This is a genomic window from Maritimibacter sp. HL-12 (assembly GCF_900177545.1).
In the GTDB taxonomy this organism is placed as follows: domain Bacteria; phylum Pseudomonadota; class Alphaproteobacteria; order Rhodobacterales; family Rhodobacteraceae; genus Sinisalibacter.
Genome location: NZ_FXBQ01000001.1, coordinates 2,004,858 through 2,219,617 on the forward strand (window position 1 = coordinate 2,004,858; position 214,760 = coordinate 2,219,617).

The window sequence follows — 214,760 nt, forward strand, 5'->3', positions numbered from 1 at the left end:
AAGGAGAGACCAGGATGTCCCGTCGCCACGCCGCCGAAAAGCGCGAAGTTCTGCCCGATGCCAAGTACGGTGATCGGATTTTGACGAAGTTCATGAACAACCTGATGATCGACGGCAAGAAGTCGGTCGCGGAAACGATCGTCTACAACGCCCTCAACCGGGTTGAAGACAAGATCAAGCGTGCGCCGGTGGAAGTGTTCCACGAGGCGCTCGACAACATCAAGCCTTCGGTCGAAGTGCGCTCGCGCCGGGTCGGTGGCGCGACCTACCAGGTGCCGGTTGAAGTGCGCCCCGAGCGCCGTGAAGCGCTTGCGATCCGCTGGCTCATCATCGCTTCGCGCAACCGCAACGAAAACACGATGGAAGAACGCCTCGCCGGTGAACTGCTCGATGCAGTGAACGGCCGTGGCACCGCCGTGAAAAAGCGTGAAGACACCCACAAGATGGCAGACGCGAACAAAGCGTTCAGCCACTACCGCTGGTAAGAGGCCCTTTCCATGGCACGCGATTATCCCCTCGAGCGCTACCGCAACTTCGGTATCATGGCCCACATCGACGCGGGCAAGACGACGACGACCGAGCGCATCCTTTTCTACACCGGCAAGTCCCACAAGATCGGCGAAGTCCATGACGGCGCCGCCACGATGGACTGGATGGAGCAGGAGCAGGAACGCGGCATCACCATCACCTCGGCCGCAACGACGACCTTCTGGCAGCGCCAGGAAGATCCGACCGCCGAGGGTATCTCCGACACCAAGTACCGGTTCAACATCATCGACACCCCCGGCCACGTCGACTTCACCATCGAAGTCGAGCGGTCTCTGGCCGTGCTCGACGGCGCGGTTGCGCTGCTCGATGCCAACGCCGGTGTCGAGCCGCAAACCGAAACCGTGTGGCGTCAGGCCGACCGCTACAAGGTGCCGCGCATGGTGTTCGTCAACAAGATGGACAAGATCGGGGCCGACTTCTTCAACTGCGTGCGCATGATCAAGGACCGCACCGGGGCCACCCCGGTTCCGGTAAACTTCCCGATCGGTGCCGAGGACAACCTCGAAGGCATCGTCGATCTCATCAAGATGGAAGAATGGGTCTGGAAGGGCGAAGACCTGGGGGCCTCCTGGGTGCGCCAGCCGATCCGCGACGATCTTGCCGCCACCGCCGAAGAATGGCGCTCGCACCTGGTCGAGCACGCCGTCGAGATGGACGATGACGCGATGGAAGCCTACCTCGAGGGCAACGAGCCCGACGAGGCGACCCTGCGCAAGCTGGTCCGCAAGGGCACGCTGAGCATGTCCTTCGTGCCGGTTCTGGGTGGTTCGGCGTTCAAGAACAAGGGCGTCCAGCCGCTGCTCAACGCGGTGATCGACTTCCTGCCCGGTCCGCTCGACGTGCCCGCCTACATGGGCTTTGCCCCCGGCGACGAAACGGAAACGCGCGATCTCGCCCGTTCCGCCGACGATAGCCAGCCTTTCGCGGGCCTCGCCTTCAAGGTCATGAACGACCCCTTCGTGGGTTCGCTCACCTTCACGCGCATCTATTCGGGTGTGCTGAAGAAAGGCGACGGCATCGTGAACTCGACCAAGGGCAAGCGCGAGCGCATCGGCCGGATGATGATGATGCACTCCAACAACCGCGAGGAAATCGAAGAGGCCTTCGCGGGCGACATCATCGCGCTGGCCGGCCTGAAGGAAACCACCACCGGCGACACCCTGTGTGACGCGCAGAAACAGGTGGTGCTCGAGACCATGAGCTTCCCCGATCCGGTCATCGAAATCGCGGTCGAGCCGAAAACCAAGGCCGACCAGGAAAAGATGGCCCAGGCGCTTCAACGCCTGTCGGCGGAAGATCCCTCGTTCCGCGTCGAAACCGATCTCGAATCGGGCCAGACGATCATGAAGGGCATGGGCGAACTTCACCTCGACATCCTCGTCGACCGGATGAAGCGCGAGTTCAAGGTCGAGGCCAACATCGGCGCGCCGCAGGTGGCTTACCGCGAGACCATCGGTCACGCGATCGAGCACACCTACACCCACAAGAAACAGTCGGGTGGGTCGGGCCAGTACGCCGAGGTCAAGCTCGAGATCGCGCCGACCGAAGCCGGCGAAGGCTATTCCTTCGAGAGCCGCATCGTCGGTGGCGCGGTGCCGAAGGAATACATCCCCGGCGTCGAGAAGGGCATCAAGTCGGTGATGGATTCGGGCCCGATTGCCGGCTTCCCGGTGATCGACTTCAAGGTGGCGCTGGTCGACGGCAAGTTCCACGACGTCGACTCCTCGGTCCTCGCTTTCGAGATCGCCAGCCGCATGTGCATGCGCGAAGGTCTCAAGAAGGCCGGTGCCAAGCTGCTGGAACCGATGATGAAGGTCGAGGTGGTGACGCCGGAAGAATACACCGGCAACATCATCGGCGATCTGACCTCGCGTCGTGGCCAGGTTTCCGGCCAGGAGCCGCGCGGCAATGCCGTGGCGATCGCGGCCTTCGTGCCGCTGGCCAACATGTTCGGCTACATCAACACGCTGCGGTCGATGTCGTCGGGCCGCGCCCAGTTCACCATGCAGTTCGACCATTACGAGCCGGTTCCGCAGAACATCTCCGACGAGATCCAGGCGAAATACGCTTAACCGGGATGGCGGGGTGAACCCCGCCCTACCCACCACCCGTAGGGCGGGGCTGCCCCGCCACCCGAAACGAAAAGGAAGACAAGATGGCTAAGGAAAAGTTTGAACGCTCCAAACCGCACGTGAACGTCGGGACGATTGGACACGTTGACCACGGCAAGACGACGCTGACGGCGGCGATCACGAAGTATTTCGGCGAGTTTCGCGATTACGACCAGATTGACGGTGCACCGGAGGAGAAGGCGCGGGGGATCACGATCTCGACGGCGCATGTCGAGTACCAGACCGAGAACCGTCACTACGCGCACGTCGATTGCCCCGGCCACGCGGACTACGTGAAGAACATGATCACGGGCGCCGCGCAGATGGACGGCGGGATCATCGTGGTTTCGGCGGCCGATGGCCCGATGCCGCAGACCCGCGAGCACATCCTGCTTGCGCGCCAGGTTGGCGTGCCTGCGCTGGTTGTCTACATGAACAAGGTCGACCAGGTGGATGACGAGGAGCTTCTTGAGCTTGTCGAGATGGAGATCCGCGAGCTTCTGACCGAGTACGATTTCCCCGGCGACGACATTCCGGTGATCAAGGGCTCGGCGCTGGCGGCGCTCGAGGGCCGCGATCCGGAGATCGGCGAGAACTCGATCCGCGAGCTGATGGCGGCGGTTGACGCGTCGATCCCGACGCCGCAGCGGGCTGTCGACCAGCCGTTCCTGCTGCCGATCGAGGACGTGTTCTCGATCTCGGGCCGTGGCACGGTTGTGACCGGCCGGGTTGAGCGTGGTGTTGTGAACGTGGGCGACGAGCTCGAGATCATCGGCATCCGCGACACCAAGAAGACGACCTGCACGGGTGTCGAGATGTTCCGCAAGCTGCTGGATCGCGGCGAGGCGGGCGACAACGTGGGCGTTCTTCTGCGCGGCATCGACCGTGACGCGGTCGAGCGTGGCCAGGTTCTGTGCAAGCCGGGTTCGGTGACGCCGCACACGAAGTTCGAGTGCGAGGTCTACATCCTGACCAAGGAGGAAGGCGGCCGCCACACGCCGTTCTTCGCCAACTACCGCCCGCAGTTCTACTTCCGCACGACGGACGTGACCGGCACGGTCGAGCTTCCCTCGGGCACCGAGATGGTGATGCCGGGCGACAACCTGAAGTTCACCGTCGAGCTGATCGCCCCGATCGCGATGGAAGAAGGCCTGCGCTTCGCCATCCGCGAAGGCGGCCGCACCGTCGGATCCGGCGTCGTGTCGAAAATCCTCGTGTAAAGACTGGTTCGACGTGGGTCGGGGGGCAGTCCCCCGATACCACCTCTCAACGAAAGGCAAGATAACATGGCGCTTCACAGCCAAAATATTCGCATCCGCCTCAAGGCGTTCGATTACCGGGTGCTCGACGCGAGCACGCTGGAAATCGTCAACACCGCCAAGCGGACGGGTGCCACGGTGCGCGGACCGATTCCGCTGCCGAACAAGATCGAGAAGTTCACGGTTCTGCGTGGACCCCACGTTGACAAGAAATCCCGTGACCAGTTCGAGATCCGCACCCACAAGCGGCTCCTCGACATCGTCGACCCGACGCCGCAGACCGTGGACGCGCTGATGAAGCTCGACCTCGCCGCCGGCGTCGACGTGCAGATTTCGGTCTGAGGAGGGCACCAGCAATGCGCTCTGGCATTCTCGCAAAGAAGGTGGGCATGACCCGCCTGTTCATGGAGGACGGGAAGCAGATTCCCGTGACCGTCCTTCAACTCGACAACCTTCAGGTGGTGGCCCAGCGCACCGCCGAGAAAGACGGCTACACCGCCGTTCAACTCGGTGCAGGCGCGGCCAAGGCCAAGCGGACGTCGCAGGCCATGCGCGGCCACTTCGCCGCTGCCAAGGTGGAGCCCAAGCGCAAACTCGTCGAGTTTCGCGTGAGCCCCGACAACCTGATCGACGTGGGTGCCGAGCTTTCGGCCGAGCACTTCGTCGAAGGCCAGAAGGTCGACGTGTCCGGCACCTCGATCGGCAAGGGCTTTGCCGGTGCCATGAAGCGGCACAACTTCGGCGGTCTGCGCGCCACCCACGGCGTGTCGATCAGCCACCGCTCGCACGGTTCCACCGGTCAGTGCCAAGACCCGGGCCGCGTGTTCAAGGGCAAGAAGATGGCCGGCCACATGGGCGCTGCCCGTGTCACCACCCAGAACCTGGAAGTGGTGCGCACCGATGCCGAGCGCGGGCTCGTCTTCATCAAGGGTGCCGTGCCGGGCTCGCGTGGCGGCTGGGTCACCGTGAAAGACGCGGTGAAGAAGAAGTTGCCCGATGGTGTGCCGCACCCGGCGGCCCTGAAATCGGACGCTCAACCGGCTGTGGAAGCACCGGCAGAAGCCCCCGAAGGAGGCGCTGAAGCATGAAACTCGACGTGATCAAACTGGACGGCGGCAAGGCCGGGTCTGTTGAGCTGGACGAGGCCCTGTTCGGCCTCGAACCGCGCGCCGACATCCTGCACCGCGTGGTCCGCTGGCAGCGCAACAAGGCGCAAGCCGGTACCCACAAGGTCAAGACCCGGTCCGAGACCAGCTACTCGACGAAGAAGATCTATCGCCAGAAGGGCACCGGTGGCGCACGCCACGGCGACCGCAACGCGCCGATCTTCCGCAAGGGTGGCGTTTACAAGGGCCCGACCCCGCGCAGCCACGCCCACGACCTGCCGAAGAAGTTCCGCGCCCTCGGGTTGCGGCACGCGCTCAGCGCCAAGGCGAAAGCCGGCGAGCTGGTGATCATCGAGGCCGCCGAATCCAACGGCAAGACCTCGGCGCTCGCCAAGCAGCTGAAAAGCCTCGGCTGGAAGCGTGCGCTGATCATCGACGGTGCGGAGGTGAACGAAACCTTCGCCCAGGCCGCGCGCAACATTGACGGGCTCGACGTGCTGCCCTCGATGGGCGCCAACGTCTATGACATCCTCAAGCGTGACACCCTGGTGCTCACGAAGGCGGGTGTCGAAGCTCTGGAGGCTCGGCTGAAATGACCGACAAGGCGAAACTCTACGACGTGATCCGCAAGCCGATCATCACCGAGAAGGCCACCATGGCGTCGGAATCCGGCGCGGTGGTGTTCGAAGTGGCGATCGACGCCAACAAACCGCTGATCAAGGAGGCCGTCGAAAGCCTCTTCGGCGTCAAGGTGAAGGCGGTGAACACCACCATCACCAAGGGCAAGGTCAAGCGCTTCCGCGGCCAGATGGGCAAGCGGAAAGACGTCAAGAAGGCCTACGTGACGCTTGAAGAAGGCAACACGATCGACGTGACCACCGGGCTTTGAGCGCGGTGCCGGGACGAACCCCGGCCACGGCAAACAACAGGCCCCTCGCGCAAGCGGGGGGCCTTTTCGGTTTCCCCGATCCTGCCGGGTTGCCTATTCCCAAGCGTCGGTCACGGCGCTCCCGAACGGCACCCAACCGCGCAAACACGGCCATGTGACAGGCTCGCTGCTTGATCTGTTGGCCAACGCGGCCAACACTCTGACTATCCTTTGTAAACGAGAATCGTATCCCATGTTGACCAGACGCCATTTCGTGATCACCTCCGCGGCCATGTTTTCGGCCCCGATCGCCCAGGCCCAGACCGAGGCTGAAGACGGTGCCGATGCTACCACCGGAACCGAGGCCGAAGCCCCGGCCGAAACTCTGCCCGAGCCGGCGCCGCGCGCGCCCCGGACAAACCCGGCCTACTGGGATCGGTGGGATGCGCAGGTTACCCCCGCAAATTACGTGCCCGAAACCACGAACCCCTGGGGATTTCACCCGCGTTTCCTGCCGCAACGGGTCGAGGCGAACCCTGGCCTGACGCCGGGCAGCATCCATGTCGATGCCGTGGCGCGCTATCTCTATCACATCGGCGACGACGGCACGGCAATGCGCTACGGCGTTGCCATCGCCAGGGGCAATCTCTACGAGCCGGGCACCTATACCATCGGGCGCAAGGCGAAGTGGCCGACCTGGACGCCGACGAAAGCGATGATCAAGCGAGATCCGCAATATGAGAAGTATGAGCACGGCATGGACGCGGGCCCCCGCAACCCGCTCGGCTCGCGCGCCTTCTACCTTTACGAGGGCAACCGCGACACCCTGCTGCGGATTCACGGCTCGCCCTATCCCAAGTCGGTCGGCGGGCGTGCAAGCTCGGGCTGCGTGCGCATGGTGATGGCCCATATCAATGATCTCTACCCCCATGTCGAAAAGGGGGCGCAGGCGGTGCTCTATCCGCCGGAAGACCTGGTCGCATCAAAAAGCTGAAAGCGCGGGATCAGCCGGTGGCTTCGGCCGGCCCGGCAGAGCAGATCGGCCGCCCGTTTTTCGCGCGCAGCGGCAGGAAGGTGGTCTCCACCGGGCCTTCATGGCGATAGACGTAGCAGCCATCCGCCGGGTCGATCTTCACCGCAGCGAGGTCCTGGTAGGGGGCGGCGATGGCCAGCACGCCCTCGGGCAATTCCTGTATGAACGCGCCGGAAGGCCCGCCGGAGCCGCCCGTGCCTTCGCAGGCCGCCAGAAAAAGGGCCACGCCCCCGAACAACCAGACAGGTTTTCGCATCACTCGTTTCTCCTGGTTTTGCCCAAACAATGGCGCATGGGCGTCCGGAAAACCAGTGGTTTTGATCCCTTTACCCGCAAGTGTGTCCGCAGGCGTCCCGACCCGGCTGCGCCCTGTGGCGGGAATGAAAACTCAGCCGCCGCCAGCCTCACCCGCCACTTGCCACCACACCCCAACCCCGCTATACCGCGCCAGTCACGTGGCCCCGGATTCGTTCCGGGGCCTGTGGTTTATTGAATTCGGGGACCTCCGGGGCCCTATACCCCGCTCCCTTCGGGGGGCTCTAACAGACAGGCGGGGCAACCCGCCGCAAAGCAACGGAAGACAGAAAGCATGGCACTCAAGTCGTATAAGCCGACGACGCCGGGCCAGCGTGGGCTGGTGCTGATCGACCGTTCGGAGCTTTGGAAAGGACGTCCCGTCAAGGCCCTCACCGAGGGTTTGACGAAGAAGGGCGGCCGGAACAACACCGGACGGATCACGATGCGTCGCCGCGGTGGTGGCGCGAAGCGTCTCTATCGTATCGTCGATTTCAAACGTAACAAGGTCGACGTTCCCGCCCGCGTGGCACGGATCGAATACGATCCGAACCGGACCGCCTTTATCGCCCTCATCGCCTATGACGATGGCGAACAGGCCTACATCCTCGCCCCCCAGCGCCTCGCCGTGGGTGACCAGGTGGTCGCTTCCGCGAAGGCCGACATCAAGCCCGGCAACGCGATGCCGTTCTCGGGCATGCCGATCGGCACCATCGTGCACAACGTCGAGATGAAGCCCGGCAAGGGCGGCCAGATCGCGCGTGCCGCGGGCACCTATGCCCAGTTCGTCGGTCGTGACGGCGGCTATGCCCAGATCCGGCTGTCGTCGGGTGAGCTTCGCCTCGTGCGCCAGGAATGCATGGCGACGGTTGGCGCGGTGTCGAACCCCGACAACTCGAACCAGAACCTCGGCAAGGCCGGGCGCAACCGCCACTACGGCAAGCGCCCCTCGGTCCGCGGTGTCGTGATGAACCCGATCGACCACCCGCACGGCGGTGGCGAAGGCCGCACCAGCGGTGGCCGTAACCCGGTCACGCCCTGGGGCAAGCCGACCAAGGGTGCCCGCACCCGCAACAAGAACAAGGCGTCGTCGAAGCTGATCGTCCGCTCGCGTCACGCCAGGAAGAAGGGTCGGTAATCATGTCGCGCTCTGTATGGAAAGGCCCTTTTGTCGACGCTTACGTCCTCAAGAAAGCCGAAAAATCCCGCGAGTCGGGCCGCAACGAGGTCATCAAGATCTGGTCGCGCCGCTCGACCATCCTGCCGCAGTTCGTCGGCCTCACCTTCGGTGTCTACAATGGCAAGAAGCATATCCCGGTGAACGTCTCCGAGGACATGATCGGCCAGAAGTTCGGTGAATACGCGCCGACCCGCACCTATTACGGCCACGCGGCCGACAAGAAAGCGAAGAGGAAGTAAGCCATGGGCAAGGATAAAAATCCCCGCCGCGTGGCGGACAACGAGGCGATGGCGAAGCTGCGCATGCTGCGCACCAGCCCGCAGAAGCTCAACCTCGTCGCCGCGATGATCCGCGGCAAGAAGGTCGACAAGGCGCTCACCGCGCTGACCTTCTCGAAAAAGCGCATCGCCCAGGACGTGAAGAAATGCCTTCAGTCCGCGGTGGCCAACGCCGAGAACAACCACAACCTCGACGTCGACGAACTCGTCGTTGCCGAGGCTTTCGTGGGCAAGAACCTGATCATGAAGCGCGGCCGTCCGCGGGCGCGGGGCCGCTATGGCCGGATCAACAAGCCGTTCTCGGAACTCACCATCAAGGTGCGTCAAGTTGAGGAGCAAGCCTAATGGGTCATAAAGTCAATCCGATCGGCATGCGCCTTCAGGTCAACCGCACCTGGGACAGCCGCTGGTATGCCGACACCAAGGACTACGGCAACCTCCTGCTCGAAGACCTCAAGATGCGCGATTTCATCCGCGAAGAGGTCAAGCAGGCCGGCGTGAGCAAGGTGATCATCGAACGTCCGCACAAGAAGTGCCGCGTCACGATCCACACCGCGCGCCCCGGTGTCATCATCGGCAAGAAGGGCGCCGACATCGAGGTGCTGCGCAAGAAGCTCGCCGCGATGACGGACTCGGAACTGCACCTCAACATCGTCGAGGTCCGCAAGCCCGAGCTCGATGCCCAGCTTGTGGCCGAAAGCATCGCCCAGCAGCTTGAGCGCCGGGTGGCATTCCGCCGCGCGATCAAGCGGTCGGCGCAGAACGCCATGCGCATGGGTGCCCTCGGCATCCGGGTGAACGTGGCAGGTCGTCTTGGCGGTGCCGAGATCGCCCGCACCGAGTGGACCCGCGAGGGCCGTGTGCCGCTGCACACCCTGCGCGCCGATATCGACTATGCGCTGGCCGAGGCGAAAACCGCTTACGGCATCATCGGGATCAAGGTCTGGATCTACAAGGGCGAGATCCTTGAGCATGACCCCTCCGCGCATGATCGCAAGCTCCAGGAACTCCAGGAAGGCCCGGCGCCACGTGGCGCCATGGGCGGCCGCCGGTAAGGAGAGCATAAAATGCTGCAACCGAAGCGCACCAAATTCCGCAAGATGCACAAGGGCCGCATCAAGGGTCAGGCCAAGGGTGGCTCTGATCTGAACTTCGGCACTTTCGGCCTCAAGGCGGTGGAACCCGAGCGCGTGACCGCGCGCCAGATCGAAGCCGCCCGCCGGGCCATGACGCGCCACATGAAGCGTCAGGGCCGGGTCTGGATCCGTATCTTCCCCGACACCCCGGTGTCGTCGAAGCCGACGGAAGTCCGGATGGGTAAAGGCAAGGGCTCGGTCGATTTCTGGGCCGCGAAAGTCAAGCCCGGCCGGATCATGTTCGAGATCGACGGCGTCAACGAGGAGATCGCCCGCGAGGCGCTCCGCCTCGCTGCGATGAAGCTGCCGATCAAGACCCGGACGGTGATGCGGGAAGACTGGTAAGCCGCACTTCGCATCAGCGAATTGCCGGCGGCGTGGTGGAACGTGGTTTCGAAAGAAGTCGCGTGGGCCGCTCCCAGAACGACAACCACGAAAAGGCGGGGTTTCCTCCCCGCCTTTTTGTATGTCCGAAGTTGCACGGCTGCTTTCCTGCGTCTTTCTCGGTCCTTTCCGCCTTGCACCCGATCATAAGCTGACTAAATTGATCAGATATATGATTCATTGGCCCCCGAGACATAACCCCGGCGGGCGACGATGACCGGACCACGATGCAGACACGAGGCGCGCGATGACAACGACAGCAACGAGGCCCGACAACAAACGCACCCTGCGCGCCGCCGAAGCCCTCGCTCCCCATGCCTTCGAGGCATCGTCGCTGCTCAAGGTGCTTGGTCATGAAGGGCGGCTGACGGTGCTGACCCATCTTCGCGACGGTGAAAAGACCGTCCGCCAGTTGCAGGCGTTGATGGCGGCGACCCAGCCGGTGGTGTCGAGCCACCTCGCACGGCTGCGTTTCGAGGGGATCGTGTCATTCCGCCGGGTTGGAAAATCGAGCTATTACGCGCTCAGCGATGACAAGGCCCGCGAGGTTCTGGAGGTGCTCGACCGGGTGTTCTGCCCGGGCTTGGTCGACCGCGCCGACGGCCCCCTCACTCCCACCGATAGTTGAAACTCACCGAAATCCGGTCTTCGTCGTCGGCCATGTTCAGCGGCACCTCGTGCCGCAGCCAGCTTTCCCACAGCATCACGTCGCCGACCTGAGGCACGATATAGATGAAGGTCTGCAATTCCTCGCGCGCGTCTTTGCGACGCGGCGGGGCCGCCATCATCCGCGCCGAGCGCGGGTCTTCCAGCTTCAACGCCGAGGCCCCCTCTGGCACCGCCACGTAGGTGGTCCCCGAAATCACCGAATGCGGATGAATATGGCTGCCATGGGTGCCACCTTCCGGCAGGATGTTGATCCAGAGATCCTCCAGCACCAGCGCCCGTCCGTCGAGATCGAACGCGAGATCTTCCGCGAAGGCCGCCACATGTGCATCCAGCGCCGCTTTCACATCGGCAAACACCGGCGAGCGCCACGGCAGATCGGCGAGCGAGGCGTAGGAGGTGTAGCCCGGATAGCCGTTCTCGGCCGACCAGCGCTGCCCGGCCTCGTCGTCCTCGGCGATGGCAAGGCACTCGGCCTCCAGCGACGCGGGGTCGATCGAGGGCCCGTGCTCGTCAAGCCGGGCGCGGTAAAGGCGGGTCACGAAGAGGGATTTGATATCGGCCATGGTCGCGTGATAGCGCATGGCGCGGGGCAGGGCGAGAGCGCAGTTGTCGCGCCGGGGCGGTTTCAAACCGCTCCTGACGCGGTTTCAAAACCGACTCTCGGGCGCAGCCGCGAAAACCCGCCCAAGGGGCTTGCTTTCCAGTCTGAACCCGCGTATTGCGCAGCCTTCACACGAACTCCACCGGATTCGGCGTGACCTGACCGCTTGCAAAGGCGGATGGCATGGGCGCCCCGGTGATGTTGAGAAAGGATAAGGCGAATGAACGCCAAGGAATTGCGTGACAAGACGCCCGACCAGCTCAAGGAGCAGTTGGCCGAGCTGAAAAAGGAAAGCTTCAACCTGCGGTTCCAGCAAGCCACCGGCGCGCAGGAAAACACCGCCCGTGTGCGCCAGGTGCGCCGTGACGCGGCCCGCGTGAAGACGATCCTGAACGAAAAGGCCGCCGCCGCGGCCGGCGAAGCGTAAGAGGAGGCCTGACAGATGCCCAAACGTATCCTGAACGGCACCGTGACCTCGGACGCCAACGCCCAGACCGTGACCGTGCTCGTCGAGCGCCGCTTCAAGCACCCGCTGCTGAAGAAAACGGTCCGCTCGACCAAGAAATACCGCGCCCATGACGAGAACAACACGTTCAAGGCCGGTGACGCCGTGCGCATCCAGGAATGCGCGCCGAAGTCGAAAACCAAGCGCTGGGAGGTGATCACCGCCTGAGGCGGGGTTCACAACCCGGTTTGATCGAAACCATGGGGTCGTTACCCCAAAGGTCAGGAGAAACCACATGATCCAGATGCAGACCAATCTGGATGTAGCTGACAACTCCGGCGCACGCCGGGTTCAGTGCATCAAGGTCCTGGGTGGTTCCAAGCGTAGATACGCCTCCGTCGGCGACATCATCGTCGTCTCGGTGAAGGAAGCCATCCCGCGCGGCCGCGTGAAAAAAGGCGACGTGCGCAAGGCCGTCGTCGTTCGCACCGCCAAGGAAGTGCGCCGCGAAGATGGCACCGCGATCCGCTTCGATCGCAACGCCGCCGTGATCCTCAACAACAACAACGAGCCGATCGGCACCCGTATCTTCGGGCCGGTGGTTCGCGAGTTGCGCGCGAAGAACTTCATGAAGATCATCTCGCTGGCTCCGGAGGTGCTCTGATGGCTGCGAAACTGAAAAAGGGCGACAAGGTTGTCGTGCTCGCCGGCAAGGACAAGGGCAAGCAGGGTGAAATCTCCCGCGTGATGCCCAAGGACGGCAAGGCGATCGTGGATGGCGTCAACATGGCCATCCGTCACACCAAGCAAACCCAGACAAGCCAGGGCGGCCGGATCCCGAAGGCGATGCCGATCGAATTGTCGAACCTGGCGCTTCTGGACAAGAACGGCAAGGCAACCCGCGTCGGCTTCCGCATGGACGGCGACCAGAAGGTGCGTTTCGCCAAGACCACGGGAGATGCGATCTGATGCTCGACGCTGCGACCTATACCCCGCGCCTGAAGACGCTCTTCAAGGAGCAGATCCGCCCCGCGCTCAAGGAAGAGTTCGGCTACAAGAACGACATGCAGATCCCGCGCCTCGAAAAGATCGTGCTGAACATCGGCTGCGGCACCGAGGCTGTGAAGGACACCAAGAAAGCCAAGTCGGCGCAGGAAGATCTGACCAAGATCGCCGGCCAGTTGGCCGTTGTGACCAAGGCCAAGAAGTCGATCGCCGGCTTTCGCGTTCGTGAGGGCATGCCGCTCGGTGCCAAGGTCACGCTCCGCGGTGACCGGATGTATGAATTCCTCGATCGCCTGATCACCATCGCGATGCCGCGTATTCGCGACTTCCGCGGCATTCCGGGCAATTCCTTCGATGGCCGTGGCAACTACGCCATGGGCATGAAGGAACACATCGTCTTCCCCGAAATCGACTTCGACAAGGTCGACGAGGTCTGGGGCCTGGACATCGTGATCGCCACCAACGCGAAGACCGACGCGGAAGCCAAGGCGCTGTTGAAGCTCTTCAACATGCCCTTCAACAGCTGATTGGCCGGAGGAATTTGATAGATGGCTAAGAAATCCATGATCGCTCGCGAGGCCAAGCGTCAGAAACTGGTGGATCAGTATGCCACCCGGCGCGCTGCCCTCAAGGAAATCATCAACGACCAGGATCGCCCGATGGAGGAGCGCTTCCGCGCCTCTCTGAAACTGGCGAAACTGCCGCGCAACTCGTCGGCCACGCGGCTGCACAACCGGTGCCAGCTCACCGGCCGTCCGCACGCCTACTACCGCAAACTCAAGGTCAGCCGGATCGCGCTGCGCGAGCTTGGCTCGCACGGTCAGATCCCGGGCCTCGTGAAGTCGAGCTGGTAAGGAGAGAAAGATGAACGATCCTATCGGCGATATGCTCACCCGCATCCGCAACGCCCAGATGCGCGGCAAGTCCAACGTCTCCACGCCGGCCTCCAAGCTGCGCGCCTGGGTGCTCGACGTGCTGGCGGACGAAGGCTACATCCGCGGTTACGAAAGCGGCACCGATGCCAACGGCCACCCGACGCTGGAAATCGCGCTCAAGTATTACGACGGCACCCCGGTGATCCGCGAAGTCAAGCGCGTCTCCAAGCCGGGCCGTCGTGTCTACATGGGCTCCAAGGAGATCCCGCAGGTCCGTCAGGGCCTCGGCGTCTCGATCGTCTCCACGCCGAAAGGCGTGATGTCGGATGCCAACGCACGCGCGGCCAATGTTGGCGGCGAAGTGCTCTGCACCGTATTCTAAGGAGGGCCAGATGTCTCGTATTGGGAAAAAACCGGTCGATCTGCCCTCGGGCGTGAGCGCGACCGTTTCGGGCCAGACCATCGAGGTCAAGGGCCCGAAAGGCACCCGCAGCTTCACCGCGACCGACGATGTCACCATCGCGGTGGAGGAGAGCGCGGTCAACGTGACCCCGCGCGGCAGTTCGAAGCGCGCGCGCCAGCAGTGGGGCATGAGCCGCACGATGGTGCAGAACCTCGTCACCGGCGTGTCAGAAGGCTTCAAGAAAGAGCTGGAAATCACCGGCGTCGGCTATCGTGCCCAGATCCAGGGCAACGTGCTCAAGCTGAACCTCGGCTACAGTCACGAAGTCAATTTTGAAACCCCCGAAGGCGTGACGATCACCTCGCCGAAGAACACCGAGATCGTCGTCGAGGGGATCGACCAGCAGCTCGTCGGCCAGGTCGCGGCCAACATCCGCGAATGGCGCGCGCCGGAACCCTACAAGGGCAAGGGCATCCGCTACAAGGGCGAGTATATCTTCCGCAAGGAAGGCAAGAAGAAGTAAGGACGCGAAAAATGGCAAACAGCAAACGAGACCTGTTCGTGAAGCGCCGCCTGCGCGTTCGCAACCGGTTGCGGAAAACCAACTCGGGCAAACTGCGCCTCACCGTGCACCGCTCGAACAAGAACATCTCCGCCCAGCTCATCGACGATGTGAACGGCGTCACCGTCGCCGCCGCTTCGTCGCTCGAGAAAGACCTCGGCATGACCGGCAAGAACAACGTGGAAGCCGCCGCCAAGGTCGGTGCCGCGCTGGCCGAGCGGGCGAAGAAGGCCAAGGTGGAGGAATGCTACTTCGACCGTGGCGGCTTTCTGTTCCACGGCAAGGTCAAGGCGCTCGCCGACGCCGCCCGCGAGGGTGGGCTGAAGTTCTGAGCAAGGCCCGCGCCCCGGCGGGGCGCGGCGCACACGAACCGAGGGGGGCGCCTGCCGCCCTCCCGATGACCCGGGAGCAAAGCCTCACCTGGGTTGGCAACAATCGGTGCGATGCGCACCACGACGAAAGGAATGCCTGATGGCAGAACGTGAAAACCGCCGCGGCCCGCGCCGCGACCGTGACGAAACCCCCGAGTTCGCCGATCGCCTCGTCGCGATCAACCGGGTCTCGAAAACCGTGAAGGGCGGCAAGCGCTTCGGCTTTGCAGCGCTCGTCGTCGTGGGCGATCAGAAGGGTCGTGTCGGCTTCGGCAAGGGCAAGGCGAAAGAGGTGCCCGAGGCGATCCGCAAGGCCACCGAGAGCGCCAAGCGCGCGATGATCCGCATTCCGCTCAAGGAAGGCCGCACCCTGCACCACGATATCGAGGGCCGCCACGGTGCCGGCCGCGTCGTGCTGCGCACCGCCCCGGAAGGCACCGGCATTATCGCCGGTGGCCCGATGCGCGCGGTGTTCGAGATGCTCGGCATCAAGGACGTGGTGTCGAAGTCGATCGGTTCGCAGAACCCCTACAACATGATCCGCGCCACGCTCGACGGCCTCAAGAAGGAAGCCAGCCCCCGCTCCGTGGCCCAGCGCCGCGGCAAGAAGGTGGCCGACATTCTTGGCCACAAGGACGCGGCCCCCGAGGCCGAAACGGCCGAGGCCTGAGGAGAAAGACCATGGCGAAAACCATCGTTGTCAAACAGATCGGCTCCCCGATCCGCCGCCCCGCCATCCAGCGTGCCACGCTGAAGGGCCTTGGGCTGAACAAGATGCACCGCACCCGCGAGCTCGAAGACACCCCCGCCATCCGCGGCATGGTGGCCAAGATCTCGCACCTCGTGGAAATCATCGAAGAGCGCGGCTGAACGGATGCCGGGCTGAACCCCGGCCTGCGTAGGGCGGGGTGAACCCCGCCACCCCGCGAGAGAATTGGAGCGCCCCGGTCAGGACTGGCCGGGGCGTTTCTGCACTTCAAGGGGGGCTGACCTGGCAGATGTTCTCTTCCAGCCGGCAACGGCCAGTGCGAACAGCCAGAGGTGATAGCCTGTCTGGGTCACGATCTCGAACAGCCCGACGAGAGGAACGCTTGCCGCCGCGGCGGCTCCCGCCCCGATCCCGCCTGCCAGCATCAGTCCAAGGCCGCCGATGCCGGCGCGGCGCTCGAACCGGCTGGGCGCGCGCCGCGCAGACAAGATGATCGCGGCGATCAGCAACACTGCCGACGCGCCAACCAGAACGATGTGCCCAAGTCCGATGCCTGATAACGGGGCGCCGGGCGGGTCCATTGGAAAGGCCAAGGCAATCACCGCCATGATCAGGCCGGTCGCGACGATCAGGGCCGCCACACGGCGCCCGAGACCGGCAGGGTCGCGCCAGAGACCGACCCCCATGAGCGCATAGAGCAGCCCGGTCGCGGTCCAGCCGCCGACGACCCAGGCCAGCCCTGCGCTGCCCGGCGCGCCGAGCAGGCTGACGGGATCGGACAGATGCGCATGGTCGGGTTGCAGTCTTCCGCCGATCAGCACGGTGAACAGGTAGACGAAAGGGGCAAGAATGCCCGCGGTGTAAAGGTGCCTGATCGACATCAATGCCTCCATACTTGCGAGTATGAGGCCGGGCGCGTCACGTCGCGTTGATCGGTGTCAAGCACCCGCTGTGAAGCCGGCGGGCCGGACCGAGCGTGCACAGATCGAAACCGAAAATCCATGCGCCTCTTGTGACCCGCCCCGATTGGGTAAGACCCCAAGCAAGCCGACGCTGCGCCTTCATCCGCACCCTACCCCACCACCGCCCACAACACCCACACCGCCATCACCACCACGATCACCGACCCCACCGTGTAGAACGTCGCCCGCACCTCGTGGCTCCGCTTCGTGGCATAGGCCAGTGCGTGCAGCGCGCGGGCCCCAACGAAGCCGAACATCAGCACCTGCGCCAGCCAGAGCGGCGGGGCGGTCAGCACGAACAGCAGCCCCGCCACCCAGAACGCCGGGATGTTCTCCAGATCGTTGCGGTGCATCCGCCGCGAGCGATCAACATAGTCGTTCACTTCGAGTTGTTCGGGGGAGGGGGATCGGTTGATCGGGCCGGCTCGCAGGTCTTCGGGGCTGGCGTAACCTGCGTTCACTTTCATCATGCGATAAACCGTCATCCAGCCTTGCCCCATCACCTTGAGCACCCCGAGCGCGGCGGCGATCGCGTAGGTGACGAAAACCGGGTTTTGCAGGTTCAGCAGGTCCATCGGCACACTCCCCTTGGCAGATGGACCAAAATCGTGGGGCCGAGACCCCCGGCTGTCAACCTTGCGCCCCTCTTGATCCCACCTGCGCGAGCGTCTATACGCCCCCGGTGGACCGCAAAGGGTCCGACTCGACCAACCAAGAAACGCCGCGTTTGCCCATTCGCTTCGGGGGCATTTCCGGCAAAGGAGAAGCGACATGAAACTCAACGAACTGCGCGACAATCCCGGCGCAACCAAAAAAGCCAAGCGCATCGGCCGTGGCCCCGGCTCTGGCAAGGGCAAGACCGCCGGGCGCGGCATCAAGGGCCAGAAATCCCGTTCGGGTGTGGCCATCGCCGGCTACGAGGGCGGCCAGATGCCGCTCTACATGCGCCTGCCCAAGCGTGGCTTCAACAAGCCCAACCGCAAGAAGTTCGCCGTGGTGAACCTCGGGCTGATCCAGAAATTCATCGACGCCGGCAAGCTCGACGCCAAGGGCGAGATCACCGAAGACGTCCTGCTGGAAACCGGCATCATCCGCCGCAAGCTCGACGGTGTGCGCGTGCTTGCCAAGGGCGACGTCACCGCCAAGCTCAAGCTCAGCGTCACCGGTGCCTCCAAATCGGCCATCGAGGCCGTGGAAAAGGCGGGCGGTTCGCTCACCGTGGCGACCCCGGCGGCCGAGTAAGCGCTTGTGGGGGGCGGTTTTGCCCCTTACATGAGCAGATGATTTCCAGCGCCGCCGGGTCGGGGATCGACCTCGGCGGCGCTTGCACGAACAGGGGGCCTCATGGCATCTGCAGCGGAACAAATGGCGTCGAACATCTCCTGGGGCGCCCTTGGCAAAGCCACCGAGTTGCGCCAGCGCATCTTCTTCACCATCGGCCTGCTCATCATCTACCGGATCGGCACCTATATCCCGGTGCCGGGGATCGACGCCTCGGCACTGCGCGATTTCATGGAGCAGGCGCAAGCGGGCATCGGCGGCATCCTGTCGATGTTCACCGGCGGCGCGCTCGGGCGGATGGGCGTCTTCGCGCTCGGCATCATGCCCTATATCTCGGCCTCGATCATCGTCCAGCTCGTCGCCACGATGTATGAGCCGTGGAAGCAGATGCGCAAGGAAGGCGAGCAGGGCCGCCGCAAGATCAACCAGTATACCCGCTACGGCACCGTGGTGCTTGCCACCGGGCAGGCCTTCGCGCTCGCCAATTCGCTGCAGGCGGGCGATCTGGCCACCAACCCCGGCATGTTTTTCGTCGCCTCCGCCGTGATCACGCTGGTCGGCGGCACGATGTTCCTGATGTGGCTCGGCGAGCAGATCACCGCGCGCGGCATCGGCAACGGCATCTCGCTGATCATCTTCGTGGGCATCGTTGCGGAAATCCCGTCGGCCGCCGCCCAGTTCCTCAGCCAGGGCCGCTCCGGCGCGATCAGCCCGGTGGTGATCGTCGCGGTGCTGGTGATGCTGGTGGCGGTGATCGGTTTCGTGGTGTTCATGGAGCGCGCGCTGCGCAAGATCCACATCCAGTATCCGCGCCGCCAGGTCGGGATGAAGGTTTACGACGGCGGCTCCTCGCACCTGCCGATCAAGGTCAACCCCGCGGGCGTGATCCCGGCGATCTTCGCCTCTGCCCTCCTGCTGCTGCCGACCACGATCTCCACCTTCAACACCGGCCAGCAGGGCCCGGTGATGTCGACGGTGATGGCCTATTTCGGCCCCGGCCAGCCGCTCTACCTTCTGTTCTACGCCGGCATGATCATCTTCTTCACCTTCTTCTACGCCCGCGAAGTGAGCTTCAAGGTCGATGAGGTCGCCGACAACCTGAAAAACCAGAACGGTTTCGTGCCCGGCATCCGCCCCGGCAAGAAAACCGCGGAATACCTCGATTACGTGCTCGTGCGGGTCCTTACGCTCGGCTCGATCTACCTCGCCGCGGTCTGCCTGATGCCGGAAGTGGTGCGGTCGCAATGGTCGATCCCGTTCTACTTCGGCGGCACCTCGGTGCTGATCGTCGTTTCGGTGGCGATGGACACGATGAACCAGGTTCAATCGCACCTGCTGGCCTACCAGTATGAAGGCCTGATCGAGAAATCGCAGCTGCGCGGCAAGCGCGGCAAGACCAAGACCACAAAGAAGGGGCCCGCCCGCCGATGAACATCATTCTCCTGGGACCGCCCGGCGCGGGCAAGGGCACGCAAGCCCGCAAACTTGAAAACGAGCGCGGCATGATCCAGCTCTCCACTGGCGACATGCTGCGCGAAGCGCGTTCCTCGGGCACCGAGATGGGCAACAAGGTTGCCGCGATCATGGACGCGGGCCAACTCGTGACCGACGAGATCGTGATCGGGCTGATCGAGGAAAAGCTCGAAGGCGATCACGGCGGCGGCTTCATCTTCGACGGCTTCCCGCGCACGCTCGCCCAGGCCGACGCGCTCGGCGCGCTGCTCGAGCGCCACAACACCCGGCTCGACGCGGTGATCGAGATGCAGGTTGACGACGAAGCCCTGGTGCAGCGGATCACCGCGCGGTCAACCTGCGCCTCCTGTGGCGAGGTCTACAACGATATCACCAAGCCGATCCCGGCCGACGGCAAGTGCGCCAATTGCGGTGGCACCGAGTTCAAGCGTCGGGCCGACGACAACGAGGAGAGCCTTCGCACCCGGCTCATGGAATACTACAAGAAAACCTCGCCGCTGATCGGCTACTACTACGCCAAGGGCGATCTCAGGCCGGTCAACGGGCTCGGCGAGATCGACGAAGTGGCGGCCGGAATCGCCGCCGTGCTGGGCTGAAAAGGGGGCGCGGTGCCAGCCTTGGCACCGGTGCCCCGCTGGCCCTTGACGCCAACGCCAATCCCTACTAAAGCACCCCATCCCGCAAGGGAATCGGCGCTGCAAGGGGTTGCGCACTCCGAACCACGCCAGACCATAATTCAGCTGCGGCCCGCAGGGATGACCCCGGCGGGCTTACGTTGTGAAAAAAGGACCTGGGGCTACGGGTCCGCAACGAAAGGAAGACAGACTTGGCACGTATTGCCGGCGTGAACATCCCGACGCACAAGCGCGTCCCGATCGCCCTCACCTACATCACCGGAATCGGTCACAGCACCGCGAAACAGATCTGCGAAGCCGTGAACATCGACACCGCCCGCCGCGTCAACGAGTTGAGCGATGCGGAAGTCCTCGCCATTCGTGAACACATCGACGCGAATTGCCTCGTGGAAGGCGACCTGCGCCGCGAAGTGCAGATGAACATCAAGCGTCTGATGGACCTTGGTTGCTACCGTGGCCTGCGCCATCGCCGCAATCTCCCCGTGCGCGGTCAGCGCACCCACACCAATGCGCGCACGCGCAAAGGTCCGGCGAAAGCAATCGCCGGCAAGAAGAAATAAGGGGAGGCAAGACAGATGGCTCGTGATAAACGCGCACCCAAGCGCAAGGAACGCAAGAACATCGCCGCCGGTGTGGCGCATGTGAACTCCTCGTTCAACAACACCAAGATCCTGATCTCCGACGTGCAGGGCAACGCGATTGCCTGGTCGTCGGCGGGCACGATGGGCTTCAAAGGGTCGCGCAAATCGACTCCTTACGCCGCCCAGATGGCCGCCGAAGACGCTGGCAAGAAGGCGCAGGAACACGGTGTGAAGACCCTCGAGGTCGAGGTTCAGGGCCCGGGTTCGGGCCGGGAATCGGCGCTGCGCGCGCTCGCCGCGGTGGGGTTCAACATCACCTCGATCCGCGACGTGACCCCGATCGCCCACAACGGCTGCCGCCCGCCGAAACGTCGCCGGGTGTAAGCAATTCTATCGCTCGGGCCCGGGGATTCCCGCGGCCCGAGTCCGTCATTTTGAACCTCGGGCGTTCTGCCTTTTGGACATGGGGCAGAGCAGGTATGGAGGGACGCATGATCCACAAGAACTGGGCTGAACTGATCAAGCCGACGCAACTCGACGTGAAGCCGGGCAACGATCCCGCGCGTCAGGCCACCGTCGTCGCCGAACCGCTGGAGCGTGGCTTCGGCCTCACTCTCGGCAACGCGCTGCGCCGCGTGCTGATGTCGAGCCTTCAGGGCGCTGCCATCACCTCCGTGCAGATCGACAACGTGCTGCACGAGTTTTCCTCGGTCGCCGGTGTGCGTGAAGACGTCACCGATATCGTGCTCAACCTCAAGGGCGTGGCGATCCGCATGGAAGTGGAAGGCCCAAAGCGGCTTTCCGTCTCGGCCAAGGGGCCGATGGTTGTGACCGCGGGCGACATTTCCGAGAGCGCGGGTATCGAGATCCTCAACAAGGATCACGTGATCTGCCACCTCGACGAAGGTGCCGACCTGTTCATGGAATTTTCCGTCAACACCGGCAAGGGCTATGTCGCCGCCGACAAGAACCGGCCGGAAGACGCCCCGATCGGATTGATCCCGATCGACGCGATTTATTCGCCGGTCAAAAAGGTTTCGTATGAAGTGCAGCCCACTCGAGAGGGCCAGGTGCTGGACTATGACAAGCTGACAATGAAAATCGAAACCGACGGTTCGATCAGCCCCGACGATGCCGTGGCCTATGCCGCGCGGATCATCCAGGACCAGCTTTCGATCTTCGTGAACTTCGACGAGCCGGAATCGGCGGGCCGCGAGGCCGAGGACGACGGGCTGGAATTCAACCCGCTGCTGCTCAAGAAGGTCGACGAACTGGAACTTTCGGTGCGGTCGGCCAACTGCCTCAAGAACGACAACATCGTCTACATCGGCGACCTGATCCAGAAGACCGAAGCCGAGATGCTCCGCACCCCGAACTTCGGCCGCAAGTCGCTCAACGAGATCAAGGAAGTGCTCTCGGGCATGGGCCTGCACCTCGGCATGGACGTCGAGGAATGGCCGCCGGAAAACATCGAGGATCTGGCCAAGAAGTTCGAAGACCAGTTCTGAGAAACGCGTCGGGCGGCCCAAGCCGACCGACGTTTGCCATACGTTTTGCCGACATCTGGCAGACCGGCAAAAAACCGGGCACTACAGCCCCAAGGAGAGTCGGTGACACGCATCGCCGGCCAGACAAAGCATAAACGCGAAGGAGAAGAAAATGCGTCACGCGAAAGGCTATCGTCGCCTCAACCGCACCCATGAGCACCGCAAGGCCCTGTTCGCCAACATGGCCGGTTCGCTCATCGAACACGAACAGATCAAGACCACCCTGCCGAAAGCGAAAGAGCTCAAGCGCATCGTCGACAAGCTGATCACGCTCGGCAAGCGCGGCGACCTGCACGCCCGTCGCCAGGCCGGGGCTCAGCTCAAGCAGGATGCCTACGTCGCCAAGCTTTTCGAGGTTCTCGGGCCCCGCTATGCCGAACGCAACGGCGGATATACCCGGGTGCTCAAAGCCGGTTTCCGCTACGGGGACATGGCACCGATGGCGATCATCGAACTTGTCGATCGTGACGAGAGCGCCAAGGGCGCGGGCGACAAGGCGCGCGTCGCGGCCGAGGATGCTGCTGGCTACGACGAAGATTGATCTTCAGAAATTGACGGCTTTAGGGGCTCCGCGCTGACTGGCGCGGAGCCTTTCCTGTGTTGCGCACCGAAACCTGGTCTCGTCAGCAATTCTTTGCGTAGAGGCAAGGCTTCGTGGCAATGTGGGTTGAAGCGCGGCGACGAAACAATCTAGAGTTGTCAATGGCGTCGAGGGCCGAACCGGTGCCCCGGGTATCAGGGCAGGAAGTGAAGGACGCGCATGACCGATACGCTCGGAATGGATCGGGGGCTGGCTCAGCTCTCCGACCTTGCACCCAAGGGCTACGCCCTCGGGCTTCACATCCGGTTTGCCTCCGCCCACCTGATGATTCAAACCTACGATCCGCGCTGGACCGAGATTTATACCGAGCGTGGCTACATGCTGGCCGACCCGATGGTGTTCTGGGGGTTCGGCAATGACGGCGCGATCCGCTGGTCGGAGATCCAGTTGCCCGATCCGCATGACATCATCGGCCAGGCACGGGAACACGGGCTCACCTATGGCGTGGCGGTGGCCCATGGGCCAACATCGTCGCGCACCATCGGCGGGTTCGCACGCGCTGACCGGGAATTCCGCGATGACGAGATTGCGCGGATCAGCGAGATCGTCAGACAACTCCACGCGGCCTCCGAGCCCCCCGAACAGCTGACCCCCGCACAGCGCATGGCCCTGCGCCTGATCGCGCAGGGCAACCGCCACGCCGAGGCGGCGGCGTTGCTCGGGATCTCCGAGTCGGCGCTCAAGGCCCGGCTGCGCTCCGCGCGTGATCGGTTGTTCGTGCGCACCACGGCCGAGGCGATCCAGCGCGCGCAGGAATACAAGCTGCTCTGACCAGCTCCCCGGGAGCCGCCGAAAGCAAGACCGATGCCCGCCCGGGGCCTACTCGCCCCAAGGGATCCATGTGGTCTTCACCTCGGTGGCGTGGCGCAGGAATTCCCGACCCTCGCTTTCGGCATTGAACCAGTCGCGCGCCGCCGCGTTGTTCACCCATGTGCGCTTGAGGTTGCCCGCGCTCTCGTGTTCGACCAGCGCCGAAATATCCGCACCCGATTGCGCCCAAACCGCATCGACATCGAGGTGCCCGGCAAGCGTTCCCGCAAGGTCGTTGTGGAAACCGGTGAGAATGTTGACCACGCCTGGCGGCACATCCGAGGTGTCGAGCACTTGGTAGAAGTCGGTGGCTGCAAGCGGGAAGGGCTGGGAGGCGGCAAGCACCACCCGGTTTCCCATCGCGATGGCGGGGGCCATCAGCGAGACCAGCCCGAGCAGCGGGGCCTCGTCGGGGCAGAAAGCGGCGATCACGCCGACTGGCTCATGCGTGGCCAGCGCGGTGCCGCGCAGGGGCACAGGTTTGGCCGCGCCGTCGAACTTGTCGGCCCACGCGGCATAGCTGAACAACCGCTCGACGCTCTTTTCAACTTCCGCAGCGCCGCCGCGTTTGCCGGTCATCAGGTCGATCCGCTTGGCGAATTCGTCCGCGCGGGCGGCAAGGTTCTCGCCGATGTAATACAGCACCTGCGCGCGCAGGTGCGCGCTGGCCTTGGCCCAGCCGGTGGCCGCGCGGGCGGCCTCTACGGCGTTGCGCGCATCCTTGCGGTTGGCCAGCCCCGCGTGCCCAAGGAGCGCGCCCTTCGGCGACCAGATTGCCCGCGTATAGCCGCCGTCGGGCCGGGCCTGCTTGCCGCCGATGTAGAGCTTGGCTGTGCGGTCAAGCTCGTCGACCTTCGCCTGCGCCGGGGCGGGGAAGGCGGTGATCGGCGTGAGCGGCCTGGTTTTGCCCTTTGGCCTGGTATAGGCCAGCAACCCTTCCCAGCCCCCTTCGCGTCCGAAGCCGGATTCACGCACGCCGCCGAAGCCCGCCGCCGCGTCGAAGGCGTTGGTGGTGTTGATCCAGACCACGCCCGCCGCCAGCTTCGGGGCCACGTCGAGCGCGAGGTTGATGTTTTCGCTCCAGAGCGTGGCGGCGAGGCCGTAGCGGGTGTTGTTGGCGATCTCCACCGCTTCGGCGGGGGTGCGGAAGGTGGTAGACACGAGCACCGGCCCGAAGATTTCCTCCTGCATCAGCGTGTCGGAGGGCGACAGGCCGGTGATCAGCGTGGGCGGGTAGTAAAAGCCGCGGTTGGGCAAGGTGCAAGGCGTCTGGTAGATCTCGCCCGCGCCCTTGCCTTCGTCGACGAGGTGCTGCACGCGGTCGAGTTGCACCCGGTCAACGAGCGCGCCCACGTCGATCGACTTGTCGAGCGGGTCGCCGATGCGCAGCTTCGCCATCCGGGCCTTGAGCTTGGCGTGGAACCGCTCGGCGATGCCTTCCTGCACCACGAGCCGCGATCCGGCGCAACACACCTGGCCCTGGTTAAACCAGATCGCATCGACCAGCCCCTCGATGGCGCTGTCGATGTCGGCATCATCAAAGACGATGTAGGGGCTTTTCCCGCCCAGTTCGAGCGTGAGGCTCTTGCCGGTGCCGGCGGTGGCCTTGCGGATAATCCGCCCCACCTCGGTGGACCCGGTGAAGGCGATCTTGTCGATGTTTTCATGCGCGGTGATCGCTTCGCCCACCCGCCCGTCGCCGGTGACGATGTTGACCACGCCGCGCGGCAGCCCGGCCTCGGTGCAGATCTCGGCAAAGAGCAGCGCGGTGAGCGAGGTGTATTCGGCCGGTTTCAACACCACCGTGTTGCCCATGGCGATGGCGGGGGCCACCTTCCAGGCCAGCATCAGCAGCGGGAAGTTCCACGGGATGATCTGCCCGGCGACGCCAAGCGCCTCACGGTCGGGCAGTTCTGCGTCCTGTAGCTGGGCCATCCCGGCGTGATAGTAGAAATGCCGCGCCACCAGCGGCACGTCGATATCGCGGCTCTCGCGGATCGGCTTGCCGTTGTCGAGGGTTTCGAGCACGGAAAAAAGCCGGGCGTGTTTCTGCACGAGGCGGGCCAGCGCGTAGAGGTGGCGCGCACGCTGGTGGCCACTGAGCTTCGCCCATTTCGGCTGCGCCCGGCGGGCGGCGCGCACGGCGGCGTCAACCTCGTCGGCCCCGGCCTGGGTGACATGGGCGAGCACTTCGCCATTGCCCGGGTTACGGCTTTCGAAGGTCTCGCCCGGCTCCGTCCAGTGCCCGTCGATGAACAGGCCGAAGCGGCGGCCATGCTTCTCCAGCCAGCCTTGCGCCTCGGTATCGCTTTCGGGGGCCGGCCCCCAGTCCATGGTTTCCAAGATGTCCTTGACGGTCATGGCGTTATCCCATCGCGTGCCGCCAGAGGGCGGAATACTGGCCGGTGACGTGGTGTTCGAGCTGGCGTTCGATGTCGCCGAGCAGCGAGGAGGCGCCGAAGCGGAAGAGGTGGGGGGTGAGCCAGTCGTCGCCCAGTTCTTCCTTGAGCAGCGACAGATACACCAGCGCATCCTTCGCCTTCGAGATGCCGCCCGCAGGTTTGTAACCGATGCGGATGCCGGTGCGCTCGAAATAGTCGCGGATCGCGCGCATCATCACGAGGGAGACCGGCAGGGTGGCGTTCACGCTTTCCTTGCCGGTGGAGGTCTTGATGAAATCGGCCCCCGCCATCATGCAGACCAGCGAGGCGCGGGCGACGTTGCGCAAGCTGCCAAGCTCGCCGGTGGCGAGGATCGTCTTGATGTGAGCGTCGCCGCATTCGCGGCGCATCTCGCGCACCTCGTCGTAGAGCGCCTGCCAGTCGCCGGTGAGCACGTGGCGGCGGCTGATCACGATGTCGATCTCGCGTGCTCCGGCCTTGACGCTTTCACCGATCTCCAAGATGCGCAGCCGGTAGGGGCTGAGCCCGGCCGGGAAGCCGGTGGAGACGGCGGCGACGGGGATGCCGGAGCCTGCCAGCGCCTCGACGGCGGTGGGCACCATCTCGTGATAGACGCAGACCGCGCCGGTGTTGATCGGGCCGACGCCGAGCGCGTCGAGCAGATCTTGCCGCACCGGTTGGCGGGCCTTGGCGCAGAGGCGGCGCACCCGGCCGGGGGTGTCGTCGCCCGCCAGCGTGGTGAGGTCGATCATGGTGATTGCCTTCAGGAGCCAGGCCGCCTGGTGATCTTTTTTCAGCGATCGGCGCGCGGCGATCGAGCCTGCCCGCCGTTCAATCGCCGAGCGGTTGGCCTGGGCCGACATCACCCAGTCCATGTCGAGCGCCATGCCGGGATTGCGCGCCTCGATGGTCTGCGGCAGTTGCGTGCCCGCCGACCTGTCCGTCACGCTCGCGTCGCTTTCGCGTTGCACCTTGTCCTCCCAAGCGCGGTTGCCTTGCGCGAGGGTCGCATGGGGGCGGGCGAATGGCAAGATTTACCGAAAGGTCAAACCCGGGGCCGTGACGCTGCGTCATGGCATTGCCCGAACATTCCGCAAAACGCCGAAAAAATGCAAGTTTGCCAATGTATTGGGGCAAAAATCGGGGGAATCTGATTCCGTCGCTGAAAGAGTTGAGTCAACCGCTTCGCTGGGGCTACGATGCACCATCCGCGTGCGCGATACGGCTGAGTCCTTTTGCCTCATTTAACACGCCCCGCGCGCGTGTGACCCGACTAACAGAGAGGAGTCACGAATTATGAATGTATCCACAAAATCGATCCTGATGGCCTCGGCGCTGGCCTTCGCCTCGCCGGCGCTCGCCGCTGCCCCCGAGGGCGTTGCGCTTGCCGACGACCAGACCTTCACCTACCGCGTGCTCGACGAGCACAGCTCGGTTGACCCGCAGATCGTTGAAGACGTTTCTGGCTCGGAGATCGTGCGCGACCTGTTTGAAGGCCTCTACAACCAGGACGCAGATGGCAACCTCGTGCCCGGTGTTGCCCTTTCGCACAGCGTGTCGGATGACCGTCTGACCTACACCTTCACCCTGCGCCCCGAGGCCAAGTGGTCGGATGGCAACCCGGTGACGGCGCATGATTTCGTCTATGGCTGGCAGCGCCTCGCCGACCCGGAAAACGCCTCGCCCTACCAGTGGTATGTCGAGGTCATGGGCCTTGCCAACGCCGGGCCGGTGATGGCCGGCGAAGCGCCGCTGGAAGATCTCGGCGTCAAGGCGATCGACGATCACACGCTTGAGGTGACGCTCGCGAGCCCGATGGCCTACTTCCCGCTCACCACCACCCATGCCTCCACCTTCCCGAGCCCGAAATGGGTGATCGACGAGCATGGTGCCGACTGGATCAAGCCCGAGAACATCGTTTCCAACGGTGCCTACGTTCTGACCGAGCACGTGCCGCAGGAGCGGTCGGTGCGCGAGCGCAACGAGATGTACTGGGACAACGAGAATACCGTGATCGACAGGGTCGAGGCGCTGGTGATCAACGACGAGAACGTGGCGCTGACCCGTTTCCTCGCTGGCGAGCTTGACCGCACGGAAGTGCCTGCGGGCCAGTATCCGGCGCTGAAGGAAGAATACCCGGACACCGCGCTGAGCTTCCCGCGCCTGTGCAACTACTACTTCAACTTCAACCTGTCCGAGGACGGCCCCGAATCCACCAAGGACGTGCGGGTGCGCCAGGCGCTGTCCTATGCCATCGACCGCGACATCATCGTTGAAAACGTGCTGCAGGGCGGGCAGTTCCCGGCCTATACCTTCACCCCGGCGGCAACCGCCGGCTTTGAACAACCGGAGACCGAGTACTCGACCTGGACCCAGGAAGAGCGCAATGCCAAGGCCAAGGAACTTCTGGCCGAAGCGGGCTATGGCCCCGACAACCCGCTTTCGTTCAGCTACCTCTACAACACCGACGAGGCGCACCGGAAGGTCGCCATCGCCGTGAGCCAGATGTGGAAACAGACGCTGGGCGTTGACGTGACGCTGGAAAACCAGGAGTGGCAGACCTTCCTCGAAACCCGTGGCAACCACGATTTCGAGATCGCGCGCGGCGCCTGGTGCGGTGACTACAACGAAGCCTCGACCTTCCTCGATCTGGTTCAGACCAACTCGGGCTACAACGACGCGGACTATTCCAACGCCGAGGTCGACGAGCTGCTTGCCGAGGCGAAGTCGATGGAAGACCCGCAGGCCAACTACACCCGGGTTGAAGAGATCATCGCGGAAGAAATGCCGATCATCCCGATCTACCACTATGCCGGGGTCTACATGATGAGCCCGGAGATCTCCGGCTCGTGGCCGGTGCAGAACGTGGAACAGAACTGGTATTCGAAAGACCTCTACAAGGTCGCGCAGTAAACTGTTCTGAAGCAAGGGGGCGTCGCGGCGATACTCGCGGCGCCCCGTCTTTCTGCCCGGGGGCCAAGTCATGCTCAGTTTCATCGTTCGACGGGTTGCCGTGGCGATTCCGACGCTTCTCGTTCTGCTGATCATCAGTTTCTGGCTGATGCAGACAGCGCCCGGTGGCCCGTTCAATTCCGAGCGCCCCCTGCCGGCGCAGGTGCTGGCCAATATCGAGGCGAAATACGGCCTCGACCAGCCGATGTGGAAACAGCTCGTCGACTACCTCAAGGGGATCATCACGCAATTCGATTTCGGCCCGTCGTACAAATACAAAGACCGCACGGTGAACGACATCATTGCGCAGGGTTTCCCGGTGACGCTGAAATACGGCGTGATCTCCTTCGTGCTCGCCATCGTTGTCGGCGGCGCGCTCGGCATCGCGGCGGCGATCCGGCAGAATTCATGGCTCGATTATTTCGCCGTTGGCATCACCATCGGCGCGCAGGTGCTGCCCAACTTCGTGATGGCCCCGATCCTCATCCTCGTGTTCACGCTCTGGCTCGGCTGGCTGCCCGGCGGGGGGTGGAATGGCGGGCAGTGGGATCACGTCATCATGCCGGTGATTGCGCTGTCCACGTCCTACATGGCCTCGATCGCGCGCCTTACCCGTTCCTCGATGCTCGAAGTGCTGCGCTCCAACTTCATCCGTACTGCCCGTGCCAAGGGCCTGCCCGACCGGGTGATCATCTGGCGTCACGCGCTCAAGCCCACGATCCTGCCGGTGGTGTCCTACCTCGGTCCGGCCTTCGTCGGCATGGTCACCGGCTCGTTCATCATCGACTCGATTTTCTCCACCGGCGGGGTGGGGTATTTCTACGTCAACGCCGCCTTCAACCGCGATTACGCGGTGATGATGGGGCTCACCTTCCTGCTCGGGTCGATGACGATCCTGTTCAACATGGTGGTCGATATCCTCTACGCGTGGATCGACCCCAAGATCCGGCTTTAGGGGGCAGCGCATGTCGAACGGTCTGACAACACTGAACCCACAGCAGCCGAGAACGGCGGCGATGGCCGAGCGCATGGCCGAGGTCAAGGGCCGCTCGCTCTGGGCCGATGCCCGCGCGCGTTTCGTGCGCAACAAGGCGGCGATGATCTCGCTCGTCGTGTTGGTCGCGGTCTTCCTGTTTGCCTTCTTCGGCCACCTTCTTACCCAATACGACAACGAAACCATCGACTGGAACGTGCTCGGCAAGGTCAAGGAGCTTGGCAAGCCGTCCTTCGAGAACGGGCATTTCTTTGGCTACGACGACTCCGGGCGCGATCTCTTTGCGCGCGTTGTGCAGGGCACGCAAGTGAGCCTGATGGTCGGTGTGATCGGTGCTGGCATCGCGGTGATCGTCGGCACGATCTACGGCGCGGTCGCGGGCTATCTCGGCGGTCGGATTGACAGCGTGATGATGCGCTTCGTCGATATCGCGATGTCGGTGCCCTACATGTTCGTGCTGATCCTTCTGCTGGTGGTCTTCGGCAGGTCGATTGAAATGATCTTCGTCGGTATCGGGCTCACTGCCTGGCTCGACATGAGCCGGATCGTGCGCGGCCAGACGCTTTCGATCAAGAACAAGGAATTCATCGAGGCGGCGGTTGCGACGGGCGTGCCTTCCTTCACCATCATCCGCCGTCACGTTGTGCCCAACCTGCTCGGCGTCGTGGTGGTCTATGCCACCCTGCTGGTGCCGCAGATGATCCTGACCGAGAGCTTCATCTCCTTCCTCGGGCTGGGCGTGCAAGAACCGCTCACCTCGTGGGGTGCGCTGATCTCGGAAGGCACCAGCACGATGAACTACGGCACGCTCTGGCAGCTGTTCTTTCCGCTGGCCTTCTTCGTCGTGTCGATTTTCGCCTTCTTCTTCATCGGTGACGGGCTGCGCGACGCGCTCGACCCGAAAGACCGCTAGGAGCCCTGCGTCATGACGCTTCTGCAAGTCCGCGATCTCAGCGTGACATTCGACACCCCCGACGGCACCGTGACGGCGGTGGACAGGATCTCGTTCGATCTTGCCCGCGGCGAAACCCTCGGCGTGGTCGGTGAAAGCGGATCGGGCAAGAGCCAGATGGTTTTCGCGATCACCGGGCTTCTGGCCCAGAACGGCCGCGCGACCGGCTCGGCAAAGCTGGAGGGGCAGGAGATTCTCAACCTGCCCAACGCGAAGATGAACCGGATCCGGATGGAGAAGATCGCGATGATCTTCCAGGACCCGATGACCTCGCTCAATCCCTACCTGCGAGTCTCCGACCAGATGGCCGAGGTTCTGGTGCATCACCGTGGTATCTCGAAGCGGGCCGCAGTGGCCGAAAGCGTTCGGATGCTCGACGCGGTGCGCATTCCCGAAGCGAAGGCGCGGGTGACGATGTATCCGCACGAGTTTTCCGGCGGCATGCGACAGCGGGTGATGATCGCGATGAGCCTCCTGTGCCAGCCCGACATCCTGATCGCGGATGAACCGACCACCGCGCTCGACGTGACCGTGCAGGCGCAGATCATGAAGCTGCTCGCCGATCTCCAGCGCGATTTCGGCATGGCGATCGTGCTGATCACCCACGATCTCGGTGTCGTCGCCGGGAGTTGCGCCGAGACGCTGGTGATGTATGGCGGCCAGGCGATGGAGCATGGCACCACCACGGCGGTCTTCGAGCGGCCGACCCATCCCTACACGATGGGGCTCCTGAAGGCGGTGCCCCGGCTCGACCGCGAAACCGAGAAGCTCGAAACCATTCCCGGCAACCCGCCCAACATGATGAACATGCCCGACGGCTGCCCCTTCGTGCCGCGCTGCGACTTTGCCACCGATCTCTGCTGGACCGTTCGCCCGCCGCTCGAACGGGCCGAGGGGTTCACCACCCGCACCCGCGCCTGCCGCCGCAGCCTGGAGGAACTGGCATGAGCGAAACGATCCTCAAGGTTGATGACCTCAAGGTCTGGTTCGACGTGAAGAAGCCCGGCGCGATGCCTTGGGTGAGTCCACGCAAACTGAAAGCCGTCGACGGCGTGAGCTTCGAGCTCAAGTCGGGCGAAACGCTCGGCATCGTCGGCGAAAGCGGTTGCGGCAAGTCGACGCTGGCGCGCGCGGTGATGCAGATGGTGCCGATCGAAGCCGGATCGGTCGTCTGGCTCGGCAACGATCTTACCGGGCTGGATACCCGTGGGATGCGCGCGCACCGCAAGGAAATGCAGATGATCTTCCAGGATCCGTTGGCCTCGCTCAACCCGCGCATGACCATTGGCCAGATCGTCGCCGAACCGTTGAAGACGCATTTTCCCGGCCTGTCGCGGGCCCAGGTCAAGGCCCGGGTGCAGGAGGTGCTCGACACGGTCGGCATCCTGCCCAACCTTGTGAACCGCTATCCGCACGAGTTTTCCGGTGGCCAGTGCCAGCGCATCGGCATTGCCCGGGCGCTGATCGTCAATCCGCAGTTGATCATCTGCGACGAGCCGGTTTCGGCGCTCGACGTCTCGATCCAGGCCCAGGTGATCAACCTGCTGATGGATCTGCAGAAAGAGACCGGCGTCGCGCTCATCTTCATCGCCCACGATCTCAGCGTGGTGAAGCATATCTCCGACCGGGTGATGGTGCTCTATCTCGGCAACGTGATGGAGATCGCGCCCGCCGCGGACCTCTACGCCAACCCGACGCATCCCTATACCGAGGCGCTGATCTCGGCGGTGCCGATCCCCGATCCGGAACTGGAACGGCAAAAGCAGGTGATGCTGCTCGATCTTGATCTGCCCTCGCCGCTCGATCCGCCGTCAGGCTGCGTGTTCCGCACCCGTTGCCCGATCGCCGAGCCGCAGTGCGCCGAGATCAAGCCCGCGTTGCGCGACAGGGGGGCCACGCATTTTGCCGCCTGCCACCTGCGCTGAAACCGGGCGGCCGGGTCAGTCCAGCGTCTGCCGGTAGCGCATCAGCGCAATAAGGAAGATCACCCCGCCGATCAGCGCGATGGCGCTCAGATCGTCCACGATATCGACGATTTCGGCCCCCTTGAGCATGACCTTGCGCACCAGTCGCAGAAAATGCGTGGCGGGAATGGCGGTGCCGATGGTCTGCGCCCAGCCCGGCATCCCGGCGAAGGGGAACATGAAGCCCGAGAGCAGGATGGTTGGCAGGATCAGGAAGAAGCTCGCCTGCATCGCCTGCATCTGGGTGCGCACGAGGGTGGAGATCAGGAAGCCGAGCGCGAGGTTGACCACGATATAGAGGTTGAAGCCGACGAAAAAGGCGAGGCGCGACCCGTTGAACGGCACGTCGAACAGCAGTTTCGCGGCGACGAGAAACACCAGCGTCTGGATATAGCCGACGGCCACGTAGGGCAGGATCTTTCCCAGCATCACTTCGGTCGGGCGCACCGGCGTTGCAATCAGCGCCTCCATCGTGCCGCGCTCGATCTCGCGCACGATGGCCACGGCGGTGATCATCACCATGGTCATGGCGAGGATGATGGCGAGCAGGCCGGGCACGATGTTGGTTGCGGTCTTGCCTTCCGGGTTGAACTGCTTGTGCACCACCACTGAGAACGGGGGTGCGCCGGGGGCGATCTTCGCGAGCGGGCCGCCGAGGTTCTGCGCGATGGCACGGTCGACGATGCCGCCAAGCGCGGCCACGGCCGAGCCCACGGCGGTGGGATCGGAGGCATCGGCGGCAACGAGGATCTCGGGCGCGAGGCCGCGCAGGATGTCGCGCTCGAAATCGGGCGGGATCACCACGACGAAATTGGCGCTGCCATCGCGCAGGGCCCGGTCGCCGTCCTCGGGGCCGAAAACGAAGCCGTGGAAGGCGAAATATTCCGAGGTGTCCATGCCCGAGATCACCGCGCGCGCCACCGGGCTGGGGTCGTTCAACTCCACCAGCGTGGGAAGGTTGCGTGGATCGGTGTTGATCGCAAAGCCGAAGATCAGCAATTGCACGATGGGAATACCGATCATCATCGCGAAAGTGAGGTGATCGCGCCGCATCTGGACGAATTCCTTGAACAGAACCGCGCCGAAGCGGGAGAGCGAAAACAGGGTCATGCCCGGCCCCCGCCCAGGCCGTAATTGTCGGCCGCGGTGGCCATGAGGTAGATGAAGGCCTCCTCAAGTTCGGCCTCCTTCTTCTCCCAATGGTGGCTTCCGTTCCGGGTTTTCCATTCCGCGATCATGGCGTCGAGACCGGCCGCGTCGGTTGACGACACGTGCAGCTGCGCCCCGAACCGGGCCACCTGCTCGACCCGTGGATCGGCGAGCAGGGCATCTTCCAGCTCGATCAGGTCGGGACCGTCGACCCGCCAGGTGGTTAGCCCGATGCGCGCGGGGATCTCGCGCGCCGGCCCGTCGATCAGCTTCTTGCCGTAGGCGATATAGGCGATGTAGTCGCATTGCACCGCCTCATCCATGTAATGGGTTGAGACCAGCACGGTGACGCCCTGCTTGGAGAGTCGGCGGATCTCGTCCCAGAAATCGCGCCGGGCCTTGGGATCGACGCCGGCGGTCGGCTCGTCGAGGAGCAGAAGGCGGGGCTTGTGCTGCATTGCGGCGGCAAGCGCGAGACGCTGTTTCCAACCTCCCGAAAGCGTGCCCGCAAGCTGGTTGCCCCGGCCTTCCAGGCCAAGTTCGCGCAAGGTGCTGTCGACCACCTCACGGCGGTTCGGCAAACGGTACATCCGGGCCATGAAATCGAGGTTCTCGCGGATCGTGAGATCGCCGTAGAGAGAGAACTTCTGCGTCATGTAGCCCACGTTCTCCTTGATCTTGCGGGCGTCGGTGCGGATGTCGAACCCCAGCGTGCGGCCCTCGCCGGCGTCGGGCGTCAGCAACCCGCACATCAGCCGGATCGTGGTGGTCTTGCCCGAGCCGTTCGGGCCGAGAAAGCCATAGATCGCACCCTCGGGCACCTCCATGTCGATGGCGTCGACCACGACCGTGCCGCCAAAGGCCTTGGTCAGCCCTTTGACGGAAACTGCCGCGCCGGTCATGGCAAGCGCTCAAGGGTGACTGGCTGGCCAGGCAGAAGCCCGGTGCCGCGCGGCAGGCGGGCCTCGGCGCGAAAGACCAGCCGGGCACGTTCCTCGCGCGAATAGATGATCGGCGGGGTGAATTGCGGCTCGGCGGCCATCCGGATGATCGTGGCGGTGAGCCCCGACATGCAGCCATCGCAGCCAAGGGCAAGTGTCTCGCCAATGGCAAAACGCATACGCTCGGCCTGCGGCAGGTAGAACAGCACGGTGAGCGCGTCGGGTGGCAGGATCGAGACCACCGGCGCACCTGCCGCCGCCACTTCGCCGGCCTCGTAGAACACCTTCTCGATTCGGCCCTGCACCGGCGCGGTCACGCGCATGTCGTCGAGCCGGGCCGCGGCCAGGTCGGCCTCGGCGCGCGCGGCCTGCAGCGTGGCCTCGGCGGCGACCACCTGGGCGTCGCGCGCGGGCAGTTCGGCCACCGCGAGTTGCGCTTCGAGCTGGGTCACGTTCGCGTCGGCCCGCGCGACGGCGGCGCGGTCGACCTCCGCCTTCGCCTTGCTGACGAGTTCTCGGGCAAGCAGGCTCTCGGTGCGTGCAAGGGTGGAGCGGGCAAGGCTCTGCTCGGCGCGGGCTTCGGCCAGAGAGGCACGGATCACCGCGATCTCCTGCTCGCGCGAGCCGGTCTCCAGGTTGCGCAGGTTGGCCTCGGACTGGGCGACCCGGGCATTGGCGGCGCGCAGGGCGGCGCGTTGCTGGCTGGCCTCGATGTTGAACAGGAATGTGCCGGCAACGATCTCTTGCCCCTCGGCCACGGCCAGGCTGTGAATGCGCCCGGTGATTGATGGCGCGGCATAGACGTATTCGGCCTCGACGTAACCGTTGTAGACCGGCGTGGGATCGTCGCCGAAGCCGGGCAGCAGGGCGGCGAGCATCGCGCTGAACCATGTGGTGATGTCGTCAAGCATCGCGCGGAAGCTCCGGGGGGACCAACAGGCCGTGAAACAGGATATCGAGGTGGTTGTCGATCAGGGCGGGCAGCGAAAGCCCGGCGGCGGGCTGGACACCAAACACTTCGGCAAGCAGCAGGTGGGCTATGATCGGGCCCATGAGCGAGCGGATGGTGAGTTCGGGATCAACCGGGCGCACCTCACCGGACGCAATGCCCTGGCGGATCATGTCGGCGAGAACCGGCAGCGTTGGCGCGAGGATTTCACGCCGATACATCTCGGCGATCTCCGGCGCGGCAGCGGCTTCTCGCAGCACGAGGCGCGGCACCGAGGTGGTTTTCGGATCGGCGAGGCGCTCGGCGAGTTGGTGTAAAAAACCGGAAAGCGCGGCGCGGGTGTTGCCCGGGTGGCCGCGCAGCAGTGTCAGCGCCGCCGTGCTCACCGGGCGAACGGCGCGTTTCACGAGGCCTTCGAGAATCGCCTGTTTCGAGGGGAAATACAGGTAGACCGCGCCCTTCGAGACCCCTGCGGTGCGGGCGATCTGCGCAACCGAGGTGTGCGCATAGCCCTTCTCGACGAACAGCGCGAGTGCGGCATCGAGCAGTTCGTCGGGCCGGTGTTCGGCACGGCGGCGAAACTTCGGGGTGGGTGAGTCGTCAGTCGTCATGCACCACTAATAACTGACCGGTCAGTTATTAGCAACGCCGGGTCCGGCACTGCACCTCCCGTGCGCTCTCAGGTCTCGTGTTTGAGAAGCAGCACCACGGCCCCCATCGTCAGCCCGACGCCGAGCAGGATGCCGGGGCCGGGCAGGCCGTTTCCGAAGGCCAGTTCCCACAGGATCACCCAGCCCGGCGTGAGGTAGGTGTAGGCCATGACCTTCGCCCCCGCGAGCCGCATCGAGGCGAAGTTCAGCAGCACGAAGGTGATCGCCATGGCCCCGAGCGAGAGGTAGCCAAGCGCGATCCAGACGATCGCGGGCAGGGCGGCGTAATCGGTCTCGCTGATCTCGCCCCAGCCGTAGACCAGCAGGATCAGCGCCCCCGCCGTGAGCACGAGGAAGGAGGAGGCCGCCGCCGCCTCGCCCCGGTTCAGCTTGCGCGCCATCGGCACATAGAAGGCATGGGCGATGCAGCCGATGAAATAGAGCCATTCACCCCGGCCCACGTCGAAAGCGAGAAGGGCCGCAAGCTCGCCGCGAAAGATAACCCACAGCGCCCCGACGGCACCGATGCCGAGCCCGAGCAGGATGCGGGGCGTGGTGCGCTGGCCGAGGATGAAGAGCGAGAGGATCGCTGTCATGATCGGCACCAGCGTCATCACCGCCGAGGTGGAAACCGGGGCGGCGGTTTTCAGCCCCTCGAACATCATCACGAAGTAGATCGCGAAGGTGCCGCCAAGCAGCAGGTAGCGCCACGGTGCGTGGAAATCGACGATCCTGAGCTTGCCGGAGACGACGGCGAAAGCGCCGACGATCACGGCCCCAAGCGCAAAGCGCATCGCCTGAAGAACCACCGGCTCGATCTCGTTTGCCATCAACCCGCCGAAGCTGAACGAGCCCGCAACCAGCGCCGAGAACGCCAGCATTGCAAGGTGTCCCTTGATTGCTTCCCGGCCGCCGAATCGGCTCATGGGAACGCCGCTTTGAGATGCCGGGTAAGTGCCTGAACCTTGGCCGAACGGTGCAGGTCGACATGGGTGACGAGCCAGAGCGTAACTTGCCACTCGGGCCGGGGTGGCAGGATCTCCACCATCCCCTCGGCCTCGTCCGTCGCCAGAAAGCCAAGCCCGAGCCCGGCCCGGACGGCGGCGGCAAGGCTCACATCGTCCGAAGCACGAAACACGATCGCCTCGGGCTCGATGTTTTCGAGTGTCCAGCGCAGCAGTGGCGAGCCGGGGTTGTCGTCGTCGGGCCCGACAAAGGGGTGCCCGGCGAAGTCGGCACCGGGTTTGCCGTTTCGGGCAACGTATTGCGGTGCGGCGAATAGCGCGAAATCTATCCGGGTGAGCGGCTGCACCACGTTGTCGGGTTCCGCGGGCGGATTGCCCGCCCGTACCGCAACGTGCGCTTCGCCGTATTCGAGCCGGAACAGCCGCCGCCCGGTGCGGTAGCGCAGCCGCACACCGGGGTGGGTCTCGCGGAAGGCGGCGAGCAGGGGGACGAGCCGGGAGGTGAAACTCGACAGCGCGGTCACCACCAGATCGCCCGACAACTCCGCGCCCGGTCCCGAGAGCTTGGCGGCGAGTTGCGCAAACTGGTCGTCGGTTGCCCCGGCCACCCGCGCCAGTTCCTCGCCCGCTTCGGTGGGGGTGTAGCCCCGCGCATGGCGCTGGAACAGTTTTACCCCGAGCCGAGCTTCGAGCGCATCGACATGGCGGATCACGGTGGCATGGTGCACCCCGAGAGCGGCCGCTGCACCCGAAACCGTGCCGCGGCGCGCCACAGCGTAGGCGGTGCGCAATTCGTCCCAGTTGTCCATGACCTATCCTGTGCGCTGGTGAACAGTTCTTGTGAAATATCCCAGATTGCGTTCGTTCGGGCAAGGGGCGATCTGATGACAGACCCAAACAGGAGCCATGTCATGACCCAGAATATCCTTCGCCTCGACGCCTCGGCCCGTCACGCCGACTCTGCCTCGCGCGCTTTCGCCGACGCAGTCCTTGCCGAGGTGCCGGGGGCCTCGATCGCGCGCCGCGATCTTGCCGATGGCGTGCCGCAGATCACCGGCGCCTACACCTCCGGCACCTTCAAGGCCGCCGACGATCGCAGCCCCGAGGAGGCCGAGGCGCTTGCCTTGTCCGACGCGTTGTTCGCCGAGCTCAAGGCCGCCGATACCCTCGTGATTGCCACCGCGACCTACAACTTCAACATCCCCTCAAGCCTCAAGGCCTGGATCGACCAGGTGACGCGGGCGGGGCTTGCATTCCGTTATACCGAGACCGGCCCGGAAGGGCTTCTGACCGGCAAGCGCGCGCTGGTGCTGCGCGCATCTGCGGGCACGCCAACGGGCGCGGACAACGATTTTGCCACACCCTACCTGCGGTTCGTGCTCGGCTTCATCGGGATCACCGACGTTACCTTCCTCGATGTCCCTGCCGAACTGGATGCGGGCAAAGTCGCCGCTGCCGCCCGGTTGCTGGCGCCTGCGATCGCCGCCTGACACGGCAAGCGAAGGGCGGCGCGCCGTCGCCCTTCCGCGCGCCACCGCGGCGCGCTATACTGGGCCCGGACACCGGGAGGGCCCGCCCCTTGAAAGTCACCACGAACACCCCCGACCTTCTCATCGTCGACGACAAACCGCTGTTTCTCGGCATCATGCTGATCTTCTTCATTCTCGTTTTCGCGGGCGCGGGCGTGATGATCGTGATGTCGGGCGAGCCATTGGGCATTCTGTTCGGATTGTTCGGCGGCGGCTTGGGGCTTGCCGCCTTCGCTGTCTTTGTCCGCAGGGTGCAGGTGGTGTTTCACCGGCCCGAGGGCTATGTCGAGGTCCGCCGCCGCAACCTCTTCGGTGGCAACCGTGTGCGCCACGGGCTGGAGGAAATCGCCCGCGCCGAACTGGAGGAAAGCCGGTCCGACGATGGCGGGCCCCTGTGGCGGGTTGCGCTGGTGATCGAGGAAGGCCCGAGCGTCGGACGCCACCCGGTTACTTTTGCCTATTCCAATGGCAGTGGGCACCAGCGCGCGGCGGAGGCGATCAACCATTGGCTTGATGCTGCACGCGGGCAGGTGAGGCGCGGCGCGTGACCGCACGCGTGCGGCTGGTCGCCGGGTTGCCGCGCCACTAGGATGACCCTGTATCCACCGCCGAGGTTCAGATGATCCCGACCACGAACACCGCCGAGCTCCTTGTGCTCGAAGCGAAGCCGCGCCGCGAGATCCTGCTATCGGCCCTCGCCACTGGCGTTTTCGGTGTGCTCGCCCTGGTCTTCTTCCTCCGCGACAACGACGCGGGCGTGCTGTTCCTGGTCTTTGCCGCATCCGGGCCGGTCTACGCCTTTTTCTTTGTCGAGACGCGCGCGATCACGCTCGACCGTCACGCGGGGCGCGTGGTGATTGCCCGGCGCGGGTTGCGCGGTCGGGCGGAGGCGGTTCACCCGCTCGACGAGGGCGCGCGGGCCGAGGTGCGGCGTGCAGGGCGCGAGGGTGCGGCGGTGCCGCTCGATGAAGCACCAGGGCCGGGCCTGTTCCGGGCGGTGCTGGTGCAGGGCGACGGCGGCATCGTGCCGCTGTCCGAAACCCCGGTGGACTGGAACGAGGCCGCGGTGGTGGTGCGCGCGATCGAGGCATGGCGCACGGCTTGATGCTCAGACGATGATGACCCCGGTCGAGAGCGCGCGGGCGACGGCGTGGGTGGTATTGAGCGCGCCGAGCTTGTGGCGGGCGCTTTCGATATACACCCTGAGGGTGTGCTCCGAGATTTCCAGTTCCATCGCCGCTTGCGCCCGGCTCAAGCCGCGTGCGAGGCAGCGCATCGCCGCCAGTTCGCGCGGGCTGAGCGAGGGCGGGGTGGCGTTCTCGCCGCTGGGGCCGAACTCTAGCGCCTTTTTGTTGAACTCGTGCGAAAGGATCATCAGGTCACGGGCGTTGGTGTCGATGAACGTTTCCCATGCGTCGTCGTTTTCGTCGGTGTTCAGGGTGAACAGGGCAAACTGGCCCGCCGGGCCGCGCACCGGGATGGTGTAGCCCTGGTTGCCTAGGCCATGCGCGCGTGCGTCGCGCCACATCGCGCGTGCCGCCTTCGATGACCAGTCGAGCTGTTTCCAGTCCACCGGGGTGAAACGCTGCAGACAGCCGAAGATGACAGGGTCCATCCGCAGGTAGCCGCGTTCGACGTAACGATCGACCCAGGTGCCGGGGTAGGTGCCCGCGCCGAAGCGTTCGCCCTCGGCATTGACCCAGTGATAGACGACATGGCGCACATTGTAGTGGTCGCGGGCACGTTCTGTGGCGGTCTGGAACGCCTCAAGCGAGGCCGCGGCCTGCAAAAAGGTGAGTAACGTTTCCAGCCTTCTGTTCATGCCCCGCCCGAACCAACGCACCCTCGCCGGACCTGCCACGGGCTTCGAGGCTGGAAAGCTCGGCCAGCGTCACGAGCATCGCATCGTCGAGCCCGGCCGCGGTGGCCGCCATTCCGTTCAACTCGGCGAAGGCCTTGAGGTCGGCCAGAATATCAATGATCCATTCGTTCGGCATGTAAAGCTCCCATCGTCCGAAGTGGCCCACAACTTTAACATGTGCGCCGATTTTCCCCAATTCACTGGTTTGACCTCCCCATATCCGGCGGGTTCAAGCGCGAGAACGGCTTGAAAGACCGTGATTCCGCCGCTCTGCCGCGGCTGGGCAAGCTGGTGATTCGTTTTGCGAACATCTCGGGAACAACTTCAGGGTGTGCTGGTTAAGGAATAGTGAAATCCGGAACGGCAAAGGCCCCCGGCTTTCGCCGGAGGCCCCTCTCCTCCCTGCGCGCGGGCTGCGATCAGCCGCGCGCGTCGAGGGCATCCTCGAAGGTGCGCAGGCCCGTGCGCGGGGCTTGCACAAGCACCGCCATGTTGCCCGGCTTGTGCTCGTTGCGACGCATCTTCATGTGCGCGGCCGGGATGTCTTCCCAGGAAAACACCTCCGACATTGCCGGGTCGAGCCGCCGTTCGACCATCAGCCGGTTCGCCGCCGCGGCCTGCTTGAGATGGGCGAAATGGCTGCCCTGGATGCGCTTCTGGTGCATCCAGACATAGCGCGCGTCCATCGTCAGGTTGAAGCCGGTGGTGCCGGCGCAGATCACCACCATGCCGCCGCGTTTGACCACGAAGGTGGAGACCGGGAAGGTCGCCTCGCCGGGGTGCTCGAACACCAGGTCGACGTTCACGCCCTTGCCGGTGATCTCCCAGATCGCCTTGCCGAACTTGCGGACCTCGCCGAACCAGTCCTTGTATTCGGGGGTGTTGACCTTGGGCAACTGGCCCCAGCAGTTGAAGTCTTTCCGATTGATCACGCCCTTGGCGCCCATGCTCATCACGAAGTCGCGCTTGTCTTCCTCCGAGATCACGCCGATCGCATTGGCCCCCGCGGTATTGATGAGCTGGATCGCGTAGGAGCCCAGTCCCCCCGAAGCGCCCCAGACCAGCACGTTCTGGCCGGGCTTGAGCTCGTGCGGGTGGTGGCCGAAGAGCATCCGGTAAGCGGTGGCAAGCGTCAGCGTGTAGCAGGCGCTTTCCTCCCAGGTCAGGTGCCTGGGGCGCGGCAGAAGCTGCTGCGCCTGCACGTTGGTGAACTGTGCGAAGGAGCCATCGGGGGTCTCATATCCCCAGATCCGCTGGCTCGGCGAATACATCGGGTCGCCGCCGTTGCATTCCTCGTCGTCGCCGTCGTCCTGGTTGCAATGGACCACGACCTCGTCGCCAACCTTCCAGCTCTTGACCTTGGAACCGACGGCCCAGACGATACCCGAAGCGTCCGACCCGGCGATGTGGTACGCTGCGCCATGCACGTCGAAGGGCGAGATCGGCTCACCCAAGCCGGCCCAGATGCCGTTGTAGTTCACCCCCGCCGCCATCACCAGAACGAGCACCTCGTGGCTGTCGAGCACCGGCACGTCCACCACCTCGACCTGCATCGCCTTGTCGGGTTCGCCGTGCCGTTCACGACGGATCGCCCAGGCATACATCTGCTTCGGCACATGGCCGAGCGGGGGCATTTCGCCGATCTCGTAGAGGTCTTTCTTCGGTGCGTCGTAGTCCGCGATGGCCGGGATCTTGTCGAGTGCCATGGGGGCCTCCATTGGTTGACATCGAATCTCTTGCCGCAATGCAGAATTGCGGATGCTCCTGCAGCATTACGAACGCCACAGTAAGATTGCAACCATCTTTGAGTACATATTGTAATTTTATGTCGTCACCGAATCCGGCTCCGGGGCGACGTGACCGACCGGCGTCGGGATCGCCTGCGACAGGTGCGCGATGGAATTGGCGTAATAGGTCAGCAGGTCGCGGTCGGGCGGGTTGATGCAGAAGCGCCCGTCGCGTTCGGTGACAATCTGGCGCAGGGCCAGCAGCCGCAGCCCGACCTCGACGGCATAGTCCAGATCGCCGCGCGGCATGTGGATATGCGCCCCGTGCGCGCGCATGTCATCGACCAGTTCGGCAAAGCGCGCGGCAACCTCGGCCCGCGTGCGGCCATCCTGTTCCAGCATCACCGCCGAGACCACCGGCACCGGCAGCACCGGCACCACGGCGCGGATCCGTGCCATCAGGGTGCGGGCAAGTAATCCGGTGGGGGCGCCGGTCAGGTTCGGGTTGGCGGCAAGAAAACCGGAGAGCGACAACGGTTGCCCGAAGCTCACGCTGGCATACCCGAAGCGGTGAAACCGTCCCGTCATCCGCTGCCAGAAATGCTTGCCAACATGGCGGGCCACGTCACGCAGGCGCAGGCGGAACTTGCGCTCACCGGATATGTCGGCAGCGACCAGTACCCGGTCTTCCAGCACGCGGTCATAGTTGAGGGCCACCGGGATGAACACCACGTCGCGGCCGTGATCAGGCTCGAACCCCTCGACGATGTAGTTCAAGAGCCCCATGCGCGGTGTGCCCACCGCGCCGTTGAGGCTCAGCCCGCCCTCGGGAAACATCGCCTGTGTCACGCCGCTCGTGGTGGCGATCTGGACGTAGCGCGACAGCACCCGTCGGTAGAGCCCGTTCTTCGAGCGGCGGCGGATGAAATAGGCGCCCATCGCCCGGATCAGCGCCCTGAGCGGCCAGCGCCGCGCCCATTCGCCCACCGCGTAACTCAGGTGCGAGCGTTCGGCGGCAAGCCAGGTGACGAGCACGTAATCCATGTTGGAGCGGTGGTTCATCACGAAGATCACCGTGGCGTCTGGATCGACCTTGTCCAGCCCGGCCTCGTCGAAAGCGCCGAGCCGCACCCGGTAGAAGGCGCGGCTGAGCAGCTTGGCCACCCGGATCGCGAAGCCGAAATAGGCCGAGGCGGAGAACCGCGGCACGATTTCGCGGGCATAGCGGCGGGCGGTCTCGAAGGCGACCTGTTCCGGCACGCCGGTCTGGCGGGCGTGATCGGAGATCGCCTCGGCCACCTTCGGATCGTAGATCAACCGCTGGATCATGTCGTGCCGGCGGGCGAGTTTGAACGGCTCGATCGGGCGGGTCAGCCGGGTGTTGAGCTCAGCCACCGCGCGCTCCAGCCGCTTGCGAAAGAACCAGCGCACCGAGGGAAACAGGAAATGCGAGGCGAAAGTGACCGTGGCGAAGGCCAGGATCAGCACGAGCGCCCAGAGAGGAAGTTCCACCGTGCGGGTCATTGCGCGAGACTTTCACCAAAAGCCTGCCCGGTCCAGCCAGATTGGACGCGGCAGGCAAAGTCGGTGCGAAATACCGCGCGCAATGATGTTCTCGCGATAAACGGGCTTGAGTAATTTTGTTGCTTGCGGCAGAAATGCTGCACTGCAACATGGAGCCCGAGTCACACCATGCCGACCGAGACCCCGACCCGTGATCGCAAAACGCCCGGGGCCGATCGCCCAGCCGATCGGCCGTGGCTGTTCCGCACCTACGCCGGCCACTCCACCGCGCGTGCCTCGAACGCGCTCTACCGCACCAACCTCGCCAAGGGGCAAACGGGGCTTTCCGTGGCCTTCGATCTGCCCACGCAAACCGGCTACGACAGCGATCACAAGCTGGCGCGCGGCGAGGTCGGCAAGGTGGGTGTGCCGGTCGCGCATCTGGGCGACATGCGGATGCTGTTCGCGGACATCCCGCTCGAACAGATGAACACCTCGATGACGATCAACGCCACCGCGCCCTGGCTGCTCGCGCTCTATATCGCCGCCGCCGAGGAGCAGGGGGCCGACATATCGAAGCTGCAAGGCACGGTGCAGAACGACCTGATCAAGGAATACCTTTCGCGCGGCACCTACGTTTGCCCGCCGAAACCAAGCCTGCGGATGATCACCGATGTCGCGGCCTATACCCGCGAGCACCTGCCGAAGTGGAACCCGATGAATATCTGTTCCTACCATCTGCAGGAGGCGGGGGCGACGCCGGAGGAGGAACTGGCCTTCGCGCTGGCCACGGCGACCACCGTGCTCGACGATCTGCGCACCAAGGTGCCCGCGGCGCATTTTCCGCAGATGGTGGGCCGGATCTCGTTCTTCGTGAACGCGGGCATCCGCTTCATCACCGAGATGAGCAAGATGCGCGCCTTCGTTGAATTGTGGGATGAGATCACCCGTGAGCGCTACGGGGTGGAAGAAGAAAAGTTCCGCCGTTTCCGCTACGGCGTGCAGGTTAATTCGTTGGGGCTGACCGAGCAGCAGCCGGAAAACAACGTCTACCGGATCCTGCTTGAAATGCTCGCGGTGACGCTCTCGAAAAACGCCCGTGCAAGGGCGGTGCAGCTCCCGGCCTGGAACGAGGCGCTGGGCCTGCCCCGGCCGTGGGATCAGCAATGGTCGCTCCGCATGCAGCAGATCCTCGCCTACGAGACCGACCTTCTGGAATACGAGGATATTTTCGACGGCAACCCCGCGATCGAGCGAAAGGTCGAGGAGCTGAAGGCGGGCGCGCGGGCGGAGCTTGCCCAGATCGACGCGATGGGCGGCGCGATGGAAGCGATCGACTACATGAAATCGCGGCTGGTGGAGAGCAATGCCGAGCGCATCGCCCGGATCGAGGCCGGGGAAACCACCGTCGTCGGCGTGAACAAGTGGACGGAAGCCGCGCCCTCGCCGCTCACCTCCGGCCCCGAGGCGATCATGCTTGCCGACCCGGAGGCCGAGGCCGACCAGATCGCCCGGCTCGAAGCCTGGCGCGCGGCGCGCGACGAGGCGGCGGTGCAGGCTGCGCTGGCCGCGTTGCGGCGGGCTGCGGCGTCGGGCGAAAACATCATGCCCGCGAGCATCGCCGCCGCGAAGGCCGGGGCGACGACCGGCGAATGGGGCGATGCGGTGCGCGAAACTTTCGGGCAGTATCGTGGGCCCACCGGCGTCAGCCGGAACCCGTCGAACCGCACCGAAGGGCTGGACGAAATCCGCGCCCGGGTCGATGCCGTGTCAGACCTGCTCGGGCGGCGGCTCAAGTTTGTCGTCGGCAAGCCCGGGCTCGATGGTCATTCCAACGGTGCCGAGCAGATCGCCGCGCGGGCGCGCGATTGCGGCATGGATATCACCTATGACGGCATTCGCCTCACGCCGGAGGAAATCGTCGCCTCCGCCAAGGCGGATGGCGCGCATGTGGTGGGGCTTTCGATCCTGTCGGGCTCGCATATACCGCTGATCGAGGAATTGATCGCGCGGATGCGCGCCGAAGGGCTGGGCCATGTGCCAGTGGTTGCTGGCGGGATTATCCCCGACGACGACGCAAGACGGCTCCTCGCCATGGGGGTGGCCAAGGTTTACACGCCCAAGGATTTCCAGTTGAATACAATCATGAATGATATCGTCACCCTCGCAGATCCGAGAGCGCAGGCGGCCGAGTGATGCGTGCGGCGTTTCACGTTCGTGTCACCGGTCGGGTGCAAGGTGTGGGGTTCCGGGACTGGACACGTCGCCGGGCCGAAGGGCTTGGCCTCAAGGGCTGGGTGCGCAATGAGGCCGACGGCGCGGTAACGGCGCTGATCGAGGGCGACGATGCGCGCATTGCCGAAATTTTGGCATCCCTGCACAAGGGGCCCGCGATGGCGCGCGTCGATCGGGTCGAAACCACGCCCGCCGTTCCGGACGACGCGCAAGCGGGTTTTTTCATCCGCTCCTGATACCCCGGTCCGCGTCTGTTCTTTATACTCGCATTACCAGCCTCGTCGGCCTGCCAAATTCAATGCGTGGCTGGAAATAAGAATTCCTTTGCCTTGTTTTGTGTTGATGTATATCAGACTCAAGGGCTGAAGAAAGGATCCGAATAACATGAAATTCAATCTTAAAGAGATGTCCCGCCGGGAACTCGAAAAGCTTCGCGGCGAAGTTGAAAAAGCACTTGCGAAAGTTGCTGACGTTGAACGACGCGCGGCGCTGGAAGCCGCAAAAAAGGCGGCCAAGGCACACGGGTTTTCTCTCGAAGAGTTGACTGACGGCTCCACTGCGAAGAAACCGACGCCCGCAAAACCGGCGGCAGCGAAAAAACCCAAGGGCGATGGTCGGGCCAAGGTGGCACCGAAATACCGCAACCCGAACGATCCCGAGCAAACCTGGACAGGCCGGGGCCGCGCCCCGAAATGGGTCGAGGCCCATCTTGCCGCCGGTGGTTCGAAAGACGATCTGTTGATCTGACACTTCGACTTTCCTTGGCTGATGACGCGGGTATAGTCGGCGCCATCAGCCAAGGAGCGAACAATGACCATCCACATCGGGGCGCAGCCCGGAGATATTGCCGAAACCGTTCTCATGCCGGGCGATCCCCTGCGGGCGAAATGGGCTGCGGAGACCTTTCTCGACTCCCCGAAGTTGGTGAACGAGGTGCGCGGCATGCTGGGTTTCACCGGCACATGGCGCGGCAACCGGGTGACGATTCAGGGCTCGGGCATGGGTATGCCGAGTCTGTCGATCTATGCCAACGAGCTGATCCGGGAATACGGCGCGAAAACCCTGATCCGCGTCGGCTCCTGTGGCGCGATGCAAGAAAGGATCGGCTTGCGCGACGTTGTGCTGGCGATGACGGCGACGACGATTTCTACCCCTTCGATCGGAATACTCCGTGATCTCGATTTCGCCCCCTGCGCCGATTACGGATTGCTTTCCGCCGCCTATGAGGCCGCGTTGAAACGCGATGTGACCACCCATGTGGGTGGGATCTATTCGGCCGATGTGTTTTATGACGAACGCCCCGACCTGAACGAGCAGATGACGCGCCACGGCGTGCTCGCGGTCGAGATGGAAGCGGCTGAACTTTATATTCTTGCCGCCCGTCATGGTGCCCGTGCGCTGGCGGTGCTCACCGTGTCGGATCATCTCGTCACCGAGGTGCCGCCGCTTTCCGCGCAGGAGCGCGAGCAGAGTTTCGGCGACATGATCGAGATTGCCCTCGAAGCGGCGTTTGTGTGAGGAAGATATGAATACCGAAGAAAATCTCGACCGCCTCGCGCGGCTTTGCGTGCAATTTGGCCTCGGGCTTCGGCCCGGCCAGGAACTGGTGCTTACAGCCGATATCGGCGCGATCGGTCTGGTGCGGCGGATCACCCGCGAGGCCTACGCCGCCGGGGCAACCAACGTGCTCGCGCTCTACGCCGATGATGAAAGCACGCTCGCGCGCTACACCCACGGCACCGATGTGGCGCTCGAAACCGCGCCGGGCTGGCTCTACGATGCGATGGCGGGGGCCTACCGCCGCGGCGCGGCGCGGCTCGCCATCGCGGGCGGTACGCCGGGGCTGCTGGCGGGGCAGGATCCGGAGAAGGTGGCGCGCGCCAACAAGGCCCTGAGTTCGGCCGCGCGGCCGATGCTGGAGGCGGTCACGTCCGGGGCGACAAACTGGAACATCGTGCCCTTCGTCACCGAGGGCTGGGCGCGGCAGGTGTTCCCCGATCTTGCGCCCGAAGCGGCGGTCGAAGCGCTCTGGGGGCATGTCTTTGCCGCCCTTCGGCTCGACCGTGACGATCCCGTGGCCGCGTGGCGAGAAAACTTCGCCGAGCTTGAGCGCCGCCGCGCGCATCTTCAGGGCCTCGCGCTCGACGCGCTGCATTTCGAGGGCGGCGGCACCGATCTCACCGTTGGGCTGGCGCGCGGGCACAAATGGGTGGGCGGTGCGCAGAAGCTCGAGGACGGCACGACCTATGCGCCCAACCTGCCCACCGAGGAGATCTTTACCATGCCCGACCGTGCCCGCACCGAGGGGCGCGCGGTGTTCACCAAGCCCGCGGTGATCGGCGGCAGCATCGTCGAGGGGTTGGTGGTGACCTTTGAAGCCGGGCGCGCGGTGTCGATCGAGGCCGACAAGGGCGCAGACGTGGCACGTGCCTATTTCACCACCGACGAGGGCGCGTCGCACCTCGGGGAAGTTGCGCTGGTGCCCGAAAGCTCACCCATCGCGCGCTCCGGCGTGCTCTATTTCAACACCCTGTTCGACGAGAACGCCGCCTGCCACATCGCCTTTGGCAACGCCTATGCGATGAACCTTGCCGAAGGGGCAAGCCCGGAGGACGCGGGGATGAACAAGAGCAACATCCACATGGATTGCATGATCGGCTCGCCGGCGCTCAATGTCACCGGCATCGCGCCCGATGGCACGCGGCATGCGATCATGCGCGACGGTGAATTCGTGATCTGAGGGACATGGCATGAAGAAACGTCTGCTGGGCCGGAACGGCCCCGAGGTGTCGGCAATTGGGCTGGGCTGCATGAGTTTTGCCGGGTTCTACGGCGCAACCAGCCGTGAGGAGAGCTTTGCCACGCTCGATGCCGCCTGGGAGGCGGGGATCGATTTTCTCGACACCGCCGAACTTTACGGTGCCGGCCTGAGCGAAACCATCATCGGCGACTGGCAGAAGGCGCGCGGGCAACGCTTCAAGATCGCCACCAAGGGCGGTATTGTGCTGGGGGCGCCGCGCGGCACCAACGACAATTCCGAGGAACACATCCGCGCCTCTGTCGAGGGCTCGCTGAAACGGCTCGGTGTCGAGAGCGTGGAGCTCTATTATATTCACCGGCGCGACTGGTCGATCCCGATCGAGACGGTCACGGAAACGTTGGAAACCCTGCGCGAGGAAGGGCTGATCGGGGCTTTCGGCTATTCCGAGATATCGCCCGCCTCGCTGCGGCTCGCGGCGACGGTGGCGCATGTGGCGGCGGTCCAGAGCGAGTATTCGCTGTGGACGCGCCAGCCGGAGCTCGGAATGATCCGGGCCTGCGCCGAACTGGGCACCGCCTTCGTGCCGTTCTCGCCGCTCGGGCGCGGTATTCTCGGCGATACCGATCTCGATCCGCACAGCTTCAAGGACACCGATTTTCGCAAACCCAACCCGAGGTTCATCGGCCGCAACTTCGCCCACAACATGGATCATGTGCGTGCGCTCAGGGCCTTCGCCCACGACCGTGGCTGGACAACGGCGGCCACAGCGGTGGCCTGGACGCTCGATCAGGGCGACCACCTCATCCCGATCCCCGGCACCCGCAGCCCCGAGCATCTGCGCGACTGGATCGGTGCCGCCGAGATTGCCTTCAGCGACGATGACCGGGCCGAGCTGGCCCGGATCATGCCGCCGGGCTGGGCGATGGGAGACCGCTATTCCTACCAGCAACTCATGGGCATCGAACGCTATTGCTGAGGCCCCCCGGCACTCAACGCCCGTGGCTGCGGTCGTAGCCGTTCGCGGGCGGCGAGGCCCAGTCCTTGAGCGCGCCTTCAGGCGGGGTGAATACCTCCACGAGCAGCGGATAGCAGGCGGCCTCGTCCGATGAATGCCCGGTGGAGCAATCGCCGCCGGGGCAGGCCGACAGCGCGCCCACAAGGTCGATCTCGGCGAAGAACTCGATGTAATCCCCCGGCCTGACCGGGCTCGCTTTCATGAAATATTGCCCGGTATCGCGGGTGAAGCCGGTGCACATGAACACGTTGAGCACGTCGTGAACGTGCCATTCGGCCTCCCGGAGCGGCAGGCGCAGGTGATCGGCCAGCGCGCGGGTGAGGTTGGAGTGGCAGCAATGGTGGTAGGTGCCGCCGGTGAGCAGGCAATGGGTGTAGGGATCGCAGCGGGTGCCGATCACGTCATGCACCGCGCCGCCATCGGCGTCGATACCATACCAGTCGAGCGTGTCGTCGGTGATCGTTGCCAACGGGCGCAGGAAGGGCAGGCACGACCACAGCCTGTCGCCGGTGGAAACATGGGTGCCGTGCAACGCCCGGGTCTTGCCCGAAAAGAAGCGCTCCGAGATGTCATGGGCGTTCCAGAGATTGAGATCGCCCACCTGTGGCCCCTCCACCGAGCTGATCCGGAAAAAACTCCCCGCTGGCACCTCGAAGGCGCGTGCCTCGCGCGGCGGCACCAGCAGATCGGCCACCTTCTCCGCCATTCCGCGTGCCTTGCGGATCTGGTCGAGGCCGGGCGCGGGCAAGGTTTCCGGGCGGTAGACCAATACCGGCGGCACGGCCCGCCGTGCATCGGCATCGCTGGGGGCCGGGTGGTCTGGGCGGTCGGGTTTCATCGGCATCCCCTTGTTGTTGCCGGTGGAGTTTTGCGCCGCCCGCCGCCCGGGTCCAGCGCTTTCGCGATTGCACCGGGGCGGGGCCTCTGGTGAAATGAGCGCATTGAAAAAGACGCTTGCACGGCGCACGCGTGCAAAGCAAATGAAAGACAGGCTGATGCGCCAGATCGCGTTGTTCACTCTCGCCCTTTGGCTTGCCGGCTGTGGGCTGCCGCAGGTGCATCGCGACTATGCCGGCCTGCCACCCGATGCCGATCCGCAGACCTTCACCTGCTGCCACGATCCCGAGCGTTGGCCCGAACCCATCGCGAACCTTTCGCTCGCGATCGCGCCCGTTGCGCTGGAGTTGAACCCGCTCGATACCGCGGAAACGCCCGGAACGCTCACCGGCAAGGACGAGGCCCATGCCCATATCGTCAACACCGCGCGCCCGCTCGATCTTCTGCTCTTCGCCAACAAGACCTATATTGGCGGGCGTTTCGTGCCCGGTCGTTTCACGCATTCGGCGATCTACCTTGGCACCGAGGCGGAACTGCGCAAGATTGGTCTGTGGAACGATCCCGCGATCCGCCCGCTGCACGACGATATCCGAGCAGGACGGATCATTCTCGAAGCCTTTCGCCCGGTGGTGCGGATGATCGAACCGGCGAAGATCCTGCAAACCGACGCGGTGGCGATCCTGCGCCCCAAGCTCTCCATCGCAAAGCGCCGCGAGGCCGCGCGCCGGGGTGTGTCGCGCCTTGGTGTGCCGTTCGACTACTGGTTCGACAACCGCACCACCGAGGATCTCGCCTGCACCGAGTTGATCGAATACGCCATGCCCTGGATCACCTTCGACGAGACGATCGCCTATGGCCGGCCGGCGGTGATGCCCGATGCGATGGTGGCGCAGGGGATCAGGGGTGAAGGGCTCACCTTCGTCGAGCATGTCCGCGGTGTGAAAGGCGCTGGCTTCGTGGTCGAGGGCAAGCGCCCGGTGATGGAAGACATCGCCGCGTTCTGGGGGCCTGTGCCTGAAGCGTGAGTTGGCAGGTGCGCGGCGCTGCGGTAGTCTGGTTACGAACCGGCCACAGGACCGCCCATGGCGCACTTTCGCAAATTGATCCCGTCGATCCGGACCCTTGCCGCGCTTGCCGGTGCCGCGGTGCTGGGGGCGTGTTCGCAGCCGGATTTCGGCCCGAGCTTTCCCGAAGACGCCAAGGCGCTCGACGCGGCAACATTCGAATGCTGCTTCGAACCCGAGAAATTCTATCCTGCTCCCGTCGCCCGGCTGGCCATGACGCTGGGCAACGATCTTGGCCCCACGGTCTCGGCGCTTGCCTACTCGGATTACGAAGAAGAAGCCTACCCCGGGCGGCTCACCGGCAAACCCGAGGCTCTTGACGCGATCCTGTCACACCTGCGGCCGCTCGACATCGTGAACGTGGGCAATACCTCGTACAAGGTCGGCCGCCTGATGCCCGGAAGGTTCAGCCATACCCTCGTCTATCTCGGCACCGAGGCGCAACTGCGCGCGGCCGGGCTGTGGCACCTGCCCGAGATCGCGCCCCATCGCGCCGACATTCGCGCCGGCAAGACGATGATCGAAAGCGTCTGGCCCGAAGTCATGCTGTCTGCCCCCGGAAAGGTGTTTGAAACCGACCGTGTGCTCGTGATGCGCCCGAGGCTCGCACAGGGCGAGCGTCGCCTCGCCGCCGCGCGGCTCTTTTCCGAGATCGGCAAGCCGTTCAACTACGCGCTGGGCCTCGATCCAACGCGCGAACGCTGGGTTTGCACCGGGCTCGTGGAATATGCCATGCCCGGGATCGCGCTCAATCGGCGCGAGGTTTACGGCGCCGACACGATCCTGCCTGACGATGTCGCCGCGCAAGCGATCCGGGGCGAACGGCTCGATGTCGTCGCCTATGTGCTGGGCAACCGTGGCCCCGGCTTCGCCTATCGCAGCAGCTATGCCCTGATGGTCGATATCGCCGCCTACTGGGGCATCCCCGGCACCCCGAGCGCACCCCGCTCGATGCGTTAGAAGAACGCCTGCAACCCGGTTTGCGCCCGCCCGAGGATCAGGGCGTGCACGTCGTGGGTGCCCTCGTAGGTGTTGACGGTTTCGAGGTTGATCATGTGGCGGATCACCTGGAACTCGCCGGAAATGCCGTTGCCGCCGTGCATGTCGCGGGCGTGGCGGGCGACGTCGAGCGCCTTGCCACAATTGTTGCGCTTGATCAGGCTGATCATCTCCGGCGCGGCCTTTCCCTCGTCCATCAGCCGGCCCACCCTGAGCGACGCCTGAAGCCCGAGCGCGATCTCGGTCTGCATGTCGGCAAGTTTCTTCTGGTAGAGCTGCGTGCCTGCGAGCGGCTTGCCGAACTGCTGTCGGTCGAGCCCGTAGGCCCGTGCTGCGTGCCAGCAGAACTCCGCCGCCCCCAGCACGCCCCAGGAGATGCCGTAGCGCGCCCGGTTCAGGCAGCCAAACGGGCCTTTCAGCCCTTCGACGTTGGGCAGGAGTGCCTCCTCGCCCACCTCGACGCCCTGCATCACGACTTCACCGGTGATCGAGGCGCGCAAGGAGAGCTTGTTCGCGATCTTGGGTGCCGACAGCCCTTCCATGCCTTTTTCCAGCACGAAACCCCGGATCTTGCCGCCATGGGCGTCCGACTTGGCCCAGACCACGAAGACATCCGCGATCGGGCTGTTGGAAATCCACATCTTGGTGCCGGTGAGGCGGTAGCCGGTGGCGGTTTTCTCGGCGCGGGTCTTCATCGCGCCCGGGTCGCTGCCTGCGTCGGGTTCGGTCAGGCCGAAACAACCGATCAATTCGCCCGAGGCCAGCCCGGGAAGGTATTTCCGCCGCTGCTCTTCCGATCCATAGGCATAGATCGGATACATCACGAGGCTCGACTGAACCGACATCATCGAGCGATAGCCGGAATCAACCCGCTCCACCTCGCGCGCGACGAGGCCATAGCTGACATAGGAGCCGCCGAGCCCGCCGTATTCTTCCGGCACGGTGACGCCGAGAAGCCCCATCTCGCCCATCTCGCGGAAGATGCCCGGATCGGTCGCCTCGGTCTCGAAGGCCTCGATCACCCGCGGCGCGAGTTTCTCGGACGCATAAGCCCGGGCGGAGTCACGGATCATGCGCTCGTCTTCCTCGAGCTGGTCGTCGAGGCGGAACGGGTCTTCCCAAGTGAAGCCGGAAAGGTCCGGGCGGCTCTTGGCGGGCAAAACGTGGGGCATCTCGGTCTCCGTCGCAGGTATCGGTTTGGTCCCGTATTGCGCAATATCCTGAGCAATGCTAGGAGAAAATTGCGCAAACCGGGAAGGGGGCGCCGGATGGGTGATGAATTCGACGTGGGCGCGCGGCTCAAGATCCTGCGCCAAAAGGCCGGGCTGAGCCAGCGCCAACTGGCCGAGCGGGCCGAGGTGCCACACGGCCAGATCTCGATGATCGAAACCGGGCGCTCCTCGCCCTCGGTGGCCTCTCTGCGGCGCATTCTCGGCGGCCTCGGTATCACGATGTCGGCTTTCTTTGAACCCGACGAGACATCACTTGCGCAGGTGTTTTTTCGCGCCTGCGACCTGACCGATCTCACTGGCCATCTTGGCGACGGTGTTGCCATCGCGCAGGTCGGTGACGCCACCGCGCACGGCCTTCAGATCCTTTATGAAACCTACGCCCCCGGCGCTGATACCGGCGAGGCGATGCTCGCGCATGAGGCCAACGAGGGCGGGATCGTGGTCGAGGGCGAAATCGAGGTGATCGTGGGCGATCAGCGCATGGTGCTCGGTCCCGGTGACGCCTATCTCTTCGACAGCCGCGCACCGCACCGCTTTCGCAACCCCGGCCCGGGTGTGGCCCGGATCATCTCGGCCTGCACGCCGCCCTACCTGTGAGGATTGCCCATGAAACCGCTTGAGGGCCTGAAGGTCGTCGAACTCGCGCGTATCCTTGCCGGGCCATGGGCCGGGCAGGCGCTGGCCGATCTGGGCGCGGAGGTGATCAAGGTCGAAAGCCCCGAGGGCGACGATACCCGCCGCTGGGGTCCGCCCTTCATAGAGCGCGACGGCGACAGAACCGCGGCCTACTTCTACGCCGCCAACCGGGGGAAAACCTCGGTGATCGCCGATTTCACCAGCCCGGAGGGGCAGGAAACCGTGCGCAAGCTGGTGGCCGAAGCCGATATCCTGATCGAGAACTTCAAGGTCGGCGGGCTCGCCAAGTATGGCCTCGACTATCCAAGCCTTGCGGCCCTTAATCCGCGCCTGATCTATTGCTCGATCACCGGTTTCGGCCAGGATGGTCCGCGCGCCCGCCAGCCGGGCTATGATTTCATGATCCAGGGGCTCTCGGGCCTGATGTCGATCACCGGCGAGAAGGGGGGCGAACCGATGAAGGTGGGCGTCGCCGTGACCGACGTGGTGACGGGCCTATATGCCACTATCGGCATACTTGCCGCCGTCGAGCAACGCCACCGCACCGGGCGCGGGCAGATGGTCGATATGTCCTTGCTCGACAGCGCCACGGCGCTCCTTGCCAACCAGGCGATGAATTACCTTGCCACCGGCACCAACCCGGGCCGGCTCGGCAATGCTCACCCCAACCTCGTGCCCTACGATGCCCTGCCGGTGGAGGATGGGCACGTGATTGTCGCGGTCGGCAACGACCGGCAGTTTCGCGCGCTTTGCGAGCTCCTCGGTCTCGGCGCGCTGGCCGATGACGCGCGCTTCGCCACCAACGCCGCCCGGATCGGCAACCGCGACCTGCTTATGGCCATTCTCGCCGAGGCAACCGAGGTCTGGCAGCGCGCGCCCTTCCTCGCGGCGCTGGAGGCGGCAGGTGTGCCCGCCGGCCCGATCAACGACATCAGCGATACATTCGATGACCCGCAGATCCAGGCGCGCGATATGCAGATTGCGCCCGAGGGCGTGCCGGGCGTTCGCGGGCCATGGCGGTTTTCCGATGCCGACCTTGCGCTCGAGCGCAGTGCGCCGGTACTGCCCCGGGCCAAGGCCTGAAAGCAAAAAGCCCGGGCGCATGGCCCGGGCCCTTTCTGGTTCGCTGACTCGCGTGCGATCAGTGCAGCTTCGCTTCGACGTCCGAAATGGCGTCCTCGATCAGCTTGTTGCCGTCGGCCGCGGTCATGTTCTTGGCGATCAGGTCTTTCGCGGCACCGATCGAAACGGCGACCGCGGTATCGCGTACCTCTTTCACGGCGGCATCCTGGGCCGACTTGATCTGGTCTTCCGCCGCGGCGATCCGACGGGTGATCGAAGCCTTGAGGTCTTCTTTCGCCACATCCGCCGCCGCCTGCGCATCGCGCTTGGCGTGGTCGACGATCTGCGCGGCCTGTTCCGCCACTTCCTTCTGCTTGCGCTCGTAGCTGGCGAGAATGGTCTGCGCCTCCTCGCGCAGTGCGCGCGCTTCGGCCAGATCGGCCTTGATGCCCTCGGCGCGTTTGTCGAGCAACCCGCCGATCATGCCCGGCACCTTGAAGTAGACCAGCACGCCGATGAAGACGATGAAGGCGATCAGCACGATGAAATCGGTGTTCTTCAGCGAGAAGAACGGACCGGACGCCGCGAACGCGGGGCTTGCGGCGGCGATCAGGGCAAGGCTGAGTAGGTGTTTCATGCTCTTACCCCTTCATCCGCGCGTTGACGGCCGCGGTAACGGCCTTGGCATCGGCCTTGGACCCCATCGCAGAGAGAATCTCCTTGGTGGTATCCTTGGCCACGGCCTTCACGCTTTCAACGGCACCGGCCCGGATCTCGGCGATCGCCTTCTCCGATTCAGCCGCCTTCGCGGCAATCTCGGCGTCCGCCTTTTCCTGGGCCTTCGCCAGTTCGCCCTGGATCTCGGCCTTGGTCTCCGCGGCGATCTTCTGCGCTTCGGCACGGGCTTCGGCAAGCGCCTGGTTATAGGCTTCTTCCGCTTCCCTGGCCTTGAGCTTCAGTTCTTCGGCGGCAGCGATATCGTTGGTGATGGTGCCCTGACGCTCCGACATGACACCGGCGATACGGGGCAATGCGATGCGCGACAGCACGAAGTAGATGGCAACGAGCGTAACCGCGAGCCAGAAGATCTGGTTCGGGAAAGTCGCGAAATCGAGTTGCGGCATGCCCGCGCCGTCAGCGGTGGTTTCTGTTCCGCTTGCCATGTTGTCCTCCTGGAACCCGGATCGGATCGGGCGAGGCTACGCGTGGCGCATCCTCGCCCGTTCGTAAGGTAGGGCCGAAAGGATCAGACGGCAAACATCAGCAGGAGCGCGATGAGGAACGAGAAGATCCCGAGCGCTTCCGCAAACGCGATGCCGATGAAAAGGGTCGCGGTCTGGCCACCGGCCGCCGAGGGGTTGCGCAGGGCACCGGCGAGGAAGTTGCCGGCCACGTGGCCGACGCCGATGGCAGCGGCACCCGAGCCGATGCCCGCGAGGCCTGCGCCGATGAATTGACCGAGTTGTGCGATATCGCCTTCCATGATGTCTCTCCTTACGATGGAATTGCGTTGATCTTGTAGGCTCCCGCCCGTCTCAGTGCGCCGGATGTAGCGCGTCTCTCAGGTAGACGACGGTGAGGATGGTGAAAACGTAGGCCTGGACGCCGGCCACGAGCATTTCGAGCCCGTAGATGGCCGTGATCGACAGAACCGCGACCGGGCTGATGGCGGCGATCGCCGCAAAGCCCGCGAAAACCTTCATCACTGCATGGCCCGCCATGATGTTGCCGCCAAGACGGATGCTGTGGCTCACCGGGCGCACGAAATAGGAAATCAGCTCGATGATCGCGAGGATCGGCCGGAGCGCCAGCGGTGCCGACGATACCCAGAACAGCTTGAGGAAGCCCGTGCCATTCTTGACGAAGCCCAGAATGGTGACGGTGAAGAACACCGCCAGCGCCAGAACCGCGGTCACCGCGATGTGCGAGGTGGTGGCGAAGCTCATCGGCAAGAGGCCGAGGTAGTTCGAGAACAGGATGAACATGAACAGGGTGAAGATGTAGGGGAAGAACTTCACCGCGTCCTTGCCGGCCACGTCCTCGACCATCTTGTAGGTGAAGCCGTAGAGCACTTCGCCGATCGACTGGGTGCGCGAGGGCACGATGGCCCGGCCGCGGGAGCCGAACACGAACAGCGCGGTGATCGCGACAAGGGCGATGGCCAGCCAGAGCGTCACGTTGGTGACGGTGTACCAGTGCACCGGGCCATCGCTGAACAGGGGCTTCACGATGAATTGGTCGAGCGGGTGGAACTCAAGGCCGCCGTCGTTTTCAGTCGCCACGTCTTTCTTCCTCGTCCAAAGCCGCTTTCGCGGCCTGTTGCAGCTCTATCTCCCGTGCCGAGGCGAGCATCGTCTTCACGCCCGCCGCCAGGCCAAGGAAGATGAAGATCACCAGGAACAGGGGCATCGTCCCGAAGACGTAATCCAGCCCGTATCCCATGCCGAAGCCGATCCCGAGACCGGCCACAAGCTCGATGACCATCCGCCAGGCAAGGTTCGCCTGGGCATAATCCTTTTTCATGTGGGTGGCGCCCTCTTCCGCCGCCTTGGCCCTCTCGATCCGTTCTTCCAGCGCCTTTAGACGGTCGCGGGGAAGGTCGTCGATCGGGTTTGCCACGGTGCAGATGCCCCCTCATGATCCTGCATGGTTGCTAAGCGGCGCGGGGCCATGAGTCAACGTGGTTTAGCGCCAACAATCAGCCCCCTAAGGCCTTGAAAAGATTGAAAGCACCAAGGCGCGCTGCAATCTGGAAAAAATGCCGCTGCCGCCGGCACCCCTGAAAACCATATTCAACCGATCGGTTGACGAAATCCGCCCCGTCGCCTATCGCAAGCGACATGGACCCGCGCCTCGATCTCGTCTTTGCCGCTCTCGCCGATCCGACAAGGCGCGCGATCCTGACCATGCTGCTCGAGGACGACATGGCGGTGACGGACGTCGCCGAGCCCTTCGCGATCTCGCTCGCGGGCGTCTCCAAGCACCTTGCCATCCTCACCCGCGCGGGCCTCATCAGCCAGGAAAAACGCGGCCGGGTGAAGTGGTGCAAGCTCGAACCCGAGGCGCTGCGTGACGCCAGCACATGGATGCAGGCATTCGGCCAGTTCGACGCGCTCGACCTCGACGCTTTCGAACGCTTCCTCGAAACCGAATTGCGGGCCTGATCTCTTCTTGGGTCGTCAAATACCTCGGGGGTGCGGGGGCAGCGCCCCCGCGTTTGACTTGGCCCGATCCGCCAGCGGATCGGGCGTGGCAGCGCCCCCGCCGAGCAACCCGGCGCGCCGCCGGCGTTCAGTTTCGCAACCGTCGCCCTTCCACGAGCCAGGCCGCCACGGCCAGCGCCGCCGCGATCAGCAGCATCAGCCAGGCCGGGGCAAGCGGCGTCACGCTGAGCGCCTCAACCACGAAGGCCTCGCGTGGTGTATAGCCGATCCAGCCGCGCCCGGCGGCGGTGCGTCCCGGGCGCACCGGGCGCAAGCTGGGGGTGCCGTCTTCCAGCGCCAGGGCGCCACCGTTCGAGGGCGAAATCACCGGATCGAGCAGATCGAGGCTGGCCAGCGTCGCCTCGAACTCCTTCGGCGCCGAGGGGCCAACCGCGATCACCGCTTCCATGTCACCTTCCGCGAGCCGGTAGAGACCCATGGCGGGCGCGTCGAAGGTGGTGCTGAAAAGGCCCGGCTGGGTCTCGGTGAGGGGCAGCACGATGGCCTCCCCGTCGGGTCCGGTGACCGTCACCTCCCGCGCGCCGGTGTCCAGCGAGCGCCGGGTGACCGTGACCTGCTCCCCCTCGGCCGTGGCGGTGAGCGCTTCCTCTTCGAGTTCCGGCTCTTTCATCATCCAGTGGGCAAGCCGGCGCAGCAGTTCTAGTTGCGGTCCGCCGCCTTCGTAGCCGCGCGACCAGAGCCACGCGTGGTCCGAGGCCATCAGCGCCACCCGGCCCTCCTCGACCCGGTCGAGCACCAAGAGCGGCGCGCCGTCGGCCCCGTTCATGACCGTCATGCCGGTGCCTTCGGGCACGTCGAGTTCCACCTGCCTCAGCCAGCGCCCCCAGCCGTCTTCCGGGCCGAACCCCTCAAGGCCGCGCGTGACAGGGTGGCGCGCGCCAAGATCGGTCACTTCCGGCAGGTAAGGTTCCTCGATCAGCCGCGACGTGGGCCGTCCCGGCAGCACCTCGCCCAGCGGCGAGCGCGCAATGCTTCTGGCCGATGCGAAATCCGGCCCGGCCGAGATCAGCACCGCGCCGCCGGTGCGGATGTAATCGCGGACCGACGCGAGGTAGGCGGCGGGCAGGATGCCGCGCAGCATGTAGCGGTCGAAGACAATCAGGTCGAACTCGTCGATCTTGTCGAGAAACAGCTCCTGCGTCGGGAAGGCGATCAGGCTCAATTCTGTGACCGGCACACCGTCCTGCTTTTCCGGCGGGCGCAGGATGGTGAAATGCACCAGGTCCACGGCGCTGTCGGATTTGAGCAGGTTGCGCCATGTTCGCGAGCCGGGATGCGGCTCGCCCGAAACCAGCAGCACGCGCAGCCGGTCGCGCACGCCGTTGATCGCGACAACGGCGGCATTGTTGCGGTCGGTCAATTCACCCTCCGCCTCGGGCGTGCTGAATTGGATCACGTTCTGCCCGCCGTGGCTCAGGGTCACCGGCATTTCCAGATCGCGCCCGATCGGAACCTCGTGCAGGGTGGGCTCGCCGCCGTCGACCGAGATTTCCAGTTGCGCCGTTGTCGCGCCCGGATGCGCCCCGCTATCCTCGATCCTCAGCCCGATCGCCTGCTCCTCGCCGAGGATGGCGAAGGCCGGGGCGGACGTGATGCGAAGGCGGCGGTCCCAGTCGTCGGCGCGGCCAGTGGCGAGCAGATGCAGCGGCGCGGGCAGGGCGGGGGCAGCCTCGATGTCGTGCACCTGACCGTCCGAGATCAGAACCATCGCTGCCACCCGGTCGCGCGGCACCTCCGCCAGCGCCTGCGCCAGCGCCCCCATTGCCAGCGTGCCGCGGTTGTCATCGCCATCACCGAGCCGCGCGACGCGCAGTTCAAGCCCCTTCGAGGCGGCGTCGCGTTCGAGCGCGGCAAGCGCCGCCTCGGTCTGGTCGGCGCGGTCGGAGAGGGCTTGCGAGGCGCTTTCGTCCACCACCGCGAGCAGGATATCGCCCAACCCTGCGCGCTCCTCGGTCTGCAGCGAAGGCCCGGCGAGGGCGGTGAGCAGCGCGGCCGCCCCGAGCGCGCGCAGCGCCCAGCCCTTGAGCCCGCGCCAGAGCGCCAGCGCGGTAAGGGCCAGCACCAGACCCGCCGCGGCCCAGAGCACGGGCCAGGGGAAGGCCGGATCGAAGATCACCGACGAGCCGCTCATTGTCCCAGCCTTTCGAGCAGCGCCGGCACATGCACCTGATCGGATTTATAGTTCCCGGTCAGCACGTGCATCACGAGGTTGACGCCGAAGCGATAGGCCATCTCGCGCTGGCGTTCCCCGGCATATCCCCGGCCCACCGGCAACAGCGGCTGGCCGCTTTCGTCCACTGCCCAGGCCCCGGCCCAGTCGTTGCCGCCAATCACCACCGGCGTGACACCATCGTTGAGGTTGCGAAACGGCATCCCCTCCGCGCGCTCGGCATCCGGCGGGGCCGCCTCGACCCAGACTTCGCGCCCCGCGTGTCGGCCCGGGAAATCGCCCAGCAGGTAGAACGTGCGGGTGAGCACATGGTCGCCCGGCACCGGTTCGAGCGGCGGAATGTCGAGCGGGCGGGCGAGGGTGCGCAGCCGCGCGCTTTCCGCGGTCGCGCCCGAGCCGAAGCCCGCCACGTCGCCATCGCGGGTGTCGAACAGGATCATCCCGCCGCTGCGCAAAAAGGCGTTGAGCCGTGCATAGGCCGCGTCCGAGGGCGTGGGCTGGTCGGCGGTCACCGGCCAGTAGAGCAACGGGTAGACGGCGAGTTCATCGCCCTCCAGATCAACGCCGACGGGCGGCGAGGGTTCGACCGAGGAGCGCATGTAGATCTGGTCCGACAAGCCTTGGAGCCCGGCCTCGGAAACCCTGTCCACGCCAGAATCGCCGGTGCGCACATAGGCGAGGGTGACGTTGTTGGCCCCGGCAAGCGTGGCCTCGTCGATCGCCTCTTGCGCGAGGGTTTCCGCCGGGAACACGACGAGAATCGCCAGTCCGAGCGCCGCCACCGCGTTTCCGGTGCCGCGTGCAAGGCGTCCGGTGAGCGCCAGCGAGGCGAGCAGATCGGCCGCAAGCAGGGTCAGCGCCGCCATCAGGAGCCAGCCCGCAAGATCGCGCTCGCGGCCGGCCTCTTGCCATTCGGGCGTGATGCCGGCGGGCCAATCGGCCGGGGCGAGCACCGCCTCGGCACCGAGCACGTTCACCGCCACGAGCCGCGACTCGGCGCGGTACAGGCCCGGCAGCAGCTCAGGCCCCGGTGGGTTGGTCAGCATTTCCCCCGGCAGGCCGGGGCGGTCACCCGCCTCGGTGAGCGCCCCGAAACCGTCGAGCAAACGCTCAGGCAGCCAGGTCGTGCCCGCCAACTCGCCGCGGTCGGGGCTGCCTGCGCGGGTCGAGACGGCCAGACGTTCGAGCATCTGGACGAACAGCCCCGAGAGCGGCAGGCTCGACCATTCGGCATTGGCGGTGCTGTGCACGAGAACCACCTGCCCATCGCCAAGCGCCTTGCGGGTGACGAGCGGGGTGCCGTCGGCGAGCGCCGCGATGGTGCGATCGGACAGATCCGGCCCCGGCTCGGCCAGAACCTGCGCGCTTACGGTCACGTCTTCCGGGATCGAAAGGCCGTAGAACGGCGAGTCTTCCTCGAACGGTGCGAGTGCGCGCGGCGCGCCCCAGCTCATCGCCCCGCCAAGGCTGCGCCCGCCGGTCCGCAGCCGCACCGGCAGGAGCGGATCGTCTTCGCCACGCCCGGCATCGGCGGCGGCGAGCCGCGGCCCCGCGAAGCGCAGAAGCAGACCGCCCTCGGCGACCCAGGTTTGCAGCGCTTCCGCCCCGGCCGGGGCGAGCGCCGCGACATCGGCAAGGATCACCACGTCCGGCCCGGCAGCGATCAGGTCGGTGATCGACCCTTCGAGAACTTCCGCCGTGGGCGTCAGCGCCTCGCGCAGGTAATGCAACGGCGAAAGCAGTTCGAGACCTTCGCGCCCGGCACCGCCTTCGATCAGCGCCACCTTGCGCCGCCGGAGCGAATCGTCGGCCAAGGATACCGCACCGGCAGAACGCAGGCCTTCGATCTCGAACCGCGTCACCCGGTTGCGCAACTCCGGCGGCAGCGACAGCTCGGCCTGCGCTTCGTTCGCGTCGGCTTCGAAATCCAGCGTGGCGCGCACCAGTTCGCGCTCGACCCCGGCCGGATCGGGACCGATGCCGGTCACGATAATCTCCTGCGCCGCCGCTGCCGGTGTCCGCAGGGCGGAGAGGTGCACCAACCCGCCCTCGATCCGCGCCGGGCGCAGTCCAAGGCGCGGGGCAGGCGGTTCGATCACCCTCAGCGGTCCGAGACCCGACAGCGCGCGGGCGAGGTCGGCGCGCGCGGGGCTGGCGAGACCGTCGGAAATCCAGAGCGTTTCGATCCCCGCCGAAGCCTCCAGGCCGCTTGCCCAATCGCGCGCCGGGCCCAGATCGGGCGCGAAGGGGCGCGGTGCGAGGCCAGGCAACTCGGCCAGCGCATCGCCCGCCGCGCGCAACGGCAGTTCGCCGGGCGCGCGCGGTGGTTCGGAGATGCGCAGCACGGCCGCCCGCCGGCCCGCCGTTTCCGCCGCCTTGAGCGCCCGCTCCGCCGCCTCGATCCGCGCCCGCCAATCGGGCGCGGCGGCCCAGCCGTCGTCAATCAGAACCACCAGCGGTCCACGCCCCGGCGCGCGCGGCTCGGGGTTCAGCACCGGCCCGGCGAAGCCGATGATCATTGCCGCAACGGCAAGCAGCCGCAACAGCAGCAGCCACCACGGCGTGCGGTCGGTCTCGTGATCCTTGTCGTCGAGCCCGAGCAGCAGGATCACCCCGGGAAAGGCACGCCGGATCGGCGCGGGCGGCACCGCGCGCAAGAGCCACCAGAGCACCGGCAGGGCGGCGAGGCCGAGGAGCAGCCATGGTGCGGTGAAGCCGATCGGGCCGAGGCTGAACATCAGATCCGCCCCTCCAGGGCCCGGTAGAGCCAGAGCAGCGCCGAGGCGGGCGGATGTCCGGTATGATGGAGGTGATACTGCCAGCCGGTGCGCCGGGCCAATTCGCCGAGTCGGGCCTTGCGCTCGGCCAGCCGCTCCAGATAACGCGCCTTCAGATCGCCCGCCTGCCGGGTTTCATATTCGACACTCCCGCCCACCGAGTGAAACACCGTCCGCCCGCCGAACGGAAACCCCTCCTCCGCCGGATCGAGCACCTGCAGAAGCGCGCCGGATACGCCGCGGTCGGCGGCGGTGGTGAGCGCGGCTTCGACCGGGGCCAGCGGGCCGAGAAAATCGGACAGGAACACCGCGCGGGAATGGCGCGGCAGGGTGGCCACCTCGGGGGCGCCGTAGTCGGGCGTGGCAGGTTCGGCCAGAGCCGTCGCGATCCGCTCAAGCTGTAACGGCCCGCGCATCGGCGGTGCCTCGGCCTCGGTCAGCCCGACCCTCTCGCCGGCGTTCACGAGCAGGATCGCGGTGGCCATCGCAATGAGCGCGGCACGCTCGGCCTTGGTCTCGCCGCCCTTGTCGGAGGCAAAGCGCATCGCCGCCGCGCGGTCGACCCAGAACACCACCGCCTGCGCCGCCTGCCATTCCTTTTCCTGCACGAAATGCTGGTCGGAACGGGCCGAGCGGCGCCAGTCGATGGCGCGGGCCGGATCACCGGGCTGGGCCGGACGGAACTGCCAAAACGCATCGCCCAATCCCGGACGGCGGCGGCCATGCTCGCCAAGCACGATGCCCGCCGCGAGGTGGCGGGCACGGGCGAGAAGCGGCGGCAGCGGCTGGGCCAGCGCCTCGGCGCGGGGGCGCAGCGCGGTCATGACGGCACCGCCCTGGAGTGTTGCTCCCCGGACCCCCTGATGACCTTGGGCCAGATTGTAGATGGGTGCCGGGTCATTGGATCAGGCGGCGGCCTCGGTGGCCTGAAGACCGGCCACCACCCGTTCGATCAGCCCCGCAAGGCTCTCACCCCTTGCGCGTGCCGCGTATCCCAGCGCCATGCGGTGGATCAGAACCGGGGCGGCCAGCGCGATCACGTCGTCGGGGCCGGGGGCAAGTCGGCCCGAGAGCAGGGCGCGTGCGCGCACCAGAAGCATCAGCGCCTGCGCCGCGCGCGGCCCGGGCCCCCAGGCCACGGCATCGCGGACGAAATCGGCCGCGGTCTCGTCGTCGGGACGGCAAGCGCGCACCAGATCGAGGATCATCTCCACCACCGCCTCGCCCACCGGCATCCGCCGCAAAAGGTGTTGCGCTTCGATCAACTCGGCGGCGCTGAACACGGGCGAAACCTCGGCCTCCTCTGCGCCGGTGGTGGCGAGCAGGATGTCGCGCTCGGCGTCGCGATCCGGGTAAGCCACGTCGATCTGCAGCAGGAAGCGGTCTAGCTGCGCTTCGGGCAGAGGATAGGTGCCCTCCTGCTCCAGCGGGTTCTGCGTCGCCAGCACGTGGAACGGCGCCTCCAGCGGGTGGGCCTGGCCCGCCACGGTCACTTCGCGTTCCTGCATCGCCTGCAAGAGCGCCGACTGGGTGCGCGGGCTGGCGCGGTTGATCTCGTCGGCAAGCAACAACTGGCAGAACACCGGGCCGGGCAGAAACCGGAAGGCGCGGCTGCCGCCCGCGGCTTCTTCCAGCACTTCCGAGCCGATGATGTCGGCGGGCATCAGGTCGGGGGTGAATTGCACCCGGCCCCCGTGCAGGCCCATCACCGTCGAGAGGGTATCGACGAGCCGGGTCTTGCCGAGGCCGGGCAGGCCGATCAACAGCGCGTGCCCGCCCGCCAGCATCGCCGAAAGCGTGAGTTCCAGCACCTCCTCCTGGCCTATGATCCGGCGCGCGATCATTGCCCGCGCCTGTCCGAGCTTCTCACCCAGGGCCTCGATGTCGGCCACCAGGTCCTCCGCCTTGTCCATCAAGCGTCTCCTTGCAATACTTAAGCCCAGTTAAACGGCACCGGGGATGTTTCTCAAATGACAAAACCGACAGAGGGCGCAAATCGCCCACCTTCCGCCGAAAGCCTGGCCAGCGCCGCGCGCACCGCCAACAAAAAGGGCCCGGCACCGGTGCACCTCTGGGATCCGCCTTTCTGTGGCGATCTCGATATCCGCATCGCCCGCGACGGCACCTGGTTCTATCTCGGCACCCCGATCGGGCGGCACGAGCTTGTGCGCCTGTTCTCCTCGATCATCCGCAAGGACGGTGACGATTATTTCCTCGTCACCCCGGTCGAGAAAGTCGGCATCCGAGTGGATGATGCGCCCTTCGTGGCGGTCGATTTCACGGCGGAGGGAGAGGGCCACGACCAGCGCCTGACCTTCACCACCAACGTCGGCGAGTCCTGCACCGCCGGGCCGGATCACCCGATCCGCGTGGCGCGCGATCCCGAAACCGGCGAGCCTGCGCCATACGTGACCGTGCGCGCCAACCTCGAGGCGCTGATCGACCGAAAGAGCTTCTACCGCCTCGTCGAGCTTGGACGGCACGAGCAGCATGAAGGCACGCGCTGGTTTGGCCTTTGGTCGGCTGGCAGGTTCTTTCCGATCATTCCGAGCGACGAATTGCCCCGATGACCCGTCATCCGCCAAGTCTCGGCCGAAACACCGGGCCGCGCAGACCCCTGACCTGCCGCCTCGGCGGGATTTCGCCGGGCGATGGCCGCGATCTGGAACAGGCTCCGGCGGTTGGAAACAAGGCACTCGTTACGCAACAGATGCGTGCACACTACTCACGATCCGGCGCTTGAATAGTATGTGAAACCATACCTCGAGCGACGAACGGCAAGACCGTAAACCGACCGAGCGCACCCGCCGAAAACCTTAACCCATGCCGACCACCCTGACCGCACCGGTTTGGACAGGGAGGCCCCATGCTACGTTACATCTACGGCAATGATTTGCGCCGCTTTTCCCGCCTCGGCCACAGCATGTTTACCGACCGCACGGCGCAATTCGCCGAACGGCTCGGATGGCCGGTGCGCGTTAATGCCGCGGGTGAGGAACGCGACCAATACGACGTGTTGAACCCGCTCTACCTGGTCTGGGAGCGCGATGACGGGTTGCACGGCGGTTCGATGCGATTCTTGCCGACCACCGGGCGCACCATGGTCAACGAGCATTTCGCACATCTGAACGGCGGCGAACCCATCGTGAGCCCGCTGATCTGGGAATGCACACGCTTCTGCCTGGCCCCCGGGGCCGAGGGCCGGGTTGCGGCGGCGCTCGCGTTGGGTGCGGGCGAGTTGATGTCGGCCTTTCGGCTCCGGCATTATGTCGGTGTCTTCGACCCGAGGATGGAGCGTGTCTATGCCCGGATGGGGCTGCGCCCGGAGGTGCTCGGACGGGCGGGCGCGGGGCGCGCGGCGGTGGCGGTCGGGCTCTGGTCGATGGATCTCGCCGCATTCGGACCGATCCTTATACGCGTCGGGATCGGGCGCGAAACCTCGCGGCGCTGGCTTTCCGAGGGGCTGCATCCGCCTGGCGCAGCACCGGCCGTCGAGGCCGCACGCGCGGGCTGATCGCGCTGGTGCCCCGTGGCGGCGGCAGGTAGGGTCGCGCCATGACCGAGCTGCCCACGATCGCGTTCTCCGAAGACCAGGCCGAGGCCCATGACCGCGTGGCGGAGTTGCTGCGCGGCGTCGGCGTGGATATCGACGAAGGTGTCACCACGCCGATGAGCGAGGGCAAGGCGCGGGCGATGGCGGTGGTCGGCAAGGCCGGGTCCGGCAAGACCATGCTCCTTGCCGAACTGACCCGCGTGGTGACCGAGGCGGGCGTCGAGATCGTGTCGGGCGACTGGGAGGGCAAACGCCGCAAGGACCGCCGCACCCTCGCGATTCTTGCCCCCACCAACAAGGCCGCCAGCGTGCTGCGCGCGCGCGGCGTGCCCGCCACCACGATTCACCGCATCCTCTATACCCCGGTCTATGCGCCCGAATACGAGGCTATCGCCGAGTGGCTCGCGGGGCAGGGCGAGCGCCCGGAGGTGGCCGATCTGCCGCCGGCGGCGCTGGATCGGGCCTATGCCTTCTACCAGGCGCAAAAATCCATCCCCGGGGCGCTTGCCGCCGCCGGCTTGCGCGGCTCCGATTTCATTGCCGGCTGGAAGCGCCGCGACGATCCGCTCGACATCGGCTTCGTCGACGAAAGCTCGATGCTGGATGAAAAGCAATACGAAGACCTTCAGGAGATCTTCCCCGCGTTGGTGCTGTTTGGCGATCCGGCCCAGCTTGCCCCGGTGGGCCAGTCCGGCGCGATGATCTTCGACAGCTTTCCGGCCCCTCGCAAATGCACGCTGCACCGGGTTCACCGGCAGGCGCAGGACAACCCGATCCTCGATCTTGCCCATGCCCTCGGCGATGAGGGTCTGAGCTTCGAGGCCTTCGAGCGGATGGTGGAAGACGCCGCCCGGCGCGACGACCGCGTGAGGCTCGCCCCGCGGGTGAACGCCGACCTGATGGCGCGCTCGCCGGTGCTGGTCTGGCGCAACAAGACCCGGGTGCGCCTGATCACCGCCTTCCGCGCCGCCCACGGTGCGCCGGATCACGAACTCATCCCCGGTGAGCCGCTGATCTGCGACGGAATCGAGTTGCCGCTCAAGCACCGCAAGCGCCGGATCGAACTTGAGGCCAAGGGGCTGATCAAGGGCGCACAGGCGGTCTTTCTCGGCGCGGGCCGCAAGCAGGGGTTTTCGCGGCTGCACGTTGTCGGTGCGGAAGACCCGCGGATCTCGGTGGCCTCGATCATCAAGATCGAAAAACCCGAGGAGGAAGAACCCTTCATTCCCTTCGCCGCCACCATGGGTGCCGCCTTTCTGCACGGCGCGGCGGTGACGATCCACAAGGCCCAAGGCTCGCAATGGCCCGAGGTTCAGGTGTTTGCACCGGATCTCTGGGCGGCGTCGCGCGCGGGACGGGTCGAGGCGGGAATCCCGCTGTGGAAGCGGCTGGCCTATGTCGCGATCACCCGGGCCGAAACCCGGTTGCACTGGGTCACCCGTTATGCGCTGGCGCGGCCGACCGAGGCGCTCGGCATTGCCGACCTCGCATCCCCGCCTGCGCCGCTCGAATTGGAGGCGGAGGAAGATGGCGCGTAGCATCCTGATCACCGGGGCGAGCGCGGGCATCGGCCGCGCGGTGGCCGCGCGGTTCCTTGCAGATGGCTGGATCACCGGGCTGGTTGCCCGCAGGCAGACGCTGCTGGAGGAGATCGCGGCGGGGCAGGACCGCGCGGTGGTGCTGGCCGCCGACGTGACCGATCCCGAGGCGGTGGCGCGCGTCTTTGGCACGTTCGCCGCGCGGGCAGGGCGGCTCGACGTGCTGTTCAACAACGCAGGCATTTTCACCCCCGCCGCGCCGATCGACGAGATTCCGCTGGAGGACTGGCACCGCGCCCGCGCGGTCAATCTCGATGCGATGGTCTATTGTGCCCGCGAAGCCTTCGGCCAGATGCGCCGCCAGAGCCCGCAAGGCGGGCGGATCATCAACAACGGCTCGATCTCGGCGCAAAGCCCGCGTCCCGGCTCGATGAGCTACACCACCACCAAACACGCGATCACCGGGCTGACGAAAACCCTCTCGCTCGATGGGAGGCCGTTCGATATCGCCTGCGGCCAGATCGACATCGGCAATGCCCGAACCGACCTGTTGCAGGGCATCATCGACGCTGCCGAGGCGCGGGGCGATGCCCCGCCGCCGACGATGGACGTGGCCCAGGTGGTCGAGGCGGTGGCCTACATGGCCAGCCCGCCGCCCGAGGCCAACGTGCAGTTCATGACGGTGATGGCAACGAAGATGCCATTTATTGGCCGGGGTTGAGCCGGCTGCGGAGCCGGTGCGGAAACCGGGTTGATACCCGCACCGATCTTGCCCCGGTCAACTGCGCAGGAACACCCGGAAGAAGGCCGATGCGCCCCAGCCCGCCGCGATCGCGATGGCGAGCGACATCAGGCCGTAGAGGAAGGCCTGCTCATGGGCGAGGTTGTAGAGCCAGCGTTCAAGCCCGACCTTGCGCACGTCGATGCTGGCACTGTGCTCAGCCACCAGTTCGCCGCCCCGGGTGAGGTAGATCCGCGCCTGGTAGTCGCCTTCGGTGAGGTTCGATGGCAGCTCGATACGGGTGTTGAAAAGCGTGTCCTCGCTCATCGTCACCGCGCCTTCGTTGATCATGTAGAGCCCGGCCTTCGAGCGGATGCGGATCACCGCTTCGGCAAAGCTCTCGGTATCGGTCGCGGTCTCGTCTTCGAGAATGCGCACCGATTCCGGGATCGAGATGTCGCGCTCGCGGTTCAACTCTGGCGAGATGATCTCGTCGAAGGGCGCCGAGGTGGCGATGGCGTAGAACGAGGGGGCGGCCTCGACTTCGACCGCGTCGGTATTGACCCAGATCCCCATGCGTTTTTCCTTGCGCCGCACGGTGATCGGGTCTGACGGGCCCTCGACCACCACGACAACGCCGAGATCGCCTGCGGGCGCAGGGGCGTCACGCTTGACCGCGCCGAAAATCAGGATCTCCGAGCCGACAAAGGTGGCGGTGATCTGAACCGCGTTCTGGCTCAGGCCCGCGACGATCCCTTCCTGCTGCGCGGAGGCCGGCAGGGCGAAAGCGACGAGGGCGGCGACAAGGGAGAAAAAGCGTTTCATGTCAGTGTCCTCCCTCGCCAAGGCTGTAGAGCTCCGAAGGCATCAACAACAGGTCGAGCCCGAGCTTCACGCAGACGGCGATGACCATGAGCGCGAGCAGGATCCGCAGTTGCTCGGCCTTGAGCTTGAGCCCGATCCGGGTGCCGATCTGCGCACCGATCACGCCGCCGACGAGCAGCAGCACCGCGAGCGCGATGTCGACGGTGTAGTTCGTGGTGGCGTGCATCATCGTGGTGAAGGCGGTGGTGATGATGATCTGGAACAGCGAGGTGCCGACGACGACCTTGGTGGGCATCCCGAGAACGTAGATCATCGCAGGCACCATGATGAAGCCGCCGCCGACGCCCATGATCGCGGCGAGCACACCCACGAGCACGCCCACCATGATCGGCGGGATCGCGGAAATATAGAGCCCCGAGGCGCGGAACTTCATCTTGAACGGCAGGTTGTGCACCCAGTTGTGGCGCCGCCGCGTGGGCACCGCCTGCCCGCCGCGCGACCTCAGGATCGCGCGCAGGCTCTCGAAGAACATCAGCGTGCCGATGATGCCGAGGAAGATCACGTAAGACAGCATGACCAGGAGATCGACCTGCCCGATTGCCTTGAGATAGTTGAAGATCTGTATCCCGATCACCGCGCCGATCAGGCCACCGACCTGAAGCACCAGCCCCATCTTGATATCGACGGTCTTGCGCTTGAGATGTGCGAGCACGCCCGAGAACGAGGAGGCGACGATCTGGTTCGCCTCGGTCGCCACGGCGACGGCGGGCGGGATGCCGATGAAGAACAGGAGCGGGGTCATCAGGAAGCCGCCGCCAACGCCGAACATCCCCGAAAGGACGCCGACGAGCCCCCCGAGTCCGAGGAGCAGGAACGCGTTGACCGAGACTTCGGCAATGGGAAGGTAGATTTGCATGGCTGGGTATTGCTTCAAAGATTTGAATATGTCTAGAGGGCGCGTGATCCCCGGTGGCGAGTTTACGCGAGCCTCATCGTCGAGCGCGGTATTCCTCGTGCAATTTCAAACCCTTCCTTCGGTCGTTCCCGCGCCCGCCAAGGACAGGCAATGGGACGAAACAGCGTCTTGAGCCCCACAGTCGCATGTTGCGGGGCCGATTTCGGGATCGGTCCTGTGCCAGATGTGGCGACTCACTTCGCCTTGGTGTCGCACCGCTACTGCGTTTATGGCAATCCCGAAAGGGGGCAGGGTGCGACAAACCGGAGCAGTTGCCTTTGGATCACGCGAGCGTGACGACATCCGCTGGCTGTTCCTGGGGAGCCACGCTGTTTCAGGCGGTCGGTCGATCAGGGTTGCGGGTGCCGGGGTGGCCCGCGGCAGCACCGATCAGGCGCGCCGCTGTCTTCCACGGATCGCGCCCCTCAGGTGCCGAGGGCTTTCGTCAAGGTGATCGCATCCACCGCGCCGCCGGGTCGGGGGTAGTAGCTCTTGCGCCGCCCGGTCTCGCGCCAGCCCGAGACGGTGTAGAGCGCGCGTGCCGCGGCATTGTCGGCGGCGACCTCCAGAAAGGCCGCGTCCGCGCCGCGCGCCGCTGCTTCGGCCTCGAAACCGGCGAGCAGGGCGCGGCCCTGGCCCTTGCGGCGATGTTCGGGTGCCACCGCGATGGTGAGAAGTTCCGCCTCCCCCGCCACGGCCCGCCCGAGAGCAAACCCCTCCGCCGCGGTCACGACGAAACCGCCGGGCGCATCAAGCAGGCCCGCAATCTCGGCGGCACTCCAGCCACGCGCACCGGAAAAGGCGCGGGCATGAATCGCGGCCAACGCGTCGGGGTTCACGGCAGGATCTCGGGGGCAGGGTCGCGCGGTGGTGCTGCGTCGGCGGCGCGGACGTAGAGCGGCGCGGGGCGCGCCGGGTGCAAACCTGCTGCCAGCCGGGCCGCCGCGATCCGGGCCATCGCGGGGGCCAGCGTGGCCGGGTCGGCCATCGGGGCGCGCGGCAGGGCGGGGCTCAGGCTGGCGGCATTTTCGGTGATCACCGGGGCCTCGTCTGCGTCCTGCGCACCCAGAACCTGGGCATAGACCAACCCCCGCCGCGCGTCGGCCAGACTGAGGCAGGGCCGGGCCACGCCCTCGGCCTGCGCTTCGAGTGTCGACACGCCAAATGCCGGCACGCCCAGCCCCAGCGCCAGCCCGCGCGCGGCCGACACCGCGATGCGGATGCCGGTGAAATTGCCGGGGCCAATTCCCACCGCCAAGGCGTCGAGATCGCGCCAGCCCAACCCGGCCTCGGCCAGAACCTCCTCCAGGAAAGGCATCAGCCGCTCGGCCTGCCCCCGCGCCATCGGTTCCCTGCGCTCGACGCTGATCGTCCCATCCACAAGCACAGCGGCCGCGCAATGCGCGGCCGAGGTGTCGAAGGCGATAAGCTTGGCGTTCATGTCAGATTGTGACGGCGCGAACCTCTGTCACTTCCGGCAGGTAATGCTTGAGCAGGTTCTCGATGCCCATCTTCAGCGTCAGCGTCGACGAGGGGCAGCCGGCGCAGGCACCCTGCATGTGCAGGTAGACCACGCCACGGTCAAAGCCGTGGAAGGTGATGTCGCCGCCGTCCTGTGCCACGGCCGGGCGCACGCGGGTATCGAGCAATTCCTTGATCTGTGCCACGAGATCGGAATCCGCACCCTCGTGCGCGGCATGGCCACCGCCGCCCGCGCCCTCGATCACCGGGTCGCCAGACTGGTAATGCTCCATGATCGCGCCGAGCACGGCCGCCTTGATATGGTCCCACGCCACCGCGTCGGTCTTGGTCACGGTGACGAAATCCGTTCCGAAGAAAACCCCGGTAACGCCATCAACCTCGAACACCCGTTGCGCCAGCGGCGATTTCGCAGCGGCCTCGGCATTCGGGAAATCGGCCGTGCCCGCGTCGAGCACAGACTGTCCTGGAAGGAATTTGAGCGTTGCCGGGTTCGGCGTGGATTCGGTCTGAATGAACATTTCGCGCACCTTTTTTGTCGGATTTACATATGCGGACGACAGCCCCCGATGTCAAGCGACAGACCCCGGAGTGCCGCCGCCATAGGCGAAAAGGGGTTGCATTCCGCGCGGCGCCCGGGCTTTCCTCGCCGCCATGCCAGATCATCTCAAAGGCCTCCTTATCACCGGGCTCGGCGTGATCCTGATCGTGCCGGACTCGCTCTTCGTCCGGCTGATCGACGCCACTGCGCTCACCATCGCGTTCTGGCGCGTGCTGCTCACCGCCAGCGTGATCGCGCTTGGCGTTCTGGTGTTTCAGGGGCCGGGGGCGTTCCGCGCAATTCTCCGCCTCGGCCCGGGGATCTGGCTCTACATCGTCTCGATCGGCTTTACCGGCTTTCTCTTCGTGCTCGCGGTGTCGCTCACCTCGGTGGCCAACGTGGTCTTCATTCTGGCCGCGATGCCGGCCTTCGCCGCGCTGCTGAGCTGGATCTTCCTCGGCGAGAGGCTGACGCGGCGCACCTCGCTTACCATCATCACCGTGATGTTTGGAATCGCCATCATCGCTTTCGGTTCGGGCGAGACCGAACACGCCTCGCTGGCGGGAGACCTCGTGGCGCTGTCGGTGGCGGTGGTTTTCGCCATTGCCCTCACCACCGCGCGCAAGCTCAAGGCAAGCTCGATGGTGCCCGCAATCCCGATCGCCTATTTCGGGGCCGCGCTTGCGCTGTTTCCCTTCGCCGAGCCGATGTCGGTGCCCGACGACGACTGGATCTGGGTCGTGCTGCATGGCGGCGTCTTCATCGCCGGGGCCACCGCTTTCATCTCGCTCGGACCACGCTACCTGCCCTCGGCGGAGGTCGCCCTGCTGATCCTTGTTGAAAGCGTGCTCGCGCCGCTCCTCGCCTGGGTCGTGCTGGCGGAAAACCCGGGGCGTTGGGCGCTGGTCGGCGGCGCTCTGGTGCTCGGAGCACTGGCGGTGTCGAATGTCGTCGCTCTGCGTCAGCGCCGCCGGGTGCGGGTTGCACCCGGCACCTCGGTGCCGCAACCGCTTCCGCCGGGCGACAACGGTGCCGGGCCGGGCTGAAGCCCCGCCATCGTCGTCAGGTGATCGCTTCGAGCCGTTCCTTCGACATCTCGCCGGGCACGATGGTCATCGGCACCGGCAAGGTGCCAGATTCGCGCATCAACTGGCTGATGATCGGGCCGGGCCCGCCGCGCCCGGAGGCCGCGCCAAGCACCAGCACACCGATCTCACCCGACGCCTGGACCCGATTTAGGATCTCGTCCACAACGTTGCCTTCGCGGATCACCAAGCGCGGGTCGATATCGTGCTTGTCGCGCATCCACTTGGCGAAAACCTCGAAATGGGCGTGGATTCGTTCCTTCGCCTCCTCGCGCATCAGCGTGCCGACGCCGATCCAGTGATTGAACTCATCCGGCGGGATCACCGAGAGAATCTCGACCTCGCCACCGGTGTGCTGTGCACGCATGGCGGCAAACCGCATGGCATTAAGGCATTCCTTGCTGTCGTCAAGGACGACGAGAAACTTGCGCATTCGTGTATCTCCTAAGCGTTGACCTCAACATGGCGGAGGGTTTGGCGCGGTTCAAGCGCTCTTGGCTGCGTCAGAATGCGCCCAATCCCAGTAGAGCGACCGGGCGCGTTTGGTTATCGGGCCGATCTGGTAGTGGCTGCCGTCGAATTCCGTTACCGGCGTGACCTTGTTGAGGTTGCCGGAAAGGAACACCTCGTCGGCCTTGTGGAAGTCGTCGAAGCTCAGCACGGCTTCATGCACGGTGACGCCATCGGCGCGCAGGTTGGCGATGTGGCGCGCGCGGGTGATGCCGGCGAGGAAGGTGCCGTTGGCGATGGGGGTGAACACCTCGCCGTCACGCACCATGAACACGTTGGCCGAAGCGGTTTCGGCCACGTTGCCGAGCGCGTCGGCCACCAGCGCGTTGCCGTAACCCTTCGATCGGGCTTCGGCCAGCATCCGCGCGTTGTTGGGGTAGAGGCAGCCGGCCTTGGCGTTGACCACCGCATCCTCCATCACCGGGCGGCGGAACCGGGTGGTGGTGAGGGTTGTCGCGGCCTCGGGTGCGGCCATCGGGATTTCCTCCAGGCTCACGGTAAAGCCGGTGGCACCGGGCTTCGGCACGATTCCCAGATCGCCGCCCTCGATCGCCCAGTACATTGGCCGGATATAAACCGGGGTGCCCGCAGGGTAGAGCCCGAGCCCTTCCCAGACGATCTCAAGCATCTCCTCGGTGCTCACCGACGGGGTGATCATCAGCGCCTCCGCCGAGCGGTTGACCCGGTCGAGATGGGCGGCGAGATCGGGGGCGATCCCTTCGAAATAGCGCGCCCCGTCAAACACCGTGGTGCCGAGCCAACTGCCGTGATCGGCCGCCCGCATCACCATCACGTCGCCCTCGTGCCAGCGCCCCTCGAACCATGTGCGCAAATTCGTGCCCGTCGCCATCCTGGTCTCCTGTATTCTGCGCGGCGACACTAGGGCCGGGCGCGCAGGGCGGCAAGTATCCAGATCGGGATAATCGGGGGATGGGAAGGGTATCGGGGGACGGAGCGGTGGTTCGGTGCGCAATCCGATTTCGCTCAAGCGCTCAATTCAACCAACTTGCGAAGGGTGTTGAGGTTGCGTCCTGTCATCTCTGTTCCCGTGATCACCTTGGGCAGCCTTTCCGCCAGTCTCGATCGCCCGAACCCGCCGGGGGTGTGCAGCCATGCGCGCCGCCCGTCTAACTGGAGGTCTTCGCCGGGCACACGTAGGGCCCTGTAGGCATCCCAATCCAGAATGGGTGTATGCCAAAGAAAGAAGATGTGGCATGCGCTTCCCTGCTCTGGATTGAACGGACAATCCTCGAGCGCCTTCGCAACGGTTGCAGCAGGCAGTATGAGAATGGGGACATCAACCCCCATTTGCTCGGCCATCGCCGTGCGCAAGCGGTTCGACAGATCACCGGCCGCGTCCTTGGCGTTGAAGATCAGGTTGCCGCTGGCGATGTAGCTCCGCACATCGCACCAGCCCAGGCCCTCACAGAGTTTGCGCAGTTCGGCCATCGGCACCTTGTTGCCGCCGCCCACATTCACGCCCCGTAGAAGGGCTATCCAGCTCTTGTTGGATCTCATGGGTGTTCGGTTCCGCTATCCGCAAACGGGCCCCACCATATTGCAGCAGTTTTCCCCGGCTCGAAAGACAGCAAGAGGTCTTGCGCTGCCAGACGCCCGCCAATCTCCCAACGCCTCGCAATGGTTTGCGAGCACCCGCACCAACAACCTTTGGCGTTTGTCCCCCCAATAAAATGCGCCCCCGGTGGTATGAGCCGGGGGCGCGAGCGCGCAAAGCGGGTAGGGACAGCTGCGCGGGGCCGCCGGGCCGGGGAAGTGGGCGTAGCGGCTGTGCGACAGATAACCCGGCAATGATTCCGCCATGTGACAGTTTCAGACATGCACCGTCGCGACAGGCGGTGCGCCGGGAAAGACCTGTCTGTTCAATGGCCTGGCCTGCGCAGGGCACGCCTTTGCCCGCGCGGGTGCGCCTGCCTCAGCGTCGCGAGCGGACGAATCCCATGATCTCGAAGGTGCGTTCGAGAATCGGCTCGGCGATGGTCTCGGCCTTCTCTGCGCCTTTCGCCAGAAGCGCGTCGATCTCGTCCGGCGCGTCGAGGAGGCGTTTCATCTCGGTCGAGATCGGTGCGAGCTTCTCCACCGCGAGGTCGGCCAGCGCCGGCTTGAACGTGCCCCAGCCGGCACCGCCGAACTCGCCCAGCACCGCCTCCGTGGTGGTGTCGGCAAGCCCGGCGTAGATGTCGACAAGGTTGCGCGCCTCGGGCCGGTCCTTCAGACCGTCCACCTCCGAGGGCAGGCCCTCGGGATCGGTGCGCGCCTTCTTGAACTTCTTCGCGATCGTATCGGCGTCGTCGAGCATGTTGATCCGCTCCATGTCGGACTCGCCCGATTTCGACATCTTCTTCGCGCCGTCGCGCAGGTTCATCACCCGCATCGCCGGGCCTTCGATCACCGGCGTGGTGATCGGGAAGAACTCGACGCCGTAGTCGTGGTTGAACTTCGCCGCGATGTCGCGGGTGAGTTCGACGTGCTGTTTCTGGTCCTCGCCCACCGGAACGTGGGTGGCATGGTAGAGCAGGATGTCGGCGGCCATCAGCGAAGGATAGGCATAGAGCCCGAGCGAAACCTTCTCGGTGTTCTTGCCCGCCTTGTCCTTGAACTGGGTCATCCGGTTCATCCAGCCCACCCGGGCAACGCAGTTGAACAGCCAGCCCAGTTCGGCATGGCCTGGCACCTGACTCTGGTTGAACAGCACCGATTTGTCGGGGTCGATCCCGCTTGCCAGCATCGCGGCGGCCACCTCGTGGGTGGAACGCTTGAGATCGGCAGGATCCTGCCAGACCGTGATCGCGTGCAGATCGACCACGCAATAGATCGTCTCGAAGTCGGGGCCCTGCATGTCGACCCAACGCTTGATCGCGCCGAGGTAATTGCCAAGGGTCAGCCCGCCGGAGGGCTTGATCCCGGAAAAGACGCGGGGAGTGAAGGCGCTGTCCGACATCTGGCGAACTCCGTCTGGATTTATCTGCCCGGCTCGCTTACCCATGCCTTGGCCCAGCGTCAAGGAAGCGCCCATGAAACTGATTTTCCCCACCCCCGACGAACAGGATCACAACGCCCCGCCGCTGAACCCGCTGCCGGTAAGCGTGATCGTGCTCGCCCTGGTGATCTTCGGAGTCGAGTTGGCGCTCACCGCCGGAGGGGCCGGGCTGGTGGGCGGCCCGTCGGCAACCGGCTGGCGGCTTCAGGCGATCGAACGGTTCGGCTTCTACGAGCCGTTGTGGTCGTGGATGGTCGATAACCGGCTGGTGCGCTGGGATTACATGCTGCGGTTCCTCACGTTTCCGTTCATCCATGGCACCTTCACACATGCGCTTTTCGTGCTCGTCTTCCTGCTTGCCATGGGCAAGCTCGTCGGCGAAGTGCTGGCCGACTGGGCGGTGCTGGTGATCTTCTTCGGGGCATCCATCCTCGGCGCGCTGGCCTATGGCCTGGCCTGGGAAACCCGGGTGATGCTGTTCGGCGGCTACCCCGGTGCCTATGGCCTGATCGGGGCTTTCACCTTCATCCTCTGGGCCGGTCTCGCGGGGCGCGCAACCGGGCTTCAGGCGTTCACCCTGATCGGGTTCCTCATGGGCATTCAACTGATCTTCGGGCTGTTCTATGGCGCACGGCTCGATTGGGTGGCCGATCTCGCGGGCTTCGTCGGCGGCTTCGGGCTTGCCTTCTTGGTGAGCCCCGGCGGCTGGCAGGCGATCTTGCGCAAGTTGCGCACACGCTGAGCGCCTGCTTTCAAGCAAGACCACGTCGGCCTCGCGCGCCGATCGCCCGAGCCGTTTGCGCGACAGTTTCGTTCGCGCATTGCCGAACAGCCCGGAAACGTGCTGGCGCGCGGTTTCCCGCGGTGCCAGTACGCGGCGAAACTTGAAATCCGCTCATCCTGTCCTGCGGTGGTGGACGCCGGATGCCCCAGCCTCTAGATTTGGCCGCAACCAACCTGCGGGGAGCACCATGTCCGACAGCGGCGAAAAAGCCTACCAGGTGCTTGCGCGCAAGTATCGCCCCGAAACCTTCGCCGACCTCGTCGGGCAGGAGGCGATGGTACGCACGCTCAAGAACGCCTTCGAGGCCGACCGGATCGCGCAGGCCTTCATCATGACCGGGATTCGCGGCATCGGGAAGACCACCACCGCCCGGATCATCGCCAAGGGGATGAACTGCATCGGTCCCGACGGCAGCGGCGGGCCCACGGTTTCGCCCTGCGGCCAGTGCGAGCATTGCGTGGCGATTGCCGAGGGTCGGCACGTCGACGTGATGGAGATGGACGCCGCCAGCCGCACCGGGGTGGGCGATATCCGCGAGATCATCGAGAGCGTGCACTACCGCGCCGCCAGCGCGCGCTACAAGATCTACATCATCGACGAAGTGCACATGCTGTCGAAAAGCGCCTTCAACGCGCTTTTGAAAACGCTGGAAGAACCGCCCGAACACGTGAAGTTCATCTTCGCCACCACCGAGATCCGGCAGGTGCCGGTGACGGTGCTGAGCCGGTGCCAGCGCTTCGACCTGCGCCGGATCGAGCCGGAGGAAATGATTGCCCTTCTGCGCCGGATCGCAACCGCCGAGGGTGCCGAGATCGCCGCAGATGCACTGGCCCTGATCACACGGGCGGCGGAAGGCTCGGCGCGCGATGCCACCTCGCTGCTCGACCAGGCGATCTCCCACGGCGCGGGCGAAACCACCGCCGACCAGGTCCGCGCCATGCTCGGGCTGGCCGACCGTGGCCGGGTGCTCGATCTGTTCGACATGGTCGTGAAGGGCGATGCGGCCGGCGCGCTTTCGGAACTGGCCCGGCAATATGCCGATGGCGCCGATCCGATGGCGGTTCTGCGCGATCTGGCCGAGGTGACGCACTGGATCAGCGTGATCAAGATCACCCCCGAAGCGGTGGAAGACCCCACCGTTGGCCCCGATGAGCGGGCGCGCGGGCAGGCGATGGCGGCGGTGCTGCCGATCCGGGTGCTGAGCCGGATGTGGCAGATGCTGCTCAAGGCGATAGAAGAGGTGGGCCAGGCCCCGAACGCGATGATGGCGGCAGAGATGGCGGTGATCCGGCTCACCCACGTGGCCGATCTGCCTGCGCCGGTCGATCTGGTGAAACAGCTCACCGAAACGCAACCGCCGCCCTCGCCCCCGGCTGGATCGCCCGCGCCTGCGAATGGCGGTGGCCGGCCGGAGGCCCGGGGCGGCCTGGTGCCGCAGTCCGGAGGCAATGGCGGTGGGGCAACGGCGCTTGCACGGGCAGAGGAAACCGCGCTTTCCCGATATGCCCGATTCGACGACGTGGTGGCCCTGATCCGTGCCAACCGCGACGTGCAACTGCTCATCGAGGTCGAAACCACGCTTCGGCTGGCCCGCTACGAGCCGGGCCGCATCGAGTTCACCCCGACCGACGACGCGCCCGACGATCTGGCCCAGCGTCTGGCCCAACGGCTTCAGGGCTGGACCGGCGTGCGCTGGGGCGTGACGCTGGTTTCCGGTGCCACGACGCCGACGATCGCGCAAACCCGGGATGCGGCGCGGCTCACCCTTGAGGAGGAAGCCCGGGCGCACCCGCTGGTGCAGGCGGTGATCGCCGCCTTCCCGAAAGCGCGGATCACCGAGATTCGCACCCCGCAGGAGCTTGCCGCCGAAGCCGAGGCCGAGGCCTTGCCCGAGGCGGAGGAGGCGGGCGAAGACTGGGATCCGTTCGAGGATGGCTGAACCGATGCCGCGTTCCGGGCGCTTGTGCAACCGCGCCACGGTGCGTATCTGCGAAATGCAACAGACAAGGACCACGACATGCTGAAAGGTTTGGGAAATCTCGGCGACATGGCCAAGATGATGAAGGCCGCGCAGGAGATGCAATCGAAGATGGCCGAAACGCAGGAGGCGCTGGCGCGCATCACCGTCGAGGGCGAGGCCGGTGCCGGCCTGGTCAAGGCGACTGCCACGGCGAAGGGCGAGTTGACCGGGCTTGAGATCGACCCGTCGATCTTCGATCCGAACGAGAAGGAAGTGGTCGAAGACCTCATCCTTGCCGCGATCAAGGACGCGCAGGCCAAGGCTGCCGAGCGGATGGAACAGGAAATGGCCAAGGTCACCGAGGGGCTCGGGCTTCCGCCGGGGATGGGCAACCCCTTCGGCTGATGGCGGGCATCCTCAGCTACGGCCGCGATGAAGCGGCGGCCTTGCCGCTCAGCGAGGCGACGGTCGAGGCCGTGATCGTGACATCGCGCCGGGTCTGCCTGACGCAGCTTGCGGTGTCCGCCGCCCTCGTCGGCGGGCTGGTGTGGGTCGCGCTCCAGTCATCCGGAGTTATGGTCTGGCTGTCCGCGGGTTTGGCGACGTTTGCTGCCTGGGGTCTCTGGGGGGCCTTGTTCGCAACACTGAACCACTTCATCGCGAGCATTCCGCTTCGACGGAATGCCACTGCGGAAATCGCCCGCGAGACCGATCCGAAGAAGTTCTGGTGGACGCACCGAGAGGTGTTTCCCCTTGCCTGGGAATAGACCATGACCAACGCGCCGCGCGAGATCGAAAACCTGATCGACCTGATGGCGAGGCTGCCGGGGCTTGGCCCCCGATCGGCCCGCCGCGCGGTGCTCTACCTCATCCGCAAGCGCGGCCTCCTGCTCGCGCCGCTGGCCGACGCGATGCACCAGGTCGCTGTCACCGCGCGCGAATGCGTGGTTTGCGGGAACGTCACCACGTCCGAGGTTTGCGAAATCTGCACGTCCGAAAAGCGCGCCACCGGCGAGCTTTGCGTGGTGGAGGATGTGGCCGATCTCTGGGCGATGGAGCGCGCGGGCGTGTTCAAGGGCCGCTACCACGTGCTCGGTGGAACCCTTTCGGCGCTCGACGCGGTGGGGCCGGAGGATTTGCGAATCCCCAAACTGGTGCAGCGCGTGGGCGACGAGGGCATTACGGAAGTGATCCTCGCGCTCAATGCCACGATCGACGGCCAGACCACGGCGCATTACATCGCCGAGGAGCTTGAGGGGCGTTGCGTCGTCACCTCTCTGGCCCAAGGCGTGCCCATCGGGGGCGAGCTGGATTACCTGGACGACGGCACGATCACCGCCGCGCTGAAGGCCCGCAAAGCGCTGTAATCAGGCTTTTTTCCAGTCGAAAAACCCGTCGCCTGCCCGTGCCAGCAGGCGCGCGGCCATGGCGCGGCCGATCTCGGGCCCGTCTTCGACAGCGCCGGTGACATCGTCGGCCAGCGCCTCCGAACCATCGCTGCGCAGGATCTCGCCGCGCAGGCGCAGCCGCCCACCGTCGAGCGTGGCCAGCCCGGCAATCGGGGTCTCGCAAGAGCCGTCGAGCGCCGCCAGAAAAGCGCGTTCGGCGGCGAGGCGTTGCCCGGTCTCGGCGTGGTGAAGCGCGGCGAGCATTTCTGCGGTGCGGTTGTCGTCGCTGCGTCGCTCGATGCCGATGGCGCCCTGCGCCACCGCGGGCAACATTTCCTCCGGCGTGATCGCCCGGCGCGGCACCTCCGTCATCCCCAGCCGGTTGAGCCCGGCGATGGCAAGGAAGGTGGCCTCGGCCACGCCGTCGCCCAGCTTCTTCAGCCGGGTCTGCACGTTGCCGCGAAATTCCACCACCTTCAGATCGGGCCGCCGGTTGAGAAGCTGCGCCTTGCGCCTGAGCGACGAGGTGCCGACAACCGCGCCCTCGGGGAGATCGGCGATACCCGCATGCGCGAGCGAAACGAAAGCATCGGCGGTGTCTTCGCGCGGCAGGTAGCAATCGAGCAGGAGGCCAGCGGGCTGCTCCGTCGGCATGTCCTTCATCGAATGCACCGCGATGTCGATCCCGCCCGACAGGAGCTGCTCCTCGATCTCCTTGGTGAACAGGCCCTTGTTGCCGATTTCCTTCAAGGGCCGATCAGCGGCGATCAGCGAGGCATCGTCGCCGGTGGTCTTGATCACCACGATCTCCAAGGCAGCCTCGGGCAGACCGAAAGCAGACATCAGGCGGGCGCGGGTCTCGTGCGCCTGCGCCAGCGCCAGCGGCGAGCCACGGGTGCCGATCCTGAGCGGTTGGGCGGGGGAGGGGAGCATCAGTGTCATGCAAACCGTTTAAACGCGGCAAATCGGCCTGTCCACGCCCCGCGTGCTTGACAAGACGCCGCGCAGTTGGGAACCAGCCGCAACAAGCGAAAGGATCCCGCATGACCAAGCTTCTGATGCGCGCCCTGGCCGGCGAAACCCTGCCCGTTCCGCCGATCTGGATGATGCGCCAGGCCGGGCGCTACTTGCCGGAGTATCGCGCGACCCGGGCAGAGGCGGGCGATTTCCTTTCGCTGTGCTACAACCCCGAGCTCGCGGCGGAAGTCACCCTGCAACCGATCCGCCGTTACGGCTTCGACGCGGCGATCCTGTTTGCCGATATCCTGCTCGTGCCGCAGGCGCTGGGCGCGGATCTCTGGTTCGTCACCGGCGAGGGGCCAAGGCTCTCGACGATCACCCGCCAGGCGGAGTTCGACGCGCTGAAACCGGCGGCCGCGATCCATGACACGCTCGCTCCGGTCTATGAAACCGTGCGCATTCTCTCGCGTGAGCTGCCCGCCGAGACAGCCCTGATCGGCTTTGCCGGTGCGCCATGGACGGTGGCGACCTACATGATCGCCGGGCGCGGCACCCCGGACCAAGGCCCGGCCCATGCGCTCAAGGCCGAAAACCGTGCGCTGTTCGAGGCGCTGTTGGAGCGGATCACCGAGGCCACGATCGACTACCTTTCGATGCAGGTGGAGGCGGGCGCCGAGGTGGTGAAGCTGTTCGACAGTTGGGCCGGCTCGCTCAAGGGCGAGGATTTCAACGCCTACGCGCTGGAGCCGGCGAAACGGATCATCGCCGAACTCAAGGCACGCCACCCGGGCTTGCCGGTCATCGCCTTCCCGCGCGAGGCGGGCGAGGGCTACATCGGCTTTGCGCGCGCCACCGGCGCCGATTGCGTGGCGATCGACAATTCGGTTTCGCCAAGCTGGGCCGCCGAGCATGTTCAGGTGGACGGTTGCGTGCAGGGCAACCTTGATCCCAAACACATGGTCACCGGCGGCGAGGCACTGGTGACGGCCACCCGCGAGGTTGTCGAGGCGTTCCGGAACGGTCCGCACATCTTCAATCTCGGCCACGGCATCACCCCGGATGCCGACCCGGAAAACGTGCAGTTGATGATCGACACGGTGCGCGGCGCTTAGGCCCGGTAACGGATTGCCCCGAACCCGCATTCGGGTTCGGGGCTTGGTTTCAGATCGCCATGCAGATGTATTTCATCTCGAGGAAATCCTCGATCCCGTGGCGCGAGCCTTCGCGGCCAAGGCCCGATTGCTTGACCCCGCCGAACGGGGCCACCTCGGTGGAGATGATCCCGGTATTGACCCCGACGATGCCGTATTCCAGCGCCTCGGCGACCTTGTAGACGCGGCTGAGATCGCGGGCATAGAAATAGCTCGCCAGCCCGAAGATCGTGTCGTTGGCCTTCGCGATCACGTCGTCTTCGTCGGTGAAGCTGAACAGCGGCGCGAGGGGTCCGAAGGTTTCGTCCTGTGCGAATTCCATCTCCGAGGTGGCACCTGTGACAATGGTGGGCTGGAAGAACAGCCCGCCCTTTTCGTGCGGCTGACCGCCCAGGATCACGTTGGCGCCCTTGGCGCGGGCATCGGCGATATGTTCCTCCACCTTCTTCACGGCGTCCTCGCTCACCAGCGGCCCAAGCTCGGTGCCCTCGTCGAAGCCGTCGCCCACCTGCATTTCGCCCACCGCCTTGGCGAGCTTTTCTGCGAAGGCGTCATAAACCCCTTCCTGCACGTAGATCCGGTTGGCGCAGACGCAGGTTTGCCCGTTGTTGCGGAACTTCGAGGCGATCGCGCCCTGCACGGCGGCATCGAGGTCGGCATCGTCGAACACGATGAAGGGCGCGTTGCCACCCAGTTCCATCGAGCATTTCTTGACCTGGTCGGCGGCCTGCCGCAGCAGGATGCGGCCCACGAAAGTGGAGCCGGTGAAGGTGATCTTGCGCACGGCATGGTTCTCGGAGAACTCCTTGCCGATGTCGGAGGAACGCGACGAGGTGACCACGTTGAACAGCCCCTTGGGCAACCCGGCGCGCTCGGCCAGAACCGCCAGCGCCAGCGCCGACAGCGGGGTTTCACCTGCCGGTTTGGCCACCACGCCGCAGCCCGCCGCGAGCGCCGGGCCAACCTTGCGGGTGATCATCGCGTTCGGGAAGTTCCACGGCGTGATCGAGGCGACCACGCCCACCGGCTGCTTGATCACCTGGAGCCGCATGTTGGGCAGGTGCGGCGGGATCGTCTCGCCGTAGATCCGCTTGCCCTCCTCGGCAAACCACTCGATGAAGCTGGCACCATAGGCGATCTCGCCCATCGCCTCCTTGAGCGGCTTGCCCATCTCGGCGGTGAGGATCAACGCGAGATCCTGCTGGTTCTCCATCATCAGGTTGAACCAGGCGCGCAGGGTGTTGGCGCGCTGCTTCGCGGTGAGCGCCTGCCAGTCCTTCATCGCCGCCTCGGCCGCGGCAATGGCGCGCGCGGTTTCATCGCGACCAAGATCGGCCACCTCGCAGATAACATCGCCCCGGGCGGGGTTGGTGACGGGGAAGGTTGCGCCATCGTCGGCGTCGATCCATTCGCCGGCCACGTAGGCCTTGGTGGCGATGAGGGACGGGTCTTTCAGAAGCGAGCCGAGATCGGTTGCGTCGCGCGGCATTTTGGTCTCCATTGTTGGTCCGGGGCGCGCAAACTGGCTCCGGTGGAGGGCGCCCGATGGATTACGATCTCGCATATGCTAACGCCGATTTCATCCCGAATGCCATGGCCTATCCGCCACGTTGGGCACGGGAGGCGGAGGAATGGCGCGCGGCGCGCAAGGATCATGCAAGGCTGGGGGTGTCCTGTGGAGCCGGCGAGTCCCACGCGCTCGATCTCTTCCTGCCCGACGGGGCCGCGGCCGGTCTGGTGATCTTCGTCCATGGCGGCTACTGGCTGAAATTTGGCCGGGAAGACTGGTCGGCCTTCGCGGCCGGTCCGGTGGCACAGGGGTGGGCGGTGGCGATGCCGTCCTACACGCGGGCACCCGCCGCGCGCATCCGCGATATCACCCGCGAGATCGCCGCGGCGGTGAGCCGTGCGGCGGCAGAAGTGGCGGGACCGATCGTGCTCACCGGCCATTCGGCGGGCGGGCATCTGGTCGCGCGGATGAATTGCTCCGATGTCGCTCTGCCCGAAGAGGTCGATGCCCGGATCGCCCGGATCGTGCCGATCTCGCCGCTGGGCGACCTGCGCCCGCTGATGCGCACGAGGATGAACGCCGACCTGCGGCTCGATGCCGCCGAGGCCGCGGCGGAGAGCCCCACGCTCTGTACCGAGCGTCGCGGGATCGACACCCGCGTCTGGGTGGGTGCGGAGGAGCGCCCGGCGTTCCTCGATCAGGCCAACTGGCTGGTCGAGGCATGGCCCGAGGCGCGGCTTCACATTGCCCCCGGGCGGCACCATTTCGACGTGATCGACGCGCTGAAAGACCCGACCAGCGTGCTTGTCGGCGATCTCGTCGGGCGCGATTGACAGGCTGGGCGCGACGGCCAGAATGCGCCCGAGCAATGGAGACCGAATCCGATGCGAATGCTGCTATCCTTGGCCCTGGCTGCGCTTGTGCCGGGTTTTGCCCTGGCCGATGAGGCGATGTGCGAATACCGCCACCCCGACCGCCCCTCATGGGATTTTTTCGCGGCCTGCGAGATCGAGGAAACCAGCCGGAACGGCGTGGCGACGCTCGAGGCCAATGTTGCGAACGGATCGCGTTTCACGATCGAAGACCCGTCCGGGGCCGATGGGTTGGCAGCGGTCAGCGTGAACGGTCTCGCCGCCACCCGGCTTGCCCGAGAAGACGCCCGTTGCTACCTCACCGAGACCGAGGGGGAACTCGTGTGCATTCATCCGCAGGGTTCGGTCGCAAGCACGACGGCGCCGCCTGAGCCATCTCCCGCGCCCGCCGCCTCCGACACCGGGTTCGGCGGTGGCCAACGCGGGTTCTGCCTGCTTGCCGCGCGCAAAGACGGCGTCGAGACGCTGGTGGAATACGGGGCCTGCACCCGGCGCGAGAACTGCCTTGCCAGCGACACGGGCGGCCTCACCTGCCTGACCGATTTCAACTGGACCTCTGGCCGTCTGACCGAGATGGCGCGCGCCGACGACTGGCGAACGCTCGATGGCGCGACGGTCGACATCGACGACAAGGGCTGTTTCAACGACGCGCCCGGCGGCCTGCGGTTCTGTTTTTCGCAAGACGCGATGACGGCAGCGGAACATCCCGTTCTCGCCACCGCCAGCCCGTGAACCGGGTCAGCGCCCGAAATCGTTCAGGGCGTTGAAGTCGATCGCTTCGAGGATCGGGATCATCACCTCGGGTTCGGCCCCGCTGGCCTGCACGATGATGCGCCCGTCGATCAGCCCGGTGAGTTCGCCATCGTCGTAGAGAAACTTCTCACGACCAACCCGGTGGGTCTTCAATCCCATGATCGCGGCGTTGGAAATCATGCCACCGAACATGGCGACCATCGGGTTATCGGCCATGATCGAGAGGGTCACCCGCTCGGTGCCGTCGGTATAGCTCGCCTCCGCGGCGGAACCGCCGCCGAGAAAAGCGAGGCCCGCGTTCATGTCGCTCTCGCCAATCTCCCGGGTCCAGCCCTCGGGCGGCTCGGGCAGGAAGCTGGTGAGTTCCTGCGCCGACATCGCCTGCAGCAGTTGCTTGGCGTAATCCAGTTCCTCGATGGCATACTTGATGTCGCCATCCTCGTAGGCCTGCAACGCGGACGAGAGCGTATCGGTAACCTCGTCGGCAAGGGCCGGGTTGGCGACGGACAGCATCAACAGGGCAAAAGACGTAGCTCGAAACATTGGGGCCTCCCATTGGCTTATGAATTCACGATATCCCCGATGCTCGCATTCATCCTTGATCAGCGTCAATCGGGGCCAAAGGCCGCGCGCCACGTGGGCAGGGGATCGCCCGGTGCCGGAGCCGCGGCATGAACCCCGCGCGCAATGGCGCGCGCAAGGCAGACCGCCGCGGCGTGGCCAAGGCGAAGCGGGTCGGCCTCGGGGCGCGCGAGCGGTTTCATCCCGGTGGAAGCGGCGAAGACGAGATCGCCGTCATAGGGTGTGTGGCTCGGGTGCAGCGCGCGCGCCATGCCATCATGCGCGGCCACGGCAAGGCGCGTGGCCTGCGCCTGGGTGAGCGCGGCATCGGTTGCGACGATGGCGATGGTGGTCGCGGTGCGCGGTGTCAGCTTGGTGACCGGTTCCGCGCCGGGGTCGAACCCCGTGATCGACCCGAGCCCGCCGAACTCGCGCCCAAACTCCCAGGGCGCGGCCCAGAACCGGCCATCGGGTCCGGTCGCGCTGCCCACCGCGTTGACCACGACCAGCGCCCCCACGGTGAGCCCGCCATCGAGCACCAGCGAGGCCGAGCCGAGCCCGCCCTTGAGGTCGGCCAGCATCGCCCCGGTGCCCGCACCCACGGAGCCGAGGGGGAAATCCTCCGCCAAAGCGCCAAGTGCGCTGTGTCCGAGCCGCTTGTAGGGGTTTTCGCGCCACTCCTTGTCGCCGCCGTTCAGCAGATCGAACATGATCGCAGCGGGCACGATCGGCACCTTCTGCCCGCCCACGTCGAATCCGCGCCCCTGCGCGCGCAGCCCGTCGGCCACGCCCGAAGCGGCATCGAGTCCAAAGGCCGAGCCCCCCGCGAGCACCAGCGCATCGACCTCCTGCACCAGCTTGTCGGGGGCCAGCAGGTCGGTCTCACGGGTGCCCGGCGCACCGCCCATCACGTGCACGGCGGCCACGAAGGGCACCTCGCCCGCAAGCACGGTCACGCCGGTTTTCACCGCCTCGTCGGCGGCATTGCCCACCATCAGCCCGGCCACATCGGTGATCAGGTTGCGCGCACCCGGTTTCATCGCATCTGTCCTTCTTGGGTCAAAAAATACCTCGGGGGGTGCGGGGGGCGGAGCCCCCCGCCCGGGTCGCGCCGGGCGCAGCCCGGGGCGAAACCTCAGATACAGCGCCCGCCGTCGACCTCCAGCGCCACCCCGGTGATCATGCCGGCCTCATCGGAGCACAGGAAGGCGGCGGCGTTGCCCATGTCCTCGGGTGTCGAGAACCGGCCGAGCGGTATGGTGGAGAGAAACTTCGCGCGGATCTCCGGGGTGTCCTCGCCCATGAAGCTCCTCAGCAGCGGCGTTTCCCCCGCCACCGGCGCGATCGCGTTCACCCGAACCCCGTGCGGGGCCAGTTCCACCGCCATCGTCTTCGTTGCCGTGATCATCCAGCCTTTCGAGGCATTGTACCAGTTGAGATTGGGACGGGGGCTGAGCCCGGCGGTGGAGGCGACGTTGAGGATCGCACCGGTCCCCGCCGCCTTCATTCCGGGCACGAAGGCCCGCGCGGTGAGGTAGACGGATTTGGCGTTCACCGCGAAAACCCGGTCGAACTCGTCCTCGCTCACCTCTTCCATCGGCTTTGGCAGGTGGGTGATCCCGGCGTTGTTGACGAGGATATCGACCTGCCCGAAAGCAGCGCGCGCGGCATCGGCCATGGCCTCGACCGACGCGGCGTTTGCCACGTCGACCGCCTGTGCCACCCCGCCGATCTCGCGCGCGATCGCTTCCGCCGCGGCGGCGTCGATATCGGCGACCATCACCCGCGCGCCCTCGGCGGCGAACTTGCGCGCGATCCCGGCCCCGAAGCCCGAGCCCGCGCCGGTAACGATGGCGGCCTTGTTCGCTAGTCTCATGTCTCACCCTCCCGCTTGCCGTCACCCTGCCGAATCGGGGGCCGAATTCAAGCCCGAACTCGGGGCGCGGACGGTGTCATGCGGCCTCGGGGTCGGTCATCGCGGCAACGAGCCCGGGGCAGGCCGCCTCCAGCGTGGCAATGTCGAGCGGACGGCCCGCGAGATCGACCGCGCGCAACCGGTCGCCCTCGGCGATCAGCACCGCGGCCGGGCTCTTGTTGCACTGCCCGGCCACGCCGCCCGGCCAGGCTTGCGCCGCGCGGCGTCGCTCGCAAAGCGCGGCCAACCGGAAGCGGCCGCAGGTGCGGGGAGGGTCGAGCTGCAAGGTCATGTCGGCCTCACGAATACCGACCAGGCCAGCCGGATGATCGGGCCGAGCAGGGCGATGGGGGTCAGGTGCAGGGCGAGATCGGCCCGGCCCTCGAAGGTGGCACGCTCGAAATCCGGGGTAAGGCGCAAGGCCACCGTTTCGCGGACAACACCGTAGAGCAGCGGCGCGGCATAGCCGAATAACCGGCCGGTTTCGGCCGGGTCGCCGGTGCCGATCCGCGCGTCGAGGTCGAGCCGGTCGATATGGATGCACGCGGCCTCGCCGGCGACCAATACCGGCACACCTTGGGCGATCCGTCGGGTCTGTTCCCAAGAGATCGGGGGCGACCATCCCTTGTCCTTGGTCTCCCGGTCTCTGCGCCGGGCCGGACGGCGGGCTTCGCGACGTGCCTTCGCGCCGGGGTGATCGGTGTCGAGAAGGCGAACCGGCGGCGTGCGCCCCCAGAGCGTGCGGGCCTCAAGCGTCACCCGACCCTGCGCCCTGCCGCTCTCGGCGGCGAGGCGCAGGTGGAGCGGCGTCGCGGCGAGGAGTCCAACCGCCAGCAGGACAAGCGCCAGAAGCGCCAGCAGGATCCAGCCGAGCGCGCCCATCGGTTTACGACTTGCTGCCCTCCGACCGCGTCGCGGCATTCGCGGCCTTGTCGATGGCTTTCGAGGCCGCCTCGCCCAGCATGCCGATCATCTCCGACGCGGCACCGTGGACGCCCTCGACCCGGGCCCCCTCGGCGTCGATGATGATCGCGCCCAGCGGCTTGATGCCACCACCGGCGCCGGTGCCGCCCGAGGTGCCCGACTTGCCGCCGGTGTTGCCACCGGCACCGAAGCCGAAGCCGTAGCTCACGATCGGGTAGACCACGGCCCCATCCTTTTCGATCGGCTCCGCCAGCACGTTCTTTGCGTTCAGGAGCTTGTCGAGTTCTTCCACCGTGCTTTTCAACAGGCGTTCAACGTCTTCCATAGAAAACTCCATTGTTTGCGGATTCCCGTTCCGCGCGCGCAGCATACCGTCCCGCGTCCGGCATGCCTTGATCTGGAACCGGAGGGTGCCGGATCGGCCGAGTTCAGCCGCCCTCGGGCCGGGCGCAAGCCCAGCAGACCCGTTCGAGCGCCGCGAACCGGCGGAAGCGGTCGAGTTCCGCCTCGATCCGCGCTGTCCGCGCCTTCGACCGGCGCAGCCGCGGTTCCGGCCAATAGCCGGTGACGGTGAGCGTGCCGGCAGCGCGGTCGGCCCGCAGCTCGATCCGGCCAATGAATTGCACCCCTTCGAGCAGCGGGTAGACGTAGTAGCCGAAAATCCGGTCCGCCTTGGGCACGAACATCTCGTTCCGATAGGAGAACCCGAACAATCGCGCGATCCGGTCGCGGTCGCGCACCATCGGGTCGAACGGGTTGATCAGACGCACGCGTTGGCCGGGATCGGCGGCGGCGGCGAGGCGGGTCTCGATGTCGGGGTGGGCGAGGGCCTTGTAGCATGTGCCGGAAACGGTTTCGATCTCGACCGGGACAAGGTCGGCCGCGCCGACCCAGGCCTTCACCTCCGCGGGCGTCGTGGCGGCCCAGAACTTGTAAATCTCCGAAGCTGTGGCCACCCCGAGCGCGTCGATCGCGCGGGCGTGGAGCCGGTCGATCTGCACCGCCTCCGCCTTGCCGTGGTCGATCCCGCCGGGAAAGACCCGTTCGCCAAGATCGTAGAACTTGATGAAGCGCTCGCGGTGCGCGGTGCCGAGGGCACCGGCATACCACATCTGGTCGAGCGCCTTCTTGTGCGGCGGGCGGGCCCACATCTCCTTCGGCCCGTCGTGCTTCGTGTCGAAAGCGTGGGTCGAGAGCGGCCCCTCGGCGGCGATGCGGTCGTGGATCGCGCGGATCTCGGCCTGGCCCAGCCCGGACTGGAACCAGGCTGACCTTGCGGTGCGGGCACCGAGGACTTCAAACCGGCGCGTCCAGTAAGGCAGCACCTCGACCGGGATCAGCGCGGCGTCATGGGTGAAATGCTCGTAGAGCGCGCGGGAGCGAAGCAGGCGCCAGACGCCTTCTTCGCGGTAGGTCGGCACCCGGGTCCACAAGATATGGTCCTGCGCGCGCGCGACGTTGCGGATCGTGTCGATCTGGAGAAAGCCGAGCGCCCGTATCACCTCAAGCGGATCGCGCAGAGATGTGCCAATCAGGTTCTGGGCGAGCCAGAGCCTGCGGGCGTCTTGGTTGGATATCCTCAAGGGCGTCATCGCGCGACGGTGCCACCGGGGGGCGCTGCCGGCAAGAGGCCGCCGGTTTGACAGACCGGCCCCGAACCCGTGAATATGGTTCGGGGGGGATCGACATGCGACACATTGATTTCTGGTTCTCGATCGGCAGCACTTACACCTATCTCACCGTGATGCGGCTCGATTCGGTGGCCGAGGCAACCGGCGCGCGGTTCAACTGGCGGCCATTCAACGTGCGTGAAATGATGGTCGCGTAGAACAACATTCCGTTCGCCAAGAAGCCTGCGAAGGCGGCCTACATGTGGCGCGACATCGCGCGCCGGGCGGAGGCGTACGGGCTCACCCCGATGCTGCCTGCGCCCTATCCGCTGGACAACCTCGCGCTCGCCAACCAGGTGGCCCTGGTGGGAATGCGGGAGGGCTGGGGCAAGGCCTACGTCATCGAAACCTACCGAAGCTGGTTCGAACAGGGCGAGCCGGCTGGAAGCGAGCCGAACCTTTCCCAGAGTCTCGCCGCCGTCGGGCAGGATCCGGACCGGGTGATCGCGCAGGCCGAGAGCGACGAGGGGATTGCCGCGCTGGCTGCCGAGACCGCCGAGGCGGTGCGCCTCGGGCTGTTCGGGGTGCCGGCCTTCGTGGTCGAGGGTGAGCTGTTCTGGGGCGACGACCGGCTCGACGACGCGATCTCGTGGGCGCGCGAGGGTCGGGTGATATTGTCCTGATATGTCAGCAGGTTGCGCCTGCTTCGCCGATGCGGGAGCGCGCTGCCACCGCATCCTCGGGAGGAGGCCGACGGTGCAGGACAGCGGTCAGTCGTGTTTGGCGGCCACCGTCTTGAGGCTGGAAAAGCCGTAGAGCGCCTCGAACCCTTTCTCCCGTCCATGGCCAGAGAGGCCAGTGCCGCCGAAAGGCAGTTCGACGCCGCCGCCGGCACCGTAATTGTTGATGAACACCTGGCCCGCGCGGATCTGTTTCGCCAGCCGCATCTGGCGCGCGCCGTTCTCGCTCCAGACGCTGGCGACGAGCCCGTAGCCGGTGCCGTTGGCGATCGCGACGGCCTCTTCCTCGGTGTCGAACGGGATGGCGACCTGAACCGGGCCGAAGATCTCTTCCCGGGCCAGAACATGTGTCGGCGAAACGTCGGCAAAAAGTATGGCAGGCAGGTAGTGCCCGCCTTCGGGGGCGTCGTCGATCACGCTGCCTTGCCCCGCGATGCGCAGATCGGCACCGTGGGCGATGTAGCCCTCGACGATCTTCTTCTGGCCCGCCGAGATCAGCGGGCCGAGGTTCGCGTCCATCGTGGCCGGGGCCGAGATCATGCCGTTGTAGCTGTCGGCCATGCGCGCCACGAGCGTGTCGTAAACGCCGCGCTGGATCAGCACACGGGAGGCCGCCGAGCAGGTTTGCCCGGCGTTCTGAATGCAGGCGCCGACGAGGAAGGGTAACGCCGCGTCGAGATCGGCGTCGTCAAACACGATCTGCGGGCTCTTGCCGCCCAGTTCCAGCGTGACCGGCACGAGGTTGTCGGCGGCGGACTTCTGCACCAGCTTGCCCACGGCCACCGAGCCGGTGAAGGAGATGTGGTTCACACCGGGGTGCGCGGTGAGCGCGGCCCCCGCTTCCTCGCCGAGCCCCGGCACCACGTTCAGCACGCCGGGCGGCAACCCCGCCTCCTCGGCCAGCGCGGCGAAGGCGAGCGCGGTAAGGCAGGCTTCCTCGGCCGGTTTCAGCACGCAGGCGTTGCCCATCGCCAGCGCTGCGCCCACCGAGCGGCCGATGATCTGCATCGGGTAGTTCCACGGGATGATATGGCCGGTGACGCCATGGGGTTCGCGCAAGGTATAGACGGTGTAGCCCGCGAGATAAGGGATGGTCTCGCCCATCACCTTGTCGGCGGCACCGGCGTAGAATTCCATGTAGCGCGCGAGCGCGATGGCGTCGTTTCTCGCCTGCGTCAGCGGCTTGCCCACGTCGGTGGCCTCGATCAACGCGAGATCGTCCACCCGGGCCTGAACGAACTGGCCGATGCGGGCGAGGATGCGGCCGCGCTCCAGCGCCGTCATCCGCCCCCAGTCGCCGTCGAGCGCGTTCCGGGCGGCGGTTACCGCCGCGTCGATATCGGCTGCCGTGCCGCGCGCGATGGTGCCGATGGCCGCGCCGGTCGAGGGGTTTTCGAGCGTCAGTTGGCCGCCGCCCTCGGGCGCACGCCAGCGGCCTGCGATGAAAACCTGTGTCGGGTCGAACCAGAGCGTTTCAAGCATGCTGCTCTCCTTGCCAATCGGCGGGAATGGTGGGCGTGGCCGCGATCAGGGCCTTGGTGTAGTCATGCGAAGGCGCTGCAAACACCGTCTCGGTCGGGCCTTCCTCCACGATCTCGCCGCTCTTCATCACCATGACCCGGTCGGTCACGCTGCGCACCACCGAAAGATCGTGGCTGATGAAAAGATAGGCCAGCCCGTGCGCCTCCTGCAGCCGGGCGAGCAGATCGAGGATCTGGGCGCGCACCCGCACGTCGAGCGCCGAAACCGCCTCGTCAAGCACGATCAGCTCTGGGTTGGTGATCAGCGCCCGGGCAATGGCGATACGCTGGCGCTGGCCGCCGGAAAACTCGTGGATATAGCGATCCATCGCGCCCGGCTCGATGCCGACATCGTCAAGCGCACGCGCCACCCGGTCGCGCATGTCGGCGGGCCGCCCGTCGCTGAGGTGGAAGGGTTCGGCCACCAGCCGCTCGACGCGCCAGCGCGGGTTGAACGAGCCGTAGGGATCCTGGAAAACCACCTGCATGCGACGGCGTATGGAAGCATCGAGATGCGGCCCGGCATGGATCTCCTGCCCGCCAAGACGGATCGCGCCGCCTTGCAGGGGATCGAGTCCGAGGATCGCGCGGGTGAGGGTGGATTTGCCGCAGCCCGATTCGCCCACCAGCCCGAGGCTCTCGCCGCGATGCAGGGTGAAGCTGACCCCGTTCACCGCCCTGAAACGCCCGGGCTTGCCGAACAGGCCGATGCGTGCGGTGGCATAGTCGCGCACCGCGCGGTCAACACAAAGCAGGGCGGTATCCTCGGCCTGCGGCATCCGGGCGGGTTGGTGTGACGAGGCTGCAAAGAGCTTGCGGGTGTATGGATGCGCCATGGTGCGGAACAGGGTTTCCGTCGGCCCCTGTTCGACGATCCGCCCGGCCTGCATCACCGCGACATGGTCGGCCATGCCCGACACCACGGCGAGATCATGGGTGATCAGCAGAAGGCTCATGCCTTCCTCCGCCACCAGCCCTTGCAGGAGATCGAGGATCTGGGCCTGGGTGGTGACGTCGAGCGCGGTCGTGGGTTCGTCGGCGATCAGCAACTCGGGGTTCAGCGCGACCGCCATGGCGATGCAAACCCTCTGGCGCTGGCCGCCGGAAAGCTCGTGTGGATAGCGGTTGAGCGGGAAGCGGTCGGCCGGGAGCCCGACGCGGGCAAGGCGCTGGCGGGCGATCTCCATCGCCTCGCGCCTGGTGGTCCGACGATGGATCATCAGCGTTTCGGCAACCTGGTCACCGATGGTTTTCAGCGGATTGAGCGCGGTCATCGGTTCCTGGAAGATCATGCCGACGCGGTTGCCGCGCAGGGCGCACATCTCGCGTTCCGGCTTTGCCAGCACGTCGCCCTCGTCGAGCCATGCGTGGCCGGAGGCGGTGCTGCCATGCGGCAGGAGCCCCATCATGGCGAGCGCGGTGATCGACTTGCCCGAGCCCGACTCGCCCACCAGCCCGGTGACCTTGCCGGGCGCGATATCGAGCGAGACCGCGCTCAGGATCTCCGCGCCGTGGATCGTGACCGAGAGGTTTTCGAGCCGGATCATCCGCGCGCCCTCCGCACCCGCGGGTCGAGCAGGTCGCGCAGGCCGTCGCCCATCAGGTTCAGCCCGAGCACCATGGCGACGATGGCAAGCCCCGGCAGGATGGCGAGCGCCGGGTTGGTGTAGATCATCGTCTGGGCCTCGGCGAGCATCCGGCCCCAGCTTGGCGTGGGCGGCTGCGCACCAAGGCCGACGTAGGACAACGCCGCCTCGGCAAGAATGCCCAGGGAAAACTGGATCGTGCCCTGCACGATCAGGAGGTTGGTGATGTTGGGCAGGATATGTTCGACCGATATGCGCAGGCGTCCCTTGCCCGCCACCCGCGCGGCAAGGACGTAATCGAGCGTCCAGAGGCTGAGCGCGCTGCCACGGGTGACACGGGCGAAAACGGGGACGTTGAAGATGCCAATGGCGAGGATCGCGTTCAGCGCGCTGGGCCCGAACACCGCGGTGATCAGGATCGCGATCACCAGCGAGGGGAAGGCGAAGATCAGGTCGTTGCCGCGCATCACCACCTCGTCGAGCAGCGAGCCGCGGTTGGCGGCGGCAAGCAGGCCGAGCGGCACGCCGAGGCCAACGCCGATGCCCACCGCCACCAGCGCCACCGCGATCGAGGTGCGCGCGCCGACCATCAGCATCGACAGGATATCGCGGCCGAAATGGTCGGTGCCGAGCGGGTAGGTTGCGCTCATCGGTTTCAGCTTGTCGGCGATGTTGAGCGCGGTCACGTCATGCGGGGTCCAGGCGAAGCTCAGGAGCGCCGCGAGCAGGAACACCGCGCTCAGACCGGCCCCGATCCAGAGTTGTGCACCCGGCCTCATGTGCGCCGCCTCAAACGGGGATCGACCGCGGCATAAGCGAGATCGACGAGGAAGGTGACGACGATCACCGCGAAGACCAGCAGCATCACGAGGCTTTCGACCACGATCAGGTCGCGCTGGGTGATGGCCTGAAACACCAGCCGCCCGAGGCCGGGCAGGAAGAACACGTTCTCGATGATGATGGCCCCCGCCAGCAGAAAGGAAAACTGCAGCCCGATGATGGTGAGCACCGGGATCAGCGCGTTCCTGAGCGCGTGGCGCAGAACCGCTTGCCGTCGGCTCAACCCTTTGGCGCGGGCAGTTCGGATGTAATCCTGCCCCAGCGTTTCGATCAGGGCCGAGCGCATCACCCGGGCGAGGATCGAGGCCTGTGGCAGCGCCAGCGCAACGGCGGGCAGCGTGAGCGCCTTCAGCCCGGGCAGAAGCCCGCCTTGCCAGCCGGGAAAGCCGCCGGCCGAAAACCAGCGCAGGTTCACCGCGAAAACCAGTACCAGCAGCATGGCGAACCAGAAGTTCGGCACCGCGATGCCAAGCTGGGTGGTGCCCATGATGCCGTAATCCGTCACACCCCCCCGCCGTGCCGCCGCCAGAAGCCCGACCGGGAAGGCGATCAACGTCGACAGCGCCAGTGCGTAGAGTGCCAGCGGCAGGGAAATCCAGAGCCGCTGCGCAACCAGATCGGCCACCGGCACCTTGTAGGTATAGGATACGCCGAAATCGCCGGTGAGCATGCCGCCCGCCCATGACAGGTAGCGCGACACCAGTGTGCCGTTCAGCCCCAGTTGCTCGCGCAGGGCGGCCACCGCGTCGGGGGTTGCGTTCATGCCCAGCATGTAGGCCGCCGGATCACCCGGGATCACCTCGATCACCGCGAAGATCACCACCGAGGCGACCAGAAGGCTCAGGCCGAGCGACACTGCGCGGGAGAGGGCGTAACGCAACATGGCGCCAGACTAGGCGCGCGGGCAGGGGTGGGAAAGACGCAAAACGCGGTCGCTTTCAGACAGCTCCGGCGTCGCGGCCTTGCCGCGCAAGAATGAGGGGCGCCGGGTTTCCCGGGCGCCCCCCCAAATGCACGCGGATCACTCGGTCCAGCGCACGGCGGTGAGGTCGTTGGCCTGGGTCGGCGCGTTCTCCCACAGCCCCTCGATCCTGGCATCCGCCACGCCGGTCTTGGCAAGTTGGAACAAATAGGCGTTCACGTAATCCTCGGCGATCATCTTCTGCGCGGCCTTGTTGAGCTCCGAACGCCGGTCCGGGTCGGCAGTCACCCCAAGCTCGGCGATCACCTCCTGGAATTCCGGGTTGTCGTACTGGAAGTAGTAATCCGGCCGGGCGTAGATGTTGATGTCGGCGGGCTCGGTGTGGCTCACGATGGTGAGATCGAAATCCTTGCCGGTGAACACCTGTTCGAGCCATTGCGCCCATTCGAGGTTGGTGATCTCCGTCTCGATCCCCACCTCGCGCAGTTGCGCCGCGATGATCTCGCCGCCGCGCCGGGCGTAGGTCGGCGGCGGCAACATCAGCCGCAAGGGCCGCACCTCGCCGACTTCGGCAACGAGCGCCTTGGCCACCTCCGGGTCATGGCCGGAAAGCCCGGTGAGGTCGACGTAGTCGGGGTTGTGCGGGGCGAAATGGCTGCCGATCGGGGTGCCGAAGCCGAACATCGCGCCGTCGATGATGTCCTGCCGGTTGATCGCGTGGGAAATCGCCTTGCGCAGGCGGATATCGTCGAGCGGTGGCTCGACGTTGTTCATCGCGAGAATGGTTTCGCCCTCGGTCGAGCCGACGATCACCTTGAAGCGGGAATCGGCCTGGAACTGCGCCAGCGTCTCGGGTGCCGGGAAGTTCGGGAAGGCGTCGACATCGCCCGCCATCATCGCGGCGAAGGCGGCGTTGGGATCGGAGATGAACTTGAACGTGGCCTCGGCCAGCGCCGGGGCTTCGCCCCAGTAATCGGGGAAACGGGTGAGGGTGACGCGATCGCCCTGCACCCATTCGGAGAAGCTGAAAGGCCCGGTGCCCACCGGCTCGGTGGCGGCGGTCTCGATGCTCTCGGGCGCGACGATCACGGCGTCGCCCCAGGCCATGTTGAACGGAAAATTGCCGTTGGGCTCGGCGAGGGTCACACGCACGGTGAGCGGATCGACGGCCTCGACACTCTCGATCCCGGCAAACAGCGCCTTCTGGGCATTGGTCGAGTCTTCCGCCCGGGCGCGGTCGAGCGAGAACACCACGTCGTCGGCCTCCATCGCCGTGCCATCGTGGAAGGTGACCCCTTCGTTGAGGTTGAAGGTATAGACGGTGCCATCTTCGCTCACGTCCCAGCTATGGGCGAGCGCGGGCTGCACCGCGCCATCGGGGCCGAAGCGGGTGAGGCCCTCGAAGACGTTGGCATAGACCACCTCGTCGATCGCGGCGGCAGCGCCGCCGGTCGGATCGAGGTTTGGCGGTTCGAGCACCATGCCGAGCGTGATCGTATCCTGCTGGGCATGGGCGATGCCCGCGGTGAGCGCGAGCACGGCGGCGAGGGTGAGCTGTTTCATGGGCGTCCTTCCTGTCGGTCCTTCGTGGGCCTGTGCCGCATTCAAGCGCGGGGGCGGCCATCTGTGCAAGAGATTTCACCATGCTCCGGGCAGGCTCGGGCCTTGATCGCGCCGGGCGCGACGTCAGGAAACCGTCGTCGTCCGGTGCGAGTCGCGCAGCACCAGGGGGCATTCGAGGCGCACCTGTTCGGCGGCCGGATCCTCGCTGCCAAGGATCATCCTCGCGGCCCAATGGCCCATTTCGCGGTGCGGCAGGAGCACCGTCGAGAGCGCCGGGGCGAGGTGCTGGGCGATTTCCTGATCGTCATAGCCCATCACCGCGATCTCGGTGCCAACGCCGACACCCCTTTCCTTCAGGGCCTCGTAGCAGCCCACGGCCATGAGATCGTTGGCGCAGAAGATCGCGTCGGGCCGGGCCCCCTCGTCGAGGAGCCGCAAGGTGGCATTGCGCCCGCCCGAAGGCAGGAAATTGCCCTCGACCACCAGCGACGGGTCGACCGGAATGCCCGCCGCGCGCAGGGCGCGTTCGTAACCTTCCATGCGCTGGTCGGAGGCTTCCATCCAGGGCTCGCCGGAGATGAAGGCGATACGCCGGTGCCCGGCCGCGATCAGGGCCTGGGTGGCAACTTCGCCGCCGCGCCGTTCGGCCGGCACCACCGAAGGCAACCGCGCTTTCTCCTCGTGGCAGTTGAGCAGCACGGCCTTGTGGCCGGCGAGCGCGTCGGGCGGTGAAACCATGTGCGTCAGGATCGACCCGTAGATCACCCCGCGCACCCGGTCGGTGGCCCATTTGCGCAGGATCGCCGCCTCGTAGGTACGGTCGCCGCCCGTCATCACCACCTCTACCAGAACGTCGTTTTTCCAGGCCGCTTCCTGCACACCTTCGATCGAGATCGCGGCGAAGGGGCTGGTGGCAACCTCGTCGAGCATCAGCCCGATCACCTCGTGGCCCGCATGCTTCGGCGGGCGTCCGGCGGCGCGGCGGCGATAGCCGAGCTCTTCCGCCGCGGCGATCACCCGGCGGCGGGTTTCGGCCCCGATGCGCATGTCGTCGAGCCCGTTGAGCACGAAGGAAACGGTGGACTGCGACACGCCTGCGCGCAGCGCCACGTCTTTCATGGTGACGCGTCCCTGTTTCGGGGTGCTTTCTCTCATGCCGTGAAAAACTCTTGTTGCATGCCGCTAATAAATATTGCTAATAATTTTAGCACAAGCGGATTCGCGATGGCGATTCCGCGAGGGCGGGCAGGGCCCGTGGGGAGGAGACATGGCTCGTGACAGGATAGCCGGCAGGCGTCGGCTCACCCAGAAACAGGCGGCGGCGCTGCTTCTTCTGCCGTTTTTCGCGGTTTACGCGATGTTTCTTGTCTACCCGTTCCTGCGCGGTATCTGGATCAGCCTGCACGACTGGAACCTGCTCGCCGTCGCCTTCAACCCCGACGCAAAGGAATTCATCGGTTTCGAGAACTACCAGCGCGTGATGTGGGGGCAGAACATCGAATGGAGCGCATGGGCCAGCCCGGCCCTTCAGGTTGTCGGGCTCGCCGGTGCGGGCCTCGCCGCCTTCCTTCGCCGGACGGACCGGATGAGCCGGGCCACGGCCATCGCCCTCGGGCTGGCCTCGGTTCTGCTCTTTGTCCTCCCCGGTTTCCATCCCGGCGAAGGCGGGCGGTGGTATGACCGCCGGTTCTGGCCCACGGTTGGCAACACGCTGGTGTTCGTCGGGCTGACGGTGCCGGGGGTGACGCTCACCGCACTGGTGATCGCCGCCGCGATCAACCGCGAAACCCGTGCCATGGCGGTGCTGCGCACGTTGTTCTTCCTCAGCCAGGTGCTGTCGGTCACGGTGGTGACGCTGATCTGGCAGATCATGTTCTCGCCGCGCCAGGGCTTGATCGCCAATATCACCGAGGTGTTCGGGGGCACGCCCATCGTCTGGCTCACCGATCAGCAATTTGCCATGGCGGCGATCGTGATCACCACGATCTGGTGGTCGCTCGGCATCGCGATGATCCTGTTCCTCGCCGGGCTTCAGGACATTTCGGCCGATCTCTACGAGGCCGGCGCGCTCGACAACGCCACCGGCGTGCGCGCCTTCCGGCATATCACGCTGCCCAACCTCAAGCGGACCATCACGTTGGTGATCGTGCTGCAGATCATCCTGCATTTCCAGGTTTTCGGTCAGTCGCACCTGATGACGCAAGGCGGCCCGAACGACACCACGCAGGTGCTCGTGCGCTACATCTACCAGACCGGCTTTCGCGACAGCGAACTGGGCCGGGCCTCGGCGATGGCGGTGTTCCTGTTCGTGATCATGAGCGGGTTCTCGGTGCTGCAGTTCGTGGTCGGGCGGGAGGACGACAGATGAACACACGCGGATACTACTGGCTTGTCGTCGCGCTTTCGGTTCCGGCCTTCCTCTGGCTGGTGCCGACGCTCTGGATGGTGTCGCTCTCGTTCCAGCCCAACGAGGTGCTGGCGCGCACCACCTCGACAACGGCGCTCGGGCTCCTGCCGATCCCCTTTACCGCCGAGAACTACGGTGCGCTGTTCACTTTCGGCCAGACGCCGTGGTGGTTTCTCAACTCGGTGATCGTCGCGCTGGGCATGACGCTGGGGGTGCTGCTGGTGTCGACCACGGCGGGATACGCGCTCGCCCGGCTCGACTTCCCCTTCAAGCGCGCGCTGATCCTGGCCGCGCTCGCCGGGCTTATGGTGCCCGAACAGGCCGTTTTCATCCCGCTCTACACGATGTTTGCCGACTTCGGATGGCACAATTCCTACCACGCGCTGATCCTGCCGCGTATGGCGGTGCCGATCGGTGTTTTCCTGATGATGCAGTTCTTCAAGGCGATCCCCGACGACATCGAGGAAGCGGCCAGGCTGGAGGGCGTGGGCTGGTTGCAGATCTTCTGGTACGTGATGCTGCCGCTCGCGCGGCCGGCGATGATGACGCTGGCGATCCTGACCTTCCTCTACGCCTGGAACGACTACCTCTGGCCGCTGGTCTCGGCCCAGAAACGCGAGTTTTTCACCATCACCCTCGGGCTCGCCTCGATCCAATCCAACTTTGCGCAATCGGAAGGGCTGGGCCGCGTCATGGCCTCGGGCGTGATCGCCTCGCTTCCGGTCGTGCTCCTGTTCCTGATCTTCCAGCGTTACGTGGTGCAAGCCATGACCGTGGGTGGAAGCAAGGGATGAACCGGGGCGGTGCCCCAATCGGAAACCTGACGGGAGGAAAACCATGAAACAGATACTGATCGGAGCGGCATTCGCGGCGGGGTTCGCCGTGCCCGGGGTGGCGCAGGAGGTCACCCTCGGGCGGTTCTTCGGCGCATGTGAAGACGCGGGCACCGACACCAAGGCCAGCGTTGGCGAGGCCTGCATCATCCAGTCGATCATCAACGCCGCGAGCGCCGGGATTGACGGCGTGACGGTTGAAACCCTGCCCACCGACTGGGGCAACTACTACGACCAGATCAAGGCGGCCTACGCGGGCGGCACACCGCCCGACGTGCATGTGATGCACCGCCACCGGGTGCCCGAGTTCGCCGGCCTCGGCGCGCTCGCGGAGCTTTCCGATGATCTCGCAGCCGCCGGGATCGACCCCGACGACTGGGCCCCGGCCGCGCGCGATGCGGTCAGCTTCGACGGAGGCATCTATGGTGTGCCAATGGATTTTCACGCCAACCTCTGGCACGTCAACATGGATCTGATGGCCGAGGCCGGGCTGGTCGAGGACGGCAAGCCGGTGCTGCCCTCGTCGCCCGAGGAATTGCTTAAACACGCGCAGATGGTGAAGGAGGCGACCGGGCAGGATTACCTCGCCGCCGATTTCGCGCAGTTCCCGATCGGGGTACGCCTCGTGCTGGCGCTGATGTGGCAGCAGGGTGCCAATATCTTCGACGGCGATACCGCCACGATCAACGACGCCGCCGCGCTGAACGCGGTCACCGCGATCACCCAGTTGTTCGACGCCGATCTGGCCGATCCGCAGTTGAACTACGCCGACAGCCAACAGGCGTTTCTCAACGGCGAAGCGGCGGTGCTGGTGAACGGCACATGGGTGGTCGATCTCTATGACGCCGAAGCCGCGAAGGCCGAGACCGGGTTGAACGACTACTACGCCGCCGACTTCCCGACCCTGTTCGACCAGGGGGCAACCTGGGCCGACAGCCACATGTGGGCGATCCCGGCCTCGCTGAAGGCGAACGATCCCGAAACCTTCGGCGCGGCGCTCAAGGTTCTGGCCTTCATCAACGATCACAACATCGACTGGGCCCGCACCGGGCACATGGCGGTGCGCACCTCGGTTCTCGAAAGCGCCGACTACGCCGCGCTGCCGCACCGAGACGAATATGCCACGACCGCGTCGATTGCCCGCGATACGCCGCCCTCGGAGCGCTACGGCGCGATCCAGGACGTGCTGAACCGCGAGTTGCAGGCGATCTGGCTCACCGACAAGCCGGTCGAGACCGCGCTCGCCGATGCCGAAGCGGAAGTGCAGGACCTGCTCGACCGCTGAGACCCTCACGCCCCGGACCGGCACGGCGCCGGGCCGGGGCACGTTCCTCCAAGAGATATTCGATGCCTGAACACGCTCGCGACACGAGATGGAGCGCCGCGCGCGCATGGGCCTGGTGGGAAGCTCGCGACTGGGTGTGCGGGGTGAACTTCCTGCCGTCTAGCGCCACCAACTTCCTGGAAATGTGGCGGGCGGAAACCTTCGACCGGGAAACCATCGCCCGTGAACTCGGATGGGCCGCCGACATCGGCTTCAACGCGGTGCGGGTGAACACCCATTTTCTTGTCTGGCAGCACGACCGCGACGGCTTGATTGCCCGCATGCGCTGGTTTCTCGAAACCGCTTCGACGCGCGGACTCGACGTGGTGCTCGTGCCCTTCGATGATTGCGGGTTCGGCGGGGCCGAGCCGGTCTGGGGAGACCAACCCGCGCCGGTGCCCGGCCTGCACAATTCCCGCGCGGTGGCCAGTCCGGGGCGGGCGGCGGTGATGGACCACGCGCTGTGGCCCGGTTTTGAAGCCTACCTGCGCGATCTCGTCGCCAGCTTCGGCAAGGATCAACGAGTGTTGTTCTGGGATCTCTACAACGAGCCGGGAAACCGGATGATCTTCACCCCCGCGGGATTCGAGGAATACGATGCCGGGTTAGCCGAACACAGCCGCGCGCTGATGCGCGCCGCCTTCGGCTGGGCCCGGGCCGAGGCCCCGACGCAGCCGCTCACCGTGGGTGCATGGCAGACGCCGCCGGTTGGCTCCAAGGCACGGCCTTTCGCCGACGAGATCGACCGTCTTGCGCTCGATCTGTCGGATATCGTGACCTTCCACGCCTATTGCGACCGTGCCTGTGCCGACCGCCTGATTGACCAACTCGCCGGGCTGGGTCGTCCGATGTTGATCACCGAATGGCTCGCCCGAGCGGTGGACAGCCGGATCGACGACCAGCTTCCGCTGTTTCACGCGCGTGGCGTGGGCTGCTTCAACTGGGGCTTCGTGCGCGGCCGCACCCAGACTCACCTGCCTTGGCCGAGGACGCTGGTGGAACGTCACGGTCGCCATCCGCGCGAGGGGGTCTGGTTTCACGATCTTCTGCACCCCGACGGCACGCCCTACGATCACGACGAGATCGCGCTGATCGGGAGGCTCACCGGGGCCGGGGGGCGCCGGGCGGCGCGCTGACCTTGCGCGCCGCAGCCCCGGTTCACCGCAACCGCAGCGTTGTCTTGGTATCGAACAGGAACACGTCGTCGATATCGAAATCGACATCGACGGAGGTGCCCTGCTGGATCGGGTCGTCGCCCTTGATCTCGACCACGATGCGCTCTTTTGTCGGGGTTTTCAGATAGTCGTAGGCCACGCCGCCGAGGCGCTCGCGAATATCGACGGTGATCGGCGAGGGAGCTTCGTGGACCCCGAGGGACTGGGGCCGAAGCCCGATGGTTACCTCGCTGCCGACCGCCGGAAGCGCCACCTTCGGTGCGATGTCGCGGTCGCCAAGCCCGGGGATCCGAACCTTGCCGCCGTCGATGACCTGTCCGCGCAGGAAGTTCATGCTTGGCGAGCCGATGAACCCGGCCACGAAGATGTTGTCGGGGTCCTGGTAGAGATCCATCGGGGCACCGACCTGCTCGATCCGCCCGTCGCGCAGCACCACGATCTTGTCGGCCAGCGTCATCGCCTCGACCTGGTCGTGGGTGACGTAGATCATCGTGGTTCCGAGTTCCTTGTGGAGCCGCGAGATTTCAACCCGCATCTCCACCCGCAGTTCGGCGTCGAGGTTGGACAGCGGCTCGTCGAAGAGGAAGACGTCGGGCCCTCGGGTGATTGCCCGGCCGATCGCCACGCGTTGGCGCTGGCCGCCCGAAAGCGCCTTCGGCTTGCGCTTGAGGTAGGGTTCGAGTTGCAGGATCTCGGCGGCGCGGGCCACCTTGCGGCGGGTTTCCTCCTTCGGCACGCCGGTCATCTTCAGACCGAAGCCCATGTTTTCCTCAACCGTCATGTGCGGGTAGAGCGCGTAGGTTTGAAACACCATCGCGACACCGCGTTCCGCCGGATCGGTGCGGGTCACGTCGCGTCCGCCGATGTGGATCGTGCCTTCGGTAGTTTCCTCGAGCCCGGCGATCATCCGCAGCAGGGTGGACTTGCCACAGCCCGAGGGGCCGACGAAAACGCAGAATTCACCATCGTCGATTTCGAGATCGACCCCGTGGATCACCTGCACCTCTCCGTAGCGCTTGATCGCGCGCTCCAACGAAACTCCCGACATGTCTCTCTCCCTTTTGGTCAGGCGGGAAACTGCCAATGCGTGGCGTCTTTCCCGATCTTCTCGGCAGTTTCGAGCAGGTCGGCCCGAAACGCTTCCAGCTCTTCCAGTTGATACCGTGTTGTCGACGTGGCGACCGAAATCGCCCCGGTCACGCGTCCGTTGTCATTCAGGATCGGCGCCGCGATCGAAATGATCCCGTGCTCGTGCTCCTGCCGGTCGAAGGCGATGCCGGTCTTGCGGACGTCATCAAGATCGCGCAGAAGGCTGCGCGCCGAGCCATGGGTGGCCTCGGTGTATTTGAAGAAACTTTGCTGTTTCAGCGCCAGTTCCAGCCGTTTCGGGGCAAGGAAGGCCAGCATCGCCTTGCCGACGCCGGTGCAATAGGCCGGCGCAACCTGGCCCACCTGGGCGAGGGTTTCAAAGCGGTCGGTTGCCTTGAGCTTGTCGACGAACAGCACCTGGCCATTGTCGAGCTGGGCGAGATGCACCGATTCGCCCGCCCGGCTTGCGAGCGCCTCGACATGGGTGCGCGCGATCGGGGCAAGCGAGGCGTTTTTCCACGCGGCATGGGCCAGCCGCATCAGGCGGGCCCCGAGCCAGTAGGTTCCGTCGTCGTTGTACGACAACATCTTCTGGCTCGTGAGCGTTTGCAGGAACCGGTAGAGCGTGGCCTTTGGATAGGGCGACAGTTCCAGCAGTTCGGAGAACCGCACCGGCCTGCCGAACTCGGCAACACAGTCGAGCACTTCGAGAGCCTTGCCGACGGTTCCGTCGCCGCGTGCCTGCGTGTTCATCCGGTTTTCTCCTCCCGCGGCGTCGCACCCGATACGAGACAGTTGACTCGGGATAACCAATGCGCGCATAGTTTTCAATAGTTGAGAACAGGTTCCACATAATGAAACCTTTCGTCAACCCGAAAATTGAACCGCAATAGGGAGGACACCATGCGTTCAATGCTCACCCTGTCGATCTCGGCCGCGGCCGTGGTTGCAGCCAGCGCGAGTTTTGCCGATCAGCGCGTCGTGCGTTACTACGCCGACTACGACCCGGCACCGCTGGCCGCGATGGAAGAGATCATCGCCGATTTCGAGGCTGCGAACCCCGATATCGACATCCAGCTCCAGAACTTCGATCACGAAGGCTACAAGACCGCGATCCGCAACTTCCTGTCTGCCGACGCCCCCGATCTGGCGAACTGGTACGCAGGCAACCGGATGGCGCCCTTCGTGAATTCCGGCCAGTTCATGGATGTGTCGGACGTGTGGGAGGAGCACGGCCTGAAAGACAGCCTGGCCTCGGCCTTGCCGTCGATGACCATCGACGACAAGCAGTGGGGCGTGCCCTATACCTATTACCAGTGGGGCATCTACTACAACAAGACCGCCTATGAGCAGGTTGGGGCTTCGGTGCCCGAAACCTGGGACGAGTTCCTCGCCAACTGCGCGCTGTTCAAGGAAGCCGGGATCGACTGCGTGACCACCGGCACCAAGGCGCTGTGGCCCGGAGCCGGGATCTTCGATTACATGAACCTGCGCACCAATGGCTACGAGTTCCACATGGACCTCGCCAACGGCGAGGTCGAATGGACCGATGACCGCGTGCGGGCAACCTTCGCGGAATGGGCCAAGCTCGTGGAGCCCGGCTATGTCACCGAAAACCACGCCGCGCTCGAATGGCAGGACGCCGCCTCGTTGCTCGTGCAGGGCAAGGCCGCGAACTACGTGATGGGCAACTTCGCCGTCGCCGTGTTCAAGGAAGGCGGGATGACCAACGACACGCTTGGCTTCCTTCCGTTCCCGACGATCAACCCGGACGTGCCGCGCGCCGAGGAAGCGCCGACCGATACCGTGCACATTCCGTCGGGTGCGACCAACGTCGAAGACGCCAAGGCCTTCCTCGCCTATCTTGCCGGTGCCGATGCGCAGACCAAGATCAACGCGGCGATGGGCCAGCTTCCGATCAACAAGGACGCCGAGGTGGCGCAGGACGATCCGTTCATCATGGCCGGGTTCGAGCTTCTGTCGACCACGCCGGGCGGGATCGCGCAGTTCTTCGACCGGGACGCCCCGGCCGAGATGGCCAAGGTCGGCATGGAGGGCTTCCAGCAGTTCATGGTGCAGCCTGATCAGCTCGACAACATCCTCGACAGGCTCGAAAAAGCCCGTCAGCGGATCTATCAGTAAGCCAGAGCGGAGGTGCGGCCGGCATCGCCCGGCCGCGCCTTTGGCCCGCTCGCCCGCTCTCGCGCCGCGGCCGGGCCATCACTTCCAGCCGAGACCTGCACAAGGGGCGCCCCGATGAGCCTTGCAAGCACCGAACGCCGTTCCCGGTCGTGGTGGCGTGAACACCAGCAAAGACTGACACCTTATGTCTTTCTGATCCCCGGCCTGATCTTCTTTCTCGTCTACGTGATCATCCCGATCTTCGAGAGCTTCTGGCTCTCGGGCTTCAAATGGGACGGTCTGGGCGAGAAAACCTGGATCGGTATGGCCAACTACCGCGAATTGTTTGACGACGAAGCCTTCTACACATCGCTCAAGAACAACATCATCTGGCTCGTGCTCTACCTTCTCGCGGTGCCCGCCGGGTTGTTCATCGCGATCTTTCTCAACCAGCGTGTGCGCGGTATCCGCGTCTACAAGTCGTTCTTCTTTTTTCCCTTCGTGATTTCGCAGGTCGTCGTCGGCCTGATCTTCGCGTGGTTCTACGCGCCGAATTTCGGGCTGTTCTACCTCCTGGTCGAAAAACTCACCGGCACCGGCATCGCCGTGCTGGCCGACCCCGATCTGGTGACCTACGGCATCATCGCCGCCGGGCTCTGGCCGCAGATCGCCTATTGCATGATCCTCTACCTGACCGGCCTCAACGCCGTCGATCCCGAGCAGGTGGAAGCCGCACGGCTCGACGCGGCGAAGGGCTGGAAGATGCTCTGGTACGTGATCCTGCCGCAGCTTCGGCCCGCCACCTTCATCGCCGTCGTCGTCACCGTGATCGGCGCGCTGCGCTCCTTCGACCTGGTCTCGATCATGACCGACGGTGGCCCGTTCGGCTCCTCCCGCGTGCTCTCGTTCTACATGTATGAGCAGGCGCTCTCGGAATACGGCTACCGGATGGGCTACGGCGCATCCATCGCGGTGATCCTGTTCCTGATCATGATGGTCTTCATCTCCGGGTTCATCTGGAAGATGGTCGAAGACGAACGCCAGGGGAATTGACATGTTTCCACGTCCAATCGAACAAAGATCGCGGGCGGCCCGGGTCGGCTACCAGCTTGCGCTGCCGGTCGCGCTCCTGCTCTGGCTGCTGCCGTTGCTCGGGGTGGCGGTCACCTCGCTGAAGCCCGCCTCCGATCTCGCGTCGGGCAATTACTTCGGCCTGCCCAGCCACCTGGCCTTCTCCAACTACGCCGACGTGTTCAACAACTCGCCGATCGGGCAATACATCTGGAACTCGTTCAAGGTGACGATTCCCACGGTGATCGGCACGCTGGTGCTGTCGTCGCTCACCGGCTTCGCGCTGGGCATCTACCGGTTCCGCGGCAACATCGTGATCTTCTTCATGTTCGTCGCGGGCAATTTCGTGCCGTTCCAGATTCTCATGGTGCCGGTACGCGACATGACGGTGAACATGGGGCTCTACAACACCACCACCGGGCTCGTGCTGTTCCACATCGCGTTCCAGACCGGGTTCTGCACCCTGTTCATGCGCAACTTCATCCGCGCCCTGCCACGTGCGCTGATCGAGGCGGCGCGGGTCGAGGGCGTGAGCGAGGTCCGGATCTTCTGGTATATCGTGTTGCCGCTGATGCGGCCGGCGATCGCGGCGCTCAGCGTGCTGATCTTCACCTTCATCTGGAACGATTACTTCTGGGCCACGGTGCTGACCACCTCGGCCTCCACCCAGCCGGTGACGGCAGGCCTCTATGCGCTCAACGGTCTCTGGATCGCCCAGTGGCAACTGGTGTCGGCCGGGGCAATCGTGGCGGCGATGCCGCCGGTTCTGATGTTCTTCCTCATGCAGCGCCACTTCATCGCCGGGTTGACGCTCGGGGCGGTGAAATGATCCACAGTTGGCGGCTTGACGATGCACATCAAACGCTGGTTCTCGCGGCACAGGGTGCGCGGCTGGCGGCGGTGGTTTACTGGGGTCCGCGCCTGCCGGATAGCGAGGATATCGCCGGGCTGCACGCGGCCGGGCTGATCGACCTGACCGGCGGGATGCTTGACGACATTCCTGCGTTGTCGATCTGCCCCGAAGCGGGCCGCAGCTTTCAGGGCCAGCCCGGGCTCGTGCTCAGCGATGACGCGGGCCGGCCGTGGGTACCGGAGTTCCACCTTGTCGGTGCGGAGGAGGGCGAAGGCAGCCTTGTTCTGAGCTATGCCGACGACAATGGCGCGCTCAGCTATCGCGCGCGCTTCGGGATTGACCGGGAAACCCACGTGATCACCGCGCAGGCCAGCCTTGAATCCGCACGGCCCATGCGGCTTCATTGGCTCGCCGCGCCGGTGCTGCCCGCGTCGCAGCACGCGGCCGATATGATTGACTTCGCCGGGCGCTGGTGCGGTGAGTTCCAACCCGTGCGCACCCCCTGGGCCCCCGGGATTCGCATGCGTGAAAGCCGCACGGGCCGCTCGGGGCACGAGCATTTCCCCGGCCTGATCGTGCCGGGGCAGGGGGCGACCAACACCCAAGGCGAGGCCCACGCCTGGCACTACGGCTGGTCGGGCGGGCACCGGATGGTGGCCGAAGAACTGCCCGATGGGCGGCGGCAGATCCAGTTTGGCCACGCCAGCGGGACCGAACCGGAGGCGGGCACGCGGTTTGAGACCGCGCCGCTCTACGCCACGTTTTCACCCGACGGGATCAACGGCTGCGCGGTCGCCTTCCAGCGCCACCTGCGCGACCGGATCGTGACATGGCCGAAGCCCGATGCACCGCGCCCGGTGCATTACAATTGCTGGGAGGCGGTCTATTTCGACCACGACCTCGCCGAGTTGAAAGACATCGCCAGCCGCGCTGCAGCCCTAGGCGCCGAGCGCTTCGTGCTTGATGACGGTTGGTTCGGGCGGCGCGACGATGACACCACCTCGCTCGGCGATTGGGTGATCGACGCGCGCAAGTACCCCGACGGGCTCACACCGCTGATCGAGCATGTGCACGGCCTTGGCATGGGCTTTGGCCTCTGGTTCGAGCCCGAGATGGTGAACCCCGACAGCGACCTCTACCGCGCCCGGCCCGACTGGGTTCTTGGCCCTGCCGACCAGATCCCCGGGCGTAACCAGATGGTGCTCGACATGTCCCGGAGGGAGGTGCGCGATTATCTCTACGACAGGATCGCCGCCCTGCTTTCGGACAACGCGATCGACTACATCAAGTGGGATCACAACCGCCTGTTGCCGACGCCTGATGCGGAGCAGACCCGCGGTGCCTATGCGCTGCTCGACCGGCTGCACGGTGCCTTTCCGATGGTCGAGATCGAAAGCTGTGCTTCCGGTGGCGGGCGGATCGACTTCGGCATCCTCGGCCGCACCCAGCGGGTGTGGCTGTCGGACAGCAACGATGCACTGGAGCGGCTGAGAATCCAGCACGAGGCGGCGCTGTTCCTGCCCGCGGTGGTGACCGGCAGCCATGTCGGCCCACGCCGCAGCCACACTTCGGGCCGGGTGCTCGATATCCGCTTCAGGGCCTGGGTGGCGGCGCAACGCCACATGGGCTTCGAGATGGATCCGCGCGAGTTGAGCGAGGAAGAGGCCGGGGTGCTGACCTCGGCAACGACCTGGTGGAAAGCAAATCGCGGCTGGATGGCACGCGCCGATATCCTGCGGCTCGACAGCGCCGACCCGGCGGTGATCGCCGAACAGCAGCTTGCCGAAGATGGCGCGCGCTTTGTCGTCTTCGCCGGGCAGGCGGCCACCTCGGCGCAGATATCGCCGCGCCCGCTGCGGCTCACCCGGCTGTCGGCGGAGGCGATGTATCGCGTCGACCTGGTCAACCGTGCCGATCTGACCGGGCTTTCGCGCGGCAACCCGGCGCTGAAATCCGGACCGGTCACGCTTTCCGGCCAGTACCTGATGCGTCACGGGCTCACGCTGCCGTGGAGCTTTCCCGGCAGCATGTGGGTTCTGGAAGGCACACGGCTGCAAGAGGAGGGCACGTCATGAGCGGGAAGGTTCTGGTTTGCGGCGGGGCGGGCTACATCGGCTCGCACATGGTGCGCCAACTGGTTGCGGCGGGGTTCGAGCCGGTGGTGTTCGACAATCTCTCGCAGGGCCATGCCGCCGCCGTCGAGGGCGTGCCGCTGGTGCGTGGTGATCTGCTCGATCCGGCGGCGCTTGCGGCGGTTTTCGCCGGGCATGAGTTCGATGCGGTCTATCACTTCGCCGCATTGATCTCGGTGGGTGATTCCGTCATCGCGCCCGAACTCTATTACCGCAACAACGTGGTCGGCGCGCTCAACCTGCTCGACGCGATGCGTACGGCGGGCGTGGGTCGGATCGTGTTTTCCTCCACCGCCGCGGTTTACGGCAACCCCCGGACCGACAAGATCGCGGAAACCCACCCGCAGGCCCCGATCAATCCCTACGGATGGTCGAAGCTGATGATGGAACAGATCCTCGCCGACCATGCCCGCGCCCACGGCATCCGCGCGGTGAGCTTTCGCTATTTCAACGCCGCCGGGGCCGATCCCGGCGGCGCGATCGGCGAGGCGCATGATCCCGAGACCCACCTTGTGCCCAACATCCTGTGCGCGGCCCTCGGATTGCGCCCCATGCTGGAGATCTTCGGCGACGATTACGACACAAGCGACGGCACCTGCGTGCGCGACTACATCCACGTGAACGACATCGCCTCGGCGCACCTGGCCGCGCTCGACTGGATGGATGCGCATGAGGGGGCGCACGTCTTCAACCTCGGCAATGGAAGCGGCTTCAGCAACCTCGAAGTTCTGGAAGCGGCACGGAAGGTGACTGGCATCGACATTCCCCATCGCATCCGGCCCCGGCGCGAGGGCGACGCGGGCACGCTCGTGGCCGATAGCGCGAAGGCGCAATCGCACCTGGGCTGGCGGCCGCAGCACAGCGGGATAGAGGAGATCATCGAGAGCGCCTGGGCCTGGCATCGCGCGCCGAAATACGGGCCATTCGCCTGAGACAAGACGGAACGCAACACCATGGACCACTTCGATTTCGACGAACACCCGCACCGGCGCTACAACCCGCTCAAGGGCGAGTGGGTGCTGGTCTCGCCGCATCGCAACAAGCGCCCGTGGCAGGGCCAGAGCGAAAAGACCGCCGCGGCGGTCAAACCGCCCTACGATCCGGGCTGCTACCTCTGCGCGGGCAATACCCGCGCCAATGGCCAGACCAACCCCGACTACCGGGGGCCATGGGTGTTCGACAACGATTTTCCGGCGCTCCTGCCCGATGCTCCCGAAGGCGGCCCGGCAAGCGATCCGCTGTTTCGTGCCGAGGCCGCGCGCGGCACCGCGCGGGTGATCTGCTTTTCCGAGCGCCACGATCTGACCCTGCCGGAAATGAGCGTGCCGGCGATCCGGGCGGTGGTGGATGTCTGGGCCGGGCAACTGGCCGAGCTTGGCCAACGCTATGACTGGGTGGCAATCTTCGAGAACAAGGGCGCGGTGATGGGGTGTTCCAATCCCCACCCGCACGGCCAGATCTGGGCTTCCGATTTCCTTCCCAACGAGGTCGCGCGCGAAGACGCCGAGCAGGCGCGTCATCTGGCCGAGACCGGCGAGAACCTTCTGGTGGCCTATGCCGAACGCGAGGCCGCGCTGGGCACCCGCGTGGTGGAGCGCAACGATCACTGGCTGGCGGTGGTGCCGTTCTGGGCAGTGTGGCCGTTCGAGACCCTTGTTCTGCCGCGCCGCCACGTGCTGCGGCTGACCGATCTGGAGGACGATGAGCGCGACGCGCTGGCCGACCTTCTCAAGCGGCTCTGTACCCGCTACGATAACCTCTTCGAGACCGAATTTCCCTACACGATGGGCTGGCACGGCGCGCCGATGACGGATAGGGATCACCGCCATTGGCAGTTGCACGCGCATTTCTATCCGCCGCTCCTGCGCTCGGCGACGGTGCGCAAGTTCATGGTTGGTTACGAGATGCTGGCGGAAGCGCAGCGTGATCTGACGGCCGAAACGGCGGCGGCGCGGCTGCGCGATCTGCCGACGGTGCATTACAAGGCAGGAGGGTGACGTGCATACATCCACCGAAACCGAGCTGAACCGGGCGGCGGCAGAGGGCTTCGCGGCGCGTTACGGGCGGCCACCCGCCGCCGTCGCCTTCGCGCCCGGCCGGGTCAACCTGATGGGCGAACACACCGACTACAACGGCGGGGTCGTGCTGCCGATGCCGCTGGGGCTCGGCGTTTCGGTCGCGCTTGGCACCGGCGACATCCCGGGCGAGATCCGGTTTGCCAGCGCCGCGTTCGAGGCCGAGGAAACCCGCAGGGTTGAGGAGGCGTCCACCGGGGCCTGGTCGGATTACGTGCTGGGTGCGCTGAAGGCGCTGGCCGAGCCCGAGATTGCCGCCGCCGGGCTCTGTGTTTTCGTTGCCTCCAACCTTCCGGTCGGAGCCGGGCTATCGAGCTCGGCGGCGGTCGAGATCGGCACGCTGCGCGCCGCGGCGGCGCTGTTCGGCAAGCCCGTCGACCCGGTGGACTTCGCCTTGAGAGCCCGCAAGGTCGAGAACGAATTCGTCGGGATGCCCTGCGGGATCATGGACCAGTTCACGGTGTCCGTCGGCGTCCCCGGCAACGGGCTGTTCCTCGACACACGCACGCTCGAGTACCACCCCGCGCCGCTGCCCGACGGCCACAGCTTCCTGGTGATCCACTCGGGCGTCAGCCACCGGCTCACCGAGAGCGGCTACGCAACCCGCGTGGCCGAGTGCAAGGCCGCCTGCGAAGCACTGGGCGTCGAGATGCTGAGCGATCTGGGACCGGATGACCTCGCCCGGATCGACGCGCTCGCGGAGCCCTTGAACCGCCGCGCGCGCCATATCGTGACCGACAACCGGCTTACCCGGGAGGGCTTCGCGGCGCTCAAGGCTGGCGACGCCAACATGTTCGGCCAACTGATGGTCGAAAGCCATGCCACCGAGCGGGACAACTATGAAATCACCGTGCCCGAGACCGACGCGATGGTCGAAGCTGCGGTTGCCGATGGCGCGCTCGGCGCGCGACAGACCGGCGGGGGGTTTGGCGGCGCCATCGTGGTGCTGGTGGCCGACGCGGAGGTCGATGGGTTCACCGACCGGTTCGCCCGGGCCTTCCCGGGCACCAGGTTGCTGGCCGTGACGTCGGCATAGGAGTGCAGCCCCGGCCGCCGGGGCGTCGATATTTGGGAGCAGGGACATGACCAAGACCCGCCGCAACCGCGCATGGTATGGCAAGACCGACAGGGACGGTTTCATCCACCGCTCGTGGATGAAGAACCAGGGCTTTCCCGACCATGTGTTTGACGGCCGCCCGGTGATCGGCATCTGCAACACCTGGTCGGAGTTCACGCCCTGCAATTCGGGGCTGCGCGAGCTCGCCGAAGGGGTCAAGCGCGGGGTCTGGGAGGCGGGAGGTTTTCCGGTGGAGTTCCCGGTGATGAGCCTTGGCGAAACCCAGATGAAGCCCACCGCGATGCTGTTTCGCAACCTGCTGGCGATGGACGTGGAGGAATCGGTCCGCGCCTACGGCATGGATGGGGTGGTGCTGCTCGGCGGCTGCGACAAGACCACGCCGGGCCAATTGATGGGCGCGGCCTCGGTCGATCTGCCGACCATCGTGGTCAGCGCCGGCCCGATGCTCAATGGCAAGTGGAAGGGCCGCGACATCGGCTCGGGCACCGACGTGTGGAAATTCTCCGAAGCGGTGCGTGCGGGCGAGATGACCTTGCAGGACTTCATGGCCGCTGAAAGCGGCATGAGCCGCTCGAAGGGCGTCTGCATGACGATGGGCACGGCCAGCACCATGGCATCGCTGGTGGAGGCGATGGGGATGAGCCTGCCGCTGAACGCGGCACTGCCCGCCGTCGATTCGCGGCGCATGGCGTTGGCACACATGACCGGCAGGCGTATTGTCGAAATGGTGGAAGAAGACCTGAAGTTTTCCGACGTCGCCACCCGCGCAAGTTTCGAAAACGCCATCCTTGCCAACGCGGCGGTGGGCGGCTCGACCAACGCGGTGGTGCACCTGCTCGCCATTGCCGGGCGGCTCGACATCGAGCTTTCGCTCGACGATTTCGAGATCGGTTCCGAGGTGCCCTTGCTCGTCAACTGCATGCCCTCGGGGCAATACCTGATGGAAGACTTCGCCTATGCCGGGGGGATGCCGGTGGTTCTGAAGGAGCTTGCGCCGCTGCTGCGCCCGGCGCGCACGATCATGGGGGGCGAGATCTCGGCCTATGCCGAAGGGGCCGAATGCTACAACGACGACGTGATCCGCCCGCTCGCGAACCCGCTCAAGCCCGCATCCGGGGTGCGGGTTCTGCGCGGCAATCTCGCGCCGGACGGGGCGATCATCAAACCTTCCGCCGCCTCGCCGCATCTGCTGGAACACGAGGGCGAGGCGCTGGTGTTCGAGAGCATCGAAGACTTCAAGGCCAATATCGACCGCGAGGATCTGGCCGTGACTCCCGATACCGTTCTGGTGCTGAAAGGCTGCGGGCCGAAGGGCTACCCCGGGATGCCCGAGGTCGGCAACATGCCGATCCCGGCGCGGCTGGTGAAGCAAGGTGTGCGCGACATGGTACGGATTTCGGATGCGCGGATGTCGGGCACCGCTTTCGGAACCGTGGTGCTGCACGTCGCGCCCGAGGCCCAGGCCGGTGGCCCGCTGGCGCTGGTGCACACCGGCGACCGGGTGCGGCTTTCCGCGAAGGACGGAAAACTGGAATTGCTCGTCGATGCCGCCGAACTGGAGCGCCGCCGCGTCGCGTGGCGGCCCGATCCGCCGCGCTATACCCGTGGCTACGCCAAGCTCTATTTCGATCACGTCATGCAGGCCGACCGGGGGGCCGATCTCGATTTTCTCGTCGGCAAGGATACCCGTCCGGTGACACGGGAGAGCCATTGATGAGCGCCTATGCCAGCTTTCACGACCTTGCGGGCGCAAGCGTGTTCATCACCGGCGGTGGCGCGGGCATTGGCGCGGCGCTGACCGAGGGGTTCATCGCCCAGGGCGCGCGCGTGGCCTTCGTGCAGCGGTCGGATGGCACCGCCTTCTGCGACGAGGTCGAGGCCCGGCAAGGCGCGCGGCCCATGTTCATCCGCTGCGACATCACCGATATTGCCGCGCTGAAGGCGGCGGTGGCCGAGGCCGCCGAAACGCACGGGCCGGTGACGGTGCTCGTCAACAATGCCGCGAACGACGAGCGGCACCGGACGGAAGACGTGACGGAGGCGTTCTGGGATCGCGCCCAGGCGATCAATCTCAAGGCGCATTTCTTCGCCGCGCAGGCGGTTGTGGCGGGGATGCGCGCGGCCGGGGGCGGGGCGATCATCAACGTCACCTCGATCAGCTACATGATGGGGCAGGGGGCCTACCCGGCCTATACCAGCGCGAACTCGGCCCTGAACGGGCTTACCCGCAGCCTCGCGCGCGAGTTCGGCCCCGATGGCATCCGCGTGAATGCGCTCGCCCCGGGCTGGGTGCTCACCGCGAAGCAACTGGAGAAATGGGCCACCCCGCAGGCGCTTGCCGCCCATCTCGACCGGCAATGCCTCAAGACCCATCTCGCGCCGGAGGACATGGTCGATGCGGCGCTGTTCCTGGCCTCGAAGGCAAGCCGCATGATGACCGGGCAGGCGCTGGTGGTCGATGGCGGCGTGGTGGTGACGGGATGAGCGGGCTGGCCGACTGGATCGCGGTGGACTGGGGCACCTCCCGGCTCAGAGCCTGGCCGATCGACGGCGCGGGGCACGTGATTGCCCACCTTTCCTCCGACAAGGGCATGGGCGGACTGGCACCACAGGCGTTCGAGCCGGCCCTGCTCGATCTCGTTGCGCCCCACCTCGACCCGGTGCGCGCCACCCCGGTGATTGCCTGCGGCATGGTCGGCGCGCGGCAGGGCTGGGCCGAGGCAGGCTACGAGGCGGTGCCCTGCGCGCCGCCGGGGTTGGCGCGTGCCACCCGCGCGCCCGCGACCGATCCGCGCCTTGACGTGGCGATCCTGCCCGGGCTGCGCCAGGAAAGCCCCGCCGACGTGATGCGGGGCGAGGAAACCCAGATCGCCGGATTCCTCGCCGCCACGCCCGGTTTCGACGGCACGATCTGCCTGCCCGGAACGCATAGCAAGTGGGTGCAGGTCAGCGCCGGCGAGGTGGTGAGCTTTCGCAGCGTGATGACGGGTGAGCTTTTCGCCGCTATTGCCGGGCACACGGTTCTGCGCCACAGCCTTGGCGAGCCGAACGATGAGAGCGCCTTCCTCGAGAGCGTTGCCGAGGCCATGGCCCGGCCCGAGGCACTGACCGCGCGCCTGTTCGGGCTCAGGGCGGAGGCGCTGTTGCACGGGCTGGCCGCCGATACCGCCGCCGCGCGGGCCTCGGGGCTGCTGATCGGGCTCGAACTGGCGGGCGCGCGCGGCTACTGGCTGGGCACCCGGCTTGCGCTGGTCGGTGCCCCGGCGCTCACCGCGCGCTATGCCGCCGCGCTGGCGGCGCAGGGGGCCGTGCCCGAGATTGCCGACGGCGATGCCATGGTGCTGGCGGGGTTGCAGGCCGCATGGGCGCAGGCAGGAGAGTAGGATGGAGCGCAAGATCATCGCCATTCTGCGCGGGGTCACGCCCGGAGAGGTGGTTGCCATCGGCGCGGAACTGATCGGGGCCGGGATCGACATCATCGAAGTGCCGCTCAATTCGCCCGACCCGCTCGATAGCATCGCGGCGCTTGCCCGCGCCTTCAGCGGGCAGGCCCGGATCGGCGCGGGCACGGTGCTCGCGCCACGCGAGGTGGGGCAGGTGCACGCGGCGGGCGGAACGTTGATCGTCTCGCCCGACACCAATCCGGAGGTGATCGCGGCGACCAAGGCGGTGGGAATGGCGTCCTATCCCGGCGCGATGACGCCAAGCGAGTGCTTCGCTGCGCTGCGCGCCGGGGCCGACGGGCTCAAGCTGTTCCCCGCCAGCCTGATCGGGCCGGAGGGGCTGAAAGCGATCCGCGCGGTGCTGCCCGGCGGCACCGAGACCTTCGCTGTCGGTGGCGCGGGGCCGGACAACTTTGCCGCATGGCGTGCAGCGGGGGCCACCGGTTTCGGGATCGGCACCGCTCTGTATGCACCGGGGCGGACACCGGCCGATGTGCGCCAGCGGGCGGAGGCCATCGTGACCGCTTATGACGAGGCATGGCGATGACGGTGCCGCAGGTTTTCGACAAACGCCGATGCGAGCTTGGAGAAGGCCCGCTGTGGCATCCGGAGCGGGGGCAGCTCTTCTGGTTCGACATCCTCGGCAAACGCTTGCTCAGCCGCGACGAAACCGGCGCGCGGCAGTGGCAGTTCGACGAACACGTGTCGGCGGCGGGCTGGATCGACCGCGACAGCCTGCTCATCGCCTCGCAAACCGCGCTGTTCGCCTTCGAAATCGAAACCGGCGCGCGCTCGGATATTGTGCCGCTGGAGGCCAACAATCCGGTGACCCGCTCCAACGATGGCCGCGCCGATCCGTTCGGCGGCTTCTGGATCGGCACGATGGGCAAGGCGGCGGAACCGGGTGCCGGAGCGATCTACCGCTTCTTCGAGGGCAAGGTAGAACGGCTTTTCGCCGGTATCACCATCTCCAACGCGATCTGTTTTGCGCCCGACGGGCGCACCGCCTATTTCGCCGATACCGTCGAGCGCCGGATCCAGCGCCAGAAGCTCGACGATGCGGGCTGGCCCGAAGGCGCGCCAAAGGTGTTTGTCGATCTCTCGCGGGATGGGCTGAACCCGGACGGGGCCGTGGTCGACGCCGAGGGGTGTTTGTGGAATGCGCAATGGGGGGCGTCGCGGATCGCACGCTATGCGCCCGATGGCGTCTTCCTGTCGGCCATTTCCATTCCGGCGAGACAGACAAGCTGCCCCGCTTTCGGCGGCGCTGAGCTGAAAACCCTTTTTGCCACCAGTGCCGCGGAGGGGATTGACGCCCCCGCCGACGGCGACGGGCTGACCTTCTCGGCAGACACCGGGATCACCGGTCAGGCCGAGCACAGAGTGAAGGTTTGACACCATGAAACGCGCGCTTGGATGCTGCTACTACCCCGAACACTGGCCCCGCGAGATCTGGGCCGAGGATGCCGCCCGGATGGCCGAAGCGGGCCTCACATGGGTGCGGATCGGTGAATTTGCCTGGTCGCGGCTGGAGCCCTCTCCCGGCGATTACCGCTTCGAGTGGCTCGACGAGGCGATCGAAACGCTGGGCGCGGCCGGCCTCAAAGTGGTGCTCGGCACCCCCACGGCGACGCCGCCGCGCTGGATGATTGAGCGGCACCCCGACATGCTCGCGGTCGATGCCGAGGGCCGTCCGCGCGGCTTTGGTTCGCGGCGGCACTACGATTTCAGCCACGAGGGCTACAAGGCCGAATGCGCGCGGATCGTCACCGAGCTTGCCCGGCGCTATGGCCGCAACCGCCATGTGGCCGCGTGGCAGACCGATAACGAGTATGGCTGCCACGATACCGTGATTTCCTGGTCCGACGCGGCGCGGCAAGCCTTTCGGCAGTGGCTGCGCAACCGCTATCCCGGCGCGGGCAACGATGGCGATATCGAGGCGCTCAACACCGCCTGGGGCAACGTGTTCTGGTCGATGGAATACCGCGATTTCGACGAGATCGCCTTGCCCAACCTCACGGTGACCGAGCCGAACCCGTCGCACAGCCTCGATTTTCGCCGCTTCAGCTCCGACCAGGTGGTGGCGTTCAACCTGCTTCAGGCCGAGATCATCCGCGCCTATTCCGACGCACCGATCGCGCATAACTACATGGGCAAGGAAACCCGCTTCGATCACTTCGCGGTCGGGGCCGATCTCGATATCGCCAGTTGGGACAGCTACCCGCTCGGCTTTCTCGAAGACCGGATCGAGCGCGAGGCGGGTTACAAGCGTCGCTTCGCGCGGCAGGGCGACGCCGATTTCCAGGCCTTCCACCACGATCTCTATCGCGCCGTGGGGCGCGGGCGGATGTGGATCATGGAGCAGCAGCCCGGCCCGGTGAACTGGGCACCCTACAATCCGCTGCCGCTGCCGGGCATGGTACGGCTCTGGACTTGGGAGGCCTTCGCCCACGGGGCCGAGGTGGTGAGCTATTTTCGCTGGCGGCAGGCACCGATGGCGCAGGAACAGATGCACGCGGGGCTGCTGCGGCCCGACAGCGCCGAGGCACCTGGGCTGGCGGAGGCGCGGGCCGTGGCGGCCGAGATCGCCGAGGCACCGGAGGTGATGCAGGCGCAGGCACCGGTGGCCATCGTCTTCGACTACGACGCCGATTTTGCATGGACCGTGCAGCCGCACGGGCGCGGGCTCGACTATTTCTGGCTGGTGTTCGACACCTACCGCGCCCTGCGCGCGCTGGGCCAGTCGATCGACATCCTGCCGCCCGGCACGCGCGATTTCAGCGGCTATCGCCTCGTCGCGGTGCCCGGCATGATGCACATGCCCGACGATCTGAAATCGGCGTTGGCGGCGAGCGAGGCCGTGGTGGTGATCGGCCCGCGCAGCGCGGCGCGCGACGCGACGATGCGCATTCCGGTGCCGCTGCCGCCGGCCCTGCCCGGGCTCGACGTGACCGTGGCGCGGGTGGAAACCATCCGCCCCGACATGCCGCTCGGGCTGGAGAAGGGCGGCGCGGCGATCGGCTACCGAGAGGTGCTTGAAGGCGGTGCGGCGGTGCTGGCGCGCACGGAGGCGGGCGAGGCGGTGCTCGTCGGGACCGACAAGCTGCATTACCTCGGGGCCTGGCTCGACCAGCCGGGCCTGCGCCGGGTCATGGCCGGGCTGTGCGACGCGGCCGGGCTGGAGACGCTGGATCTGCCCGATGGGGTGCGGCTGCGGGAGACCGGCACGGAACGCTTCTGGTTCAACTACGACAGCGAGGCCCACGAGGTGGCCGGGCGTCACCTCGGGCCGGTCTCGGTGGTGCGCGAGGCGGTGGCGCGCAAAGACCAGGCGCTGCCGAGACAGGGTTTTCCCGGTGCCTGGAACGCAGGGGCGTGACGGTATCCGCGCCGAAACCGGTGCGGCCCGGTCCTACTTGCCGCGCCAGCTATCGAGCCAGCGCTTGATCCGGCCGCGCTTGTCATCGGCATAGGTATCGACCTTCTCCCAGGCGTCACGGGTGTCTTCCAGCGCGGGATCAATCGTGCGTTCCCGAAATTGCAGCCACATCGCCCGGACGACAAGCACCAGCACGATCATCGTGATGAAGAAGAAGATGTTGAACCAGGGGATGATCGTCGCGTCCGGGCTTTCCACCGGCCGGATCGCCACCGCGTTGGGGAAGGTTGAAAGCAACTCCATCCGCCAGCCATAATGCGTCATCACCGCCCATTTCGGGTTCTCCGGCGTCGAGCGCAGATCGTCGGCCTCGGTCTGCAGGCTGGCGGTATCGAACTTGAAGTAGGGCGGCCATGACCAGCCGGTATCTTCGTTGCGATAGACCATGACCTCGTCGGACTCGCGCTGGATGAAACCGAAAAGCCAGGATTTCTTGCGCACGGTCTGGATGAACTGCACGTCGCGGTTGGAAAGCGAGGTGGCCTGATCGTCAGGGCTGGCCCAGAAGATCCGTGTCCAGTCGTTGAGGTCCTGGCGTTCCTGGTAGGTGTTGACCACCCGCACCACGTCATGCTGCGGCAACGTGTAGTGCAGGAAGGCGCCGAGGATCAGCGCGACGATGGCGAAAACGATGTTACGGGCAGTGCGCATGGGAGCCTCAGGTGACGTTGACGATGATCATGATCGCGAACATCGCGACCAGCGGGACGACGTAGATGAGCGCGATCAGCTTGGGGCGGATCGAGGCGTTGTATTGTTCCATGCCCTTCTCGATGAAGGCGGCACGCTGGGGGCTGCTGGTGTCGCCCGGATTGCGCTCGGCCCATTCGTTTTCGAGGTTCTCGCGCCGGAGCGACCGGGCATAGAGCGACACGGCGAGATAGATCACCGAAAGCAGGAGAAAGCCGAAAACGAGCAGTCGTGCGAATGCCATGGCTACCTCCTTACCGCGCCCCAGGGGCCTACGAGATCGACGATATCATCTTTCGGGGGGCGGGGGCCAGTGCGCCACGGCGACGGCGGCGGCCCTCCGAACAGCGCCTCGCGCGCCCCGGCCTTGTTGGCCGCATAATCGCGGGCGAGGAATTCCACCACGAAGTCTTTCTTGGCGTCCGGCCAGTCGCGATACGCGGCGTAGAAGGCCGGTTTGTGGGTGATGAACAACTGCCGGATATCGAGCGGCGCAAGCTCGGAGAGAAGCTGGTTGATCAGGTCGCGGTCGGGGTGATCGGCGCGGGCGCGCAGGGTGTAGAAATAGGCCGGGTTGTCCGAGGCGATGCGCGGCCACTTGCCGCCGTTGAGCGCCCAGCGCACGAGTTCGCCCAGCTTGCGAAACTCCTCCGGCAGGTGCCCCGCCATGCGCTGCGCCAGCCGGTGCAGGCTGCGCGGATCGAAGCCGTCGATCTTCAAGCCTTCCGAGGTGGCGGCATCGACGAGGATGAAATCCATCTTCTGGCGCAGGATCGCCGCACCGTCGACGCCGCGCGCCTTGATCACCGGCTCCACGAGTTCGTTCACCTCCAGAAAGGTGGCGATGGCGTTGCGCATGGTGAGGTCGTAGGTCTCCACCGGCAATTCCCCCAGTTCGCCACGCGGCTTCACCGAGATCGCGGCGGGGCGGCCTTCATCGCGAAACACGTAGATCCCGCCGAACAGCGCCGTCCAGAAATTGCCCTGCTCATAGGTCGGGCGGCCGAGATCGATCGGGTTGCGGGTCACGTCGCCGGTTTTCTTCGCAAGCTCGATCATCTCGGCGATCAGCACGTCGTCGAACCAGGCATCTTCCTCGCCCTGGAACCGCTCGATCTTCTCGGCCAGCTTGCGGGCATTGGCGACATGCGCCTGGGTGGTGTCGGCCACCACGGTGATCTTGCGGATGTCGAAGAGCCGCGCGGGGGAGGAGACCTCGAACACCGAATTATCAAGCTCACCCGCCACCGCATCATGCGCGGTGAGGGCGAAAAGCTTGGCCTCGTTCTCCTCGATGAACTGGCGCAGGATCTCGCGCGAGGTCGAAAACTGCGCATTGAGCAGCGGCGCGGTTTTCTGCCTTGTGTCGAGGATGATGAACTGCCGGTTCACCCCGCCCGGATTGAGATAGAAATGATCGCCCAACTCCTCGCCGATCTCGTAGGAATAGCCCGAGATATCGACGTGAAACTCTGGCAGCGCCGTGCGCTTGCCCGACAGCCGCTCCAGCGCGCGGTTATAGCGCTCGACCAGCGCCGGGCTGTCGACCCGGATCAGGTTGCCGAACATCAGGCCACGGGAGATGAGGCGCTTCATTGTTTGTGCTCCGCCTGTGCAGAGCCCCGCCCGGCGGCACGCCGGGCAGCGCCCGACCGCCCCCCCCACGGGCGGGCGCTTCTCGCCCACCCGCGGTCGGGCCCTGCCCGGCTTGTGGTGCGCGCCATGTCGTTCGTCATCCCTGCGCCCCCTTTCCCCGGCGATACACTACCAGAAACGTCACCACATAGGCCACGATCGGCACGAAGCTCGCGGCGTAGACCATGACGAAGAACTGACCGCCGAGTGCCGTTTCCACCGCGATCCCCTGTCGGATGAACAGCCATTCCACCAGCACCGCGAGCTTGGCCGCGCCCTGCAGCACCGCCAGCGAGATCACGATGGCGATGAGCAGGACGATGGCGTTCAACGCGCCCCCCGCGGCGGCGATCCGGCGCGCGACTGCGCTTGCGACGAGCGCCACCACGGCGGCGGCGACAAGCGTTGTTGCGATCAGAATGGTCCAGTCCATGCCCGTTTCCCTATCTTTCATTCTCGCCACGCGGGCCGTCACCGTCCACCCTGCGCGCGATATCTTCGCCACGCCGTCGCTCCACCGCCTGCGCGCGCACGAACCACGAAAGCACGAGCAGCGGTGCCCAGACCAATGCGGCCAGCCCCGAGCCGCGCAGCACCGCGGCGAGCCGGGGGGTGCCATCGCCAGCCCCGTAAAGCAGCGCGAACAGCCCCGCCCCCGCCACGAGCGTCAGCGCCGCGGCAAGCCCGATCCCGAGCGCGAGCCGCCTTTGCGAGCGCGTCGCGCGCGGCACCGTCACCAGCGGCAGCACGAGGGCGAGTGCCGTCAACGCGGCCAGTGGCAAGCCGGTATTGAGAAGGCCGAAGCTCTCCATCAGCCAACCTTGCCTGCGAGGTAGCGCCGCTTGGCTTCCGCGGTGAGCCGGAAGTCGCGCGCCATCCGCTCGATCGCCGCTTCGTCGGAGGTATCGGCATAGCGGAACTCGCTGTCGGCGTAGCGGTTGATCTCCTGGATCACCATGTCCACCGTGATCGGCTGGCGCAATTCCTCGATCATCGCTTTTTTCACGTCATAAGGCTGGAACAGGAACACCTCGGGCTCTTCCATCCACTCATCCGGCAGTTCGAAATCCATCGCCCGCACCTTGATCGCGTCGGTGATGTTCTTGATCGCGCGGCCGGTGAACCTCTCGTCCGCCTCCTGGATGGCCTTGAGATAAGTGCCGAGCTTGGCGATGGTGTTGAGCTTGCCGATATCCTTCGCGACCCGCTCGAACACCCGTTCCAGACCCTCCTCCCGCGGGCGGGCGTGGCGCGCGAAGCTCGCGGCTACCGCCCGCTTGATCTCCTGCGCGGCGTAAAGCTCGTGGTCGCCGAGCGGGATCGCGTGGTTCTTGCCCATCAGCAGGTGCAGGATGTCGATGTAATCCTCCCGCGTCTGCGGCCCATCGACGAGAAAGCGCGCGCCTGCCCGCTGGCGCAGCGCATCATCGACGTTCTCGGGGTAGTTCGAGAACATCCCGAAGGTGCAGTTGCCGCGCACCACGGTATTGGCGCCGGAAAAGCTCTCCATCAGAACCGCGGTGATCTCCAGTTGCCCCGCCGATGATTGCCGGTCGCCGCGCTTGCCGGCAAGCTGGTCGATATCGTCGATCGTGCCGAAGCCGATCACGTTCGGGTCGAGCACGGTGTTGATGAAGGCCTTGGCGTTCTGGGCCGATTTGCCCTGGTAGCTGTCGATGCTCTCGGTCGAAAGGTTCTGGTAGCGGAACGGGTAGCCCGCGACCTCGCAATAGCCGTTGATCAACCCGGCCATCATCCGGATCAGCGTGGTCTTGCCGGTGCCCGGCTTGCCGTCGCCCATGAAGGTGAAGATGAAACCGCCAAGCTCGGCAAAGGGGTTGAGCTTGCGGTCGAAATCATAGGCCATCAGCATCTTGGCCAGCTTCATCGCCTGGTACTTGGCGATGTGGTTGCCCACCACCTCGTGCGGTTTCTTGAAACTCATGGTGAGCCGGGTGCCGCGCGCCTTTCGGCTCGGGGTGAAGCCCGAGATGGCGAGATCGTCGGCGGCAACGTGGTAGTTCACCCCGGTGAACGGGGAAAGCCGCGGCGCGGTCTGGGCGCGCAGGGCGACCTGCTCCATCAACTGCTCGGCAAAGGCCATCACCGTGGCCACCAGCCGTGCCTCGTCATCGGCCATCAGCGCGATGTTCTGGTCAAGCTCCCACAGGGCCCCGTGCAGCGCCAGCATGGCGTTGTCGGTCAACACCTCCTCGACGCGGCCCACCTCCACGCTCACCTCCCCCGCATGCGGCGCGAGCAGGAAGGAGGTGGCATTGGCGAAGACCGAAAGCGCCACCAGCGCCTCCGCCGCGAGCAGTTCCGCGAAGGCTTCGGCCCGGTCGGCCCCGAGCGCGGCTTCGAGGTTCTGCTTCTTCATCGCGGTGAGTCCGGTCTGCCCGCCGTAGGCCTCGGCCACCGCGAGCGAGATCGCCAGCGCCCGGCGCAGCGTGTGCAGAACCGTGGCCTGAAGTGGCGAGACGATCGGATCGTCGCCGTCGCTCGCCTCGATCCGGGCGATCAGGTGCACCCCCTCGGGCCGGGCCGTCGAGCGCGTCACCAGCCCCGGCGTGGTCGAGCGAAACCGCCGCCCGGTGCTCACCCCGGGAGAACGCTCCACTGCCTCGGCCGCGACCTTGGCCTTGGCGATCCTCGGGGTATGGTCGATGCCTTCGAGCATCGCCGCCGCCGCCGCGTAATGCGCGCGGATTTCTTCCTCGCGAAGCTCCATCCGGTCTGCCGGCAATGACATGGCCTGCTCCTTTTGCTGGGGCCCCGGGCGCGCCCGGGCCCTCACATGTAACTCAACACCCGCCCGCCCGGGCTCACCACGAACTTGCGCACCTCGCGAAACCCGGCCGGGTTTTTTTCGGCCAGAACCTGGAACGGGCGCTGCGGCAGGATGATCGCGCGGCTCATCCGCGTGACGCCGCCGTCAGCGCCCGCTACGGCGAAGGGATCGAGCGCGAAGATCTCGCGCTCGACGTTGCCGAACCAGCCGGATTTTTCCGTCTCCACCCGCTCGCTCTCAAGGTCTTCCACCGTCCAGGCCAGCGCCCAGTCTTCGCCGGGCGGGCTTTTCGCCTCTTCGAGCACCTCGCGCAGCGGCCCGGTCTGGCGGGTGAAGGCGTGCGAATACATCGGGCCGACGTGAATGCGCCTCAGCCGCTTGGGGTGCAGGTCGTCGAAATCGCGGTCGAATCCACTGGCGATGGTGACCAGCTTCAGCCCCGCCACCGATTGCGCCATCAGGTGCGCCTGCACCTCGGGCCAGCGGCGCTCGTCTTTCGGGAGCGCGGTTCGGCCGGTATCGTCCACGTCCATCAGGTAGATCGTGGGGATATTGAGGCCGGCGTCGTAGACCGCCCAGTGCACGAGGTAGCGCCGCCGGAGCGCGCGGCCTTCCTCGAGGTTGCCGAGCCAGACCGCATCGGCATCCATCTGCGGCCAGAACAGATCGCCGCGCGCAAGCTCCTCGTAGTAGAGCCGCTGGCTCATCGCGTATTGCAGCTTGGTGGGGACCGTGAGGTTGCCGACGATCTCGCGCACCATCTGCGCCTTCAGCTCGTCAGGCCCTGGCATGTTGCGGATGTGGCGATGGGCCTGTGCCGCGTCGGTGGCCATCTGCATCAGTTCGGAATGAACCGGAAAGCCGGAATCCTCGCGGTCGAAGGTGAGTTGCCCGGGTAGCGGCCCCTCGATCCGCCCGGCCATGTGATACTTGTTGGCCAGCGCCCGGAAGGTGAAGCCCAACGCCACGATGTAGCGCGCCAGCACCTCGACCTCGCGCCGGTCGAGCGCGCCTTCGGCCTCGAACTGTGCCGCCACCCGCGCCAGATGCCCGGTGATCGCGCGAAACTTGGCGAAGTAGCGCCGGGTGACGCGGGTGTCTTCCAGCGCGATATGATCGGAAGGGAGTGGGCCGGGCCGGGTCATTTCCGCGCCTGTCTTTCGCGCCACCACAGCCAGCCGCCTGCGACAGCCACCACCGCCAGCGCCGCGGCGGTGATCCAACCGGCGGGGCTGGAGAGGCCCGAGCGTGCGCCGACAAGGTCGCGCGGCAAGAGGCTCATCGCCGCGAGGGCGAAGAGGGCAAGGAGAATCGCGATCGTGGCGAGTGTTTTCATGCCCCGTAGAGGTTCTTGTCGTGTTTCTCGACGATCTCGGCAAAGCGCCGCGCGAAGCGTTCGTCGGCCCTGGCCTTGGCTTCCAGCACATCGCGGGCAAAGACCATGTGTTCCTCGTGCGCTTCCATCATGTCGGCCATCTTCTGGTTCGTCGCGGTGCCGATCGACGCCATCGCGGCCTGGGCTTCCTTGTCGGTTTCCACCCCGATCTCGTTGATCCGGTGGGCGACGTCCTGCTGCTGGGCGGTTTTCAGCGACTTCGACAGCGCGTCGTAGAGCACCACGCGCTGCTTGGTGTCGGTTTGCAGCTTGTTGATCAACACCATCTGGGTGGCGGCCTGGTTCTGCAGCGAATCGACCCAGGTCTTGCCCTTTTCGATGTAGCGCTCCAGCGTCTGGCTGCGGGCGAGCTTGACCTGCTCTTCCTGCACCAGCGCGTTGTAGCGGGCGTTCATCTCGGCGAGTTCGGTTTCCAGCTTGGTGCGGGCGGCGGCATCCTGCTCGACCGCGATCTTGTTTTCCAGCTTGATGATCTCGGGGTCCATCCCCGCAATCTCGGCGCGCAGTTGCTCGAGTTCGCCGACGGTCATTTCACGCTCGTCGAGGGTTTCGGACAGGTTGGTCTCGACCCGCGCCTTCTGCTCGTTCAGCATGTCGAGCTGGCCCTGCAGGAGCTTCACGATCACGTCGGATTTCGCGATCAGATCCTGCAGCTTGTCGTCGATCGAGGCGGTGCGCATCCGCTCCTGCCGCAGGCTTTCCGACTTGTGTTTGGAGAAGATGCCCACGAGGCTTTCCCAGCCCGTTTTCGTGCGCATCTCGTCGAAATCCTTCGAGAACGCGGCAGTGATATCGTCGAGCCCCATGATCAGTTCGGCGATGTTGGCGTTCATGATATCGGTATGCGTGTGCACGTCATCGAGCGTGGCGTTCTCGATGTCGATGGCGATATCGTCGCCGGTTTTCAGCTTCGTCCGGGCGGTTTCGATCCGGGTGGTCAGTTCTGAGATCTTGCTTTGCGCTTCGGCCACCTGGGCCTGGCTTTCCCGAATCTGGGTGTCGAGGGTCGCGGCCATGGGATTTTCCTCAAAGTAAATGATCGTAACATCAAGTTGGGCTCAGACTAGCGCGATTTCAACGGCGTGGGGAGGCGCAATCCGGGGTTCGGGTGGACATTTTGCAGTTCATATATTCGATTGTCGTGATGTTTATCTTTGCCATACCGGGCGGGGTGGTGTTACGAACCATGAACGTCTGAAAAACAGGCATTGCGCCGAACGCGAGGGGGAGGGAGGGTGGAGCCTGTTACCCTGACAGTCGAGATGATGGTGGTGCTGGGCGTTCTCAGCTTCACCATATTCCTTTTTGTGAGCGAAGTTGTGCGGGTCGATCTCGCGGCCGTGCTCGTCATGGTGCTGATCGGCATTCTGAGCTACCTGCCGGGCTTGGGCAACCTCGCCGACATCAGCCAGTTGTTCGCGGGCTTCGGATCGAACGCCGTGATCTCGATCATCGCGGTGATGATCATCGGCGCCGGGCTCGACCGGACCGGGATCATGAACAAGGTGGCGGCCTGGATCCTGCATTTCGGCGGCACCAGCGAGAAACGGATCATCCCGATCGTATCGTCCACCGTGGGCGTGATTTCGTCCTTCATGCAGAACGTCGGCGCGGCGGCACTGTTCCTGCCGGTGGTCAGCCGGATCTCGGCACGCACCGGGCTGCCGCTTTCGCGCCTGCTGATGCCGATGGGCTTCACCGCGATCCTTGGCGGCACGATGACGATGGTCGGCTCCTCGCCGATGATCCTGCTCAACGATCTCATTGCCGGGGCCAACGCCGATCTGCCCGCCGATGAGCAGATCGGCATGTTCAGCCTGTTTGCGCCGGCGCCGATCGGGATCGCGCTGATCGTTTCGGGCATCCTCTACTTCGTGGTTTTCGGCAATTGGCTGCTGCCGGCCCGATCCAAGGGCGACGATGCCACCACCGGCCAGTCAACGGCCGAATACCTCAAGGGCACCTACGGGCTGAAGGCCGATCTCGTGGAGGTTTACGTGCCCGAGGGCAACATCCTCGTCGGTCACAAGCTCGACGACATCATGAATGCCCATCACCTCTACATCATCGGCACCTCCTACGCCGGGCAAAAGGTGGTGAACCCGCGCGTCTCCACCACCATCCTCGCGCCCTGCCGCCTTGCGATCCTTGGTCGTCGCAAGGTGATCACGGAAATCTGCGACATCTACGGCATCGAGGTTCTGCCCGAGCTCGATGAGTTCACCGACAGTTTCTCGCCCACCCGCGCCGGGGTGGCGGAGATCGTGGTGAAGCCGGGATCGTCGGTGATCGGCAAAACCCCGACCGAGCTTCGGTTCCGGCAATCCTACGGAATGAGCCTGCTCGCGATCCACCGCGGCGAAGAAACCATGAGCCACGTGGAAACCCCCGATCACCCCGCCGTCGTGCTCGGCACCCAGCCCTTGCAGGCCGGTGATACGCTGGTGGTGCACACGCCGTGGGACATGCTGTCGCTGATGAAGCAGAACCGCGATTTCGTGGTGATCACCTCCGACTTCCCGGAAGAGGAACTGCGCCCGCGCAAGATGGGTTGGGCGCTTCTGTTTTTTGCCATCGCCCTTTCGCTGATCCTGTTCACCGATCTGCGGCTCTCGCTGGCGCTGCTGGTGGGCGCGGCGGGGATGATCGTCACCCGCGTGCTTTCGATGGACGAGGCCTATCGCGCGGTGAGCTGGAACACCGTCTTCCTGCTCGCCTCGCTGATCCCCCTCGGCATGGCGGTGCAACACACCGGCACCGCCGACTGGATCGCGCACCAGGTGCTGCTCCTGCTCGAAGGCTGGCCGATCTGGGCGCTGCAGGTCGGGGTCGCGGTGCTTGCCACCGGGTTCACGCTGGTGATGTCGAACGTCGGGGCAACCGTGCTGCTGGTGCCGCTGGCGGTTTCGATCGCGCGCGAGGCCGAGGGCGATCCGGCGCTCTTCGCGCTCACGGTTGCGGTCTCGACCTCGAATTCCTTCCTGATCCCGACCCACCAGGTCAACGCGCTTCTGATGGCACCCGCGGGCTATCGTGTTGCCGACTTCCTGCGCGCGGGCGGGATCATGACGGTGTTGTTCATCGTCGTATCGCAAGGGGTGATGGCGCTGGTCTACTGAGATTGTGCCCCGCCCCGAACCCGCCTAACGTAGGGCCATGAATGACCTGAACGAGACACTGCTGGCCGAAGTCGCCGCCCGGCGCGATGCCCTCGTGGCGCTGACCCAGGGCCTTGTCCGCATCCCGACGTTGAACCCGCCGGGGCGGCATTACCGCGAACTCGTGGACTGGCTCGCCGCGCGGCTGGAGACGCACGGCTGGGAGGTCGAGCTGATCCGCGCCGAGGGCGCGCCGGGCGACAGCGACCGCTGGCCGCGCTGGAACCTCGTGGCACGGATCGCCGGCGCATCCCCGGGCGAATGCGTGCATTTCAACGGGCATCACGACGTGGTGGAAGTTGGCGAGGGCTGGACCCGCGACCCCTTCGCCGCCGAAGTGGAAGACGGGCGGATCTATGGCCGCGGCACCTGCGACATGAAGGGCGGGCTGGCCAGCGCGATCATTGCCGCGGAGGCCTTCGTTGCCGCGCGGCCGGATTTTGCCGGCACGATCGAAGTGAGCGCCACGGCCGACGAGGAATCGGGTGGCTACGGCGGCGTCGCCTATCTCGCGGAACGGGGCTATTTCAGCCCCGAGCGGGTGCAGCATGTCATCATCCCCGAGCCGCTGGGCAAGGATCGCATCTGCCTCGGCCATCGCGGCGTGTGGTGGGCCGAGATCGAAACCAAGGGGCGCATCGCGCATGGCTCCATGCCCTTCCTCGGCGACAGCGCGATCCGTCACATGGGTGCGGTGCTTGAAGAGATGGAGCGCGCGTTGTTCCCCCTGCTCGCGGGCAAGAGCACCGAGATGCCGGTGGTGCCGGACGGCGCGAAGCAATCGACGCTCAACATCAACTCGATCCACGGCGGCGAGGCGGAGCCGGAACCCGGCTTCACCGGTTTCCCCGCGCCTTGCGTCGCCGACCGGTGCCGCATCGTGATCGACCGGCGCTTCCTGATCGAGGAAGACATCGCCGAGGTGAAGGACGAGGTGCGGGCGCTGATGGAGCGGGTGAAGGCGGCACGGCCGGGTTTTGCCTACGAGATCCGCGAATTGCACGAGGTGATCCCGACGATGACCGACAGGGAGGCCCCGGTGGTGCGCTCGACGGCGGCGGCGATCGAAAAGGTGCTGGGCGGGCGTCCCGACTACGTGGTGAGCCCCGGCACCTATGACCAGAAGCACATCGACCGGATCGGCCGCTTGCACAACTGCATCGCCTACGGGCCGGGCGTGCTCGATCTTGCCCACCAGCCCGACGAGTGGATCGGGATCGACGACATGATCGACAGCGCAGGCGTGATGGCGCTGGTGCTGGCGGAACTGCTCTGAGCGGCCACCCGGAACCGCGCCAACCGGATAGCGCTGGCGGCCACGCCTCGGTCTGCCTAGATTGAGATCATGGCCGATCTGTTCGACACCGTTCCAGGCCCCGCGCCCGAAAGTGCCCCGCGCCCGCTGGCCGACCGGTTGCGCCCGCGCGCGCTTTCGGAGGTGATCGGGCAGGACGAGGTGCTCGGGCCGGAGGGGCCGCTCGGGGTGATGCTGGCTTCGGGCTCGCTCGGCTCGCTGGTGCTCTGGGGGCCGCCGGGCGTGGGCAAGACCACCATCGCGCGGCTGCTCGCGCGCGAGACCGATCTGCATTTCGTTCAGATCAGCGCGATTTTCACCGGGGTTCAGGAGCTGCGCAAGGTGTTCGAAGCGGCCAAGCACCGCCGCGCCAACGGGCAGGGTACGCTCCTGTTCGTCGATGAGGTTCACCGTTTCAACAAGGCCCAGCAGGACGGTTTCCTGCCGCACATGGAGGACGGCACGATCCTGCTGGTGGGGGCGACGACCGAGAACCCGTCGTTCGAGCTGAATGCGGCGCTGCTGAGCCGGGCGCAGGTGCTGGTGCTCAAGCGCCTCGGCCCGGCCGATCTGGAACGGCTGGCGCAGCGCGCGGAGAAAGACCTCGGCCGCGCCCTGCCGCTCGACGGCCCGGCGCGCGAGGCGCTGATCGAGATGGCGGATGGCGACGGCCGGGCGCTTCTGAACCTGATCGAACAGGTGATGGCGTGGAAGGTCGGCGGCAAGCTCGACCGCGACGCGCTCGCCACCCGCCTGATGCGCCGGGCCGCGCGCTACGACAAGTCGGGCGACGAGCACTACAACCTGATCTCGGCCTTGCACAAATCGGTGCGCGGCTCGGACCCCGACGCCGCCCTCTACTGGTTCAACCGGATGCTGCTCGGCGGCGAAGATCCGCGTTTCCTTGCCCGCAGGCTCACAAGGATGGCGGTGGAGGATATCGGGCTGGCCGATCCGCAGGCCAACGCGGTCTGCCTCCATGCCTGGGAAACCTACGAGCGGCTCGGCAGCCCTGAAGGGGAGCTGGCGCTGGCGCAGGCGGTGATTTACCTCGCGCTCGCGCCGAAATCGAACGCGGCCTACGTCGCGCAGAAACAGGCAGCGGCGGCAGCGAAGAAGACCGGATCGGAACCGCCACCCAAGCATATCCTGAATGCGCCGACCAAGCTGATGGACGAGCAGGGATACGGCGCGGGCTATGCCTATGACCACGATGCGCCGGATGCCTTTTCGGGGCAGAACTACTTCCCTGACGGCATGAAGCGCGGCGTCTATTACCTGCCGCCCGAACGCGGCTTCGAGCGCGACCTCAAGAAGCGTGTCGAGTGGTTCGCCAAGCTGCGCGCCAAGCGGCAAACTTGACAAGCCGCCCCGGAGCGTCAAGGAAGCGCCCATGAACCTGACCCTTCTCTTCGTGGCGCTCGGCGGTGCCCTCGGTGCCTCGGCGCGCTATCTCACCAACGTCGCGGTCGCCCGCACGGTTGGCTTTGGCTTTCCCTATGCCACGATCCTTGTGAACGTGGTGGGCTCGTTCCTGATGGGGGTGCTCGTGGTGGTGCTGGCGCGCAAGGGCGGGCAGGCCTATGCCCCCTTCCTGATGACCGGGGTGCTCGGCGGTTTTACCACCTTCTCGGCGTTCTCGCTCGACACGCTCACCCTGTTTGAACGTGGCGAGACCGGGTTGGCCGGGCTCTACGTCGGGCTTTCGGTGGCGCTGTCGCTCGGCGCGATCGGCCTTGGCATTCTCGCCACCCGCGCGGTGCTGCTGCCATGAGCGGGGTGCAGGTGCTCACCGTGGCCGCGGGCGAAGGCGACCAGAGGCTCGACCGCTGGTTTCGCCGGCGCTTCCCGCATGTGTCGCAGGGGCGGATCGAGAAGATGTGCCGCAAAGGTGAAGTCCGGGTCGATGGCGGGCGGGTGAAACCGGCCACCCGGATCGAGGAAGGGCAGGAGGTTCGTATTCCGCCCTTGCCGGACGAGGCCGCGCCTGCACCGAAGCCGCAGGCCCCGCGCGTTTCCGATGCCGACACGAAGATGATCCAGGCCGCCGTGCTTTACCGCGACGATCACATCATCGCGCTCAACAAGCCGCCGGGGCTGCCGAGCCAGGGCGGCTCGAAACAGACCCGCCATGTCGACGGGCTGGCCGAGGCGCTGCGCTTCGGGCTGGAGGAAAAGCCGCGGCTCGTGCACCGGCTCGACAAGGACACCTCGGGCGTTCTGATCATGGCGCGCACCCGCGCGGTGGCGAAGGCGCTCACCGATGCCTTCCGCGCCCGCGATGCGCGCAAGATCTACTGGGCGGTGGTGGCGGGCGTGCCCAGCCCGCGCCGGGGCACGGTGAAATGGGGGCTGGTGAAGGCGCCCGGCCACGGCGGGCAGGGCGAGGGCGAGAAGATGCTCTGCGTTCACCCGTCCGAGATCGACTCGACGCCCGGTGCCAAGCGCGCGGTAACCGATTATGCCGTGGTGCAGAACCTCGGCAGCCGCGCGGCCTGGGTGGCGCTGGAGCCTGTCACCGGCCGCACCCACCAGTTGCGCGCGCACATGGCCGAGATGGGGCACCCGATCGTCGGCGATGGAAAATACGGCGGTTCGGGGCAGGAAAACCTCGGCGACGGCTGGGGCGCGATGCTGGGCGGCGACATTTCGCGAAAGCTGCATCTGCATGCCCGCACGCTCAGCCTCACCCACCCGGTGACGCGAAAGCCGCTCACCTTCACCGCCCCGTTGCCCGAACACATGGCGCGGTCCTGGGCAAGCCTCGGCTTCGACGAGGTCGAGGTGCCGGACGATCCTTTCGCGGAGGATGGCGGGTGGACCTGAGCCTCGTGGTCTTCGATGTCGATGGCACGCTGATCGACAGCCAGGATTCCATCGTCACGGCGATGCACCGGGCCTTCGCGGGCGCCGGTCGCCCGATGCCGGACCGCGCCGAGGTGCTTTCGGTGGTCGGGCTTTCGCTCGCCGACGCGGTGGCCCGGCTTGCGCCGGATCTTGACGCGCACGAGGTCGCGGATGCAGTGGACCGCTACCGTGCCGCCTTCATCGGGCTGCGGGCGGAGACCGGCGGCGAGGCCACCGCGCCGCTCTACCCCGGTGCGCGCGCGGCGATCGAGGCGCTGCATGCGCGCCCTGAAGTGCTGCTCGGCGTGGCCACCGGCAAGGCCCGACGCGGACTTGACCACGCCTTCGCCGGCCATGATCTCGACCGCTTCTTCGTCACCCGGCAGACCGCCGACCACCACCCGTCGAAGCCGCACCCGGCCATGCTGGAAGCGGCGCTGGCAGAAACCGGTGTCGTCCCCGGGCGGGCGGTGATGGTGGGCGATACCACCTTCGATATCGAGATGGCGCGCGCTGCAGGCGTTCTGCCGATTGGCGTGGCCTGGGGCTATCATCCGCCCGAGGCGCTGCAGGCGGCCGGGGCGGCGATGGTTCTGCAGAGCTTCGCGCAGCTTCCCGACGCGCTCGACCAGATCTGGAAGGTCTCGGCATGAGTGGCGCGTGGCAGCCGAAACGGTTTTGGGAGAAGTCCGAAGTTGTGCCGGCGGAGGGTGGATACACCGTGGCGCTTGACGGTCGTCCGGTGCGCACGCCCGCCAAGGCCGCGCTGGTGATGCCGACGCGTGCCCTGGCCGAAGCCGTGGCGCGGGAATGGGACGCGCAGGACGACCTGATCAAGCCGCAGACCATGCCGCTCACCCGCAGCGCCAATTCGGCAATCGACAAGGTGGCCAAGCAGCATGACGAGGTTGCGGCCCTGCTCGCGGCCTATGGCGAAACCGATCTGCTCTGCTACCGCGCCGAACAACCGGTGGACCTCGTGGCCCGGCAGGCTGCGGCCTGGGACCCGCTGCTGGACTGGGCGGCCGACCGTCTGGAGGCCCGGTTGCGGCCGACATCCGGCATCGTTCCGATGCCGCAAGACCCCGATGCACTCGCGCAACTGGCCGCGCAAACCCGCGCCTTCGATCCCTTCGCGCTCGCGGGTTTTCACGATCTGGTTGCGCTCAGCGGCTCGCTGATCCTCGGGTTTGCAACGGTTCATCGCGTCGAAAGCCCCGAAACGATCTGGCAGATCTCTCGAATCGACGAATCGTGGCAGCAGGCGCAATGGGGCGAGGACGAGGAAGCGGCTGCGCACACAGCGCTGAAAAAACAGGCATTTCTCGATGCGGCGCGGTTTTTTTCGCTTCTTGAGCGCGACGATTGAGCGCGCACAGACCCGCTGCGGCGAATTCCCGTGAGATCGCCTTGGTTTAGGGAAATGCCTATCTGGACCAAAGTCTTGACCGATCGGACGGAATCCGCCCAAACTGATCCGGTGGAGGGGGGAATTCCCGCTTCGTATCGGCCCCGGCGCAAAGCCGGTCAACGAGACGCCCCTGACAGGGCGAAAATTCAGGAAGAGGTAATCATGAAAAGAACCGTTATTCTTGGCGCCCTGACCGCAGCCGGCTTTGCCGCTGGCGCGGCCTCGGCCGCGACGCTGGATGACGTCAAGGCGCGTGGCACGCTGAACTGTGGCGTGGCAACCGGCGTGCCGGGCTTCGCTGCGCCGGATTCCAGCGGCGAATGGGCTGGCTTCGATGTGGCCGTGTGCCGCGCCGTTGCCGCCGCCACGCTGGGCGATCCCTCGGCTGTAGAATTCGTGCCGACCACCGGCAAGACGCGCTTCACCGCGCTCGCGTCGGGCGAAGTGGACATGCTCGCCCGAAACACCACCTGGACCTTCTCGCGTGACGTCGATCTGAAGTTCGAGTTCGTCGGCGTGAACTACTACGACGGTCAGGGCTTCATGGTGCCCAAGGAACTGGGCGTGAGCTCGGCCAAGGAACTCGATGGCGCGACTGTCTGCATCCAGACCGGCACCACCACCGAGCTCAACCTCGCCGACTACTTCCGTGTGAACGGCATGAGCTACGAGCCCGTGCCGATCGAAACCAACGCCGAGGCCCAGCAGCAGTATCTCGCCGGCGCCTGCGACGTCTACACCACCGACGCTTCCGGCCTTGCCGCGACACGCGCCACCTTCGAAGTCCCGACGGATCACGCGATCCTTCCAGAGATCATCTCGAAAGAGCCGCTCGGGCCGCTCGTGCGCCACGGCGACAACGAGTGGGGCGACATCGTGCGCTGGACCCTCAATGCGCTGATCGCCGCCGAGGAATACGGCGTGACCTCGGCCAACATCGACGAGATGCTGGGCGGCACCGACAACCCCGAGATCAACCGCCTGCTCGGCACCGAGGGCAATCTCGGCGAAATGTTCGGCCTCGAGTCGGACTGGGCCGTGCACGCGATCAAGGTTGGCGGCAACTACGGCGAGATCTTCGCCCGCCACATCGGTGAAGACACCCCGATCGGGCTTGCCCGTGGTCTGAACGCCCAATACCGCGACGGTGGCATCCTCTACGCGCCGCCGTTCCGTTAAGGCACAAGGCGAAGGGCGCGGTTCAGGCCGCGCCCTTTTCCGATCAAGTCAAAAAAAATACAAAATCAAACACCTGGCCGCAGGGACGCAACCGCGCATCGTGCGAAGCCGGGACGACGGGGAAATCACATGACGGCACTGACTGACCCCCAAAAGGAGTCGTTTCGTCTGTCGATGTTGCTGAACGACAGCCGGTATCGGTCGATCACCATCCAGATCGTCACGCTCATCGCGTTTCTGACCCTGATCGGCTGGCTGCTGAACAACACCGCCCAGAACCTTGCCGACCTTGGAAAAGAGCCGAGTTTCCGGTTTCTGACCCAGCCCTCGGGCTATGATATCAACCAGCGGCTGCTCGAATACACCAGCCAGGACACCAACCTGCGCGCGGCCTTCCTGGGCCTGCTCAACACCCTGATCGTGGCGATCATGGGCTGCATCGCGGCAACGGTTGTCGGAGTGATCGTGGGTGTTCTGAGGCTTTCCAACAACTGGATCGTCGCGCGGCTGATGACCTTCTATGTCGAGATCTTCCGCAACGTGCCGGTGCTTCTCTGGATCGTTTTCACCATGGCGATCCTGATTGAATCCCTGCCGGCGCCGAACAAGTTTCGCGGCGACACGCCCGAGGCGAGCATGCTGCTCGGCGACAGCGTGGCGCTCACCAACCGGGGCTTCTATGTTCCCGAACCCTTGTTTTCCCGCAGCCTCGGCGATCTCGACGTGCTTGGGGATGCCTCCTTGCGTTTCGGGATCAGTCTCGATCTGGTTGCCATCGTCGCGACCCTGCTTGCGGGCGTGCTTCTGGCAGGGCTTTTTGCCAAGCGCGCCAACCGGATCCAGGCGGCGACAGGGGTTCGGCCAAAAACCTGGCATTGGCGGCTCGGCGTGATCGTGCTGCCGACGGCGGCGCTGCTTGCCTATCTCGGCCTGCACTGGGGCCATCCCGAACTCCGCGGCTTCAACTTCCAGGGCGGCACCTACATGCGCAATTCGCTGATTGCGCTCTGGCTCGCGCTGTCGCTCTACACCGCCGCCTTCATCGCGGAGATCGTGCGCGCGGGCATTCTCGCGATCTCGAAGGGCCAGACCGAGGCCGCCGCCGCGCTCGGGCTGCGGTCGCGCCGGATCATGAGCCTCGTGGTGCTGCCGCAGGCGTTGCGCGTGATCGTGCCGCCGCTGATCTCGCAATACCTCAACCTCACCAAGAACTCCTCGCTGGCCATCGCGGTGGGCTACATGGACATCACCGGCACGCTGATGGGGATCACCCTCAACCAGACCGGCCGGGAACTTGAGACGGTGCTGATGACCATGCTCATCTACCTCACCATCTCGCTGGTGATCTCGGGGGCGATGAACATCTACAACAATTCCGTGAAGCTGCAGGAGCGCTGATATGACCGATCTGTCCTATGTCCGCACCGAGATGCTTCCCGAGCGCGATCCGCCGATCTCGACGAGCGGGGTGATCGGCTGGATCCGCGCCAACCTGTTTGACGGGATTTCCAACTCCGTGCTCACGATCGCCTCTCTCGCGTTCATCTACTGGGTGCTCAGCCATTTCATACCGTGGTTCTGGTCGCCGACGTGGAACGGCAGTTCGCTCGGCAATTGCCGAGAGATGATCGGGGCCGCCGGCAAGGAAGGCGGTGCCTGCTGGGGGGTGATCAACGAACGCTGGCCGCAGATCCTGTTCGGTTTCTACCCCGAGGAATTGCGCTGGCGGCCGATCCTTGCCTTCGTGCTGATGTTCGTGGCGTTGATCCCGATCCTGTTCAACATGATCTCGCGGCGGTGGAACTGGTTCCTCCTTGCGCTGGTGCTGTTCGCGGCGGTTTCCTTCGTGGGGTCTGGCGTCATCGCCGTACTGGTGCAGATCGTTCTCGCCGTGACGATGGCCTATGTCGGCTGGCAGATCGTGACGACCAAGGGTGCCGACCGTGCCGATCAGATCAAGGCGGGCGCGAAACGTCTGCCCAATCCGCTGTTGTTTTCAGCGGCATTCGTTTTCATCATGCCGTGGCTGCTTTGGGGCGGAACCATCTGGACCCCGCTTGCCGCCGCCTTCGGCTTTGGTGTTGGCTGGGGGGCCTTTCGACTGGTCTCCCCGAAGTTCGGGGATCTTGCCGGGCTGATCCTCGGCGTGGTTACAACCTTCGTCTGGTGGCTGGTGCTCACCGGTCCGGTTGCCTCGGGGTTAAACGGGGTTCTCCCTGTCGGGCTCGAACCGGTGCAAAGCCGCAATTTTGGCGGCCTCCTGCTCTCGGTCACCATCGGCGTGGTTGCGATCTCGGTCTCTCTGCCGCTCGGGATCGTGCTGGCGCTTGGCCGCCAATCCGACCTGATGCTGGTGAAGTGGATGTCGGTGGGGTTCATCGAGTTCATCCGCGGCGTGCCGTTGATCACGCTGCTGTTCGTGGCCTCGTTCCTGCTCAACGTCTTCATGCCGCCGGGCACCAATTTCGACATCATCCTGCGGGTCATCATCATGGCCACGCTGTTCTCGGCGGCCTATATCGCCGAGGTCGTGCGGGGCGGGCTCGCGGCGCTGCCGAAAGGGCAGTACGAGGCCGCGGATGCGCTGGGGCTCGATTACTGGAAGGCGCAGCGGCTGATCATCATGCCGCAGGCGCTCAAAATCTCGATCCCCGGCATCGTGTCGACCTTCATCGGGTTGTTCAAGGATACCACGCTGGTGTCGATCATCGGCCTGCTCGACCCGATCGGGCTGTCGAACTCGATCCGCGCCGACACGGCCTGGAACGGGGTGGTCTGGGAGCTTTACGGCTTCATTGCCTTCCTGTTCTTCATCCTCACCTTCTCAATGTCACGCTATTCCATGTATCTCGAGCGCCGTCTGCGCACGGATCATCGTTAAGGGAGAACCCCAGATGTCCAGCATCGAAATCGAACGCGACGTTGATACTTCGCACATGCAGGTCTCCGACAAGGTGGCGATCGAGATCCGCAACATGAACAAGTGGTTCGGCGCGTTCCACGTGCTGCGCGACATTGATCTCACGGTCTACGAAGGGGAGCGGATCGTGATCTGCGGCCCTTCCGGCTCGGGAAAATCGACGCTCATCCGTTGCATCAACCGGCTGGAGGAGCACCAGGCCGGCAGCATCGTCGTGGACGGCACCGAGCTTTCGTCGGATCTCAAGAATGTCGACAAGGTGCGCTCGGAAGTCGGCATGGTGTTTCAGCATTTCAACCTGTTCCCGCATCTTACCGTGCTGGAAAACCTCACGCTCGCTCCGATCTGGGTGCGCAAGACTCCGCGCAAGGAGGCCGAGGAAATCGCGATGCACTACCTCGAAAAGGTCAAGATCCCCGAGCAGGCCCTGAAGTTTCCCGGCCAGCTTTCGGGCGGGCAACAGCAGCGCGTCGCCATCGCGCGCTCGCTCTGCATGAAGCCGCGGATCATGCTGTTCGACGAGCCGACATCGGCGCTCGATCCGGAGATGATCAAGGAGGTGCTCGACACGATGATCGAGCTGGCCGAGGAAGGCATGACCATGCTGGTGGTGACTCACGAGATGGGCTTTGCCGAGAAGGTCGCCAACCGGGTGATCTTCATGGACGCAGGCCAGATCGTCGAGCAGAATGCGCCCAGCGCGTTCTTCAACAACCCGCAGTCGGAACGCACCAAGCTGTTCCTCAGCCAGATCCTCTGAACCGGGACAGGACCACCCAAAAGGGCGCGCGAACGGGTGCGCCCTTTTTTGCGTTTCAGGTCAGGTCGCGGGGAAAAACCAGATCGACGATCCGGCCGGAACGCCAATCGACCCGGCCCCAGTCGTCGGCATCGAAATCGATCACCGTGGTGGCACCGGTAGGATAGCGCGCAAAGCGGGCATCGGGCGGTGGCGTCTCGACGATGCCTTGCGCGAAATATGCAGTGCCGGGATTATGCGCCACCAACATCACCAACTTGCCGGTGGCTTCGCGCAAGGTTGCGAGCATCGCCGCGGGTTCGGCCTGGTAGAGGTCGGGGCGGATCGACGGGCTGGGTGCCGCGTCGAAGGCCTCGGCAACATGTTCCCAGGTTTCGCGGGTGCGCGCCGCGGAGGACACCAGCGCCGCGTCCGGCACATGGCCACGCGCCGCGAGCCAGCCGCCAATCGCCCTGGCCGCGGCCCGGCCCCGGTTGTTGAGCGGACGATCATGGTCGTCGATGATCGGATCGGACCATGACGACTTGGCATGCCGGGTGAGGATCAGACGCAAGGTCATCGCGGGTGAAATGCTTTCATGTGGAAACGGGATTGCTCCTCGTTCCTACCGTATGCCTGCCCGACAGGGCAAGCACGCCGGGCCGCACAGCCCCGGGCGTGGCAATCTTCGCCCGCCTCGGTGTCGAGAAAGCCCCGGCAGGCCGCCACGTCGTAGCTTTCGGGCAGGAGCGCGCCGACCGGGCAGGCGGTGCGACAGGGTTGGCCTGCGCAGCTTTCGCACGGATTCTCGCCCTGCGGCAGAGCGACCGCGCCCGGCAGGCGCACCGCGCCGCGAAACGACAGCCAGAGCCCGAGCTGGTCATGCACGAGAAGCCCGACCGGGGAAGGCCAGACCCGACCCGTGGCCAAGGCCCAGGCGATGAACGGTGCAAAGGGCGGCCCGTCAGAGGGAAACACCGCCTCACCACCCCAATCGCGTGCCAGCGCGCCGATCACCCGTTTCGACCAACGGTCGAGGGGGTCGGGTGCGCCGTCGGCATATTCCGGGGCAGCGACAAAGGCGGGCCAGAAACCGGGTTCGCGCGGGGCAAGGAGCAGCACGCTCGCCCCGCCCTCCGGCGCGGCCCCGATCAATTCGAGATGCTGCGCCGCCGCCTCCTCGGCGTAGCGGGAGGTGTCGGGCGCGGCCATCAATCCTTGCGGATCAGCGAGCCCGCGCCGTGCTCGGTGAACAGCTCCAGCAGGCAGGCGTTGGGGGTGCGGCCATCGAGGATGACCACCGCCCGCGCGCCGCCATCGAGTGCCATCAGCGCGGTTTCGGTCTTCGGAATCATCCCGCCCGCGATTACGCCCGCGTCGGTGAGATCGCGGATATCGTGGGCCTTGAGCTCGGTGATGACCTTGCCTTCGCTGTCCTTCACGCCTTCCACGTCGGTGAGCAGCAGAAGCCGGTCGGCCCGCAGCGCGGCGGCCACCGCGCCCGCGGCGGTGTCGCCGTTGACGTTGAAGGTTTCGCCGGCGCGGCCCATGCCGATGGGCGCGATCACCGGGATGATCTCGGCCTCGAACAGCTTGGTGAGCACCGTCGTGTCCATCTCGGCGGGGGTGCCGACGAAGCCGAGATCGGGATCGGTCTGGTCGCAGACCATGAGCCGGGCGTCCTTGCCTGTGAGGCCCACGGCGCGCCCGCCGGCATCGCTGATCGCCTGCACGATGCGCTTGTTGACCCGGCCGGCGAGCACCATTTCGACCACTTCCATCGTGGCCGCGTCGGTGACGCGCTTGCCGTGCACGAAATGGCTTGTCACGTCGAGCCGCTTCAGCATGTCGTTGATCATCGGGCCACCGCCGTGCACCACGACCGGGTTCACCCCGACCTGGCGCATCAGCACGATATCGCGGGCGAAGGAGTTCATCGCCTCGTCGTCGCCCATCGCATTGCCGCCGAACTTGATGACGACCGTCGCGCCCTCGTAGCGCTGCAGGTAGGGCAGGGCCTCGTTCAGGGTGCGGGCGGTGGCAATCCAGTCTCGGTTCATGGTCTGCTTTCTCATCGGGTGTCCTCGGGCGGGCTGCGCCATTCGTCTACCTTCGCCGTGCCCGGCTGCCAAGGGGCATTGCCTCCTCCCGGGCTTGCGCTAGGTTGGGCGAAAAAGGGGCCAGGCAATGAGCGACAGACAGAAAACCCTGCTGCTGACAGGTGCGAGCCGCGGCATCGGCCATGCCACCGTGCGCAAGTTCAACCGCGAAGGCTGGCGCGTGATCACCTGTTCGCGCCATCCCTTTCCCGAGCAATGCCCTTGGGGCGGCGGCGCGGAAAACCACGTCGAGATCGACCTTTCCGACCCAGCCGACACGATCAACGCGGTCGGCCTGATCCAGGAAAAGGCCGGCGGCTATCTCGATGCGCTGGTGAACAATGCCGGGATTTCACCGAAAGGCCCCAACGGCGAGCGGCTCTCGACCCTCAACACCGATCTGCGCGATTGGGGCCACGTCTTTCACGTCAATTTCTTTGCCTCGGTGGTGCTCGCCCGCGGGCTGATGGACGAATTGGCCGCAGCGAAGGGCTCGGTCGTCAATGTCACCTCGATCGCGGGCAGCCGGGTCCACCCCTTCGCCGGCGCGGCCTATGCCACTTCGAAAGCGGCGCTGGCCGCCCTCACCCGGGAAATGGCGCATGATTTCGGCCCGCTCGGCGTGCGCGTCAACGCCATCGCGCCGGGTGAGGTGAAAACCGCCATCCTGAGCCCGGGCACCGAAAAGATCGTGGATCAACTGCCGCTGCGCCGCCTTGGCCAGCCGGAAGAGGTGGCCGACGTGATCTATTTCCTCTGCTCGGACGCCTCGTCCTACATCTCGGGCACGGAGATCGAGGTGAACGGCGGGCAGCATGTCTGAGCCGGGTGACAGGGCAAGCGAAGCCGGGAGACGCCTTTCGCCACCCCCGGAGGCGCTGGCCAACCTGCAAGACTTGTTGATGAGCGGGGCCGTCGCGCGAGCGCTCGAGTTGGCGGAGCGGCTGGCCGAGCAATACCCGGGGCACGCGCGGGTCGAAAACATGCTGGGACTCGCGCAGATGCAATCCGGCCAGGTCGAACCCGCGCTTGCAGCCTTCGCGCGCGCCACTACCGCCGATCCCGGTTTCGCCGGGGCTTACATCAACCGGGCCAATCTGCTGGTCGCCCTTGGGCGATTTTCTGCCGCCGTGCCGATCTGTGAAGCCGTGCTCGCCGTGGTGGCGGGGGGTGAGGAGGCGGCGAAAGCCCATCACCTGCTCGCCGTGGCTCATGCCAATACGGGTGCGCCCGTGGCGGCTGAGGGCGCGTTTCGGGCCGCGATCGCGGCACACCCCGACATGGTCGCCGCCCATGGTGGGCTGGGTGGGCTATTGGCAACTCTCGGGCGCTTCGACGAGGCGGTGGCGGTGCTCGAAGCCGCGGCACGACGTTGGCCGGACGACACTTCCATTGCCCGAAACCTCGGCACCGTCTTGATCGAGCTTGGCAGATTCGAGGCGGCGGTGGACGTGCTGGAGCCGGCCGGGGTGCGCAATCCCGAAGATGCGCCGCTCCAGACCACCTGCGTGCGGGCCTTGCGCGGCGCCGGTCGGGTCGAGGCCGCCTTGAAGGCGGCGGAAGCGGCGATCCGGGCCGAGCCGCGTTCGGCGGAGGCGCATGGCCTGCTCGGATCCTGCCGTCGTGCGCTTGGTGACACGACCGGTGCGATCGCCGCCTATGACGCGGCGCTCGAGCTCGCCCCCGATGATCCCACCGCTCTGGTTGCGCGTTGGCGGATGTCGCCCCTGCCGCCCGGCCACCCGGCGCGTGAGCGCATCGCGGCGCGGCTTGCCGATCCGGCGACCACGCCGGACTTGCGCTGCGCGCTCGAACTCGTCCTGTTCGAGGCCGACGACAAGGCCGGGGATATCGAGTTGGCTTTTGAACACCTGATGCGCGCGGGCCGGGCGAAACGGGCGGCGCGACCCTACGACATAACCGCACAGGCACGGATGTTCGAGGCGATCCAGGGCATGTTCGGTGCGCCCATCGCGCCGCTCGAAGGTATCGAGCCTGCGCCGGTGCGGCCCGTTTTCATCGTCGGCATGCCGCGGTCGGGCACGTCGCTCGTCGAACAGATCCTGGCGAGCCATCCGTCGGTTCTCGGTGGCGGCGAATTGCCGGTGCTGGGCCGGGCGATGGCGGAAGCGGGCTGGGGGGCCGGTCGGATCGGCGCGGCGCCGAGTGCCGCGATGCTCGGGCGCCTTCGCCGGACATATCTCGATGCCCTCGCCGCTCTGGACAGCACCCGACCGGTGATCACCGACAAGACGCCGATGAATTTCCGCTGGCTGGGCTTCGCCCTTGCGGCTCTCCCGGAGGCGCGGGTGCTCGTCATGCAGCGCGACGCGCGGGCGACCTGTTTTTCCAACCTGACCCATGATCTCTCCGGCCGGGCCAATGATTTTGGCGCCGATATGGTCGACACCGCCGAGATGTATCGCCTTCATCTCGATCTTGTCGGGCATTGGCAGCGGCACTATCCCGACCGGATTTCCACCGTGCCCTACGAACGGCTCACCGAGAACCCGGAAGCCGAAAGCCGCGCACTCGTCGCGGCGGCGGGACTGAACTGGGATCCGGCCTGTCTCGCGTTCCACGAGACCCGGCGGGTGGTGCGAACCGCTTCGGCCGAGCAGGTGCGCCAGCCGATCTATACCGGGAGTTCTGAGGCGTGGCGGAGATACGAGCGGCATCTGGGGCCGATGCTGGAACGGCTGAAAGGGCTCTGAACCGGGCGCGAAAACCTATTCCAGCGTCGCGATGAGCGCGCGCAGGGTTTCGATGCCGTCGCCCTTTTCCGAGGAGGTCACCACCAGTTCGGGATAGGCTGCCGGGTGTTTCGCCAAGGCGGCTCGGACCTGGTCGAGCACGCGCGCGCGCTCGTCGGTCTTGATCTTGTCGGCCTTGGTCAACACCACCTGGAAGGTGACGGCGGCGCGGTCGAGCAGCGCCATGATCTCTTCGTCGACGGCCTTCACCCCGTGGCGCGCGTCGATCAGCACGAAGGCGCGGCGCAGGCTGGCGCGACCGGCAAGATAGGCCTTGAGCAGGCGCTGCCATTTCTCCACCACCTTCACCGGCGCGTTGGCGAAACCGTAGCCCGGAAGGTCGACGAGATAGGGGCCGCCGGTGGTGGTGAAGAAGTTGATTTCCTGCGTGCGCCCCGGCGTGTTGGAGGCGCGGGCAAGGCCCTTGCGGCCGGTGAGCGCGTTGATCAGAGACGATTTGCCAACATTCGAGCGCCCGGCAAAGCAGACTTCGAGCCGGTCGTCTGGCGGCAATCCGTCCATCGCCACCACACCCTTGACGAACTCGGTGGGCGCGGCGAACAGCAGCCGCCCCGCCTCGCGCGCGGTCGTATCGGGCGTATCGGCCTCGGGAAAGGGCAGGGGCGTGGTCATTCCAGAACCTCGATGGCATCACCGGCGCGCAGATCGCCGGTTTTCGTGACCACGGCGTAGACGCCCATTTCCGGCGTTCCAAGGATCGCCTTGAGCGCGCCCAGCGTGTCGGCATCGCGTTCGCCGGTGCGGGTGCTGGCTTGGGTCGCGGCGCATCGGGTGATGCTTTCACGGATTTCCAGCTCGGCGAGACCCACCCGGATGCGTTTGCCGATCCAGTCGCGCTCGGCGAAAGCATCGACGTTCTCAAGGATCAGGTTGCCACGCCAGCGATTGGGCGACAGCTTCTGGCCGAGATGGGCGGCAACCTCGCGGTGCGAGTTCATGTTGATCAGCGAGATCGAGGGATAGCTCGTGTCGGTCATGGACTTGCCCGGTGCGCGCACCAGGCGTGCGGGCAACAGGCGGCCGCCGTGGCTGATCGGCATTACCCACTGGATGAAATCCAGCGCGTCGTTCTCGTCGTCGGGATTAATGGTGAGATCGCGCAGCTTGGGGTGGCTCAGCGTGAGGCGCTGGAACGGCATGTCGCAGTGCACGGTGATCGCCTGCAGGCTCGGGGAATGGGCGACCCGTTTGAACTCGGAACAAGGCTGCCAGGACGGGCGCTCGTGATCGAAGCAGGAGCGCTCATGCGCCACCGCCCAGCGGCGGTCCCACGGGATCGCCTTGCCCTCGGTCAGCAGCACATGCGTGAGACGCTCGCGACCGTGAGACTTGATCGGATGCCGCCAGACCTCAGCGACATGCGCGATCATTTCTTCTCGTCCTTCGGCTTTCTCTTGAAACTCGATCGGATGTTGCCGAACAGGTCGGGCTTGTGGCCGTGGCTCAGCATGATCGTGTATTGCTGGGTGAAGGTCAGCACGTTGTTGGCGATCCAGTAGAGCACGAGACCGGAGGCGAAGGTGCCCAGCATGAACATGAACACCCAAGGCAGCCACCCCATGATCATCGCCTGGGTCGGGTCGGTCGGGGCCGGGTTGAGCTTCTGCTGGAGCCACATCGAGACACCCAGCAGGATCGGCAGGATGCCGAGCGAGAAGAAGGCGACCAGGCTGTCGGGGCCGGGTGCTGCATAGGGCAGCAGGCCGAAGAGGTTGAAGATCGAGCTCGGGTCCGGTGCCGAGAGATCGCGGATCCAGCCGATCCAGGGCGCGTGGCGCAACTCGAGGGTGACGAAGATCACCTTGTAGAGCGAGAACCAGATCGGGATCTGCAACAGGATCGGCAGACAGCCGGAGGCCGGGTTGACCTTCTCGCGCTTGTAGAGCTCCATCATCTCCTTCTGCATCGCCTGCTTGTCGTCGCCGACGCGCTCCTTGATCTTCTCCATTTCCGGCTGGAGCTCGCGCATCCGGGCCATCGAGACGTAGGATTTGTAGGACAGCGGGAACAGCACCAGCTTGATCACGAAGGTGAGCCCGATGATCGCCCAGCCCATGTTTCCGATCAGCACGTTGAGCCAGTGCAGCACTGCGAACATCGGCTTGGTGATGAAGAAGAACATGCCCCAGTCGATCGAATCGAGGAAGCGGTAGATCCCTTCCGATTTCTCGTAGTCGCGGATCGTGTCCCATTCCTTGGCGCCGGCGAACAACCGCGTGGTGGTGCTTGCACGCTCTCCCGCGGCGACCTCGACGGTCGGCAGGCGAATCTCGGTCTGGTAGATGTCGGCGCTGGCGGCGTGTTTGGCGACCGAGGTGAAGGGCTGACCCGGCTCGGGGGCGAGCACGGTCATCCAGTAGTGGTCGGTGAACCCGATCCAGCCGTTCTCGGTGACCTGTTTGGTTTCGGCCGCGGCGCTTTCGCGCGGGTCGAAATCAAGATTGGTCACGTCCTTGTAGCTGATCTCGGAAAGCTCCTGGTCGGTCTGGCGCACGACACCCTCGTGCAGGATGAAGAAGCCCCGGAGATCGTCCGGCGTGCCGTGGCGCGCGATCACGCCGTAGGGGGCGAGGCGCTGGTTCTCGCCGGAACCGTTCTCGACCGATTGGGTGATGGTGAACATGTAGTGCTCGTCAACCGCGATGGTGCGGCGGAAGGTCATGTTCTGCGCGTTGGTCCAGGCCAGGGTGATCGGCGTCGAGGGCGTCAGCCGCTCGCCGCTTTCGATCTGCCACTCCGTCATCGCGCCGGGCACGTCGCCAAGTTCCAGTTCGCCGCCGGGGGCCCAGCCATAGAGCGCGTAATAGGCGTGATCCTGTCCGGCGGGTGTGAACAGGCTGACGATCGCGGCGTCTTCGTCGATCGTTTCGCGGTAGCCCTTGAGGCGCAGATCGTCGATCCGGCCGCCGAGCAAGGTGATCGAGCCTTCCAGATCGGGGGTATCGATCTCGATACGCGGGCTGTCCTCGAGCGCCGAGGTGCGGTCTTCGCCGGGCGAGGTCGCCGTGCCTGCCGAGGTGGTGGCGTCGACCCCTTCGGCCGGGGGGGTTACCACGTCGCTGCCTTCGGTGGTCTCACCCGCGAGCGGCGCCGAGGTGTCGAGTTCGGGCTGCGCCGGCGGGAACAGAAGCGTCCAGGCCGTGATCACCAGGAAGCTCAGCACAAGAGCCAGGATCGTGTTCTGAGTCTGGGTTTTCATCGGTCCACCACGTCGGTTTTCGGTCACGGTGGTTCAACAGGGGAGGGGGCCAAAGGTCAAGCGGTTTTCCCGGATTTCCGGGGATCCGGCGGTGCGCGGCAGCATCTGGTCCCCGCGCGTGACGGCCGGGTGGTCCGCCGTGCCGCCACCCCGGAGCCGGTGCCGGGCATTGCCGGGCCGCCGTGCGGAATTTGCTGTTGCGGGCGCACCGGTTCACCCGTGCGCCTTTTGCGCGGCGAGGTTGGCCGGGCCGGTCGCGCCCGGGGGGCGCGTGCCTAGCTCGCCTGCCGCGGGATGCGCGGGGGATTGCCGATCTTGCGCTGGTGTTCCGTGATCCACGCGCCCGTCTCGGCAAAGGGCATCGGCTTGGCGATGGAATAGCCTTGCACGTGACCGCAGCCGAGTTGGGCCAGCATCGCGTGTTCGCCATGGCTCTCGACGCCTTCGCCCAGCGTTTGCAGCCCGAGCCGCTCGGCCATCGTCAGAATCGCGGCGACCATGTTCTGCTGGTCGCGATCGGTGTCGACACGGGTGATGAAGGAGCGGTCGATCTTGATCCGGTTCACGTCAAGCCGACGAATGTTGGAAATCGACGCGTGACCGGTGCCGAAATCGTCGAGGTCGATCGGGCAACCCAGCTTCGACAGCGCGGCGATGTTGCGCGTCGCCATGTCATCGTCGGACCGTGCCACGACGTCTTCAAGAACCTCGATGGTGAGGCGGTCCGGGGCAAGATCGAAGCGGTCGAGCTCCCAGCGGATCTTGTCGAAAAGGCTGGGGTTGCGCAACTCGTCGGGCGAATAGTTGACGGCGACGGTCGGCACTGCGAGCCCTGCCCGATCCCATTCGCGCAAGGCGGTCAGCGCGTGGAAAAGGATCACCTCGCCAAGCCGGTCGAAGAGGCCGGCGCGGGCGATTGCGGGCAGGAAGGCACCGGGGGCGATCATTCCCTTTTGCGGGTGCTCCCAGCGCGCAAGCGCCTCGAAGCCGGTGATCGCGCCGGTGTCGGTGGAAACCTGCGGCTGGAACCACGGCCGGATCTGGCCCTCTTCAAGGGCGCGGACAATGTCCTTGCCGAGGCTGTCGGGCAGTGCCACGCGGGGCCGCATGCCCCGGGCAAAGGCCCGCACCGAGCCCGGCCCGGATTTTTGCGCCTCCGCCAATGCACTTTCGGCGGCGGCAAGCTGGGCCTCGCCGGTGTGTTCGGGCACCCGGCTCGGCAGCGCGAAACCGACACTCGCGGTGACAAGCAACCGCGCGCCACCGAGCGAAATCGGCGCCGCGAGCGCGTCCTGCAAGCGGCCTGAAAGCTGGATCATGGTTTCAAGATCGACACGGGGTGTCTTTTCGAGCGCCATGCCGAATCGCCCCTGACCGAGGCTTGCCACGAAATCGTCGCGCCGAAGGATGCCGGCAATCCGCTCGCTGGCCCGGCGCAAGATGTCTTCCGTACCGCTTTCGCCATATTGTGATTCGAGGCCGGTGAAATTGTCGATTTCGAGCACGATACCGACGCGCGCCGCCCCGTCGTCATCTCCGCTGCGCGCGGTTGCATCCAGATGGCGCACGAGCTGGTCGCGCCCCGGCAATCCGGTGACGGCATCGCGGCCGGTGCGCGCGCCGGTACCGGTGCCGGTGCCGAGAAGGCCCGTGAACGCAATCAGCGCGGGGAGGATGACCGCGGCGACGAGCAGCACGCCTTCGCCGCCAAACCAGTAAGCGCCAAGCATGATCGCCGGAAGAAAGGCCGTGAGTTGCGGCCCGACGAATGCGTTGCGGATTGCCTGCCGCAACGGGCGCTTCTGACTGCCGGTGGAAAACGCCATGCGCCGTGCCTCCTCGACCGGGCGGAACCGCCCTTCGGGAGACACTCTAGGGCGCGCGAGTCAACCGGGGGTTAACACGTGCCGAGGTTTTACACGTCGCCCGATCCAGCGTCGCCGCGCGTCAGCCCCGCGAAATCGAACAGCGCCGGGTCGAGCAGGTGAGAAGGTCGGGTGTTGGACAGCGCCTTGAACATCTTTTGCCGCCGTCCCGGACTGCGACGTTCCCATTCGTCGAGCATCGCCTTGATCTGCTGACGCTGGAGCCCATCCTGTGAACCGCAGAGATCGCAGGGAATGATCGGATAGGACATCGCCGAGGCGAAACGCGCGCAATCGTCCTCGGCCACGTGGGCGAGCGGGCGGTAGACGAAGAGATCACCCTCCTCGTTCACCAGCTTGGGCGGCATCGTCGCCAGCCGCGAGCCGTGGAACAGGTTGAGAAAGAAGGTTTCGAGGATATCGTCGCGGTGGTGACCGAGCACCAGCGCCGAACATCCTTCCTCGCGCGCGATCCGGTAAAGGTGCCCACGCCTGAGCCGTGAACACAACGCGCAATAGGTGCGGCCCTGGGGCACCTTGTCGGTGACGATCGAATAGGTGTCCTGGTATTCGATCCGGTGCGGCACGCCCATCTTTTCGAGAAAGGCGGGCAGCACCGTGGCCGGGAAGCCGGGCTGGCCCTGGTCGAGGTTGACCGCCAGCAGCTCGACCGGCAGCAGGCCGCGCCATTTCAGCTCGGTGAGTGCTGCGAGCAGGGTGTAACTGTCTTTCCCGCCGGACAGCGCGACGAGCCACCTCGCACCGCGCTCGACCATGCCATATTGCTCGATCGCCTCGCGCACGCCGCGCACGATGCGTTTGCGCAGCTTCTTGAACTCGGTGGTCGAGGGCGCGCCGGCGAGCAGCGGGGGAATATCGTCGGTGTTGTCAAACATGGCCGCGTCATACGCTTGCGGGCGGCACCGGGCAAGCGGCGTCGCGCTTGCCGATACCGGTTCCGGCTCGCGCAATTACATCCACGGGCCCCGCATCCGCGGTGCCGACCCGCCTTGTTCCGGCAAGCCGATATCGCGCCGAAGGTGGTCGGGCAAGGTGCCGGCGTCGCGCCGTTTTCGACGGCGGCGCAGGATGGCGGCGGCAAGTGCGCGCAGCACCGCACCGATGCCGTGCCGGTCCAGCAGGTGGTCCAGGGCCAGGCCGGGGGGCAGGTCCCCGGCGGTTGGGGTCGTATGGGTCATCGGGATCAACCGGCGGGCACCGGCCTCCTAAAGAAATATGAGCAAGAACGGGTCACGCGCCGCGCGGGCGGTTTCCGGATGTCTGGAATATCGGGATGGCCCGAATCGGGCCGGAGCCTAGCAGGTGCTGGTGAGCGATCCGCGGGCGAATGGTCCGACTCGGCGGGCGGCGAATGCGATGTACTTCATGAAACGCCCTCCCTGCTGACTGTGACGGACGGCGTTTCAATAGCACCAATGAAGAAAAGCGCCAGATACAGCGTGACTCAATGTCGCAATCTGTGGCGCTTGCGACACGTTTTCCGCGAAGACCGAAGGTCAGTTCTCGTTCGGTGTGTCTTTTTCGCGGGGTTCCGGCACCGGGTCATAGCCCGACCCGCCAAGCGGGTGGCACGACAGGATGCGCTTCGCCGCGAGATATCCGCCGCGCAGGCCACCGTGCTTTTCCAGTGCCTCCAGCGCATAGGCCGAGCAGGTCGGCTGGTAGCGGCAGGAATGGCCAACCCAGGGGCTCAACACCGCGCGATAGGCGCGCACGGGCAGCGAGAGAAGGAAGGCAAAAGGACTCATGGAGCCGATATAGGTGGGCAGGGACGCGCTGGCCAGAGGCGCGGGATGCGGCGCATTGGGGTGTTGCCTGGCGGAGCGGCTGCGCCGCGCATGATCGGTTGGAAGGGGGGCGCTGCCCCCCTTGCCCGTTCCGGGCTTACCCCCCGAGGTATTTTCGGACCCAAGAAGCGATCTGAAATGCCCCAAAGGAAAGCTGAGAGTCTGTCGGCTCAGTAGCCGCCCTTGCGCCGGCTTTCCGGCAGGCCCGCGATGCGGCCGCCTTGCTTGGAGGGATCGAGCGGAAACAGCGTGTAGAGCGCGTCTTGCTTGATCTTCTCGCCCCACTTGTCGCTCATCGCCTTGATGATCGCGCGGGTGTTGGGCTGGTTTTCGCGGTTGTCGAAGTATTCTTCGCGCAGGTAGTTGATCACGTCCCAGTGCCGCTCGGTCAACTCGCCGACTTCTTCGGCGTCGGCCATGGCGCGGGCGAGGTCTTCGCTCCAGTCTTCGAGGTTGACGAGATAGCCGGTTGCGGTGGTCTCGACCGATTGGCCGTTGAATTCGAATGCCATGATATCCTCCATATCCTCCCAGGTGTTCGCGGGCGCGAACATTCAAACATTAAGATAAGCGATTTTCACCAAGCAGGGGCGCGGGTCAAGAGGCAGGGCGCTTGCCGTGCAACTTGGCGAGGGCGCGCAGGAGGTCGGCGCGCATCTCGTGGAAGGGCAGAAGGGTGGTGGCGTCGCGGCGGGCGACCAGCACGTAATCCCAGCCCGGCTCGGCAAAGACGGGCAGCACCTCGCGGGCCAGCGCCCGGAGCCGTCGCTTGGCGCGGTTGCGGGTGACCGCGTTGCCGACCTTTTTCGAAGCGGTGAAGCCGACGCGGATCGCGGCGGTCTCATCGCGCTTGCGGGCCTGCAGGAGAAACGCCGGCATCGGGGCCTTGCGCGCCTTGGCGCAGGCGAGAAAATCGGTGCGGTTCTTGAGGGTTTCCAGGCAAACGGAAACCGCCGGGGGCGGGTCCGTCGTCACGGGGGCCTCCGGCGGTTTCATCATTTGCAGCCTTGGGGCGTCGCGGCTCAGGCGCTGAGCGACTTGCGGCCCCGGGCGCGGCGCGCGTTCAGGATCTTGCGGCCGGCTTTCGTCGCCATGCGCGCACGGAAGCCGTGGCGGCGCTTGCGAACGAGGTTCGAGGGTTGGTAGGTGCGTTTCATCGCCCGTCTCCGTTTCACGCAGCCCCAGAACCCCGGTGGATTCGGGAGCCGATACATTCGAAGCCCGGTCTATAGGCGGGGTTTGGCGGCAAGTCAAACACCGCGGCGGGGATTTTCGACAATCTTGTAACATTCGCACGCGCGGGATCAATCGGGCGTGACACGGGGTTACGGGGGGTGGGCAAGCGCGTGGCCAGCGCGCATCTTCGCCCGAACCCCCGGGGAGGTCCGATGAACAATGTGAAGTCCAGCCTGCTCAGGCAATTGCCCTTTCTCGCCATTCTCGCCGTGGCGCTTGTCGGTGCCGCGTTTCTCAGGCCATATCTCGGCTTCGAGGCGCTGGCGCAACATCGCGAGGCGCTGGTCGGGCTGGTGACGACGCATTACCTGTTTGCCGCGCTGGGCTTCGTCGCCGCCTATATCGTCATCGTGGCGCTGTCACTGCCCGGTGCGACGGTGGCGACGCTCACCGGCGGCTTTCTGTTCGGCCTGTTCCCTGGGGTGCTGTTCAACCTTACCGGGGCGACACTCGGTGCCATCCTGATCTTTCTGGCCGCCCGCATGGGCCTTGGCGAACGCCTCGCCGCGCGGATCGACGCGACGCCCGGCGCGGTGCAGCGGCTGAAACGGGGGATCGACGAAAACCAGTGGTCGGTGCTGTTCCTGATGCGTCTGGTGCCGGTGGTGCCGTTCTTCGTTGCCAACGTTCTGCCCGCGTTGCTCAACGTGCCCTTGCGCCGGTTCGCGATCACCACCGCGCTCGGCATCGTGCCGGGCGGGCTGGTCTATACCTCGGTGGGGGCCGGTCTTGGCGAGGTTCTGGCGGCGGGCGAGCAGCCGGACCTCGGGGTGATCTTCGAGCCGCATATCCTCGGGCCTCTGCTCGGCCTCGCCGCGCTGGCGGCGCTGCCGATGGTGATCAAGATGTTTCGCAGGGAGGCGCGGCTATGACCCGGATCGACACGGATATCTGTATCATCGGTGCCGGGTCGGGCGGCCTCTCGGTGGCGGCGGGTGCGGTGCAGATGGGGGCCCGCGTGGTGCTGATCGAAGCCGGTGCGATGGGCGGCGATTGCCTGAACGCGGGCTGCGTGCCGTCGAAGGCGCTGTTGCACGCGGCCGCTTCGGGCATGGGCTGGGAGGCAGCGCACGACCATGTGCGCGCCACCATCGCCGCGATTGCCCCGCATGATTCGGTCGAACGCTTCGAGGCGCTCGGGGTGACGGTGCTCAAGGGATTCGCGCGCTTCACCGGGCCGCGCGCGGTGACGGTGGAGGGCACGACGGTGCGCGCCCGGCGGATCGTGATCGCCACCGGCTCGCGGCCGCGCCTGCCCGATGTGCCGGGTCTGACCGAGACCCCGCATCTCACCAACGAGACGATCTTCGATCTGGTCGAACGGCCGGACCACCTGCTGATCCTCGGCGGCGGCCCGATCGGCATGGAGATGGCGCAGGCCCACCGCCGCCTCGGTTGTGACGTGACCGTGATCGAACCGTTCCGCGCGCTGGGGCGTGACGATCCCGAGGCGGTCGCACACGTCACCGCTTCGCTCAAGGCAGAAGGTGTAGCGATTGAAGAAGGTGCGGTCCCGGTTCGGGTTGGCCGCTCCGATCATGGCATCGAGATCGTTCTGGATGATGGCAGAACGCTGGCTGGCTCGCATCTTCTCGTCGCCACCGGGCGGGTCGCGACCATCGACGGGCTCGATCTGGACAAGGCCGGGGTGGAGACGACGCAAGCGGGCGTGAAGGTCGACGACCGACTGCGTTCAACAAACCGGCGCGTCTATGCCATTGGCGACGTGGCGGGGGGGATGCAGTTCACGCATGTTGCGGGATACCACGCCGGGGTGATCGTGCGGTCGATGCTGTTCGGTCTGCCGGCGAAGGCGCGCACGGAACATATTCCGCGGGTGACCTACACCGCGCCCGAACTGGCCCAGGTTGGTTTGACCGAAGCCGAGGCGCGCGCGGCGCATGGCGCGGCGCTGGAAGTGGTGCGTGCCGATTTTGCCGGCAATGATCGCGCGGTGGCCACCCGGCGCACCGAAGGTTTTTTGAAGGTGATGGTCTGCAAAGGCCGCCCGGTGGGGGCCACGTTGGTGGGGCCGGAGGCGGGTGAGCACATTGCGCTCTGGGCGCTGGCGCTCTCTGCAAGGTTGAAGATGAGTGCCATTGCCGGGATGGTTGCGCCCTATCCGACGATGGGAGAAATTTCCAAACGCGCCGCTGGCACCTATTTCTCGCCGCGTCTATTTGATAATCCGAATGTGAAGCGCCTCGTGCGGGCCGTGCAAAGGTTCGTGCCCTGAGGCAAGGCGCGCGGAGAGGCCGATGATCAATTCGCTTTCGGGCCGGTTCCTGATCCTGACCATCGCCTTCGTGATGCTCGCGGAGGTGTTGATCTTCGTGCCGTCGGTCGCCCGGTTTCGCGAAGACTACCTGCGCACCCGGCTCGAGCGGGCACAGATCGCCTCGCTCGTGCTGCTGGCCGACGAGATGATCGACCAGGAACTGGAGCAGGAACTGTTGCAGAATGCCGAGGTGTTCAACGTGGTGCTGCTGCGCGACGAGGCGCGCGAGTTGATGCTGTCGTCGCCCGTGCCCAGCCCGGCGATGGCAAGTTTCGACCTGCGAGATCCCGGCGCCATCGTGCTGATCCGCGATGCCATGCACCGGCTGGTGACCCCGGACGACGAGGTGATCCGGGTGATCGGCGACCCGGTGCGCGCAGGCGGCCTGGTCATCGAGGTGACGATGGCCTCGGGCCCGCTGCGCGCGGCGATGCTCGATTACGGCTGGCGCATCTTCCAGCTTTCGCTGGTGATCTCGGTGATCACCGGGGGGCTGCTGTTTCTCGCGGTGCGGATGCTCTTCGTGCGGCCGGTGCGCAAGGTGGTGGGCGCGATGGCCTCCTTTGCCCAGGCACCGGAAGACGCGCGCCGCGTGCTTACACCCTCGTCCCGGCTGCGCGAGTTGCGCGAGGCCGAGGAGGCGCTGCACAACCTCGAAACCCAGCTTTCTTCCGCGCTCAAGCAGAAGGACCGTCTCGCCCAGCTTGGCGGCGCGGTGGCGCGGATCAGTCACGATCTGCGCAACATCCTCACCACCACGCAGCTCTTTGCCGATCGTGTGGAGATGAGCAAAGACCCGATGGTGCAACGTGCGCTGCCCAAGCTGATCGGGTCGATCAACCGCGCCGTCAACCTGACCGAGTCGACGCTTGCCTTCGGCAGCGCCGAGGAACCCGCGCCGCGTCTGACGCTGACCGCGCTTTCCGAGGTGGTGAACGACGTGGTCGAGAGCGAGCGCATGGCGACCGGCGATCACGATATTTCCTACGCCGAGGACGTGCCGATGGGCCTCACCCTGCGGGCCGATCCCGAGCAGCTCTACCGGATACTGCGCAACCTCGTGCGCAATGCGCGCCAGGCGATCGAGGCGACCGGCAAGGCGGGCGAGATCATGGTTGCGGCGCGCGAGGACCCGAAGGAATGGGTCATTACCGTGACCGATACCGGACCGGGCCTGCCGAAGAAGGCGCGCGAGCTTCTGTTCCAGCCGTTTGCCGCAGGCGGGCGCAAGGGCGGCACCGGGCTCGGCCTCGCCATCGCCGCCGAGCTTGCGCGCGGCCACGGCGGGCGGCTCGAGCTTGTGCGCACCGGCGAGGATGGCACGGTTTTCGCCATTTGCCTGCCGCGCGGGTTTGGCACGGGTGAAGCGGAATAGCTGCGGATTGCCCCTTGCAATGCCCGGACAGGGCCGTTAAATCCCGCCTGTCCGCGCGCTGGTAGCTCAGTTGGATAGAGTACTTGACTACGAATCAAGGGGTCGGGGGTTCGAATCCTCCCCAGCGCGCCACTTTCCCGAAGGTATGAACTGACCAAGGCCCGCAACGGTTCCGGTGCATCATGCGCGGATGTTTTTCCCCCGCAGGCGCCGACGAGACGATGGGCATGCGCGAAGGCAAGGGGGCCAAGGCGAAACGGCTGATTTTCCCCGGCCGCGTTGACCGAGGATCGCGCACCAAGGGCGGCGGTCGGCCTTGCCTTGTCGCACCACGCGCACCGGTGCGCAAAGCGGATCGACCTGCACGCAGAGGCCAGCCGTCCTTTTCCCGCATTCCCCCAAGCGATTGGCCGGCTGTCATACGCCTGTGATCTCGGGCCACTAGGAGGGGCGGAGATCAGCTTTCATTGGAGATTCAAGACATGTTCAGTTTGCACCGCCTCACTATGCCCGCCGCCATTGCCACCGTGCTTCTTGCCGGCGCTGCTTCCGCTCAATCCGTGGCTGAGGTTTGCCCGTCGCCGCTGCGGATGGCGGATACCGGCATCGAAGGCATGGGCGACCTGTCGGAAGCCTTCGGCCCCTTCGCCGAAACCTTCGAAGAGCTGACCGGGGTGGAACTGGCGCTCTATTCGCTGTCGAACCGGACCGCCGCGGGCACCGCGCTGCAGTTTGACGAGGTCGAGTTCGTCTTTGCCGGGCCGTCGGAGTTCGTGCTGTTCCAGCAACTGGCCAAGATGGACATCCTGTTCTCCATCGTGCGCCCGCATTACGGGTCAAGCTTCGTCGTCAAGGCCGACAGCGACATCCAGACGCTTGCCGACCTGAAGGGCAAGCGCGTGGCGCTGAAGGACGTGGGCTCCACTTCCGGCCACATCTTCCCGATGATGCTGATGGCCGAAGCCGGGCTCGACCCCGAAAGCGACGCCGAGATCATCATGGCGGGCGATGCGCGGATCCAGGTTCTGATCAACGACGATGTCGACGCGATGGGCGGCGGCAACAAGGATTGGGACGCGGTGCGCAAGCAGGATCCCGACACCGAGTATCGCCTGCTGGCGCAAACCGATACGCTTCCCGGCGACCCGGTCGTCATGCGCGCCTCGCTGCCCCAGGACTGCCGTGACGCGCTGCGCGCCACCCTCGCCGAGCATGCCGACGTGCTGTGGGAAAGCCTCACCGCCACCGAGCGCAACGCCGACAAGTTCATCGAGCGCGACGCCTACATGTCGTTCGAAACCGACCCGGCGATCTACGACGTCGTGCGCATGGCCTACGAAGTCGCCGGCATTCCGCTCGACGACTGACGCACTCCCTTAAACCGGCGGGGCGACCATCCAGTTGGATCGGTCGCCCTTTGCCGTTTCTGCGCGGATACCTGAAAGGATTGCCCCATGACCCCTGCCATCGAGACCGAAGACCTGCGTGTCAGCTACGGCAAACTGGAGGTCTTGCGCGGCGTGACCTTGGGTATCCCGGCGCAACAGGGCGTGGTTCTGCTGGGTGCGAATGGCTGCGGCAAGTCAACCCTCATGCGCAGCCTGAACGCGCTGGAAAAGCCGCAGTCGGGCACGATCCGGATCCACGGCGAAACCCTGTCCACCGCCTCCGGCACCCGGCTGCGCGAGATCCGGCGTGGCATGGGATATGTCTTTCAGCAATTCAACCTCGTTCCACAGTTGAGCGCCTTCCAGAACGTGCTCCTCGGGGCGATGGGGCGGCACCGCCTGGGCCTGCTGGGCTGCCTGAGCCTGACGGCAAGTGCGGAGGAACGCGCGCGCGCGATGCACAGTCTCGAACGGGTGGGGATGGTCGACCGCGCCCTCCACCGCCCGGCGGAACTGTCGGGCGGCCAGCAGCAGCGGGTGGCGATCGCCCGGATGCTGATGCAGGCCCCCCGCGTCGTCGTCGCCGACGAACCGATTGCCAGCCTTGATCCGAAAGCCGGGCGCGAGGTGCTTGACCTGTTGTGGCGGGTTGTGCGCGAGGAAGGGTTGAGCATGTTGTGCACCCTGCACCAGCTTGATCTCGCGCGCGAATATGCCGATCGGGTCATCGGCCTGAAGGCCGGCCGGGTCGCGGTCGATGCGGCGATCGGAGACACCGACACCGAGCAGCTCAACGCGCTCTATTCCGGGATGACCGATCAGGACGACGAGCCTGCGGGGGTCGCGGCATGAGCGAGCACACGAACATTCCGCCCCGTTTCCGTGCACCTTCGGCGCTTACCTGGGTGCTGGTGGTGGGGTTTGCGGCCTTTTTTATCCAGGGCATCGTCGCCTCCGACATCTCGCTCGACCGGCTGGTGCGGGGGGCGAGCAATCTCGTGCGGTTTCTCGGGCAGGCGGTGCCGCCCGATTTCTCGCGCGCGCCCAACATCGCCGATGCCATGCTGGAGACGTTGAACATCGCGGTGGTCGGAGTGACCTTCGGCTGCATCCTCTCGGTGCCCCTGGCACTTCTGGCGGCGCGCAACACCGCACCGAATGCGCTGGTGCGCACCTTTGCCCGTTTCGTCATCTCCGTTTCGCGCACCATCCCCGATCTGATCTGGGCGCTGATCTTCGTGGTGACCGTGGGGCTTGGGCCGCTTGCCGGTATCCTTGCCATCATCATGGACACCATCGGCTTTGCCGCACGGTTCTATTCCGAACGCTTCGAGGAGGTTCAGAAGGGCCCGTCCGAGGCTCTGACCTCGACCGGGGCGGGCCGTCTGTCGGTGATCCTGGGTGCGATCCTGCCGGAAAGCTTCGCCTCGATGACAGCGACATCTCTGTTCAGTGTCGAAAAGGCGATCCGCTCGGCGGTCACGCTTGGCCTTGTCGGAGCGGGCGGGATCGGCGTTGAACTGTCCACCGCGATGCGTCTGTTCCGCTATGATCAGGCCGCTGCGATCATCCTCGTCATCCTCGTGGTGGTAGTTGCCTTCGAGCAACTCTCGTCCACGATCCGCAAACGGATCATCTGAGCGGCCTCGCCAAGCGCGATCCGGGCCGTGCTCTGCGACCGGCCAGCACCTTGGCTCGACGGTCAAGCGGGCCGATGCAGGTTTTCGGCGTGCCCTTCCGGCATCAGCCGGAAAACGCGCTGCTGCCCTGCCGTGCCAGCCACAGGTTGACCGCGAGCAAGATGCCCGAGGTGATGGTGATCGCGATCATGCTCATTGCCATGCCGGTCTGAACCGAGCCCTGTTCGAACTGCGCGAAAACGAAGGTGCCCACCGTGCGCATGCCCGCCGGGGCCAACATGATCGACGCAACCAGTTCGCGCGAGGCGATGGCGAATACCAGCATCATTGCGGCAATCAGCGACGGCGCGATCAGCGGCAGGGTGACATGGCGCAGCGCCTGCATCTGGCTCGCGCCCGCCACCCGTGCGGCATCGTCCAGTGAACCGGAAATCTGCCGAAGCCGGGCAATGGCATAGCGGATCGGGTAGGGCAGCAGGATGCCGATATAGGCGATCAGCAGGATTGCCGCGGTCCCGTAGAGCGAGATCGGCAGATAGGGCGAGTTCCAGGCCAGGATGATCCCCACCGCCAGAACGATGGCCGGGATGGCATTGGGCAGGACCGACAACCCGTCCATCAGCGCGCGCCCCCTGCCGGTGCCGCGCACGACGATATAGGCAACCAGCCCGCCAATCGCGGCGGTGGCCAGGGCCGTGAGAACCGCCAGCCATCCGCTGGTTATCAGGGCCTGAACCGCGCGGCTGCCTTGCTGAAAGATCTCCGCATAGTGACAGGTATCGAAATTCGACCAACTGAGCCCGCCCGAGATCGTCGCCGTGAACGAGGTGACGGCAATTGCCGCAAGCGGGATCACCACGCCAATCGCGGCGACCAGCGCGAACAGCCCCAGCACGGGCCAGCGCCACGCCCCGAGATCGGCCTGGTCCAGATCGGCGGGTTTCCCGGTCTGGCTGATGTAGGACCGCCGCGTGGCGATCCAGTTCTGAAGCGTGAAGGCGGCGAGCACCATTGCCATCAGCATTACCGAGCCGAGCGCCGCGCCGGAGAGGTCGATCGGCCAGTCCGACAGGCGGTTGTAGATGCCTGTGACCAGCACCTCGAAGCCGGTGCGCGCGGCCAGGGCGGCGGGCGTGCCGAATTCCTCGATCGACATCGCAAAGACGATCAAGAGGCTGGCCGCGATGGCCGGGATCGAGAGCGGCAAGGTGATCAGGAAGAACGCCTGCAACTTGCGCGCGCCGTGCACGCGCGCCGCGGCGGCAAAGCGCCCGCCGACCATCTCCAGCGCGCGCGACACCGCGAAATAGACCAGCGGAAACAGGTTCAGCGTCATCACGAAGGCGACCCCGGTGAAACTGAACAGGAAGTCGCCCATGTCGAACCCGAGAAGTTGGAACAGATAACCGCGCGGTTGCAGCGTCATCATCCAGGCAATCGCGGCGATGAAGGGGGGGATCAGGAACGGGATCAGGAACACGACGTCCCAGCCGCGCGCACCCGGGATGTGAAACAACCCGCGCAGCACCCCGATCGGCAGGCCAAAGAGCAGGCTTCCCAGCATCACCGAGAATGCGAGCATCAAGGTGTTGCGGGCCTGCAGCAAGAGGCGGTCGTTCTCGGTGATGATGACAAGCTTGGAAAAGGCACCTTCGAGCGATCCGCGCGCGAAGTCGGGGAAGATCGCCTGCAGGATGATGAACAGGACCGGCAGGCCGACGAGGATCAACAGCGTTGAAGCAGCGAGAACCGTCAGGATTGATTGCGTGCGCACCATCCGGGCCGACCTTTCAGGGCAGGAAAAACAGGTATGGCCCCGAAACCGGTCGGGGCCATACGCAAGCGTCGGGTGGGATCAGCGATTGATGACGGTCTCGTTGAACCGGGCGATGATCTCGTCGCGGCGGGCGGACACCGCATCGGCATCCACATCGATCACGCTCAGATCATTGATTCCCGGACGCAGGCCCTCGATATCGGTGCGCGACGGCATCAGGTAGGTTTGCGACACGAGCGCCTGTCCGGCCTCGGACAGCACGAAATCGACGAACGCCTTGGCCGCGTCCGCGTTGTCGGTGGAGTTCAGGATCATGATCGGACGTGGTGCGATCACGGTGCCGCTCGCCGGGGTGATGACCTCGATCGATTCCCCGGCCGCCGCGCGGCCATAGCTGATGTAATCCACCGCACCGAACACGACGGCCTTGGCCCCTTGCAGAACCGGGTTCAGCGCCGCGGCATTGGGGCCGGGCACGATCATCTGGTTGTCGGCCAGTCCGGCGAGCAGGGTCCAGGCCTCGTCGCCCATCGCGGCCTCAAGTCCGGCAACAAGGTCGAACGCCGCGCCCGATTGTGCCGGGTCCGGCATCGTGATCAGGTCGCGATAGGCTTCATCGGTCAGGTCGGCCCATTCGTTCGGGCGCGCAACGCCGCTTTGGGAGTTCCAGACCATCGCCAAAGCGGAAATGCCCTGCGCCGTGTAGTGGCTGTGTTTCAGGAAATCGGGGACCGTGTCGGCATTGGGCGAGGTGTATTCCATCAGCAGGCCACGCGCGTGCATGTCTTCTGCCGACCCCCAGCTTGCCGAGACGACAACATCCGCCTGCGGGTTGGATTCCTCGGCCTCGAGCCGCGCCATGACCTTGCCGGTCGTGGCCTGGAACAATTCGACGGCGATTCCGGTTTCGGCCTGAAAAGCTTCGGCCAGCGCATCGGCCAGGCCGCCCGGGCCAGCGGTGTAGACGGTGAGAGTTTCGGCATTGGCGGCGCCCGTCATGAGACCGAGCGAGGCGGCGAGGAGTGTTGTTCTGAGCATTGGAACTTCCTGTTTTGGATGGTCAGTGAGGAAAGACACGCAAGCGATCGGGATCGATCGCCAACGAGATCTGGCTGTGGAGGGGAGCGGGCTGATCTGCCGGGCAGACCAGGCTTGCAGCATCGCCGCCGAGACCAAGATGCAGAAGGTATCGGTCGCCCTGAAACTGGCAGCGCAACACCTGTGCCATCAGCGCACCGGCCGGATCGGGGCGAACGGCGGTGCGCGGGATCAGAACCCGCGCTGGCCCGGTTGGTGCCGACTGCCGCAGGTCGGGCAGGTTCAACCTGTCGCGGTTGCAGGTGAAGCCCCGCGTCTGGCAGACATTGCCGTCAATCAGCGCGCCGATGTTGAGAAATTGCGCCACCTCGACCGAGGCCGGCGAGGAAAACAGCCGCTCTGGCGTGTCGATCTGCGCGATCTCGCCGTCGAGCATCACCGCCACGCGATCGGCAATGGTGAAGGCTTCGGACTGGTCATGGGTGACGTAGATGGCGGAAAGCCCCAACTCGCGCAGCAATGCGCCCATCTCAAGGGCCAGGCCCTCGCGCAATTCGCGGTCGAGGTTCGAGAGCGGTTCATCGAACAGCACCAGCGGCGGCTCGGCCACGATCGCCCGCGCCAGCGCCACGCGCTGCTGCTGCCCGCCCGACAGCGTGCCGGGAAAGCGATCCGCGAGATGCGACAGCCCCACGCGGTCCAGCGCGCGCATCGCGTTGCCCCCCCGCTCGGTGCGGCCTTGCCGACGCATGCGCAAGGGAAAGGCGACGTTGTCTAAAACGCTCAGGTGGGGCCAGATGGCGTAGTCCTGAAACACCATGCCGATCCCGCGCCGCTCGGGCGGGGCATTGAAGCCGGAGCCATCGACGACGCGCCGGCCGGCAATCTCCATCTGCCCCGAGGTTGCCGTGAGCAGCCCGGCAGCGATGCGCAACAGCGTGGTCTTGCCGCAGCCGGACGGACCCAGAAGGGCCACCACCTCGGACGGGGCGAGGTCAAGGTCGATGTTGCGCAGAACCTTGGTATCACCGAAGGATTTGGCGATCTTCATTGCCTGAAGAGCGAAGGGCCGATGAACAGGCGCATCCGTAATCATGCGCCCTCGTTAACAAGACCCGGTAACGGTTTCATGACGGGGCGCGGAACGGGCGTTGCCTCGGTTTTTCCGAGACCGCGCCATGCAGGGCCGGGCCCGCACCGAACAGGAAAACTGCTGGCGCGGGCTTCAGAACGGCCTTTTCGACCTGTATTCCTCGGATCACTGTCCGTTCCGGTACGCTGGCGACACCGGCAAGCGTTCGCCCGCCGGACTACGGAGCTTCCGGCACATCCCGAACGGTATCCCCGGCGTAGAGACGCACTTGCCGATCCTGTTTTCTGAAGGCGTGATGAAAGGCCGGATCGACCTGCCGCGCTTCGTCGCGCTGACCGCCACGAACCATGCGCGGACCTACGGCCTTTATCCGCGCCGTTTCAGCGAGCGCCGCTTAGAAAAGCGAGCAAAAGAAAACGCGGGCCGGCTTGCCTTGATCCGGAACCCGGTGCACGGTTTCGTTCCCGAAGGCGGATCGAGCATTTCCGATGATTGCTTCATTCAGACGCATCAGGCACCGCAGACAAGCCCGCAAACTTGAGCGGATCATCCCGAACCCGCGCTCGTCGTCGCCAAAGGGCCATTTTCGGCCCCTCAAGCGTAAGAGCTACGCGACGTCTGTTCTGATCACCGCACTGGGTCGGCTGGCCATCCTGGCCGGCCTCGTGGTTCTGGCCATCGTGCTCTACCCGCTCTTGCCGTCTCGATAGGCCTGCGTGCATCGGGCAACGATGGGCCCGCGCGTCACTCCTGCAGTGATCTTACCTCGATCTCGCCTTCCTCGCGGGCCTTCATCGCCAGCGTTGCAGCATGGGCACCGGCGGCGGTGGTGAAGTAGGGGATCTTGTCGTAGAGCGCGACGGCGCGGATCTCGCGGCTGTCTTCCACCGCCTGCACACCTTCGGTGGTGTTGAACACCAGTTGCACTTCACCGTCTTTCAAGCGGTCGACGATGGTGCGCCCGCCCTCGTAGACCTTGTTCACCGTCTCGGCCTCGATGCCGTTCTCGGTGAGCCAGGCGGCGGTGCCGCGCGTCGCGAAGATCGAGAAACCGAGCGCACTGATGGTGCGAGCGGTTTCCAGCATCTGGGCGGTCTTGTCGTCATCGCGGATCGAGATGAAGACGCAACCGCTTTCGGGCAGGTGCGTGCCGGCTCCCATCTGCGCTTTCAGGAAGGCGCGGGGGAAGGACTTGTCCCAGCCCATCACCTCGCCGGTCGAGCGCATCTCGGGGCCGAGAATGGTATCGACGCCGGGGAAACGGGCGAAGGGCAGCACCGCCTCCTTGACCGAGAACCACGGCATGTTCGGGTTCACCCTGGTGAGCGGGCTTGCCCCCTTGGTGCCTGCTGCGCGCATCGGGAAATTGCTCATCGGCTCGCCAGCCATGAGGCGGGCGGCGATCGAGGCGATCGCGCTGTCGGTGGCCTTGGCGACGAAGGGCACGGTGCGGCTGGCGCGCGGGTTGACCTCGATGAGGTAGACCTCGCCATCCTTGACCGCGAATTGCACGTTCATCAGCCCGACCACGCCGAGCGCCAGCGCCAGCGCCTCGGTCTCGCGTTCGATCTCGGCGATCACGTCCTTGGGCAGCGAGTGCGGCGGCAGGCAGCAAGCGCTGTCGCCAGAATGCACGCCGGCCTCCTCGATGTGCTGCATGATCCCGGCGACGTGGACTTCCTTGCCGTCGCAGAGCGCATCCACGTCGACCTCGACCGCACCCGAGAGGTAGCTGTCGAGCAGAACCGGGCTTTTCCCGGAGACCACCACCGCCTCGCGAATGTAGCGGCGCAGGTGGTCCATGTCGCGCACGATTTCCATCGCCCGGCCGCCCAGAACGTAGGACGGGCGGATCACCAGCGGGAAGCCGATGCGTTCGGCTATGGCAAAGGCCTGCTCGTCGGTCGAGGCGATGCCGTTGACCGGCTGCCTGAGCCCGAGACGGTTGACCAGATCCTGGAACCGCTCGCGGTCTTCGGCGAGGTCGATGGCGTCGGGCGTGGTGCCGAGAATCGGGATGCCCGCTTCGTGCAGCGCGCCGGCGATCTTGAGCGGGGTCTGGCCGCCGAACTGGACGATCACGCCATGCAGCGTGCCCGCTTCCTGCTCGACGCGCAGGATTTCCATCACGTGCTCGAAGGTGAGCGGCTCGAAATAGAGCCGGTCGGAGGTGTCGTAGTCAGTCGAGACGGTCTCTGGGTTGCAGTTGACCATGATCGTCTCGTATCCGGCATCGGTCAGCGAGAAACAGGCGTGGCAGCAGCAGTAGTCGAACTCGATGCCCTGTCCGATCCGGTTCGGGCCGCCGCCGAGAATGACCACCTTCTTGCGATCCGAGGGCCGCGCCTCGCATTCCACCTCGCCCATCATCGGGGCTTCATAGGTGGAATACATGTAGGGCGTCTGCGCCTCGAACTCGGCGGCGCAGGTGTCGATCCGCTTGAACACCGCGGTGACGCCAAGGTTGATCCGGGCGCGGCGGATGTTGTCTTCGTCGCGCCCGGTGAGGGTGGCGAGGCGGGCATCGGTGAAGCCCATCATCTTGAGCGCGCGCAGGCCCTCTTCGGACACCGGCAGGCCGTTGCGCCGCACCTCGTCCTCGACCTCGACGATCTCGCGGATCCGGGCGAGGAACCACGGGTCGAAGTCGGTCACGCCGTTGATCTCGTCGTCGGTCAGCCCCTCGCGCATGGCTTGCGCGATCACCCGGATCCGGTCGGGCGACTTGTCGGACAGCGCCTTCATCACCGCCGCCTTCTCCGGCGCGCCCTCGATCTCGATCTCGTCGAACCCGGTCAGCCCGGTTTCCATCGAGGCGAGCGCCTTTTGCAGCGACTCGTGGATCGTGCGCCCGATCGCCATCGCTTCGCCGACCGATTTCATCGCCGTGGTCAGCTCGGGCTTCGAGCCGGGAAACTTCTCGAATGCAAAGCGTGGAATCTTGGTGACCACGTAGTCGATCGTCGGCTCGAAGCTCGCGGGCGTGACCTTGGTGATATCGTTGTCCAGCTCGTCGAGCGTGTAGCCCACGGCGAGCTTGGCCGCGATCTTGGCGATCGGAAAGCCGGTGGCCTTCGAGGCCAGCGCCGAGGACCGGCTCACCCGCGGGTTCATCTCGATCACGACCATGCGCCCGTCGACCGGGTTGACCGCCCATTGCACGTTGGAGCCGCCGGTTTCCACCCCGATTTCGCGCAGCACGTTGATGCTGTGCGTGCGCATGATCTGGTATTCCTTGTCGGTCAGGGTCAGCGCGGGCGCGACGGTGATCGAGTCGCCGGTGTGCACGCCCATCGGGTCGATGTTCTCGATCGCGCAAACGATGATTGCGTTGTCGGCCTTGTCGCGCACGACCTCCATCTCGAATTCTTTCCAGCCGAGCAGGCTTTCGTCGACGAGGATCTGGCCGACCGGGCTGGCATCCATGCCCGAGTGGCAGAGCCGCTCGTAGTCTTCGCGGTTGTAGGCCACGCCGCCGCCGGTGCCGCCGAGCGTATAGGCCGGCCGAATGATCGCGGGCAGGCCGATATCGTCGAGCACCTCCATCGCAAGGTCCAGGCCCGCACGCAGGTCGCGCCTGCCGTTCTCAAGCTTGGGCGCGGTGACGATGGTCGCGCGCGGGTTCTCGATGCCGAGCCGGTCCATCGCCTCGCGGAACAGCTTGCGATCCTCGGCCATCTCGATGGCCTCGCGTTTGGCTCCGATCAATTCGACGCCGTGTTCGGCGAGAACCCCCATGTCATCGAGCGCCAGCGCGGTGTTGAGCCCGGTCTGCCCGCCCATCGTCGGCAGGAGGGCGTCGGGCTTTTCCCTGGCGATGATCCTGGCCACCACCTCGGGGGTGATCGGCTCGATGTAGGTGGCGTCGGCCATCTCCGGATCGGTCATGATCGTGGCCGGGTTGGAGTTGACGAGGATCACCCGGTACCCTTCCTCGCGCAGCGCCTTGCAGGCCTGTGCGCCGGAATAGTCGAACTCGCAGGCCTGCCCGATGATGATAGGCCCCGCGCCGATGATCATGATCGAGTTGATATCGGTTCTCTTCGGCATATCGGACCCCTTGGCAGCAGCGGTTGACGGGCGGGATTCCCCCGCGCACGCAAATTGTCGTGGGTTATAGACATGGTGCCACCGGGCGCAAGGCTTGATCTGGCGGGTTCACCGGCCGCGAAGGGAGTGGCGGCGGCTTATCGCGAGGCACCGGGCAGGTTGGTGGCATGGTATAGGTAATCGCGGGTGATCGGTGCCGCATCGAGCCGCTTGGCAAGCTGGGCCTGGTAGACCAGGAGCGTGCCGACCTCGAACGAGGCTTCCATCGACGCAAGATACCAGCGCCACATCCGCACGAAGCGATGATCGTAGAGGGCGCGCGCTTCATCGGCGCGGGCCATGAAACGGTCGAGCCAGTGTCCCAGCGTCTTGGCATAGTGGAGCCGAAGCGCCTCGATATCGCTGGTGACGAGGAACTGCCGGTCGATCGCACGCTGCATCTCGGAGAGCGCAGGGGTGTAGCCGCCCGGAAAGATGTACTTCACGATCCATGGCTCGGATTCGTTGGGCGGGCCGACATGGCCGATGCTGTGGATGAGCGCGAGCCCGTCGTCGGCCAGCGCGTTTCGCACGAAGCCGAAATACTCGTTGTAATGCGGCACGCCGACATGCTCGAACATGCCGACCGAAACGATCCGGTCGAAGGTTTCGCTGACCTCGCGGTAGTCGCACAGCCGGAAATCGACCTTGCCCTCCAGCCCGGCCGCGCGCACACGCTCGGTGGCCAGCGCGTGCTGTTCCTTCGAGAGTGTCACCCCGACAACCTCGGCACCGTAATCCCGCGCCAGCGTCAGCCCCATGCCACCCCAGCCGCAGCCGATATCAAGCACCCGCATGCCCGGCTCGATGCACAGCTTCTTGGCGATGTGATGTTTCTTGGCGGCCTGCGCCTCTTCGAGCGTCATCTCGGGATGCGCGAAGTAGGCGCAGGAATATTGCCGGTCTTCGTCGAGGAAGAGATCGTAAAGCGCGCGCGAAAGATCGTAGTGGTGCGAGACGTTGCGCTGCGCCTTGCCGACCGGCGCGAACTGCCTCAGCCGCCGCCGGGCGCGCCGCGCGAGTTGCAAAGGTTCAAGAAACCATGGCTGGCCGGTGGCGTTGACGTTCGGGATGATCAGCCGGAAGAACCCCCTCAGATCGTCGCCCTCAACCTCGAGTGTGCCCGCCATGTAGGCCTCGCCGATGGCCAGCGACGGGTTGCGCAGGATGCGGAAAGGAAGTGCCGAGTCGGTCAGCCTGAGCGCGATTTCCGGCTCGCCCCGGCCGTAGCTCCGACTGGTCCCGTCAGGCAGGGTCAGCCGCAGCGTGCCCCTGCGCACGATATGGGTCAGCATCCGGTCAAGCAGCGTGGTCCACATCACGGCCCCTTTCCCCGGCCCGAGCGGGCCGGTGCGCTTTCAGTCTCCTTGCTCTTTGCCTGCGCTTTTCGCGCAAGGTGGCATCCTGCCTGTTCACGGGGGCAATTCTTTTGCCACACGCCCGAAAAAGTAAAGATTTTTCCCAAAAACCCGACCCCGCGCCCTCACGCAAGGGCGCTAGGCTTGACTTCCCGGGCGGCGCGCGCTGTATCGGCGCGGATGACACTCGAGCCCCAGGGGACGACAATGCACAAGTATCGCAGCCACACCTGCGCCGACCTTCGCAAGACAAACGTGGGCGACATCGTCCGCCTTTCCGGCTGGGTGCACCGCGTGCGCGATCACGGCGGCATCCTGTTCATCGACCTGCGCGATCATTACGGCGTCACCCAGGTGCTCGCCGACCCCGACAGCCCGGTGTTTGCCGATGTCGAGAAGGTGCGCTCGGAATGGGTGATCCGGATCGACGGCAAGGTGCTGGCGCGCGAAGACAGCCTGGTGAACCCCAAGCTGCCGACCGGCGAGATCGAGGTGTTCATCCAGGACATGGAAGTGCTCGGCGCGGCAGACGAACTGCCGCTGATGGTGTTCGGCGAACAGGAATACCCGGAGGAAACCCGCCTGCGCTATCGCTACCTCGATCTGCGCCGCGAGAAGATGCAGGAAAACATGAAGCTGCGCTCCGACGTGGTGGCCTCGATGCGCAAGCGGATGTGGGACAAGGGCTTTCGCGAATACCAGACCCCGATCATCACCGCGTCCTCCCCCGAAGGCGCGCGCGACTTCCTCGTGCCCTCGCGGCTGCACCCCGGCAAGTTCTACGCCCTGCCGCAGGCACCGCAGCAGTTCAAGCAGCTCCTGATGGTGTCGGGCTTCGACAAGTATTTCCAGATCGCGCCCTGTTTCCGCGACGAAGACCCGCGCTCCGACCGTTCGCCCACCGACTTCTACCAGCTCGACATGGAGATGAGCTTTGTCGAGCAGCAGGAGGTGTTCGACACCATCGGCCCGGTGCTTGAAGGCGTGTTTGCCGAGTTCGCCGAGGGCCGCAAGGTGGATGCCTACGCCGACTGGCCGCAGATCAGCTACCGCGACTCGGCGCTCTGGTATGGCACCGACAAGCCCGACCTGCGCAACCCGATCAGGATGCAAGACGTGAGCGAGCATTTCCGCGGCTCGGGCTTCGCGATCTTCGCCAAACTGCTGGAACAGGAAGGCACCGAGGTGCGCGCCATCCCCGCGCCGAAGGGCGGCAGCCGCAAGTTCTGCGACCGGATGAACGCCTTTGCCCAGAAAGAGGGTCTGCCGGGGATGGGGTATATTTTCTGGCGGGAAGGCGACAACGGGATCGAAGCCGCCGGCCCCCTCGCCAAGAACATCGGCCCCGAGCGCACCGAGGCGATCCGCCAGCAGCTTGGCCTTGGCGTTGGCGATGCCGCCTTCTTCCTCGGCGGAAAGCCCAAGAGCTTCCAGCGGGTCGCGGGGCTTGCGCGCGACGTGATCTGGGCCGAGACCCCGAAAGACCCGGAAGACGAGAACTGGCGCGCCCGCTTTGCCTTCGCCTGGATCGTCGATTTCCCGATCTACGAGCAGGACGAGGAAACCGGCGAGATCGACTTCGAGCACAACCCGTTCTCGATGCCGCAGGGCGGGCTGGAGGCGCTGGAAGGCGATCCGCTGAACGTGCTCGGCTACCAGTATGACCTTGCCTGCAACGGGGCCGAGATCCTCTCGGGCGCGATCCGCAACCACAAGCTCGAGATCATGTTCAAGGCCTTCGAGATCGCCGGTTACGACGAGGCCGAGGTGCGCCGGCGCTTCGGCGGCATGGCGGGGGCCTTCCACTACGGCGCGCCGCCCCACGGCGGTTGTGCGGCGGGGATCGACCGCATCGTGATGCTGCTGGCCGAGGAGGAGAACATCCGCGAGGTCATGCTCTTCCCGATGACCCAGCGCGCCGAAGACCTGATGATGGGCGCGCCGAGCTTGCCCGACAACGCGCAACTGCGCGAGCTTCACCTGAGGGTGATCGAACCCGAGGCGTGAAGAGGTAACGGCGGCGCGCTCTGCCAAGCGCGCCGCCGTCGGAACGGTTCTCTGGGGAACCGGGTCAACCTGGTGAATGATCCGCCATGCTCTCCACCTGGTCCGAAACGGTGGTGCCGAGGTCGATGACATCGCTTGCCAGGATGCCGACGACCGAGATTGCCAGAAGCACAAGCCCGGCCAGCAGCACCACCCAATCGATTGTCACGCTCCCATCTTCACGCCGCGCGAACCGGTGAGACATTCTCTTCATCCATACTCTCCCTGCGCCGCTCCGGGCGCTTTGAACTCGTTACCTTGAACCTTCACCTTCGGTCATTCTTGGCTTCAATTCGGGCGGGAATGCGGAACGCCCGGGCCGCAATCGGATCGCTCGCAGGGATTTACAAAGGCAGTGAAACCCGAAAAAACAAACCCGAGCGGCTGGGCGAGGGGTGACATGGGCATGCGCGAGGCGCGCGACATCGGGGCGATTGTCGAGGGCTGGGTGCCGCCACCGCGGCCGGGAAAACTCGCGCTCGAAGGCCGTTTTGCCCGGCTCGAACCGCTCTCGCCCGACAGGCACGCGGCGCAGGTGTTCAAGGCAAACAGCGCTTCCGATTCGATCTGGGAGTTCCTGCCCTACGGCCCCTTCGCCTCGGCGTCCGCCTATCACCGCTGGATGCGGGACGTCACCGCGAGCGATGACCCGAACTTCCTGGCCATCTTCAACCGCGACAGCGGACACTGGGAGGGGGTCGCAAGCTATCTGCGCATCAAGCCCGAGACCGGGTCGATCGAGGTCGGTCATATCAACTTTTCGCCCGCGCTGGCCCGCACCCGGGCGGCCACGGAGGCGATGTTCCTGATGATGCAATGGGCCTTCGAGGCCGGATACCGGCGCTACGAGTGGAAATGCGACGCCCGCAACCTCGCCTCGCGCCGCGCCGCCGAACGCTTGGGGCTGAGCTACGAAGGCACCTTCCGGCAGGCCGCCGTGATCAAGGGGCGCAACCGCGACACCGCCTGGTTCGCCGCGATCGACAGCGAATGGCCGGCGCTCAAGGAAGCCTTCCTTGCCTGGCTTTCGCCGGGCAACTTCGACGGTGCCGGGTGCCAGCGCGAACGGCTCGGCGACCTCACCCGGCTGGTGCGTGCGGCCGACGATCCGGCGCTGCGCGCCTAGACGGCCCGCACCGCTGCCAGTCGCGCCTCCACGATCCCGGCCAGCCGCGCGACATCGGTGTGCAGCGCCGCGCCTCCACGCACAGTGTCGCGAAGGCTTTCGGCCACCGCTTCGAGCGCCGTGTCATGGGCACTGCGCGCCACCCCACCGAGAAATTGCGCGGCGTAATCGAGATCGCTGCCGACATCGCGCCGCATCAGCTTCGCGATGTGTTCCAGGTCGTCGGCCAGCGCCACTGGATCGGGCGCAACCTGCTCGGTGCTCACGGCCCGCGGACCGCGCCCCGCGGGCAAGTGCCGCAAGACCGCCTGCTGGAACCGCGCCACGCTATCGATCGGCTTGGCAAGAAACCCGTCGGCACCCGCCCGCATGGCCGCCGCCTCGGCCCCCGCATCGCCGCTCATTCCGATCAGCACCGGCAGGCGCGGCTGTGCCCCGGCGAGGGCGGCGATGAGATCGGCCCCCGATCCGTCGGGCAGCCCCATGTCGACGATCGCCAGGCCCGGACGATAGACCGCGAGATGGCGATACGCCGCCGCCAGGCTATCGGCCCGGCGCACCCGTGCACCGGAGTGCAGGCACAGAAGCCGAATCGCCTCGGAGGCAAAGCGGCTGTCTTCCACCACGAGAACGGTCATGCCCTGAAGCGGGCGTTCGGGCGCGGGCTGCGGCTGGCTTCGATATACTCTGCTGTCGTCGGTCATGCCGTCTCTCCTTTCCACCGGTCGAGCCAAGCACAGAATTGGCTAACAGCCGGTTAACGCGCGCCCGGCCGGGCTTGCGTGCGTGAAAACCCCAATGCATAAGCGCAGGAAAGCCGGGAGGAGACCCAGATGATCGGACGCCTGAACCATGTTGCCATCGCGGTGCCGGACCTCGACGCCGCCGCCGCGCAATACCGCGACACGCTCGGCGCGGATGTCGGCGCGCCGCAGGACGAGCCCGATCACGGCGTCACCGTGGTATTCATCACCCTGCCCAACACCAAGATCGAACTGCTCTACCCGCTCGGCGAAAACTCCCCGATTGCGGGATTCCTCGAGAAAAACCCCTCCGGCGGCATCCATCACGTCTGCTACGAGGTCGACGATATCCTCGCCGCGCGCGACCGTCTGAAGGCGCAGGGCGCGCGCGTGCTCGGCACCGGCGAGCCGAAGATCGGTGCCCATGGCAAGCCCGTGCTCTTCCTGCATCCGAAGGATTTCAACGGCACCCTGATCGAACTGGAGCAGGTCTGATGTCGATCACCGGGGCGATCGTTCTTTTCGTGGTCATCTGGTTTCTGACGATGTTCGTCGTGCTGCCGATCCGCGCCCGCAGTCAAGCCGACGCCGGTGAGGTCGTGCCCGGCACCCCCGAAGGCGCGCCCGCCGACTTCCGGCTCGGCAGAACCGCGTTGATCGTCACCCTCTGGACGATCCCGCTCTGGGGCATCGTCATGGCTGTTATCGTGACTGGCCTGATCAGCGTCGAAAGCCTCGACTGGATGGACTTGCTGGGCGAGCGGGTGCCGAACTAGCCATCCGACCCCTGCTTCTTGGGTCAAAAAATACCTCGGGGGGTGCGGGGGGCTGGCCCCCCGCTCCTGCGCTTACCGCCCGGCGAGGCGGTGATACATATGCGTGAAGGTGGCCGCCCCGAGCACCGGGATCACCAGGTTGAGCAAGGGTACCGACAGCGGTACCGCCATCAGCGTTCCGGCAAACCATATCTGGCCCGCGTGCCTGCGCCGCAGCCGGTTCGCGCCTTCACGCCCCTCGCGGCGCATCGCTGCCATCTGGAAGAATTCACGCCCCAGAAGGTAGCCGTTCACCGCCCAGAACAGCACCGGTGCCAGCGGGCCGACGAACAGCAGCAAGACCAGGGCGACGAGGTTCACCGCCACCGTCACCCCGATCAACGAAATCGAATCGCGCAAGGTTTCCAGCACTGGGATATGACCGACCGGCGCGAGCCCCGGGTAGTGCCGCGCCTCCACCGCCTCGGCCACGTCATCGAGAAAGATCCCGGTGAAAGCTGCCGCCACCGGCACCATCAGCACCACCGAGAGCACCAGCATCAAGAGCACCGTGGCCCAGCTTGCCACGCTGTCGAGCCAGCCGATGTCGCCGATCCACGGCAGGGCGACGGTGTCGGGCACGAACAGCCCGACGAGCCAGGCAAAAAGCACCGTTGCCCCGACGAGCAGCGCAATCGTCAGGCCAAGGCCGAGCAGCAGCACGCGGCGAAAGGGCGGGTCGGGCAATTGGCCGAGAGCCTTGAAGAAATCCGAGAACATCATGTTTCCAGCCATGTCGTCTTGGCGTCGAGATCGGGGCGCGGGCGTTCTGGCGGCACGACGCGCTCGGTGCCGATGTGGATGAAGCCTGCGACGCTTTCATGGGCGGCGAGCCCGAGTCCCTTGCACACGAAATCGGTGTCGTGGCTGGTCCACCCGGTCAGCCAGTTCGCGCCCCAGCCCGAGGCCAGCGCCGCGTTGAGCAGCGCAAGGCAAACCGCGCCGGCGGAATATTGCTGTTCGACATGCGGCACCTTCTCGGACTCCACCGGCGAGAACACCACCGCCACGGTGAGATGCGAATCGGCGAACTGGCAGCGCGCCTTCTCGATCTTGTCCGGTGCCACGCCGAGGGCTTCGCCACGTTCCACGGCGAGACCGGCCAGCCGTTCCAGCGCCGGGCGCGTGAGCACCACGAAACGCCACGGCTCCAGTTTGCCATGGTCGGGGCTGCGTGCGGCGGCGGTGAGGATCGGCCTCAGCTCCGCGCGGTCGGGCACCGGCGTGGTCAGCGTCTTGGCCGGGCGCGAGCGGCGGTTGAGCAGAAAATCGAGCGCGGCCTGGTTCTTTTCGGGCATTCGTCCCTCCTGAGCGACGTTTCCCATGTCGGGGCAGGTGGCGGTAAGGTCAAGCGGGCCGGGCGAAACGGGCTTCGAAATCGTCGATCAGGTCGGAGAATACCGCCTGCATCCGGGCGTTGGGCTGGCGGGCCGCATAGGTCGCCGCCATTGGGTCGGGGGCAGTTGTGGCGCTGCCGGAAAGCTCCTCGATCACCGCATGGCCGCAGAACGGCACATACCACTCGGCATAACCGCCCTCATGCACCGCCACCACGCGGCCGCCGCAGAGCCGGTCGGCCAGACCCATCACCATCCGCGTCATCTCGCGGAAAGTGGCGGCATGGGCGAGCATGTGGCCAAGCGGATCGGCGGCGGCGGCATCATAGCCGCTGGCGATCACGATCGCTTCGGGGCGGTGCGCCTCGATCGCGGGCAGAACCAGACGCGCCATCGCCTCGATATAGGTCGCGTGTCCCGCGCCGGGAGGCAGCGGGATGTTGAGGTTCGCACCAAGCCCGGCACCTGCGCCGCGCGCCTCGATCTCGCCGGTGTCGAGCGGGTAATTGCGCTCCTGGTGGATCGAGATCGTGAGCACGTCGGGGTCGTCGTAGAACACCGCCTCGGTGCCGTTGCCGTGGTGCACGTCCCAGTCGAGCACCACGAAACGCCGCGCCAGCCCCGCCGCCTGCGCCGCGCGCACCGCCACGCCGATGTTGTTGATCAGGCAGAAGCCGTTCGGCACCTCGGGAAGTGCATGGTGTCCCGGTGGGCGCGAGAGCGCATAGGCATTGTCGAGCGCACCCTCCAGCACGGCGAACAGCGCCGCCTTCGCCAGCCCCGCCGACAGCGCGGCCACCTCGTAGCCGCCGGGACCAAAGGGCGCACGTTGGCCAATCTCGCCGCCGCCGGCATCCGACGCCGCCTTGAAGGCATCGAGGTAGGCGACAGGGTGCACCCGTTCGAGATCGTCCCGGCTGGCCAGGTCTGCACCGCGCACAACGAGGTCGCGCATCAACCCGGTGACTTCCATGAGGTTCTTCAGCCGCCGCTTGGTTTCGGGGTTTTCCGGCAGGCCGCCGCCAACCTGCGGCTGTACCAGCCCGCCCACCGGCAACATGCCTGCGAAATGTCCGCCTCCGTGCCAGAAGCACCGCTCATCGAAGAAAAATCCGGTCTTGCGCATGGCGCGCAGATTGACCGCCGCCGCTTGCCTTCGCAAGCCCCCTCGGAGAAACTCGTGCAATGAAAAAGGCCGCTCTCGCTCACCTCGCCCAATCCGGTGCCGAAATCGCCGTGCGGGTCACGCCGAGGGCGGCCCGCAACATGGTGACGGTAACTGAAACCGGGCTGAAAGTGTCTGTCACCACGGTGCCCGAGGATGGCAAGGCCAACGCCGCGGTGATCAAACTTGTCGCCCATGCCCTCGGGGTACCGAAATCGGCCCTCACCCTCACGCGCGGTGCCACGTCGCGCGACAAGACCTTCCGGCTCGACTGATCGCCACCGCGACCGGAACGCCTCGAAAGCTCAGGTGGTATCGACGGTCTGTGCGGACTTCGGTGTTGAAGTTGTTCGCCAGGGGCGCGCGCTCAATGCTCGCCGCCCTCGCGCACCAGCTTGTAAACCCCCTCGGGCAGATCAAGCGCGGCGGCGAGATCGCGCAACTGGCTGATGGAAAGCGTCACCCGCATCACCCGATCGGTGGTCGGCTCGTGCTGCTCAAGCGTTACGCAGTCATCGAAGGCATTGATGATCACATCCTCGCCAAGATGCGGCCCTTCCTCGTCGACGAGGGTGATGACGGTGGAATCAAATTCGTGCTCGATGGTGAACATGCGGCGAGTCTACGCCGGCGAGCTTCCGCCGCAAACCATGAATTCGCCCGGTCGATTTGATCTCGATCAAGGAATCGAGGGCGTTTGGCGGTTTTTCTCCGCATCCGGAGGCAAACATGAGCGAAGACGCGCACCGCGCCTATCACGAACACCTGCTCGGCCGGATGGCTGACGTGCTTGGGCTCGATCTCGATCTCGAGGTCGATCTGACACGCCTGAGCCGCGCCCAGGTGGAACGCGCGGTGAAGCGGTGCATGCAATGTCCCGATCCGTCGGGGTGCGAAATCTGGCTCGAAGAGCACGGTGCCGGGACCGACGAGGCCCCTCAGTTGTGCATGAACAAGGCCTTGCTCGAACATCTCCGCGACAGCTACTGATTGCCGAAGTCACCCACCGCCGCCATTATGGCGGAGGGAGGGACGATGCAGGTTTTCGAAAAGATCTTCACCGATCGCGGCTCGCGCTATGCCGTCTCCGGCGGCCCGGTGGCCGACCGAAACGCCGTGCGCGACTTCCTCAAGGATCTGGCCCGCCGCAAGGATTTCGCCCGCGCCACCCACAATTCATGGGCCGCGCTCCTGCCGGAGGGCCCGGCCAAGGGCGATGACGGCGAAGCAGGGGCCGGAGCGGTGATCTTGCGCAAGCTCGAAGGTGCCGGGCTCGAAGGTCACGTGGTGGTGGTCACACGCTGGTTCGGCGGCACGAAGCTCGGCGGCGACCGGTTCCGCCGGGTGGCAGATGCCGTCGACCACTACCTCGCCCACCGAAGGCCCGCACCGTGATCGCGCGCGAGTGGCGGCGTTTCGTTAACCGCTGCGTCTGGTCATGGGCGGGATGGCGCGATGCCTGGGCGCATGAGCCTTCGCTGGTGTTCTGGACGGTGATCGTCGCGCTTTCCAGCCTCGCCGCCTTTCTCCTGCCGCTCTCCGCAACCGAACGCCTGGTGATCCTGCCGCTCGGGGTTCTGGTTCTGGCCATGGAACTGATCAACACGGCAGTTGAGCGCGTTGTCGATCTCATCTCGCGTGATCACCACGATCTCGCGCGCCGCGCCAAGGATGCAGGCTCGGCCTCCGTCGCGCTCGCCGCCCTCGCCGGGGGCGTGGGATGGGTCGTGATCCTGACCGGGATGTTCATGGCCTGAACGGCCGCCCACGCAACCCCTTGTCAGACCAGCCGACCCCAAAGATCGTATTCGCTGGCCTCGTCCACCTCGACGGTGACGATGTCGCCCGGCGACAACGCCTCGAAACCGGCATCGACAAACAGGTTGCCGTCGATCTCCGGCGCGTCTGCCTTGGTGCGGCACACCGCGCCGTCGGCATCGACGCTATCGACGATCACCTCGACCCGCCTGCCGACTTTCGCCGCCAGCTTCGCCTCGGAAATCGCCTGTGCTTTCTCCATGAAACGCGCCCAGCGGTCCTGCTTGACCTCTTCCGGCACATGGTCGGCCAGGTCGTTCGCCGCCGCGCCTTGCACGTTCTCGTATTGGAAACATCCCACCCGGTCGAGCTGCGCCGCGTCGAGCCAGTCGAGCAGGGTCTGGAACTCGGCTTCGGTCTCGCCCGGATAGCCGACGATGAAGGTGGAGCGCAGGGTGATCTCCGGGCAGTCGCGCCGCCACGCCGCGATCTCGTCGAGCGTCTTCGCCGCCGCCGCCGGGCGGGCCATCCGCTTGAGCGTGTCGGGATGGGCGTGCTGGAACGGGATGTCGAGGTAGGGCAGGATCAGCCCCTCCGCCATCAGCGGGATCAGATCGCGCACATGCGGGTAGGGATAGACGTAGTGCAGCCGCACCCAGGCCCCGAGCCCGCCGAGATCGCGGGCAAGATCGGTGATATGGGCGCGGTGGCCGTTCGCGGTTTCGTGGCGCAGATCGACCCCGTAGGCCGAAGTATCCTGGCTGATGACGAGCAACTCGCGCACGCCCGCCTCCACCAGGCGCTCCGCTTCGCGCAGCACCGCATGGGCCGGTCGGCTCTGCAACCGTCCGCGCATCGCCGGGATGATGCAGAACTTGCAGTGGTGATTGCAGCCCTCGGAGATCTTGAGGTAGCTGTAGTGCCGCGGCGTCAGGCTCACGCCGCTTGCCGGCAGCAGATCGACGAACGGGTCCGGCGCGGGCGGGGCGGCGGCGTGGACCGCGTCGAGCACCTGCTCGTATTGCTGCGGTCCGGTGACCGCCATCACCGTCGGATGCGCCCCGGTGATATAGTCCGGCTCTGCCCCGAGGCAGCCGGTCACGATCACCTTGCCGTTCTCGCGCAGCGCCTCACCGATTGCCTCCAGGCTCTCGGCCTTGGCCGAATCGAGAAAGCCGCAGGTGTTCACGATCACCGCCTCGGCCCCGGCATAGTCTGCCGAGATCGCATATCCCTCGGCGCGCAGCCGGGTCAGAATACGCTCGCTGTCCACCAGCGCTTTCGGGCAGCCGAGACTCACCATGCCGATTTTCGGCTGGCCGGGCCGGGCGTCGTCGCGCAACACCGGGCGGGCGAGGTCGGGGCGAAGGTCGGGCGGGTTGCTCATCATGCCCCTTTTTCTTGGCTGAAATACTCCGGGGGGCCGGGGGGGCTGGCCCCCCCGCGGGTCGTCTCGGGCGCAGCCCGGGGCGAAACTACCTCTTGCGGTCGCGCCGCGAGCTCATCGGCTGGAATGCCACCCCGACATGCGCCTCGCAATAGGGCTTGCCCTGCTGCACCGGCAGACCGCAGAACCAGAAATCCGGCGTTGCCGGGTCGCCGATCGGCCATTTGCAGGTGCGTTCGGTCAGCTCCATCAGGGTCAGCTTCTTCGCGGTCTTTTCCACCTCGCGCACGGTTTCCAGCGCCTCGGGGCTGATCTCGTTCGCGCTGGGCTGTGGCGGCAGCGGCTGGCCCGCCGGGATGATCTGCTTTCGCATCGGGGTTTGCGCGGGCTTCTCGGCCGCTACCGGTTCCGGTGCGGGCTCGGCATCAGCGGTGTCGCTGCGCTTGGCCGGCGCGGCCTTCGGCTTCTGCGCGGCCTTGGCGGGCTTTTCCTTCGCGGCCGGTTTCGCGGCGGGTGCTGCCGGAGCCGCGCCGCCACCGGCCCGGTTCGACAATCCCAGACGATGCACTTTGCCGATCACCGCGTTGCGGGTGACGCCACCCAGCTCCTTGGCAATCTGGCTGGCCGACTGGCCTTCCCCCCACATCCGTTTGAGGGTTTCCACACGTTCTTCTGTCCAGGACATGTTCTTCCAATCCTTGCGAGGCCACCGACACGCGCCCTCGTTCCGCAAAACCCTATTCTAGTCACCCCTCCGGGCCGACACAAGCAGGCTGCCGCTGCCGTCCCTCGCGCCACGCGAGCAAGAGCCCGCCGGCGAGGATCACGCCCGCCCCGAACGCCGAGAGCGCATCGGGCAGCACATCGAATACGGCGAGGTCGTAGAGCGCGGCGAAGATCAGCGTGGCGTAGGAAAATGGCATCACGAAAGAGGCGTCCGCGCGGCGCATGGCCTGGATATACAGGCTCTGCGCCGCCGCCATGGTCACGCCGAGGGCCGCGAGGGTGGCCCATTGCGCCGGGGTCGGCCATTGCCAGACGAAGAGTGCCACGGCGGTGGCGATGAGCACCCCCAGCCCGTTGTTGATGAGCAGGATCTGCATCGGCCGCTCGCGCCCCGAGAGGAATTTCAGAATCGTGATCTCGGTGCCCATCACCGCCGCCGCAGCCAGCGCCACCAGTGCGCCGGGCTGAAAGGTGCCCGGCCCCGGACGGATCAGGACCAGCGCGCCGATGAGCGCGATCGCCGCGGCGATCCAGCGCCACGGGCCAACCTTCTCGCCGAGAAACAGGATCGCCAGGAACATCGCGAAAACCGGGTTGAGAAAGGTGATCGCGGTGGCGTCCGACAGCGGGATGAGCTGCACCGCGGCAAACATCAGCGTGACCCCGCCCCATCCGGTGAGGGTGCGCGCGAGGTGAAGCTTGATGTCGGGCTCGGTGATCGAGGGTCGCAGTACCGCCGTGGCGGTGGCGATGGCGAGGAAGCCGAAGAGAAACCGGCCCTGCGAGATCTGCAGCGGGTGCAGCCCGTCTTCGCCCGCGCCTGCCATCTTGGCGAACAGCGTCGTGCCGGCGATCAGCGCGGTGGCGGCCAACATGAAGCCGACGGCGGCGAGGGGATGAGGCGGGCGCAACATGTTTGCGCGTTAGCGCCCGGCGCGGACAAAGGGAAGCCCGAAATGCAGTGGCGTCCGCGAGGCCCTTGCCAGCGCGCGTGAAACCGGGCAAAGAGCGGCCATGAGCACCTGCACCCGATATGCCGAGACCCGACGCCGACGCACCCGCGCCTGACGCCTCGTCTGCTCATCTTGCGCCAAAGCGGCGCGTAACCACCCCAAATCGTTGACATGAGCCTGCCCTTGCGGCACCCAAAGGCTTCCTTGTGGAGATAGTCCCATGATCCCGTCGCTCCTGCCCACCTATGCGCGCGCGCCCCTCGCTTTCGAGCGGGGCGATGGCTCCTGGCTGGAGACGGCAGACGGGCGACGTTTTCTCGATCTGAGTTCCGGTATCGCGGTGAACGCGCTCGGCCATGCCCACCCCGCGCTGGTCGCCGCACTTACCGAGCAGGCCGCCAAGCTCTGGCACGTCTCCAACCTCTACCAGATCCCGGCACAGCAGGCGCTGGCCGACAGGCTGGTGGCGGCGACCTTCGCCGATACGGTGTTTTTCACCAATTCCGGCACCGAGGCGCTGGAACTGGCGGTGAAGATGGTGCGCAAGTACTGGTTTGAGAAAGGCCAGCCCGAGCGGATCGAGATCGTGACCTTCAGCGGCAGTTTCCACGGTCGTTCCACCGCGGCGATCGCGGCTGCGGGGTCGGAGAAGATGGTCAAGGGCTTCGGGCCGCTGATGCCCGGCTTCACCCATGTCGAATTCGGCGACCACGAGGCGCTGCGGGCGGCGATCAGCGAAAACACCGCTGCCGTGTTGATCGAGCCGGTGCAGGGCGAGGGCGGTATTCGTCCGGTGCCCGACCAGTGCCTCAAGGGCATGCGCGATCTCTGCGACGAGACCGGCGCGCTCCTTGTCTACGACGAGGTGCAATGCGGCATGGGGCGCACCGGCAAGCTGTTTGCCCATGAATGGGCCGGCATCGCGCCCGATATCATGATGGTCGCCAAGGGGATCGGCGGTGGCTTCCCACTTGGCGCGGTTCTGGCCACCGAGGCGGCGGCGGCGGGTATGACCTTGGGCAGCCATGGCTCCACCTACGGCGGCAACCCGCTGGGGTGCGCGGTCGGGGCGAAGGTGATGGAGATCATCGACGATCCCGACTTCCTCGCCGAGGTCCGCCGCAAGGCGGCCAGCCTGCACCAGCGCCTCGAAGGCCTGGTGGCGGTGCACCCGGAGGTGTTCGAAGAGGTCCGCGGGCTCGGCCTAATGCTCGGCCTGAAGTGCCGCGCGCCGAACACCGACGTGGTGAAGGCGGGATATGACGCGCATGTGCTCACCGTGCCTGCCGCCGACAACGTGGTGCGGCTGCTGCCGGCGCTTACCATCACCGATGATGACATCACCGAGGCCATCGAGCGGCTCGACGCCGCCGCTTCTGCCGTGAAAGGAACCGGCAAATGAGACACTTTCTCGATCTCGACAAGACCGACGCCGCCGACTTGCGCGCGATGATCGACCAGGCACACGCCATGAAGGCGACGCGGGATGGGCTGCCCAAGGGCACGCCCGATCTCGAAAAGCCGCTCACCAACCACATCGTCGCGTTGATCTTCGAGAAGCCCTCGACGCGAACCCGCGTCAGCTTCGACGTGGGCGTGCGCCAGATGGGCGGCGAGACCATCGTGCTCACCGGCTCGGAGATGCAGCTTGGCCACGGCGAGAGCATTGCCGATACCGCCCGCGTGCTCAGCCGCTACGTCGACATGATCATGATCCGCACCTATGACGAGACCTCGCTGCACGAACTCGCCGAGCATTCCAGCGTTCCGGTGATCAACGGCCTCACCAACCGCACCCACCCCTGCCAGATCATGGCCGACGTGCTGACCTTCGAGGAACATCGCGGACCGATCGCCGGCAAGAAAGTGGTCTGGATCGGCGACGGCAACAACGTCTGCGCTTCGCTGATCCAGGCGGCGGGACAGTTTGGTTTCGATTTCACTTTCACCGGGCCTGCGACGCTCGAACCGGAGATGGTCTATGTCGAGCAGGCCCGCGCCAAGGGGGTGCAGGTCAACATCATCCGCGACCCCGCCGAGGCTGTGGCGGGGGCCGATCTGGTGGTTACCGACACATGGGTGAGCATGCACGATGCGCTCTCGACCCGCGAGCGGCGGCACAACCAGCTCAGGCCCTATCAGGTCAACGAGGCCTTGATGGCGAAGGCGAAGCCGGACGCGCTGTTCATGCATTGCCTGCCGGCGCATCGCGGCGAGGAAGTCACCGACGCGGTGATGGACGGGCCGAACTCGGTGATCTTCGACGAGGCGGAAAACCGGCTGCACGCGCAGAAGGCGGTGATGCGCTGGTGCCTCGGGGCGTGAGCGCCGCGAAGCGGTGCGCCTTCGGCGCGCAGGTTTGTCAGGAGGGGGGCGCTGCCCCCCTCGCCCCCCGAGGTATTTGTAGACCCAAGAAGGTGCGGGGCGGTCAGCCGCCGAGCCGCTCGAGGATCTGCTTTTCGAGCAGGTAGTGATACGACAGCAGCTTGCCGTCATGCACCAACGCATAGGTGCCATAGGGCGAGGGTGAAAGCGCACGGAGCTCGTCGGCGGTTTCGATCACCCGGTCGGTGAACGCCAGCCCGAGCTTTTCGGCGGCGCGCCGGGCGTGGTTGGCGGCGTCTTCGAGGTAGGGGCATTGCGCTGTGCGCAGAACCGTCAGCCCGGGCCCGCAGGCCTCGGCCTTGGCATGCCAGCCGCCGGTCAGGCGCGGGTGCGGACCCGGCGTGAAGCACTTCACGGTCAGCTCGAAGCCGTGTTCGGCGCGGTCGACGTCCTTGTAGCCACGATGATCGAGCACGCCGGGCGAGATCAGCCAGTTGCCCGTTCCGGTGAGCGCCGCGACACCGCGCAGGCCGTTGTCGCGCGCCCAGCCTTCGGCCTCGTCGAGCAGGCGGGCGGCGAAGCCGCGACCCTTGGATTGGCCCACCACCCAGAGGCAGTGGATCACCGCGAAATCCTCGGCCCCGTCGATCGCGCGCCAGCTTTTCGCCCCGGGCATGAACTCGATGAAGCCGCGCTCGCCACCGCCCAGAAGGCGCAGTTGCAAGCCTTCCGCGAAGCGCGCCATCAACCAGTCGCGCTTGGCCTTCCACGCGCTGCTCTTGCGCGCGCTCATCTTGCAGAAAAAACCGTGTTTCTCGACGTTCTCAGCCGTAACGGTGATGATCTCAACCATGCAAACCTCCCCTGTGCACTATGGCGGTTCGGAGATTGCGAGTCATTGATGCCGGTCAAACGCGCCGGTCAGGGGCCGAGCTTCTTGTGCACCTCGTCGAGGTCGATCTCGGCAATGGGCAGCTTGTTGCCGGGGTTGTCGAAATCGTATTTGAACAGGTCGAAATCGCGTTTGTAGATCTCGCGAACGAGGTGCATCGACAGATCGTCGAAATAATCCTCGACCGGGTGCGCCCGTTTCGGCCCGTGGCCTTCGCTCTCGTTGAACCGGGGGATCTTCCCCAGGTTGACCTTTTTTTTCGTCTTGATGTTGTCGAGAACCACCTGCATGCCCTGGTTGAAATTCTCGATGTGAAAGATGTGGTCGTAGGTGCCGCCGTTGTGGATGAAGGTGGAGATGTGACCCGACATCGAGGTCCAGTGAATGTCGGGGTCCATCGGGCGGCGAAACCGGATGGTGTCGCGCGCGAACAACAGGAAGCGGCGGAAGCTCTTGATCTGGTCGAACGCGAAATCATCCTCCGGCGAGCCGACTTCGATGCCGTATTTCTGGATCAGCAGCGGCACCAGGTTGCCGCGGTAGCGCTTGCCGTTGCGCTGGATGCCGCAGATCTTGTCGAAGAACGACGACAGCACCCGGGTATAGGGGTTGCGCACCGCGGTGAAGGCGAAGGACTTGTGCGCCAGCACGTTGGCCTCGATGATCGGCTGGCTCGCTTCCATCGCCCACTTGTGCATGTCCTCGGTGGCATCGTGCACGTCGCCGTCGTAGAACCTGCCGTGGTCGGAGTAGAACATGATCTGCCCGATGCTTGAGCAGGCGCACTTGGGCACAACGCGGTAGACCACGCTTTCGCTTTCCGTCATCCAAGTTCCGGGAAATCCCATGATCCGCTCAATGCCTCCTGAACGCTGGCCTTCTACGGGCCCGAACCGAGAAAATGCCCAATCTGTTGAAAAAATGCAAACCAAGCCTGTAGATTCAATGAGCGTTTAAGGTATTCGTGTCAACAATCCAACTATGCGGCGGTAACGGTTTCCAAAATGGCAAAGATTGCCTTCATCCTCCTGGTTCACAAGGATCCAAAGGCGATCATCGATCAGGCCCAGCGCCTGACCGCGGCTGGCGATTATATTTCGATTCACTTCGACGCCCGCTCTTCGAAGGCGGACTACGAGATGATCCGCGGCGCGCTGGCCGACAATCCTTCGGTCACCTTCGCGCGGCGGCGGGTGAAATGCGGCTGGGGCGAGTGGTCGCTCGTCGAGGGCACGCTGGAGGCGGTGAAAGCCGCGGTGGATGCCTTTCCGCGCGCCACGCATTTCTACATGGTCTCGGGCGATTGCATGTCGATCAAGTCGGCCGAGTTTGCCCACGCCTTTCTCGACGCCGAAGACGTGGATTACATCGAGAGCTTCGATTTCTTCGAAAGCGACTGGATCAAGACCGGCTTCAAGGAGGAACGGCTGATCTATCGCCACTGGTTCAACGAGCGGACCCGGAAACGACTTTTCTATGCGTCCTTCGATATCCAGAAAAAACTCGGGCTCACCCGCCCGATCCCCGACGACCTCCAGATCATGATCGGCTCGCAATGGTGGTGTCTGCGGCGGCGCACGATCGAGTGGATCCTCGAATTTGCCCGGCGGCGGCGCGACGTGATGCGGTTTTTCCGCACCACGTGGATTCCGGATGAAACCTTTTTCCAGACCCTCGTGCGCCACATGGTGCCGGGCGACGAGATCCGCACCCGCACGCTCACCTTCCTGATGTTCACCGACTACGGCATGCCGGTAACCTTCTACAACGACCACTACGACATGCTGCTCAGCCAGGATTTCCTGTTCGCGCGCAAGATCAGCCCCGAGGCCCACGAACTCAAGCGGCGGCTCGGGGCGCTGTATGCCGCCAGGCAGGTGGATTTCAAGATTTCCAATGAAGGGCGCTCGCTGTACAGGTTTCTCACCGGGCGGGGGCGGATCGGTCAGCGCTTCTCGCCGCGGTTCTGGGAATCGGAATCGACGCTGGGGCGCGAGCGTGAACTGCTGATCGTGGTGGCCAAGAAGTGGCATGTCGGCAAGCGGCTGCTGGCCCGGATTCGCCAGGTGACCAACGTGCCGATCATCGAATACCTGTTTGACGAGGAAGGCACGGCGCTGCCCGATCTGGGAGGAATCCAGTCGACGCTCGGCAAGCGAACCCGTCACCGCCGCGCGCTGATGCGGATGCTGTTCGACTATTTCGACACCGACCGCCTCGCCATCGCGATGGACCCAAACAACATGGACCTGCTGCGCGATTTCTATTCCGACCGTTCGACAACCCGGCTTCTGGAGGTGGAGAGCGAGTTTTCCGACGCGTGGATCACCGGCCACGCCCAGCGGGTCGGACTGGCCAGCGCACATACCCCGCCGGACGCGATGGCGCGGCTCCTGCCGACGATCCGCGCCGATTTCTACTTCGAAAGCGACCGGATCCGCGACGCAGGGTTTGAGAACGCCACGACGCTGCGGGAGACCGCCACGCCGGAGGAAAACGCGGTCGCTCTTGCCAAGTTTCTCTCCATCCCCGAAGAGCGGGCGCTGGAGATTGCAAGAACCGAGCACCTGTTTGCCGACTAGGAGGACCCATGGCCTACGATTACGATAGCGGGAACATCTTCGCGAAGATCCTGCGCGGTGAGATCCCGAACGACACGGTTCTGGAAACCGGCCACAGCCTGGCCTTCAACGATATCGGCCCGCAGGCACCGGTGCATGTGCTGGTGATCCCGAAAGGGGCATACGTGAACTGGGATCATTTCGTCATCGAGGCCAGCGCCGAGGAAATCGCCGACTTTGCCCGCGCGATCCACGCGGTGGTCGAGAAACTGGGATTGGAGCCCGGCAGCGGCGGTCAGGGCTACCGGCTGATCATGAACGCAGGCGAGGCGGGGCTGCAGGAGGTGCCGCATCTGCACGCGCATATCCTGTCAGGCCGACCGCTCGGAAAGCTGGTTGCCGAAGGCTGATGCCGGTTCGACCTTGCCCGCAGGCTTGTGTGCGTTATCATGCCGCGGCGCAAACATGAGAGGCCCGACATGACCACGCCCGTTCCCGAGACGAAGATCATCGGCAAGAAGAAATTCGCTTGCGACGGTGGCGGCCCGGCCGCGGGCCATCCGCGCGTCTGGCTCACCATCCCCGACGATCAGGGTTGGGTCGAATGCCCCTATTGCGATACCAGATACGTCTATGGCGAGGAGATCCGGGAGGCCGGTTGATCGCGTTTCCGGCCCGGCCTGCCACCTATCGGACAAGGCCCCCAAGTCGGGGGGGCATAGCGGGAGACGCCCATGACATTCGGCAAGGGTTGCCATCTTCACCTGGTCGACGGCTCGGCTTTCATCTTCCGCGCCTACCACGCGTTGCCGCCGCTCACCCGCAAATCCGACGGGTTACCGATCGGGGCGGTCGCCGGTTTCTGCAACATGCTTTTCAAGCAGGTCGAGGAATCAAAGGGCGATGATGCGCCGACCCATGTTGCGGTGATCTTCGACTATTCCGGCAAGTCCTTCCGCAACGAGATCTACCCCGACTATAAGGCCAATCGCCCGCCCGCGCCCGAGGATCTCGTGCCGCAGTTTCCGCTCACCCGTGACGCGACGCGCGCCTTCAACATCGCCTGCATCGAGAAAGAGGGCTTCGAGGCCGACGACATCATCGCCACGCTCTCCCGACAGGCTCGCGAAGCGGGCGGGCGCGTCACGATCATCTCCTCCGACAAGGATCTGATGCAGCTCGTCGGCGGCGGTGTCGAGATGCTCGAACCGATCAAGAATCGCCGGATCGACAGCGAGGGCGTGGAAGAGAAGTTCGGCGTCGGTCCCGATCGGGTGGTCGATGTGCAGGCCCTCGCGGGCGACAGCGTCGACAACGTGCCGGGCGCGCCCGGGATCGGGATCAAGACGGCGGCGCTGTTGATCAACGAATACGGCGATCTCGAAACCCTGCTTGAGCGGGCCGGCGAGATCAAGCAGCCCAAGCGGCGCGAAGTGCTCACGGGGATGGCCGACCAGATCCGCATGAGCCGCGACCTCGTGCGGCTCGATGAGAATGTCGAACTGGATTTCAGCCTCGACGATCTTGAACTGCGCGACCCCGAAGCAGACGTGCTGCTGCCGTTTCTCGCCGCGATGGAATTTCGCTCGCTGTCGAAGCGAATCGCCGATGCTCTGGGTGTCGACAGCGCCGACATTCCCGAGCCTGCGCCTGCGGACGATACGCCCGATGCCCCCGGCCTGCCGCCGATCGACCCGGACCGCTACGAGCGGGTCGACAGCATGGAGGCGCTTGCGCGATGGGTCGAGGCGATCAAGGAACGCGGCCATGTCGCGGTCGATACCGAAACCACCTCGCTCGACGAGATGCGGGCCGAGCTTGTCGGGATATCGCTTTGCGTCGAGCCGGGCGAGGCCTGCTACATCCCCTTTGGCCACAAGAAAGGCGGAGCCGACGATCTCTTCGGCTCCGACGACCTCGCCGAAGGGCAGTTGCCGCTTTCGCAGGTGATCGATGCGCTGCGCGATGTGCTGGAAGACCCGGCCGTGCTCAAGATCGGCCAGAACATCAAGTATGATGCCAAGATCCTTGCCCGTCAGGGCGTGGCCGTGGCCCCGGTCGACGACACCTTGCTGATGAGTTACGCGCTCTATTCGGGCCTGCACAACCACGGCATGGATGCGCTGTCCGAGCGCTACCTCGGCCATACCCCGATCCCGATAAAGGAGCTGTTGGGCAGCGGGAAATCGGCCACTACCTTCGACCGGGTCGAGATCGAAAAGGCGGTGCGCTACGCGGCGGAAGATGCCGATATCACCCTGCGGCTCTGGCAGTTGTTCAAACCGCAACTGCACCGCGCGCATGTCACCACGGTTTACGAGACGCTGGAGCGCCCGCTGGTGCCGGTGCTTGCCGAAATGGAGATGCACGGCGTCAAGGTCGACCGCGATACGCTCAGCCGGATGTCCAACGCCTTCGCCCAGAAAATGGCGGCGCTGGAGGCGGAGATTCACGAGCTTGCGGGCGAGCGGTTCAATGTCGGTTCCCCGGCCCAGCTTGGCGAGATCCTGTTCGAGAAGATGGGGCTCGAGGGCGGCAAGAAGGGCAAGGTGGGCAAGTATTCCACCCCCGCCGACGTGCTCGAAGACCTTGCTACCGAGCATGATCTGCCCGCGCGGGTGCTCGACTGGCGCCAGCTTTCGAAGCTGAAATCGACCTACACAGATGCCCTGCAAACCCATATCAACCCCGAGACCGGGCGGGTGCACACGTCATACGTCCAGACCGGGGCCAACACCGGCCGCCTCGCCTCGACCGATCCCAACCTGCAAAACATACCTGTGCGTACGGAAGAGGGCCGGCGCATCCGCGAAGCCTTCGTGGCACCGGAGGGCAGCAAGCTGGTTTCCCTCGACTATTCGCAGATCGAGCTGCGTATTCTGGCCCATGTCGCCGGGATCGAGAGCATGAAGCAGGCCTTTCGCGACGGTGAGGACATCCACGCCGCGACCGCCTCGGAAATGTTCGACGTGCCGCTCGACGAGATGACGCCGGAGGTGCGCCGCAAGGCCAAGGCGATCAATTTCGGGGTGATCTACGGCATTTCGGGGTTCGGGCTCGCGCGCAACCTGCGGATTCCGCGCAGCGAGGCGCAGGCCTTCATCGATCGTTATTTCGAACGCTACCCCGGTATCCGCGCCTACATGGACGATACGGTAGCGTATGCAAAGGAACATGGCTACGTCGAGACCTTGTTCGGGCGCAGGATTCACACCCCCGAGATCGGGGCGAAAGGGCCGCAGGCAGGGTTTGCCCGCCGCGCGGCGATCAACGCCCCGATCCAGGGCGCCGCGGCCGACATCATCCGCCGGGCGATGATCCGCATGCCCGCCGCGATCACCGATCTACCGGTGAAAATGCTGCTTCAGGTCCATGACGAACTGATCTTCGAGGTTCAGGAGGATGCCGTCGAGAACGCGGTCTCGGCGATCCGGAGCGTGATGGAGGAAGCTGCGGGTCCGGCCGTGAAACTCTCGATCCCGCTGGTGGTTGATGCCGGGCAAGGCGCGAACTGGGCCGAGGCCCACTGAGGCGTTTTCCTCTCCCGGGCCAATGCGCCGATCTCGACCGATCCGGTTTGCCGGTATAATGAAGTATCGGGATGCGCGTATCGGCACGACGGTTGGCGGGGGGAATTGGGGCATGTTTTCAGGCGAGCGGCCCGATGGTCGCCGGGTGCACAATGCACCCAAGGTGCGGCTCTTCATGCCTTACCTGCTGCCACGCAGGGGCGATGCGTTGGTCTTCTTCGAACAGAAGATCGACATCTCGAAAACCCTCGACTACCTCGAACGCTGGAACGACGGCGTGCGGCCTCCGTTGCGGCTGTTTCACATCTATGTCGCTGCCGGGGTGCGGGTACTGGCCGAGCGCCCCCGTCTGAACCGCTTCATCGCCGGGCGCAGGCTCTACCAGCGCGACGACATCGCGATCTCGATCTCGGTGCTCAAGGCGCGCGACGACGATGCCAAGCTGACCGTCGTCAAGCAAACCTTCGCGCCCGACGATGGCATCGTGCAGGTGCGCGCGCGCATCGAGGAGATCCTGTCCAACGGTCGGGCCCCGGCAAAGACCTCGTCGGAGCGCGAGGTTTCGCTCCTGTTCCGGTTGCCGCACTGGCTGATCCCGCTGCTGCCGAAGCTGCAGAAACTGGGTGACTGGCTCAACATCACCCCGGCGTCATTGCCGCGCAACGATCCGCTCTATGCCTCGGCGATGATCTCGCACCTCGGGTCGATCGGGCTCGACAGCGCCTATCACCACCTCTACGAGCACGGCACGCTTCCGATCTTCGTGGTGATCGGCAAGGCGCGCGACGAGGCGGTGGTGACCGAACAGCGCCAGATCGAGATCCGCCCCGTGGTGACGGTGCGCTACACGCTGGATGAGCGTATCGTCGATGGCTACTACGCCGCCCGCTCGCTCGATCTGTTGCAGGACCTGGTGGAAAACCCCTGGCTTCTGGAACGGCCGGAAGACGAAGGCCCCGGCGCGCTTTAGCCTCGCGCGATCCGGTCGAGCAGGTCGGCAAGGGTGCCCGGTGCGGCGAGAAAGGGGGCGTGTCCGGTCGGCAGGCTGAATATGTCGTTGGCGGCAAAACCCGCCGCCATGCTGCGCTGGTGGGCCGGGGGTATGGTGCGATCCTGCTCGCATACGATGTAGCTGCGCGGAATGCCTGCGCCTTTGCCCGTGGCGACGAAGGGTTCGGCCTGCGGTGCGATCGGTTGCCAGCCGAGGTTCCGCCGGGCAAATGCCAGCGCCTCGGGCGGGCAATCGGCACAGAGGTTGGCCGCTACCGCCGCATCGGTGAACCGGTAGGAAAGGCGATCGGCGGAGGTTTCCAGAGCGCCCGCAAGGGGCTGCTCCGGGGCCTCGCGCCGCATCTCGATCAACGACACGCCGGGGCGGGGCACATAGGCGCAAAGATAGACGAGCCGCGAGATCAGCGCAGGTGCGATTTCGGCTGCCCGGGCAATGGCATAACCGCCGGCGGAGTGGCCAACAACGATGCTCGGCGCGTCGAGCCGGGCAAGGATGGCTTCGCCGTAACCTTCCAGCGTCACCTCCCCGGCAGGGGTGCTGTCGTCGCCCGAACCGGGCAGATCGAGGGCATCCGCCTCGTGTCCGAGCGCCACGAGCGCGGGCCGCACGTCGCGCCAGCACCACGCCCCGTGGCCGGAGCCATGCACGAGCAGGAAGCGCGCCATCAGATATGGCCGATCTCGGCAAGAAAATCCGTGAGCGCGGCGGCATATTCAGCGGGTTTTTCGACGCAGGCCAGGTGGCCCGCGCGACGGATCAAATGGAAGCGCGAACCGGGGATCGCATCGGTGGTTTCGCGCACGAGATCGGCCGGGGTGGAACCGTCTTCGCTCGCGGCGATGCCAAGCGTGGGCAGGCGCAGGCGGGCGGTGCTCTCGACAAGATCGGTTTCGCCGATGGCCTCCATGCAGCCGATATAGCCTTCGGTCGGCGTGCGGGTCAGCATGTTGCGGATCGCTTCCACGAGGTCCGGCCGCTCGGATCGGGTGTCGCGCGAGAACCAGCGCTCAATGGTGGCCTCGGCCAGCGCATCGATGCCGCCGTCGCGCACCGTGTGCACCCGCTCGTGCCAGATCTGGTGGGTGCCGATCCGTGCTGCGGTGTTTGACAGCACCACGCCGCGCAGCAGGTCGAGCCGCTCCGCCGCCAGCCCCTGCGCCACCATGCCGCCGATCGAAAGGCCGACGAACACGGCATCCTTCAACCCGAGGTGATCCATCAGCCGGGCTGCATCCTGCACCATGTCGCCCATGTAGTAGGGGGCCGCCGGGCAGGTGGTGAGGCCGTGACCGCGCATGTCGTAGCGCAGAACGTGCACGCCCTCGGGCAGGTGCGCGCAGACACCATCCCAGATCCGGAAATCGGTGCCGAGCGCATTGGCAAACACCAGCGCGGGCCCGTCATCCGGCCCGCTCAGATCGTAGTGAATCCGGATATCGCCAAGGTCTGCCAGCTTCATGGCACCGTTCTCCCCGCTCCTGCTGGCGACCCCTGAAGGACTCGAACCCTCAACCTGCGGATTAGAAGTCCGCTGCTCTATCCAGTTGAGCTAAGGGGCCGCTGCCCGTGAGATAGCCCCACGGGTCGGCCCCTTGCAAGGTCAATCCTGAACCCGGGTCAGGCGTTTTCGCGGATCTTCTTGGCGACGATCCAGGCCGCGGGGATGGCAACGACGAAACCGGCGATCGAAGAGTAAATGACGGGCATCATGGTCGTGTAGCCAGCCGTCAATGCGGCCACCATGAACGAGCCCGCGATCGTGGCCCCGAGGAAAATGTAGACGAGCAGGAATAGACCCATGGATTGTGTCCCTCATGATTGGCGCGATCTCGGGGCCAAAGCTGCGTGGCAGATGTGGCTTTGTCCTTGATCCAGATCATGTCTTTCGGCCGCCGGGCGCTCGGCCCCGCGGCCTAACGCATGCGGCGGGCGACGACGAAGGCCGTCGGCCAGCCGGCAAGGTAACCGGCGAAAGCCGCGCCAAGGAGCGGCCACAGGCCCTGGATCCCGGCAACAAGCGCGACGACGACGAAAACGAAGGCCAGAGTCGCGCCGATGATCGATCCGAGAAACAGGACGAGCCGTTTCATAGAGGTTTGCGCATCCGGGTGAGCACGTTGGATTTGAGCACGAAATGCTGGAACAAGGCGCCGGCGACGTGCACCGCGACCAGCACGAGGACAAGCACCTTCATCGCCTCGTGACCGTCCGCGGCCTTCTCGACGCCGCCAAACCACGCCACCGCGCCTGAAACCGGCATCAGGATCAGCAGGGCATAGAGCGCAAGATGGGTGCCATGCGCGGCAAGCTTGAGGATTGCGGGCTCATTTTCGGGCAGCGCGGGCGCGCCGCGTTTTGCCTTGATCGCCATGCGGATCATCACCAGCAGGAGGATCAACAGCCCGGTGAACACATGCTGGGCAACGAGCGGATCGAAGCCGACCTCGAGGCCATCCTCGATCCGCTCCCAAGCGTCGGCGATCGAGTCATGGAGGACGAACTGCAGCACGACGAGGATGAAAACGAGCCAATGCAGGGCGATCTGGATGCGGGTATAGCCTGTGGGCATAATGGTCTCCTGAAGGGAATGGCCCTTGTTATACGGTGGTGCACACCGGTTCCGTCGCGGACGGTCCTGCGTTGCGCCCCGGCTGTCAAGCGCGCGGTTGCCGCGGACGGCGGGGAGTGGCAATCTTGGCGCAACCGAGGGGAGAGCCCATGATCATTTGCCACCCGCTGCGAATAATCTTCATTAAAACCAAGAAGGTGGGTGGCACGTCCTTCGAGATCGCGCTGTCAGGGTTCTGTGGCCCGGATTGCGTGATCACCCCGCTCATGGCGGCAGACGAAGCGCTGCGGGCAAAGCTCGGCGGGCGCGGCGCGCAGAACTGGGAAGCGCATGGTTTCACGGCGCATTCCACGGCCGCCGAGGTCAAGGCGGCGTTGCCTGCCGAGGTCTGGGCGAGCTACCGCAAGGTGACGATCTGGCGCGACCCGTTCGACGCCCTGATCTCGCGCTACCATTGGCGCAGGGCAGGCCGCAAGGGCCTGACTTTCAACGATTTCGTGCTACGCAACCGCGCCCTCATCGCGGTCAACCCCACCATCGCCCCGCTCTCCGGCCCGGCCCGGCTCGACACCTACCTGCGCTATGAGAGGCTCGCCGAGGACATGGCCGAGGCCGGTCTGGACGAGGTCTGGCAGGCGATGCGAGGGCTGCGCGCCAAGGGCGGTGTGCGGCCCCCGGAAGCGACGGTGGAAGCGGTCTACGCCGAGGCCCCCGAGGCGGCGGCGCTGGTGGCCGAGCTCTGCGCCGAGGAGATCGCGGCGTTCGGGTATGCGGTGCCGAGGTAGGGGGGAGTTCACCCCGCCACCCCGTTTTCCGGTGGTGACATCGGGACGGTATGCCGGGGTGAACCCCGGCCTACGGGCGAACAATGGTGAGCGCGCGATCTGGCAACGGCGGTTCTGGGACCACCATGTGAGAGACGAGGCCGCGTCGAGATGGGTGAGGTCGAACCCGACTCTAAGGTGCTTTTCGGTGAGTCCTAATCGCAACACCAATGGGGTGTATTGCTTGGAATTGACGGAGAGGCGCTTGATAGGTTGAATTCGGGTGAAGATTTGTTGTTCTGTGTCAGAAAATTGGGTGCCACATGCCAGAACTCTTCACAATTGGATACGAGGGCGCGAGTGTTGATCAGTTGATTCAAACACTGGTGAACCTCGATATAGAGGTCTTGGCTGACGTTCGGGAACTTCCATTGTCTCGGAAGAAAGGGTTATCCAAAACATCGCTAGCTGAACGTTTGGAAGATGCCGGAATCGCATACCGGCATTTCAAGCAGCTTGGTGATCCCAAGGCAGGCCGCGATGCGGCAAAGTCGGGGGACTACGCCAAGTTTGAATCAATTTTCACAAAGCACCTCCAAACGCATGAGTCGCAGAAATCGCTTGAGGAACTACTTTCGGTTGCAATCCGGAAAAGGACGTGCATGCTTTGTTTTGAGCGATGCTCGATTCATTGCCATCGGTCAATCATAGCTGATGAAGCCGTCGCCGAAGGGTTTGTGGTATATAACTTGGTCGCTGACTGTCCCGAGAAGTACCTAAAGGATGGAATTCAAATCCCGCGTCATCGTCCTCGTGAAAGCCTCGCCGCAGCCGAGTAAGAAATACCAAGAAACGGTATGCTGTGCGGGTATTGATGACGGTGGAAAATGGCGTCGTATGTATCCGATACGATTCCGTCATCTAAGTGAAGACAAAACGTTCAAGCGTTGGAACGTTGTTGATTTCGACTACCATCGATCGAAAACTGACCTGCGCTGGGAAAGTTGCCGTGTGCATGAAGAAACGCTAACTGTCCAGGGCTACGTGCGAAAGTTGGAAGAACGTAGCGAGATTGTCGAAAGAGCCTTAGTAGCATCTGAACTTGAAGCTACGGACAAAGGCAATTCTCTTGCCCTAATTCGCCCTACAGATGTTGAATTGATAGCGCGACCTCGGAAATCTTCTGAGATTAAAGAGATTCAGGAGGCATATCAGGCTCAGGCTAAGCAACTCTCCCTTTTTGACGAGGAGCTTGCGGCCTATCAGCCTTGCCCAATTGAATTCAAGATCCGTTTCAAAGACGGGGATGGAAAAGAGCGAAAAAAGCTGTGCGGCGATTGGGAGACTGAGGCGGCTTTCTTCAAACTCCGGCGAAGTTACGAGGAGCGAGAGGTCATAGCCCACCTCCACCGGATGTACTCAGAAGAATACCCGAGGCGAGGCATAACATTTGCGTTGGGAAATATGCAGAAACGTCCACAAACGTGGCAGCTTCTGGGAATATTCCCGGCGAAGGAAAGCACACAAGAAACGTTCGACTTCTAGCTATCCATCTTCAACGCCGAAATGAACGCCTCCTGCGGGATATCCACCTTCCCGAACTGGCGCATCTTCTTCTTGCCGGCTTTCTGCTTTTCCAGAAGCTTCTTCTTCCGCGTCGCGTCGCCGCCGTAGCACTTGGCGGTCACGTCCTTGCGCAGCGCGCTCAAGGTCTCCCGCGCGATGACCTTGCCGCCGATCGCCGCCTGGATCGGGATCTTGAACATGTGGCGGGGGATGAGGTCTTTCAGTTTTTCCACCATCGCGCGGCCGCGCATTTCGGCCCGGTCGCGGTGGACCATGGTGGAAAGCGCGTCGACGGGTTCGTCGTTCACGAGGATCTGCATCTTCACGAGGTTGTCGGGGCGGTGGCCGATGATCTGGTAGTCGAAGCTGGCGTAACCCTTTGTTACCGATTTCAGCCTGTCGTAGAAATCGAACACGACTTCATTCAGGGGGAGATCGTAGACGACCATGGCGCGGCTGCCCGCGTAGGTGAGATCGAGCTGGATGCCGCGGCGGTCCTGGCAGAGCTTGAGCACGTCGCCGAGGAACTCGTCGGGCACCAGGATGGTGGCCTTGATACGGGGCTCGTCGATGCTGTCGACGTGGCTCGGGTCGGGCATGTCGGCGGGGTTGTGCAGCTCGCGGCTTTCGCCGTCCTTCATGTGGATGTGGTAGACGACGCTTGGCGCGGTGGTGATCAGTTCGATGTCGTACTCGCGTTCGAGCCGGTCGCGGATCACCTCGAGGTGCAACAGCCCGAGGAAGCCGCAGCGGAAGCCGAAGCCGAGGGCGGCGGAAGTTTCCATCTCGTAGGAAAACGAGGCGTCGTTGAGCGCCAGCTTCTCGATCGCGTCGCGCAGGTCTTCGAACTCGTTGCTGTCGACCGGGAAGAGGCCGCAGAACACCACGGGAACGCTCGGCTTGAAGCCGGGCAGGGGCGCTTCGCAGCCCTTCTTCTCGGTGGTGATGGTGTCGCCCACCCGGGTGTCGCGGACCTGCTTGATCGAAGCGGTGATGAAGCCGATCTCGCCGGTCGTGAGTTCGTCGACCGGCATCATGCCGGGGCGAAACACGCCGATCCGGTCGACGGGGTAGACCGCGCCGGTCTGCATCATGCGGATGCGGTCGCCCTTGCGCAAACGGCCGTCCATGATCCGCACGAGCACGACGACGCCGAGGTAGGGATCGTACCACGAATCCACCAGCATCGCTTTCAGCGGCGCGTCGAGCGTACCCTTGGGGGCGGGCAGGTGGGCGACGATGGCTTCGAGAACCTCGTGGATGCCGATGCCGGTTTTCGCCGAGACCCGGATCGCGCCCGAGGCGTCGATGCCGATCACGTCCTCGATCTGCTCGGCCACGCGGTCGCAGTCGGCCGCCGGCAGGTCGATCTTGTTGAGCACCGGCACGATCTCGTGGTCGGCGTCAATCGCCTGGTAGACGTTGGCCAGCGTCTGGGCTTCCACCCCTTGCGTCGAGTCGACCACCAGCAGCGAGCCCTCGACGGCACGCATCGAGCGGCTGACCTCGTAGGCGAAATCGACGTGGCCGGGCGTGTCGATCAGGTTCAGCGTGTAGGTCTCGCCGTCGTCGGCCTCGTATTCGAGCCGCACGGTCTGGGCCTTGATGGTGATGCCGCGCTCGCGCTCGATGTCCATCGAGTCGAGCATCTGCGCTTTCATGTCGCGGTCGGCGACGGTTTTTGTCTCCTGGATCAGCCGGTCGGCCAGGGTGGACTTGCCGTGGTCGATATGGGCGACGATGGAGAAATTCCGGATATGGGCGAGATCGGTCATGCGCCCGGATATGCGGGGGTTTTCGCGGCCCGTCAATGGGGTTGAACAGCCCGGTGAGGGCGGTGCCCGGCCCGGCAGGTCGGGCGCAGTCCGGCGATGCCAAAAAGACGGACGGGGGCATTTCCGGCTGCCGTGTGGTGGGCGTCGCGTGTGAAATGCCTGGCATGTCATCGACGTGTAGGAAAACGCCGCCATGAACCCAGGGCATCACGACGGAGTCGCGGAAAGGCTGAACATGACGACCGAACCCCAGCAGGTTAACACACTCGTCTACGCATGCTCGGGGTGTTCAAGCGCGGCGCAGATGGCAAACGATCTTGCCCTTCGGCTCGACCGTGCCGGCCATGCCGAGATGTCATGCATTGCGGAGGTTGGCGGGGACGTGAAACCGCTCGTACGCACGGCCAGGAGCGGGCGTCCGATCATTACGCTCGATGGCTATAAACTACATTGCGTGCGCGCCACCCTCGCCCGGCACGGGATCGAGCCGCGTCTTTCCTACATGCTTGGTGAATTCGGTGTGCGCAAAACCTTGCATGCGGACTACGATCCGAACGAAGCCGACGAGGTTCTTGCACGCATCGTGTCGGACCTGATGGCGGCCGAACTCGTCGTCACAGCGCACTGAATCTGTCGGTTACGCTCTCATCCCCGATGGACTCGCGCAGGACGGAAAGATTGTCGCCGTAATAGAGGTGGTTTGCCATGCTGCCTGCACTACCGCTCATTGGTTAAGGCAATCCTTGCAGACCCGGAGCGCGCGGGCAAGACAATCGGCCCCGAGGGTGCGGCATCCTTTCCAACCATCCGGTCAGATCGCGGTTGTGGCGGTTTGCGCACGGCTGTAGTGTTCGCGCTAACGGACCCGGTGGACGAACCCCATGAGCAATATCCTCACCGTCACCCTCAACCCCGCGCTGGACCTTTCGACGACCGTGGCCAGCGTGGTGCCGGAAGACAAGCTGCGCTGCGACGCGCCTGTGCTGGAGGCCGGCGGCGGCGGGATCAACGTGGCGCGCGCGATCGGCGCGATGGGCGGGCGGGCGCATGCCTTCGTTGCGATCTCGGGCTATCACGGCCAGCAGTTTCTCGACATCCTGCGCCAGGAGCCGCTGATCCCGGAAGTGTTTCACACCCATGGCGAAACCCGCCAGAGCCTCGCGGTGATCGACCGCAGCACCGGCGAACAGTTCCGCTTCGTGATGCCGGGGCCGCGCTGGACCCCGGATCAGGCGCAGGATGCGCTGGAAGCGATCGCGATGGTGACGCCGCAGCGCGGCTTCGTGGTGCTTTCGGGCAGCCAGCCGCCGGGGGTGCCCCTGCATTTTCCCACCCAGTTGGCCGCGATCATGGCCGACCACAGCGCGCGGCTGATCCTCGACACCTCGGGCGCGCCGCTAAAGGCGCTGCTCAACGTCGGCTCGGCGCGCCAGCACGTGCTGCGGCTGGACGGGGCCGAAAGCGAAGACCTCGCCGGGCGCAGGCTGCGCGACGTTCATGCCGTCGCCGATTTCGCACAGGAACTGATCGCGCGCGGCGTGGCCGAGGTGGTGGTGCTGGCGCTTGGCGCGGAAGGTTCGATCCTGGTGGAAGGCGACGACCGTTGGCACGCCTGCACCGAGCCGGTGAAGGTGCGCTCGAAGGTCGGCGCGGGCGACAGTTTCGTGGGCGTGTTCACCTGGGCGCTGAGCCAGGGGGCGGCTTGGGAAGAGGCGTTGGTGCAGGGGGTGGCCGCGGCCTCCTCGGCGGTGACCTCGGACGGCACCGAGCTGTGCCGGCGCGAGCAGGTGGAAGAGCTTTCCCGGACGGCGACACTCCGGCGGATCTGAGCGCGGCTGTGAATTGCGGGAATCGCGAAAAAGTGCTAGCCGGGAGCGTTATTGCCGGAGATCCGGCGCTCGCGAGGCGGAAAACATGAAAAACCTGGGTTTGGTGCTGGTGTTTGGCCTCGGCTTTGCGAGCAGCTTCGCCGGCGCGGCCGAGGCGCGCGGCACGATCGAGAGCGCCTGCTTGCGGTCAGACCGGCCAGCCGCCAACCGGGTGCTCTGCGCCTGCCTCCAGCAGGTTGCGGACGCGGTGCTTTCGCCGGGCGAGCAGCGCAAGGGTGCGCGGTTCTTCGCGGATGCGGAATTGAGCCAGTTGGCGAAGGTCTCGCAAAGCGTGACCGACAAGACCTTCTGGGAGAAGTGGGAAGTTTTCTCGGCGACGGCAGTGAAATACTGCCAGTAGCGCCTCAGCAGCGCCTCAGCGCGGGGCGATCTCGCGCAAGAGGCCTTCGGCGCAGGCTTCGATCAGGTCGAGCGCGCCCTCGTAGTCGCGGGTGAAATAGGCATCGGGAATGTGGCTCGCCCCGGTTTCGGGGGCGTAGTCGGTGAACAGCCGCGCGGGCGTGCTGGTGCCGGGCGGGCGGAGCGCCTCGATGTCTTCCATATTGGACGGATCCATCCCGATGATCAGGTCGAAGCGGGCAAAATCCTCCGGTTCGATCTGGCGAGCCCGCAGACCGGAGAGATCAATGCCGCGGGCGGCGGCGGCGCGCACCATCCCGGGGCAGGGTGGCTCACCGACATGCCAATCGCCGGTGCCGGCGCTGTCGAGGCTGAGGCTGAGGCCATCCGCGCGGGCGCGCACCACCGCTTCGGCGGAGGGCGAGCGGCAGATATTGCCAAGGCAGACGAAGAGGATCGCGCGGGTCATGCTGCGAGGATAGCGGGGGATCAGGCGGCGGAAAACCGGATTCCGAGCCGGCTAGGTCACCGCAGGACGCCCCTTTGCGCCATCCGCATCGCATAGACGAGGAGAGCGATGCCGACGAGGGCGATAGCGAAGGTGAACAGGACGGGAAAGAGCCCGGCCTCGCCCATCACCTCCGACATCGGGGTGGGGCTGACGAAATAGCCCCAGACGAGGTTGCCCGCCATCCCCGCAAGCGAGATCGCAAAGGCATGGATGGCGAACCGCGAACGCAGGAGCAGGAGGATCGCCCCGGCCACCGCACCCCATACGCCGAGCGCCCAGGCGACGTTCACCCAGAAGGGATAATCATCGTAAAAGGCGCGTTGTGCGGGCGAAAGCTGGGCCTGGTAGGCGGCGTTGGACGTTTTCATCATGTAGTAGTCAAAGGCACCGCCCGCGTTCCACAGGAGCGCGGCCACGCCGGTCAGCCAAAGATGCCATGGGGTCCTCATGGGGTCGCCCTCCTTGCGATTTGTGCAAGTCTGGCACGGATCGGCAGAACGGGAAACCGTGTTGACGGAAACGACCGCAGCGGGGAGGCTGCGGCCGTAACGGGGATCGCCCCCATGACGGGGCCGGACGGGCGCGGAAAGGGACGTGAACCGCCCCGCCCGGCGCGCCCGTGCCTCAGTGCGTGTCGCTCATCGCCGGGGCCTCTTCGCCGCGTTCGAGATCGACGGGGATGTCCACCTCGATGCGACCGGATTTTTCGAAAATCAGCGTGACCGCGATGGTATCGCCCTGCTCCATCGGGCGGTTGAGCCCCATGAACATCACGTGGTCGGCCCCGCGCTTGAGCGGGTGCATCCCGCCTGCGGGAACGGCGAAACCTTCTTCCACCTCGACCATGCGCATCACGTCGCCGTCTTCGATGTGGGTGTGCAACTCGACGCGCTTTGAGATGTCGCTCTCGGCGGCGATCAGGCGGTCGTCTTCGTCGCCGCTGTTGTGGATCATGAAGAAGGCGGCGCCGGCCATGGCGGTGGCCCCGGCGGCGCGGGCGAAAGGATCCTGGATGCTGATCTCGGGCCCGGCGAAGGCGGGCAGAGCAAGGGCGGTGGCGGCGGCGGCCGCAAGGATCGTGGCTTTGAACGACATCGGTTCTCTCCTCGGTGCGTCGTTGGTCTGGTTTGATGTGGGTGGGATCAGGCCAGCGACGGGGGGCCGCGCGCGGAAGGAGAGAGGGTTTCGACACTGGTTAGGGCCGTGCCGACAGGGGCCGAAAGCCGGGCGATCACCCGGGCTTCGGGGCGTGGCAGGTCAGGCAGGGCGAAACCGGCTGCGAAGATCGAGGTGCCATCTGGGCAGGCCTCGGCGGTTTCGATCGGCTGGCCATCGGGGCCGAGGGTGATCGTGATCATCCCCGCGCCGGTGCAGATCACCGCTTCGGCACCGATATCATGGCTCGCGCCGCGCGCGTCGGCGAGCACGAGGCTCGCGACGGTCAGCGCGACTGCGGCGACATATGCAGTGAAGCTGCGCATCATGGCAAGAGAAGTAGGCAGGGCGGGCCGGTCCGTAAAGGGAAAAAGTCAAGCTGCCCGGCTCAAACGCGAACGGCCCCGCCGGGCAGGCGGGGCCGTTGAACATGCTCTCGAAGGCGATCAGGCCTGGGCGGTCTGGGCCTTGGCGATCTCTTTCTTGATCTTCAGCGCGCCGGTGGAAAGCTCGGTGTCTTTCGCCTTGGCGAGGAAGGCGTCGAGCCCGCCGCGATGATCGACCGACCGCAGCGCCGCGGCCGAGATGCGCAGCTTGACGCCGCGGCCGAGGGTTTCCGACATGAGCGTCACGTCGTTGAGGTTCGGCAGGAACCGGCGACGGGTTTTGTTGTGGGCATGGCTGACGTTGTTGCCCGACATCGGGCCCTTGCCGGTCAGTTCGCAGACGCGCGACATTGGCTTTTCCTCATCTTGCGGGCGGGTTCCGGGGCGTTCCCCGGCCTTGCCTGTCAATACAAACGGGCGCCGCGCATGGCAGCGCCCTGAATTCCGTTGTGCGCGTTTAGGCGCAAATCGCGGGGGCGTCAAGTGAGTCGGGGCGGTTTTGGACCCCGGTCAAGGATGGAGATTCTTGCCACCGGCGGAGGTATCTGGTCCATGGTGACGGGGCAAGGGGGCGCGTTTGATGCAGGGCTGGCAAATCCGGGTGCGGGGGCAGGTGCAGGGAGTTGGATTTCGCCCCTTCGTCTGGCGGCTGGCGCGGCGCGAGGGGCTTGTCGGCGCGGTCTCGAACGATGCGGAGGGGGTGCTGGTTCTGGCAGCCGGTGCGGCGGGCGCGCTGGTGCGGCTGCGCGACGGCTTGGCGGCGGAAGCGCCGCCGCTGGCGCGGGTGGACGCGGTGGAGGTGGCGGATTGGGCGGTGCCCGATCCACGCCCCGAGAGTTTCACGATTGCGGCGAGCGGAGCGGCGGGAGCCGAAACCCGGGTGACGCCGGATGCCGCCACCTGCCCCGAGTGCCTTGCCGAGATCCGCGATCCGGGCGCGCGGCGTTATGGCTATGCCTTCACCAACTGCACTCATTGCGGGCCGCGCTTCACCATCCTGCGCGGCCTGCCATACGACCGGGCGCGCACCACGATGGCACCCTTCGAAATGTGCCCGGCCTGCCGGGCGGACTACGAAGATCCCGCCGACCGGCGCTTTCACGCCCAGCCAATCGCCTGTCCCGACTGCGGGCCGAAGCTGTGGGCTGAAACGGCGGACGGGGCGGCCCTGGACGGCGACGCGCTGGGGCTGGCGGGCGAGGCGCTGCTGGCGGGGCGGATCGTGGCGCTGAAGGGGCTGGGCGGCTTTCACCTTGCCTGCGATGCGACCAACCCGGCGGCGGTGGCCGAGTTGCGCCGCCGCAAGAGACGTCCGGCCAAGCCGTTTGCGCTGATGGCCGGGGAGCCGGTGCTGGAGCGGTACGCTGCGCCCAGCCCGCAAGAATGGGCGCGGTTGCGATCTCCTGCGGCCCCGATCGTGCTGATCGGGAAGGCGGGCGCAACGCTGCCCGAGGCGCTGGCACCGGGCCAGGGCGCGCTTGGCTGGATGCTGCCCTATACGCCGCTGCACCACCTTCTGCTCGACGCGGTTGGCCGCCCGCTGGTGATGACCAGCGGAAACCTTTCGGGCGAACCGCAGGTGATCGGCAACGCCGAGGCGCGCGAGAAGCTCGCGGGCTTCGCCGACCTCTTCGTGATGCATGACCGCGAGATCGCACGGCGGCTCGACGATTCGGTGGAGCGGATCACGCTTGCCGGGCCGATGGTGCTGCGCCGGGCGCGCGGGCAGGTGCCGGGCACGCTGCCCCTGCCGGAGGGGTTCGCGGATGCGCCCCAGGTGTTGGCACTCGGCGGTCAGATGAAGGCGGCAATCTGCCTGACGAAGAACGGCCAGGCGCTGCTCGGCCATCACCTCGGCGATCTCGACGATGCCCTCACACTGCAAGCCTTCGAGCAGGCGTTGGAGGACTACCGCGCGTTGTTCGATCACCGACCCGAGATGGTGGCCGTCGATTTGCACCATGGTTACCGCGCCACCAGGGCGGGCGAGGCGATGGGGTTGCCGGTGGAACGGGTGCAGCACCACCATGCCCATCTTGCGGCCGTGCTGGGAGAAAACCTCTGGCCACGTGACGGCGGCAAGGTGGCGGCGATCGTGCTCGACGGGTTGGGGCTGGGCGATGATGGCACGATCTGGGGCGGCGAAGTGTTGCTCGGGGATTATGCCGGGTTCGAGCGGATTGGCTGGCTCACGCCCGCGCCGCTCGCGGGGGGCGACGCGGCCAACCGCGAGCCCTGGCGCAACCTCATGGTGCGGCTCGATGCGGCGGGGCTGGCGGGGCTTGCCGACGAGATCCTGCCCGACAGGCCGCGCGAGCCGCTGCGCCGGGCGGTGGCGGCGGGGGTGAACGCGCCGCTTTCCTCCTCGGCGGGGCGGTTGTTCGATGCCTTCGCCTGTGCGCTCGGGGTCGCGCCGGAGCGGATGAGCTACGAGGGCGAGGCGGGGATGTTGCTCGAAGCGGTGGCGGCCGGGGCCGGGCCTGTGGATGGCTGGCCCTTCGACGTGGCGGGCGGGGTGATCGACCCCGCGCCGATGTGGCGGGCCTGGGCGGCTGCGCGCGACACGCCCGCGCCAGAGGCGGCGGCGATGTTTCACGAGGGCCTCGCGGCGGCTTTCGCCCGGGTCGCGCGGGACGCGGTTTCGCAAGGCCGGGCCGAGGCCGTGGCGCTCAGTGGCGGCGTGCTTCAGAACGCGGTGCTGGAAGCGGCGCTCCTGCGCCATCTCGACGGGGTGCCGGTGCTGCGCCATGCGAAGGTGCCCGCCAACGACGGCGGGCTGGCCTTCGGGCAGGCGCTGGTGGCCGGGGCGCGCGCGCTGGCGTGACCGGGGGACGTGCGCCGTGCCCGTGTCAGGTGCGGTTCAGACCGCCAGCCCGAAGGCGCGGAACTTCGCCTTCAGGTCGGCCTCCACCCGCGCGCCGAGGTGGCTGATCACCTCGCTTCCGGCGATATTGGCCATCGTGCCGCAGGTTTCGAGGTCATACCCCTCGACCAGCCCCCAGAGGAAGGCCCCGGCGAAGAGATCGCCCGCGCCGGTGGCGTCGACCACCCGGGTGGGCACGACAGGGCAGTGAAGGCGCGCGCCACCTGCGAGGATATGGGCGCCATGCGCGCTCTCGGTGCAGACAAGGGTTTCGACTTCGGCGGCAGCCTTCTCCAGTGCGCTGTCGAAATCGCTGTCATACATTGCCTCGATCTCGGCGCGATTGGCGAACAGGAGATCGACATCGTCGCGGATCATCCGGGCGAAGGCTGCGTGGTGGCGGTCGATGCAGAACGGGTCGGACAGGGTCAGGGCGACCTTGCCGCCCGCGCCCTTGGCGGCCTTGATCGCCTTGGCGAAGGCCTCGTGGCTTTCCGGCCCGTCGAAGCGGTAGCCCTCCAGAAAGATCCACTCGGCCTCGGCCATCATCGCCTCGTCGATGTCGTCGGGCGAGAGGTGTTCGGTGACGCCGAGATAGGTGTTCATGCTGCGCTCGCCGTCGGGTGTCACGAGCACGATGCAGCGCCCGGTTTCCTGCGCGTGGTCCTTGCTTGCCAGCGGCACCTCGTAGGTGACGCCCTGCGCGCGCAGATCATGGGCGAAGATGCGGCCGAGCTGGTCGTCCTTGACCTTGCCGACATAGGCAGCAGCCCCGCCGAGATGGGCGAAGCCCGCGATAGTGTTGGCGGCCGAGCCGCCCGACATCTCGGTGGCGAGTCCGACCTTGTCGTAAAGCTCGACACCCCGGGCCTGGTCGATCAACTGCATGATGCCTTTCTCAACGCCGTTCTCGGCGAGAAAGGCATCGTCGCAATGCGACAGCACATCGACCATGGCGTTGCCGATGCCGACGAGTTGAAAGCGTTTGGTCACAGGGTTTTCTCCTCGAATAGGCACAGGTCGCGGATGATGCAGGCACCGCATTTCGGCTTGCGGGCCACGCAGATGTAGCGGCCGTGCAGGATCAGCCAGTGGTGGGCATGCAGGGCGTAGTCGGCAGGCACGTTGTCTTCGATCGCGCGCTCGACAGCGACGACATCCTTGCCCGGCGCGATGCCGCTGCGGTTGCCGACGCGGAATATATGGGTATCGACCGCCTGCGCGGGATAGTGCCACCACATGTTGAGCACCACGTTGGCGGTCTTGCGCCCGACGCCGGGCAGCGATTGCAGCGCGGCGCGCGAGTTGGGCACCTCGCCGCCGTAGTCTTCCACGAGGATGCGGCTGAGCTTGATGACGTTCTTGGCCTTCTGGCGGAACAGCCCGATCGTCTTGATGTGTTCGACCAGCCCCGCTTCGCCGAGGGCGAGCATCTTGTCGGGCGTGTCGGCGATCTGGAACAGCGCGCGGGTGGCCTTGTTGACCCCCGCATCGGTGGCCTGCGCCGAAAGCGCGACGGCCACGACGAGCGTATAGGCGTTGACGTGTTCCAGCTCACCCTTGGGTTCGGGCTCGGCTTGGTGGAAGCGGCGGAAGATCTCCCGCATCGTCATGAAGGGCAGTTGCTTGACCATGGCCGTTGGTATCGGGTCTTTGGCGAGGCAAGGCAAGCGCAGGGAGGTGAAAAAGATCGAGACATCCTGGCCGGGAAGACTGCCCCGCCGTCGATGAAGAATCCGCAGGATTCGGGTCGCGCGACAGGCGCAGCGGTTCTAGTCTGGCCGGATCAGGAGACGGGTCATGGCACAGCAGAACGAAAAAGTGACGGGGGCAGACCCCGAAGACCGCTATCACTACCAGGTGATCCGCCGGGCGATCGAGGCGATCGACGCGGGCGGACCACAGATGCGGCTCGATGCGCTGGCGGCCGAGGTGGGCATGAGCCCGGCGCATTTCCAGCGCGTCTTTTCGGCCTGGGTGGGCGTGAGCCCGAAACGCTACCAGCAGTACCTCGCGATTGATCATGCCCGCCGGCTGCTTGCCGAGCATTTCACCACCCTCGATGCCGCCGGCGAAGTGGGGCTTTCGGGGCCGGGGCGGCTGCATGATCTGTTCATCCGCTGGGAAGCGATGAGCCCGGGCGACTACGCCCGGCGTGGTGCCGGGCTGACGATCCGCTGGGGTTGGTTCGAAAGCCCCTTCGGTCACATGCTCGCGATGGCGACGGCGCGCGGGCTTTGCGGCCTTGCCTTCGCCGAGGAGACCGGCCCGGCGGCGGCGATGACCGACATGCGCGGGCGCTGGCCCGAGGCGGAGTTCGTCGAGGACCCGGACGCGCTGGAGCCGTGGGTGGCGGCGGCGCTGGGGCAGGCGGGCGAGGCACGGCTTCACCTGATCGGCGCGCCGTTCCAGATCAAGGTCTGGGAGGCGCTGCTGGCGATTCCCTCGGGACAGGTGACCACCTATGGCGAGATCGCCCGCGCGATCGGCCACCCCGGGGCGGTGCGCGCGGTGGGCACGGCGGTGGGTCGCAATCCGGTGTCGTGGCTGATCCCCTGCCACCGCGCGCTGCGCAAGTCGGGTGGGCTGGGCGGCTATCACTGGGGCCTGCCGGTGAAGCGTGCGCTGCTGGCATGGGAAGCGGCGCGGGCCGAGGCCGCGGGCTGACGCAACCGGCGGTTTGTCGCTGAAAACAGAAACTTGCGGTGCCCGGGGCCTGTCAGTTTCGGCGAAAACCGATAGGATTGCCGCGACTCGATTACCTGGGAGGGCATATGATGATTTCAAAACCTGTTCTTGTCGTGCCGCTGGCGGCGGTGATGTTTCTGTCGGCCTGTGAAAACGCGGGCCAGAGAGAGCGTATCGGTGCCGGTACCGGTGCCGTGGCCGGAGGCATTCTCGGCGGCGCACTTGGCGGCAGCGCGGGTACCGCGGCCGCAGGTGCGGTAGGCGGCGCGATTGTCGGCGGCATGATCGGCTCGCAACTCGACGAGCAGGCCGGCGAATTGCGCGGTGCATTCGACGATGACCGAATCGGCGTGGTCAACACCGGTTCGTCGCTTGTCGTGACGATGCCGCAGGACATTCTTTTTGCCACCGACAGTGCAGAACTCACCGGCAGCTTGCGCTCCGATCTCGGGGTGCTGGCACAGCATCTGAACAAATACGAAGACTCGAACGTGCAGGTCGTTGGCCATACCGACAACACCGGCTCGGCGAACTACAACCTGAACCTTTCGCGCCAGCGGGCCGCTGCCGTTGCCAACACGCTGATCGGCAATGGCGTTTCGTCGTCGCGGATCACCGCGACCGGACGCGGCGAAGACCAGCCGGTGGCCTCGAACCTCACCGCCGAGGGCCGGGCCCAGAACCGGCGCGTCGAAGTGGTGATCGTGCCTGTTACTTGAGCGCGGTCCGGAAAAAACCTTTGAGGGCCGGGCCTTGTGCCCGGCCTTCTGCCATGTAGAGTCATCTCGGCCGGTTCCGGTCACTGGAGCCGCGCACGAAGGGAGGTGGCGATGCCGTTCGAAAAAGTCCAGTCGGAAAAGCTCGCCTCGGCGGTGGTGCGCCAGATCGAGTTGTTGATTCTGCGCGGTATTCTGCGGCCGGGTGAACGTCTGCCCGCCGAGCGCGAGCTTGCCGAGATGATGGGCGTTTCGCGCCCCAGCTTGCGCGAGGCGCTGGGTGAATTGCAGGCGGACGGGCTTCTGGTTTCGCGCCCGGGCGCGGGCGTATTCGTTGCCGAGGTGCTCGGGTCGGCTTTTTCGCCGGCGCTGGTGCGGTTGTTCTCGACCCACGAAGAGGCGCTGTTCGATTCTATCTCGTTTCGTCGCGACATGGAGGCGTTGGCCGCCGAGCGCGCTGCGCGCTACGGCTCCGATACCGATCTTGCGGTGATCCAGACCGCGCTCGACAAGCTCGAGGCAGCAGGGCCGAAAACGGCGGCGGACCGCGACGCCGATTTCCACATGGCGATCCTCGAAGCGAGCCACAACGTGATGCTGCTGCACATGATGCGCTCGATGTTCGACCTGCTGGCGGCGGGGGTGTTTTACAATCGCGAAGCGGTGTTTGCCCGCGACAGCACGCGCGGCGCCTTGATGCACCAGCATCGCGCGATCAACGCGGCGATCCAGGCGCGCGATCCCTCGGCCGCGCGGGCGGCGGTGCAGGCCCATCTCGACTACGCGATGGAAGCGATCCGCGACATCCGACAGGCAGAGGCCAACGAGGCCGTGGCCCGCCAACGCCTGCGCCACGACGCCGGGTAGGGCTCGGCGCAGTTTCTCCGCTTGCCACCTTGCCAAAATTGGTTATTCTTTTTGACCAATAGGGAGGAGTGCCCATGCAGATGCCCGAACCGAGTGTGGATGTCCTGTCCCGCAAGGCGCGTATCGTTGACCGGCTGCGCGTGGGTTTGCCCGCGGGCGCGGTGATCGACGACCCGATCGAGCTCAAGGCCTACGAATGCGACGGGCTCTCGGCCTATCGCTGCCCGCCGATGTGCGCGGTTCTGCCGAGCTCGACGGAAGAGGTCTCTGCGGTGATGCGGATCTGCCACGAAGAGGGTGTGCCGGTGGTGCCGCGCGGCTCGGGCACCTCGCTCTCGGGCGGCGCGCTGCCAACCGCCGACAGCGTTTTGCTTGGCGTGGCGCGGTTGAGCCGGGTGCTCGATGTGGACTATGCCAACCGCTTCATCCGCGTCGAGGCGGGCCGGACCAATCTCAGCGTTACCGGCGCGGTGGAACAGGACGGGTTTTTCTACGCCCCCGACCCATCGAGCCAGCTTGCCTGCGCGATCGCGGGCAATATCGCGATGAACTCGGGCGGGGCGCATTGTCTCAAATACGGGGTGACCACCAACAACCTCCTTGGTGTGACCATGGTGATGGCCGATGGCGAGATCGTCGAGATCGGCGGCGCGCACCTCGACGCTGGCGGGCTCGACCTGCTCGGGCTGGTCTGCGGCTCGGAAGGCCAGCTCGGCGTGGTGACCGAGGCCACCTTGCGCATCCTCGCCAAGCCCGAGGGCGCGCGCCCGGTGCTCGTCGGATTCGACAGTGCCGAGGTGGCGGGGCAATGCGTGAGCGACATCATCAAGGCCGGGATCGTGCCGGTGGCGATCGAGTTCATGGACCGGCTGACGATCCGCGCGGCGGAGGCGCATGTGGCGGCGGGCTACCCGGATTGCGAAGCTCTGTTGATCATCGAGGTCGAGGGTAGCGAGGCCGAGATCGACGATCAGCTTGTCCGGATCATCGCGATTGCCCGCCAGCATGACCCGGTGGAAATCCGCGAGAGCGGCTCGGCCGCCGAGAGCGAGAAGATCTGGAAGGGCCGCAAGACCGCCTTCGGCGCGATGGGCCAGATCAACGATTACATGTGTCTCGATGGCACCATCCCGGTGAGCCAACTGCCTTACGTGCTGCGCCGGATCGGAGAAATGGGGGAGGACTACGGGCTGCAGGTGGGCAACGTGTTCCACGCCGGCGACGGCAACATGCACCCGCTCATTCTCTATGATGCCAACAAGCCCGGCGACCTGGAAAAGACCGAGGCGCTGGGGGCGGACATCCTCAAGCTCTGTGTCGAGGTCGGCGGCTGCCTGACCGGCGAACATGGAGTGGGCGTGGAGAAACGCGAGATCATGACGGCGCAATACGGCGCGGACGATCTCGAAATCCAGATGCAGGTGAAGGACGTGTTCGATCCGCAATGGCTGTTGAACCCGGCCAAGGTTTTCCCTCTCGAGGCCAGTGCGGGGCGGCGGATGTAACGCGGGCGCGGGGGCGCTGACCCCCTCGACCACACGGGATACATGAGGACAGATGAAAGTTAGATCGGAGCAGGAACTGGCCGAGGTGCTGGCAGGAGCGAATGCGCCGGTCAGGATACAGGGCGGCGGCACGCGCGACATCGGCGGGCCGGTTTCGGGCGAAGTACTGGAGGTGGGGATTTGCGGCGTCGAGCTTTACGAGCCCGAGGCGCTCACGCTGGTGGCGCGCGCGGGCACGCCGCTGGCCGAGATCGAGGCGGTTCTGGCGGGCGAGGGGCAGCGGCTGGCCTTCGAGCCGATGGATCACCGGGTTCTGTTGGGAACGAAAGGCGAGCCGACCATTGGCGGCGTGATCGCGGCGAACGTGTCAGGCCCGCGCCGCATCCTGGCCGGGGCGGCGCGCGATTTCGCGCTTGGGGCGCGTTTCGTCGATGGGTCGGGCCGGGTGATCAAGAACGGCGGGCGGGTGATGAAGAATGTCACCGGCTATGACCTCGTGAAGCTCATGGCCGGAAGCTGGGGCACACTCGGCGTTCTCACCGAGGTGAGCCTGAAGGTTCTGGCGATGCCGGAAACCGAGGCGACGCTGGTCGCGCGCGGCAAGGATGCGGCGGAGGGGATCGCCGCCCTGT

The 214,760-nt window shown here is 65.6% G+C and carries 236 protein-coding genes and 2 tRNA genes (2 of these 238 cut by a window edge); 133 read left to right on the top strand and 105 right to left on the bottom strand.

Annotated features, from left to right (window positions below):
• The 9 genes from rpsL to B9Y97_RS10055 form a co-directional block, all read left to right on the top strand.
• A protein-coding gene (gene rpsL / locus B9Y97_RS10015) for a 30S ribosomal protein S12 (RefSeq protein ID WP_085526599.1) crosses the window boundary here: on the top strand, positions 1 to 2 show a 2-nt sliver of it. The gene continues 370 nt to the left of window position 1, outside the view; just 2 of its 372 coding nucleotides fall inside the window; the start codon falls outside the window, past its left edge; only part of the stop codon is in view: it crosses the left edge, with 2 bases visible at positions 1 to 2.
• A 12-nt stretch (positions 3 to 14) separates the two neighbouring features.
• Positions 15 to 485, top strand: a complete 471-nt coding sequence (gene rpsG, locus B9Y97_RS10020) for a 30S ribosomal protein S7 (RefSeq protein ID WP_085526600.1) — start codon at positions 15 to 17, stop codon at positions 483 to 485.
• A gap of 12 nt (positions 486 to 497) precedes the next feature.
• Entirely contained in the window at positions 498 to 2,621 is a 2,124-nt protein-coding gene (gene fusA / locus B9Y97_RS10025; protein ID WP_085526601.1) for an elongation factor G, read from the top strand.
• An 83-nt stretch (positions 2,622 to 2,704) separates the two neighbouring features.
• A complete protein-coding gene (gene tuf, locus B9Y97_RS10030; RefSeq protein WP_085526585.1) occupies positions 2,705 to 3,880 on the top strand; it encodes an elongation factor Tu in 1,176 nt (391 codons plus the stop codon).
• A gap of 66 nt (positions 3,881 to 3,946) precedes the next feature.
• Positions 3,947 to 4,261: a 30S ribosomal protein S10 gene (rpsJ, locus tag B9Y97_RS10035; protein WP_085526602.1), complete on the top strand. Its 315-nt coding sequence runs from the start codon at positions 3,947 to 3,949 to the stop codon at positions 4,259 to 4,261.
• A gap of 14 nt (positions 4,262 to 4,275) precedes the next feature.
• A complete protein-coding gene (rplC, locus tag B9Y97_RS10040; RefSeq protein WP_085526603.1) occupies positions 4,276 to 5,007 on the top strand; it encodes a 50S ribosomal protein L3 in 732 nt (243 codons plus the stop codon).
• On the top strand, positions 5,004 to 5,621 hold the full coding sequence (gene rplD, locus B9Y97_RS10045) for a 50S ribosomal protein L4 (RefSeq protein ID WP_085526604.1): 618 nt from the start codon (positions 5,004 to 5,006) through the stop codon (positions 5,619 to 5,621). The genes rplC and rplD overlap by 4 nt, the downstream gene beginning before the upstream one ends.
• Positions 5,618 to 5,914, top strand: coding sequence for a 50S ribosomal protein L23 (locus B9Y97_RS10050; RefSeq protein WP_085526605.1), 297 nt, complete (start codon positions 5,618 to 5,620; stop codon positions 5,912 to 5,914). Before rplD ends, B9Y97_RS10050 begins: the two co-directional genes overlap by 4 nt.
• Positions 5,915 to 6,146: 232 nt before the next feature.
• Positions 6,147 to 6,887 (top strand): L,D-transpeptidase, encoded by a 741-nt coding sequence (locus tag B9Y97_RS10055; protein WP_085526606.1) that lies wholly within the window; start codon positions 6,147 to 6,149, stop codon positions 6,885 to 6,887.
• Positions 6,888 to 6,897: 10 nt separating this feature from the next.
• Here B9Y97_RS10055 and B9Y97_RS10060 read toward each other — a convergent pair whose 3' ends face one another.
• The gene (locus B9Y97_RS10060; protein WP_085526607.1) at positions 6,898 to 7,182 is read right to left on the bottom strand and encodes a hypothetical protein; all 285 of its coding nucleotides are present in this window, start codon (positions 7,180 to 7,182) and stop codon (positions 6,898 to 6,900) included.
• A 333-nt stretch (positions 7,183 to 7,515) separates the two neighbouring features.
• On the opposite strand from B9Y97_RS10060, the gene rplB reads away from it, so the two are divergent.
• The 6 genes from rplB (at position 7,516) to B9Y97_RS10090 (ending at position 10,826) form a co-directional block, all read left to right on the top strand.
• Positions 7,516 to 8,358, top strand: a complete 843-nt coding sequence (rplB, locus tag B9Y97_RS10065; RefSeq protein WP_085526608.1) for a 50S ribosomal protein L2 — start codon at positions 7,516 to 7,518, stop codon at positions 8,356 to 8,358.
• Positions 8,359 to 8,360: 2 nt separating this feature from the next.
• Complete coding sequence (rpsS, locus tag B9Y97_RS10070; RefSeq protein ID WP_085526609.1) at positions 8,361 to 8,639, top strand: 30S ribosomal protein S19; 279 nt, start codon at positions 8,361 to 8,363, stop codon at positions 8,637 to 8,639.
• A 3-nt stretch (positions 8,640 to 8,642) separates the two neighbouring features.
• Positions 8,643 to 9,023, top strand: a complete 381-nt coding sequence (gene rplV / locus B9Y97_RS10075; protein ID WP_085526610.1) for a 50S ribosomal protein L22 — start codon at positions 8,643 to 8,645, stop codon at positions 9,021 to 9,023.
• Positions 9,023 to 9,733, top strand: a complete 711-nt coding sequence (gene rpsC, locus B9Y97_RS10080) for a 30S ribosomal protein S3 (RefSeq protein WP_085526611.1) — start codon at positions 9,023 to 9,025, stop codon at positions 9,731 to 9,733. The genes rplV and rpsC overlap by 1 nt, the downstream gene beginning before the upstream one ends.
• Positions 9,734 to 9,745: 12 nt before the next feature.
• Entirely contained in the window at positions 9,746 to 10,159 is a 414-nt protein-coding gene (rplP, locus tag B9Y97_RS10085; protein ID WP_085526612.1) for a 50S ribosomal protein L16, read from the top strand.
• A 286-nt stretch (positions 10,160 to 10,445) separates the two neighbouring features.
• Positions 10,446 to 10,826 carry an ArsR/SmtB family transcription factor gene (locus B9Y97_RS10090; RefSeq protein WP_085526613.1) on the top strand — a complete coding sequence of 127 codons (381 nt, stop codon included), beginning with the start codon at positions 10,446 to 10,448 and terminating at the stop codon, positions 10,824 to 10,826.
• Here the strand turns inward: B9Y97_RS10090 and B9Y97_RS10095 are convergent.
• Positions 10,807 to 11,430, bottom strand: coding sequence for a TIGR02466 family protein (locus B9Y97_RS10095; protein WP_085528205.1), 624 nt, complete (start codon positions 11,428 to 11,430; stop codon positions 10,807 to 10,809). The two genes, B9Y97_RS10090 and B9Y97_RS10095, sit on opposite strands and share 20 nt — an antisense overlap.
• 258 nt (positions 11,431 to 11,688) lie before the next feature.
• Here B9Y97_RS10095 and rpmC point away from each other — a divergent pair, with 258 nt between their 5' ends.
• From rpmC to rpmD, 11 genes are all read left to right on the top strand, one after another.
• Positions 11,689 to 11,895 carry a 50S ribosomal protein L29 gene (gene rpmC, locus B9Y97_RS10100; RefSeq protein WP_085526614.1) on the top strand — a complete coding sequence of 69 codons (207 nt, stop codon included), beginning with the start codon at positions 11,689 to 11,691 and terminating at the stop codon, positions 11,893 to 11,895.
• A 15-nt stretch (positions 11,896 to 11,910) separates the two neighbouring features.
• Complete coding sequence (gene rpsQ, locus B9Y97_RS10105) at positions 11,911 to 12,141, top strand: 30S ribosomal protein S17 (RefSeq protein WP_085526615.1); 231 nt, start codon at positions 11,911 to 11,913, stop codon at positions 12,139 to 12,141.
• Positions 12,142 to 12,208: 67 nt separating this feature from the next.
• Positions 12,209 to 12,577 (top strand): 50S ribosomal protein L14, encoded by a 369-nt coding sequence (gene rplN / locus B9Y97_RS10110; RefSeq protein WP_085526616.1) that lies wholly within the window; start codon positions 12,209 to 12,211, stop codon positions 12,575 to 12,577.
• Complete coding sequence (gene rplX / locus B9Y97_RS10115; RefSeq protein ID WP_085526617.1) at positions 12,577 to 12,882, top strand: 50S ribosomal protein L24; 306 nt, start codon at positions 12,577 to 12,579, stop codon at positions 12,880 to 12,882. The genes rplN and rplX overlap by 1 nt, the downstream gene beginning before the upstream one ends.
• The gene (gene rplE, locus B9Y97_RS10120; RefSeq protein ID WP_085526618.1) at positions 12,882 to 13,445 is read left to right on the top strand and encodes a 50S ribosomal protein L5; all 564 of its coding nucleotides are present in this window, start codon (positions 12,882 to 12,884) and stop codon (positions 13,443 to 13,445) included. Before rplX ends, rplE begins: the two co-directional genes overlap by 1 nt.
• A gap of 21 nt (positions 13,446 to 13,466) precedes the next feature.
• Positions 13,467 to 13,772 (top strand): 30S ribosomal protein S14, encoded by a 306-nt coding sequence (rpsN, locus tag B9Y97_RS10125; protein ID WP_085526619.1) that lies wholly within the window; start codon positions 13,467 to 13,469, stop codon positions 13,770 to 13,772.
• Between the two features lie 10 nt (positions 13,773 to 13,782).
• Positions 13,783 to 14,175 carry a 30S ribosomal protein S8 gene (gene rpsH, locus B9Y97_RS10130; protein WP_085526620.1) on the top strand — a complete coding sequence of 131 codons (393 nt, stop codon included), beginning with the start codon at positions 13,783 to 13,785 and terminating at the stop codon, positions 14,173 to 14,175.
• 10 nt (positions 14,176 to 14,185) lie between these two features.
• Positions 14,186 to 14,719 (top strand): 50S ribosomal protein L6, encoded by a 534-nt coding sequence (gene rplF, locus B9Y97_RS10135; protein WP_085526621.1) that lies wholly within the window; start codon positions 14,186 to 14,188, stop codon positions 14,717 to 14,719.
• 11 nt (positions 14,720 to 14,730) lie between these two features.
• Complete coding sequence (rplR, locus tag B9Y97_RS10140) at positions 14,731 to 15,090, top strand: 50S ribosomal protein L18 (RefSeq protein WP_085526622.1); 360 nt, start codon at positions 14,731 to 14,733, stop codon at positions 15,088 to 15,090.
• Positions 15,091 to 15,229: 139 nt separating this feature from the next.
• The gene (gene rpsE, locus B9Y97_RS10145; RefSeq protein ID WP_085526623.1) at positions 15,230 to 15,799 is read left to right on the top strand and encodes a 30S ribosomal protein S5; all 570 of its coding nucleotides are present in this window, start codon (positions 15,230 to 15,232) and stop codon (positions 15,797 to 15,799) included.
• Between the two features lie 11 nt (positions 15,800 to 15,810).
• Positions 15,811 to 15,999 (top strand): 50S ribosomal protein L30, encoded by a 189-nt coding sequence (gene rpmD / locus B9Y97_RS10150; protein WP_085526624.1) that lies wholly within the window; start codon positions 15,811 to 15,813, stop codon positions 15,997 to 15,999.
• A gap of 78 nt (positions 16,000 to 16,077) precedes the next feature.
• Here rpmD and B9Y97_RS10155 read toward each other — a convergent pair whose 3' ends face one another.
• On the bottom strand, positions 16,078 to 16,719 hold the full coding sequence (locus B9Y97_RS10155) for a DUF998 domain-containing protein (protein ID WP_176224342.1): 642 nt from the start codon (positions 16,717 to 16,719) through the stop codon (positions 16,078 to 16,080).
• Positions 16,720 to 16,910: 191 nt separating this feature from the next.
• Positions 16,911 to 17,375: an MAPEG family protein gene (locus tag B9Y97_RS10160; RefSeq protein ID WP_085526626.1), complete on the bottom strand. Its 465-nt coding sequence runs from the start codon at positions 17,373 to 17,375 to the stop codon at positions 16,911 to 16,913.
• A 196-nt stretch (positions 17,376 to 17,571) separates the two neighbouring features.
• Between B9Y97_RS10160 and rplO the strand changes: the two genes are divergently transcribed.
• From rplO to B9Y97_RS10200, 8 genes are all read left to right on the top strand, one after another.
• On the top strand, positions 17,572 to 18,042 hold the full coding sequence (gene rplO, locus B9Y97_RS10165; protein ID WP_085526627.1) for a 50S ribosomal protein L15: 471 nt from the start codon (positions 17,572 to 17,574) through the stop codon (positions 18,040 to 18,042).
• 102 nt (positions 18,043 to 18,144) lie between these two features.
• Positions 18,145 to 19,512, top strand: a complete 1,368-nt coding sequence (gene secY, locus B9Y97_RS10170; protein ID WP_085526628.1) for a preprotein translocase subunit SecY — start codon at positions 18,145 to 18,147, stop codon at positions 19,510 to 19,512.
• A complete protein-coding gene (locus B9Y97_RS10175) occupies positions 19,509 to 20,150 on the top strand; it encodes an adenylate kinase (protein ID WP_085526629.1) in 642 nt (213 codons plus the stop codon). The genes secY and B9Y97_RS10175 overlap by 4 nt, the downstream gene beginning before the upstream one ends.
• 230 nt (positions 20,151 to 20,380) lie before the next feature.
• Positions 20,381 to 20,749, top strand: a complete 369-nt coding sequence (gene rpsM / locus B9Y97_RS10180; protein WP_085526630.1) for a 30S ribosomal protein S13 — start codon at positions 20,381 to 20,383, stop codon at positions 20,747 to 20,749.
• A 15-nt stretch (positions 20,750 to 20,764) separates the two neighbouring features.
• Positions 20,765 to 21,154 (top strand): 30S ribosomal protein S11, encoded by a 390-nt coding sequence (rpsK, locus tag B9Y97_RS10185; RefSeq protein ID WP_085526631.1) that lies wholly within the window; start codon positions 20,765 to 20,767, stop codon positions 21,152 to 21,154.
• A 107-nt stretch (positions 21,155 to 21,261) separates the two neighbouring features.
• Positions 21,262 to 22,278, top strand: coding sequence for a DNA-directed RNA polymerase subunit alpha (locus B9Y97_RS10190; RefSeq protein ID WP_085528206.1), 1,017 nt, complete (start codon positions 21,262 to 21,264; stop codon positions 22,276 to 22,278).
• A 151-nt stretch (positions 22,279 to 22,429) separates the two neighbouring features.
• Complete coding sequence (rplQ, locus tag B9Y97_RS10195; protein WP_085526632.1) at positions 22,430 to 22,858, top strand: 50S ribosomal protein L17; 429 nt, start codon at positions 22,430 to 22,432, stop codon at positions 22,856 to 22,858.
• Between the two features lie 219 nt (positions 22,859 to 23,077).
• On the top strand, positions 23,078 to 23,689 hold the full coding sequence (locus B9Y97_RS10200) for a helix-turn-helix transcriptional regulator (protein ID WP_085526633.1): 612 nt from the start codon (positions 23,078 to 23,080) through the stop codon (positions 23,687 to 23,689).
• A 48-nt stretch (positions 23,690 to 23,737) separates the two neighbouring features.
• Here the strand turns inward: B9Y97_RS10200 and B9Y97_RS10205 are convergent, their stop codons facing one another.
• On the bottom strand, positions 23,738 to 26,089 hold the full coding sequence (locus tag B9Y97_RS10205) for an aldehyde dehydrogenase family protein (RefSeq protein ID WP_085526634.1): 2,352 nt from the start codon (positions 26,087 to 26,089) through the stop codon (positions 23,738 to 23,740).
• A 4-nt stretch (positions 26,090 to 26,093) separates the two neighbouring features.
• Positions 26,094 to 27,101, bottom strand: coding sequence for a deoxyribose-phosphate aldolase (gene deoC, locus B9Y97_RS10210; protein WP_254900894.1), 1,008 nt, complete (start codon positions 27,099 to 27,101; stop codon positions 26,094 to 26,096).
• Positions 27,102 to 27,453: 352 nt separating this feature from the next.
• Here deoC and B9Y97_RS10215 point away from each other — a divergent pair, with 352 nt between their 5' ends.
• The 5 genes from B9Y97_RS10215 to B9Y97_RS10235 all read left to right on the top strand — a co-directional run bounded on the left by B9Y97_RS10215 (position 27,454) and on the right by B9Y97_RS10235 (position 32,953).
• Complete coding sequence (locus B9Y97_RS10215; protein ID WP_217809475.1) at positions 27,454 to 29,043, top strand: peptide ABC transporter substrate-binding protein; 1,590 nt, start codon at positions 27,454 to 27,456, stop codon at positions 29,041 to 29,043.
• A 70-nt stretch (positions 29,044 to 29,113) separates the two neighbouring features.
• Positions 29,114 to 30,037: an oligopeptide ABC transporter permease OppB gene (gene oppB, locus B9Y97_RS10220; protein WP_085526636.1), complete on the top strand. Its 924-nt coding sequence runs from the start codon at positions 29,114 to 29,116 to the stop codon at positions 30,035 to 30,037.
• A 61-nt stretch (positions 30,038 to 30,098) separates the two neighbouring features.
• A complete protein-coding gene (locus tag B9Y97_RS10225; RefSeq protein WP_139828421.1) occupies positions 30,099 to 30,989 on the top strand; it encodes an ABC transporter permease subunit in 891 nt (296 codons plus the stop codon).
• Between the two features lie 12 nt (positions 30,990 to 31,001).
• A complete protein-coding gene (locus tag B9Y97_RS10230) occupies positions 31,002 to 31,976 on the top strand; it encodes an oligopeptide/dipeptide ABC transporter ATP-binding protein (protein WP_085526638.1) in 975 nt (324 codons plus the stop codon).
• Entirely contained in the window at positions 31,973 to 32,953 is a 981-nt protein-coding gene (locus B9Y97_RS10235) for an oligopeptide/dipeptide ABC transporter ATP-binding protein (protein WP_085526639.1), read from the top strand. The genes B9Y97_RS10230 and B9Y97_RS10235 overlap by 4 nt, the downstream gene beginning before the upstream one ends.
• Positions 32,954 to 32,968: 15 nt before the next feature.
• Here B9Y97_RS10235 and B9Y97_RS10240 read toward each other — a convergent pair whose 3' ends face one another.
• The 6 genes from B9Y97_RS10240 to B9Y97_RS10265 form a co-directional block, all read right to left on the bottom strand.
• On the bottom strand, positions 32,969 to 34,102 hold the full coding sequence (locus B9Y97_RS10240; protein ID WP_085526640.1) for an ABC transporter permease: 1,134 nt from the start codon (positions 34,100 to 34,102) through the stop codon (positions 32,969 to 32,971).
• Complete coding sequence (locus tag B9Y97_RS10245; RefSeq protein WP_085526641.1) at positions 34,099 to 35,043, bottom strand: ABC transporter ATP-binding protein; 945 nt, start codon at positions 35,041 to 35,043, stop codon at positions 34,099 to 34,101. The genes B9Y97_RS10240 and B9Y97_RS10245 overlap by 4 nt, the downstream gene beginning before the upstream one ends.
• Positions 35,040 to 35,993 (bottom strand): HlyD family secretion protein, encoded by a 954-nt coding sequence (locus tag B9Y97_RS10250; RefSeq protein ID WP_085526642.1) that lies wholly within the window; start codon positions 35,991 to 35,993, stop codon positions 35,040 to 35,042. The genes B9Y97_RS10245 and B9Y97_RS10250 overlap by 4 nt, the downstream gene beginning before the upstream one ends.
• On the bottom strand, positions 35,986 to 36,642 hold the full coding sequence (locus B9Y97_RS10255; protein WP_085526643.1) for a TetR/AcrR family transcriptional regulator: 657 nt from the start codon (positions 36,640 to 36,642) through the stop codon (positions 35,986 to 35,988). Before B9Y97_RS10255 ends, B9Y97_RS10250 begins: the two co-directional genes overlap by 8 nt.
• 68 nt (positions 36,643 to 36,710) lie before the next feature.
• Positions 36,711 to 37,607 (bottom strand): DMT family transporter, encoded by an 897-nt coding sequence (locus B9Y97_RS10260; protein WP_085526644.1) that lies wholly within the window; start codon positions 37,605 to 37,607, stop codon positions 36,711 to 36,713.
• Positions 37,604 to 38,455: a LysR family transcriptional regulator gene (locus B9Y97_RS10265; RefSeq protein WP_085526645.1), complete on the bottom strand. Its 852-nt coding sequence runs from the start codon at positions 38,453 to 38,455 to the stop codon at positions 37,604 to 37,606. The genes B9Y97_RS10260 and B9Y97_RS10265 overlap by 4 nt, the downstream gene beginning before the upstream one ends.
• A gap of 102 nt (positions 38,456 to 38,557) precedes the next feature.
• On the opposite strand from B9Y97_RS10265, the gene B9Y97_RS10270 reads away from it, so the two are divergent.
• From B9Y97_RS10270 to B9Y97_RS10280, 3 genes are all read left to right on the top strand, one after another.
• A complete protein-coding gene (locus B9Y97_RS10270) occupies positions 38,558 to 39,136 on the top strand; it encodes an FMN-dependent NADH-azoreductase (RefSeq protein WP_085526646.1) in 579 nt (192 codons plus the stop codon).
• Between the two features lie 89 nt (positions 39,137 to 39,225).
• Positions 39,226 to 39,723 carry a hypothetical protein gene (locus B9Y97_RS10275; protein WP_085526647.1) on the top strand — a complete coding sequence of 166 codons (498 nt, stop codon included), beginning with the start codon at positions 39,226 to 39,228 and terminating at the stop codon, positions 39,721 to 39,723.
• A gap of 71 nt (positions 39,724 to 39,794) precedes the next feature.
• Positions 39,795 to 40,280: a hypothetical protein gene (locus tag B9Y97_RS10280; RefSeq protein ID WP_085526648.1), complete on the top strand. Its 486-nt coding sequence runs from the start codon at positions 39,795 to 39,797 to the stop codon at positions 40,278 to 40,280.
• 3 nt (positions 40,281 to 40,283) lie between these two features.
• Here the strand turns inward: B9Y97_RS10280 and B9Y97_RS10285 are convergent, their stop codons facing one another.
• The 4 genes from B9Y97_RS10285 to B9Y97_RS10300 form a co-directional block, all read right to left on the bottom strand.
• A complete protein-coding gene (locus tag B9Y97_RS10285; RefSeq protein WP_085526649.1) occupies positions 40,284 to 40,997 on the bottom strand; it encodes a helix-turn-helix transcriptional regulator in 714 nt (237 codons plus the stop codon).
• Positions 40,942 to 41,172, bottom strand: a complete 231-nt coding sequence (locus B9Y97_RS10290) for a hypothetical protein (protein WP_085526650.1) — start codon at positions 41,170 to 41,172, stop codon at positions 40,942 to 40,944. Before B9Y97_RS10290 ends, B9Y97_RS10285 begins: the two co-directional genes overlap by 56 nt.
• Before the next feature lie 283 nt (positions 41,173 to 41,455).
• Positions 41,456 to 42,742 carry a crotonyl-CoA carboxylase/reductase gene (gene ccrA, locus B9Y97_RS10295; RefSeq protein WP_085528208.1) on the bottom strand — a complete coding sequence of 429 codons (1,287 nt, stop codon included), beginning with the start codon at positions 42,740 to 42,742 and terminating at the stop codon, positions 41,456 to 41,458.
• 117 nt (positions 42,743 to 42,859) lie between these two features.
• Positions 42,860 to 44,287, bottom strand: a complete 1,428-nt coding sequence (locus B9Y97_RS10300; protein WP_085526651.1) for a 1-acyl-sn-glycerol-3-phosphate acyltransferase — start codon at positions 44,285 to 44,287, stop codon at positions 42,860 to 42,862.
• Between the two features lie 168 nt (positions 44,288 to 44,455).
• On the opposite strand from B9Y97_RS10300, the gene B9Y97_RS10305 reads away from it, so the two are divergent.
• The 6 genes from B9Y97_RS10305 (at position 44,456) to B9Y97_RS10330 (ending at position 50,238) form a co-directional block, all read left to right on the top strand.
• Positions 44,456 to 46,462, top strand: coding sequence for a protein meaA (locus tag B9Y97_RS10305; RefSeq protein ID WP_085526652.1), 2,007 nt, complete (start codon positions 44,456 to 44,458; stop codon positions 46,460 to 46,462).
• On the top strand, positions 46,462 to 46,737 hold the full coding sequence (locus B9Y97_RS10310; protein ID WP_085526653.1) for an acylphosphatase: 276 nt from the start codon (positions 46,462 to 46,464) through the stop codon (positions 46,735 to 46,737). Before B9Y97_RS10305 ends, B9Y97_RS10310 begins: the two co-directional genes overlap by 1 nt.
• A gap of 148 nt (positions 46,738 to 46,885) precedes the next feature.
• Positions 46,886 to 47,248 carry an H-NS histone family protein gene (locus B9Y97_RS10315; protein ID WP_085526654.1) on the top strand — a complete coding sequence of 121 codons (363 nt, stop codon included), beginning with the start codon at positions 46,886 to 46,888 and terminating at the stop codon, positions 47,246 to 47,248.
• 63 nt (positions 47,249 to 47,311) lie between these two features.
• Positions 47,312 to 48,019 (top strand): purine-nucleoside phosphorylase, encoded by a 708-nt coding sequence (gene deoD / locus B9Y97_RS10320; protein WP_085526655.1) that lies wholly within the window; start codon positions 47,312 to 47,314, stop codon positions 48,017 to 48,019.
• A gap of 7 nt (positions 48,020 to 48,026) precedes the next feature.
• Complete coding sequence (locus B9Y97_RS10325; RefSeq protein ID WP_085526656.1) at positions 48,027 to 49,241, top strand: aminopeptidase; 1,215 nt, start codon at positions 48,027 to 48,029, stop codon at positions 49,239 to 49,241.
• A 10-nt stretch (positions 49,242 to 49,251) separates the two neighbouring features.
• Positions 49,252 to 50,238, top strand: coding sequence for an aldo/keto reductase (locus B9Y97_RS10330; protein WP_085526657.1), 987 nt, complete (start codon positions 49,252 to 49,254; stop codon positions 50,236 to 50,238).
• Positions 50,239 to 50,251: 13 nt separating this feature from the next.
• Here B9Y97_RS10330 and B9Y97_RS10335 read toward each other — a convergent pair whose 3' ends face one another.
• Positions 50,252 to 51,115: an urea carboxylase-associated family protein gene (locus tag B9Y97_RS10335; protein WP_085526658.1), complete on the bottom strand. Its 864-nt coding sequence runs from the start codon at positions 51,113 to 51,115 to the stop codon at positions 50,252 to 50,254.
• Positions 51,116 to 51,257: 142 nt separating this feature from the next.
• On the opposite strand from B9Y97_RS10335, the gene B9Y97_RS10340 reads away from it, so the two are divergent.
• Together B9Y97_RS10340 and B9Y97_RS10345 are read left to right on the top strand one after the other, a co-directional pair.
• Entirely contained in the window at positions 51,258 to 52,139 is an 882-nt protein-coding gene (locus B9Y97_RS10340) for a C40 family peptidase (protein ID WP_176224343.1), read from the top strand.
• Between the two features lie 57 nt (positions 52,140 to 52,196).
• Positions 52,197 to 53,138, top strand: coding sequence for a hypothetical protein (locus B9Y97_RS10345; protein ID WP_085526660.1), 942 nt, complete (start codon positions 52,197 to 52,199; stop codon positions 53,136 to 53,138).
• Here B9Y97_RS10345 and B9Y97_RS10350 read toward each other — a convergent pair.
• Positions 53,135 to 54,349, bottom strand: coding sequence for an acyl-CoA dehydrogenase (locus tag B9Y97_RS10350; RefSeq protein WP_085526661.1), 1,215 nt, complete (start codon positions 54,347 to 54,349; stop codon positions 53,135 to 53,137). The genes B9Y97_RS10345 and B9Y97_RS10350 overlap by 4 nt on opposite strands.
• A gap of 96 nt (positions 54,350 to 54,445) precedes the next feature.
• Between B9Y97_RS10350 and B9Y97_RS10355 the strand changes: the two genes are divergently transcribed.
• Together B9Y97_RS10355 and B9Y97_RS10360 are read left to right on the top strand one after the other, a co-directional pair.
• A complete protein-coding gene (locus B9Y97_RS10355) occupies positions 54,446 to 55,006 on the top strand; it encodes a cupin domain-containing protein (protein WP_085526662.1) in 561 nt (186 codons plus the stop codon).
• 9 nt (positions 55,007 to 55,015) lie between these two features.
• A complete protein-coding gene (locus tag B9Y97_RS10360; protein ID WP_085526663.1) occupies positions 55,016 to 56,128 on the top strand; it encodes a CaiB/BaiF CoA transferase family protein in 1,113 nt (370 codons plus the stop codon).
• Positions 56,129 to 56,186: 58 nt separating this feature from the next.
• Here the strand turns inward: B9Y97_RS10360 and B9Y97_RS10365 are convergent, their stop codons facing one another.
• From B9Y97_RS10365 to B9Y97_RS10385, 5 genes are all read right to left on the bottom strand, one after another.
• Positions 56,187 to 56,744: a F0F1 ATP synthase subunit B gene (locus B9Y97_RS10365; protein ID WP_085526664.1), complete on the bottom strand. Its 558-nt coding sequence runs from the start codon at positions 56,742 to 56,744 to the stop codon at positions 56,187 to 56,189.
• A 4-nt stretch (positions 56,745 to 56,748) separates the two neighbouring features.
• On the bottom strand, positions 56,749 to 57,270 hold the full coding sequence (locus B9Y97_RS10370; RefSeq protein WP_085526665.1) for a F0F1 ATP synthase subunit B': 522 nt from the start codon (positions 57,268 to 57,270) through the stop codon (positions 56,749 to 56,751).
• An 83-nt stretch (positions 57,271 to 57,353) separates the two neighbouring features.
• Positions 57,354 to 57,590 carry a F0F1 ATP synthase subunit C gene (locus B9Y97_RS10375; protein ID WP_085526666.1) on the bottom strand — a complete coding sequence of 79 codons (237 nt, stop codon included), beginning with the start codon at positions 57,588 to 57,590 and terminating at the stop codon, positions 57,354 to 57,356.
• A 52-nt stretch (positions 57,591 to 57,642) separates the two neighbouring features.
• Entirely contained in the window at positions 57,643 to 58,389 is a 747-nt protein-coding gene (locus B9Y97_RS10380; protein ID WP_085526667.1) for a F0F1 ATP synthase subunit A, read from the bottom strand.
• Complete coding sequence (locus tag B9Y97_RS10385) at positions 58,379 to 58,726, bottom strand: AtpZ/AtpI family protein (RefSeq protein WP_254900895.1); 348 nt, start codon at positions 58,724 to 58,726, stop codon at positions 58,379 to 58,381. Before B9Y97_RS10385 ends, B9Y97_RS10380 begins: the two co-directional genes overlap by 11 nt.
• Positions 58,727 to 58,947: 221 nt before the next feature.
• Between B9Y97_RS10385 and B9Y97_RS10390 the strand changes: the two genes are divergently transcribed.
• On the top strand, positions 58,948 to 59,271 hold the full coding sequence (locus tag B9Y97_RS10390) for an ArsR/SmtB family transcription factor (protein ID WP_085526668.1): 324 nt from the start codon (positions 58,948 to 58,950) through the stop codon (positions 59,269 to 59,271).
• Between the two features lie 127 nt (positions 59,272 to 59,398).
• Here B9Y97_RS10390 and B9Y97_RS10395 read toward each other — a convergent pair whose 3' ends face one another.
• The 4 genes from B9Y97_RS10395 to B9Y97_RS10410 form a co-directional block, all read right to left on the bottom strand.
• Entirely contained in the window at positions 59,399 to 61,462 is a 2,064-nt protein-coding gene (locus tag B9Y97_RS10395; protein ID WP_085526669.1) for a hypothetical protein, read from the bottom strand.
• Positions 61,459 to 64,239, bottom strand: coding sequence for a DUF4159 domain-containing protein (locus B9Y97_RS10400; RefSeq protein WP_085526670.1), 2,781 nt, complete (start codon positions 64,237 to 64,239; stop codon positions 61,459 to 61,461). The genes B9Y97_RS10395 and B9Y97_RS10400 overlap by 4 nt, the downstream gene beginning before the upstream one ends.
• Positions 64,239 to 65,102, bottom strand: coding sequence for a DUF58 domain-containing protein (locus B9Y97_RS10405; RefSeq protein WP_085526671.1), 864 nt, complete (start codon positions 65,100 to 65,102; stop codon positions 64,239 to 64,241). Before B9Y97_RS10405 ends, B9Y97_RS10400 begins: the two co-directional genes overlap by 1 nt.
• Before the next feature lie 81 nt (positions 65,103 to 65,183).
• Complete coding sequence (locus tag B9Y97_RS10410) at positions 65,184 to 66,191, bottom strand: AAA family ATPase (RefSeq protein WP_085526672.1); 1,008 nt, start codon at positions 66,189 to 66,191, stop codon at positions 65,184 to 65,186.
• A gap of 57 nt (positions 66,192 to 66,248) precedes the next feature.
• Between B9Y97_RS10410 and B9Y97_RS10415 the strand changes: the two genes are divergently transcribed.
• From B9Y97_RS10415 to B9Y97_RS10430, 4 genes are all read left to right on the top strand, one after another.
• The gene (locus B9Y97_RS10415) at positions 66,249 to 66,848 is read left to right on the top strand and encodes a DUF1285 domain-containing protein (protein ID WP_085526673.1); all 600 of its coding nucleotides are present in this window, start codon (positions 66,249 to 66,251) and stop codon (positions 66,846 to 66,848) included.
• 296 nt (positions 66,849 to 67,144) lie between these two features.
• Positions 67,145 to 67,792, top strand: a complete 648-nt coding sequence (locus tag B9Y97_RS10420; protein ID WP_085526674.1) for an acyl-homoserine-lactone synthase — start codon at positions 67,145 to 67,147, stop codon at positions 67,790 to 67,792.
• Between the two features lie 41 nt (positions 67,793 to 67,833).
• Complete coding sequence (locus tag B9Y97_RS10425) at positions 67,834 to 69,369, top strand: AAA family ATPase (protein ID WP_085526675.1); 1,536 nt, start codon at positions 67,834 to 67,836, stop codon at positions 69,367 to 69,369.
• Positions 69,359 to 70,090, top strand: coding sequence for an SDR family oxidoreductase (locus tag B9Y97_RS10430; protein ID WP_085526676.1), 732 nt, complete (start codon positions 69,359 to 69,361; stop codon positions 70,088 to 70,090). The genes B9Y97_RS10425 and B9Y97_RS10430 overlap by 11 nt, the downstream gene beginning before the upstream one ends.
• 57 nt (positions 70,091 to 70,147) lie before the next feature.
• Here the strand turns inward: B9Y97_RS10430 and B9Y97_RS10435 are convergent, their stop codons facing one another.
• The 5 genes from B9Y97_RS10435 to B9Y97_RS10455 all read right to left on the bottom strand — a co-directional run bounded on the left by B9Y97_RS10435 (position 70,148) and on the right by B9Y97_RS10455 (position 73,870).
• Complete coding sequence (locus B9Y97_RS10435) at positions 70,148 to 70,915, bottom strand: TIGR02186 family protein (protein ID WP_085526677.1); 768 nt, start codon at positions 70,913 to 70,915, stop codon at positions 70,148 to 70,150.
• A gap of 1 nt (position 70,916) precedes the next feature.
• Entirely contained in the window at positions 70,917 to 71,831 is a 915-nt protein-coding gene (locus B9Y97_RS10440; protein ID WP_085526678.1) for a sulfite exporter TauE/SafE family protein, read from the bottom strand.
• 464 nt (positions 71,832 to 72,295) lie between these two features.
• Positions 72,296 to 72,709, bottom strand: a complete 414-nt coding sequence (locus tag B9Y97_RS10445) for a GNAT family N-acetyltransferase (RefSeq protein WP_176224344.1) — start codon at positions 72,707 to 72,709, stop codon at positions 72,296 to 72,298.
• A complete protein-coding gene (gene tsaB / locus B9Y97_RS10450; protein ID WP_085526679.1) occupies positions 72,706 to 73,311 on the bottom strand; it encodes a tRNA (adenosine(37)-N6)-threonylcarbamoyltransferase complex dimerization subunit type 1 TsaB in 606 nt (201 codons plus the stop codon). Before tsaB ends, B9Y97_RS10445 begins: the two co-directional genes overlap by 4 nt.
• A gap of 1 nt (position 73,312) precedes the next feature.
• A complete protein-coding gene (locus B9Y97_RS10455; protein WP_085526680.1) occupies positions 73,313 to 73,870 on the bottom strand; it encodes a NifU family protein in 558 nt (185 codons plus the stop codon).
• Between the two features lie 133 nt (positions 73,871 to 74,003).
• Here B9Y97_RS10455 and B9Y97_RS10460 point away from each other — a divergent pair, with 133 nt between their 5' ends.
• On the top strand, positions 74,004 to 74,936 hold the full coding sequence (locus B9Y97_RS10460; protein ID WP_085526681.1) for a DMT family transporter: 933 nt from the start codon (positions 74,004 to 74,006) through the stop codon (positions 74,934 to 74,936).
• A 16-nt stretch (positions 74,937 to 74,952) separates the two neighbouring features.
• On the opposite strand, the gene B9Y97_RS10465 is transcribed toward B9Y97_RS10460, so the two are convergent.
• The 4 genes from B9Y97_RS10465 to trpS all read right to left on the bottom strand — a co-directional run bounded on the left by B9Y97_RS10465 (position 74,953) and on the right by trpS (position 78,444).
• Positions 74,953 to 75,408, bottom strand: coding sequence for a universal stress protein (locus B9Y97_RS10465; RefSeq protein ID WP_085526682.1), 456 nt, complete (start codon positions 75,406 to 75,408; stop codon positions 74,953 to 74,955).
• A 51-nt stretch (positions 75,409 to 75,459) separates the two neighbouring features.
• Positions 75,460 to 76,335 carry a branched-chain amino acid aminotransferase gene (locus tag B9Y97_RS10470; RefSeq protein ID WP_085526683.1) on the bottom strand — a complete coding sequence of 292 codons (876 nt, stop codon included), beginning with the start codon at positions 76,333 to 76,335 and terminating at the stop codon, positions 75,460 to 75,462.
• Between the two features lie 134 nt (positions 76,336 to 76,469).
• Positions 76,470 to 77,003: a DUF1697 domain-containing protein gene (locus tag B9Y97_RS10475; protein WP_085526684.1), complete on the bottom strand. Its 534-nt coding sequence runs from the start codon at positions 77,001 to 77,003 to the stop codon at positions 76,470 to 76,472.
• Between the two features lie 415 nt (positions 77,004 to 77,418).
• Positions 77,419 to 78,444: a tryptophan--tRNA ligase gene (gene trpS, locus B9Y97_RS10480; protein WP_085526685.1), complete on the bottom strand. Its 1,026-nt coding sequence runs from the start codon at positions 78,442 to 78,444 to the stop codon at positions 77,419 to 77,421.
• A 73-nt stretch (positions 78,445 to 78,517) separates the two neighbouring features.
• Between trpS and B9Y97_RS10485 the strand changes: the two genes are divergently transcribed.
• The 5 genes from B9Y97_RS10485 to recR all read left to right on the top strand — a co-directional run bounded on the left by B9Y97_RS10485 (position 78,518) and on the right by recR (position 82,594).
• Positions 78,518 to 79,225 (top strand): rhomboid family intramembrane serine protease, encoded by a 708-nt coding sequence (locus B9Y97_RS10485; RefSeq protein ID WP_085528211.1) that lies wholly within the window; start codon positions 78,518 to 78,520, stop codon positions 79,223 to 79,225.
• 142 nt (positions 79,226 to 79,367) lie between these two features.
• Complete coding sequence (locus B9Y97_RS10490) at positions 79,368 to 81,206, top strand: DNA polymerase III subunit gamma/tau (protein ID WP_254900896.1); 1,839 nt, start codon at positions 79,368 to 79,370, stop codon at positions 81,204 to 81,206.
• A gap of 78 nt (positions 81,207 to 81,284) precedes the next feature.
• Positions 81,285 to 81,632: a YbaB/EbfC family nucleoid-associated protein gene (locus tag B9Y97_RS10495; RefSeq protein ID WP_085526687.1), complete on the top strand. Its 348-nt coding sequence runs from the start codon at positions 81,285 to 81,287 to the stop codon at positions 81,630 to 81,632.
• Positions 81,632 to 81,994, top strand: a complete 363-nt coding sequence (locus tag B9Y97_RS10500; RefSeq protein ID WP_085526688.1) for a hypothetical protein — start codon at positions 81,632 to 81,634, stop codon at positions 81,992 to 81,994. The genes B9Y97_RS10495 and B9Y97_RS10500 overlap by 1 nt, the downstream gene beginning before the upstream one ends.
• A 3-nt stretch (positions 81,995 to 81,997) precedes the next feature.
• Positions 81,998 to 82,594 carry a recombination mediator RecR gene (recR, locus tag B9Y97_RS10505; protein WP_085526689.1) on the top strand — a complete coding sequence of 199 codons (597 nt, stop codon included), beginning with the start codon at positions 81,998 to 82,000 and terminating at the stop codon, positions 82,592 to 82,594.
• Here the strand turns inward: recR and hemC are convergent, their stop codons facing one another.
• Positions 82,595 to 83,557 (bottom strand): hydroxymethylbilane synthase, encoded by a 963-nt coding sequence (gene hemC, locus B9Y97_RS10510; protein WP_085526690.1) that lies wholly within the window; start codon positions 83,555 to 83,557, stop codon positions 82,595 to 82,597.
• Positions 83,558 to 83,658: 101 nt separating this feature from the next.
• Between hemC and hemE the strand changes: the two genes are divergently transcribed.
• Complete coding sequence (hemE, locus tag B9Y97_RS10515; protein ID WP_085526691.1) at positions 83,659 to 84,687, top strand: uroporphyrinogen decarboxylase; 1,029 nt, start codon at positions 83,659 to 83,661, stop codon at positions 84,685 to 84,687.
• 49 nt (positions 84,688 to 84,736) lie between these two features.
• Here hemE and B9Y97_RS10520 read toward each other — a convergent pair whose 3' ends face one another.
• A complete protein-coding gene (locus B9Y97_RS10520; protein WP_085528212.1) occupies positions 84,737 to 86,215 on the bottom strand; it encodes an NAD-dependent succinate-semialdehyde dehydrogenase in 1,479 nt (492 codons plus the stop codon).
• A 56-nt stretch (positions 86,216 to 86,271) separates the two neighbouring features.
• Here B9Y97_RS10520 and B9Y97_RS10525 point away from each other — a divergent pair, with 56 nt between their 5' ends.
• Both B9Y97_RS10525 and B9Y97_RS10530 read left to right on the top strand, forming a co-directional pair.
• A complete protein-coding gene (locus B9Y97_RS10525) occupies positions 86,272 to 87,069 on the top strand; it encodes an alpha/beta hydrolase (RefSeq protein WP_085526692.1) in 798 nt (265 codons plus the stop codon).
• Between the two features lie 57 nt (positions 87,070 to 87,126).
• Positions 87,127 to 87,840, top strand: a complete 714-nt coding sequence (locus B9Y97_RS10530; RefSeq protein WP_085526693.1) for a hypothetical protein — start codon at positions 87,127 to 87,129, stop codon at positions 87,838 to 87,840.
• A 6-nt stretch (positions 87,841 to 87,846) separates the two neighbouring features.
• On the opposite strand, the gene B9Y97_RS10535 is transcribed toward B9Y97_RS10530, so the two are convergent.
• From B9Y97_RS10535 to B9Y97_RS10565, 7 genes are all read right to left on the bottom strand, one after another.
• Entirely contained in the window at positions 87,847 to 88,404 is a 558-nt protein-coding gene (locus B9Y97_RS10535) for a hypothetical protein (protein WP_085526694.1), read from the bottom strand.
• 65 nt (positions 88,405 to 88,469) lie between these two features.
• Positions 88,470 to 89,462, bottom strand: coding sequence for a P1 family peptidase (locus tag B9Y97_RS10540; protein ID WP_085526695.1), 993 nt, complete (start codon positions 89,460 to 89,462; stop codon positions 88,470 to 88,472).
• A gap of 95 nt (positions 89,463 to 89,557) precedes the next feature.
• Positions 89,558 to 90,298 (bottom strand): glucose 1-dehydrogenase, encoded by a 741-nt coding sequence (locus B9Y97_RS10545; protein WP_085526696.1) that lies wholly within the window; start codon positions 90,296 to 90,298, stop codon positions 89,558 to 89,560.
• A gap of 76 nt (positions 90,299 to 90,374) precedes the next feature.
• Entirely contained in the window at positions 90,375 to 90,629 is a 255-nt protein-coding gene (locus B9Y97_RS10550; protein WP_085526697.1) for a hypothetical protein, read from the bottom strand.
• Positions 90,626 to 91,219, bottom strand: coding sequence for a DUF2953 domain-containing protein (locus tag B9Y97_RS10555; RefSeq protein ID WP_176224345.1), 594 nt, complete (start codon positions 91,217 to 91,219; stop codon positions 90,626 to 90,628). Before B9Y97_RS10555 ends, B9Y97_RS10550 begins: the two co-directional genes overlap by 4 nt.
• Before the next feature lie 4 nt (positions 91,220 to 91,223).
• Positions 91,224 to 91,586, bottom strand: coding sequence for a spore germination protein GerW family protein (locus tag B9Y97_RS10560; protein ID WP_176224346.1), 363 nt, complete (start codon positions 91,584 to 91,586; stop codon positions 91,224 to 91,226).
• 103 nt (positions 91,587 to 91,689) lie between these two features.
• Positions 91,690 to 92,853: a winged helix-turn-helix domain-containing protein gene (locus tag B9Y97_RS10565; RefSeq protein ID WP_085526700.1), complete on the bottom strand. Its 1,164-nt coding sequence runs from the start codon at positions 92,851 to 92,853 to the stop codon at positions 91,690 to 91,692.
• Positions 92,854 to 92,948: 95 nt separating this feature from the next.
• Between B9Y97_RS10565 and B9Y97_RS18435 the strand changes: the two genes are divergently transcribed.
• Positions 92,949 to 93,089, top strand: a complete 141-nt coding sequence (locus B9Y97_RS18435) for a hypothetical protein (protein ID WP_369596651.1) — start codon at positions 92,949 to 92,951, stop codon at positions 93,087 to 93,089.
• A 6-nt stretch (positions 93,090 to 93,095) separates the two neighbouring features.
• A complete protein-coding gene (locus B9Y97_RS10570; protein ID WP_369596659.1) occupies positions 93,096 to 93,554 on the top strand; it encodes a DsbA family protein in 459 nt (152 codons plus the stop codon).
• Positions 93,555 to 93,641: 87 nt separating this feature from the next.
• Here B9Y97_RS10570 and B9Y97_RS10575 read toward each other — a convergent pair whose 3' ends face one another.
• From B9Y97_RS10575 to B9Y97_RS10600, 6 genes are all read right to left on the bottom strand, one after another.
• Entirely contained in the window at positions 93,642 to 95,093 is a 1,452-nt protein-coding gene (locus B9Y97_RS10575) for an aldehyde dehydrogenase family protein (protein ID WP_085526701.1), read from the bottom strand.
• The gene (locus tag B9Y97_RS10580; RefSeq protein ID WP_085526702.1) at positions 95,086 to 96,678 is read right to left on the bottom strand and encodes an ABC transporter ATP-binding protein; all 1,593 of its coding nucleotides are present in this window, start codon (positions 96,676 to 96,678) and stop codon (positions 95,086 to 95,088) included. Before B9Y97_RS10580 ends, B9Y97_RS10575 begins: the two co-directional genes overlap by 8 nt.
• Positions 96,675 to 97,496, bottom strand: coding sequence for an ABC transporter permease (locus B9Y97_RS10585; RefSeq protein WP_085526703.1), 822 nt, complete (start codon positions 97,494 to 97,496; stop codon positions 96,675 to 96,677). The genes B9Y97_RS10580 and B9Y97_RS10585 overlap by 4 nt, the downstream gene beginning before the upstream one ends.
• Positions 97,493 to 98,440 carry an ABC transporter permease gene (locus B9Y97_RS10590; protein ID WP_085526704.1) on the bottom strand — a complete coding sequence of 316 codons (948 nt, stop codon included), beginning with the start codon at positions 98,438 to 98,440 and terminating at the stop codon, positions 97,493 to 97,495. The genes B9Y97_RS10585 and B9Y97_RS10590 overlap by 4 nt, the downstream gene beginning before the upstream one ends.
• A 138-nt stretch (positions 98,441 to 98,578) precedes the next feature.
• Positions 98,579 to 100,042 (bottom strand): ABC transporter substrate-binding protein, encoded by a 1,464-nt coding sequence (locus B9Y97_RS10595; RefSeq protein ID WP_085526705.1) that lies wholly within the window; start codon positions 100,040 to 100,042, stop codon positions 98,579 to 98,581.
• Positions 100,043 to 100,165: 123 nt separating this feature from the next.
• Positions 100,166 to 101,197 (bottom strand): LacI family DNA-binding transcriptional regulator, encoded by a 1,032-nt coding sequence (locus B9Y97_RS10600; RefSeq protein ID WP_085526706.1) that lies wholly within the window; start codon positions 101,195 to 101,197, stop codon positions 100,166 to 100,168.
• 112 nt (positions 101,198 to 101,309) lie between these two features.
• Here B9Y97_RS10600 and B9Y97_RS10605 point away from each other — a divergent pair, with 112 nt between their 5' ends.
• From B9Y97_RS10605 to B9Y97_RS10620, 4 genes are all read left to right on the top strand, one after another.
• Positions 101,310 to 102,410: a carbohydrate ABC transporter permease gene (locus B9Y97_RS10605; RefSeq protein WP_085526707.1), complete on the top strand. Its 1,101-nt coding sequence runs from the start codon at positions 101,310 to 101,312 to the stop codon at positions 102,408 to 102,410.
• The gene (locus tag B9Y97_RS10610; RefSeq protein ID WP_085526708.1) at positions 102,407 to 103,243 is read left to right on the top strand and encodes a carbohydrate ABC transporter permease; all 837 of its coding nucleotides are present in this window, start codon (positions 102,407 to 102,409) and stop codon (positions 103,241 to 103,243) included. Before B9Y97_RS10605 ends, B9Y97_RS10610 begins: the two co-directional genes overlap by 4 nt.
• A gap of 43 nt (positions 103,244 to 103,286) precedes the next feature.
• Complete coding sequence (locus B9Y97_RS10615) at positions 103,287 to 104,567, top strand: extracellular solute-binding protein (RefSeq protein WP_085526709.1); 1,281 nt, start codon at positions 103,287 to 103,289, stop codon at positions 104,565 to 104,567.
• 62 nt (positions 104,568 to 104,629) lie between these two features.
• Positions 104,630 to 105,742, top strand: a complete 1,113-nt coding sequence (locus B9Y97_RS10620; RefSeq protein ID WP_085526710.1) for a cellulase family glycosylhydrolase — start codon at positions 104,630 to 104,632, stop codon at positions 105,740 to 105,742.
• Between the two features lie 22 nt (positions 105,743 to 105,764).
• Here the strand turns inward: B9Y97_RS10620 and B9Y97_RS10625 are convergent, their stop codons facing one another.
• Positions 105,765 to 106,829 carry an ABC transporter ATP-binding protein gene (locus tag B9Y97_RS10625; RefSeq protein WP_085526711.1) on the bottom strand — a complete coding sequence of 355 codons (1,065 nt, stop codon included), beginning with the start codon at positions 106,827 to 106,829 and terminating at the stop codon, positions 105,765 to 105,767.
• A gap of 17 nt (positions 106,830 to 106,846) precedes the next feature.
• Positions 106,847 to 107,623, bottom strand: coding sequence for an IclR family transcriptional regulator (locus tag B9Y97_RS10630; RefSeq protein ID WP_085526712.1), 777 nt, complete (start codon positions 107,621 to 107,623; stop codon positions 106,847 to 106,849).
• Positions 107,624 to 107,773: 150 nt separating this feature from the next.
• Here B9Y97_RS10630 and B9Y97_RS10635 point away from each other — a divergent pair, with 150 nt between their 5' ends.
• The 13 genes from B9Y97_RS10635 to B9Y97_RS10695 all read left to right on the top strand — a co-directional run bounded on the left by B9Y97_RS10635 (position 107,774) and on the right by B9Y97_RS10695 (position 123,022).
• Positions 107,774 to 109,012: an ABC transporter substrate-binding protein gene (locus B9Y97_RS10635; RefSeq protein ID WP_139828276.1), complete on the top strand. Its 1,239-nt coding sequence runs from the start codon at positions 107,774 to 107,776 to the stop codon at positions 109,010 to 109,012.
• A gap of 114 nt (positions 109,013 to 109,126) precedes the next feature.
• The gene (locus tag B9Y97_RS10640; RefSeq protein ID WP_085526714.1) at positions 109,127 to 110,044 is read left to right on the top strand and encodes a carbohydrate ABC transporter permease; all 918 of its coding nucleotides are present in this window, start codon (positions 109,127 to 109,129) and stop codon (positions 110,042 to 110,044) included.
• A gap of 1 nt (position 110,045) precedes the next feature.
• Positions 110,046 to 110,891, top strand: coding sequence for a carbohydrate ABC transporter permease (locus tag B9Y97_RS10645; RefSeq protein ID WP_085526715.1), 846 nt, complete (start codon positions 110,046 to 110,048; stop codon positions 110,889 to 110,891).
• Positions 110,888 to 112,990, top strand: coding sequence for an alpha-galactosidase (locus B9Y97_RS10650; protein ID WP_085526716.1), 2,103 nt, complete (start codon positions 110,888 to 110,890; stop codon positions 112,988 to 112,990). Before B9Y97_RS10645 ends, B9Y97_RS10650 begins: the two co-directional genes overlap by 4 nt.
• Entirely contained in the window at positions 112,987 to 113,979 is a 993-nt protein-coding gene (galE, locus tag B9Y97_RS10655) for a UDP-glucose 4-epimerase GalE (RefSeq protein ID WP_085526717.1), read from the top strand. Before B9Y97_RS10650 ends, galE begins: the two co-directional genes overlap by 4 nt.
• A 21-nt stretch (positions 113,980 to 114,000) precedes the next feature.
• Positions 114,001 to 115,044: a UDP-glucose--hexose-1-phosphate uridylyltransferase gene (locus B9Y97_RS10660; protein ID WP_085526718.1), complete on the top strand. Its 1,044-nt coding sequence runs from the start codon at positions 114,001 to 114,003 to the stop codon at positions 115,042 to 115,044.
• A gap of 1 nt (position 115,045) precedes the next feature.
• Entirely contained in the window at positions 115,046 to 116,158 is a 1,113-nt protein-coding gene (galK, locus tag B9Y97_RS10665) for a galactokinase (protein ID WP_176224347.1), read from the top strand.
• Between the two features lie 46 nt (positions 116,159 to 116,204).
• Positions 116,205 to 117,914, top strand: coding sequence for an IlvD/Edd family dehydratase (locus B9Y97_RS10670; protein WP_085526720.1), 1,710 nt, complete (start codon positions 116,205 to 116,207; stop codon positions 117,912 to 117,914).
• Entirely contained in the window at positions 117,914 to 118,684 is a 771-nt protein-coding gene (locus B9Y97_RS10675; protein WP_085526721.1) for an SDR family NAD(P)-dependent oxidoreductase, read from the top strand. The genes B9Y97_RS10670 and B9Y97_RS10675 overlap by 1 nt, the downstream gene beginning before the upstream one ends.
• A complete protein-coding gene (locus B9Y97_RS10680; protein ID WP_085526722.1) occupies positions 118,681 to 119,583 on the top strand; it encodes a 2-dehydro-3-deoxygalactonokinase in 903 nt (300 codons plus the stop codon). Before B9Y97_RS10675 ends, B9Y97_RS10680 begins: the two co-directional genes overlap by 4 nt.
• Before the next feature lies 1 nt (position 119,584).
• A complete protein-coding gene (locus tag B9Y97_RS10685; RefSeq protein WP_085526723.1) occupies positions 119,585 to 120,190 on the top strand; it encodes a 2-dehydro-3-deoxy-6-phosphogalactonate aldolase in 606 nt (201 codons plus the stop codon).
• Positions 120,181 to 121,038: an SMP-30/gluconolactonase/LRE family protein gene (locus B9Y97_RS10690; protein ID WP_085526724.1), complete on the top strand. Its 858-nt coding sequence runs from the start codon at positions 120,181 to 120,183 to the stop codon at positions 121,036 to 121,038. The genes B9Y97_RS10685 and B9Y97_RS10690 overlap by 10 nt, the downstream gene beginning before the upstream one ends.
• Before the next feature lie 4 nt (positions 121,039 to 121,042).
• Positions 121,043 to 123,022, top strand: a complete 1,980-nt coding sequence (locus tag B9Y97_RS10695; RefSeq protein ID WP_085526725.1) for a beta-galactosidase — start codon at positions 121,043 to 121,045, stop codon at positions 123,020 to 123,022.
• 33 nt (positions 123,023 to 123,055) lie between these two features.
• Here B9Y97_RS10695 and B9Y97_RS10700 read toward each other — a convergent pair whose 3' ends face one another.
• From B9Y97_RS10700 to B9Y97_RS10740, 9 genes are all read right to left on the bottom strand, one after another.
• On the bottom strand, positions 123,056 to 123,733 hold the full coding sequence (locus tag B9Y97_RS10700; RefSeq protein ID WP_085526726.1) for a DUF1523 family protein: 678 nt from the start codon (positions 123,731 to 123,733) through the stop codon (positions 123,056 to 123,058).
• A gap of 7 nt (positions 123,734 to 123,740) precedes the next feature.
• A complete protein-coding gene (locus B9Y97_RS10705) occupies positions 123,741 to 124,016 on the bottom strand; it encodes a hypothetical protein (protein ID WP_085526727.1) in 276 nt (91 codons plus the stop codon).
• 2 nt (positions 124,017 to 124,018) lie between these two features.
• On the bottom strand, positions 124,019 to 125,368 hold the full coding sequence (locus tag B9Y97_RS10710) for a DUF6638 family protein (RefSeq protein ID WP_085526728.1): 1,350 nt from the start codon (positions 125,366 to 125,368) through the stop codon (positions 124,019 to 124,021).
• 136 nt (positions 125,369 to 125,504) lie between these two features.
• A complete protein-coding gene (locus B9Y97_RS10715; protein WP_085526729.1) occupies positions 125,505 to 125,840 on the bottom strand; it encodes a hypothetical protein in 336 nt (111 codons plus the stop codon).
• Between the two features lie 10 nt (positions 125,841 to 125,850).
• The gene (locus B9Y97_RS10720; RefSeq protein WP_085526730.1) at positions 125,851 to 126,219 is read right to left on the bottom strand and encodes a hypothetical protein; all 369 of its coding nucleotides are present in this window, start codon (positions 126,217 to 126,219) and stop codon (positions 125,851 to 125,853) included.
• Complete coding sequence (locus B9Y97_RS10725) at positions 126,219 to 128,159, bottom strand: AAA family ATPase (RefSeq protein ID WP_085526731.1); 1,941 nt, start codon at positions 128,157 to 128,159, stop codon at positions 126,219 to 126,221. The genes B9Y97_RS10720 and B9Y97_RS10725 overlap by 1 nt, the downstream gene beginning before the upstream one ends.
• 41 nt (positions 128,160 to 128,200) lie before the next feature.
• A complete protein-coding gene (locus tag B9Y97_RS10730; protein ID WP_085526732.1) occupies positions 128,201 to 129,343 on the bottom strand; it encodes a hypothetical protein in 1,143 nt (380 codons plus the stop codon).
• Positions 129,340 to 129,534 (bottom strand): hypothetical protein, encoded by a 195-nt coding sequence (locus tag B9Y97_RS10735; protein ID WP_085526733.1) that lies wholly within the window; start codon positions 129,532 to 129,534, stop codon positions 129,340 to 129,342. Before B9Y97_RS10735 ends, B9Y97_RS10730 begins: the two co-directional genes overlap by 4 nt.
• A complete protein-coding gene (locus B9Y97_RS10740; RefSeq protein ID WP_085526734.1) occupies positions 129,531 to 130,610 on the bottom strand; it encodes a GumC domain-containing protein in 1,080 nt (359 codons plus the stop codon). The genes B9Y97_RS10735 and B9Y97_RS10740 overlap by 4 nt, the downstream gene beginning before the upstream one ends.
• 219 nt (positions 130,611 to 130,829) lie before the next feature.
• On the opposite strand from B9Y97_RS10740, the gene B9Y97_RS10745 reads away from it, so the two are divergent.
• The 11 genes from B9Y97_RS10745 (at position 130,830) to B9Y97_RS10795 (ending at position 143,163) form a co-directional block, all read left to right on the top strand.
• On the top strand, positions 130,830 to 132,713 hold the full coding sequence (locus tag B9Y97_RS10745; RefSeq protein WP_085526735.1) for an SLC13 family permease: 1,884 nt from the start codon (positions 130,830 to 130,832) through the stop codon (positions 132,711 to 132,713).
• A gap of 37 nt (positions 132,714 to 132,750) precedes the next feature.
• Positions 132,751 to 134,028: an acetylornithine deacetylase/succinyl-diaminopimelate desuccinylase family protein gene (locus tag B9Y97_RS10750; protein WP_085526736.1), complete on the top strand. Its 1,278-nt coding sequence runs from the start codon at positions 132,751 to 132,753 to the stop codon at positions 134,026 to 134,028.
• Between the two features lie 69 nt (positions 134,029 to 134,097).
• Positions 134,098 to 135,408, top strand: a complete 1,311-nt coding sequence (locus tag B9Y97_RS10755; protein WP_085526737.1) for a replication-associated recombination protein A — start codon at positions 134,098 to 134,100, stop codon at positions 135,406 to 135,408.
• Between the two features lie 31 nt (positions 135,409 to 135,439).
• The gene (gene crcB, locus B9Y97_RS10760; protein ID WP_085526738.1) at positions 135,440 to 135,820 is read left to right on the top strand and encodes a fluoride efflux transporter CrcB; all 381 of its coding nucleotides are present in this window, start codon (positions 135,440 to 135,442) and stop codon (positions 135,818 to 135,820) included.
• On the top strand, positions 135,817 to 136,872 hold the full coding sequence (locus B9Y97_RS10765; protein WP_085526739.1) for an RluA family pseudouridine synthase: 1,056 nt from the start codon (positions 135,817 to 135,819) through the stop codon (positions 136,870 to 136,872). Before crcB ends, B9Y97_RS10765 begins: the two co-directional genes overlap by 4 nt.
• Positions 136,863 to 137,546, top strand: a complete 684-nt coding sequence (locus B9Y97_RS10770) for an HAD-IA family hydrolase (RefSeq protein WP_085526740.1) — start codon at positions 136,863 to 136,865, stop codon at positions 137,544 to 137,546. Before B9Y97_RS10765 ends, B9Y97_RS10770 begins: the two co-directional genes overlap by 10 nt.
• The gene (locus B9Y97_RS10775; RefSeq protein ID WP_085526741.1) at positions 137,543 to 138,262 is read left to right on the top strand and encodes an ATP12 family chaperone protein; all 720 of its coding nucleotides are present in this window, start codon (positions 137,543 to 137,545) and stop codon (positions 138,260 to 138,262) included. Before B9Y97_RS10770 ends, B9Y97_RS10775 begins: the two co-directional genes overlap by 4 nt.
• A gap of 204 nt (positions 138,263 to 138,466) precedes the next feature.
• Positions 138,467 to 139,483, top strand: a complete 1,017-nt coding sequence (locus tag B9Y97_RS10780; protein WP_085526742.1) for an amino acid ABC transporter substrate-binding protein — start codon at positions 138,467 to 138,469, stop codon at positions 139,481 to 139,483.
• A gap of 129 nt (positions 139,484 to 139,612) precedes the next feature.
• Positions 139,613 to 140,881 (top strand): amino acid ABC transporter permease, encoded by a 1,269-nt coding sequence (locus tag B9Y97_RS10785; RefSeq protein WP_085526743.1) that lies wholly within the window; start codon positions 139,613 to 139,615, stop codon positions 140,879 to 140,881.
• A 1-nt stretch (position 140,882) separates the two neighbouring features.
• On the top strand, positions 140,883 to 142,364 hold the full coding sequence (locus tag B9Y97_RS10790; protein ID WP_085526744.1) for an amino acid ABC transporter permease: 1,482 nt from the start codon (positions 140,883 to 140,885) through the stop codon (positions 142,362 to 142,364).
• Between the two features lie 13 nt (positions 142,365 to 142,377).
• The gene (locus B9Y97_RS10795; RefSeq protein ID WP_085526745.1) at positions 142,378 to 143,163 is read left to right on the top strand and encodes an amino acid ABC transporter ATP-binding protein; all 786 of its coding nucleotides are present in this window, start codon (positions 142,378 to 142,380) and stop codon (positions 143,161 to 143,163) included.
• A 55-nt stretch (positions 143,164 to 143,218) separates the two neighbouring features.
• Here the strand turns inward: B9Y97_RS10795 and B9Y97_RS10800 are convergent, their stop codons facing one another.
• From B9Y97_RS10800 to argB, 3 genes are read right to left on the bottom strand one after another with little or no spacing between them, the layout of a single operon-like run.
• Complete coding sequence (locus B9Y97_RS10800; protein ID WP_085526746.1) at positions 143,219 to 143,722, bottom strand: SixA phosphatase family protein; 504 nt, start codon at positions 143,720 to 143,722, stop codon at positions 143,219 to 143,221.
• Positions 143,719 to 144,354, bottom strand: a complete 636-nt coding sequence (locus tag B9Y97_RS10805) for a ferredoxin (protein ID WP_085526747.1) — start codon at positions 144,352 to 144,354, stop codon at positions 143,719 to 143,721. The genes B9Y97_RS10800 and B9Y97_RS10805 overlap by 4 nt, the downstream gene beginning before the upstream one ends.
• Complete coding sequence (gene argB / locus B9Y97_RS10810; RefSeq protein ID WP_085526748.1) at positions 144,354 to 145,217, bottom strand: acetylglutamate kinase; 864 nt, start codon at positions 145,215 to 145,217, stop codon at positions 144,354 to 144,356. Before argB ends, B9Y97_RS10805 begins: the two co-directional genes overlap by 1 nt.
• Before the next feature lie 112 nt (positions 145,218 to 145,329).
• Between argB and B9Y97_RS10815 the strand changes: the two genes are divergently transcribed.
• Both B9Y97_RS10815 and B9Y97_RS10820 read left to right on the top strand, forming a co-directional pair.
• The gene (locus B9Y97_RS10815) at positions 145,330 to 146,064 is read left to right on the top strand and encodes an SDR family NAD(P)-dependent oxidoreductase (RefSeq protein ID WP_085526749.1); all 735 of its coding nucleotides are present in this window, start codon (positions 145,330 to 145,332) and stop codon (positions 146,062 to 146,064) included.
• Positions 146,057 to 147,955 (top strand): tetratricopeptide repeat-containing sulfotransferase family protein, encoded by a 1,899-nt coding sequence (locus tag B9Y97_RS10820; RefSeq protein WP_085526750.1) that lies wholly within the window; start codon positions 146,057 to 146,059, stop codon positions 147,953 to 147,955. The genes B9Y97_RS10815 and B9Y97_RS10820 overlap by 8 nt, the downstream gene beginning before the upstream one ends.
• Positions 147,956 to 147,970: 15 nt before the next feature.
• Here the strand turns inward: B9Y97_RS10820 and yihA are convergent, their stop codons facing one another.
• The 10 genes from yihA to rpmH all read right to left on the bottom strand — a co-directional run bounded on the left by yihA (position 147,971) and on the right by rpmH (position 156,044).
• Positions 147,971 to 148,627, bottom strand: coding sequence for a ribosome biogenesis GTP-binding protein YihA/YsxC (yihA, locus tag B9Y97_RS10825; protein WP_085526751.1), 657 nt, complete (start codon positions 148,625 to 148,627; stop codon positions 147,971 to 147,973).
• Positions 148,624 to 149,385, bottom strand: a complete 762-nt coding sequence (locus B9Y97_RS10830) for an MOSC domain-containing protein (protein ID WP_085526752.1) — start codon at positions 149,383 to 149,385, stop codon at positions 148,624 to 148,626. Before B9Y97_RS10830 ends, yihA begins: the two co-directional genes overlap by 4 nt.
• The gene (gene yidC / locus B9Y97_RS10835; protein ID WP_085526753.1) at positions 149,382 to 151,214 is read right to left on the bottom strand and encodes a membrane protein insertase YidC; all 1,833 of its coding nucleotides are present in this window, start codon (positions 151,212 to 151,214) and stop codon (positions 149,382 to 149,384) included. Before yidC ends, B9Y97_RS10830 begins: the two co-directional genes overlap by 4 nt.
• A gap of 275 nt (positions 151,215 to 151,489) precedes the next feature.
• Positions 151,490 to 153,040, bottom strand: coding sequence for a putative bifunctional diguanylate cyclase/phosphodiesterase (locus B9Y97_RS10840; protein ID WP_085526754.1), 1,551 nt, complete (start codon positions 153,038 to 153,040; stop codon positions 151,490 to 151,492).
• 89 nt (positions 153,041 to 153,129) lie between these two features.
• Positions 153,130 to 153,975 carry a tRNA 2-thiocytidine(32) synthetase TtcA gene (gene ttcA, locus B9Y97_RS10845; RefSeq protein ID WP_085526755.1) on the bottom strand — a complete coding sequence of 282 codons (846 nt, stop codon included), beginning with the start codon at positions 153,973 to 153,975 and terminating at the stop codon, positions 153,130 to 153,132.
• 75 nt (positions 153,976 to 154,050) lie between these two features.
• Positions 154,051 to 154,278, bottom strand: a complete 228-nt coding sequence (locus tag B9Y97_RS10850; RefSeq protein ID WP_085526756.1) for a hypothetical protein — start codon at positions 154,276 to 154,278, stop codon at positions 154,051 to 154,053.
• A 318-nt stretch (positions 154,279 to 154,596) separates the two neighbouring features.
• Positions 154,597 to 154,848: a membrane protein insertion efficiency factor YidD gene (gene yidD, locus B9Y97_RS10855; RefSeq protein WP_085526757.1), complete on the bottom strand. Its 252-nt coding sequence runs from the start codon at positions 154,846 to 154,848 to the stop codon at positions 154,597 to 154,599.
• Between the two features lie 209 nt (positions 154,849 to 155,057).
• The gene (locus B9Y97_RS10860; RefSeq protein WP_085528213.1) at positions 155,058 to 155,399 is read right to left on the bottom strand and encodes a TusE/DsrC/DsvC family sulfur relay protein; all 342 of its coding nucleotides are present in this window, start codon (positions 155,397 to 155,399) and stop codon (positions 155,058 to 155,060) included.
• An 85-nt stretch (positions 155,400 to 155,484) separates the two neighbouring features.
• Positions 155,485 to 155,883 (bottom strand): ribonuclease P protein component, encoded by a 399-nt coding sequence (rnpA, locus tag B9Y97_RS10865; RefSeq protein WP_085526758.1) that lies wholly within the window; start codon positions 155,881 to 155,883, stop codon positions 155,485 to 155,487.
• Between the two features lie 26 nt (positions 155,884 to 155,909).
• Positions 155,910 to 156,044 (bottom strand): 50S ribosomal protein L34, encoded by a 135-nt coding sequence (gene rpmH / locus B9Y97_RS10870; RefSeq protein WP_005980833.1) that lies wholly within the window; start codon positions 156,042 to 156,044, stop codon positions 155,910 to 155,912.
• 231 nt (positions 156,045 to 156,275) lie between these two features.
• Here rpmH and B9Y97_RS10875 point away from each other — a divergent pair, with 231 nt between their 5' ends.
• The 7 genes from B9Y97_RS10875 (at position 156,276) to phnE (ending at position 162,804) form a co-directional block, all read left to right on the top strand.
• Positions 156,276 to 156,995 (top strand): TVP38/TMEM64 family protein, encoded by a 720-nt coding sequence (locus tag B9Y97_RS10875; protein ID WP_085526759.1) that lies wholly within the window; start codon positions 156,276 to 156,278, stop codon positions 156,993 to 156,995.
• Entirely contained in the window at positions 156,992 to 158,359 is a 1,368-nt protein-coding gene (locus tag B9Y97_RS10880; protein ID WP_085526760.1) for a dihydrolipoyl dehydrogenase family protein, read from the top strand. Before B9Y97_RS10875 ends, B9Y97_RS10880 begins: the two co-directional genes overlap by 4 nt.
• A gap of 22 nt (positions 158,360 to 158,381) precedes the next feature.
• Complete coding sequence (locus B9Y97_RS10885) at positions 158,382 to 159,776, top strand: sensor histidine kinase (protein WP_085526761.1); 1,395 nt, start codon at positions 158,382 to 158,384, stop codon at positions 159,774 to 159,776.
• A gap of 55 nt (positions 159,777 to 159,831) precedes the next feature.
• Positions 159,832 to 159,908 (top strand) — tRNA-Arg (locus B9Y97_RS10890).
• Between the two features lie 350 nt (positions 159,909 to 160,258).
• The gene (locus B9Y97_RS10895; protein WP_085526762.1) at positions 160,259 to 161,143 is read left to right on the top strand and encodes a phosphate/phosphite/phosphonate ABC transporter substrate-binding protein; all 885 of its coding nucleotides are present in this window, start codon (positions 160,259 to 160,261) and stop codon (positions 161,141 to 161,143) included.
• 87 nt (positions 161,144 to 161,230) lie between these two features.
• On the top strand, positions 161,231 to 162,016 hold the full coding sequence (locus tag B9Y97_RS10900; protein ID WP_085526763.1) for a phosphonate ABC transporter ATP-binding protein: 786 nt from the start codon (positions 161,231 to 161,233) through the stop codon (positions 162,014 to 162,016).
• Positions 162,013 to 162,804: a phosphonate ABC transporter, permease protein PhnE gene (gene phnE, locus B9Y97_RS10905; RefSeq protein ID WP_085526764.1), complete on the top strand. Its 792-nt coding sequence runs from the start codon at positions 162,013 to 162,015 to the stop codon at positions 162,802 to 162,804. Before B9Y97_RS10900 ends, phnE begins: the two co-directional genes overlap by 4 nt.
• 103 nt (positions 162,805 to 162,907) lie before the next feature.
• On the opposite strand, the gene B9Y97_RS10910 is transcribed toward phnE, so the two are convergent.
• The 3 genes from B9Y97_RS10910 to B9Y97_RS10920 all read right to left on the bottom strand — a co-directional run bounded on the left by B9Y97_RS10910 (position 162,908) and on the right by B9Y97_RS10920 (position 166,670).
• On the bottom strand, positions 162,908 to 164,581 hold the full coding sequence (locus B9Y97_RS10910) for an ABC transporter permease (RefSeq protein ID WP_085526765.1): 1,674 nt from the start codon (positions 164,579 to 164,581) through the stop codon (positions 162,908 to 162,910).
• A gap of 78 nt (positions 164,582 to 164,659) precedes the next feature.
• Positions 164,660 to 165,619 carry an ABC transporter substrate-binding protein gene (locus tag B9Y97_RS10915; protein WP_085526766.1) on the bottom strand — a complete coding sequence of 320 codons (960 nt, stop codon included), beginning with the start codon at positions 165,617 to 165,619 and terminating at the stop codon, positions 164,660 to 164,662.
• Positions 165,620 to 165,641: 22 nt separating this feature from the next.
• Positions 165,642 to 166,670, bottom strand: a complete 1,029-nt coding sequence (locus B9Y97_RS10920) for an ABC transporter ATP-binding protein (RefSeq protein ID WP_254900897.1) — start codon at positions 166,668 to 166,670, stop codon at positions 165,642 to 165,644.
• 127 nt (positions 166,671 to 166,797) lie between these two features.
• Between B9Y97_RS10920 and B9Y97_RS18440 the strand changes: the two genes are divergently transcribed.
• Positions 166,798 to 167,253: a hypothetical protein gene (locus tag B9Y97_RS18440; protein ID WP_217809450.1), complete on the top strand. Its 456-nt coding sequence runs from the start codon at positions 166,798 to 166,800 to the stop codon at positions 167,251 to 167,253.
• A gap of 203 nt (positions 167,254 to 167,456) precedes the next feature.
• Here the strand turns inward: B9Y97_RS18440 and carB are convergent, their stop codons facing one another.
• Together carB and B9Y97_RS10935 are read right to left on the bottom strand one after the other, a co-directional pair.
• Complete coding sequence (carB, locus tag B9Y97_RS10930; protein WP_085526768.1) at positions 167,457 to 170,762, bottom strand: carbamoyl-phosphate synthase large subunit; 3,306 nt, start codon at positions 170,760 to 170,762, stop codon at positions 167,457 to 167,459.
• Positions 170,763 to 170,899: 137 nt separating this feature from the next.
• Positions 170,900 to 172,120 (bottom strand): SAM-dependent methyltransferase, encoded by a 1,221-nt coding sequence (locus B9Y97_RS10935; RefSeq protein ID WP_085526769.1) that lies wholly within the window; start codon positions 172,118 to 172,120, stop codon positions 170,900 to 170,902.
• A gap of 246 nt (positions 172,121 to 172,366) precedes the next feature.
• On the opposite strand from B9Y97_RS10935, the gene aspS reads away from it, so the two are divergent.
• Complete coding sequence (gene aspS / locus B9Y97_RS10940; protein ID WP_085526770.1) at positions 172,367 to 174,166, top strand: aspartate--tRNA ligase; 1,800 nt, start codon at positions 172,367 to 172,369, stop codon at positions 174,164 to 174,166.
• 64 nt (positions 174,167 to 174,230) lie between these two features.
• Here aspS and B9Y97_RS10945 read toward each other — a convergent pair whose 3' ends face one another.
• On the bottom strand, positions 174,231 to 174,374 hold the full coding sequence (locus tag B9Y97_RS10945) for a hypothetical protein (protein WP_254900898.1): 144 nt from the start codon (positions 174,372 to 174,374) through the stop codon (positions 174,231 to 174,233).
• A 237-nt stretch (positions 174,375 to 174,611) separates the two neighbouring features.
• Here B9Y97_RS10945 and B9Y97_RS10950 point away from each other — a divergent pair, with 237 nt between their 5' ends.
• Positions 174,612 to 175,331: a GNAT family N-acetyltransferase gene (locus B9Y97_RS10950; RefSeq protein WP_085526772.1), complete on the top strand. Its 720-nt coding sequence runs from the start codon at positions 174,612 to 174,614 to the stop codon at positions 175,329 to 175,331.
• On the opposite strand, the gene B9Y97_RS10955 is transcribed toward B9Y97_RS10950, so the two are convergent.
• Positions 175,328 to 176,035 carry a response regulator gene (locus B9Y97_RS10955; protein ID WP_085526773.1) on the bottom strand — a complete coding sequence of 236 codons (708 nt, stop codon included), beginning with the start codon at positions 176,033 to 176,035 and terminating at the stop codon, positions 175,328 to 175,330. The two genes, B9Y97_RS10950 and B9Y97_RS10955, sit on opposite strands and share 4 nt — an antisense overlap.
• 129 nt (positions 176,036 to 176,164) lie before the next feature.
• Here B9Y97_RS10955 and mce point away from each other — a divergent pair, with 129 nt between their 5' ends.
• Both mce and B9Y97_RS10965 read left to right on the top strand, forming a co-directional pair.
• A complete protein-coding gene (mce, locus tag B9Y97_RS10960) occupies positions 176,165 to 176,569 on the top strand; it encodes a methylmalonyl-CoA epimerase (RefSeq protein WP_085526774.1) in 405 nt (134 codons plus the stop codon).
• Positions 176,569 to 176,850 (top strand): DUF1467 family protein, encoded by a 282-nt coding sequence (locus B9Y97_RS10965; RefSeq protein WP_085526775.1) that lies wholly within the window; start codon positions 176,569 to 176,571, stop codon positions 176,848 to 176,850. Before mce ends, B9Y97_RS10965 begins: the two co-directional genes overlap by 1 nt.
• A gap of 72 nt (positions 176,851 to 176,922) precedes the next feature.
• Here the strand turns inward: B9Y97_RS10965 and B9Y97_RS10970 are convergent, their stop codons facing one another.
• The 3 genes from B9Y97_RS10970 to B9Y97_RS10980 are packed head-to-tail and all read right to left on the bottom strand — an operon-like array spanning position 176,923 to position 179,352.
• Positions 176,923 to 177,609: an EI24 domain-containing protein gene (locus B9Y97_RS10970; protein WP_139828423.1), complete on the bottom strand. Its 687-nt coding sequence runs from the start codon at positions 177,607 to 177,609 to the stop codon at positions 176,923 to 176,925.
• Positions 177,609 to 178,187 carry a nitroreductase family protein gene (locus B9Y97_RS10975; RefSeq protein ID WP_085526777.1) on the bottom strand — a complete coding sequence of 193 codons (579 nt, stop codon included), beginning with the start codon at positions 178,185 to 178,187 and terminating at the stop codon, positions 177,609 to 177,611. Before B9Y97_RS10975 ends, B9Y97_RS10970 begins: the two co-directional genes overlap by 1 nt.
• Before the next feature lie 49 nt (positions 178,188 to 178,236).
• On the bottom strand, positions 178,237 to 179,352 hold the full coding sequence (locus B9Y97_RS10980; protein WP_085526778.1) for a class II histone deacetylase: 1,116 nt from the start codon (positions 179,350 to 179,352) through the stop codon (positions 178,237 to 178,239).
• Between the two features lie 59 nt (positions 179,353 to 179,411).
• Here B9Y97_RS10980 and B9Y97_RS10985 point away from each other — a divergent pair, with 59 nt between their 5' ends.
• Positions 179,412 to 179,666, top strand: a complete 255-nt coding sequence (locus tag B9Y97_RS10985; RefSeq protein ID WP_085526779.1) for a DUF167 domain-containing protein — start codon at positions 179,412 to 179,414, stop codon at positions 179,664 to 179,666.
• A 92-nt stretch (positions 179,667 to 179,758) separates the two neighbouring features.
• Here the strand turns inward: B9Y97_RS10985 and B9Y97_RS10990 are convergent, their stop codons facing one another.
• A complete protein-coding gene (locus B9Y97_RS10990; RefSeq protein WP_085526780.1) occupies positions 179,759 to 180,004 on the bottom strand; it encodes a hypothetical protein in 246 nt (81 codons plus the stop codon).
• Between the two features lie 116 nt (positions 180,005 to 180,120).
• Here B9Y97_RS10990 and B9Y97_RS10995 point away from each other — a divergent pair, with 116 nt between their 5' ends.
• The 3 genes from B9Y97_RS10995 to B9Y97_RS11005 are packed head-to-tail and all read left to right on the top strand — an operon-like array spanning position 180,121 to position 181,148.
• A complete protein-coding gene (locus B9Y97_RS10995; protein WP_139828278.1) occupies positions 180,121 to 180,381 on the top strand; it encodes a DUF6455 family protein in 261 nt (86 codons plus the stop codon).
• A 45-nt stretch (positions 180,382 to 180,426) separates the two neighbouring features.
• A complete protein-coding gene (locus B9Y97_RS11000; RefSeq protein ID WP_085526782.1) occupies positions 180,427 to 180,786 on the top strand; it encodes a YigZ family protein in 360 nt (119 codons plus the stop codon).
• Complete coding sequence (locus tag B9Y97_RS11005) at positions 180,783 to 181,148, top strand: diacylglycerol kinase (RefSeq protein WP_254900899.1); 366 nt, start codon at positions 180,783 to 180,785, stop codon at positions 181,146 to 181,148. The genes B9Y97_RS11000 and B9Y97_RS11005 overlap by 4 nt, the downstream gene beginning before the upstream one ends.
• A 23-nt stretch (positions 181,149 to 181,171) precedes the next feature.
• Here the strand turns inward: B9Y97_RS11005 and rimO are convergent, their stop codons facing one another.
• The 3 genes from rimO to B9Y97_RS11020 form a co-directional block, all read right to left on the bottom strand.
• Positions 181,172 to 182,539 (bottom strand): 30S ribosomal protein S12 methylthiotransferase RimO, encoded by a 1,368-nt coding sequence (gene rimO, locus B9Y97_RS11010; protein WP_085526783.1) that lies wholly within the window; start codon positions 182,537 to 182,539, stop codon positions 181,172 to 181,174.
• 85 nt (positions 182,540 to 182,624) lie between these two features.
• The gene (locus B9Y97_RS11015; protein ID WP_085526784.1) at positions 182,625 to 183,221 is read right to left on the bottom strand and encodes a GcrA family cell cycle regulator; all 597 of its coding nucleotides are present in this window, start codon (positions 183,219 to 183,221) and stop codon (positions 182,625 to 182,627) included.
• A 61-nt stretch (positions 183,222 to 183,282) separates the two neighbouring features.
• Positions 183,283 to 184,176, bottom strand: coding sequence for a DMT family transporter (locus B9Y97_RS11020; protein ID WP_085526785.1), 894 nt, complete (start codon positions 184,174 to 184,176; stop codon positions 183,283 to 183,285).
• 259 nt (positions 184,177 to 184,435) lie between these two features.
• Here B9Y97_RS11020 and B9Y97_RS11025 point away from each other — a divergent pair, with 259 nt between their 5' ends.
• Both B9Y97_RS11025 and argF read left to right on the top strand, forming a co-directional pair.
• The gene (locus B9Y97_RS11025; RefSeq protein WP_085526786.1) at positions 184,436 to 185,617 is read left to right on the top strand and encodes an aspartate aminotransferase family protein; all 1,182 of its coding nucleotides are present in this window, start codon (positions 184,436 to 184,438) and stop codon (positions 185,615 to 185,617) included.
• Complete coding sequence (gene argF / locus B9Y97_RS11030; protein ID WP_085526787.1) at positions 185,614 to 186,540, top strand: ornithine carbamoyltransferase; 927 nt, start codon at positions 185,614 to 185,616, stop codon at positions 186,538 to 186,540. The genes B9Y97_RS11025 and argF overlap by 4 nt, the downstream gene beginning before the upstream one ends.
• 103 nt (positions 186,541 to 186,643) lie before the next feature.
• Here the strand turns inward: argF and B9Y97_RS11035 are convergent, their stop codons facing one another.
• Both B9Y97_RS11035 and B9Y97_RS11040 read right to left on the bottom strand, forming a co-directional pair.
• The gene (locus B9Y97_RS11035) at positions 186,644 to 187,393 is read right to left on the bottom strand and encodes a GNAT family N-acetyltransferase (protein ID WP_085526788.1); all 750 of its coding nucleotides are present in this window, start codon (positions 187,391 to 187,393) and stop codon (positions 186,644 to 186,646) included.
• A 68-nt stretch (positions 187,394 to 187,461) separates the two neighbouring features.
• Positions 187,462 to 188,280: a sulfotransferase family protein gene (locus B9Y97_RS11040; protein ID WP_085526789.1), complete on the bottom strand. Its 819-nt coding sequence runs from the start codon at positions 188,278 to 188,280 to the stop codon at positions 187,462 to 187,464.
• Between the two features lie 156 nt (positions 188,281 to 188,436).
• Between B9Y97_RS11040 and B9Y97_RS11045 the strand changes: the two genes are divergently transcribed.
• The 5 genes from B9Y97_RS11045 (at position 188,437) to B9Y97_RS11065 (ending at position 194,493) form a co-directional block, all read left to right on the top strand.
• Positions 188,437 to 190,014 (top strand): DUF5928 domain-containing protein, encoded by a 1,578-nt coding sequence (locus B9Y97_RS11045; RefSeq protein ID WP_085526790.1) that lies wholly within the window; start codon positions 188,437 to 188,439, stop codon positions 190,012 to 190,014.
• An 8-nt stretch (positions 190,015 to 190,022) separates the two neighbouring features.
• Positions 190,023 to 190,403, top strand: coding sequence for an HIT domain-containing protein (locus tag B9Y97_RS11050; protein ID WP_085526791.1), 381 nt, complete (start codon positions 190,023 to 190,025; stop codon positions 190,401 to 190,403).
• Between the two features lie 69 nt (positions 190,404 to 190,472).
• Positions 190,473 to 190,655 carry a zinc-finger domain-containing protein gene (locus B9Y97_RS11055; RefSeq protein ID WP_085526792.1) on the top strand — a complete coding sequence of 61 codons (183 nt, stop codon included), beginning with the start codon at positions 190,473 to 190,475 and terminating at the stop codon, positions 190,653 to 190,655.
• A 72-nt stretch (positions 190,656 to 190,727) separates the two neighbouring features.
• Positions 190,728 to 193,523 (top strand): DNA polymerase I, encoded by a 2,796-nt coding sequence (polA, locus tag B9Y97_RS11060; RefSeq protein ID WP_085526793.1) that lies wholly within the window; start codon positions 190,728 to 190,730, stop codon positions 193,521 to 193,523.
• Positions 193,524 to 193,635: 112 nt separating this feature from the next.
• Entirely contained in the window at positions 193,636 to 194,493 is an 858-nt protein-coding gene (locus B9Y97_RS11065) for a 2-oxo acid dehydrogenase subunit E2 (RefSeq protein WP_176224349.1), read from the top strand.
• Here B9Y97_RS11065 and B9Y97_RS11070 read toward each other — a convergent pair.
• The 6 genes from B9Y97_RS11070 to B9Y97_RS11090 form a co-directional block, all read right to left on the bottom strand.
• Positions 194,490 to 195,200, bottom strand: a complete 711-nt coding sequence (locus B9Y97_RS11070) for an alpha/beta fold hydrolase (protein ID WP_085526795.1) — start codon at positions 195,198 to 195,200, stop codon at positions 194,490 to 194,492. The two genes, B9Y97_RS11065 and B9Y97_RS11070, sit on opposite strands and share 4 nt — an antisense overlap.
• Positions 195,200 to 195,994 carry a 3-oxoadipate enol-lactonase gene (pcaD, locus tag B9Y97_RS11075; protein ID WP_085526796.1) on the bottom strand — a complete coding sequence of 265 codons (795 nt, stop codon included), beginning with the start codon at positions 195,992 to 195,994 and terminating at the stop codon, positions 195,200 to 195,202. The genes B9Y97_RS11070 and pcaD overlap by 1 nt, the downstream gene beginning before the upstream one ends.
• 23 nt (positions 195,995 to 196,017) lie before the next feature.
• Positions 196,018 to 196,094 (bottom strand) — tRNA-Arg (locus B9Y97_RS11080).
• 58 nt (positions 196,095 to 196,152) lie between these two features.
• Complete coding sequence (locus B9Y97_RS11085) at positions 196,153 to 196,335, bottom strand: CTP synthetase (RefSeq protein WP_085526797.1); 183 nt, start codon at positions 196,333 to 196,335, stop codon at positions 196,153 to 196,155.
• A gap of 113 nt (positions 196,336 to 196,448) precedes the next feature.
• Positions 196,449 to 196,625: a CTP synthetase gene (locus B9Y97_RS17920; RefSeq protein ID WP_139828279.1), complete on the bottom strand. Its 177-nt coding sequence runs from the start codon at positions 196,623 to 196,625 to the stop codon at positions 196,449 to 196,451.
• A complete protein-coding gene (locus B9Y97_RS11090; protein ID WP_085526798.1) occupies positions 196,622 to 197,104 on the bottom strand; it encodes a cytochrome b in 483 nt (160 codons plus the stop codon). The genes B9Y97_RS17920 and B9Y97_RS11090 overlap by 4 nt, the downstream gene beginning before the upstream one ends.
• A 149-nt stretch (positions 197,105 to 197,253) precedes the next feature.
• Between B9Y97_RS11090 and B9Y97_RS11095 the strand changes: the two genes are divergently transcribed.
• The 3 genes from B9Y97_RS11095 to B9Y97_RS17925 all read left to right on the top strand — a co-directional run bounded on the left by B9Y97_RS11095 (position 197,254) and on the right by B9Y97_RS17925 (position 199,413).
• The gene (locus tag B9Y97_RS11095) at positions 197,254 to 197,889 is read left to right on the top strand and encodes a hypothetical protein (RefSeq protein ID WP_085526799.1); all 636 of its coding nucleotides are present in this window, start codon (positions 197,254 to 197,256) and stop codon (positions 197,887 to 197,889) included.
• 302 nt (positions 197,890 to 198,191) lie between these two features.
• Positions 198,192 to 198,707 carry a DUF488 domain-containing protein gene (locus B9Y97_RS11100; RefSeq protein ID WP_085526800.1) on the top strand — a complete coding sequence of 172 codons (516 nt, stop codon included), beginning with the start codon at positions 198,192 to 198,194 and terminating at the stop codon, positions 198,705 to 198,707.
• Positions 198,652 to 199,413: a hypothetical protein gene (locus B9Y97_RS17925; RefSeq protein ID WP_139828280.1), complete on the top strand. Its 762-nt coding sequence runs from the start codon at positions 198,652 to 198,654 to the stop codon at positions 199,411 to 199,413. The genes B9Y97_RS11100 and B9Y97_RS17925 overlap by 56 nt, the downstream gene beginning before the upstream one ends.
• Here the strand turns inward: B9Y97_RS17925 and lepA are convergent.
• The gene (gene lepA, locus B9Y97_RS11110) at positions 199,410 to 201,209 is read right to left on the bottom strand and encodes a translation elongation factor 4 (RefSeq protein WP_085526802.1); all 1,800 of its coding nucleotides are present in this window, start codon (positions 201,207 to 201,209) and stop codon (positions 199,410 to 199,412) included. The genes B9Y97_RS17925 and lepA overlap by 4 nt on opposite strands.
• 235 nt (positions 201,210 to 201,444) lie before the next feature.
• Here lepA and B9Y97_RS11115 point away from each other — a divergent pair, with 235 nt between their 5' ends.
• From B9Y97_RS11115 to B9Y97_RS11125, 3 genes are all read left to right on the top strand, one after another.
• Positions 201,445 to 201,837 (top strand): putative zinc-binding protein, encoded by a 393-nt coding sequence (locus B9Y97_RS11115; RefSeq protein WP_085528215.1) that lies wholly within the window; start codon positions 201,445 to 201,447, stop codon positions 201,835 to 201,837.
• A 253-nt stretch (positions 201,838 to 202,090) separates the two neighbouring features.
• Entirely contained in the window at positions 202,091 to 203,038 is a 948-nt protein-coding gene (locus B9Y97_RS11120; RefSeq protein ID WP_085526803.1) for a 1-phosphofructokinase family hexose kinase, read from the top strand.
• Between the two features lie 85 nt (positions 203,039 to 203,123).
• Positions 203,124 to 203,438 carry a hypothetical protein gene (locus B9Y97_RS11125; RefSeq protein WP_085526804.1) on the top strand — a complete coding sequence of 105 codons (315 nt, stop codon included), beginning with the start codon at positions 203,124 to 203,126 and terminating at the stop codon, positions 203,436 to 203,438.
• 15 nt (positions 203,439 to 203,453) lie between these two features.
• Here the strand turns inward: B9Y97_RS11125 and B9Y97_RS11130 are convergent, their stop codons facing one another.
• The 5 genes from B9Y97_RS11130 to rpmB all read right to left on the bottom strand — a co-directional run bounded on the left by B9Y97_RS11130 (position 203,454) and on the right by rpmB (position 205,840).
• Positions 203,454 to 203,906, bottom strand: a complete 453-nt coding sequence (locus B9Y97_RS11130; protein ID WP_085526805.1) for a low molecular weight protein-tyrosine-phosphatase — start codon at positions 203,904 to 203,906, stop codon at positions 203,454 to 203,456.
• A gap of 56 nt (positions 203,907 to 203,962) precedes the next feature.
• A complete protein-coding gene (locus tag B9Y97_RS11135) occupies positions 203,963 to 204,397 on the bottom strand; it encodes a hypothetical protein (RefSeq protein ID WP_085526806.1) in 435 nt (144 codons plus the stop codon).
• Between the two features lie 175 nt (positions 204,398 to 204,572).
• Positions 204,573 to 205,043, bottom strand: coding sequence for a copper chaperone PCu(A)C (locus B9Y97_RS11140; RefSeq protein WP_085526807.1), 471 nt, complete (start codon positions 205,041 to 205,043; stop codon positions 204,573 to 204,575).
• Positions 205,044 to 205,090: 47 nt separating this feature from the next.
• Entirely contained in the window at positions 205,091 to 205,432 is a 342-nt protein-coding gene (locus tag B9Y97_RS11145) for a hypothetical protein (protein WP_085526808.1), read from the bottom strand.
• 117 nt (positions 205,433 to 205,549) lie between these two features.
• Positions 205,550 to 205,840 (bottom strand): 50S ribosomal protein L28, encoded by a 291-nt coding sequence (gene rpmB, locus B9Y97_RS11150; protein ID WP_085526809.1) that lies wholly within the window; start codon positions 205,838 to 205,840, stop codon positions 205,550 to 205,552.
• A 229-nt stretch (positions 205,841 to 206,069) separates the two neighbouring features.
• Here rpmB and hypF point away from each other — a divergent pair, with 229 nt between their 5' ends.
• Complete coding sequence (gene hypF, locus B9Y97_RS11155) at positions 206,070 to 208,313, top strand: carbamoyltransferase HypF (protein WP_085526810.1); 2,244 nt, start codon at positions 206,070 to 206,072, stop codon at positions 208,311 to 208,313.
• Positions 208,314 to 208,349: 36 nt separating this feature from the next.
• Here hypF and B9Y97_RS11160 read toward each other — a convergent pair whose 3' ends face one another.
• Together B9Y97_RS11160 and nth are read right to left on the bottom strand one after the other, a co-directional pair.
• Positions 208,350 to 209,306 carry an adenosine kinase gene (locus B9Y97_RS11160; protein ID WP_254900974.1) on the bottom strand — a complete coding sequence of 319 codons (957 nt, stop codon included), beginning with the start codon at positions 209,304 to 209,306 and terminating at the stop codon, positions 208,350 to 208,352.
• 35 nt (positions 209,307 to 209,341) lie between these two features.
• The gene (gene nth / locus B9Y97_RS11165) at positions 209,342 to 209,986 is read right to left on the bottom strand and encodes an endonuclease III (protein ID WP_085526812.1); all 645 of its coding nucleotides are present in this window, start codon (positions 209,984 to 209,986) and stop codon (positions 209,342 to 209,344) included.
• Positions 209,987 to 210,152: 166 nt separating this feature from the next.
• Here nth and B9Y97_RS11170 point away from each other — a divergent pair, with 166 nt between their 5' ends.
• The 5 genes from B9Y97_RS11170 to B9Y97_RS11190 all read left to right on the top strand — a co-directional run.
• The gene (locus B9Y97_RS11170) at positions 210,153 to 211,019 is read left to right on the top strand and encodes a methylated-DNA--[protein]-cysteine S-methyltransferase (RefSeq protein WP_139828281.1); all 867 of its coding nucleotides are present in this window, start codon (positions 210,153 to 210,155) and stop codon (positions 211,017 to 211,019) included.
• A 107-nt stretch (positions 211,020 to 211,126) separates the two neighbouring features.
• On the top strand, positions 211,127 to 211,759 hold the full coding sequence (locus B9Y97_RS11175; RefSeq protein WP_085526813.1) for a YiaD family glycine zipper/OmpA-like lipoprotein: 633 nt from the start codon (positions 211,127 to 211,129) through the stop codon (positions 211,757 to 211,759).
• A gap of 111 nt (positions 211,760 to 211,870) precedes the next feature.
• Positions 211,871 to 212,623: a FadR/GntR family transcriptional regulator gene (locus B9Y97_RS11180; protein ID WP_085526814.1), complete on the top strand. Its 753-nt coding sequence runs from the start codon at positions 211,871 to 211,873 to the stop codon at positions 212,621 to 212,623.
• 74 nt (positions 212,624 to 212,697) lie between these two features.
• Positions 212,698 to 214,128, top strand: coding sequence for an FAD-linked oxidase C-terminal domain-containing protein (locus tag B9Y97_RS11185; RefSeq protein ID WP_085526815.1), 1,431 nt, complete (start codon positions 212,698 to 212,700; stop codon positions 214,126 to 214,128).
• Positions 214,129 to 214,180: 52 nt separating this feature from the next.
• Positions 214,181 to 214,760, top strand: partial view of an FAD-binding protein gene (locus B9Y97_RS11190; protein WP_085526816.1) — the 5' portion only. Its footprint extends 566 nt past the window's final position; the window shows 580 of its 1,146 coding nt (coding positions 1-580); it begins with the start codon at positions 214,181 to 214,183; its stop codon lies beyond the right edge, outside the window.

What these genes read in the sequence shown, in the direction of transcription:
- rpsG (WP_085526600.1), top strand. Translation starts at nt 15, where the DNA reads ATGTCCCGTCGCCACGCCGCCGAAAAGCGCGAAGTTCTGCCCGATGCC.
- fusA (WP_085526601.1), top strand. Translation starts at nt 498, where the DNA reads ATGGCACGCGATTATCCCCTCGAGCGCTACCGCAACTTCGGTATCATG.
- tuf (WP_085526585.1), top strand. Translation starts at nt 2,705, where the DNA reads ATGGCTAAGGAAAAGTTTGAACGCTCCAAACCGCACGTGAACGTCGGG.
- rpsJ (WP_085526602.1), top strand. Translation starts at nt 3,947, where the DNA reads ATGGCGCTTCACAGCCAAAATATTCGCATCCGCCTCAAGGCGTTCGAT.
- rplC (WP_085526603.1), top strand. Translation starts at nt 4,276, where the DNA reads ATGCGCTCTGGCATTCTCGCAAAGAAGGTGGGCATGACCCGCCTGTTC.
- rplD (WP_085526604.1), top strand. Translation starts at nt 5,004, where the DNA reads ATGAAACTCGACGTGATCAAACTGGACGGCGGCAAGGCCGGGTCTGTT.
- B9Y97_RS10050 (WP_085526605.1), top strand. Translation starts at nt 5,618, where the DNA reads ATGACCGACAAGGCGAAACTCTACGACGTGATCCGCAAGCCGATCATC.
- B9Y97_RS10055 (WP_085526606.1), top strand. Translation starts at nt 6,147, where the DNA reads ATGTTGACCAGACGCCATTTCGTGATCACCTCCGCGGCCATGTTTTCG.
- B9Y97_RS10060 (WP_085526607.1), bottom strand. Translation starts at nt 7,182, where the DNA reads ATGCGAAAACCTGTCTGGTTGTTCGGGGGCGTGGCCCTTTTTCTGGCG.
- rplB (WP_085526608.1), top strand. Translation starts at nt 7,516, where the DNA reads ATGGCACTCAAGTCGTATAAGCCGACGACGCCGGGCCAGCGTGGGCTG.
- rpsS (WP_085526609.1), top strand. Translation starts at nt 8,361, where the DNA reads ATGTCGCGCTCTGTATGGAAAGGCCCTTTTGTCGACGCTTACGTCCTC.
- rplV (WP_085526610.1), top strand. Translation starts at nt 8,643, where the DNA reads ATGGGCAAGGATAAAAATCCCCGCCGCGTGGCGGACAACGAGGCGATG.
- rpsC (WP_085526611.1), top strand. Translation starts at nt 9,023, where the DNA reads ATGGGTCATAAAGTCAATCCGATCGGCATGCGCCTTCAGGTCAACCGC.
- rplP (WP_085526612.1), top strand. Translation starts at nt 9,746, where the DNA reads ATGCTGCAACCGAAGCGCACCAAATTCCGCAAGATGCACAAGGGCCGC.
- B9Y97_RS10090 (WP_085526613.1), top strand. Translation starts at nt 10,446, where the DNA reads ATGACAACGACAGCAACGAGGCCCGACAACAAACGCACCCTGCGCGCC.
- B9Y97_RS10095 (WP_085528205.1), bottom strand. Translation starts at nt 11,430, where the DNA reads ATGGCCGATATCAAATCCCTCTTCGTGACCCGCCTTTACCGCGCCCGG.
- rpmC (WP_085526614.1), top strand. Translation starts at nt 11,689, where the DNA reads ATGAACGCCAAGGAATTGCGTGACAAGACGCCCGACCAGCTCAAGGAG.
- rpsQ (WP_085526615.1), top strand. Translation starts at nt 11,911, where the DNA reads ATGCCCAAACGTATCCTGAACGGCACCGTGACCTCGGACGCCAACGCC.
- rplN (WP_085526616.1), top strand. Translation starts at nt 12,209, where the DNA reads ATGATCCAGATGCAGACCAATCTGGATGTAGCTGACAACTCCGGCGCA.
- rplX (WP_085526617.1), top strand. Translation starts at nt 12,577, where the DNA reads ATGGCTGCGAAACTGAAAAAGGGCGACAAGGTTGTCGTGCTCGCCGGC.
- rplE (WP_085526618.1), top strand. Translation starts at nt 12,882, where the DNA reads ATGCTCGACGCTGCGACCTATACCCCGCGCCTGAAGACGCTCTTCAAG.
- rpsN (WP_085526619.1), top strand. Translation starts at nt 13,467, where the DNA reads ATGGCTAAGAAATCCATGATCGCTCGCGAGGCCAAGCGTCAGAAACTG.
- rpsH (WP_085526620.1), top strand. Translation starts at nt 13,783, where the DNA reads ATGAACGATCCTATCGGCGATATGCTCACCCGCATCCGCAACGCCCAG.
- rplF (WP_085526621.1), top strand. Translation starts at nt 14,186, where the DNA reads ATGTCTCGTATTGGGAAAAAACCGGTCGATCTGCCCTCGGGCGTGAGC.
- rplR (WP_085526622.1), top strand. Translation starts at nt 14,731, where the DNA reads ATGGCAAACAGCAAACGAGACCTGTTCGTGAAGCGCCGCCTGCGCGTT.
- rpsE (WP_085526623.1), top strand. Translation starts at nt 15,230, where the DNA reads ATGGCAGAACGTGAAAACCGCCGCGGCCCGCGCCGCGACCGTGACGAA.
- rpmD (WP_085526624.1), top strand. Translation starts at nt 15,811, where the DNA reads ATGGCGAAAACCATCGTTGTCAAACAGATCGGCTCCCCGATCCGCCGC.
- B9Y97_RS10155 (WP_176224342.1), bottom strand. Translation starts at nt 16,719, where the DNA reads ATGTCGATCAGGCACCTTTACACCGCGGGCATTCTTGCCCCTTTCGTC.
- B9Y97_RS10160 (WP_085526626.1), bottom strand. Translation starts at nt 17,375, where the DNA reads ATGGACCTGCTGAACCTGCAAAACCCGGTTTTCGTCACCTACGCGATC.
- rplO (WP_085526627.1), top strand. Translation starts at nt 17,572, where the DNA reads ATGAAACTCAACGAACTGCGCGACAATCCCGGCGCAACCAAAAAAGCC.
- secY (WP_085526628.1), top strand. Translation starts at nt 18,145, where the DNA reads ATGGCATCTGCAGCGGAACAAATGGCGTCGAACATCTCCTGGGGCGCC.
- B9Y97_RS10175 (WP_085526629.1), top strand. Translation starts at nt 19,509, where the DNA reads ATGAACATCATTCTCCTGGGACCGCCCGGCGCGGGCAAGGGCACGCAA.
- rpsK (WP_085526631.1), top strand. Translation starts at nt 20,765, where the DNA reads ATGGCTCGTGATAAACGCGCACCCAAGCGCAAGGAACGCAAGAACATC.
- B9Y97_RS10190 (WP_085528206.1), top strand. Translation starts at nt 21,262, where the DNA reads ATGATCCACAAGAACTGGGCTGAACTGATCAAGCCGACGCAACTCGAC.
- rplQ (WP_085526632.1), top strand. Translation starts at nt 22,430, where the DNA reads ATGCGTCACGCGAAAGGCTATCGTCGCCTCAACCGCACCCATGAGCAC.
- B9Y97_RS10200 (WP_085526633.1), top strand. Translation starts at nt 23,078, where the DNA reads ATGACCGATACGCTCGGAATGGATCGGGGGCTGGCTCAGCTCTCCGAC.
- B9Y97_RS10205 (WP_085526634.1), bottom strand. Translation starts at nt 26,089, where the DNA reads ATGACCGTCAAGGACATCTTGGAAACCATGGACTGGGGGCCGGCCCCC.
- B9Y97_RS10215 (WP_217809475.1), top strand. Translation starts at nt 27,454, where the DNA reads ATGGCCTCGGCGCTGGCCTTCGCCTCGCCGGCGCTCGCCGCTGCCCCC.
- oppB (WP_085526636.1), top strand. Translation starts at nt 29,114, where the DNA reads ATGCTCAGTTTCATCGTTCGACGGGTTGCCGTGGCGATTCCGACGCTT.
- B9Y97_RS10225 (WP_139828421.1), top strand. Translation starts at nt 30,099, where the DNA reads ATGGCCGAGCGCATGGCCGAGGTCAAGGGCCGCTCGCTCTGGGCCGAT.
- B9Y97_RS10230 (WP_085526638.1), top strand. Translation starts at nt 31,002, where the DNA reads ATGACGCTTCTGCAAGTCCGCGATCTCAGCGTGACATTCGACACCCCC.
- B9Y97_RS10235 (WP_085526639.1), top strand. Translation starts at nt 31,973, where the DNA reads ATGAGCGAAACGATCCTCAAGGTTGATGACCTCAAGGTCTGGTTCGAC.
- B9Y97_RS10240 (WP_085526640.1), bottom strand. Translation starts at nt 34,102, where the DNA reads ATGACCCTGTTTTCGCTCTCCCGCTTCGGCGCGGTTCTGTTCAAGGAA.
- B9Y97_RS10245 (WP_085526641.1), bottom strand. Translation starts at nt 35,043, where the DNA reads ATGACCGGCGCGGCAGTTTCCGTCAAAGGGCTGACCAAGGCCTTTGGC.
- B9Y97_RS10250 (WP_085526642.1), bottom strand. Translation starts at nt 35,993, where the DNA reads ATGCTTGACGACATCACCACATGGTTCAGCGCGATGCTCGCCGCCCTG.
- B9Y97_RS10255 (WP_085526643.1), bottom strand. Translation starts at nt 36,642, where the DNA reads ATGACGACTGACGACTCACCCACCCCGAAGTTTCGCCGCCGTGCCGAA.
- B9Y97_RS10260 (WP_085526644.1), bottom strand. Translation starts at nt 37,607, where the DNA reads ATGAGCCGATTCGGCGGCCGGGAAGCAATCAAGGGACACCTTGCAATG.
- B9Y97_RS10265 (WP_085526645.1), bottom strand. Translation starts at nt 38,455, where the DNA reads ATGGACAACTGGGACGAATTGCGCACCGCCTACGCTGTGGCGCGCCGC.
- B9Y97_RS10270 (WP_085526646.1), top strand. Translation starts at nt 38,558, where the DNA reads ATGACCCAGAATATCCTTCGCCTCGACGCCTCGGCCCGTCACGCCGAC.
- B9Y97_RS10280 (WP_085526648.1), top strand. Translation starts at nt 39,795, where the DNA reads ATGATCCCGACCACGAACACCGCCGAGCTCCTTGTGCTCGAAGCGAAG.
- B9Y97_RS10285 (WP_085526649.1), bottom strand. Translation starts at nt 40,997, where the DNA reads ATGAACAGAAGGCTGGAAACGTTACTCACCTTTTTGCAGGCCGCGGCC.
- B9Y97_RS10290 (WP_085526650.1), bottom strand. Translation starts at nt 41,172, where the DNA reads ATGCCGAACGAATGGATCATTGATATTCTGGCCGACCTCAAGGCCTTC.
- ccrA (WP_085528208.1), bottom strand. Translation starts at nt 42,742, where the DNA reads ATGGCACTCGACAAGATCCCGGCCATCGCGGACTACGACGCACCGAAG.
- B9Y97_RS10300 (WP_085526651.1), bottom strand. Translation starts at nt 44,287, where the DNA reads ATGACCCGCACGGTGGAACTTCCTCTCTGGGCGCTCGTGCTGATCCTG.
- B9Y97_RS10305 (WP_085526652.1), top strand. Translation starts at nt 44,456, where the DNA reads ATGCCGACCGAGACCCCGACCCGTGATCGCAAAACGCCCGGGGCCGAT.
- B9Y97_RS10310 (WP_085526653.1), top strand. Translation starts at nt 46,462, where the DNA reads ATGCGTGCGGCGTTTCACGTTCGTGTCACCGGTCGGGTGCAAGGTGTG.
- B9Y97_RS10315 (WP_085526654.1), top strand. Translation starts at nt 46,886, where the DNA reads ATGAAATTCAATCTTAAAGAGATGTCCCGCCGGGAACTCGAAAAGCTT.
- deoD (WP_085526655.1), top strand. Translation starts at nt 47,312, where the DNA reads ATGACCATCCACATCGGGGCGCAGCCCGGAGATATTGCCGAAACCGTT.
- B9Y97_RS10325 (WP_085526656.1), top strand. Translation starts at nt 48,027, where the DNA reads ATGAATACCGAAGAAAATCTCGACCGCCTCGCGCGGCTTTGCGTGCAA.
- B9Y97_RS10330 (WP_085526657.1), top strand. Translation starts at nt 49,252, where the DNA reads ATGAAGAAACGTCTGCTGGGCCGGAACGGCCCCGAGGTGTCGGCAATT.
- B9Y97_RS10335 (WP_085526658.1), bottom strand. Translation starts at nt 51,115, where the DNA reads ATGAAACCCGACCGCCCAGACCACCCGGCCCCCAGCGATGCCGATGCA.
- B9Y97_RS10340 (WP_176224343.1), top strand. Translation starts at nt 51,258, where the DNA reads ATGAAAGACAGGCTGATGCGCCAGATCGCGTTGTTCACTCTCGCCCTT.
- B9Y97_RS10345 (WP_085526660.1), top strand. Translation starts at nt 52,197, where the DNA reads ATGGCGCACTTTCGCAAATTGATCCCGTCGATCCGGACCCTTGCCGCG.
- B9Y97_RS10350 (WP_085526661.1), bottom strand. Translation starts at nt 54,349, where the DNA reads ATGCCCCACGTTTTGCCCGCCAAGAGCCGCCCGGACCTTTCCGGCTTC.
- B9Y97_RS10355 (WP_085526662.1), top strand. Translation starts at nt 54,446, where the DNA reads ATGGGTGATGAATTCGACGTGGGCGCGCGGCTCAAGATCCTGCGCCAA.
- B9Y97_RS10360 (WP_085526663.1), top strand. Translation starts at nt 55,016, where the DNA reads ATGAAACCGCTTGAGGGCCTGAAGGTCGTCGAACTCGCGCGTATCCTT.
- B9Y97_RS10365 (WP_085526664.1), bottom strand. Translation starts at nt 56,744, where the DNA reads ATGAAACACCTACTCAGCCTTGCCCTGATCGCCGCCGCAAGCCCCGCG.
- B9Y97_RS10370 (WP_085526665.1), bottom strand. Translation starts at nt 57,270, where the DNA reads ATGGCAAGCGGAACAGAAACCACCGCTGACGGCGCGGGCATGCCGCAA.
- B9Y97_RS10375 (WP_085526666.1), bottom strand. Translation starts at nt 57,590, where the DNA reads ATGGAAGGCGATATCGCACAACTCGGTCAATTCATCGGCGCAGGCCTC.
- B9Y97_RS10390 (WP_085526668.1), top strand. Translation starts at nt 58,948, where the DNA reads ATGGACCCGCGCCTCGATCTCGTCTTTGCCGCTCTCGCCGATCCGACA.
- B9Y97_RS10395 (WP_085526669.1), bottom strand. Translation starts at nt 61,462, where the DNA reads ATGAGCGGCTCGTCGGTGATCTTCGATCCGGCCTTCCCCTGGCCCGTG.
- B9Y97_RS10400 (WP_085526670.1), bottom strand. Translation starts at nt 64,239, where the DNA reads ATGTTCAGCCTCGGCCCGATCGGCTTCACCGCACCATGGCTGCTCCTC.
- B9Y97_RS10405 (WP_085526671.1), bottom strand. Translation starts at nt 65,102, where the DNA reads ATGACCGCGCTGCGCCCCCGCGCCGAGGCGCTGGCCCAGCCGCTGCCG.
- B9Y97_RS10410 (WP_085526672.1), bottom strand. Translation starts at nt 66,191, where the DNA reads ATGGACAAGGCGGAGGACCTGGTGGCCGACATCGAGGCCCTGGGTGAG.
- B9Y97_RS10415 (WP_085526673.1), top strand. Translation starts at nt 66,249, where the DNA reads ATGACAAAACCGACAGAGGGCGCAAATCGCCCACCTTCCGCCGAAAGC.
- B9Y97_RS10420 (WP_085526674.1), top strand. Translation starts at nt 67,145, where the DNA reads ATGCTACGTTACATCTACGGCAATGATTTGCGCCGCTTTTCCCGCCTC.
- B9Y97_RS10425 (WP_085526675.1), top strand. Translation starts at nt 67,834, where the DNA reads ATGACCGAGCTGCCCACGATCGCGTTCTCCGAAGACCAGGCCGAGGCC.
- B9Y97_RS10430 (WP_085526676.1), top strand. Translation starts at nt 69,359, where the DNA reads ATGGCGCGTAGCATCCTGATCACCGGGGCGAGCGCGGGCATCGGCCGC.
- B9Y97_RS10435 (WP_085526677.1), bottom strand. Translation starts at nt 70,915, where the DNA reads ATGAAACGCTTTTTCTCCCTTGTCGCCGCCCTCGTCGCTTTCGCCCTG.
- B9Y97_RS10440 (WP_085526678.1), bottom strand. Translation starts at nt 71,831, where the DNA reads ATGCAAATCTACCTTCCCATTGCCGAAGTCTCGGTCAACGCGTTCCTG.
- tsaB (WP_085526679.1), bottom strand. Translation starts at nt 73,311, where the DNA reads ATGAACGCCAAGCTTATCGCCTTCGACACCTCGGCCGCGCATTGCGCG.
- B9Y97_RS10455 (WP_085526680.1), bottom strand. Translation starts at nt 73,870, where the DNA reads ATGTTCATTCAGACCGAATCCACGCCGAACCCGGCAACGCTCAAATTC.
- B9Y97_RS10460 (WP_085526681.1), top strand. Translation starts at nt 74,004, where the DNA reads ATGCCAGATCATCTCAAAGGCCTCCTTATCACCGGGCTCGGCGTGATC.
- B9Y97_RS10465 (WP_085526682.1), bottom strand. Translation starts at nt 75,408, where the DNA reads ATGCGCAAGTTTCTCGTCGTCCTTGACGACAGCAAGGAATGCCTTAAT.
- B9Y97_RS10470 (WP_085526683.1), bottom strand. Translation starts at nt 76,335, where the DNA reads ATGGCGACGGGCACGAATTTGCGCACATGGTTCGAGGGGCGCTGGCAC.
- B9Y97_RS10475 (WP_085526684.1), bottom strand. Translation starts at nt 77,003, where the DNA reads ATGAGATCCAACAAGAGCTGGATAGCCCTTCTACGGGGCGTGAATGTG.
- trpS (WP_085526685.1), bottom strand. Translation starts at nt 78,444, where the DNA reads ATGTCGGACAGCGCCTTCACTCCCCGCGTCTTTTCCGGGATCAAGCCC.
- B9Y97_RS10485 (WP_085528211.1), top strand. Translation starts at nt 78,518, where the DNA reads ATGAAACTGATTTTCCCCACCCCCGACGAACAGGATCACAACGCCCCG.
- B9Y97_RS10495 (WP_085526687.1), top strand. Translation starts at nt 81,285, where the DNA reads ATGCTGAAAGGTTTGGGAAATCTCGGCGACATGGCCAAGATGATGAAG.
- B9Y97_RS10500 (WP_085526688.1), top strand. Translation starts at nt 81,632, where the DNA reads ATGGCGGGCATCCTCAGCTACGGCCGCGATGAAGCGGCGGCCTTGCCG.
- recR (WP_085526689.1), top strand. Translation starts at nt 81,998, where the DNA reads ATGACCAACGCGCCGCGCGAGATCGAAAACCTGATCGACCTGATGGCG.
- hemC (WP_085526690.1), bottom strand. Translation starts at nt 83,557, where the DNA reads ATGACACTGATGCTCCCCTCCCCCGCCCAACCGCTCAGGATCGGCACC.
- hemE (WP_085526691.1), top strand. Translation starts at nt 83,659, where the DNA reads ATGACCAAGCTTCTGATGCGCGCCCTGGCCGGCGAAACCCTGCCCGTT.
- B9Y97_RS10520 (WP_085528212.1), bottom strand. Translation starts at nt 86,215, where the DNA reads ATGCCGCGCGACGCAACCGATCTCGGCTCGCTTCTGAAAGACCCGTCC.
- B9Y97_RS10525 (WP_085526692.1), top strand. Translation starts at nt 86,272, where the DNA reads ATGGATTACGATCTCGCATATGCTAACGCCGATTTCATCCCGAATGCC.
- B9Y97_RS10530 (WP_085526693.1), top strand. Translation starts at nt 87,127, where the DNA reads ATGCTGCTATCCTTGGCCCTGGCTGCGCTTGTGCCGGGTTTTGCCCTG.
- B9Y97_RS10535 (WP_085526694.1), bottom strand. Translation starts at nt 88,404, where the DNA reads ATGTTTCGAGCTACGTCTTTTGCCCTGTTGATGCTGTCCGTCGCCAAC.
- B9Y97_RS10540 (WP_085526695.1), bottom strand. Translation starts at nt 89,462, where the DNA reads ATGAAACCGGGTGCGCGCAACCTGATCACCGATGTGGCCGGGCTGATG.
- B9Y97_RS10545 (WP_085526696.1), bottom strand. Translation starts at nt 90,298, where the DNA reads ATGAGACTAGCGAACAAGGCCGCCATCGTTACCGGCGCGGGCTCGGGC.
- B9Y97_RS10550 (WP_085526697.1), bottom strand. Translation starts at nt 90,629, where the DNA reads ATGACCTTGCAGCTCGACCCTCCCCGCACCTGCGGCCGCTTCCGGTTG.
- B9Y97_RS10555 (WP_176224345.1), bottom strand. Translation starts at nt 91,219, where the DNA reads ATGGGCGCGCTCGGCTGGATCCTGCTGGCGCTTCTGGCGCTTGTCCTG.
- B9Y97_RS10560 (WP_176224346.1), bottom strand. Translation starts at nt 91,586, where the DNA reads ATGGAAGACGTTGAACGCCTGTTGAAAAGCACGGTGGAAGAACTCGAC.
- B9Y97_RS10565 (WP_085526700.1), bottom strand. Translation starts at nt 92,853, where the DNA reads ATGACGCCCTTGAGGATATCCAACCAAGACGCCCGCAGGCTCTGGCTC.
- B9Y97_RS18435 (WP_369596651.1), top strand. Translation starts at nt 92,949, where the DNA reads ATGCGACACATTGATTTCTGGTTCTCGATCGGCAGCACTTACACCTAT.
- B9Y97_RS10575 (WP_085526701.1), bottom strand. Translation starts at nt 95,093, where the DNA reads ATGCTTGAAACGCTCTGGTTCGACCCGACACAGGTTTTCATCGCAGGC.
- B9Y97_RS10580 (WP_085526702.1), bottom strand. Translation starts at nt 96,678, where the DNA reads ATGATCCGGCTCGAAAACCTCTCGGTCACGATCCACGGCGCGGAGATC.
- B9Y97_RS10585 (WP_085526703.1), bottom strand. Translation starts at nt 97,496, where the DNA reads ATGAGGCCGGGTGCACAACTCTGGATCGGGGCCGGTCTGAGCGCGGTG.
- B9Y97_RS10590 (WP_085526704.1), bottom strand. Translation starts at nt 98,440, where the DNA reads ATGTTGCGTTACGCCCTCTCCCGCGCAGTGTCGCTCGGCCTGAGCCTT.
- B9Y97_RS10595 (WP_085526705.1), bottom strand. Translation starts at nt 100,042, where the DNA reads ATGAAACAGCTCACCCTCGCCGCCGTGCTCGCGCTCACCGCGGGCATC.
- B9Y97_RS10600 (WP_085526706.1), bottom strand. Translation starts at nt 101,197, where the DNA reads ATGAGAGAAAGCACCCCGAAACAGGGACGCGTCACCATGAAAGACGTG.
- B9Y97_RS10605 (WP_085526707.1), top strand. Translation starts at nt 101,310, where the DNA reads ATGGCTCGTGACAGGATAGCCGGCAGGCGTCGGCTCACCCAGAAACAG.
- B9Y97_RS10610 (WP_085526708.1), top strand. Translation starts at nt 102,407, where the DNA reads ATGAACACACGCGGATACTACTGGCTTGTCGTCGCGCTTTCGGTTCCG.
- B9Y97_RS10615 (WP_085526709.1), top strand. Translation starts at nt 103,287, where the DNA reads ATGAAACAGATACTGATCGGAGCGGCATTCGCGGCGGGGTTCGCCGTG.
- B9Y97_RS10620 (WP_085526710.1), top strand. Translation starts at nt 104,630, where the DNA reads ATGCCTGAACACGCTCGCGACACGAGATGGAGCGCCGCGCGCGCATGG.
- B9Y97_RS10625 (WP_085526711.1), bottom strand. Translation starts at nt 106,829, where the DNA reads ATGTCGGGAGTTTCGTTGGAGCGCGCGATCAAGCGCTACGGAGAGGTG.
- B9Y97_RS10630 (WP_085526712.1), bottom strand. Translation starts at nt 107,623, where the DNA reads ATGAACACGCAGGCACGCGGCGACGGAACCGTCGGCAAGGCTCTCGAA.
- B9Y97_RS10635 (WP_139828276.1), top strand. Translation starts at nt 107,774, where the DNA reads ATGCGTTCAATGCTCACCCTGTCGATCTCGGCCGCGGCCGTGGTTGCA.
- B9Y97_RS10640 (WP_085526714.1), top strand. Translation starts at nt 109,127, where the DNA reads ATGAGCCTTGCAAGCACCGAACGCCGTTCCCGGTCGTGGTGGCGTGAA.
- B9Y97_RS10645 (WP_085526715.1), top strand. Translation starts at nt 110,046, where the DNA reads ATGTTTCCACGTCCAATCGAACAAAGATCGCGGGCGGCCCGGGTCGGC.
- B9Y97_RS10650 (WP_085526716.1), top strand. Translation starts at nt 110,888, where the DNA reads ATGATCCACAGTTGGCGGCTTGACGATGCACATCAAACGCTGGTTCTC.
- galE (WP_085526717.1), top strand. Translation starts at nt 112,987, where the DNA reads ATGAGCGGGAAGGTTCTGGTTTGCGGCGGGGCGGGCTACATCGGCTCG.
- B9Y97_RS10660 (WP_085526718.1), top strand. Translation starts at nt 114,001, where the DNA reads ATGGACCACTTCGATTTCGACGAACACCCGCACCGGCGCTACAACCCG.
- B9Y97_RS10670 (WP_085526720.1), top strand. Translation starts at nt 116,205, where the DNA reads ATGACCAAGACCCGCCGCAACCGCGCATGGTATGGCAAGACCGACAGG.
- B9Y97_RS10675 (WP_085526721.1), top strand. Translation starts at nt 117,914, where the DNA reads ATGAGCGCCTATGCCAGCTTTCACGACCTTGCGGGCGCAAGCGTGTTC.
- B9Y97_RS10680 (WP_085526722.1), top strand. Translation starts at nt 118,681, where the DNA reads ATGAGCGGGCTGGCCGACTGGATCGCGGTGGACTGGGGCACCTCCCGG.
- B9Y97_RS10685 (WP_085526723.1), top strand. Translation starts at nt 119,585, where the DNA reads ATGGAGCGCAAGATCATCGCCATTCTGCGCGGGGTCACGCCCGGAGAG.
- B9Y97_RS10690 (WP_085526724.1), top strand. Translation starts at nt 120,181, where the DNA reads ATGGCGATGACGGTGCCGCAGGTTTTCGACAAACGCCGATGCGAGCTT.
- B9Y97_RS10695 (WP_085526725.1), top strand. Translation starts at nt 121,043, where the DNA reads ATGAAACGCGCGCTTGGATGCTGCTACTACCCCGAACACTGGCCCCGC.
- B9Y97_RS10700 (WP_085526726.1), bottom strand. Translation starts at nt 123,733, where the DNA reads ATGCGCACTGCCCGTAACATCGTTTTCGCCATCGTCGCGCTGATCCTC.
- B9Y97_RS10705 (WP_085526727.1), bottom strand. Translation starts at nt 124,016, where the DNA reads ATGGCATTCGCACGACTGCTCGTTTTCGGCTTTCTCCTGCTTTCGGTG.
- B9Y97_RS10710 (WP_085526728.1), bottom strand. Translation starts at nt 125,368, where the DNA reads ATGAAGCGCCTCATCTCCCGTGGCCTGATGTTCGGCAACCTGATCCGG.
- B9Y97_RS10715 (WP_085526729.1), bottom strand. Translation starts at nt 125,840, where the DNA reads ATGGACTGGACCATTCTGATCGCAACAACGCTTGTCGCCGCCGCCGTG.
- B9Y97_RS10720 (WP_085526730.1), bottom strand. Translation starts at nt 126,219, where the DNA reads ATGGAGAGCTTCGGCCTTCTCAATACCGGCTTGCCACTGGCCGCGTTG.
- B9Y97_RS10725 (WP_085526731.1), bottom strand. Translation starts at nt 128,159, where the DNA reads ATGTCATTGCCGGCAGACCGGATGGAGCTTCGCGAGGAAGAAATCCGC.
- B9Y97_RS10730 (WP_085526732.1), bottom strand. Translation starts at nt 129,343, where the DNA reads ATGACCCGGCCCGGCCCACTCCCTTCCGATCATATCGCGCTGGAAGAC.
- B9Y97_RS10735 (WP_085526733.1), bottom strand. Translation starts at nt 129,534, where the DNA reads ATGAAAACACTCGCCACGATCGCGATTCTCCTTGCCCTCTTCGCCCTC.
- B9Y97_RS10740 (WP_085526734.1), bottom strand. Translation starts at nt 130,610, where the DNA reads ATGGCCGCGACCCTCGACACCCAGATTCGGGAAAGCCAGGCCCAGGTG.
- B9Y97_RS10750 (WP_085526736.1), top strand. Translation starts at nt 132,751, where the DNA reads ATGAATGACCTGAACGAGACACTGCTGGCCGAAGTCGCCGCCCGGCGC.
- B9Y97_RS10755 (WP_085526737.1), top strand. Translation starts at nt 134,098, where the DNA reads ATGGCCGATCTGTTCGACACCGTTCCAGGCCCCGCGCCCGAAAGTGCC.
- crcB (WP_085526738.1), top strand. Translation starts at nt 135,440, where the DNA reads ATGAACCTGACCCTTCTCTTCGTGGCGCTCGGCGGTGCCCTCGGTGCC.
- B9Y97_RS10765 (WP_085526739.1), top strand. Translation starts at nt 135,817, where the DNA reads ATGAGCGGGGTGCAGGTGCTCACCGTGGCCGCGGGCGAAGGCGACCAG.
- B9Y97_RS10775 (WP_085526741.1), top strand. Translation starts at nt 137,543, where the DNA reads ATGAGTGGCGCGTGGCAGCCGAAACGGTTTTGGGAGAAGTCCGAAGTT.
- B9Y97_RS10780 (WP_085526742.1), top strand. Translation starts at nt 138,467, where the DNA reads ATGAAAAGAACCGTTATTCTTGGCGCCCTGACCGCAGCCGGCTTTGCC.
- B9Y97_RS10785 (WP_085526743.1), top strand. Translation starts at nt 139,613, where the DNA reads ATGACGGCACTGACTGACCCCCAAAAGGAGTCGTTTCGTCTGTCGATG.
- B9Y97_RS10790 (WP_085526744.1), top strand. Translation starts at nt 140,883, where the DNA reads ATGACCGATCTGTCCTATGTCCGCACCGAGATGCTTCCCGAGCGCGAT.
- B9Y97_RS10795 (WP_085526745.1), top strand. Translation starts at nt 142,378, where the DNA reads ATGTCCAGCATCGAAATCGAACGCGACGTTGATACTTCGCACATGCAG.
- B9Y97_RS10800 (WP_085526746.1), bottom strand. Translation starts at nt 143,722, where the DNA reads ATGACCTTGCGTCTGATCCTCACCCGGCATGCCAAGTCGTCATGGTCC.
- B9Y97_RS10805 (WP_085526747.1), bottom strand. Translation starts at nt 144,354, where the DNA reads ATGGCCGCGCCCGACACCTCCCGCTACGCCGAGGAGGCGGCGGCGCAG.
- argB (WP_085526748.1), bottom strand. Translation starts at nt 145,217, where the DNA reads ATGAGAAAGCAGACCATGAACCGAGACTGGATTGCCACCGCCCGCACC.
- B9Y97_RS10815 (WP_085526749.1), top strand. Translation starts at nt 145,330, where the DNA reads ATGAGCGACAGACAGAAAACCCTGCTGCTGACAGGTGCGAGCCGCGGC.
- B9Y97_RS10820 (WP_085526750.1), top strand. Translation starts at nt 146,057, where the DNA reads ATGTCTGAGCCGGGTGACAGGGCAAGCGAAGCCGGGAGACGCCTTTCG.
- yihA (WP_085526751.1), bottom strand. Translation starts at nt 148,627, where the DNA reads ATGACCACGCCCCTGCCCTTTCCCGAGGCCGATACGCCCGATACGACC.
- B9Y97_RS10830 (WP_085526752.1), bottom strand. Translation starts at nt 149,385, where the DNA reads ATGATCGCGCATGTCGCTGAGGTCTGGCGGCATCCGATCAAGTCTCAC.
- yidC (WP_085526753.1), bottom strand. Translation starts at nt 151,214, where the DNA reads ATGAAAACCCAGACTCAGAACACGATCCTGGCTCTTGTGCTGAGCTTC.
- B9Y97_RS10840 (WP_085526754.1), bottom strand. Translation starts at nt 153,040, where the DNA reads ATGGCGTTTTCCACCGGCAGTCAGAAGCGCCCGTTGCGGCAGGCAATC.
- ttcA (WP_085526755.1), bottom strand. Translation starts at nt 153,975, where the DNA reads ATGTTTGACAACACCGACGATATTCCCCCGCTGCTCGCCGGCGCGCCC.
- B9Y97_RS10850 (WP_085526756.1), bottom strand. Translation starts at nt 154,278, where the DNA reads ATGACCCATACGACCCCAACCGCCGGGGACCTGCCCCCCGGCCTGGCC.
- yidD (WP_085526757.1), bottom strand. Translation starts at nt 154,848, where the DNA reads ATGAGTCCTTTTGCCTTCCTTCTCTCGCTGCCCGTGCGCGCCTATCGC.
- B9Y97_RS10860 (WP_085528213.1), bottom strand. Translation starts at nt 155,399, where the DNA reads ATGGCATTCGAATTCAACGGCCAATCGGTCGAGACCACCGCAACCGGC.
- rnpA (WP_085526758.1), bottom strand. Translation starts at nt 155,883, where the DNA reads ATGAAACCGCCGGAGGCCCCCGTGACGACGGACCCGCCCCCGGCGGTT.
- rpmH (WP_005980833.1), bottom strand. Translation starts at nt 156,044, where the DNA reads ATGAAACGCACCTACCAACCCTCGAACCTCGTTCGCAAGCGCCGCCAC.
- B9Y97_RS10875 (WP_085526759.1), top strand. Translation starts at nt 156,276, where the DNA reads ATGAACAATGTGAAGTCCAGCCTGCTCAGGCAATTGCCCTTTCTCGCC.
- B9Y97_RS10880 (WP_085526760.1), top strand. Translation starts at nt 156,992, where the DNA reads ATGACCCGGATCGACACGGATATCTGTATCATCGGTGCCGGGTCGGGC.
- B9Y97_RS10885 (WP_085526761.1), top strand. Translation starts at nt 158,382, where the DNA reads ATGATCAATTCGCTTTCGGGCCGGTTCCTGATCCTGACCATCGCCTTC.
- B9Y97_RS10895 (WP_085526762.1), top strand. Translation starts at nt 160,259, where the DNA reads ATGTTCAGTTTGCACCGCCTCACTATGCCCGCCGCCATTGCCACCGTG.
- B9Y97_RS10900 (WP_085526763.1), top strand. Translation starts at nt 161,231, where the DNA reads ATGACCCCTGCCATCGAGACCGAAGACCTGCGTGTCAGCTACGGCAAA.
- phnE (WP_085526764.1), top strand. Translation starts at nt 162,013, where the DNA reads ATGAGCGAGCACACGAACATTCCGCCCCGTTTCCGTGCACCTTCGGCG.
- B9Y97_RS10910 (WP_085526765.1), bottom strand. Translation starts at nt 164,581, where the DNA reads ATGGTGCGCACGCAATCAATCCTGACGGTTCTCGCTGCTTCAACGCTG.
- B9Y97_RS10915 (WP_085526766.1), bottom strand. Translation starts at nt 165,619, where the DNA reads ATGCTCAGAACAACACTCCTCGCCGCCTCGCTCGGTCTCATGACGGGC.
- B9Y97_RS10920 (WP_254900897.1), bottom strand. Translation starts at nt 166,670, where the DNA reads ATGAAGATCGCCAAATCCTTCGGTGATACCAAGGTTCTGCGCAACATC.
- B9Y97_RS18440 (WP_217809450.1), top strand. Translation starts at nt 166,798, where the DNA reads ATGCAGGGCCGGGCCCGCACCGAACAGGAAAACTGCTGGCGCGGGCTT.
- carB (WP_085526768.1), bottom strand. Translation starts at nt 170,762, where the DNA reads ATGCCGAAGAGAACCGATATCAACTCGATCATGATCATCGGCGCGGGG.
- B9Y97_RS10935 (WP_085526769.1), bottom strand. Translation starts at nt 172,120, where the DNA reads ATGTGGACCACGCTGCTTGACCGGATGCTGACCCATATCGTGCGCAGG.
- aspS (WP_085526770.1), top strand. Translation starts at nt 172,367, where the DNA reads ATGCACAAGTATCGCAGCCACACCTGCGCCGACCTTCGCAAGACAAAC.
- B9Y97_RS10950 (WP_085526772.1), top strand. Translation starts at nt 174,612, where the DNA reads ATGCGCGAGGCGCGCGACATCGGGGCGATTGTCGAGGGCTGGGTGCCG.
- B9Y97_RS10955 (WP_085526773.1), bottom strand. Translation starts at nt 176,035, where the DNA reads ATGACCGACGACAGCAGAGTATATCGAAGCCAGCCGCAGCCCGCGCCC.
- mce (WP_085526774.1), top strand. Translation starts at nt 176,165, where the DNA reads ATGATCGGACGCCTGAACCATGTTGCCATCGCGGTGCCGGACCTCGAC.
- B9Y97_RS10965 (WP_085526775.1), top strand. Translation starts at nt 176,569, where the DNA reads ATGTCGATCACCGGGGCGATCGTTCTTTTCGTGGTCATCTGGTTTCTG.
- B9Y97_RS10970 (WP_139828423.1), bottom strand. Translation starts at nt 177,609, where the DNA reads ATGTTCTCGGATTTCTTCAAGGCTCTCGGCCAATTGCCCGACCCGCCC.
- B9Y97_RS10975 (WP_085526777.1), bottom strand. Translation starts at nt 178,187, where the DNA reads ATGCCCGAAAAGAACCAGGCCGCGCTCGATTTTCTGCTCAACCGCCGC.
- B9Y97_RS10980 (WP_085526778.1), bottom strand. Translation starts at nt 179,352, where the DNA reads ATGCGCAAGACCGGATTTTTCTTCGATGAGCGGTGCTTCTGGCACGGA.
- B9Y97_RS10985 (WP_085526779.1), top strand. Translation starts at nt 179,412, where the DNA reads ATGAAAAAGGCCGCTCTCGCTCACCTCGCCCAATCCGGTGCCGAAATC.
- B9Y97_RS10990 (WP_085526780.1), bottom strand. Translation starts at nt 180,004, where the DNA reads ATGTTCACCATCGAGCACGAATTTGATTCCACCGTCATCACCCTCGTC.
- B9Y97_RS10995 (WP_139828278.1), top strand. Translation starts at nt 180,121, where the DNA reads ATGAGCGAAGACGCGCACCGCGCCTATCACGAACACCTGCTCGGCCGG.
- B9Y97_RS11000 (WP_085526782.1), top strand. Translation starts at nt 180,427, where the DNA reads ATGCAGGTTTTCGAAAAGATCTTCACCGATCGCGGCTCGCGCTATGCC.
- rimO (WP_085526783.1), bottom strand. Translation starts at nt 182,539, where the DNA reads ATGATGAGCAACCCGCCCGACCTTCGCCCCGACCTCGCCCGCCCGGTG.
- B9Y97_RS11015 (WP_085526784.1), bottom strand. Translation starts at nt 183,221, where the DNA reads ATGTCCTGGACAGAAGAACGTGTGGAAACCCTCAAACGGATGTGGGGG.
- B9Y97_RS11020 (WP_085526785.1), bottom strand. Translation starts at nt 184,176, where the DNA reads ATGTTGCGCCCGCCTCATCCCCTCGCCGCCGTCGGCTTCATGTTGGCC.
- B9Y97_RS11025 (WP_085526786.1), top strand. Translation starts at nt 184,436, where the DNA reads ATGATCCCGTCGCTCCTGCCCACCTATGCGCGCGCGCCCCTCGCTTTC.
- argF (WP_085526787.1), top strand. Translation starts at nt 185,614, where the DNA reads ATGAGACACTTTCTCGATCTCGACAAGACCGACGCCGCCGACTTGCGC.
- B9Y97_RS11035 (WP_085526788.1), bottom strand. Translation starts at nt 187,393, where the DNA reads ATGGTTGAGATCATCACCGTTACGGCTGAGAACGTCGAGAAACACGGT.
- B9Y97_RS11040 (WP_085526789.1), bottom strand. Translation starts at nt 188,280, where the DNA reads ATGGGATTTCCCGGAACTTGGATGACGGAAAGCGAAAGCGTGGTCTAC.
- B9Y97_RS11045 (WP_085526790.1), top strand. Translation starts at nt 188,437, where the DNA reads ATGGCAAAGATTGCCTTCATCCTCCTGGTTCACAAGGATCCAAAGGCG.
- B9Y97_RS11050 (WP_085526791.1), top strand. Translation starts at nt 190,023, where the DNA reads ATGGCCTACGATTACGATAGCGGGAACATCTTCGCGAAGATCCTGCGC.
- B9Y97_RS11055 (WP_085526792.1), top strand. Translation starts at nt 190,473, where the DNA reads ATGACCACGCCCGTTCCCGAGACGAAGATCATCGGCAAGAAGAAATTC.
- polA (WP_085526793.1), top strand. Translation starts at nt 190,728, where the DNA reads ATGACATTCGGCAAGGGTTGCCATCTTCACCTGGTCGACGGCTCGGCT.
- B9Y97_RS11065 (WP_176224349.1), top strand. Translation starts at nt 193,636, where the DNA reads ATGTTTTCAGGCGAGCGGCCCGATGGTCGCCGGGTGCACAATGCACCC.
- B9Y97_RS11070 (WP_085526795.1), bottom strand. Translation starts at nt 195,200, where the DNA reads ATGGCGCGCTTCCTGCTCGTGCATGGCTCCGGCCACGGGGCGTGGTGC.
- pcaD (WP_085526796.1), bottom strand. Translation starts at nt 195,994, where the DNA reads ATGAAGCTGGCAGACCTTGGCGATATCCGGATTCACTACGATCTGAGC.
- B9Y97_RS11085 (WP_085526797.1), bottom strand. Translation starts at nt 196,335, where the DNA reads ATGGGTCTATTCCTGCTCGTCTACATTTTCCTCGGGGCCACGATCGCG.
- B9Y97_RS17920 (WP_139828279.1), bottom strand. Translation starts at nt 196,625, where the DNA reads ATGAAACGGCTCGTCCTGTTTCTCGGATCGATCATCGGCGCGACTCTG.
- B9Y97_RS11090 (WP_085526798.1), bottom strand. Translation starts at nt 197,104, where the DNA reads ATGCCCACAGGCTATACCCGCATCCAGATCGCCCTGCATTGGCTCGTT.
- B9Y97_RS11095 (WP_085526799.1), top strand. Translation starts at nt 197,254, where the DNA reads ATGATCATTTGCCACCCGCTGCGAATAATCTTCATTAAAACCAAGAAG.
- B9Y97_RS11100 (WP_085526800.1), top strand. Translation starts at nt 198,192, where the DNA reads ATGCCAGAACTCTTCACAATTGGATACGAGGGCGCGAGTGTTGATCAG.
- B9Y97_RS17925 (WP_139828280.1), top strand. Translation starts at nt 198,652, where the DNA reads ATGGAATTCAAATCCCGCGTCATCGTCCTCGTGAAAGCCTCGCCGCAG.
- lepA (WP_085526802.1), bottom strand. Translation starts at nt 201,209, where the DNA reads ATGACCGATCTCGCCCATATCCGGAATTTCTCCATCGTCGCCCATATC.
- B9Y97_RS11115 (WP_085528215.1), top strand. Translation starts at nt 201,445, where the DNA reads ATGACGACCGAACCCCAGCAGGTTAACACACTCGTCTACGCATGCTCG.
- B9Y97_RS11120 (WP_085526803.1), top strand. Translation starts at nt 202,091, where the DNA reads ATGAGCAATATCCTCACCGTCACCCTCAACCCCGCGCTGGACCTTTCG.
- B9Y97_RS11125 (WP_085526804.1), top strand. Translation starts at nt 203,124, where the DNA reads ATGAAAAACCTGGGTTTGGTGCTGGTGTTTGGCCTCGGCTTTGCGAGC.
- B9Y97_RS11130 (WP_085526805.1), bottom strand. Translation starts at nt 203,906, where the DNA reads ATGACCCGCGCGATCCTCTTCGTCTGCCTTGGCAATATCTGCCGCTCG.
- B9Y97_RS11135 (WP_085526806.1), bottom strand. Translation starts at nt 204,397, where the DNA reads ATGAGGACCCCATGGCATCTTTGGCTGACCGGCGTGGCCGCGCTCCTG.
- B9Y97_RS11140 (WP_085526807.1), bottom strand. Translation starts at nt 205,043, where the DNA reads ATGTCGTTCAAAGCCACGATCCTTGCGGCCGCCGCCGCCACCGCCCTT.
- B9Y97_RS11145 (WP_085526808.1), bottom strand. Translation starts at nt 205,432, where the DNA reads ATGATGCGCAGCTTCACTGCATATGTCGCCGCAGTCGCGCTGACCGTC.
- rpmB (WP_085526809.1), bottom strand. Translation starts at nt 205,840, where the DNA reads ATGTCGCGCGTCTGCGAACTGACCGGCAAGGGCCCGATGTCGGGCAAC.
- hypF (WP_085526810.1), top strand. Translation starts at nt 206,070, where the DNA reads ATGCAGGGCTGGCAAATCCGGGTGCGGGGGCAGGTGCAGGGAGTTGGA.
- B9Y97_RS11160 (WP_254900974.1), bottom strand. Translation starts at nt 209,306, where the DNA reads ATGGTCGATGTGCTGTCGCATTGCGACGATGCCTTTCTCGCCGAGAAC.
- nth (WP_085526812.1), bottom strand. Translation starts at nt 209,986, where the DNA reads ATGGTCAAGCAACTGCCCTTCATGACGATGCGGGAGATCTTCCGCCGC.
- B9Y97_RS11170 (WP_139828281.1), top strand. Translation starts at nt 210,153, where the DNA reads ATGGCACAGCAGAACGAAAAAGTGACGGGGGCAGACCCCGAAGACCGC.
- B9Y97_RS11175 (WP_085526813.1), top strand. Translation starts at nt 211,127, where the DNA reads ATGATGATTTCAAAACCTGTTCTTGTCGTGCCGCTGGCGGCGGTGATG.
- B9Y97_RS11180 (WP_085526814.1), top strand. Translation starts at nt 211,871, where the DNA reads ATGCCGTTCGAAAAAGTCCAGTCGGAAAAGCTCGCCTCGGCGGTGGTG.
- B9Y97_RS11185 (WP_085526815.1), top strand. Translation starts at nt 212,698, where the DNA reads ATGCAGATGCCCGAACCGAGTGTGGATGTCCTGTCCCGCAAGGCGCGT.